The sequence below is a fragment of the Sulfitobacter marinus genome (genome assembly GCF_900116285.1).
Lineage (GTDB): Bacteria > Pseudomonadota > Alphaproteobacteria > Rhodobacterales > Rhodobacteraceae > Sulfitobacter > Sulfitobacter marinus.
Genome location: NZ_FPAJ01000002.1, coordinates 57672 through 284481, shown reverse-complemented (window position 1 = coordinate 284481; position 226810 = coordinate 57672). Strand labels below are relative to the sequence as shown.

Annotated in this window: 235 protein-coding genes, 1 tRNA gene, 1 pseudogene and 1 riboswitch (2 of these 238 only partly in view); of the genes and pseudogenes, 109 read left to right on the top strand and 128 right to left on the bottom strand. The window is 57.3% G+C overall.

The annotated features are described in order from the left end of the window. Together BM347_RS06865 and BM347_RS06860 are read right to left on the bottom strand one after the other, a co-directional pair. Positions 1-37 carry the 5' end (the start) of a tetratricopeptide repeat protein gene (locus BM347_RS06865; protein ID WP_093915700.1) on the bottom strand. 518 nt of this gene lie to the left of the window's left edge, so the window shows 37 of its 555 coding nt (coding positions 1-37); its start codon is at positions 35-37; the stop codon falls past the left edge of the window. 31 nt (positions 38-68) lie between these two features. Next, the gene (locus BM347_RS06860; protein WP_093916076.1) at positions 69-524 is read right to left on the bottom strand and encodes an Lrp/AsnC ligand binding domain-containing protein; all 456 of its coding nucleotides are present in this window, start codon (positions 522-524) and stop codon (positions 69-71) included. A 128-nt stretch (positions 525-652) separates the two neighbouring features. Between BM347_RS06860 and putA the strand changes: the two genes are divergently transcribed. Beyond that, on the top strand, positions 653-4072 hold the full coding sequence (gene putA, locus BM347_RS06855) for a bifunctional proline dehydrogenase/L-glutamate gamma-semialdehyde dehydrogenase PutA (RefSeq protein WP_093915699.1): 3420 nt from the start codon (positions 653-655) through the stop codon (positions 4070-4072). Between the two features lie 3 nt (positions 4073-4075). Here putA and BM347_RS06850 read toward each other — a convergent pair whose 3' ends face one another. Further along, the gene (locus BM347_RS06850) at positions 4076-4699 is read right to left on the bottom strand and encodes a hypothetical protein (RefSeq protein ID WP_093915698.1); all 624 of its coding nucleotides are present in this window, start codon (positions 4697-4699) and stop codon (positions 4076-4078) included. Positions 4700-4759: 60 nt separating this feature from the next. On the opposite strand from BM347_RS06850, the gene BM347_RS06845 reads away from it, so the two are divergent. Then, positions 4760-5503, top strand: a complete 744-nt coding sequence (locus BM347_RS06845) for a rhomboid family intramembrane serine protease (RefSeq protein WP_093915697.1) — start codon at positions 4760-4762, stop codon at positions 5501-5503. 88 nt (positions 5504-5591) lie between these two features. On the opposite strand, the gene BM347_RS06840 is transcribed toward BM347_RS06845, so the two are convergent. Further along, a complete protein-coding gene (locus BM347_RS06840; protein WP_093915696.1) occupies positions 5592-6377 on the bottom strand; it encodes an inositol monophosphatase family protein in 786 nt (261 codons plus the stop codon). A gap of 184 nt (positions 6378-6561) precedes the next feature. Here BM347_RS06840 and BM347_RS06835 point away from each other — a divergent pair, with 184 nt between their 5' ends. Next, positions 6562-7602, top strand: coding sequence for an NADP-dependent oxidoreductase (locus BM347_RS06835; protein ID WP_093915695.1), 1041 nt, complete (start codon positions 6562-6564; stop codon positions 7600-7602). A 190-nt stretch (positions 7603-7792) separates the two neighbouring features. On the opposite strand, the gene BM347_RS06830 is transcribed toward BM347_RS06835, so the two are convergent. Then, positions 7793-8650: a LysR family transcriptional regulator gene (locus BM347_RS06830; protein ID WP_245764225.1), complete on the bottom strand. Its 858-nt coding sequence runs from the start codon at positions 8648-8650 to the stop codon at positions 7793-7795. A gap of 134 nt (positions 8651-8784) precedes the next feature. Between BM347_RS06830 and BM347_RS17550 the strand changes: the two genes are divergently transcribed. Beyond that, on the top strand, positions 8785-8937 hold the full coding sequence (locus BM347_RS17550; RefSeq protein WP_175498521.1) for a hypothetical protein: 153 nt from the start codon (positions 8785-8787) through the stop codon (positions 8935-8937). Positions 8938-9081: 144 nt separating this feature from the next. Here BM347_RS17550 and BM347_RS06825 read toward each other — a convergent pair whose 3' ends face one another. Continuing rightward, complete coding sequence (locus BM347_RS06825; RefSeq protein WP_093915693.1) at positions 9082-9987, bottom strand: LysR family transcriptional regulator; 906 nt, start codon at positions 9985-9987, stop codon at positions 9082-9084. 95 nt (positions 9988-10082) lie between these two features. On the opposite strand from BM347_RS06825, the gene metF reads away from it, so the two are divergent. Together metF and BM347_RS06815 are read left to right on the top strand one after the other, a co-directional pair. Then, positions 10083-10949 (top strand): methylenetetrahydrofolate reductase [NAD(P)H], encoded by an 867-nt coding sequence (metF, locus tag BM347_RS06820; protein WP_093916075.1) that lies wholly within the window; start codon positions 10083-10085, stop codon positions 10947-10949. Positions 10950-11022: 73 nt separating this feature from the next. Continuing rightward, on the top strand, positions 11023-11508 hold the full coding sequence (locus tag BM347_RS06815) for a PaaI family thioesterase (protein WP_093915692.1): 486 nt from the start codon (positions 11023-11025) through the stop codon (positions 11506-11508). A gap of 97 nt (positions 11509-11605) precedes the next feature. Here the strand turns inward: BM347_RS06815 and BM347_RS06810 are convergent, their stop codons facing one another. Beyond that, positions 11606-13903, bottom strand: a complete 2298-nt coding sequence (locus BM347_RS06810; RefSeq protein WP_093915691.1) for a xanthine dehydrogenase family protein molybdopterin-binding subunit — start codon at positions 13901-13903, stop codon at positions 11606-11608. 185 nt (positions 13904-14088) lie between these two features. Here BM347_RS06810 and BM347_RS06805 point away from each other — a divergent pair, with 185 nt between their 5' ends. Further along, a complete protein-coding gene (locus BM347_RS06805; RefSeq protein ID WP_093915690.1) occupies positions 14089-17172 on the top strand; it encodes a valine--tRNA ligase in 3084 nt (1027 codons plus the stop codon). Positions 17173-17287: 115 nt separating this feature from the next. Here BM347_RS06805 and BM347_RS06800 read toward each other — a convergent pair whose 3' ends face one another. Together BM347_RS06800 and BM347_RS06795 are read right to left on the bottom strand one after the other, a co-directional pair. After that, positions 17288-18079, bottom strand: a complete 792-nt coding sequence (locus BM347_RS06800) for a crotonase/enoyl-CoA hydratase family protein (RefSeq protein WP_093915689.1) — start codon at positions 18077-18079, stop codon at positions 17288-17290. A gap of 60 nt (positions 18080-18139) precedes the next feature. Beyond that, positions 18140-18304 carry a Tat pathway signal protein gene (locus BM347_RS06795; RefSeq protein WP_093915688.1) on the bottom strand — a complete coding sequence of 55 codons (165 nt, stop codon included), beginning with the start codon at positions 18302-18304 and terminating at the stop codon, positions 18140-18142. Positions 18305-18400: 96 nt separating this feature from the next. On the opposite strand from BM347_RS06795, the gene BM347_RS06790 reads away from it, so the two are divergent. Further along, on the top strand, positions 18401-19504 hold the full coding sequence (locus BM347_RS06790) for a pyridoxal phosphate-dependent aminotransferase (RefSeq protein WP_093915687.1): 1104 nt from the start codon (positions 18401-18403) through the stop codon (positions 19502-19504). A gap of 34 nt (positions 19505-19538) precedes the next feature. Here the strand turns inward: BM347_RS06790 and BM347_RS06785 are convergent, their stop codons facing one another. Next, positions 19539-20747, bottom strand: coding sequence for a pyridoxal-phosphate-dependent aminotransferase family protein (locus BM347_RS06785; RefSeq protein ID WP_093915686.1), 1209 nt, complete (start codon positions 20745-20747; stop codon positions 19539-19541). A gap of 161 nt (positions 20748-20908) precedes the next feature. On the opposite strand from BM347_RS06785, the gene BM347_RS17545 reads away from it, so the two are divergent. Next, complete coding sequence (locus BM347_RS17545; protein ID WP_175498520.1) at positions 20909-21100, top strand: hypothetical protein; 192 nt, start codon at positions 20909-20911, stop codon at positions 21098-21100. Further along, positions 21045-21239 (top strand): annotated as a pseudogene (locus BM347_RS17670) (ABC transporter ATP-binding protein); the annotation flags it as partial. The gene BM347_RS17545 and the pseudogene BM347_RS17670, both read left to right, overlap by 56 nt. 12 nt (positions 21240-21251) lie before the next feature. Here the strand turns inward: BM347_RS17670 and BM347_RS06775 are convergent. Beyond that, positions 21252-21926 carry a TIGR04283 family arsenosugar biosynthesis glycosyltransferase gene (locus tag BM347_RS06775; protein ID WP_093915684.1) on the bottom strand — a complete coding sequence of 225 codons (675 nt, stop codon included), beginning with the start codon at positions 21924-21926 and terminating at the stop codon, positions 21252-21254. Positions 21927-21992: 66 nt separating this feature from the next. Between BM347_RS06775 and ygfZ the strand changes: the two genes are divergently transcribed. Further along, a complete protein-coding gene (gene ygfZ / locus BM347_RS06770; protein WP_093915683.1) occupies positions 21993-22736 on the top strand; it encodes a CAF17-like 4Fe-4S cluster assembly/insertion protein YgfZ in 744 nt (247 codons plus the stop codon). A 26-nt stretch (positions 22737-22762) separates the two neighbouring features. On the opposite strand, the gene BM347_RS06765 is transcribed toward ygfZ, so the two are convergent. From BM347_RS06765 to efp, 3 genes are all read right to left on the bottom strand, one after another. Then, positions 22763-23638 carry a CobW family GTP-binding protein gene (locus BM347_RS06765; protein WP_093915682.1) on the bottom strand — a complete coding sequence of 292 codons (876 nt, stop codon included), beginning with the start codon at positions 23636-23638 and terminating at the stop codon, positions 22763-22765. After that, positions 23635-25260 (bottom strand): amidohydrolase, encoded by a 1626-nt coding sequence (locus tag BM347_RS06760; RefSeq protein ID WP_093915681.1) that lies wholly within the window; start codon positions 25258-25260, stop codon positions 23635-23637. Before BM347_RS06760 ends, BM347_RS06765 begins: the two co-directional genes overlap by 4 nt. Positions 25261-25502: 242 nt before the next feature. Continuing rightward, on the bottom strand, positions 25503-26066 hold the full coding sequence (gene efp / locus BM347_RS06755; protein ID WP_093915680.1) for an elongation factor P: 564 nt from the start codon (positions 26064-26066) through the stop codon (positions 25503-25505). Between the two features lie 220 nt (positions 26067-26286). Here efp and BM347_RS06750 point away from each other — a divergent pair, with 220 nt between their 5' ends. Next, the gene (locus tag BM347_RS06750; protein WP_093915679.1) at positions 26287-26607 is read left to right on the top strand and encodes a DUF6280 family protein; all 321 of its coding nucleotides are present in this window, start codon (positions 26287-26289) and stop codon (positions 26605-26607) included. A 153-nt stretch (positions 26608-26760) separates the two neighbouring features. Here BM347_RS06750 and BM347_RS06745 read toward each other — a convergent pair whose 3' ends face one another. From BM347_RS06745 to BM347_RS06730, 4 genes are all read right to left on the bottom strand, one after another. After that, on the bottom strand, positions 26761-27606 hold the full coding sequence (locus BM347_RS06745; protein WP_093915678.1) for a hypothetical protein: 846 nt from the start codon (positions 27604-27606) through the stop codon (positions 26761-26763). Between the two features lie 75 nt (positions 27607-27681). After that, entirely contained in the window at positions 27682-29118 is a 1437-nt protein-coding gene (locus BM347_RS06740; RefSeq protein ID WP_093916074.1) for a TolC family outer membrane protein, read from the bottom strand. A gap of 55 nt (positions 29119-29173) precedes the next feature. Continuing rightward, the gene (locus BM347_RS06735) at positions 29174-29827 is read right to left on the bottom strand and encodes a protein-L-isoaspartate O-methyltransferase family protein (RefSeq protein WP_093915677.1); all 654 of its coding nucleotides are present in this window, start codon (positions 29825-29827) and stop codon (positions 29174-29176) included. 187 nt (positions 29828-30014) lie between these two features. Then, positions 30015-30710, bottom strand: coding sequence for an FkbM family methyltransferase (locus BM347_RS06730; RefSeq protein ID WP_093915676.1), 696 nt, complete (start codon positions 30708-30710; stop codon positions 30015-30017). 454 nt (positions 30711-31164) lie between these two features. On the opposite strand from BM347_RS06730, the gene BM347_RS06725 reads away from it, so the two are divergent. The 9 genes from BM347_RS06725 (at position 31165) to BM347_RS06685 (ending at position 42212) form a co-directional block, all read left to right on the top strand. Continuing rightward, complete coding sequence (locus BM347_RS06725) at positions 31165-31881, top strand: FadR/GntR family transcriptional regulator (protein WP_175498519.1); 717 nt, start codon at positions 31165-31167, stop codon at positions 31879-31881. Positions 31882-31947: 66 nt separating this feature from the next. Further along, the gene (locus BM347_RS06720) at positions 31948-33075 is read left to right on the top strand and encodes a sugar ABC transporter substrate-binding protein (RefSeq protein WP_093915674.1); all 1128 of its coding nucleotides are present in this window, start codon (positions 31948-31950) and stop codon (positions 33073-33075) included. 69 nt (positions 33076-33144) lie between these two features. After that, positions 33145-34659: a sugar ABC transporter ATP-binding protein gene (locus BM347_RS06715; protein WP_093915673.1), complete on the top strand. Its 1515-nt coding sequence runs from the start codon at positions 33145-33147 to the stop codon at positions 34657-34659. Further along, on the top strand, positions 34656-35699 hold the full coding sequence (locus tag BM347_RS06710; RefSeq protein WP_093915672.1) for an ABC transporter permease: 1044 nt from the start codon (positions 34656-34658) through the stop codon (positions 35697-35699). The genes BM347_RS06715 and BM347_RS06710 overlap by 4 nt, the downstream gene beginning before the upstream one ends. After that, positions 35696-36646: an ABC transporter permease gene (locus BM347_RS06705; protein WP_093915671.1), complete on the top strand. Its 951-nt coding sequence runs from the start codon at positions 35696-35698 to the stop codon at positions 36644-36646. The genes BM347_RS06710 and BM347_RS06705 overlap by 4 nt, the downstream gene beginning before the upstream one ends. A 9-nt stretch (positions 36647-36655) precedes the next feature. Beyond that, entirely contained in the window at positions 36656-37813 is a 1158-nt protein-coding gene (locus BM347_RS06700) for a fumarylacetoacetate hydrolase family protein (protein WP_093915670.1), read from the top strand. Continuing rightward, complete coding sequence (locus tag BM347_RS06695; RefSeq protein WP_093915669.1) at positions 37810-39327, top strand: aldehyde dehydrogenase (NADP(+)); 1518 nt, start codon at positions 37810-37812, stop codon at positions 39325-39327. The genes BM347_RS06700 and BM347_RS06695 overlap by 4 nt, the downstream gene beginning before the upstream one ends. A 99-nt stretch (positions 39328-39426) precedes the next feature. Next, the gene (locus BM347_RS06690) at positions 39427-41220 is read left to right on the top strand and encodes an IlvD/Edd family dehydratase (RefSeq protein WP_093915668.1); all 1794 of its coding nucleotides are present in this window, start codon (positions 39427-39429) and stop codon (positions 41218-41220) included. 68 nt (positions 41221-41288) lie between these two features. After that, a complete protein-coding gene (locus BM347_RS06685; protein WP_093915667.1) occupies positions 41289-42212 on the top strand; it encodes an SMP-30/gluconolactonase/LRE family protein in 924 nt (307 codons plus the stop codon). A gap of 321 nt (positions 42213-42533) precedes the next feature. Here the strand turns inward: BM347_RS06685 and BM347_RS06675 are convergent. The 8 genes from BM347_RS06675 to BM347_RS06640 all read right to left on the bottom strand — a co-directional run bounded on the left by BM347_RS06675 (position 42534) and on the right by BM347_RS06640 (position 51102). Continuing rightward, positions 42534-42607: transfer RNA gene (locus tag BM347_RS06675), tRNA-Cys, on the bottom strand. 149 nt (positions 42608-42756) lie between these two features. Further along, positions 42757-43917: a glutamate 5-kinase gene (gene proB / locus BM347_RS06670; RefSeq protein WP_093916073.1), complete on the bottom strand. Its 1161-nt coding sequence runs from the start codon at positions 43915-43917 to the stop codon at positions 42757-42759. Between the two features lie 152 nt (positions 43918-44069). Further along, positions 44070-44504, bottom strand: coding sequence for an acyl-CoA thioesterase (locus BM347_RS06665; RefSeq protein ID WP_093915665.1), 435 nt, complete (start codon positions 44502-44504; stop codon positions 44070-44072). Further along, complete coding sequence (locus tag BM347_RS06660) at positions 44504-45664, bottom strand: iron-containing alcohol dehydrogenase (RefSeq protein ID WP_093916072.1); 1161 nt, start codon at positions 45662-45664, stop codon at positions 44504-44506. The genes BM347_RS06665 and BM347_RS06660 overlap by 1 nt, the downstream gene beginning before the upstream one ends. 631 nt (positions 45665-46295) lie before the next feature. Beyond that, positions 46296-48557: a phosphoenolpyruvate--protein phosphotransferase gene (ptsP, locus tag BM347_RS06655; protein ID WP_093915664.1), complete on the bottom strand. Its 2262-nt coding sequence runs from the start codon at positions 48555-48557 to the stop codon at positions 46296-46298. 159 nt (positions 48558-48716) lie between these two features. Beyond that, complete coding sequence (locus BM347_RS06650) at positions 48717-49955, bottom strand: aspartate kinase (protein ID WP_093915663.1); 1239 nt, start codon at positions 49953-49955, stop codon at positions 48717-48719. A gap of 146 nt (positions 49956-50101) precedes the next feature. Then, positions 50102-50557, bottom strand: a complete 456-nt coding sequence (locus tag BM347_RS06645; RefSeq protein WP_093915662.1) for a DUF1178 family protein — start codon at positions 50555-50557, stop codon at positions 50102-50104. A gap of 74 nt (positions 50558-50631) precedes the next feature. Further along, complete coding sequence (locus BM347_RS06640; RefSeq protein WP_093915661.1) at positions 50632-51102, bottom strand: NUDIX hydrolase; 471 nt, start codon at positions 51100-51102, stop codon at positions 50632-50634. A 108-nt stretch (positions 51103-51210) separates the two neighbouring features. On the opposite strand from BM347_RS06640, the gene modA reads away from it, so the two are divergent. From modA to modC, 3 genes are read left to right on the top strand one after another with little or no spacing between them, the layout of a single operon-like run. Then, a complete protein-coding gene (gene modA / locus BM347_RS06635) occupies positions 51211-51942 on the top strand; it encodes a molybdate ABC transporter substrate-binding protein (RefSeq protein WP_093916071.1) in 732 nt (243 codons plus the stop codon). After that, positions 51939-52628, top strand: coding sequence for a molybdate ABC transporter permease subunit (gene modB, locus BM347_RS06630; protein ID WP_093915660.1), 690 nt, complete (start codon positions 51939-51941; stop codon positions 52626-52628). Before modA ends, modB begins: the two co-directional genes overlap by 4 nt. Beyond that, positions 52625-53713, top strand: coding sequence for a molybdenum ABC transporter ATP-binding protein (gene modC, locus BM347_RS06625; protein WP_093915659.1), 1089 nt, complete (start codon positions 52625-52627; stop codon positions 53711-53713). Before modB ends, modC begins: the two co-directional genes overlap by 4 nt. A gap of 12 nt (positions 53714-53725) precedes the next feature. Here modC and BM347_RS06620 read toward each other — a convergent pair whose 3' ends face one another. Both BM347_RS06620 and BM347_RS06615 read right to left on the bottom strand, forming a co-directional pair. Further along, positions 53726-54505, bottom strand: coding sequence for an EcsC family protein (locus tag BM347_RS06620; protein WP_093915658.1), 780 nt, complete (start codon positions 54503-54505; stop codon positions 53726-53728). A 50-nt stretch (positions 54506-54555) separates the two neighbouring features. Next, a complete protein-coding gene (locus tag BM347_RS06615) occupies positions 54556-55035 on the bottom strand; it encodes a GNAT family N-acetyltransferase (protein WP_093916070.1) in 480 nt (159 codons plus the stop codon). Positions 55036-55128: 93 nt separating this feature from the next. Between BM347_RS06615 and BM347_RS06610 the strand changes: the two genes are divergently transcribed. Next, positions 55129-55734, top strand: coding sequence for a flavin reductase family protein (locus BM347_RS06610; protein WP_093916069.1), 606 nt, complete (start codon positions 55129-55131; stop codon positions 55732-55734). Between the two features lie 64 nt (positions 55735-55798). Here BM347_RS06610 and BM347_RS06605 read toward each other — a convergent pair whose 3' ends face one another. Then, positions 55799-57460, bottom strand: a complete 1662-nt coding sequence (locus BM347_RS06605; RefSeq protein ID WP_093916068.1) for a SulP family inorganic anion transporter — start codon at positions 57458-57460, stop codon at positions 55799-55801. 184 nt (positions 57461-57644) lie between these two features. Here BM347_RS06605 and BM347_RS06600 point away from each other — a divergent pair, with 184 nt between their 5' ends. Together BM347_RS06600 and BM347_RS06595 are read left to right on the top strand one after the other, a co-directional pair. After that, entirely contained in the window at positions 57645-58517 is an 873-nt protein-coding gene (locus BM347_RS06600) for an S-methyl-5'-thioadenosine phosphorylase (RefSeq protein ID WP_093916067.1), read from the top strand. A 105-nt stretch (positions 58518-58622) separates the two neighbouring features. Then, positions 58623-59153: an adenine phosphoribosyltransferase gene (locus BM347_RS06595; RefSeq protein WP_093916066.1), complete on the top strand. Its 531-nt coding sequence runs from the start codon at positions 58623-58625 to the stop codon at positions 59151-59153. Between the two features lie 71 nt (positions 59154-59224). On the opposite strand, the gene BM347_RS06590 is transcribed toward BM347_RS06595, so the two are convergent. The 5 genes from BM347_RS06590 to BM347_RS06570 form a co-directional block, all read right to left on the bottom strand. Next, entirely contained in the window at positions 59225-60646 is a 1422-nt protein-coding gene (locus BM347_RS06590) for an FAD-binding oxidoreductase (protein ID WP_093915657.1), read from the bottom strand. A 40-nt stretch (positions 60647-60686) separates the two neighbouring features. Beyond that, complete coding sequence (locus tag BM347_RS06585) at positions 60687-61511, bottom strand: MBL fold metallo-hydrolase (RefSeq protein ID WP_093915656.1); 825 nt, start codon at positions 61509-61511, stop codon at positions 60687-60689. Positions 61512-61607: 96 nt separating this feature from the next. Beyond that, positions 61608-62153: a GNAT family N-acetyltransferase gene (locus BM347_RS06580; RefSeq protein ID WP_093915655.1), complete on the bottom strand. Its 546-nt coding sequence runs from the start codon at positions 62151-62153 to the stop codon at positions 61608-61610. Between the two features lie 10 nt (positions 62154-62163). Then, the gene (locus BM347_RS06575) at positions 62164-62949 is read right to left on the bottom strand and encodes an SseB family protein (RefSeq protein ID WP_093915654.1); all 786 of its coding nucleotides are present in this window, start codon (positions 62947-62949) and stop codon (positions 62164-62166) included. After that, complete coding sequence (locus BM347_RS06570; RefSeq protein ID WP_093915653.1) at positions 62942-63529, bottom strand: uracil-DNA glycosylase family protein; 588 nt, start codon at positions 63527-63529, stop codon at positions 62942-62944. The genes BM347_RS06575 and BM347_RS06570 overlap by 8 nt, the downstream gene beginning before the upstream one ends. Before the next feature lie 110 nt (positions 63530-63639). Between BM347_RS06570 and BM347_RS06565 the strand changes: the two genes are divergently transcribed. The 3 genes from BM347_RS06565 to BM347_RS06555 all read left to right on the top strand — a co-directional run bounded on the left by BM347_RS06565 (position 63640) and on the right by BM347_RS06555 (position 65788). Then, on the top strand, positions 63640-63984 hold the full coding sequence (locus BM347_RS06565) for an ArsR/SmtB family transcription factor (RefSeq protein ID WP_093915652.1): 345 nt from the start codon (positions 63640-63642) through the stop codon (positions 63982-63984). Positions 63985-63994: 10 nt separating this feature from the next. Next, the gene (locus BM347_RS06560) at positions 63995-64897 is read left to right on the top strand and encodes a cation diffusion facilitator family transporter (protein WP_093915651.1); all 903 of its coding nucleotides are present in this window, start codon (positions 63995-63997) and stop codon (positions 64895-64897) included. A 231-nt stretch (positions 64898-65128) separates the two neighbouring features. Next, on the top strand, positions 65129-65788 hold the full coding sequence (locus BM347_RS06555; protein WP_093915650.1) for an ABC transporter ATP-binding protein: 660 nt from the start codon (positions 65129-65131) through the stop codon (positions 65786-65788). 56 nt (positions 65789-65844) lie between these two features. Here the strand turns inward: BM347_RS06555 and BM347_RS17665 are convergent, their stop codons facing one another. Further along, complete coding sequence (locus BM347_RS17665) at positions 65845-66099, bottom strand: hypothetical protein (RefSeq protein ID WP_245764203.1); 255 nt, start codon at positions 66097-66099, stop codon at positions 65845-65847. 8 nt (positions 66100-66107) lie between these two features. On the opposite strand from BM347_RS17665, the gene BM347_RS06550 reads away from it, so the two are divergent. Then, a complete protein-coding gene (locus BM347_RS06550; RefSeq protein WP_245764202.1) occupies positions 66108-67544 on the top strand; it encodes a KpsE/RkpR family capsule polysaccharide export protein in 1437 nt (478 codons plus the stop codon). Continuing rightward, positions 67541-68374 (top strand): 3-deoxy-8-phosphooctulonate synthase, encoded by an 834-nt coding sequence (gene kdsA / locus BM347_RS06545; protein WP_093915648.1) that lies wholly within the window; start codon positions 67541-67543, stop codon positions 68372-68374. The genes BM347_RS06550 and kdsA overlap by 4 nt, the downstream gene beginning before the upstream one ends. On the opposite strand, the gene BM347_RS06540 is transcribed toward kdsA, so the two are convergent. From BM347_RS06540 to miaB, 17 genes are all read right to left on the bottom strand, one after another. Next, positions 68371-69027 carry a phosphoribosylanthranilate isomerase gene (locus BM347_RS06540; RefSeq protein ID WP_093915647.1) on the bottom strand — a complete coding sequence of 219 codons (657 nt, stop codon included), beginning with the start codon at positions 69025-69027 and terminating at the stop codon, positions 68371-68373. The genes kdsA and BM347_RS06540 overlap by 4 nt on opposite strands. A 34-nt stretch (positions 69028-69061) precedes the next feature. After that, entirely contained in the window at positions 69062-69412 is a 351-nt protein-coding gene (locus BM347_RS06535; protein ID WP_093915646.1) for a LapA family protein, read from the bottom strand. Next, positions 69413-69697, bottom strand: a complete 285-nt coding sequence (gene ihfB / locus BM347_RS06530) for an integration host factor subunit beta (RefSeq protein WP_093915645.1) — start codon at positions 69695-69697, stop codon at positions 69413-69415. Between the two features lie 271 nt (positions 69698-69968). Beyond that, positions 69969-71645: a 30S ribosomal protein S1 gene (gene rpsA / locus BM347_RS06525; protein WP_175498518.1), complete on the bottom strand. Its 1677-nt coding sequence runs from the start codon at positions 71643-71645 to the stop codon at positions 69969-69971. Positions 71646-71855: 210 nt separating this feature from the next. Continuing rightward, entirely contained in the window at positions 71856-73220 is a 1365-nt protein-coding gene (locus BM347_RS06520) for a KAP family P-loop NTPase fold protein (RefSeq protein WP_175498517.1), read from the bottom strand. Between the two features lie 139 nt (positions 73221-73359). Beyond that, complete coding sequence (locus BM347_RS06515; RefSeq protein ID WP_093916065.1) at positions 73360-73737, bottom strand: rhodanese-like domain-containing protein; 378 nt, start codon at positions 73735-73737, stop codon at positions 73360-73362. A 123-nt stretch (positions 73738-73860) separates the two neighbouring features. Then, positions 73861-74478 carry a (d)CMP kinase gene (cmk, locus tag BM347_RS06510; RefSeq protein WP_093915642.1) on the bottom strand — a complete coding sequence of 206 codons (618 nt, stop codon included), beginning with the start codon at positions 74476-74478 and terminating at the stop codon, positions 73861-73863. Further along, positions 74475-75827, bottom strand: a complete 1353-nt coding sequence (aroA, locus tag BM347_RS06505) for a 3-phosphoshikimate 1-carboxyvinyltransferase (protein ID WP_093915641.1) — start codon at positions 75825-75827, stop codon at positions 74475-74477. Before aroA ends, cmk begins: the two co-directional genes overlap by 4 nt. Before the next feature lie 136 nt (positions 75828-75963). Further along, positions 75964-76665, bottom strand: coding sequence for a tRNA (guanosine(46)-N7)-methyltransferase TrmB (trmB, locus tag BM347_RS06500; protein ID WP_093915640.1), 702 nt, complete (start codon positions 76663-76665; stop codon positions 75964-75966). A gap of 133 nt (positions 76666-76798) precedes the next feature. Further along, positions 76799-77983, bottom strand: coding sequence for a methionine adenosyltransferase (gene metK / locus BM347_RS06495; RefSeq protein ID WP_093915639.1), 1185 nt, complete (start codon positions 77981-77983; stop codon positions 76799-76801). 4 nt (positions 77984-77987) lie between these two features. After that, positions 77988-78035: riboswitch (SAM-SAH riboswitch) on the bottom strand. A gap of 8 nt (positions 78036-78043) precedes the next feature. Then, positions 78044-79561: an apolipoprotein N-acyltransferase gene (gene lnt, locus BM347_RS06490; RefSeq protein WP_093915638.1), complete on the bottom strand. Its 1518-nt coding sequence runs from the start codon at positions 79559-79561 to the stop codon at positions 78044-78046. Further along, positions 79561-80466, bottom strand: a complete 906-nt coding sequence (locus tag BM347_RS06485; RefSeq protein ID WP_093915637.1) for a hemolysin family protein — start codon at positions 80464-80466, stop codon at positions 79561-79563. Before BM347_RS06485 ends, lnt begins: the two co-directional genes overlap by 1 nt. A gap of 29 nt (positions 80467-80495) precedes the next feature. Continuing rightward, positions 80496-81011 (bottom strand): rRNA maturation RNase YbeY, encoded by a 516-nt coding sequence (gene ybeY, locus BM347_RS06480; RefSeq protein WP_093915636.1) that lies wholly within the window; start codon positions 81009-81011, stop codon positions 80496-80498. Positions 81012-81081: 70 nt separating this feature from the next. Then, positions 81082-82059 (bottom strand): PhoH family protein, encoded by a 978-nt coding sequence (locus BM347_RS06475; protein ID WP_093915635.1) that lies wholly within the window; start codon positions 82057-82059, stop codon positions 81082-81084. Positions 82060-82219: 160 nt separating this feature from the next. Then, entirely contained in the window at positions 82220-82543 is a 324-nt protein-coding gene (locus BM347_RS06470; RefSeq protein WP_093915634.1) for a hypothetical protein, read from the bottom strand. A gap of 7 nt (positions 82544-82550) precedes the next feature. Then, positions 82551-83126 carry an OmpA family protein gene (locus tag BM347_RS06465; protein WP_093915633.1) on the bottom strand — a complete coding sequence of 192 codons (576 nt, stop codon included), beginning with the start codon at positions 83124-83126 and terminating at the stop codon, positions 82551-82553. 239 nt (positions 83127-83365) lie between these two features. Next, a complete protein-coding gene (gene miaB / locus BM347_RS06460) occupies positions 83366-84685 on the bottom strand; it encodes a tRNA (N6-isopentenyl adenosine(37)-C2)-methylthiotransferase MiaB (protein WP_093915632.1) in 1320 nt (439 codons plus the stop codon). A 114-nt stretch (positions 84686-84799) separates the two neighbouring features. On the opposite strand from miaB, the gene BM347_RS06455 reads away from it, so the two are divergent. Next, entirely contained in the window at positions 84800-85669 is an 870-nt protein-coding gene (locus BM347_RS06455; protein ID WP_093915631.1) for a hypothetical protein, read from the top strand. A 103-nt stretch (positions 85670-85772) separates the two neighbouring features. Here the strand turns inward: BM347_RS06455 and BM347_RS06450 are convergent, their stop codons facing one another. The 3 genes from BM347_RS06450 to irrA form a co-directional block, all read right to left on the bottom strand. After that, entirely contained in the window at positions 85773-86516 is a 744-nt protein-coding gene (locus BM347_RS06450; RefSeq protein ID WP_093915630.1) for a DUF3800 domain-containing protein, read from the bottom strand. A gap of 225 nt (positions 86517-86741) precedes the next feature. Then, positions 86742-87530, bottom strand: a complete 789-nt coding sequence (locus tag BM347_RS06445; RefSeq protein ID WP_093915629.1) for a phytanoyl-CoA dioxygenase family protein — start codon at positions 87528-87530, stop codon at positions 86742-86744. A gap of 60 nt (positions 87531-87590) precedes the next feature. Continuing rightward, complete coding sequence (gene irrA / locus BM347_RS06440; RefSeq protein ID WP_093915628.1) at positions 87591-88010, bottom strand: iron response transcriptional regulator IrrA; 420 nt, start codon at positions 88008-88010, stop codon at positions 87591-87593. A 161-nt stretch (positions 88011-88171) separates the two neighbouring features. Between irrA and fabA the strand changes: the two genes are divergently transcribed. From fabA to BM347_RS06425, 3 genes are all read left to right on the top strand, one after another. Then, positions 88172-88681 carry a bifunctional 3-hydroxydecanoyl-ACP dehydratase/trans-2-decenoyl-ACP isomerase gene (fabA, locus tag BM347_RS06435; protein WP_093915627.1) on the top strand — a complete coding sequence of 170 codons (510 nt, stop codon included), beginning with the start codon at positions 88172-88174 and terminating at the stop codon, positions 88679-88681. A gap of 127 nt (positions 88682-88808) precedes the next feature. Next, positions 88809-90038, top strand: coding sequence for a beta-ketoacyl-ACP synthase I (gene fabB / locus BM347_RS06430; RefSeq protein ID WP_093916064.1), 1230 nt, complete (start codon positions 88809-88811; stop codon positions 90036-90038). A 9-nt stretch (positions 90039-90047) separates the two neighbouring features. After that, positions 90048-90839 carry an enoyl-ACP reductase FabI gene (locus BM347_RS06425; protein ID WP_093915626.1) on the top strand — a complete coding sequence of 264 codons (792 nt, stop codon included), beginning with the start codon at positions 90048-90050 and terminating at the stop codon, positions 90837-90839. A 70-nt stretch (positions 90840-90909) separates the two neighbouring features. Here BM347_RS06425 and BM347_RS06420 read toward each other — a convergent pair whose 3' ends face one another. Both BM347_RS06420 and BM347_RS06415 read right to left on the bottom strand, forming a co-directional pair. Continuing rightward, positions 90910-92022, bottom strand: a complete 1113-nt coding sequence (locus tag BM347_RS06420; protein WP_093915625.1) for a THUMP domain-containing class I SAM-dependent RNA methyltransferase — start codon at positions 92020-92022, stop codon at positions 90910-90912. Between the two features lie 152 nt (positions 92023-92174). After that, the gene (locus BM347_RS06415) at positions 92175-92603 is read right to left on the bottom strand and encodes an FKBP-type peptidyl-prolyl cis-trans isomerase (protein ID WP_093915624.1); all 429 of its coding nucleotides are present in this window, start codon (positions 92601-92603) and stop codon (positions 92175-92177) included. A 186-nt stretch (positions 92604-92789) separates the two neighbouring features. Here BM347_RS06415 and BM347_RS06410 point away from each other — a divergent pair, with 186 nt between their 5' ends. The 8 genes from BM347_RS06410 to BM347_RS06375 all read left to right on the top strand — a co-directional run bounded on the left by BM347_RS06410 (position 92790) and on the right by BM347_RS06375 (position 100678). Further along, a complete protein-coding gene (locus BM347_RS06410) occupies positions 92790-93476 on the top strand; it encodes a haloacid dehalogenase type II (RefSeq protein WP_093915623.1) in 687 nt (228 codons plus the stop codon). After that, complete coding sequence (locus tag BM347_RS06405; protein WP_093915622.1) at positions 93476-94300, top strand: alpha/beta fold hydrolase; 825 nt, start codon at positions 93476-93478, stop codon at positions 94298-94300. The genes BM347_RS06410 and BM347_RS06405 overlap by 1 nt, the downstream gene beginning before the upstream one ends. After that, entirely contained in the window at positions 94297-95268 is a 972-nt protein-coding gene (locus tag BM347_RS06400) for a threonine ammonia-lyase (protein ID WP_093915621.1), read from the top strand. The genes BM347_RS06405 and BM347_RS06400 overlap by 4 nt, the downstream gene beginning before the upstream one ends. Before the next feature lie 22 nt (positions 95269-95290). Continuing rightward, complete coding sequence (gene pcaD / locus BM347_RS06395) at positions 95291-96079, top strand: 3-oxoadipate enol-lactonase (protein ID WP_093915620.1); 789 nt, start codon at positions 95291-95293, stop codon at positions 96077-96079. After that, complete coding sequence (locus BM347_RS06390) at positions 96072-96782, top strand: alpha/beta fold hydrolase (RefSeq protein WP_093915619.1); 711 nt, start codon at positions 96072-96074, stop codon at positions 96780-96782. The genes pcaD and BM347_RS06390 overlap by 8 nt, the downstream gene beginning before the upstream one ends. A 3-nt stretch (positions 96783-96785) precedes the next feature. Beyond that, positions 96786-98111: a lyase family protein gene (locus BM347_RS06385; RefSeq protein WP_093915618.1), complete on the top strand. Its 1326-nt coding sequence runs from the start codon at positions 96786-96788 to the stop codon at positions 98109-98111. A gap of 4 nt (positions 98112-98115) precedes the next feature. Next, a complete protein-coding gene (locus BM347_RS06380; RefSeq protein WP_093915617.1) occupies positions 98116-99321 on the top strand; it encodes a TCR/Tet family MFS transporter in 1206 nt (401 codons plus the stop codon). A 118-nt stretch (positions 99322-99439) separates the two neighbouring features. Next, positions 99440-100678 (top strand): mandelate racemase/muconate lactonizing enzyme family protein, encoded by a 1239-nt coding sequence (locus BM347_RS06375; protein ID WP_093915616.1) that lies wholly within the window; start codon positions 99440-99442, stop codon positions 100676-100678. 119 nt (positions 100679-100797) lie between these two features. Here the strand turns inward: BM347_RS06375 and BM347_RS06370 are convergent, their stop codons facing one another. Both BM347_RS06370 and BM347_RS06365 read right to left on the bottom strand, forming a co-directional pair. Then, positions 100798-102978: a thiamine pyrophosphate-dependent enzyme gene (locus BM347_RS06370; protein ID WP_093916063.1), complete on the bottom strand. Its 2181-nt coding sequence runs from the start codon at positions 102976-102978 to the stop codon at positions 100798-100800. A 154-nt stretch (positions 102979-103132) separates the two neighbouring features. Beyond that, on the bottom strand, positions 103133-104356 hold the full coding sequence (locus BM347_RS06365; RefSeq protein WP_093915615.1) for an acyl-CoA dehydrogenase: 1224 nt from the start codon (positions 104354-104356) through the stop codon (positions 103133-103135). Between the two features lie 99 nt (positions 104357-104455). Between BM347_RS06365 and BM347_RS06360 the strand changes: the two genes are divergently transcribed. Continuing rightward, positions 104456-105349 carry a LysR substrate-binding domain-containing protein gene (locus BM347_RS06360; RefSeq protein ID WP_093915614.1) on the top strand — a complete coding sequence of 298 codons (894 nt, stop codon included), beginning with the start codon at positions 104456-104458 and terminating at the stop codon, positions 105347-105349. Between the two features lie 94 nt (positions 105350-105443). Continuing rightward, positions 105444-105797 (top strand): cupredoxin domain-containing protein, encoded by a 354-nt coding sequence (locus tag BM347_RS06355; RefSeq protein WP_093915613.1) that lies wholly within the window; start codon positions 105444-105446, stop codon positions 105795-105797. Positions 105798-105957: 160 nt separating this feature from the next. On the opposite strand, the gene BM347_RS06350 is transcribed toward BM347_RS06355, so the two are convergent. Further along, on the bottom strand, positions 105958-107514 hold the full coding sequence (locus BM347_RS06350; RefSeq protein ID WP_093915612.1) for a bifunctional metallophosphatase/5'-nucleotidase: 1557 nt from the start codon (positions 107512-107514) through the stop codon (positions 105958-105960). A 164-nt stretch (positions 107515-107678) separates the two neighbouring features. Between BM347_RS06350 and BM347_RS06345 the strand changes: the two genes are divergently transcribed. The 4 genes from BM347_RS06345 to arsC are packed head-to-tail and all read left to right on the top strand — an operon-like array spanning position 107679 to position 109835. Next, positions 107679-108023: a DUF952 domain-containing protein gene (locus BM347_RS06345; RefSeq protein ID WP_093915611.1), complete on the top strand. Its 345-nt coding sequence runs from the start codon at positions 107679-107681 to the stop codon at positions 108021-108023. Then, positions 108020-108451 (top strand): DUF1330 domain-containing protein, encoded by a 432-nt coding sequence (locus tag BM347_RS06340; protein WP_093915610.1) that lies wholly within the window; start codon positions 108020-108022, stop codon positions 108449-108451. The genes BM347_RS06345 and BM347_RS06340 overlap by 4 nt, the downstream gene beginning before the upstream one ends. After that, entirely contained in the window at positions 108448-109491 is a 1044-nt protein-coding gene (locus BM347_RS06335; RefSeq protein WP_093915609.1) for a quinone-dependent dihydroorotate dehydrogenase, read from the top strand. The genes BM347_RS06340 and BM347_RS06335 overlap by 4 nt, the downstream gene beginning before the upstream one ends. Next, positions 109488-109835 (top strand): arsenate reductase (glutaredoxin), encoded by a 348-nt coding sequence (gene arsC, locus BM347_RS06330; protein ID WP_093916062.1) that lies wholly within the window; start codon positions 109488-109490, stop codon positions 109833-109835. Before BM347_RS06335 ends, arsC begins: the two co-directional genes overlap by 4 nt. Before the next feature lie 25 nt (positions 109836-109860). Here the strand turns inward: arsC and BM347_RS06325 are convergent, their stop codons facing one another. From BM347_RS06325 to BM347_RS06315, 3 genes are read right to left on the bottom strand one after another with little or no spacing between them, the layout of a single operon-like run. After that, a complete protein-coding gene (locus BM347_RS06325) occupies positions 109861-111225 on the bottom strand; it encodes an MATE family efflux transporter (protein ID WP_093915608.1) in 1365 nt (454 codons plus the stop codon). Further along, positions 111218-111730, bottom strand: coding sequence for a PaaI family thioesterase (locus BM347_RS06320; RefSeq protein WP_093915607.1), 513 nt, complete (start codon positions 111728-111730; stop codon positions 111218-111220). The genes BM347_RS06325 and BM347_RS06320 overlap by 8 nt, the downstream gene beginning before the upstream one ends. Continuing rightward, the gene (locus tag BM347_RS06315) at positions 111730-112149 is read right to left on the bottom strand and encodes a PaaI family thioesterase (protein ID WP_093915606.1); all 420 of its coding nucleotides are present in this window, start codon (positions 112147-112149) and stop codon (positions 111730-111732) included. Before BM347_RS06315 ends, BM347_RS06320 begins: the two co-directional genes overlap by 1 nt. Positions 112150-112265: 116 nt before the next feature. Here BM347_RS06315 and BM347_RS06310 point away from each other — a divergent pair, with 116 nt between their 5' ends. The 8 genes from BM347_RS06310 to BM347_RS06275 all read left to right on the top strand — a co-directional run bounded on the left by BM347_RS06310 (position 112266) and on the right by BM347_RS06275 (position 120114). Next, positions 112266-112640 carry a MerR family transcriptional regulator gene (locus BM347_RS06310; RefSeq protein ID WP_093915605.1) on the top strand — a complete coding sequence of 125 codons (375 nt, stop codon included), beginning with the start codon at positions 112266-112268 and terminating at the stop codon, positions 112638-112640. A 291-nt stretch (positions 112641-112931) separates the two neighbouring features. After that, a complete protein-coding gene (locus BM347_RS06305; protein WP_175498516.1) occupies positions 112932-113333 on the top strand; it encodes a MerR family transcriptional regulator in 402 nt (133 codons plus the stop codon). A 49-nt stretch (positions 113334-113382) separates the two neighbouring features. After that, positions 113383-115164 (top strand): acyl-CoA dehydrogenase C-terminal domain-containing protein, encoded by a 1782-nt coding sequence (locus tag BM347_RS06300; protein ID WP_093915603.1) that lies wholly within the window; start codon positions 113383-113385, stop codon positions 115162-115164. A gap of 50 nt (positions 115165-115214) precedes the next feature. Then, the gene (locus BM347_RS06295) at positions 115215-115427 is read left to right on the top strand and encodes a hypothetical protein (RefSeq protein WP_093915602.1); all 213 of its coding nucleotides are present in this window, start codon (positions 115215-115217) and stop codon (positions 115425-115427) included. A gap of 292 nt (positions 115428-115719) precedes the next feature. Beyond that, positions 115720-116358, top strand: a complete 639-nt coding sequence (locus BM347_RS06290; RefSeq protein WP_093915601.1) for a glutathione S-transferase family protein — start codon at positions 115720-115722, stop codon at positions 116356-116358. Positions 116359-116376: 18 nt separating this feature from the next. After that, positions 116377-117588, top strand: a complete 1212-nt coding sequence (locus tag BM347_RS06285; protein ID WP_093915600.1) for an acetyl-CoA C-acetyltransferase — start codon at positions 116377-116379, stop codon at positions 117586-117588. Continuing rightward, on the top strand, positions 117588-117887 hold the full coding sequence (locus BM347_RS06280; RefSeq protein WP_093915599.1) for an acetyl-CoA acetyltransferase: 300 nt from the start codon (positions 117588-117590) through the stop codon (positions 117885-117887). The genes BM347_RS06285 and BM347_RS06280 overlap by 1 nt, the downstream gene beginning before the upstream one ends. Before the next feature lie 25 nt (positions 117888-117912). Continuing rightward, complete coding sequence (locus tag BM347_RS06275) at positions 117913-120114, top strand: 3-hydroxyacyl-CoA dehydrogenase NAD-binding domain-containing protein (protein WP_093915598.1); 2202 nt, start codon at positions 117913-117915, stop codon at positions 120112-120114. 79 nt (positions 120115-120193) lie between these two features. Here the strand turns inward: BM347_RS06275 and BM347_RS06270 are convergent, their stop codons facing one another. Then, positions 120194-120850 carry a sulfotransferase family 2 domain-containing protein gene (locus tag BM347_RS06270; RefSeq protein WP_093915597.1) on the bottom strand — a complete coding sequence of 219 codons (657 nt, stop codon included), beginning with the start codon at positions 120848-120850 and terminating at the stop codon, positions 120194-120196. A 134-nt stretch (positions 120851-120984) separates the two neighbouring features. Here BM347_RS06270 and BM347_RS06265 point away from each other — a divergent pair, with 134 nt between their 5' ends. Together BM347_RS06265 and BM347_RS06260 are read left to right on the top strand one after the other, a co-directional pair. Continuing rightward, a complete protein-coding gene (locus tag BM347_RS06265) occupies positions 120985-122607 on the top strand; it encodes an AMP-binding protein (protein WP_093916061.1) in 1623 nt (540 codons plus the stop codon). Between the two features lie 200 nt (positions 122608-122807). Next, a complete protein-coding gene (locus BM347_RS06260; protein ID WP_093915596.1) occupies positions 122808-123314 on the top strand; it encodes a DUF992 domain-containing protein in 507 nt (168 codons plus the stop codon). Between the two features lie 54 nt (positions 123315-123368). Here BM347_RS06260 and BM347_RS06255 read toward each other — a convergent pair whose 3' ends face one another. Continuing rightward, complete coding sequence (locus BM347_RS06255; RefSeq protein WP_093915595.1) at positions 123369-123842, bottom strand: GNAT family N-acetyltransferase; 474 nt, start codon at positions 123840-123842, stop codon at positions 123369-123371. Positions 123843-123951: 109 nt separating this feature from the next. Between BM347_RS06255 and BM347_RS06250 the strand changes: the two genes are divergently transcribed. Next, positions 123952-124965: a hypothetical protein gene (locus tag BM347_RS06250; RefSeq protein ID WP_093915594.1), complete on the top strand. Its 1014-nt coding sequence runs from the start codon at positions 123952-123954 to the stop codon at positions 124963-124965. Between the two features lie 9 nt (positions 124966-124974). Beyond that, a complete protein-coding gene (locus BM347_RS06245) occupies positions 124975-125697 on the top strand; it encodes an SGNH/GDSL hydrolase family protein (protein WP_093915593.1) in 723 nt (240 codons plus the stop codon). Positions 125698-125700: 3 nt separating this feature from the next. Here the strand turns inward: BM347_RS06245 and BM347_RS06240 are convergent, their stop codons facing one another. From BM347_RS06240 to BM347_RS06220, 5 genes are all read right to left on the bottom strand, one after another. Beyond that, the gene (locus BM347_RS06240) at positions 125701-126969 is read right to left on the bottom strand and encodes an SPOR domain-containing protein (RefSeq protein WP_093915592.1); all 1269 of its coding nucleotides are present in this window, start codon (positions 126967-126969) and stop codon (positions 125701-125703) included. 92 nt (positions 126970-127061) lie between these two features. Continuing rightward, positions 127062-127703: a uracil phosphoribosyltransferase gene (upp, locus tag BM347_RS06235; protein WP_093916060.1), complete on the bottom strand. Its 642-nt coding sequence runs from the start codon at positions 127701-127703 to the stop codon at positions 127062-127064. Positions 127704-127850: 147 nt separating this feature from the next. Continuing rightward, positions 127851-129044, bottom strand: coding sequence for a phosphopentomutase (locus tag BM347_RS06230; protein WP_093915591.1), 1194 nt, complete (start codon positions 129042-129044; stop codon positions 127851-127853). Beyond that, the gene (locus BM347_RS06225) at positions 129044-130348 is read right to left on the bottom strand and encodes a thymidine phosphorylase (protein ID WP_093915590.1); all 1305 of its coding nucleotides are present in this window, start codon (positions 130346-130348) and stop codon (positions 129044-129046) included. The genes BM347_RS06230 and BM347_RS06225 overlap by 1 nt, the downstream gene beginning before the upstream one ends. Positions 130349-130351: 3 nt before the next feature. After that, on the bottom strand, positions 130352-130747 hold the full coding sequence (locus BM347_RS06220; protein ID WP_093916059.1) for a cytidine deaminase: 396 nt from the start codon (positions 130745-130747) through the stop codon (positions 130352-130354). A gap of 229 nt (positions 130748-130976) precedes the next feature. On the opposite strand from BM347_RS06220, the gene BM347_RS06215 reads away from it, so the two are divergent. Continuing rightward, positions 130977-133250: an NADP-dependent malic enzyme gene (locus BM347_RS06215; RefSeq protein ID WP_093915589.1), complete on the top strand. Its 2274-nt coding sequence runs from the start codon at positions 130977-130979 to the stop codon at positions 133248-133250. A 60-nt stretch (positions 133251-133310) separates the two neighbouring features. Here the strand turns inward: BM347_RS06215 and BM347_RS06210 are convergent, their stop codons facing one another. Then, the gene (locus BM347_RS06210) at positions 133311-133439 is read right to left on the bottom strand and encodes a malic enzyme (RefSeq protein ID WP_093915588.1); all 129 of its coding nucleotides are present in this window, start codon (positions 133437-133439) and stop codon (positions 133311-133313) included. A 274-nt stretch (positions 133440-133713) separates the two neighbouring features. Here BM347_RS06210 and BM347_RS06205 point away from each other — a divergent pair, with 274 nt between their 5' ends. Continuing rightward, on the top strand, positions 133714-135606 hold the full coding sequence (locus BM347_RS06205) for a propionyl-CoA synthetase (RefSeq protein WP_093916058.1): 1893 nt from the start codon (positions 133714-133716) through the stop codon (positions 135604-135606). 56 nt (positions 135607-135662) lie between these two features. Here the strand turns inward: BM347_RS06205 and BM347_RS06200 are convergent, their stop codons facing one another. Further along, positions 135663-136355: a DUF4336 domain-containing protein gene (locus tag BM347_RS06200; RefSeq protein WP_093915587.1), complete on the bottom strand. Its 693-nt coding sequence runs from the start codon at positions 136353-136355 to the stop codon at positions 135663-135665. A 171-nt stretch (positions 136356-136526) separates the two neighbouring features. Here BM347_RS06200 and BM347_RS06195 point away from each other — a divergent pair, with 171 nt between their 5' ends. Next, positions 136527-136769 carry a peptidase gene (locus BM347_RS06195; RefSeq protein WP_093915586.1) on the top strand — a complete coding sequence of 81 codons (243 nt, stop codon included), beginning with the start codon at positions 136527-136529 and terminating at the stop codon, positions 136767-136769. A gap of 67 nt (positions 136770-136836) precedes the next feature. On the opposite strand, the gene BM347_RS06190 is transcribed toward BM347_RS06195, so the two are convergent. Together BM347_RS06190 and BM347_RS06185 are read right to left on the bottom strand one after the other, a co-directional pair. After that, positions 136837-137037: a CsbD family protein gene (locus BM347_RS06190; RefSeq protein ID WP_093915585.1), complete on the bottom strand. Its 201-nt coding sequence runs from the start codon at positions 137035-137037 to the stop codon at positions 136837-136839. Positions 137038-137147: 110 nt separating this feature from the next. Continuing rightward, positions 137148-137903: an NAD kinase gene (locus tag BM347_RS06185; protein WP_093915584.1), complete on the bottom strand. Its 756-nt coding sequence runs from the start codon at positions 137901-137903 to the stop codon at positions 137148-137150. 169 nt (positions 137904-138072) lie between these two features. Here BM347_RS06185 and glyA point away from each other — a divergent pair, with 169 nt between their 5' ends. Together glyA and BM347_RS06175 are read left to right on the top strand one after the other, a co-directional pair. Then, the gene (gene glyA / locus BM347_RS06180; protein WP_093915583.1) at positions 138073-139350 is read left to right on the top strand and encodes a serine hydroxymethyltransferase; all 1278 of its coding nucleotides are present in this window, start codon (positions 138073-138075) and stop codon (positions 139348-139350) included. A gap of 195 nt (positions 139351-139545) precedes the next feature. Beyond that, complete coding sequence (locus BM347_RS06175; protein ID WP_093915582.1) at positions 139546-139947, top strand: (R)-mandelonitrile lyase; 402 nt, start codon at positions 139546-139548, stop codon at positions 139945-139947. Here BM347_RS06175 and BM347_RS06170 read toward each other — a convergent pair. After that, positions 139938-140312 (bottom strand): hypothetical protein, encoded by a 375-nt coding sequence (locus BM347_RS06170; RefSeq protein ID WP_093915581.1) that lies wholly within the window; start codon positions 140310-140312, stop codon positions 139938-139940. The two genes, BM347_RS06175 and BM347_RS06170, sit on opposite strands and share 10 nt — an antisense overlap. A 54-nt stretch (positions 140313-140366) precedes the next feature. On the opposite strand from BM347_RS06170, the gene BM347_RS06165 reads away from it, so the two are divergent. Together BM347_RS06165 and carB are read left to right on the top strand one after the other, a co-directional pair. Next, positions 140367-141131 carry an alpha/beta fold hydrolase gene (locus BM347_RS06165; protein WP_093915580.1) on the top strand — a complete coding sequence of 255 codons (765 nt, stop codon included), beginning with the start codon at positions 140367-140369 and terminating at the stop codon, positions 141129-141131. A gap of 196 nt (positions 141132-141327) precedes the next feature. Beyond that, positions 141328-144660: a carbamoyl-phosphate synthase large subunit gene (gene carB / locus BM347_RS06160; RefSeq protein WP_093915579.1), complete on the top strand. Its 3333-nt coding sequence runs from the start codon at positions 141328-141330 to the stop codon at positions 144658-144660. Between the two features lie 180 nt (positions 144661-144840). Here carB and BM347_RS06155 read toward each other — a convergent pair whose 3' ends face one another. Then, positions 144841-145551, bottom strand: coding sequence for a class I SAM-dependent methyltransferase (locus tag BM347_RS06155; protein ID WP_139226454.1), 711 nt, complete (start codon positions 145549-145551; stop codon positions 144841-144843). Between the two features lie 154 nt (positions 145552-145705). On the opposite strand from BM347_RS06155, the gene BM347_RS06150 reads away from it, so the two are divergent. Both BM347_RS06150 and BM347_RS06145 read left to right on the top strand, forming a co-directional pair. After that, positions 145706-146830 (top strand): beta-ketoacyl-ACP synthase III, encoded by a 1125-nt coding sequence (locus BM347_RS06150; RefSeq protein WP_093915577.1) that lies wholly within the window; start codon positions 145706-145708, stop codon positions 146828-146830. A 101-nt stretch (positions 146831-146931) separates the two neighbouring features. Continuing rightward, positions 146932-147510, top strand: coding sequence for a thymidine kinase (locus BM347_RS06145; protein WP_093915576.1), 579 nt, complete (start codon positions 146932-146934; stop codon positions 147508-147510). On the opposite strand, the gene BM347_RS06140 is transcribed toward BM347_RS06145, so the two are convergent. The 5 genes from BM347_RS06140 to BM347_RS06120 all read right to left on the bottom strand — a co-directional run bounded on the left by BM347_RS06140 (position 147507) and on the right by BM347_RS06120 (position 150720). Then, entirely contained in the window at positions 147507-148457 is a 951-nt protein-coding gene (locus tag BM347_RS06140; protein ID WP_093915575.1) for a 2-hydroxyacid dehydrogenase, read from the bottom strand. The genes BM347_RS06145 and BM347_RS06140 overlap by 4 nt on opposite strands. Beyond that, complete coding sequence (locus tag BM347_RS06135) at positions 148454-148792, bottom strand: tRNA-binding protein (RefSeq protein ID WP_093915574.1); 339 nt, start codon at positions 148790-148792, stop codon at positions 148454-148456. The genes BM347_RS06140 and BM347_RS06135 overlap by 4 nt, the downstream gene beginning before the upstream one ends. Then, positions 148785-149600 carry a pyrroline-5-carboxylate reductase gene (proC, locus tag BM347_RS06130; RefSeq protein WP_175498514.1) on the bottom strand — a complete coding sequence of 272 codons (816 nt, stop codon included), beginning with the start codon at positions 149598-149600 and terminating at the stop codon, positions 148785-148787. Before proC ends, BM347_RS06135 begins: the two co-directional genes overlap by 8 nt. 38 nt (positions 149601-149638) lie before the next feature. Continuing rightward, positions 149639-150139, bottom strand: coding sequence for a type III secretion system chaperone family protein (locus BM347_RS06125; protein WP_093915573.1), 501 nt, complete (start codon positions 150137-150139; stop codon positions 149639-149641). A gap of 338 nt (positions 150140-150477) precedes the next feature. Then, the gene (locus BM347_RS06120; protein WP_093915572.1) at positions 150478-150720 is read right to left on the bottom strand and encodes an accessory factor UbiK family protein; all 243 of its coding nucleotides are present in this window, start codon (positions 150718-150720) and stop codon (positions 150478-150480) included. A 96-nt stretch (positions 150721-150816) separates the two neighbouring features. On the opposite strand from BM347_RS06120, the gene lgt reads away from it, so the two are divergent. The 5 genes from lgt (at position 150817) to BM347_RS06100 (ending at position 154961) form a co-directional block, all read left to right on the top strand. After that, positions 150817-151701, top strand: a complete 885-nt coding sequence (gene lgt / locus BM347_RS06115) for a prolipoprotein diacylglyceryl transferase (protein ID WP_093915571.1) — start codon at positions 150817-150819, stop codon at positions 151699-151701. Beyond that, positions 151698-152762 (top strand): class I SAM-dependent methyltransferase, encoded by a 1065-nt coding sequence (locus BM347_RS06110; protein WP_093915570.1) that lies wholly within the window; start codon positions 151698-151700, stop codon positions 152760-152762. Before lgt ends, BM347_RS06110 begins: the two co-directional genes overlap by 4 nt. Further along, positions 152759-153514, top strand: a complete 756-nt coding sequence (gene pgeF, locus BM347_RS06105; protein WP_093915569.1) for a peptidoglycan editing factor PgeF — start codon at positions 152759-152761, stop codon at positions 153512-153514. Before BM347_RS06110 ends, pgeF begins: the two co-directional genes overlap by 4 nt. Before the next feature lie 288 nt (positions 153515-153802). After that, positions 153803-153946 (top strand): hypothetical protein, encoded by a 144-nt coding sequence (locus BM347_RS17540; RefSeq protein ID WP_175498513.1) that lies wholly within the window; start codon positions 153803-153805, stop codon positions 153944-153946. 325 nt (positions 153947-154271) lie between these two features. Further along, complete coding sequence (locus BM347_RS06100) at positions 154272-154961, top strand: Hint domain-containing protein (RefSeq protein ID WP_093915568.1); 690 nt, start codon at positions 154272-154274, stop codon at positions 154959-154961. Between the two features lie 14 nt (positions 154962-154975). Here BM347_RS06100 and BM347_RS06095 read toward each other — a convergent pair whose 3' ends face one another. Next, positions 154976-155476, bottom strand: coding sequence for an Lrp/AsnC family transcriptional regulator (locus BM347_RS06095; RefSeq protein ID WP_093915567.1), 501 nt, complete (start codon positions 155474-155476; stop codon positions 154976-154978). A 225-nt stretch (positions 155477-155701) separates the two neighbouring features. Between BM347_RS06095 and trxB the strand changes: the two genes are divergently transcribed. The 3 genes from trxB (at position 155702) to BM347_RS06080 (ending at position 159769) form a co-directional block, all read left to right on the top strand. Beyond that, positions 155702-156706: a thioredoxin-disulfide reductase gene (gene trxB / locus BM347_RS06090; protein ID WP_093915566.1), complete on the top strand. Its 1005-nt coding sequence runs from the start codon at positions 155702-155704 to the stop codon at positions 156704-156706. Positions 156707-156873: 167 nt separating this feature from the next. Then, positions 156874-158589, top strand: coding sequence for a bifunctional sulfate adenylyltransferase/adenylylsulfate kinase (locus BM347_RS06085; protein WP_093915565.1), 1716 nt, complete (start codon positions 156874-156876; stop codon positions 158587-158589). Between the two features lie 391 nt (positions 158590-158980). After that, positions 158981-159769, top strand: a complete 789-nt coding sequence (locus tag BM347_RS06080; protein WP_217644015.1) for a glycosyltransferase family 10 domain-containing protein — start codon at positions 158981-158983, stop codon at positions 159767-159769. A gap of 146 nt (positions 159770-159915) precedes the next feature. Here BM347_RS06080 and BM347_RS06075 read toward each other — a convergent pair whose 3' ends face one another. Both BM347_RS06075 and BM347_RS06070 read right to left on the bottom strand, forming a co-directional pair. Continuing rightward, the gene (locus BM347_RS06075) at positions 159916-160134 is read right to left on the bottom strand and encodes a DUF1150 family protein (RefSeq protein WP_093915563.1); all 219 of its coding nucleotides are present in this window, start codon (positions 160132-160134) and stop codon (positions 159916-159918) included. A 1-nt stretch (position 160135) separates the two neighbouring features. Then, complete coding sequence (locus BM347_RS06070; RefSeq protein ID WP_093915562.1) at positions 160136-160552, bottom strand: Hsp20 family protein; 417 nt, start codon at positions 160550-160552, stop codon at positions 160136-160138. 163 nt (positions 160553-160715) lie between these two features. Here BM347_RS06070 and BM347_RS06065 point away from each other — a divergent pair, with 163 nt between their 5' ends. The 3 genes from BM347_RS06065 (at position 160716) to BM347_RS06055 (ending at position 162560) form a co-directional block, all read left to right on the top strand. Continuing rightward, positions 160716-160940 carry a YdcH family protein gene (locus tag BM347_RS06065; RefSeq protein ID WP_093915561.1) on the top strand — a complete coding sequence of 75 codons (225 nt, stop codon included), beginning with the start codon at positions 160716-160718 and terminating at the stop codon, positions 160938-160940. A gap of 71 nt (positions 160941-161011) precedes the next feature. After that, positions 161012-161500 carry a 5-(carboxyamino)imidazole ribonucleotide mutase gene (gene purE, locus BM347_RS06060; protein WP_175498511.1) on the top strand — a complete coding sequence of 163 codons (489 nt, stop codon included), beginning with the start codon at positions 161012-161014 and terminating at the stop codon, positions 161498-161500. Then, positions 161493-162560: a 5-(carboxyamino)imidazole ribonucleotide synthase gene (locus BM347_RS06055; protein WP_093915560.1), complete on the top strand. Its 1068-nt coding sequence runs from the start codon at positions 161493-161495 to the stop codon at positions 162558-162560. Before purE ends, BM347_RS06055 begins: the two co-directional genes overlap by 8 nt. Here the strand turns inward: BM347_RS06055 and BM347_RS06050 are convergent. Next, on the bottom strand, positions 162550-163692 hold the full coding sequence (locus tag BM347_RS06050) for an alpha-D-ribose 1-methylphosphonate 5-triphosphate diphosphatase (RefSeq protein WP_093916055.1): 1143 nt from the start codon (positions 163690-163692) through the stop codon (positions 162550-162552). The two genes, BM347_RS06055 and BM347_RS06050, sit on opposite strands and share 11 nt — an antisense overlap. Next, a complete protein-coding gene (locus tag BM347_RS06045) occupies positions 163679-164482 on the bottom strand; it encodes an esterase/lipase family protein (protein ID WP_093915559.1) in 804 nt (267 codons plus the stop codon). The genes BM347_RS06050 and BM347_RS06045 overlap by 14 nt, the downstream gene beginning before the upstream one ends. A gap of 71 nt (positions 164483-164553) precedes the next feature. Between BM347_RS06045 and BM347_RS06040 the strand changes: the two genes are divergently transcribed. Next, on the top strand, positions 164554-165006 hold the full coding sequence (locus tag BM347_RS06040) for an NUDIX domain-containing protein (protein WP_093915558.1): 453 nt from the start codon (positions 164554-164556) through the stop codon (positions 165004-165006). Here the strand turns inward: BM347_RS06040 and BM347_RS06035 are convergent. The 5 genes from BM347_RS06035 to BM347_RS06015 form a co-directional block, all read right to left on the bottom strand. Further along, a complete protein-coding gene (locus BM347_RS06035) occupies positions 164972-165820 on the bottom strand; it encodes a DMT family transporter (protein ID WP_093915557.1) in 849 nt (282 codons plus the stop codon). The two genes, BM347_RS06040 and BM347_RS06035, sit on opposite strands and share 35 nt — an antisense overlap. Before the next feature lie 191 nt (positions 165821-166011). Next, positions 166012-166641 (bottom strand): LysE family translocator, encoded by a 630-nt coding sequence (locus BM347_RS06030; RefSeq protein ID WP_175498510.1) that lies wholly within the window; start codon positions 166639-166641, stop codon positions 166012-166014. 288 nt (positions 166642-166929) lie between these two features. Continuing rightward, positions 166930-168582: a chaperonin GroEL gene (gene groL / locus BM347_RS06025; RefSeq protein ID WP_093915556.1), complete on the bottom strand. Its 1653-nt coding sequence runs from the start codon at positions 168580-168582 to the stop codon at positions 166930-166932. Between the two features lie 74 nt (positions 168583-168656). Then, positions 168657-168944, bottom strand: coding sequence for a co-chaperone GroES (locus BM347_RS06020; RefSeq protein WP_093915555.1), 288 nt, complete (start codon positions 168942-168944; stop codon positions 168657-168659). A 176-nt stretch (positions 168945-169120) separates the two neighbouring features. Further along, positions 169121-169801 (bottom strand): DUF2161 domain-containing phosphodiesterase, encoded by a 681-nt coding sequence (locus tag BM347_RS06015; RefSeq protein WP_093915554.1) that lies wholly within the window; start codon positions 169799-169801, stop codon positions 169121-169123. Positions 169802-169855: 54 nt separating this feature from the next. Between BM347_RS06015 and BM347_RS06010 the strand changes: the two genes are divergently transcribed. Together BM347_RS06010 and BM347_RS06005 are read left to right on the top strand one after the other, a co-directional pair. Next, positions 169856-170209: an MmcQ/YjbR family DNA-binding protein gene (locus BM347_RS06010; RefSeq protein WP_093915553.1), complete on the top strand. Its 354-nt coding sequence runs from the start codon at positions 169856-169858 to the stop codon at positions 170207-170209. Positions 170210-170296: 87 nt separating this feature from the next. Further along, positions 170297-171217, top strand: coding sequence for a manganese-dependent inorganic pyrophosphatase (locus tag BM347_RS06005; protein ID WP_093915552.1), 921 nt, complete (start codon positions 170297-170299; stop codon positions 171215-171217). Between the two features lie 90 nt (positions 171218-171307). Here the strand turns inward: BM347_RS06005 and BM347_RS06000 are convergent, their stop codons facing one another. Further along, complete coding sequence (locus tag BM347_RS06000; protein ID WP_093915551.1) at positions 171308-171874, bottom strand: carboxymuconolactone decarboxylase family protein; 567 nt, start codon at positions 171872-171874, stop codon at positions 171308-171310. Positions 171875-171975: 101 nt separating this feature from the next. Between BM347_RS06000 and BM347_RS05995 the strand changes: the two genes are divergently transcribed. From BM347_RS05995 to BM347_RS05970, 6 genes are all read left to right on the top strand, one after another. Next, positions 171976-172548, top strand: a complete 573-nt coding sequence (locus tag BM347_RS05995; RefSeq protein WP_093915550.1) for a TetR/AcrR family transcriptional regulator — start codon at positions 171976-171978, stop codon at positions 172546-172548. A gap of 83 nt (positions 172549-172631) precedes the next feature. Beyond that, positions 172632-173504, top strand: coding sequence for a TIGR01459 family HAD-type hydrolase (locus tag BM347_RS05990; RefSeq protein WP_093915549.1), 873 nt, complete (start codon positions 172632-172634; stop codon positions 173502-173504). 91 nt (positions 173505-173595) lie between these two features. Next, a complete protein-coding gene (locus BM347_RS05985; protein WP_093915548.1) occupies positions 173596-174039 on the top strand; it encodes a MaoC family dehydratase in 444 nt (147 codons plus the stop codon). A 141-nt stretch (positions 174040-174180) separates the two neighbouring features. Next, complete coding sequence (locus tag BM347_RS05980; protein WP_093915547.1) at positions 174181-175113, top strand: bifunctional riboflavin kinase/FAD synthetase; 933 nt, start codon at positions 174181-174183, stop codon at positions 175111-175113. Beyond that, complete coding sequence (locus BM347_RS05975) at positions 175110-175580, top strand: YcgN family cysteine cluster protein (protein ID WP_093915546.1); 471 nt, start codon at positions 175110-175112, stop codon at positions 175578-175580. Before BM347_RS05980 ends, BM347_RS05975 begins: the two co-directional genes overlap by 4 nt. Then, positions 175580-176617 carry a threonine aldolase family protein gene (locus tag BM347_RS05970; protein WP_093915545.1) on the top strand — a complete coding sequence of 346 codons (1038 nt, stop codon included), beginning with the start codon at positions 175580-175582 and terminating at the stop codon, positions 176615-176617. The genes BM347_RS05975 and BM347_RS05970 overlap by 1 nt, the downstream gene beginning before the upstream one ends. 3 nt (positions 176618-176620) lie before the next feature. On the opposite strand, the gene BM347_RS05965 is transcribed toward BM347_RS05970, so the two are convergent. Together BM347_RS05965 and BM347_RS05960 are read right to left on the bottom strand one after the other, a co-directional pair. Next, on the bottom strand, positions 176621-177409 hold the full coding sequence (locus BM347_RS05965; protein WP_093916053.1) for an alpha/beta fold hydrolase: 789 nt from the start codon (positions 177407-177409) through the stop codon (positions 176621-176623). After that, entirely contained in the window at positions 177406-178005 is a 600-nt protein-coding gene (locus tag BM347_RS05960; RefSeq protein WP_093915544.1) for a 2-hydroxychromene-2-carboxylate isomerase, read from the bottom strand. Before BM347_RS05960 ends, BM347_RS05965 begins: the two co-directional genes overlap by 4 nt. A 109-nt stretch (positions 178006-178114) precedes the next feature. Here BM347_RS05960 and BM347_RS05955 point away from each other — a divergent pair, with 109 nt between their 5' ends. After that, positions 178115-179134 (top strand): ribose-phosphate pyrophosphokinase, encoded by a 1020-nt coding sequence (locus BM347_RS05955; RefSeq protein WP_093915543.1) that lies wholly within the window; start codon positions 178115-178117, stop codon positions 179132-179134. A 24-nt stretch (positions 179135-179158) separates the two neighbouring features. On the opposite strand, the gene BM347_RS05950 is transcribed toward BM347_RS05955, so the two are convergent. From BM347_RS05950 to BM347_RS05920, 7 genes are all read right to left on the bottom strand, one after another. Further along, on the bottom strand, positions 179159-179500 hold the full coding sequence (locus BM347_RS05950; protein WP_093915542.1) for an H-type lectin domain-containing protein: 342 nt from the start codon (positions 179498-179500) through the stop codon (positions 179159-179161). A gap of 127 nt (positions 179501-179627) precedes the next feature. Beyond that, positions 179628-180065 carry a F0F1 ATP synthase subunit epsilon gene (locus BM347_RS05945; protein ID WP_093915541.1) on the bottom strand — a complete coding sequence of 146 codons (438 nt, stop codon included), beginning with the start codon at positions 180063-180065 and terminating at the stop codon, positions 179628-179630. Positions 180066-180078: 13 nt separating this feature from the next. Continuing rightward, positions 180079-181503: a F0F1 ATP synthase subunit beta gene (gene atpD / locus BM347_RS05940; RefSeq protein WP_093916052.1), complete on the bottom strand. Its 1425-nt coding sequence runs from the start codon at positions 181501-181503 to the stop codon at positions 180079-180081. Positions 181504-181522: 19 nt separating this feature from the next. Then, the gene (locus BM347_RS05935) at positions 181523-182401 is read right to left on the bottom strand and encodes a F0F1 ATP synthase subunit gamma (protein ID WP_093915540.1); all 879 of its coding nucleotides are present in this window, start codon (positions 182399-182401) and stop codon (positions 181523-181525) included. A gap of 14 nt (positions 182402-182415) precedes the next feature. Further along, positions 182416-183954 (bottom strand): F0F1 ATP synthase subunit alpha, encoded by a 1539-nt coding sequence (atpA, locus tag BM347_RS05930; RefSeq protein ID WP_093915539.1) that lies wholly within the window; start codon positions 183952-183954, stop codon positions 182416-182418. After that, positions 183955-184515, bottom strand: coding sequence for a F0F1 ATP synthase subunit delta (locus tag BM347_RS05925; protein ID WP_175498509.1), 561 nt, complete (start codon positions 184513-184515; stop codon positions 183955-183957). Between the two features lie 289 nt (positions 184516-184804). Then, entirely contained in the window at positions 184805-185551 is a 747-nt protein-coding gene (locus BM347_RS05920; protein WP_093915537.1) for a class I SAM-dependent methyltransferase, read from the bottom strand. A 196-nt stretch (positions 185552-185747) separates the two neighbouring features. Between BM347_RS05920 and gloB the strand changes: the two genes are divergently transcribed. From gloB to BM347_RS05905, 3 genes are all read left to right on the top strand, one after another. Further along, a complete protein-coding gene (gene gloB, locus BM347_RS05915) occupies positions 185748-186515 on the top strand; it encodes a hydroxyacylglutathione hydrolase (protein ID WP_093915536.1) in 768 nt (255 codons plus the stop codon). 174 nt (positions 186516-186689) lie between these two features. Next, a complete protein-coding gene (gene clpA, locus BM347_RS05910; protein ID WP_093915535.1) occupies positions 186690-189011 on the top strand; it encodes an ATP-dependent Clp protease ATP-binding subunit ClpA in 2322 nt (773 codons plus the stop codon). Continuing rightward, positions 189008-189979, top strand: coding sequence for a M23 family metallopeptidase (locus tag BM347_RS05905; RefSeq protein WP_093915534.1), 972 nt, complete (start codon positions 189008-189010; stop codon positions 189977-189979). The genes clpA and BM347_RS05905 overlap by 4 nt, the downstream gene beginning before the upstream one ends. Here BM347_RS05905 and BM347_RS05900 read toward each other — a convergent pair whose 3' ends face one another. The 3 genes from BM347_RS05900 to BM347_RS05890 all read right to left on the bottom strand — a co-directional run bounded on the left by BM347_RS05900 (position 189980) and on the right by BM347_RS05890 (position 193466). Beyond that, positions 189980-191656, bottom strand: coding sequence for a peptidoglycan -binding protein (locus BM347_RS05900; protein WP_093915533.1), 1677 nt, complete (start codon positions 191654-191656; stop codon positions 189980-189982). 2 nt (positions 191657-191658) lie between these two features. Further along, complete coding sequence (locus tag BM347_RS05895; RefSeq protein ID WP_093915532.1) at positions 191659-192861, bottom strand: biopolymer transporter ExbB; 1203 nt, start codon at positions 192859-192861, stop codon at positions 191659-191661. A 74-nt stretch (positions 192862-192935) separates the two neighbouring features. Continuing rightward, positions 192936-193466 (bottom strand): gamma-glutamylcyclotransferase, encoded by a 531-nt coding sequence (locus BM347_RS05890; protein ID WP_093915531.1) that lies wholly within the window; start codon positions 193464-193466, stop codon positions 192936-192938. Between the two features lie 70 nt (positions 193467-193536). Between BM347_RS05890 and BM347_RS05885 the strand changes: the two genes are divergently transcribed. Next, positions 193537-194541 carry a DUF2125 domain-containing protein gene (locus BM347_RS05885; RefSeq protein WP_093915530.1) on the top strand — a complete coding sequence of 335 codons (1005 nt, stop codon included), beginning with the start codon at positions 193537-193539 and terminating at the stop codon, positions 194539-194541. Positions 194542-194543: 2 nt separating this feature from the next. Here the strand turns inward: BM347_RS05885 and BM347_RS05880 are convergent, their stop codons facing one another. The 4 genes from BM347_RS05880 to rpsD all read right to left on the bottom strand — a co-directional run bounded on the left by BM347_RS05880 (position 194544) and on the right by rpsD (position 198110). After that, entirely contained in the window at positions 194544-195317 is a 774-nt protein-coding gene (locus BM347_RS05880) for an extensin-like domain-containing protein (protein ID WP_093915529.1), read from the bottom strand. After that, positions 195314-196234, bottom strand: a complete 921-nt coding sequence (locus BM347_RS05875) for a prephenate/arogenate dehydrogenase family protein (protein WP_093915528.1) — start codon at positions 196232-196234, stop codon at positions 195314-195316. Before BM347_RS05875 ends, BM347_RS05880 begins: the two co-directional genes overlap by 4 nt. 1 nt (position 196235) lies before the next feature. Then, positions 196236-197318, bottom strand: coding sequence for a histidinol-phosphate transaminase (hisC, locus tag BM347_RS05870; protein WP_093915527.1), 1083 nt, complete (start codon positions 197316-197318; stop codon positions 196236-196238). 171 nt (positions 197319-197489) lie between these two features. Beyond that, on the bottom strand, positions 197490-198110 hold the full coding sequence (rpsD, locus tag BM347_RS05865; protein WP_093915526.1) for a 30S ribosomal protein S4: 621 nt from the start codon (positions 198108-198110) through the stop codon (positions 197490-197492). Positions 198111-198507: 397 nt separating this feature from the next. Between rpsD and BM347_RS05860 the strand changes: the two genes are divergently transcribed. Then, positions 198508-199539 (top strand): fatty acid desaturase, encoded by a 1032-nt coding sequence (locus BM347_RS05860; protein ID WP_093915525.1) that lies wholly within the window; start codon positions 198508-198510, stop codon positions 199537-199539. Between the two features lie 18 nt (positions 199540-199557). On the opposite strand, the gene BM347_RS05855 is transcribed toward BM347_RS05860, so the two are convergent. Then, a complete protein-coding gene (locus tag BM347_RS05855; RefSeq protein ID WP_093916051.1) occupies positions 199558-200130 on the bottom strand; it encodes a DNA-3-methyladenine glycosylase I in 573 nt (190 codons plus the stop codon). A 135-nt stretch (positions 200131-200265) separates the two neighbouring features. Between BM347_RS05855 and BM347_RS05850 the strand changes: the two genes are divergently transcribed. From BM347_RS05850 to phbB, 3 genes are all read left to right on the top strand, one after another. Then, positions 200266-201108 (top strand): EAL domain-containing protein, encoded by an 843-nt coding sequence (locus BM347_RS05850; RefSeq protein WP_245764200.1) that lies wholly within the window; start codon positions 200266-200268, stop codon positions 201106-201108. 115 nt (positions 201109-201223) lie between these two features. Beyond that, entirely contained in the window at positions 201224-202399 is a 1176-nt protein-coding gene (locus BM347_RS05845) for an acetyl-CoA C-acetyltransferase (RefSeq protein WP_093915524.1), read from the top strand. A gap of 178 nt (positions 202400-202577) precedes the next feature. Then, on the top strand, positions 202578-203300 hold the full coding sequence (gene phbB / locus BM347_RS05840) for an acetoacetyl-CoA reductase (protein WP_093915523.1): 723 nt from the start codon (positions 202578-202580) through the stop codon (positions 203298-203300). Positions 203301-203363: 63 nt separating this feature from the next. Here the strand turns inward: phbB and BM347_RS17765 are convergent, their stop codons facing one another. After that, positions 203364-203492 carry a hypothetical protein gene (locus BM347_RS17765; protein ID WP_281247840.1) on the bottom strand — a complete coding sequence of 43 codons (129 nt, stop codon included), beginning with the start codon at positions 203490-203492 and terminating at the stop codon, positions 203364-203366. A gap of 109 nt (positions 203493-203601) precedes the next feature. Between BM347_RS17765 and BM347_RS05835 the strand changes: the two genes are divergently transcribed. After that, a complete protein-coding gene (locus BM347_RS05835; RefSeq protein ID WP_093915522.1) occupies positions 203602-204540 on the top strand; it encodes a transcriptional regulator GcvA in 939 nt (312 codons plus the stop codon). A gap of 192 nt (positions 204541-204732) precedes the next feature. Here the strand turns inward: BM347_RS05835 and BM347_RS05830 are convergent, their stop codons facing one another. From BM347_RS05830 to BM347_RS05820, 3 genes are all read right to left on the bottom strand, one after another. Continuing rightward, entirely contained in the window at positions 204733-204897 is a 165-nt protein-coding gene (locus tag BM347_RS05830) for a YdcH family protein (protein WP_093915521.1), read from the bottom strand. Between the two features lie 111 nt (positions 204898-205008). Continuing rightward, positions 205009-205758: a tRNA1(Val) (adenine(37)-N6)-methyltransferase gene (locus tag BM347_RS05825; RefSeq protein ID WP_093915520.1), complete on the bottom strand. Its 750-nt coding sequence runs from the start codon at positions 205756-205758 to the stop codon at positions 205009-205011. Between the two features lie 3 nt (positions 205759-205761). Beyond that, positions 205762-205983 carry a putative signal transducing protein gene (locus BM347_RS05820; RefSeq protein WP_093916049.1) on the bottom strand — a complete coding sequence of 74 codons (222 nt, stop codon included), beginning with the start codon at positions 205981-205983 and terminating at the stop codon, positions 205762-205764. 58 nt (positions 205984-206041) lie between these two features. On the opposite strand from BM347_RS05820, the gene BM347_RS05815 reads away from it, so the two are divergent. Then, the gene (locus tag BM347_RS05815; RefSeq protein WP_093915519.1) at positions 206042-207040 is read left to right on the top strand and encodes a polyprenyl synthetase family protein; all 999 of its coding nucleotides are present in this window, start codon (positions 206042-206044) and stop codon (positions 207038-207040) included. Here BM347_RS05815 and BM347_RS05810 read toward each other — a convergent pair. The 4 genes from BM347_RS05810 to soxR form a co-directional block, all read right to left on the bottom strand. Further along, complete coding sequence (locus tag BM347_RS05810) at positions 207033-207890, bottom strand: 4-(cytidine 5'-diphospho)-2-C-methyl-D-erythritol kinase (protein ID WP_093915518.1); 858 nt, start codon at positions 207888-207890, stop codon at positions 207033-207035. The two genes, BM347_RS05815 and BM347_RS05810, sit on opposite strands and share 8 nt — an antisense overlap. After that, entirely contained in the window at positions 207890-209605 is a 1716-nt protein-coding gene (locus BM347_RS05805) for a tetratricopeptide repeat protein (RefSeq protein ID WP_093915517.1), read from the bottom strand. The genes BM347_RS05810 and BM347_RS05805 overlap by 1 nt, the downstream gene beginning before the upstream one ends. 160 nt (positions 209606-209765) lie before the next feature. Further along, positions 209766-211415, bottom strand: coding sequence for an electron transfer flavoprotein-ubiquinone oxidoreductase (locus BM347_RS05800; RefSeq protein ID WP_093916048.1), 1650 nt, complete (start codon positions 211413-211415; stop codon positions 209766-209768). 155 nt (positions 211416-211570) lie between these two features. After that, the gene (gene soxR, locus BM347_RS05795) at positions 211571-212023 is read right to left on the bottom strand and encodes a redox-sensitive transcriptional activator SoxR (protein ID WP_093915516.1); all 453 of its coding nucleotides are present in this window, start codon (positions 212021-212023) and stop codon (positions 211571-211573) included. Positions 212024-212111: 88 nt separating this feature from the next. Here soxR and BM347_RS05790 point away from each other — a divergent pair, with 88 nt between their 5' ends. From BM347_RS05790 to BM347_RS05780, 3 genes are all read left to right on the top strand, one after another. Then, positions 212112-212495 carry a VOC family protein gene (locus BM347_RS05790; RefSeq protein WP_093915515.1) on the top strand — a complete coding sequence of 128 codons (384 nt, stop codon included), beginning with the start codon at positions 212112-212114 and terminating at the stop codon, positions 212493-212495. Positions 212496-212631: 136 nt separating this feature from the next. Beyond that, on the top strand, positions 212632-213102 hold the full coding sequence (gene greA, locus BM347_RS05785; RefSeq protein WP_093915514.1) for a transcription elongation factor GreA: 471 nt from the start codon (positions 212632-212634) through the stop codon (positions 213100-213102). Between the two features lie 15 nt (positions 213103-213117). Continuing rightward, on the top strand, positions 213118-214161 hold the full coding sequence (locus BM347_RS05780; RefSeq protein WP_093915513.1) for a hypothetical protein: 1044 nt from the start codon (positions 213118-213120) through the stop codon (positions 214159-214161). Between the two features lie 4 nt (positions 214162-214165). Here BM347_RS05780 and BM347_RS05775 read toward each other — a convergent pair whose 3' ends face one another. The 4 genes from BM347_RS05775 to BM347_RS05760 are packed head-to-tail and all read right to left on the bottom strand — an operon-like array spanning position 214166 to position 218212. After that, positions 214166-216241 carry a molybdopterin-binding protein gene (locus tag BM347_RS05775; protein WP_093915512.1) on the bottom strand — a complete coding sequence of 692 codons (2076 nt, stop codon included), beginning with the start codon at positions 216239-216241 and terminating at the stop codon, positions 214166-214168. Further along, positions 216238-216729: a molybdopterin-guanine dinucleotide biosynthesis protein B gene (mobB, locus tag BM347_RS05770; protein WP_093915511.1), complete on the bottom strand. Its 492-nt coding sequence runs from the start codon at positions 216727-216729 to the stop codon at positions 216238-216240. The genes BM347_RS05775 and mobB overlap by 4 nt, the downstream gene beginning before the upstream one ends. Next, the gene (gene mobA / locus BM347_RS05765; RefSeq protein ID WP_093915510.1) at positions 216726-217328 is read right to left on the bottom strand and encodes a molybdenum cofactor guanylyltransferase MobA; all 603 of its coding nucleotides are present in this window, start codon (positions 217326-217328) and stop codon (positions 216726-216728) included. The genes mobB and mobA overlap by 4 nt, the downstream gene beginning before the upstream one ends. After that, positions 217325-218212: a formate dehydrogenase accessory sulfurtransferase FdhD gene (locus BM347_RS05760; RefSeq protein ID WP_093915509.1), complete on the bottom strand. Its 888-nt coding sequence runs from the start codon at positions 218210-218212 to the stop codon at positions 217325-217327. The genes mobA and BM347_RS05760 overlap by 4 nt, the downstream gene beginning before the upstream one ends. A 48-nt stretch (positions 218213-218260) precedes the next feature. Here BM347_RS05760 and BM347_RS05755 point away from each other — a divergent pair, with 48 nt between their 5' ends. After that, positions 218261-218980, top strand: coding sequence for an AzlC family ABC transporter permease (locus tag BM347_RS05755; protein ID WP_093915508.1), 720 nt, complete (start codon positions 218261-218263; stop codon positions 218978-218980). After that, entirely contained in the window at positions 218980-219306 is a 327-nt protein-coding gene (locus tag BM347_RS05750; protein ID WP_093916047.1) for an AzlD domain-containing protein, read from the top strand. Before BM347_RS05755 ends, BM347_RS05750 begins: the two co-directional genes overlap by 1 nt. Here BM347_RS05750 and BM347_RS05745 read toward each other — a convergent pair. The 5 genes from BM347_RS05745 to BM347_RS05725 form a co-directional block, all read right to left on the bottom strand. Continuing rightward, positions 219295-219903: a hypothetical protein gene (locus tag BM347_RS05745; RefSeq protein WP_093915507.1), complete on the bottom strand. Its 609-nt coding sequence runs from the start codon at positions 219901-219903 to the stop codon at positions 219295-219297. The genes BM347_RS05750 and BM347_RS05745 overlap by 12 nt on opposite strands. Before the next feature lie 32 nt (positions 219904-219935). Continuing rightward, positions 219936-220070 (bottom strand): aa3-type cytochrome c oxidase subunit IV, encoded by a 135-nt coding sequence (locus tag BM347_RS05740; protein WP_093915506.1) that lies wholly within the window; start codon positions 220068-220070, stop codon positions 219936-219938. Positions 220071-220160: 90 nt separating this feature from the next. Beyond that, entirely contained in the window at positions 220161-220646 is a 486-nt protein-coding gene (locus BM347_RS05735; RefSeq protein WP_093915505.1) for a DUF6173 family protein, read from the bottom strand. Then, positions 220639-221700, bottom strand: coding sequence for an MBL fold metallo-hydrolase (locus BM347_RS05730; RefSeq protein ID WP_093915504.1), 1062 nt, complete (start codon positions 221698-221700; stop codon positions 220639-220641). Before BM347_RS05730 ends, BM347_RS05735 begins: the two co-directional genes overlap by 8 nt. After that, entirely contained in the window at positions 221700-223415 is a 1716-nt protein-coding gene (locus BM347_RS05725) for an acyl-CoA dehydrogenase (protein ID WP_093915503.1), read from the bottom strand. The genes BM347_RS05730 and BM347_RS05725 overlap by 1 nt, the downstream gene beginning before the upstream one ends. Before the next feature lie 155 nt (positions 223416-223570). Between BM347_RS05725 and BM347_RS05720 the strand changes: the two genes are divergently transcribed. Next, positions 223571-224503, top strand: coding sequence for an L-threonylcarbamoyladenylate synthase (locus BM347_RS05720; RefSeq protein WP_093916046.1), 933 nt, complete (start codon positions 223571-223573; stop codon positions 224501-224503). 3 nt (positions 224504-224506) lie between these two features. Here the strand turns inward: BM347_RS05720 and BM347_RS05715 are convergent, their stop codons facing one another. Further along, the gene (locus BM347_RS05715; RefSeq protein WP_093916045.1) at positions 224507-225061 is read right to left on the bottom strand and encodes a YqgE/AlgH family protein; all 555 of its coding nucleotides are present in this window, start codon (positions 225059-225061) and stop codon (positions 224507-224509) included. Between the two features lie 141 nt (positions 225062-225202). On the opposite strand from BM347_RS05715, the gene BM347_RS05710 reads away from it, so the two are divergent. Beyond that, on the top strand, positions 225203-226000 hold the full coding sequence (locus BM347_RS05710) for a protein-disulfide reductase DsbD domain-containing protein (RefSeq protein WP_245764199.1): 798 nt from the start codon (positions 225203-225205) through the stop codon (positions 225998-226000). Here the strand turns inward: BM347_RS05710 and BM347_RS05705 are convergent, their stop codons facing one another. Then, on the bottom strand, positions 226001-226810 hold the final stretch of the coding sequence (locus BM347_RS05705) for an efflux RND transporter permease subunit (protein ID WP_093915501.1). Its footprint extends 2592 nt past the window's final position; only the last 810 of its 3402 coding nucleotides appear in the window; the start codon falls outside the window, past its right edge — the gene reads right to left on this strand; its stop codon occupies positions 226001-226003. It lies immediately after the preceding gene.

The window sequence follows — 226810 nt, the reverse complement described above, 5'->3', positions numbered from 1 at the left end:
GGCCACAGATTAACACAAGGGCGAATGAAAGGCGCATACCCCAATGGAGCGCAGCCGCCCCGTTTCAGTCAAGTCACATCTGCGAGCATGATTTCCTTAACGGCCTCCATCGCCACATAGGTCGATGTACTGGACACATAAGGCAGCGTGGTAATCGTTTCGCCCAGAAACGCCCGATAGGCCGCCATATCGCGGGTCCGCACCTTTAGCAGGTAATCAAAGCTGCCTGCGATCATGTGCACCTGTTCGATCTCGTGCACCTTCAGGACGGCGGCATTAAACGCCTTGAGCGCGACTTCCCGCGTATCACTCAGCCTGACCTCGACAAATGCAACGTGGTCAAGACCCAAGCGGATCGGGTCTAGCAGCGCGCGATAACCCAGAATAACGCCAGCGACTTCTAGCCGGCGCAGACGCGCCTGAGTGGGCGATTTGGACAGGCCGATCCGCTTGGCCAGATCAGTGATGCTAATCCGGCCATCTTCGGCCAGAACCGTTAGAATCGCCGCATCAAAGCGGTCCATCTTAAAGTCGTCATTTGTCACGTCGAACACCCAATATTAAATCGGTTTGCCTATCAAATCGGGGGCAATCAGTCACTCTTACTTCAAATCGCACAGTAAACTAGTCCAATTAAACATAGGAGCCCAAAATGGCACGTGATTCTTCCCCGATTTTGCGTCATCAAATCGATGCAGGCACCTACGCCGATCAGGAACATGTTCTGCATGAACTGATCCGAAACACTCAGCTGTCACCCGAAGATCGGATAGAGATCACAAAAAACGCCGCAGATATCGTGCGTGCCATTCGCAGCCACACCGCCCCCGGCCTTATGGAAGTATTCCTTGCCGAATACGGCCTGTCCACGGATGAAGGTGTCGCTTTGATGTGTCTGGCCGAGGCCCTGCTTCGCGTGCCCGATGCCGATACCATTGATGCGCTGATCGAGGATAAAATCGCCCCCTCAGACTGGGGCCGCCATATGGGGCATTCGACATCACCGCTGGTGAATGCATCGACATGGGGCTTGATGCTGACCGGCCGCGTGCTGGACGACGAACAACCGGGCCCCGTGCGCCACATCCGTGCGGCGATCAAGCGTCTGGGCGAACCTGTCATCCGCACTGCCGTTAGCCGCGCAATGAAGGAAATGGGCCGCCAGTTTGTTCTGGGTGAAAACATCAATGCCGCGATGGAGCGCGCCAAAGGCATGGAGAAAAAGGGATACACCTATTCCTATGACATGCTGGGCGAAGCGGCCCGTACCGAAGCCGATGCCAAGCGCTATCACCTCAGCTATAGCCGCGCAATTTCGGCCATTGCCGTGGCCTGCACCCACAAGGACAGCCGCAAAAACCCCGGTATCTCTGTCAAACTATCCGCGCTGCACCCCCGTTACGAGGTCGCGCAGGAAGCATCCGTTATGCGCGATCTGGTGCCGCGTCTGCGTGCGCTGGCCCTGCTCGCCAAATCCGCAGGTATGGGGCTGAATGTCGACGCAGAAGAGGCCGACCGTCTGGGGCTATCCTTGGACGTCATCGAAAAGGTACTGTCCGAGCCTGCATTGTCCGGATGGGCGGGTTTTGGCGTCGTCGTCCAAGCTTACGGCCCCCGCGCGGGCGTTGTGATTGACGCGCTCTATGACATGGCGATCCGCCACGACCGCAAAATCATGGTCCGTCTGGTGAAAGGGGCCTATTGGGACACCGAAATCAAGCGCGCCCAAGTCAAAGGCGTCGATGGGTTCCCTGTCTTCACCCAAAAAGCGGCAACAGACGTGTCCTATATCGCGAATGCGCGCAAATTGCTGAACATGACCGACCGGATCTATCCCCAGTTCGCCACCCACAACGCGCACACGGTTGCTGCCGTTTTGCACATGGCGGAAGACAAGGAAAAATTCGAATTCCAGCGCCTGCATGGCATGGGCGAAACGCTCCATAACATCGTCATGGAAAAACACGGCACCCATTGCCGGGTCTATGCACCTGTGGGCGCACATAAGGATTTGCTGGCCTATCTGGTCCGCCGCTTGCTGGAAAACGGGGCGAACTCCAGCTTTGTGAACCAGATCGTTGACGAAAATGTGCCGCCAGAAGAAGTCGCCGCCGATCCGTTCGACGGCCTGTCCGAAGCGGCTCTTCAAATCCCGACCGGACCCGAGCTGTTCCAGCCGATCCGCGTAAACTCGATGGGGTTTGATCTGATGCATACCCCCACGTTGGATATGATCGAATCCGCACGTGCGCCATGGAAGGCGCACAGTTGGGCCGCGACGCCGTTGATCGCAGCCGAGGCAAAGCCAAAGAAAGCCGTGCGTTTGCAGAACCCAGCCGCAGTTGGCCGCAGCCCCGGCACCGTGCGCAATGCGTCTGAGGCGGATGTGAAAAACGCCTTTGACACAGCGGAAATCTGGAAGGCCCCGCTTGAGGTGCGCCAAGAGGTGCTGCTCAAAGCTGCTGATATGCTCGAAGCGCATTATGGTGAAATTTTCGCGCTGCTCGCCCGCGAAGCAGGCAAAAGCCTGCTCGACTGCGTTGGCGAACTGCGTGAAGCCGTTGATTTCCTGCGCTACTACGCCTCGCAAGCAACGAATGTACCCCCCGCTGGCGTCTTCACCTGTATTTCGCCGTGGAACTTCCCGCTGGCGATTTTCTGCGGACAGGTCAGCGCCGCCCTCGCCGCGGGCAACGCAGTACTTGCAAAACCGGCCGAGCAAACCCCATTGATCGCGTTTCTGGCGGTATCCATTCTGCACGAGGCCGGCGTGCCCCGCGAGGTATTGCAACTGCTGCCCGGTGGCGGGGATGTGGGTGCAGCACTTACCTCTGATGCACGGGTGAACGGTGTGGCCTTTACCGGCTCGACCGCGACAGCCCTGAAAATTCGCCAATCCATGGCCGATCATTGCGCCCCCGGCACCCCGCTTATTGCGGAAACCGGCGGGCTGAACGCCATGATCGTAGACAGCACCGCCCTGCCCGAACAGGCCGTCCAAGCCATCGTGGAAAGCGCCTTCCAATCGGCCGGGCAACGCTGCTCCGCCCTGCGCTGCCTCTATGTCCAAGAGGACATCGCCAAAGAACTGATCGAGATGATCGAAGGCGCGATCGAGGTCATGGTCATGGGCAATCCTTGGGACATTTCGACCGATATCGGCCCCGTCATCGACGAGACGGCCCGTAAAGGCATCGCCGACCATATCGACACAGCCCGCAGTGAGGGCCGTGTGATCGCCGAAATGACTGCCCCGGGCAAAGGCACGTTCATCCCACCCACAATGATCCGCATCGATAGCATCTCTGATCTAAAGCGCGAGATATTCGGCCCCGTGCTGCATGTCGCAACCTTTAAGTCCACGCAGCTTAACAAGGTCATCGATGATATTAATGCCACTGGCTATGGCCTGACCTTTGGCCTGCAAACCCGTATCGACGACCGGGTGCAGCATGTCTCTGAACGGATCGAGGCGGGCAATATTTACGTGAACCGCAACCAGATCGGTGCCATCGTCGGCTCGCAACCCTTTGGCGGAGAGGGACTTTCTGGCACAGGCCCCAAAGCAGGCGGCCCGAACTATCTGCCCCGTTTCGGCGCGCCTGATCTGAAATCGGTCGACGAAAGCTGGACCAAAGCCCAAAACGATCTGCCTCCGGTGCCGGATCATTCAAACACAGTAATTGAAACGATCACCCTACCCGGCCCGACAGGCGAAACCAATCGCCTCAGTTCACTGCCGCGACCTGCCTTGCTGTGCATGGGGCCGGGCGACGCGACCGCAACCGAACAGGCACGCGCCGTCAAGGCACTTGCTGGCAGCGCGCTTAAAACCGCGGGCAAGATCGACATTGCGTCGCTTGCAAACGGCCCCAACTATGGCGGCATCCTGTGGTGGGGCGACGAAGAAACCGCCCGCGCCATCGAACAGGCGCTTGCCAAACGGGACGGCCCGATTGTGCCGCTCATACGGGGGCTGCCTGACACCGCACGCGTGCGCGCCGAACGCCATCTGTGCGTAGACACAACGGCCTCTGGCGGGAACGCGCAGCTGCTGGGCGCTGCTGGATAAAAGTTACCGGCGGGCGACCTTGATTGCCCGCCGCACGGCCAAGGGGGGCGTCGCCAACACCGGCAAGCCAATATCCAGCAGATAGGGGGCCGCCCCCTGCATCGACGCTTGCGCTAAAACAATGCAGTCCGTCTGGGGCGCTGCAATCATGGCCGCCCCAACCGACTGCGCAATCGAACGGTTGAACCCCAGCGTATCACCTGCTTCGAAATATGGCCACGCATCCTCGCAGAAGACGACATTTGGCACGCTCCCTTTGGCACAGTCCTGAAACAACGCGACACTCGGCGCGCGCGTGCTTTCCAAGCAAATCGCCAGCATCACGGAGCGGTGGCAAGCCGCCGCCTCCATCGCCGGTCGGTCAATCCGCAACACGTTGTCGCCACCCAAGCGTTCAACCAGCGCACCCAGCGTCGAGCAGGTGCACAGCACCGTATCGGCCTGCGTAAACCGCTCAAGCACTGCTGCTACATCTGCCGCCACAGCCTCGGTCCCCTCAGCCTGGGCGCGCGACAACAAATCGTCGCGGACAATATGCTCGACAGCGCCGTCCCAGCCTTCGGCGTCGAACAGGCGGGTAAACCCTTCAACATGGCTTTGGCCAGTGTGCAAACATGTGATCTTCATTCGATACTTCGCCTCATCCAAACTCTTGACCCTGCCCCAGCGATGGCTAAGGGTCGCGTCATGTTTCCGATCCGCGACCATAACCCATCCGGGCGCACACCTTACGTGACCTACCTGCTTATGGCGGTGAACATCGGCGTGTTTCTAAGCTATGTCAGCTTGATGAACGATCCCCGGGCGATCAACCTTTTCTTTTACAACTGGGCACTTTTGCCGGAACGCGTGACGATGGGCGGCGGGTACACCGGGGTCTTTACGTCAATGTTCTTGCACGGAGGCTGGATGCACCTCGCTGGCAACATGCTGTTTCTATACATTTTTGGCGACAACATCGAAGACGAGATGGGCCATATGGGATATCTGGGCTTCTATCTTGCCTGCGGCATCTTATCGGCGGCGGCTCATGTCATCTCGGGCCCAATGTCGGGCGTGCCCACAGTAGGGGCTTCGGGGGCAATCGCGGGCGTAATGGGCGGCTACCTGCTGCTCTACCCCAAGGCCAAAGTCGATGTTCTGATTATCTTTATCGTGTTTTTCCGCATCCTGCCGATCCCCGCCTGGATCATGCTGGGCCTGTGGCTCGGCATGCAATTCATCGGCGGCGTCGGCGCAGACCCAACGTCGGGCGGCGTGGCCTATTGGGCGCATGCTGGCGGATTTATCGTTGGAATAGTTTTGGCCATCCCGATCTGGCTGCGCTTGGGCGGGCCAAGGTTCTGGTCACGAACCCAGGGCCATCCGCCCCACCCCGATGCGACCTACCCGACACGACGCAGCCATATTCCCAAGGTGAAACGCAAATAGCGCGCGCCATCAGTTGATCGTTAAACCAACGCCGGTTTTCCAAATGGGTTTAAATCCTCGCCGAAGGCATCCCGGCCCAGCCACGAAATCAGCCGCGTGCGACTTTTGCAAATCCGTTGAACAAGGCTTCGTTCGAACAAACGATCTCACCATCGGCAAGGATATCGCCTTCCGGGTTCAACGGTTCAACCATACCGCCCGCTTCGCGCACGATCAGCATGCCCGCAGCCAGATCCCAGGAATTCAGGCGGCGTTCCCAATAGCCGTCAAAACGACCCGCGGCCACATAGGCCAGATCCAGCGATGCAGAACCCCAACGCCGCACACCGGCGCAAACGGGCAACATCCGTCCCAACTCGCGCAGGGTGTCAGGCAAATCGGCACGACCAGCAAAGGGCAGGCCCGTGGCAAAAATGGATTCGATCATCCGGTGACGGCCAGACACACGCAAACGCATGTCGTTCATCCAGGCACCGGCACCCTTTTCAGCAAAGAACATTTCGTCCTTGGCAGGGTCGAACACAACACCCGCAACGATTTGGCCTTTGTGCTCCAACGCGATCGAGATCGCCCAATGCGGCAAACCATGGAGGAAGTTCGTCGTGCCATCCAGCGGGTCAACGATCCAGCGGCGTGTCGGGTCTTGCCCTTCGTCTTCGCCACCTTCCTCGGCCAGCCAACCATAGGTCGGGCGTGCGCCCATCAATTCTTCTTTGATGATCTTTTCGGCCTGAATGTCGGCGCGGGTCACAAAATCACCGGCACCTTTCTTGGACACCTGAAGGTTTTCAACCTCACGGAAATCTTTGATCAGCCCACGGCCTGCGCGCCGCGCGGCCTTGATCATGATGTTTAGATTTGCACTGCCAACCATTTTCCGCGCCCTTCATTCAATCAGCCCTCCCTTTAAGCCCGCAAGCCCAGATTGCCAAGGGCCAGAATGCCAAAGCCCTATCAGGGTAAACAAGGCTCTGACGTAACGTGCCGGATGAACCCGCCTTGCGCCGTTAGGGTTTCCAGATACGGTACCCCTGAGGAATTAATTGGAGGACCCCGAAATGACCGATACAATGAAACATATCGTCTTGGCATCCCGCCCCGATGGCGCGCCCACGGCCGATAACTTTCGCCTAGAGGAATCTGCCGTGCCAACGCCGGGCGATGGCGAAGTGCTGGTGCGCGTGCACTATATGTCGCTTGACCCTTATATGCGCGGCCGCATGGATGACGCGAAATCTTACGCGGCCCCCGTGCCTATCGGCGGCACGATGGAAGGCGGTTCGGTCGGCGAGGTGATTGCCTCCAACAGCCCCGATTTCAAACCTGGTGATTTCGCTTTCGGTATGTTCGGCTGGTCCACCCATGGTGTGCAACCCGCCAAAATGCTGCGCAAGGTTGACCCTGCGCAGGTACCGATCACCACATCATTGGGCGTCTTGGGCATGCCCGGCTTTACCGGTTGGCAAGGTCTTATGGAATATGGTCGCCCCAAGGCAGGCGAAACGCTGGTTGTTGCTGCCGCCACCGGCCCCGTCGGGTCCATGGTCGGCCAGATCGCCAAGACGCACGGGCTGCGCGTGGTGGGCATTGCGGGCGGTGCGGATAAATGCGCAACAGCCAAGGAGCATTTCGGCTTTGACGAATGTCTGGATCACCGCGCGTATCCGGATGCAAAATCCTTGCGCGCCGCGCTGAAAGAAGCCTGCCCCAAAGGCATCGACATCTATTTCGAAAACGTCGGTGGCAAAGTGCTTGAGGCCGTGATGCCCCTGATGAACCCCTTTGGCCGTATTCCGATCTGCGGCATGATTGCATGGTATAACGCCGGTGGTCTGGGCGCGAATGCAGCCCAAGAAGCCCTGACAGCACCAAAACTATGGCGCACGATCTTGGTGAACTTCCTCAGCGTGAACGGCTTCATCATTTCCAACCACTGGGGCAACTTCCCCAACTTCCTAAAAGAAGTCGCACCCAAAGTGGCGGATGGCTCAATCGCCGTCCAAGAAGACATCACCGAAGGTCTGGAAAACGCACCCCAAGCCTTTATGGATTTGCTGACCGGTGGCAACAACGGCAAGGCAATCGTCAAGGTCGTCTAAATCGATCTGGCAGGGGCGTCAGCGTCCCTGCCTGTTTTTAAGGTAAGCAGGCGATATGTAACGCCTTGCGAAACCACATTTCCTCCTACTCAAGAACGATTGCGCAGCTTCGGCAACCGGGCAGTAGAAGGCCGTCCCTAAATTGCGCGATGCTACATCTTGCATGACTACCGACTTAGGCCGGGTATGCCTACGGCCCAAAACCTACACGTTTTTCAGCAAATGGGCAGAAGGCATCGCGCAGCGTCGCGACCATCGCTTCAATCGCAGGTGATGTGCCTGCGGCATTGCGGTGCAGAACGACGCGCGCATTGTCGATCGTCACAAAACCGTCCTCAGCTGTGAGTTCACGGCATCCAGACGGAATGGAGCTGCGCGCCAAGGGAGCAATTGCAATGCCGTTTATGACGGCGCTGCGCATGCTCGCCGACGTGTCGCATTCGAAGGCCGGGTAATAGTCTATTCCAATCTGGTCCAGCGAATGCAGAGCGTAGTCGCGACACCAATCCGAACTGAAATAGATCGATATGGGCAAAGGCCGGCACAAGTGCTGGGAGTGAGAGATCGATGTGACCCAGACCGTCGGATCAACGGCAAGAACCTCGACTTCATCTTCGCTATAGCCTTCGTAAACCACTGCGAGATCAATCTTGTCGGCCGCCAACGCCGCCAACTGCGGCGCGCTGAAATCGCAACGGGCGGTTACCTGTGTATCGGGATGGCGTTGTGAAAATGATGCAAGAGCCGAGGGCAAGATGCTTTGCACATATTCATCAGGTATGCCGACACGCACCGGCCCAGAAAGCGGTTTTTCCCGCAAGGCTGTTGCCGTCTCATCCAGCAGGCCGACAACCCGGCGCGCATAAGGCAACAGTTGTCTACCTCTTTCGGTAAGACTGACCCCTTGCGGTTCACGGATAAAAACGCTCTGGCCCAGGCTTTCTTCTAGCCTGCGAATTTGCATGGACACGGCTGATTGCGTGCGGCCCATTTGATCAGCCGCACGCGTCACCGAGCCTGCGTCAACAACCGCCAGAAAACCGCGCATGAGATTGCTATCAAGTGGTGGCTGCATGGCAGATACCCATCATAATTTTATATGCCTACCATCATTACTATGCATTTGATTGATGTCAATTAATCGCTGAAAACTGGCTTTCGTGATGGAAAGGCAGACAGCAAATGATTTGGAAACTATTGAAACGCTGGAAGGCTCTGCATGATCGACGGCGATCAATGGCGTGGTTGTTGATGCGTAAAGATGATCGGTGGCTGGATGATATAGGGCTGACGCGGGAAGACCTTCGGGTTCTGCTGGAAGAGCGGGAAAAGTGAAATGGCGTTTTATAACGGCTTGGGCGATACAAACATTGATGATTTCATCTACAGCCCCAAACCGGCGCTTTCGACAAAGCTCACATTACCTATGCTGGCATTGAACGACCGATGGGCAAAGACAACAAACCCCGCAGCCCAGTTTCAAAACTGCTGCAGCTTCCGCGCTTCCTCGCCCGCCAGCTTCAGCAATTTTTCCATATATGGTTTGCCTAGATCATCGCGCCGCACCGCTGCATAAAGCCTGCGGGTGATGCCGTTTTTTGTCAGCGGACGCGTCACATAATCGCTGCTGTATTTCACCTCGCGCACCACCCAATCTGGCAACACCGACACACCACGGTTGGACGCAACCAGTAACAAAATCACCGCCGTCAATTCCACCTGCCGGATCGCCAGTGGCTCAACCTTGGCAGGGATCAGCAACTGGCTGAACACATCCAGCCGGGTCCGCTCAACCGGATAGGTAATCAACGTCTCGGCGCGAAAATCGCTGGCTTCGACATATGGCTTGGCAGCCAATGGATGGGCGCTGGCCGCAACGAACACCGGATTGTAATCAAACAACTCGACAAATTCGACGCCGGGCAGGTCTTCGGGATCCGATGACACCACCAGATCCACTTCCTCGCGCAGCAATGCAGGCAGGGCATCGAAGGCCAGACCAGGGCGAATATCCACATCCACATCCGGCCATAGTTTCCGAAACTGCTCGAGCACCGGAAACAGCCATTCAAAACACGCATGGCATTCAATCGCGATATGCATCCGCCCCGTGCTGCCCGCGCGCAGCCCCATAAACTCGGCCTGTGCCGCCTCCAGCTGCGGCAACACCTGCTGTGCCAGCTTCAGCAATCGCAACCCCGCCGGTGACAGCTTAAGCGGCTTGGACCGGCGTACAAACAGCTCGACCCCCGCTTGATCTTCGAGCCCTTTAACCTGATGCGACAATGCTGATTGGGTGATGTTCATCTGGTCAGCGGCACGCGCCAAACCACCGGCCTCGTGAATGGCCTGAATGGTGCGCAAATGGCGGAACTCGATATGCATATGAGGCGTTACTCATGTTGAAGATGAAAGTTATGAGTTTGTTTCACAACTAAATCTGTGCGACAAGGGATGAAAGCAAAAACAGGATGCCGAAAATGCCTAGCCCCGCCGTCTCTTTCGAAGTGTTCCCGCCAAAGTCCGTCGACGCGTCGTTCCGGCTATGGGACACCGCACAGGCGCTGGCCCCTTTATCACCACGTTTCTTCTCGGTCACCTATGGCGCGGGCGGGACAACCCGCGATCTGACCCACGATTCCGCCCATGTTCTGCGCCGTACCTCGGGCCTGCCCGTGGCCGCACATCTGACCTGCGTCGGGGCTAGCAAGTCTGAAACCATGGAAGTCGCCAACAGCTTTGCCGAAATAGGCGTGACCGATATCGTGGCCTTGCGCGGCGATCCTGAAAACGGGGCGAGCGTGTTTACCCCGCATCCCGACGGCTTTGCCAACAGCGTCGAACTGATCGAGGCTTTGACCGCCACGGGCAATTTCACCCTGCGTGTCGGGGCCTATCCTGAACCACATCCCGAAAGCGTGGATCAGGCACAGAATATCGAATGGCTCAAACGCAAATTCGACGCTGGCGCGGACGAGGCGATCACTCAGTTCTTCTTTGAGGCCGACACATTCCTGCGGTTCCGCGATGACTGCGCGGCGGCTGGCATCACCAAAACCATCACCCCCGGCATCATGCCGATCACCAATTGGAAAGCGGCCCGCGGCTTTGCCACGCGCTGTGGCACCCAAGTACCTGCTTGGCTGGACGATGCCTTTGAAACAGCGATCCGCGATGATCGCCACGATCTGCTGTCGACGGCGCTGTGCACTGAGATGTGCAGCACCCTTGTGGACGAAGGCGTTGAAAACCTGCATTTCTACACCCTAAACCGGCCTGAGCTGACGCGCAGCGTTTGCCGTGCCTTGGGCGTGACGGCGCAAACATCCCTGTCGGACGTGGCGTAAGACCAAACACGGGCTTGCCCTCAGGCCGCAAACTCCACACTCTTCTCCGGCATCTAACTGCCGGAGTTTTATCATGCCAAGCATCGCCAAAGGCCCCCAAGACCTGCTTCCCCGGGAAGAAGCGCTAAAGCTGTCGGGCCTTGAATTCATGCAGAAAATTCTGGACGGCACCAACCCCGGCCCTCCCATTGGCCAAACCATGGGTTATATCATTCACGAAGTTGCCGAAGGCCGCGCAGTGTTCCGTGGTGCCCCGGAATTCAATGTGACAAACCCCTTGGGCACGGTGCATGGCGGCTGGTATGGTACGCTGCTCGATTCCGCGATGGCCTGTGCGGTGCAAACCAAGGTCCCGCGCGGCTCGATCTACACAACGCTCGAATATAAAATCAACATTCTGCGCGCCATTCCCTTGGGCACCCAAATCGAATGCATCGGCACGGTTGACCACGTCGGCCGCTCCACCGGCATCGCCCATGGCGAAATCCGTGGAGTCGACGATGGCAAACTTTACGCCACAGGCTCCACCACCTGCATCGTCATGCAAATCGTGAAATAGCCCGCACGCTTCTCTGGCTTAAAAATATCCCGGGGGTGGCCCGTCAGGGCCGGGGGCAGCGCCCCCTCCCCACCTTTCACCCAACCAAACCGCGACCTTATTCTGCCGCGATGGCCTGATCATTCAGCAACGCCCAGACCTTATGCGGCGTGAACGGCATATCCGCCTGACGCACACCACGATCCCACAACGCATCTTGAACCGCATTCGACACCGCCGCCAATGCGCCAACGGTGCCGGCCTCGCCACAGCCCTTCATCCCCATCAGGTTCGCGGTTGAGGGGACGGGTTCGGAATTGAACGTGATAAACGGCACATCCGCCGCGCGCGGCATTGCGTAGTCCATGAAGGATGCGGTCAACAATTGGCCGTCCTCGTCATAGACGACATGTTCTTGAATGGCCTGCCCGATACCTTGGGCAACCCCGCCATGCACTTGACCTGCGGCCAGCATCGGGTTGATCAGATTGCCAAAATCATCGACCACCGTATAGTTTTCAACCGTCACCACGCCTGTTTCAGGGTCGATCACCACCTCTGACACATGTGCCCCGTTGGGATAGCTGCGCCCTGGCAATGTCGCGCGTTCATGCTGCACCAACAGATCGTCGCGGCCTTTTTCGCGGGCCAGATCGGCAACCTCCAGCATAGTGGGTGTCATGTTAGACCCCTCGGCACGGAACCGTTCATCGTCAAAGCTGATCTCGGATGCGGGCACCCCCATTTCATCGACCAGAAACGCGGTAAAGGCCTCGGTCATCTTGGCCACCGTTGCCAATGTCGCTGTGTTCTGCGTGGTCACAGACCGTGACCCGCCTGTCCCGCCACCTTGTTTGATCAAGTCACTGTCGCCTTGGATCACGTGGATAAGATCGGCCGGAATGCCTGTCTGATCGGACAGGAACTGCGCATAAACCGTCTCGTGGCCCTGCCCGTTCGATTGCGTCCCCACATAAATGAACACGGTGCCATCATCGTTAAACTCGACCTTCGCGCCCTCGGACGGATCACCCAAGATGCTTTCGATGTAATAGCAAAGCCCCTGCCCCCGCAGCAGCCCCTTGGCCGCATCCGCAGCCTTGCGCGCCTCAAAACCGTCGCGGTCAGCCTCAGCCGCGGCGCGGGTCAGCAAACGATCGAATTCACCAACGTCATAAGTCTCGCCGGTGGCTGAGGTATAGGGAAACTGATCGGGCTTGATAAAGTTGATGCGCCGCAGCTCCCACGGATCAACCCCCAGTTCACGCGCGGCACGGTCCATCAAGCGCTCCAAGACATAGATCGCCTCGGGCCGGCCGGCGCCGCGATAGGCATCGACCTGCACAGTGTTGGTATAATAGCCTTCGACCTGCAGCCATGTGGTCTGCACGTCGTACACGCCCATCAAGACCCTGCTAAACAGCGTCGCTTGAATGGGTTGGCCGAACTGGCTGTTATAGGCCCCCAGATTGCATTTTGTGCTGACGCGGTAGGCGGTGATCTTGTTATTCTCATCAAATGCAAATTCCGCCAGCGACGTCAGATCGCGCCCGCCATTGTCGCTCAGCATCGCTTCGGTCCGGTCCGACATCCAGCGCACCGGGCGTCCCACAACACGCGCCGCCTGCGCGACCGAGAAATACTCAGGATAGGCCATCGCCTTCATGCCAAAGCCGCCACCGGTATCGGGGTTTGTCACGCGGACCTGTTCGTCTTCCAGCGCGAAAACACGTTTCAGGTTGCCCTTGTGGACCCAAACCCCTTGGCCATTGTTGGACACGTGCAGTTTGCCGTCATCCCATTCGGCATAACAGCCACGCGGCTCCAGTGAATTGACGATGATGCGGTTGTCACCCACATCTAGGCTAACGGTCTTGGCCGCCGCATCGAATGCCTTTTGCGTGGCTTCCTCATCGCCCAGCCCCCAATCAAAGGCCAGATTATCAGGCGCTTCTTCGTGCAGCGCCTCTCCGCCCCGCTCAAGCGTCATATGCGTGGGCAAATCATCCACATCCAGCAGGATCAATTCAGCCGCATCGCGGGCTTGATCCAGCGTGTCTGCAATCACAATGGCCACCGGTTCGCCCACAAAGCGCACGCGCCCCTTGGCCAGCATCGGGCGCAGCGGTTTCGCCCCATCTGTCCCGTCTCGGTTTTTCAAAATTGCACCGTCCATGGAAATATCCATGCCAGACGCTTCCAGATCATCGATGGTCAGCACCGCGTGTACGCCATCGGCCTCGCGCGCATCAGACACGTCAAGCGACGCAATCACCCCATGCCCGACCGGCGAGCGATAGAAATAAGCATGCAGCGCGTTGTCAGGCGCAATATCATCAACATAGCGCCCTTCGCCCGTCAGAAACCGCAGATCTTCAACCCGCTTGACCGGCTGGCTTTTTCCGAACTTATCCATCTGCGCGCATCCTTTGGAAATCCATCATCTGTTGATGCCGACATTAGCCCCGAAAAACCTGATGTCCAGCCGCCCACGGGCAAAACACCACGTCGGCCCCCGCGCCCAAGTTTTCCGCCCGCCAGCCTTCCCCTTTGCGCCTTGCTCCGCTAGATCATCATCAAGTTTAAAGAAGGACGCTGATCATGGCACTTGATAAGAATTTTGACGCCGCCAAGGCCGAAGCCCGTTTGTACGAAGCATGGGAAACCGCAGGTGCCTTCAAAGCCGGTGCAAATGCCAGCCGTGACGACACCTATTGCGTGATGATCCCGCCGCCCAACGTCAACGGATCGCTGCACGTCGGCCACGCCTTTAACAACACGCTTCAGGACATTCTGGTCCGCTGGCACCGCATGCGCGGTTTCGACACCCTGTGGCAACCCGGCCAAGACCACGCGGGCATCGCCTTGCAACTGGCCGTCGAAAACAAGCTGGCCGAAAGCCAGATCAAACGCACGGACCTGACGCGCGAAGAATTCCTTGAACACGCATGGGCCTATAAAGAAAGCACCGCTGACACCATCGTCGGCCAGCTCAAACGTCTGGGGTCCTCCTGCGACTGGTCGCGCAACGCCTTCACCATGTCCGGTGCCCCCGGTGACACCCGCGTGGGCCATGAAAACTCGCCCAACTTCCATGACGCCGTGATCAAAGTCTTTGTTGATATGTACAACGCCGGCAAAATCTATCGCGGCAAACGGCTGGTCAACTGGGACCCGCGCTTTGAAACCGCGATTTCCGATCTTGAGGTCGAAAACATCGAAGTCCCCGGTCACATGTGGCACTTCAAATACCCCCTCGCGGGCGGTGCCACCTATGAATATGTCGAGAAAGACGAAGACGGCAACGTAACCCTGCGCGAGACCCGCGATTACATCGCCATCGCAACGACCCGCCCCGAAACCATGCTGGGCGACGGCGCTGTTGCCGTGCACCCGTCCGATGAACGCTATGCGCCCATCATCGGGAAACTGTGCGAAATTCCCGTTGGCCCCAAAGAGCACCGCCGCCTGATCCCGATCATCACCGATGAATACCCCGATAAAGACTTCGGCTCGGGCGCGGTCAAGATCACCGGCGCGCATGACTTTAACGACTACCAAGTCGCCAAGCGCGGCGGCATCCCCATGTACAACCTCATGGACACCAAAGCCGCGATGCGCGCCGACGGCAAACCCTATGCTGAGGAAGCCGCAACCGCCCAAAAGATCGCGAACGGAGAGCTGGAGTTTGACGAGGCAATGATCGCCGCGATGAACCTTGTCCCCGAAGACTACCGTGGCCTTGATCGGCTCAAAGCCCGCAAAAAGGTCGTAGAGGCCATCACTGCCGAAGGCCTCGCCGTCATGACAGAAAACCCCCGTAGGGTGGGTGACAACCCACCGGATGAGGCCGAAAACGAAGAACCCGCCCTCATCCCCTACGTCGAAAACAAGCCGATCATGCAGCCCTTCGGAGACCGTTCAAAGGTCGTGATCGAGCCGATGCTGACCGACCAATGGTTCGTGGACACGGACCAGATCGTCGGCCCCGCACTGGATGCCGTGCGCAATGGCGACGTCAAGATCATGCCCGAAAGCGGCGAGAAAACCTATTACAACTGGCTCGACAACATCGAGCCCTGGTGCATCTCGCGCCAGCTGTGGTGGGGGCATCAGATTCCGGTTTGGTATGGGCCGAAATGCTATGATGGAGAGTTGCACGGAATAATTTTCAACGACACTGAGCATTCCGGATATGATGCAGTAAACGCCAAAATTTTCTGCGCTTCTTCAGAAACAGAATTGCTGCATGAAGCTCGCCAATACTACGGTGAAAATTTCGACGTTGTTATGTCGAAGAGCGACAAGGTCGGGTTGGATATCACCACCGGTGAAAACGGAAAGATCGTTATTGGCCTAACACGAGACCCCGACGTCCTAGACACGTGGTTCTCTTCCGGCCTTTGGCCAATCGGCACCCTCGGCTGGCCCGAAGAAACCGAAGCCTACAAAAAATACTTCCCCACTTCCGATCTGATCACGGGCCAGGACATCCTGTTCTTCTGGGTCGCCCGGATGATGATGATGCAGCTTGATACCGTCGGCCAAATCCCCTTCGATACCGTCTATCTCCACGGCCTCGTCCGCGATGCCAAGGGCAAGAAGATGTCGAAATCCGTCGGCAACGTCATCGACCCGCTGGAAATCATTGACGAATACGGAGCCGACGCCCTGCGCTTTACCAACGCCGCCATGGCGTCCTTGGGCGGCGCGCTGAAACTCGATACCGCGCGCATCGCGGGCTACCGCAACTTTGGCACCAAGATCTGGAACGCGCACCGCTTTGCCGAAATGAACGGCGTGTTCGAAGACGGGGTTCCATCGGTGAACTACACCAGCCACGCGGATGTCGATCACACGTTGAACAAATGGATCATCGGCGAAACCGCCCGCGTTCGCGAAGAGGTCGACGCAGCCCTCGAAAACTACCGCTTCAACGATGCGGCCAACGCGCTTTATGCATTCGTCTGGGGCAAAGTCTGCGACTGGTATGTGGAGCTGTCCAAACCCCTGCTGCAAGACGACGCGCCAGAGGCCGCAGAAACCCGCCAGACCCTGAAATGGGTACTGGACCAATGCCTGACACTGCTACACCCGATCATGCCCTTCATCACAGAAGAGCTGTGGCAGAACACGGATGCGCGCAGCAAAATGCTGATCCACGGCGACTGGCCCACCTATACCGTGGCAGACATGCTGGACGCCGACGCCGACCGCGAGCTGAACTGGGTGATCGGCCTGATCGAATCCATCCGCTCCGCCCGCCAACAAATGCACGTGCCCGCGGGGCTCAAAGTGCCGATGCTCTGCACCTCGATGGACGCCGCTGCTCAAGCGGCTTGGGATGGAAATGAGGCGATGATCAAACGCCTAGCCCGGGTTGAAAGCATCGAAAAGACAGATGATTTCCCCAAAGGAACCGTCTCCATCGCAGCCGCCGGTGCCACCTTTGGGATGCCCTTGGCCGGACTGATTGACATCGGCGCGGAAAAATCACGCCTGCAAAAATCGCTGGATAAACTGGGTAAGGAAATCGGCGGGTTAAAGGGGCGTCTCAACAACCCCAAATTCGCGACCTCGGCCCCGCCGGAAGTCGTTGCCGAAGCCCAAGGCAATCTGGACGCACGGCAAGAAGAAGCAGACCAGCTTCAGGCCGCTTTGGATCGCTTGGCTGAGTTGGGGTAATACGGGTCCATTTGGAAACCAAGATCAGTGATCTTTGATTTGCGGTCCTAGCTGGGAAGCGAAGATCGTCTATTTGGAAAGCCCCGTCTGTTCGCTCAGGCGGGGCCGACCGTTTCTAGTCTTTGAAAACCGCCGGACGTTTGCCGAACTCGGCGGCAATCACTTCCATCTGGTGAGGGCGGCCCAGCAGTTCCGCCTGCTCGCGGGACTCTTCCAGCAACACCGCGTCGGCTCCGCTTGTCTCGGCAAAGGCTGTCAGGCGTTTTGCGGCTTTGATGGCACTTGGGCTTTTGCCGGCGATGGTCGCGGCCAGGTCCATTGCGGCGGCCAGCGGATCATCGGCAAGCTGTGTGACCAGCCCCCAGCCTTCGGCCTGCGCCGCGTTGATCGGTTGCGCGGTATAGGTCATCAGCCGCAATACATCGCCGCGCACCAGTTTGGGCAGCAACACCATGCCACCCATGTCGGGCACGATGCCCCATTTCATCTCCATCACCGCCAATTCCGCGTCGGGTGCCGCGATGCGGATGTCCGCCCCAAGGGCCAGTTGCAACCCAGCGCCGTAAACTTTGCCGTGCAATGCGGCGATGACGGGGACGCCGACGCGTGTCCACACCATTGACACCTCTTGCCACTGGTTTGTCGTACCATCGCCGTGGGTGCGCGGCATCATAAGCTCTTTGGGATCGCCCCCGGCCAGCGCACCCATGGCGCTGATGTCGATGCCTGCGCAAAATGCTTTGCCCTCGCCCGAGATCACCGCAACCCTTGCATTAGATGCGGCGACTTCGTTGCCGGCAACGATGATTGCGTCGATCATATCCTGATCCACGGCATTCATTTTATCTGCGCGGGTCAGGCGCACATGGGCGATGTGATTTTCATAGGTGATTGTGACGCGGGCCATAGGTTCCTCCGGTAATTTTCACCATCTGGACCTATATCACCCCCTGTGCAAAGCAAAACGCTACGGCACCCAGCGCTCAACCGCCCGCATCATACCAAGGGACTTATCATAGGCCAGTGTCAGAATGCGCCGTCCGCCCAGCTTGGCCCCGGCTAGGGGGAGCGTGCGGATCGCACTGGCGGCCAGTGCTGTTGCGACAAAGCCGCGTCGGGTGAGTTTGGCCATGATGCAACCTCCAATTGCGAATGATTATTACTTGGGGACGCAGGGCTGCTTTTTCAATGCTTGCCCAAGCCGATGGGGATGCAGTAATCGGGTGGCATGACACATATTCGCCTGACCTCGCTTGCCCAATCGCTGCCCTCGACCGTGCCGTTTGTCGGCCCCGAAACCCAAGAACGCGCCGCAGGTCGGGTGTTTGACGCGCGGTTGGGCGCGAACGAGAATGTATTCGGCCCCTCGCCCCGCGCGACTGAGGCAATGGCCGCCACCCAGCAGTGGATGTATGGCGATCCGGAAAGCTATGATTTGCGTCAGGCCTTGGCCGCGCATCACGGTATCACCCCGGACCACATTATCGTAGGCGAAGGCATTGACGGTTTATTGGGTTATCTGGTGCGGCTCATGGTGGCGCAGGGTGACGCGGTGGTCACCTCCGACGGCGCGTATCCCACGTTCAATTACCATGTCGCAGGGTTTGGCGGCGTCTTGCACAAAGTGCCCTATCGTGGCGATCACGAGGATCCGCGCGCGCTGTTTGCCGAGGCTGCCGAAGTCGACGCAAAGCTGGTATATCTGGCCAACCCCGACAATCCGATGGGCAGTTGGCATTCCGGCGCTGATCTGGTCAAGGCGATGGAGACCCTGCCAGAGGGTTGCCTATTGGTACTGGACGAGGCCTATGTCGACTGCGCCCCAGACGGGACTGCGCCCGTGTTGGATGCGGATGATCCGCGTCTGATCCGCATGCGGACATTTTCAAAGGTGTATGGGTTGGCGGGTGCGCGGGTGGGCTATGCCATTGCCGCCCCTGAACTGATCACGGCATTTGGCAAGGTGCGCAACCACTTTGGTATGAACCGCGCCGGTCAGGCGGGCGCATTGGCGGCCTTGGAAGATACCGACTGGCTGGCCCATGTGAAAACGCAAATTGCCACTGCTCGTGACCGCATTGCCGAAATTGCAAGCGATAACGGCCTGACGCCCCTGCCCTCTGCTGCGAATTTTGTGGCGATTGACTGCGGGCGCGATGGAGCTTTTGCCAAAGCTGTCCTTGACGGGTTGGTGGCACGGGGCATCTTTGTGCGCATGCCGTTTGTTGCCCCGCAAAACCGTTGCATCCGGGTTAGCTGTGGAACTCCCGCCGATCTGAATGCCTTCGCGGCGGCTTTGCCCCTTGCTCTTGCGGACGCGGAAAAAGCGTAAGCGCGTCCACTACAATTAACGGCTCAGGCGCAGGTTAAACCCCGCCGATCACCTTAGCTGCAGCATCCAACGCGCCCGTGCCCCGCTTGATGTCGAGCGCGGCCATACCAGCCTCCATCCCGCCGAGCATCCCCATGATCATCTGACCGTTTACATGACCCATATGGCCCAAGCGGAAAAACCCATGGCTTTCGGGGCTTCCCGGTTCGGCCATGCCAAGGCCAATGCCCAAGGTCAGACCAATGTTTTCCTGCACCCATTCGCGCAATTGCGTCGCCTGAGGGGCCTGAAGCCGAAGCGACGTGACCGCGTGACTGCGCAAGGCAGGGTCGGCGATGTTCAACGCCAGCGTCCCTTCGCTGCCCCATACATCGCAGGCGGCCCAGACGGCGCGCGACAGAATGGTATGACGGTCCCACACGGCCTCGATCGTCTCAGCTTTGATCATATCAAGTGCTGCCCGCAGGCCATAAATATGGTGCGTGGGGGCCGTGCCGCAGTGATATTGGTAAAACTCCTCGGGGTTTGCGCGCGGCTCCCAGTCCCAGAACCTGCTGACGCGGGGCATGGATGCCCGCACCTCTGCCGCGCGGTCGTTAAAGAACACAAAACTGACGCCGGGGGGCACCATCAGCCCTTTTTGGCAGCCCGTCACCATGACATCGACACCCCAAGCGTCCATCTCGAAGCGGTCGCAGGCCAGCGATGCGATGCAATCGGCCATCAAAAGCGCCGGATGTCCCGCGCTGTCCAAAGCTGCACGCACCCCTGCAATGTCATTCACAACCGAGGTCGACGTATCCACATGCACGGCCAGCACGGCTTTGATCTCGTGTGCGGTATCAGCTTTCAGGCGTTCTTCGATACGGGCCAGATCCATCGCGGATTGTTTGCCGAAATCCATGACTTCGACGTCGGCCCCCAGACCTGTCGCCATTTCACCCCAGCCTATGCCAAAGCGCCCCGTGGCGGGCACCAGCACCTTGTCACCGGGGCTGATGACGTTGGACAATGATGCCTCCCACGCCCCATGCCCGTTGCCAATATACATGGCAACATGGTGCTGTGTCCGCGCAACGTCGCGCAGATCCTGCATAAGCGGCGGCATCATATCGACCAGTTCACCCGCATAAATGTTGGGCGCGGGACGGTGCATCGCATTCAACACGGCCTCTGGCATAACAGAGGGGCCGGGAATGGCCAGATAACCGCGCCCCTGCGATAAATTTGTGCGGGATGACATGAACGATACGCCTTTCAACAACAGTATTCGGGGCCAACTTATCCCCGTGCCGCGCGGCGTCAATCAGTCAATCCATTACTCAAAGCGGGCCGTCACGCTTGCCCCGCCCCTTGGGGTGCGTACACCAGTGAAATATTTGGCCAAAGGACCCAGGCGCATCCATGAACGATATCACCTACACATCCAAAGAGCTGCTAACATGGCTTTGGCACGACTATCTGAAAAAGCACATTTGGATGCTTGGTTTCGCCATTGGCTTCATGGCCACCGAAGGCGAAGCCTTGGGCGCTAATTTTACTGATGGACAAAGGCAGATACGAAGAGCTGTTAGCCCGTGGTGGCATCTATGCTGACCTGTACAGGCTCCAATTCGAGGATGGTAAAGCCATCCCTGGCGGTCGCAACTCACGGGCGCTGCGCGCGTTCGAACAAAGCTCAGAGCCGGCAGAGCCGAACCTGTTGCAACGTCTTGGCCTGCGCTTGTTTGGGTAGCGAAAGGCGGGGCTACTTGGCGTAGGATTTGGCCAGCTTTTGCGGGGACACCCCTGCAAAATACCGTAGCAACGTCCAGATGTTGCGCCCGCCCCGGCGCAGCCATCCAGCCTTGTGATACTTGTCAGCCGATGTGATCGCCGCACAGTCAATGCCCGTCAGCGTGCCCTTAAGCAGCCGCGCCATGGCCACATCCTCCATCAAGGGTTGGTCAGGGTATCCGCCCACCGACTGGTAAAGTGTTCGAGGCATCAATAGCCCCTGATCGCCATAGGGTAGCCCCAGAAAGCTCCGCAGATGCGCCCATCCCGCGACGAACCATGCGGCAAAGCCACCCCGGTCAAACCGCAGCTTAAACCACCCGGCCTTTCGCCCCTTCAGATGCGCGATCACCGGACCGGTCCAGCCTTGTTCCAACTGCGTATCAGCGTGCAGAACCAGCAGCCATTCGCCCTTGGCCTTGGCGCAGCCCCGACGCAACTGCCCGCCGCGCGATGCGGCACCTTCAATGATGTCAGCCCCCCATGCATCCGCGACAACGCGCGTTGCATCCTGCGATCCGCCGTCTGAAACGATCAATTCACAGATCAAGCCGGCATCGACGCCTTCCATCAAAGCCGTCAAACAGCCGGTCAGGCTGTGCTCAGCGTTCAGGGTCGGAATGATCACAGATATTGGCGCAGGCATGGTTGCCCCTTTCGGGTATTGATCGGCCTGCTATATGTCATGACATGAATTGCAAGGAAACGCGATATGAACGACCGCCGCATTCTGAAACTATCCGGTACAGACACCCGCAGCTTTCTGCAGGGGCTGGTCACCAATGACGTGAACAAACTGGACCAAGGGCCGATCTACGCGGCGCTTTTGACGCCGCAGGGCAAGTTCATCGTTGATTTCTTTCTATCCTCAGAGGGCGATACCGTGCTGCTGGACGTCACAGACGCCAGCGCCGACGCGCTGGTGCAGCGGCTGAACATGTACAAGTTGCGTGCCGATATAACGATCGAGGCAACCGGCCTGTATTTGCATCGCGGGCTGGGTGACACGCCCGCTGACGGCTATGCTGATCCGCGTGACCCGGGCATGGGCTGGCGCGCCTACCGCGATACGCCACAAACAGATGACGCCACCGATTGGGATGCACTGCGCGTGGCGCATATGATCCCCGAAACCGGGGCCGAACTGACGCCAGACAGCTTTATCCTGGAGATGGGGTTTGAACGGCTGAACGGCGTTGATTTCCGCAAAGGCTGCTATGTGGGGCAAGAAGTCACCGCGCGGATGAAGCATAAAACCGAGCTGCGCAAAGGTCTGGCCAAGGTTCATATCAGCGCCCCCGTCGACGCAGGCACCGAGATTTCAGTAAACGGCAAACCGGCGGGCACCGTGTTCACCCAAGCGGGCACCGAGGCGTTGGCCTATCTGCGCTATGACCGCGCCAAAGCGGCAATGCAGGCAGATGGCGCAACTGTCACAATGGTGACAGATGGCTAAGGCGGGGATCAAAATTTAGCCCTGCTTCAGCTGTGCCACCATGCTGAAATCTCTGCCACACTTGTTTCAGCCTTCAACCCAATCCCCACCACTTGGGTCGCCTGCGCTGCCTTTAGTGGCTTCACATTCATGCTAGGGCCCACGCAATGCACCTCCCAAGCGCTGGATGCATCGTGGCTAACAAACCCTTTGAAACGGAACAGCCCTTTGGGCCGCGCATCAAGTTTCCCCACTAACGCAGTGTATTCCAGCCTCAGGTCACTGGCATCGCTCCACCCCACATAAGCGGCATGTTGGGTCAGCGATACATTAGGTACAGACCGCTCGGCCGCGCCGAAAATGATTGGGGCCACAGCATCTACCTGCGCCAGATCGACGACCAACGCCCGTGACTGCACCCCTAGCCGCAATGCCAGCCCCGGATAAGGCGCAGCCAGCTTGCTGAGCAACACCAGATCAGCAGCACTAACCTGCCCCGCCACCTGCGCCCCTATCTGATCATCACGCACCAAAACGTCATAGCTTTGTCCGTCCACCACGGTCGCAATGCCGCCGTAAGCCAAATCCGGCTCGGCCTGTGCCACTTGGGCAATGCGCGCAGGGTCCGCAATACCGGAGGCTTCAATCACCAAATGATCGGGCCTTTGCGGGCGGTCCAGAACATCCCCGATGGCCATGAACAGATCGGCTCCCATGGTGCAGCACACGCAGCCGTTGGTCAGGGTCATCGTATCTTCGCCCGCCTGATCAATCAGCGCCGCGTCGATATTGATCGCACCGAAATCATTGACCATTACCATCAGCTTCAACCCGTGATTCTCGGCCAGCAATCGGTTGATCAACGTCGTTTTACCCGCACCCAGATAGCCCGAGATTACGGTCAGTGGCAGGCGTGGTTTCATAGCAGGTGAACGCGGCCCCCAAAGACCGTGCCCAGTATCGGGACGTCTTTTAACGCCAGCGGATCAACGGCCAAGGGATCATCCCCCAAGACCACGAAATCCGCGCGTTTGCCCGTTTCAATGCTGCCAATCTCGCTGTCCAGCTTCAACGTATAGGCGGCCCCCATGGTGATCGAGAAAAGCGCTTCTTCGACGTCGATGCATTGCGCGGCCCCCAAGGTGCGCCCCGACATCGTCTGCCGGTTCACGGCGCACCACGCGGTGAACAGCGGTGCCATGGGCGTGACAGGCGCATCCGAATGGATCGCGATGTTCACGCCCGCATCAATCGCGCTGCGCGACCCGTCCATGCGTTCGGCGCGGTCCGTGCCGATGGTCAGTGCCACGTGCTGGTCGCCAAAGTAATGGACGTGGTTGGCAAAGATGTTGCAGCACACACCCATATCTGCGGCCCGCGTAAACAGGTCGCGCCCCATCAACTGGCAATGCTGCAAAACATGACGGTGCCCCGCCCAAGGGTTTTTACGCAGCGCAGCCTCGATTGCGTTCAACGTCACCTCGGCGGCTTCGTCGCCATTGACGTGGATGTGCATCTGGATGCCACGGCTGTTCAACTCTTCGACCAGCGCAAAGATCATCTCGGGTGGGGTATTCCAGATGCCATTGGGCTGCCCGCCCACGTAGCCGGGGCTTTTGACCCGCGCGGTCCAGCCTTGGATCGCACCGTCTGTCATAAGCTTGACCGCCCCCAGCCGCAGCTTGTCGGTGCTGCGTTTGGCAAGGGCCTGCGCCTTGTCTGCGATGGCTTTTGGCCCCTCCATCGCGCCCAAGGCAGGCACCACGCGCAGCGGAAAATCATCTGAACCCGTGACCCGCAGCATGGTGGTAACGTCATCCTCTTCCATCTGGGAATACAGATCGGTGACCGTGGTCACCCCTGCCCGCCGCGCCACATCCCCATAGGCGCGAATGGAGGCTTCTTTCTGGCTAAGCCCGCGAAAGTCGATCGCCAAGCGCCGCATGACCGGAAACATGGCTGCCATTTCCTGCAACTCGCCCGTGGGCTGGCCGTCGTCACCTTTGATCACACCTTCGGCGTTAGTGGTCTGATCGTATCCTGCCAGCTCAAGCGCGGCAGAGTTCACGCACATCAGGTGAAAATTCGAGTAAATGATTGCGATGGGTCGCGTTGGGCTGATTTGATCCAGATGCTTTTTGCTCAGCCGCTCTGACGTCAGGAAGATCGGGTCAAACCCCCAACCGACCAGCGGCGCGTCGTCTTCCAGTGTTTCGGCATAGTCACGAAGCCCGCCGATCACCGCGTCATTATCGGCCATACCGCGCCACAGCTTGCCATTGGGGTCGATCCGGTCGTGATAGCCCGCATAGGCATATTCCCACATCGCGCCCGCCATCATATGCGCGTGCCCTTCGATAAAGCCGGGCATTAGCACCGCGTTTTTCAGGCTGTCATCATGGGTCACGGGGCCCCACTGGTCGGCGCAGGTCGCATCGCCAACCGCCAGTATCTCTCCGCAACGGACGGCGACATGGGTCGCTTCCATCCGGTTGATGTCCATTGTGATGATCTTTTTGGCGGCAAAAACAACAATGTCTGACATGATTCCCCCTATATCCCCAAACAGCTATAACAGCTTGGTTCTGCGGAAGAATAGTTTTACCACCCCGCAGCACGGTGCAGGCTCACACCTTTGACGGGAAAGGAGCGTTGCGGAACGGCAACACACACCGTGCCATGGCAGAGATCTGCGTGCCGCACCCCAAAGCTCGGACAGCAAAAAGCCCCGGAAAACCCGAGGCTTTTCAAAACTGTGCAGTCATGACGTGGGGTCAATTCTGGACCTTAGGCGCGTTCAGAATATTCCATCGTTTCGGTGTTCACGATGATGTCTTCGTCTTGGCCGACGAAGGGTGGCACCATCACTTTGACACCATTATCCAGGATCGCCGGCTTGAAAGAATTCGCAGCTGTCTGGCCTTTGACGACCGGCTCTGTCTCGACGATCTTGCAGGTCACTTTTTGCGGCAAGGACGCATTCAACGCTTCGTCCTCGTGATACTCCACCACGACCATCATACCGTCTTGCAAGAACGGGCGGCGTTCGCCCAAAAGTTCTGCCGACAGCTGCACCTGATCGTAGGTTTGCGTGTCCATCAGAACCAGCATTCCGGCGTCTTCATATAGGAATTGTTGGTCTTTTTGCTCAAGACGGACCTTTTCAACCTTATCGGCGCTGCGAAAGCGTTCGTTCAATTTTGATCCGTTGCGCAGGTTGCGCATCTCGACTTGCGCAAAGGCACCGCCCTTGCCCGGTTTGACGTGATCGACCTTAACCGCAGCCCATAGACCACCGTTGTGTTCAAGCACGTTTCCGGGACGAATTTCGTTTCCATTGATCTTGGGCATGTGGGGACACCATTGCAAAATGTTGAAGATTAATTCAGGCGACCTATATCTTCTAAGGACTGGCCACGCAAGGCAGCCAAGCGCCTGCCAAACGCGCAAAGAGCCATGCAAAATTCGCATATGTGCTATGCGAAATATGTGTATCCGAATCGCGCTCTTTCAGTCATAAGGAACGCCTCGCCTAAATGACAAGAGCAAGAATAATAGAAAGGACGACGAGATGAAAGATTTCGTTGATGGCACTGCCTTTAACAATGAACAAGGTAACCGTGCCCGCAAACTTTTTGCTGCCGTGGTACTGGCCGCATTGGACGATGCAATTGCCGATGACAAGAAATATGGCAATGGCCCCGAACAGATTGCACGCTGGGCGCGCTCGCGCGACGGCCGTGAAGTGTTGAGCTGTGCGGGTATTGACCCGAACGAACGTGTTGTGTCCGGCCTGATGGATTTCGTTGGTAAAGGTGTGCGTACATCTGTTGCCCTGTCTCGCGAAGAGTCCGAGCGGCGTCATGCGGCACAGCAAGCCGAAGCTGCCTGATCTACTTTATCAAAAGATTTCAGTGTCAAAAGACGCGGCCTCAGGGCCGCGTTTTTTATTGCCCGGCCAGCAGCGGTAAAGGACAGGGCCCCCAAAAACAAAAACGACACCCGCCTGCGCAGATGCCGCTATCATAATCCAGGAACTGGGTCGTTATTCCAAATCTTGTGCGGTCAAAGCACGGTGGATTTCACGGCGCACAAGTTTGCGTACATTGCGTGTGATACGCTCGCCCAACGCACCTTGCAGTTCTTTGCGCACGATCTCCTCGACCATCTCACGCAGCATGTCCTCATCAAAATACTCTTCGGCCCCAACGGTTTTATCAGGGCTTTCCGAGGCTGCATCCTCTTCCTCAACATAAGGTCCGGCGTCAACGATGGTATCATCCATCATAGCTGCACCCTTGGTCGGGACTGCGTCAGGCGATGCGGTAATCGGTGCACCAGTGGCGTCCAGTTCGATATCGTCTTCCCATGCCATGGCAAGCGGTTCGGGCGAAACAAAATCGTTTACCTCCCGTTCTTCTACATCCCAGCCATCAGAAATACGGCCGATTGCGGTCTCAAGCGCGGCGATCTTTGCACTTAGCCGATCAGCACCGTCAGATTTCACGCTTTCATCGACCAACTCGGACACGCCGAGGTTCAAAATATCAGACCGTTGTTTAAAATTGGTTACTGTGCCAGATCCCGCGGTATCGCTTGGCGCATTTTCCTCACCCTGCTCAGATCCGGTTTCCGTGGGACTTGCAGGCATTGCATCGCCGTCAGTGATTGCATCAGTGGCTTGGTCCGAGACGTCAACAGATCGTGGCGCGCGGTTACCATCAGACAAGGGAGCATCATTGGCCACTCGCAACGACGGGGTCAGAACCAGCTTTTCCTCTGATGGGACGTTATCTGTGACCTTGCTAACCACCCGCCTGTCTTCAGACACCAATCGACGTATAGAAGACAGCACGTCCTCGACTTCTGCGTTGGAAACAGCATCCGACATAATTCAAGTACCACTCATTTTTACCGATCAACTTAGGCGATGGTGCAGATTCTCACAACACCATCGTAATAATTGTCAGTCCTTTTGAAGTGCCCGCAAAACACGGTCCAGCTGTTTGCCTTCTTTCGACAGCTTGGCGGGGCTGTCTTTGACCAAGTTATAATAGGCTGCAGGGTCATAAACCTGTACCGGCAAATTCAGATTGCGCGCGGTCAACTGGCCCGTGGCCTGCAATACGGAATAGGCGGCAACATATATTTGCGTCTGCGCGGTTACACTGCTTGATTGCGCGTCCAGCAAGGATTGTTCGGCGTCCAGCACATCCAGCGTGGTACGCGCGCCCAGTGCCGCCTCTTCGCGGACGCCCTGAAACGCGATACGTGCCGCGCTGACTTGACGGCGTGATGCCTCGATCTGTGCGCGTGCGGCTGCGAGGCCCGCATAAGCGTCACTAACCGCACGTTCTACGTCTTTGACAACCACATGCAAATTGCCGCGTTGTGCGTCACGCTGTGCGCGGCTTTTACGGACCCCAGCAGACAATGCCCCCCCTTGGAAGATGGTTTGGCTCATCTGCAGACCCACCGATGCGCTGCGGGTCGAGGATTGGGAATCAAATGTGTCTGTCACGCCCAGCGAACCTTGAACAGATACCTGTGGCTCCATTGCGGCCGCGCTTCTGCGGATCAACAGCTCGGCGGCAGCTACCTGATGCTGCACGGCCAGAATGTCGGGGTGGCTGCGCACGGCTAACGCCTTGGCAGTATTGATATTCGAGATGCCCGGCAAGCTGGGCGGCGCGCTCAGGTTGCCAGGTTCGCGGCCCACAGCAATCTTGAAATAGGCCTTGGCCGAGATCAGATCACCCTGCGCACCGGCCAGACCGCTGCGCGCTTGCGCAAGCTGTGCCTCGGCCAGGGCGACATCAGTGCGTGTGACTTCACCCACTTCGAAACGGTCGCGCGCGGCACGCAATTCCTGGGTCAACAGGCGCACGTTGTTTTCGCGCAGTGCAACAAATTGCTGTGACTGGATCACGCTCATATAAGCGTCAACGGCACGCAACAGGATTTGCTGTTCAACGCTGATCAGGGTTTGACGCGCCGCCAAAACAGTTTCCTTGGACGCTTCGACCCCATAGCGCGTGGCACCGAAATCATAGACCAAAAGCGATGCGATCAAGTTCGCCGTCGTCGTCAGCGAATCTGTATCTGTTCGCGTTCCCGCAGTCACAACGCTGGATCCCCCGCTCACGGACCGGTTGAAGTTCTGCGTGATGCCGCCTGTCCACTGTACCACCGGCTTTAGCGCAGATTTGGCAATACCGACATCTTCATCCGCTGCACGCAACACGGCGCGGTTCTGATCCAGCAGACCTGAATTATTATACGCGCCGACCAAGGCATCTGCCAATGTCTCGCCCCAAGACGCTGCCGGGAACAATAGGCTGATGCCCATCATGCCTGCCGCAACTATACGGCGCATGCCGTAAGCCTGACTGTCCTGTTTCATCAATCCCACTTCCTCAGTTCGATCCTCTATGCGCGGGGACCGTTCATATGTGTTCTTAAAGTTGAAAGGCCTTTTCGCGAACGAAACCTTTTAGAACCGGAGCGCCGGCATTAAAGTCTGCGCGCCAACTGACGCCGTGATCGCTCTTGTATCCGATGCGTACCTCGCCCAGCACACCTTCCATAAAGATGCATGCAATACGGCCGCCGATCTTGAGCTGGTCCAAAATCGCATCAGGCACAACTTCGACGCCGCCCTGAACCAAAATGACATCATAGGGGCCATGTTTGGCAGCGCCCGCCGCCAACGGCCCCACGTGCACGATCGCATTGTCCACACCCGATGTTGAAAGGGTTTCCTGCGCCTCTTTCGCCATTTGCTCATCTTCTTCGACAGCAACGACGACTTCGGCGATATGGGCGATCACTGCAGTCGAATACCCATAAGCACAGCCAATATCGAGCACCAGATCGCTGTTACCGATGGCCAGCGCATCCAGCATTTTCGCCAACGTCCGCGGTTCGAGCAGAATACGCCCCTCGCCGAGGTTCAGATTCTCACCCAAATAGGCTGCTTCGCGCTGTGCGACGGGAACGTAATCCTCTCGGGCGACAGTCAGCATCGCATCGATTATCGGGAATTTTGTCACATCAGAGGGTCGAACCTGCGTATCAACCATCATCGTGCGGCGGGCGGAAAAGTCGGACATCGGCTAAACTCTTTCGTTCATATATGGTGTATGCAATGCCATAGCCCAAACCTATCAGCAACGCCAAGATGCCCGTTTCACTTGAAGTTGAGCAAATTCATTTGAGAATGATGCATATTCACGCTACTGATTTTGTACCGTGGCAGGTTTTCTCCAGCAGGGTTACGGTTATCAAGTCAGCATAGTGTTAAACTGCGGTAAATACGAACACGCCGCCGCCCGAGGCTTCTCTATCCTCAATAAATCCTTTTGCAGCAATACCTTCCCTGATTTCACGCATACCGGGGCGATGGTAGATGTGGCGATGCAACTCGGCAATAATCACGCGAATCCCGCTTAGATCTGCGTGACGAAAAAACTCAAGCTCGGCCCCTTCGATATCCATCAACAAGACCGCCGGTTCCAACTGCTCTTTGATTGTCTCCCAGCGGGCCACCGGAACCGATACCTTTTCAGCATTCTTCATGCCCTTGGTGATCGTCATGCCGGACCCTAGAAAATTACCCCGTATATAGAAATCAACCGCTTCCGGGGCCTGCGGATCAGAAAGCACAATCTGATTGTGCACCTCAATTATATCCGCAATACCATTGTGATCATACAGCGCCTTGATCGACGGGATCAGCTTGTGGTTCGCCTCGAACGAGACGATTTTTGCGGGCGCGCAGTTTTTGGCAGTCGCAGCCCCCACAAGCCCCGCGCCGGCCCCCATCTCGACGACAACATCCCCCTCTTGGATAAACTTGAGCGCAGAAAGAACCTCGCGCCGCTCATATTTCCCCAACTCCATATTGACGATCATGTTCGGCCCAAGATGCGGCGCGTTTAACACCTCAACCCCATGATAGGTCGCGACAACTTCATTCTTGATGCTTGCGCTCATGGCCCTGCCCCTTTTTAGGCCCGCCAAGGCCCCTGCTCTCTCCAATTAGACACGGCCAAGCCATAGGGCGCAATAATTGAATAAAAAGAAAGCAGGCTTGCCGGTTGGAAGTCAGGGGAGGCGTGGAGGCACGTACCAGATTATGCCGAAGTTAGAACTTTCTCAACAAAATCAATTACTAATACGTATTCACCCGAGCTGAAATCAGGCAGTGTTTTTTGTCTGCAGCGTTCAGGGATGCAGCAACCCAAGGCCCTAGAACCACTAGATTTCGCCTCCTGTTAGATCGACCCATTTTGTTGGACAATTAATGGCTTTAGGCGTCAATATTAGTATATTACGAGCATAATTGGATTATTTGTTGGACAATATAATTCAACCGACTTATCCGTTACGCCATGCAGATTCGAGCACGATGCTTGAAATGCTGCGCACTCAGAATGGAAAGACGCCGATGACCACATTTGCCAACATGGGTAAATCTACCGTAGCACGCTCTGCCGTGGACGAACTCGTTGACCGAATGCGACAGCTCATTGGCGAGCGCGGTTTAACCGTCGGAGATCAACTGCCGACCGAGAAAGAACTGTGCGAAATCTTCGGCGCTTCTCGTAACACCGTGCGCGAAGCCATGCGCATTTTGAAAACCTATGGGGTGGTCGAAGTGCGCCCGAAAGTTGGCGCAACAATCGTCGACAACAGAATGTCTTCTGCCATTGAAATGTTTTCCTTCAACGTCATGAACATTTCTATTGAGACCTTTTCAGACATACAGGGATTTCGCGGCCTTTTGGAAGTGTCCTCTGTCGAGGCACTGTTCGACCAGATCACAGATGAAGACATTTCTGATCTGCGAGGGATCAACTCTAAACTTAAAGAACCAAGTGAAATCGATGTCGCTTCAGAGCATGATTTTGAGTTTCACACGCGACTGATCCGCGTGCTCCGCAACAAGGCGATCTTGGACATCTACGGCCTGATGAAGCCCGTGATCCTGAGGATCATGAAGAATGGTAAGACCCCGGATACCTTCAAAACGGCGACCTTTGAAGAACATGAAGGCGTCATCAACGCGTTAGAAGCGCGCGATCGGCTCGCCTACCAATATCTAATGAATTCACACCTCGAAAACGGGATCGTGAACTTCAGACACGTCCGAAAAAACAAATAATAAAACAAGCTTGTTCAAATGCTTACCGGGGCGTGAGCAGTACTATAACTTTCCAGGGAGGGAAAAATGTACAAAACTCTAGCAACTTTGACAGCTGGCGCGGCTTTGATGGCCGGGGCGGCATTTGCGGGTCCAAATATTGTGAGCGGGCCGGGTGTGAACCCTGAATGCTTTGCACCATGGACTGACGAAACCAACTTTATGCAATGGGAAGCGCGCGAAGGTCCGTTCCGCGTTGCTGTCGTGAACGGCTTTGTTGGAAACACATGGCGTATCCAAATGATCAAAACGGCCAAAGCCTTCGCTGAAGACCCGTCAATCGCTGGCAAAATCTCTGATTTCAAGGTCGTTTCGACTGGGACGGACGCGCCTGCGCAATTGGGTGCGATCGAAGACTTCATCAACCAAGGTTATGATGCGATCATCACGATTGCTGTGAGCCCCGACGGGTTTGACCGCGTCATTCGCCTTGCGGATCGCAACGATGTTGTTCTTGTACCGTTCGACAACGTATTGGACACAGACAAGGTGATGCAGGTCAACGAAGACCAGCTTGCTATGGGTCGCATGTTCTCCGAGTTTGTACTTGGTGAACTGGACGCAAAAGGCGTCTCCAGCGGTAAAATCCTAGAAGTGCGCGGCCTTCCGGGCAACTCTGTGGACCGTGACCGTTCCATTGGGATCAACGAAGTGTTCGCAGCGGATGACGGCGATTGGGAAATGGTTTCCGTCAACGGCATGTGGGACGATGGCACCACACAAAAAGTGGTTGCCGATGCAATCGCAGTCCATGGCGAATTTGCTGCTGTCGTAGCGCAAGGCGGCTCTAACGGGATGGTTCAGGCCATTCAGGACAGCGGTCATCCTTGGGTGCCTGTATCGGGCGAGTCCGAGAATGGATACCGCAAGGCGCTTTCGGAACATTCCGACGCTGGCCTCAAGGGCATCTCGATCGGGCAATCACCGGGCCTCGTTGCGATTGCAATGAAAGCTGCGGTTTCGGCGCTTGAGGGCAATGTGATGCCTCAGTTGATCTCGGTGCCGCTGCCTGTCGCGACCTATGACGAACTGGAAGACGGCAAGAACTTCTGGAGCGATCTTCCGGATAACTTCTTTACCGTCAACGAGTTCCCGCCCTGCGACGTGAACATCTCCGGTCCTGCAATTATGGCCGAAGACGAATCCGACAGCTAACCAAACAGAGCGCCGGGCGATCTCAAGACGTCGTCCGGCACCCACTCATTCTTCAGTAAGAAATCAATCATGAATTCATCCGACGCTATTGTTCAGCTGCGCGGAGTATCTCGCTATTTTGGTGGGGTCACGGCTTTGGACAATGTAAATTTTTCTTGCAAAGCCGGAAGCATCCACGGGATCTTAGGCGAAAACGGTGCGGGTAAGTCTACGCTGATCAAAATCCTGTCTGGGGTTTTGGGAGCCAGCGAAGGGCAAATTCTCAACAACGGAAAACAGGTCTCCTATCGCTCTACTGCGGAAGCGACCGCAGATGGTATCGTCTGCATTTTTCAAGAATTGTCGTTGGTGCCTGACCTCACAGTTGCAGAGAACATATTCATTGATCAGCCCCCTCGCCGGATGGGAATGATCGACAACCGCAAACAACGTCAGATGGCGGTCGAATTGCTCGCACGGATCAAGTGTGAAGATGTAGACCCGGACGCACATATTCGCGAACTTAGCCTTTCGCGTCGTCAGATGATTGAAATCGCAAAGGCCCTCGCCAAAAACCCGCGTGTGTTGATCTTGGATGAAGCGACATCAGCCCTGACAAGCAATGACGTGGAAACCGTTTATGATCTCATGAACGAGCTGCGCGCGGATGGTGTTGCCTGCATATTCATCAGTCACCGTATGAAAGAAGTCGACGCTTTGTGTGATCGCCTATCCGTATTTCGCAACGGCCAGCATATCCAATCCTTTGACAAGGGCGGATTGAACGAAACCGAAATTGTCCAACTTATGATTGGCCGTGAAATCACGGCCCAGTACCCGCCCAAACGCTCAACCCCTATCGGGGAAACCACCCTATCCGTGTCCAGTTTACGCTGGGAAAACAGTCTCAAGGGCGTCGATCTACAAGTGAACGCAGGTGAAATCGTGGGGCTTGGCGGGCTTGATGGACAGGGCCACAAGGAGCTGTTGCTCGGCCTGTTTGGCGCACTGCGCGGCATGACTGGAGAGATTACCTTTCAAGGTGGCACTTACAAACCCTCCTCGCCAGCACAGTCCAAACGGCAAGGTCTTGCATTGGTGCCTGAGGATCGCAAAACCGAAGGTTTGATGCTGGAGATGTCGATTGGCGACAACATCTTGCTGCCCAATTACAAAAGCGTGTCTCAGGCTGGCGTCATCAATGGCCGCCTGGCCAACGAAGCAATCGCAAAAGCCATTGAACTTTTGCAGATCAAAGTCGGGAGCGCAGACGATCCGGTAGAGACCCTATCGGGAGGCAACCAGCAAAAAGTGGTGATCGCCAAGTGGTTGATGCTCAACCCTGACATCATTTTGCTGAATGACCCGACCCGCGGCATTGACGTCGGAACCAAGCAAGAGATCTACCGCTTGATGCGCGATCTCGTTGAAGCCGGGAAATCGGTTCTGCTCTATTCAACAGATTACGCGGAACTTATCGGCTGCTGTGACAGAGTCTGCGTCATGTACGACGGGCGCATTGTCTCGGAACTGGAAGGCGATACGCTCACCGAAGAAGCAATCGTTGCCGCCTCACTGAATATTCACAAGGACGACCCGGCATGATTGGAAAACTCAAAGCCACTGTCTTGCGAAACCGCGGCTTCACCGGCGCGCTCGTTTTATTCGCGGTTCTGTTTATTACGTATCAGTCCATACATCCGCGCGGGTTCTCGACGGCAGTGTTGGTGCAGAACTCTAACGAAGTTGTTGCTTTGGCATTTGTCGCAATCGCTCAAACCATACCCGTTCTGATCGGGGGGCTGGACTTGTCTGTCGGCGCTGTAATGACGCTGACAAACACGATTGCCTCCCACGTCGTGACAGGCACGCCGATGCAGATGTTGCTTGGCGCTGTTCTGACCTTGGGCGCGGGTACGATGTTTGGCCTGATGAACGGTTTGATCGTCGTCTACGGTCGCATTCAGCCGATTATTGCGACCCTCGCAACTGGCGCAATCGCCATTGGTCTTGCCCTTATTTTGCGTCCCTCCCCCGGAGGGGATATCGACGGAGATCTTAATTGGGCCGCGACAAACGCTGTTTTTGATTTTGCGGAAACTTACGGGTTTGCCGACAATGGAAACGCCGCGTGGATACAGCCCTTCGTTAATATACCCGTGCCGCTGATCATTTTGCTGGTCGTCGCGTTGGGGGTTTGGCTCCCGTTCAAGCGCACTGTAACCTGTCGCACGATCTATGCGATTGGTTCAGCGGAAGGTGCCGCGCATCTGTCCGGCTTGCCCATCGCACGGGCCAAGATCGCAGCCTTTACACTTGCGGGCTTCTTTGCTGCATGCGGCGGGCTTTATCTGGCCATTCAAACATCCTCTGGCAACGCCGACCTTACCCAAGCGGGAACCTACACATTGAACTCGATCGCATCCGTTGTGCTTGGCGGCACGTCCTTGATGGGCGGCACCGGTGGACCAATCGGTTCGATGATCGGTGCATTCATCTTACGGATCATCTCTTTCTTCTTCCGCATCCTATCCATCGACCCATTGCTTCAACCTCTTATCGAAGGGTTGGTTCTTCTCGTGGCTGTCAGCCTTGGCGCACTGCGCACATTCAGGGTCAAAAACAAACTGGGGCTTTTCCGATGACTTTCTTGAGCTTTTCAAAGCCCGCTGACCGTCCGCTACTCATTGCGCTTCTGACGACCTTGGTCATTCTGATGGTCGGCACGGCCTATACCTTGACCACACAGGGAACGGCCCCCTTGCTCACTCCGTCCTACCTCTTGCAACAGTTGCAGATCGGATCGTTCTTGGGCATTTGCGCCGCAGGCATGATGATGGTGGTACTGCTGGGACATATCGACCTGTCTGTGCCTTGGACCATGACCGCCGCCGCGATGATGGCAACGAGCGTGGGCGGACCCTGGGCCATTCCTGCGGGTCTTTCTGTTGGCTTGGCCGTTGGCCTCCTGAACGGGTTCGGGGTTTCGTTCCTTCGCATCCCTTCGATGATCTTTACTCTTGGGGTAGATTCCGTTTTGCGCGGTTTGATGGTCGCCCATACTGGTGGATTTGCCCCGCAGACGAAAGCATCACCATTGATGCGCTATCTGGCCGCTGACACATTTCTGGGCATTCCGGTCGCTATTTTCGTCTGGGCATTTGTATCCATTGTGATCGCCGCGATCCTGACCAAGACGGGATTTGGCAAATCGATCTACGCCGTCGGCGTAAAAGAAGGCGCGGCCTATCTTTCGGGTATCCGCACGCGCAGGGTCATTATAGGTTCATTCGTCGCCTCTGCGCTGTGCGCTTCCACTGCTGGCGTCTTGCTGGCTGGCTATTCGGCCAAGGCGTATCAGGACATGGGCACACCATACCTGTTGCCTGCTATTGCTGCGGTTGTGTTGGGTGGCACCCATATTCTTGGGGGACGAGGTCGCTATCTGGGAACACTCATTGGCGCGACTTTGATCGTGTTTTTGAATTCGGTCCTATCGATCATGCAAATGCCAGAATCTTACCGCCAGATCATATACGGGGTCGTGATCATCACAATGCTGCTGGTCTACGGCCGCGGCAAACAGAACTAGGGGGAACACATGCAACAGCACCCATTTGGATTGCTATCGAACGGTACATATATCGGGCGTGTCTGGCGCCCCGGGATCGGACCATCTGTCGTTCACTTGCGAGACGGGCAAGTTTGGGACATCACATGCCGCGAGGTTCCAACGGTGGCGGCCCTTTTTGAGGAACGCGACATCCAGTCCGTCCTCACGTCAATAACCGGCGACCTTGTTTGCAGCCTAAAGGAGCTGGAACAATCCTCACTTGAGGCAAACTGCTCGCCAGACCACCTACACCTGCTTGCCCCTTGCGATCTTCAGGCGATCAAGGCCGCTGGGGTTACCTTTGCAAAGTCCATGATCGAGCGTGTAATCGAAGAACGTGCCGCTGGTGATTTCACCCGCGCCGCCGAAATCCGCGAACATGTGTCAGAGATCATCGGTGGGTCACTGAAAGATATCGAACCCGGATCAAAGCAATCTGAACAGGTTAAGAAGGTTCTGGAAGCTGAAGGCCTTTGGTCACAGTATCTAGAGGTTGGGATCGGGCCTGATGCAGAAGTCTTTACCAAGGCACAGCCCCTGTCGGCTGTCGGGTCTTATGCACAGGTCGGGCTGCACCCAGTTTCAAAGTGGAATAACCCTGAGCCGGAGATCGTTCTTGCCGTGTCCTCTAAAGGCGCGATCCGCGGTGCGGCGCTTGGCAACGACGTTAATCTGCGAGATGTTGAAGGGCGCTCTGCCTTGTTGTTGGGAAAGGCCAAGGACAACAATGCTTCGGCTGCTATCGGACCGTTCATTCGCGTGTTCGACGACGCCTTTACGCTTGACGATGTAAAGCAGGCCGACATCAGGTTGAGCATCGAAGGCACAGACGGGTTTGTGCTCGAAGAAAACTGCGCGATGAGCGAGATTAGCCGCTCGCCAGAAAGTATTGTCAGCCAATCCATAGGCCCGCACCACCAGTACCCTGATGGCATGATGCTGTATCTGGGCAGCATGTTCGCACCGATCAAAGACCGCGACACCCCCGGTCAGGGTTTCACTCACAAGTTAGACGATACCGTGACCGTTTCGACGTCGTCACTTGGGGAACTTCGTAACCGTGTCTCGCTGTCTACAGAATGTCCGGCTTGGACATTCGGGGCGCGTGCATTGATGAAAAATCTTGCTGAAAGGCAACTGCTATGACCTTTAAACCACATGGACGCCATCTGATTGGTGGCTCTTGGATGTCCTCTCAGGATCGTTTTCAATCTTCGCCCGCACATGGAGACGCGCATAGTTTTTCGGTGGGAACCGTTGACCTGGTCGATCAAGCTGTAGAACTGGCCGAAAAGGCGTTTGGCTCCTTTTCATTGTCATCACGCCAGTCTCGTGCAGATCTTTTGATCGCGATCGCCGAAGAAATCGACGCGCGCGGCGATGACATCACCGCAATTGGCAGTTCTGAAACAGGCCTGCCAGAAGCGCGCCTTCAAGGGGAGCGTGGGCGCACCACAGGGCAGCTTCGGCTCTTTGCGCAGCACATTCTGGATGGCGACTATCTGGATAGACGGCATGATAAAGCCTTGCCAGACCGTCAACCTGCCCCGCGCCCGGAATTGTACATGATGCAGCGCCCGATTGGCCCCGTTGCCGTGTTTGGCGCATCGAATTTCCCCTTGGCCTTTTCGGTTGCAGGCGGGGACACTGCGGCGGCGCTGGCCGCTGGATGCCCCGTTGTGGTGAAAGGTCATTCGGCGCACCCGGGCACGAGCGAGATCGTTGCCGAAGCGATCCATGCTGCCATCGCCCGATGTGACGTCGATCCCGGTATCTTCAGCCTGATCCAAGGTGGCAGACGTGATGTAGGCACCGCACTCGTCCAGCACCCGTTGATCAAGGCGGTAGGCTTCACCGGATCACTTGCAGGGGGGCGTGCGTTGTTTGACCTTTGCGCAGCACGTCCCGAACCAATCCCGTTTTTTGGCGAACTCGGCTCCGTCAATCCAATGTTCTTATTGCCTAGCGCAATGGCGGAACGCGCGACCGACCTTGCGAAAGGCTGGGCAGGCTCGCTCACAATGGGTGCCGGACAGTTTTGCACCAACCCCGGCATCGCGTTTGTTGTTGAAGGGCCGGATGCGGATACTTTCTGTGACGAGGCCGCGAATGCGCTGCGGGACGTGGGACCGCAAGCGATGCTCACCGAAGGGATTGCAAGCGCGTACCGCAGCGGCACCGACGCAATGGCCAATGCAAGCAATGTGGACGGGCTGATGCAAACCGAAGCTGCGCCGCGCTATGCATCGCCGAACCTGTTCAGCACCACGGCCAAAGAGTTCCTTGCAAACGAAGCGTTGGGGGAAGAGGTGTTCGGCCCGCTTGGCCTCGTTGTTCGTGTGTCCGACATCGAGGAAATGCTGACCTGCGCACGCCACCTCCAAGGGCAGTTAACCTGCACCTTGCACATGTCGAATGCCGACCATGAGGTCGCGCGCGTCCTGCTGCCTGTTTTGGAACGCAAAGCCGGCCGGATTTTGGCAAACGGATTCCCGACAGGGGTCGAAGTCAGTGACACAATGGTGCACGGCGGACCCTACCCCGCCTCAACCAATTTTGGCGCAACATCGGTTGGCACGCTGTCGATCCGCCGGTTTCTTCGGCCTATTTGCTACCAGAACATTCCATCCGACATATTGCCCGATGACGTGACAGCCTGAACTGGACCGGCCACTGCGACAGTGTCCGCGCCCCCCTCAGGCTAGGCCTCAAGGGGGGCGTCGACACTACTCACAAACTGAACGAAAGATATCATTCCCATGACCGATTATCGCGACAAGTTTAGAGCAAACGGAAAGCTTCGCTCAGAGGAATGGTTCAACAACCCTAACAACCCGGCCATGACCGCGCTCTATCTCGAGCGATATCAGAACAACGGGTTTACGCCTCAGGAATTGCAATCTGGCCGGCCCGTCATCGGCATCGCGCAATCCGGATCTGAGCTGACGCCGTGCAACAAAATCCATCTGTTTCTAGCCGACCGGATCAAGGCGGGTATTCGCGATGCGGGCGGCATCCCTATCGAATTCCCGATCCACCCCCTGCACGAAAACGGCAAGCGCCCGACTGCAGCACTTGACCGGAACCTTGCCTATCTGGGCCTTGTTGAAATCTTGCACGGCTATCCTTTGGACGGGGTCGTTCTCACCACGGGATGTGACAAGACGACGCCAGCTATGTTGATGGGGGCCGCGACCATGGATCTTCCGGCGATTGCCTTGTCGGGCGGGCCGATGTTGGATGGCTGGTGGAAGGGCGAACTTGCCGGTTCCGGCACGATCATCTGGGAAAGCAGACGCCTGCTGGCCGAGGGCGTCATTGACTACGACGAATTCATCAGCCGCGCATGTGCCTCTGCCCCGTCATTAGGGCATTGCAACACAATGGGCACCGCCAGCACGATGAATGCCTTGGCCGAGGCCCTTGGAATGTCCTTGCCGGGATGTGCCGCGATACCCGCGCCATTTCGCGAGAGGATGGGCATGGCCTATGAAACAGGCAAGCGCATCGTCGACATGGTCCATGAAGACCTGACCCCGTCCAAGATCATGACCCGCGACGCATTCCTCAACGCGATCCGCGTTGCAACGGCTTTGGGCGGTTCAACAAATGCGCCGCCCCACATTCAGGCCATCGCCCGCCACGTAGGGGTCGAGTTGAACATTCAAGACTGGCAGGATTTCGGTTTCGACGTGCCATTGTTGGTCAACATGCAGCCCGCAGGAGAATTCCTGGGAGAAAGGTTTTTCCGCGCAGGCGGTGTGCCCGCCGTCATGGGCGAATTGGCACGGGCCGATCTCTTGAACACCGACGTGATGACCGCCTCGGGTAAAAGCTTGGGCGAGAATTTGGAGGGGATCCGCAGCGCAGACACAGCTGTGATCCGAAGCGTCGCTGACCCAATGAGGGAGAACGCCGGTTTTCTTGTGCTCAGTGGCAACCTGTTTGACTCCGCGCTTATGAAATCTTCGGTTATTTCCAAAGATTTTCGAAAGCGTTTTCTGTCCCGCAAGGGTGACGAGAACGCATTGGAGGCCCGTGCTATCGTATTTGATGGGCCCGAACATTATCACGCAATGCTCAATGATCCCGATCTGAACGTCGATGAAAACTGCGTTTTGTTCATTCGCGGAACCGGTTGCGTGGGCTTCCCCGGCTCTGCCGAAGTCGTAAACATGCAGCCACCCGATGCGTTGATCAAGCAAGGTATCACCCACTTGCCAACGGTCGGAGATGGCCGCCAGTCAGGCACATCAGAAAGCCCTTCGATCCTGAATGCTTCGCCGGAATCCGCTGTTGGTGGCGGTTTAGCCTATCTGCAAAACGGAGATCGAGTGAGGCTTGATTTGAACGCGCGCACCCTGAATGCTATGGTCGCCCCGGACGAATGGCAACGGCGCATAGCCGATTGGACCGCGCCAGTGCTTGAACACCAAACACCATGGGAAGAGCTCTACCGCGAGAAAGTAGGCCAGCTTGCCGACGGCGGGTGCCTGGACCACGCGACGAAATACCAGAAGATACGAAATACGCTCCCGCGCGACAGCCACTAACCGAACAGGCCAACTTTGCCCGAATAGTATGCGAACCTGTTACAACGTTTCTTTGAAATGGATTTGATATGATAAAATTCCCTTCACACCTAGATGTTAGAGACGACCGGTTTTTGCAATTGGTGCACCCCTTGGCGCGGTTAACAAAAGTCGCCGATGGCTTCACTTGGACCGAAGGCCCCGTTTGGATCGGCGATCACAACTGCCTTCTGTTTTCAGACATTCCGTCACAGCGAATTATGCGCTGGAGCGACACTGAGGGTCTCTCGGTCTTTCGCAGCAGCTCGGGTTTTACCAATGGCAATTCACGGGATCGGCAGGGCCGTTTGGTTGGCTGCCGACACGGAACCCGTGATGTTGTTCGCACCGAAAGCAACGGTTCTTTGACGGTACTCGCGTCTTCATATCAAGGCAAACGGCTGAATTCACCGAATGATCTTGTGGTCAGCTCGGATGGGGCCGTTTGGTTCACCGACCCGTCCTATGGGATCATGACGAATTTTGAAGGTTTTCAAGCGGAACAAGAACAGGACGCCCGCAATGTGTTCCGCATTGATCCGCAAACCGGGGCCTGCACCGCAGTCGTTTCCGACTTCGTCCAACCAAACGGCCTTGCATTCTCTCTCGACGAAACGCGGCTGTTCATTGCGGAAAGCGGGGCCAGTCATGACCCTGATGTGCCAACCGTTATTCGTCAGTTCGATGTTGATGGCAGCACGCTCAGGGATCGTGGGATATTTGCCACGATCGACTGCGGCATTCCTGATGGTTTTCGCCTCGACATCATGGGAAACCTGTGGACCTCGGCTGGTGACGGCGTACATTGCTTTGCGTCCGACGGGGCACTTCTGGGCAAAATCTTGCTACCCGAGACAGTATCGAACCTGTGTTTTGGAGGCCGAAATGGACACAGCATGTTCATGACAGCCACCAGCTCTGTTTTCCAGGTATTTGTGAATACGCGAGGCGCAGAAACCTGGACACGCCCATAGGTTTAAGCCTGCACCAGATCGCGTTCATTCAGTATTTTCTGCTTCGTGTGCGTTGTTAGAACTGAAGCGTCCCTAGATTTGTAGATGCGGGCCTCGTTCAGTTTCTTTTTTTCTGTTTCATAGTCACTGGCGACAGCCTGCCGTCATTTCTATGCTTGCGTGTCGGGTTATGTATGTAGCGGAACACGTCCCGCCTTGCCGCCTCGCGTGTTAGGGTCTCGAAAAACTTATCATCGCTCAGCAAATCGGACCGTGTGTGTAAGCCAAACTGTAACCCGCAATCAAATGGACCGCGCTCATCTTGTAAGTCTCTGATAAATATGGAGGCGAGTACCGGAATCGAACCGGTGTACACGGATTTGCAATCCGCTGCGTAACCACTCCGCCAACTCGCCTCGACCGCGTTGCCGCGGTGGTTCATCAGGGTGGTCAGTTCCTGATGCGTGTCGGCTTATCTCGACTTTTGCGGGGTTTGTCTAGCCCAGTTTGTGACAAACGCGCCGTGACTTTAACGGTGTAGGCAGGCCTGGCCCAGCGAATCCATTTAGACCGAGATCACCGGCTGCGCGTCGTCTATGGGCGCGTCCAGTTGCAGGTGATGATCTTCAAGGATCAGGATATTCTCGGACCCGATAATATCGCTTTTGGTCTTATAGCCGATCACATCTTCGACCTGCATGTCGGGATTGCGCGCCATCAGGATCGTTTCCTCGGACGAGAAGTTCGTGAGACCCCGCGCGAATTCGTTTCCCTCTTCATCATAGACATGTAGCACGTCGCCCTTCGAAAACTCGCCCTGAATAGACACTAGGTCATTGCGGGCCAGCCCGCGCTCCTTGGACGAAATCGCGGCGACGGCGGCGTTTGAGACCACCAATGTGCCGGAGACCTGCAAGCGGTTGCTCAGCCAGATCATCAGCGGCGATCCGGTTTTGTCACGTGCCAAGCAGCGCGTATGACGGCGCTCGCGGCGCAGTACGGACGATACCGGTGCCTCGATCAGGCCTTCGGCGATGATGGTTTCGACCCCGGCATTCTGCGCCATATTCGCGGCCAGCATCTTGGTCATCATCCCGCCACTGCCCAACTCGCTTACACTTTTGGTGGATTCCAGATGTTCGCTAACATCTTCTATCTCTTCGATAAACTGCGCGCCCGGCTTTGACGGATCACGATCATACAGGCCCTCAACACTGGTCAGGATGATCAGCTGATCGGCTTCGATCATCTGTGCCACTTTTGCAGAAAGACGGTCATTGTCCCCGACTTTCAGGTCGGTCGTCGCGATGGAATCGTTTTCATTGATGATCGGCAGGATGTTGTTTTCAAACAGCCGCAGCATGGTGTTTTTGATGTTCAAAAACCGGCAGCGTTCTTCCATGTCTTCGACAGTGACAAGCATCTGGGCCACGCCCATGTCATATTCCGACGCGACCTGACGGTAGGCGTTCATCAGCAACGGTTGACCGCAAGCTGCGGCGGCCTGTTTGTCCAGAATACCAGCATCTTCAGGGCGTTTTCCAATCATATTCAAACCCAAAGCAACAGAGCCCGAGGACGTAAGGATGATGTCATAACCTTGGGCCTGCAACGCGGCGAGGTCGGCCAACAACCCGTTGATGAACGCAAAACGCAAAGTAAGTTTCTCTTCGTTTGCCAGCAGGCTGGATCCGATTTTGACGACGATACGTTTCTTCTTGGCCACGGGGTACGCTCCGATCATTCAACGATTAAAGCAACATGCAGTCGCAGCAAGAATTGCTGCACAGCAGAATACTGATGCGAATCGCGGGGTTATAACATGTGGACAAGCACAAGATGCAACCGACTAACCCGTGCTTCGGCAACTGCGCGGGGTTATTGCAAACCCTCGAGTGCTTCGCGTGTGGGGCCCGGTAATTCCGCTGGCCGGTGGTTCGTGCGGTCGACATAGACATGCACAAAGAACCCTTCGGCCGATGCGATATCGTCGTCGTTGCGGAACAACCCCAGCTCCATCCGGACCGAACTACGGCCCAGTTTGGCAACACGCAACCCAGCGGTCACACGGTCCGGAAACTGCATTTCGCCAAAGTAACGACACCCCGTTTCCACAACCAATCCGAAAACCGGACTGGTCAGCGGATCCAGCAAGCCGCGTTCGATCAGCCAGCCGTTCACCGCCGTATCAAACAGCGCATAATGGACGACATTGTTCATGTGCCCATAGGCGTCATTGTCGTTCCAGCGGGTTTGCAGCGGGTAAAAGTCGTTGAAATCTGCGCGGGTTGGGGCGACGGGGCGGTCAGACATTACCACGCTGCCGTATAGATCGCATGCGCGTCTGCCTGGGTCACGTCACGCGGATTATTCACCAGCAAGCGGCTTTGTAGCATGGCATCGGCTGCCATTTTCTCAATCGCCTCTTTGGGAATATCGACGTCGCGCAATCGGGTTTGTAGCCCGACCCGCGCAGACAGATCCGCCAAGGCATCGATGAATGCCGCCGTGCGAGCTTTTGTGCCTTCGACCTTGGCCAGTTCGGGAAAGGCATCGGCCGCGATTTCAGCATATAACGTGCCCGCATCAGGCGCATTGAATCGCAAAACATGGGGAAGAACCAACGCATTCGACAGCCCGTGCGGAATATGGAAAGTGCCGCCGATTGGATATGCCAACGCATGAACCGCAGCCACGGGCGAATTGGCAAAGGCCTGTCCGGCCAGCATGGATCCCAGCAGCATCGCGCCCCGCGCCTCCAGGTTTGATCCATCCGCCACGACCGCCTCGATATTAGCCCCGAGCAGCCGCAGGGCCTCGCGGGCAAGCAGCTTGGATGCCGGATTATTGTTGGCATTTTTCGAGGCATAGGCCTCAATCGCGTGAACCATCGCATCGACACCCGTGGCGGCGGTGATATGCGCAGGCAGCCCAAGGGTAAGCTCAGCGTCCAGAATGGCGATATCGGGCAGGATCACCGGGGAAGACACCCCGCGCTTTTCCTCATCCCCGACCGTGATGATCGATACTGGCGTCACCTCTGACCCTGTGCCGGCAGTTGTCGGCACCAGCACCAGCGGCAGGCGTGGCCCTTTGGCCTGTCCCACGCCCCAGGCGCTGTCCAAATTTTCGCTCGAACCCAACAGCAGCGCCACCAGCTTGGCCACGTCCTGCGACGAACCGCCGCCAAATCCGATCACGCCCGTGGTGCCTGCCGCCCTGCCCGCCTCGACCGCTTGCATCAATGTATCGCGGGAGGGGTCTGCTTCGACAGCGTCGAACACCGTGACCGTGTGGCCCGCGGCTTCTAGTGCCGCAATCGCCGGGTCACAAAGACCCAGCCCTCGCAACCCGGGGTCAGTGATTAGCAGGCAGTGCTGCCTCAAAAGCCCGCCAGCAATCTCGGCAAGACGCCGGGCGGCCCCGTTTTCGAAAACAACTGATTTAGTGGTATTGAAGATAAATGGGGTCACGTGGAACGGCCTTTTCAAAATCTGGGTTCCCTTGCAAAGCAATGCAAGGACACCTGTCATTAAAGGCAATATTGCGCGCCGCGCCTAGCGCTTTGTTTTAATTATTCCTTCGCGCTGCAATATGATGCCCGCTTTTACCGCCAGACGCTGCGTCACAGGGGCCGCTTAGCCCGGATAGGCAACGCCATCGCGTCGCAATTCAAGCGTTTTTGACAAACATCTAGCACTCCCGAAACCTCTGGGCAGCAGACCCTGCTCAACCTTCCGCCGTCAAGCGACCGCAAGTACCAACACCGTGCCTTAACTGAAACTACAATGAATCCAAAGTGTTCATAGGCCAGCCTCATGCGATGCGTTAGAATTAACGAACTTGGTTAACGATGTCCCTCTTGCACACTGCGCACGTCTGGCGACGTAAGAATACCATGACCGAAGGTCGAACTAATTAATCGCCAGAGTTAAGCCTCGTGAAACAGTTTGCGCGCTTGGATAGCTCATATTCAGCGCACCGCCAGCAAGAGGCGCAAGCACCGCCATCCTCCTCGCACAGAAAGCACAAGGAATCCAAAGCTCTCACAGGTCAACCTCATCCGATGGATTAGAATTAACCAAAATGGTTAGCGATGCATCCCTACGGCAGTTTGCGCGTTTCGGGCGTTTGGTGACGCAAATAATCCATGACCGCAGGCCGGACTGATTGATCCCCGCGATCGCGCGCCTCATTGATCACTTGGCGCACCTCATCCAGATTGGATCTGCGCAAAAGGTTTTTGACCGGTCCAATAGACGCCGGGCGCATCGATAAATTGGTAATCCCAATCGCCGCAAAACACAGCGCTTCGACCGGACGGCCTGCATCTTCCCCGCAGAACGACAACGGCGTGCCAGTTTCGCGGCACCGCGCGACGATGCCTTCGAGAAACGTCAAAAAACTGGCGTTCAATGTATCGTACCGTCGGCGCACCAATTCGTTTTCACGGTCAGCGGCAAAGAAAAATTGCTTTAAGTCATTGCCACCAATAGATAAAAACTCGACTTCTTCGAAAAATTTCTTGGGCGCAAAGGCCAGAGAAGGCGTCTCAAGCATCGCGCCGACCTCAAGATGCGAAGGCAGTACATGCCCCAGCCGTGCCTCGCGGGCCAGTGTTTTATCCATTTCAGCACGCGCCGCACGGTATTCTTCGAACTGCGCCACAAAGGGGAACATTACCGTCAGGGGCCGACCGTTCGCCGCGCGGATCAAGGCCTGCAATTGCATGCGCATGATACCGGGTTTATCCAACCCGACCCGAATGGCGCGCCAGCCCAAAGCGGGATTTGGCTCGTCATTGGCTTTCATATAGGGCAGCACCTTGTCCGACCCGATATCAAGAGTCCGGAACACCACACGCTTGCCACTGGCAGCATCCAAGACACGCGCATAAAGCGCTGATAACTCAGATCTTTTCGGCATCTTACTACGGATAAGAAACTGCAGCTCGGTGCGGAACAATCCGACGCCCTCGGCCCCTGACCCCTCAAGCGATGGCAGATCGGCCATCAAGCCCGCATTCATCTGCAATCCCACAATTGTGCCGCATCGTGTCTCAGCCCGCTTGTCGCGGATCGAAGCATAGCGTTCCTGCGCAGCCGCCTGCATCGCGATCTTATCCCGAAAGGCAGAGGCCACATTTTCGTCGGGCCGCAGATGCACGATGCCTTGTTCGCCATCCACCATGATCCGATCGCCGTTCAGCGCATCATTGGTGATATGCGAGGCATGGACAATCAACGGAATGGCCAAGGCCCGCGCGACAATCGCCGCATGGCTGCCAACCGATCCGCCTTCAAGTACGATGCCGCGCAAAGACCGCCCGTATTCAAGCAGTTCGGCAGGACCAATATTGCGTGCAACCAATATCGGGTCAGCAGGCATTTCCGCGCCTGTATCGGACCCCTGCCCGGTCAAAATTCGCAGCAATCTATTGCTGAGATCGTCCAGATCCGACAGCCGTTCGCGCAGATAGGCGTCGCTTGCCCGGCCAATCCGCGACCGCGCCAAAGATTGTTCTTTCTCAACAGCAGCTTCGGCCGAAAGGCCGCGGTCGATGTCTTCTTCCATGCGGCGCATCCAGCCTTTGGAATTGGCGAACATCCGGTAGGCTTCCAGCACTTGGCGCTGGTCTTTGTCGCCCGCTGCCATCGTCAACATCTGATCCACGCTGACACGCAGTTCATCAACTGCCTCGTTCAGGCGTTCTTTCTCGCGGATCGGGTCATCGGCGACAGGGTTCGAAACCACAACACGTGGTTCATGCAGCCAGACATGGCCATCAGCCACCCCCTCCTGGCCCACCGTCCCGCGCAGCAAAACCGGTTGACTATGACGGGCAGACATGGCCGCACCTTCGCCGACAAATACGCCCAATTCAGTCATTTCGGCCAACACCATGGCCACAACCTCAAGCGCATATACTTCGTCGGCGGAAAATTCTCGGGCCGCTTTGGATTGCACAACCAATACGCCCAACATTTCACCAAGGCGCTGCACCGGAATACCGAGGAAACTCGAATAAATTTCTTCGCCTGTTTCTGGCATAAAGCGGAAACCGGGGGCCTGCGGGGCATTGGGCGTGTTCACGATCTGCTTGCGTTTCGCCACGCGTCCGACCAGACCTTCGCCAAGCTTCATCCGCGTCTCATGCACCGCGTCCGCCTTCAGCCCTTCTGTCGCACAAAGCTCAAGCGTATCTTCGTCCCGAAACAGGTATATCGAACACACTTCGCATCCCATAGACGTCGCAATGAGGTGGGTAATCCTGTCCAGCCGCGCCTGACCAGCTTCGTCGCTGGCCATCGCATCACGCAAACGCCCCAGCAGCTTGCGACTTTCTGTCTCGAACCCATCGGCCATGGTAAGTCTCTCCTCCGCAAGGCCAGCTTAGACCACAGGCCTTGGCGAAATGAAACGCCTGTTGTCATAAACGCTTGTCTTCCGGCGTTGACGTCACGAAAAGGGCTGACAGCTATAAAAACTGCCAGCGCGCGACGCTCTCACAAAGACGCTTAGATTTTAAGCAACTTTGTCCAGTTCGAATGCGTCATGCAGCGCCTGAACCGCCAGTTCCAAATATTTACGATCAATCAGCACCGAAATCTTGATCTCGGAGGTGGTGATAACCTTGATATTGATGCCCTCGTTGGACAGCACCTGAAACATCTTGGCCGCAACGCCTGTATGGCTGCGCATGCCAATGCCGACGACGGAAACCTTGGCCACATCCGTATCCGCGATCAGCTCGTGGAAGTTGATCTCGCCGGATGCTTTGGCCGCATCCATTGCGGCCTCGGCACGCTTGATCTGGTCAACGGGGCAGGACCACGTCATATCCGTGCGCCCCTCCTCCGAGATATTCTGAACGATCATGTCAACGTTCACACCGCCCTCGCTCAGCGCGGTAAATATGGCTGCTGCGATGCCCGGACGGTCCGCGACAGACACCAGAGTCATCTTGGCCTCATCACGGGAAAACGCGACCCCAGATACGACATTGCTTTCCATGATTTCCTCCTCATCGCAGACCAGCGTTCCCGCTTCGTCTGATTGTTCCTCAAAACTGCTAAGCACCCGCAGCTTGACTTTATACCGCATCGCCAGCTCGACCGACCGGGTCTGCAAGACCTTCGCCCCCAGCGACGCCAGCTCCAGCATCTCTTCAAACGCGATCTTGTCCAGTTTGCGAGCCTTGGCACTGACCCGTGGGTCGGTGGTGTAAACCCCGTCTACATCGGTATAAATATCGCAACGCTCGGCGTCGAACGCGGCGGCAAAGGCAACCGCAGTCGTGTCCGATCCGCCGCGCCCAAGCGTGGTAATCCGGCCCTCCGGGCTAACCCCCTGAAACCCCGCGACAACCGCGACCTTCATGCCTTCGCCGAACTTCGCCATGATATTGGCAGGCGGGATTTCTTCAATGCGGGCAGATGAATGCGCCGCAGTCGTCTTGACCGGCACCTGCCAGCCTTGCCAACTGCGCGCAGGGACGTCCATTTCCTGCAGCGTCAGGGCCATCAAACCGGCAGTCACGTTCTCACCGCTCGATACCACCGCATCGTATTCGCGTGCATCATATAGCGGCGATGTCTCGTTCACCCATCCGACCAGCTCGTTTGTCTTGCCAGACATGGCCGATACGATCACAATCACATCATAGCCCTTGGACACCTCAACGCCCACGCGCTTGGCGGCGCGGCGGATTCGGTCCAAAGTAGCGACAGATGTGCCGCCAAATTTCATCACCAGAACAGGCATGGGTCCCCCGTTGCAAAACTCCGGCGCGGTTTACGCGCAAGCGCCTGCCTTAGCAAGCCCGCACGCGCCAATGCGACGCATACCGCTTCTTCTCTGGCTTACAAATATCCTGGGGTCCGGGGCAAAGCCCCGGCGTGTGGCAAAATCTACTGCGTTGACCGTTTGGGCCGAAACGGCAAAGGCATGACTTGCACGCCCTCTTCCGCCAGTTCCTTGGCCTGATCCAACCGCGCCTCGCCATAGATTGACCGCTCCGGTACCTCGCCTGCATGCATGGCGCGCGCTTCCTTGACGAAATCAGCACCAACATAATCCGACGTCGCCTCAACCTTCTTGCGCAAGGCCTTAACGGCCTTTTCGATTTCGCCATCAGGTTCAGACAGCACCGGCATCGGCGCATCCTCTTGGGTCTCCGGCGCAAGATTGCCCTGCGATTTCCCGGTCGAGACCCGCGGTGCCATCATCCCTTTGGTCACCTGTGACGACCCGCAGATGGCGCAGCTGATATGCCCCGCTTGCGCCAGCGCATCAAAGGCAGCTGCCGATTTGAACCAACTGTCAAAACGATGGTCTTGGTCACATTTCAAGGTAAATTGGATCATTGTCCCTCAGCTTGCCCTTTTTGATCATCATTAACAACGAACACTTATATAAAATGGTGTGTCCGCGAGCGTGTTCAAGCGTCCGGCAGGCCCGGACGCGGGTCAAAGTCACGGATCATCCGGCGCAGTTCCGGCTCTCTCACCATTTTCATCGCCTTCTTGCGCGACATCCACGCGCGCCTGCGCTGACCCGCTTCGGGGTACTCTTTCGCCTTCACCTTTACCTCAACCGGGTACAGCATCGCGATGACCGGCAACAACGTATCATCGCCCATTTCCTTGGCATAGGAATAGACGCCCAGACAGCCCCCTGTGACACGGCCGCGCACGCCCGCCTCTTCCCAAGCCTCTTGCAGTGCGGCAGCCTCGGGCGTTTTGGCGTGCATTGGCCAGCCTTTCGGCACAATCCAGCGTTTGGATTTGCGCGACGTGATCAACAAAAACTGCAATTTACCCTGCCGGATCCGATAGCACAGTGCGGCAAATTGCGAACGGGCTTCGCCTTTGCGGGCACCTTGCAGCGAAATTGGCAGTTGTTTGATCATCTTGGTCTCGAAATGGGGCACTATGTGTCTTCGGTTATCTACCGTCTTGCGCCGACTATGGCCAGTGATCCCCTTGCGTGTGTAATGGCCTTGGCGGATAGTGCTGAAATGTTAAAGAAACTGCTGATCATTCTGGCGTTTTTGGGGCCATTCGCCGCGCAGGCGCAAACCGCACAGGTAACGGTATTTGCCGCCGCAAGCCTGCGCGGCGCGTTGGATCAGGTGGCCACTGACTTTGGTGCGACAGTTGCGTTATCTTTCGGCGGTTCCGGCACGATGGCGCGCCAAGTTGCCGCCGGTGCCCCCGCTGACGTGGTAATTTTGGCCAATCCTATTTGGATGGACTGGCTGGTTGAAAACGGCCCGACCACCCAAGGTGCTCCGATTGATTTGCTCGGCAATAGTCTGGTTCTGATCGTCCCGAATAGCACATCAACAGCGCCCGATCCCGCCAACCTTACAACATTCTTGGGCGACGGGCGTCTGGCAATGGGTCAACGCAACGGCGTGCCCGCCGGAATTTATGCGGCTGAATGGCTGCAGGCTACCGACCAGTGGAACGGCCTGCGCGATCATTTGGCGGAAACCGACAATGTGCGCAGTGCTTTGGCGCTGGTTGCGCGCGGGGATGCGCCTTTGGGCGTCGTCTACCGCACCGATGCGCTGGCCGAACCTGATGTACGCGTCGTCTATGAAATACCCGCCGATCTGCACAGCCCAATCACATATCCCGCAGCCGCGTTGACTAGGGCGGGGGCTGCCTTTCTGGCCCATCTGCAGACACGCGAAAGCCGCGCTGTTTTTGCCAGCTATGGCTTTACGCCGGTGACTGCGCCATGACGCCTGACGCCACCGCATGGGACGCGTTGCGCCTGTCGCTTTGGGTGGCCGTTTGGGCGACTGTTCTAGCTATACCACTGGCGCTGTGGGTCGCGTGGCTGCTCGCGCGGCGTGATTTTTGGGGTAAATCGCTGCTGAATGCTGCGGTGCATTTGCCCTTGGTGCTGCCCCCTGTCGTCACTGGCTATCTGCTGCTGATGGCGTTCGGACGCAATGCACCGCTGGGCCGCGCCCTTGAGGCGATCGGGCTGCAACTAGCCTTTCACTGGTCCGGTGCCGTGCTGGCGGCCATGATCATGGGCTTTCCGCTGATGGTGCGCGCTATGCGCCTTGCCATCGAAGCGGTTGATCCCAAGCTTGAGGAAGCTGCGGCATCCCTCGGTGCATCGCGGCAATCGGTCTTTGGCCGCGTGACCCTGCCATTGATCTTGCCGGGTATTCTGGCGGGCACCGTTATGGGTTTTGCCAAGGCGATGGGCGAATTTGGCGCGACAATCACCTTTGTCGCCAACATCCCCGGACAGACCCAGACCCTGCCCAGTGCCATCTGGTCCGCGTTGCAAATACCCGGCGGTGAAGGTCAGGCGGTGGTCATGGTTCTGATGGCTAGCGCCGTTGCCATAGCAGCGGTTCTGCTGTCCGAGATGCTGGCCCGCCGCGTCGCTGCAAGGATCGCGGGCACATGACGCTGTCGCTGTCCCTTTCGCACCGTTTCGCGGACTTCGCCCTTGATATCACGCTGGAGGCCGGGCCGGGCATTACCGCGTTATTCGGGCGGTCAGGTGCGGGCAAAACCACAGTCATCAATGCGGTTGGCGGTTTACTACGCCCTGACAGCGGCACAATTTCCGTTGATGGCGAAATCCTTTTGGACACATCCCAAGGCATCTTTATCGCGCCCCACAAGCGCCGTCTCGGCACGGTTTTCCAAGACGCCCGTCTGTTTCCCCATCTGAACGTCGCGCAAAACCTGATGTTTGGCGCACGCTATGCGCCCAAGGGCAGCGTGGGGCCTGAGCTGTCGGACGTCGTGTCCCTGCTGGGCCTCGAAGGGCTGCAAACCCGTGCGCCGGCAACCCTGTCTGGCGGTCAGAAACAACGCGTCGCCTTGGGCCGCGCCCTACTAAGCCATCCGCGCATGTTGCTGATGGACGAACCCCTTGCCAGCCTTGATGGCCCCCGCAAGCAAGAGATTCTGCCCTTTCTCGAACGTCTGCGCGACGGCCCGCTTGGCTTGCCCATCCTTTACGTCAGTCACGCCGTGGACGAAATCGCGCGCCTTGCAGACCGGTTGGTGTTGATCCAAAACGGTCAGGTCCAGGCCCAAGGCCCGCTGTTTGACGTAATGTCCAACCCGGCCGCCGTGCCCCTGTTGGGCGTGCGCGAGGCCGGTGCAGTGATCGAGGCGGATGTGATTGCCCATGGGACTGACGGCATATCAACCTTGCGGATCAGTGCCGGAGAAATCGAATTGCCCGGCGTTCAGGCCCCCATAGGTGCGCGGGTGCGGCTGCGTGTTCTGGCGCAGGACGTGATCTTGTCCCTCACCCGACCCGAGGGGCTAAGCTCGGTCAATGTATTGCCGGTGCGGGTCGAGGATATTCATCCCGGCGACGGCCCCGGTGCCGCGATTGCCCTGCGTGCCGGCACAGATCGTCTGCTGGCCCGCGTCACAGCGCGTGCCGTTTCGGAACTGGGGCTTTCCAGCGGTATGCAGTGCTTTGCGATCCTAAAGGCAACAACCGTCGCACCGGGCAGCATCGGGCGCTAAAGGCTTGCGCGTTTAGACCTTGGTACGTTGCGGCAAATGTTTGCCCCCCACCTTATCGCGGAACCGGTCAATCAGGTCCTCGTGGGGGATATCCGCGTCAATCGCCAGCTTGCGCAAGCCGAAATGCACATGCGCCATGTCTTCGTAATAGCTGGTGTAGGCGTAGTTCGTCGCCGCCCCTGCAACGGCCCCAAGCACAGGCACCGCTTGCGCAGCTAGCTTTTGGCCCAGCACCACGGCCAATTTAGGCGCGACCTTGGCAATCACCGCCTGCATGGCGCGGCCGCTTAACGCGATGCGCGCCGACAGAAATCCCAGATCAGCCCCGTCGTCATCGGACAACGGCCCGGCAGCGGCAAAGACCTGCACACAATCGAACTGCACATTCTCGGCGAGCGGATCAAACCCTTGTTCCACGGCAACCCCTTGGATCACCCGCAACAGCAATGTCGTGGTCACTGGCAGTTCTGCCAACGCAGTGGGCAGGCCGCCTGCCCCACCAGCCGCCCCCATCGCGGCACTGGCCGCTTGGTTCAGCCAGCTTTTCTGGTCCGGCACCATGGAGCGTGTCGAAGTGGCAGCCTTCATCGCCTGCCCCAGCGCTTTGATCGTCGCGGTTTCCAGATTGCGGCGCACGGCACTGGGCAGCTTGTCGATCAACCCTTCGGCGCTGCCGCCAATGAGGTTCAGAACATTGATACCAACCCCGCCCGCGCCCTTGTACTGCGCGGCAAGCTGGTCAAGCCGTGCATCGACGTCCACACTCTTGGGCAGGTCGCTTTCGATTTGCATAGGGTCTCTCCGGCTGTTCGCTATAGATGTGGTGCTACTGGCGCGCCGTTTCAATGCGTCCAGCGTGTGACATCCCCTGCGATGCCGTCCCATGCGCCCTCAATCAACGCACGTCCCAAGACCCGCGCGGGGTTTGTGGGCGGCGGCATAACGACGTGTTCCAGTAGAGAAAACCCGAACCGCCGATAATAAGGCGCATCGCCCACCAGCATCACCCGCGACCAGCCCAATGGCACCGCGTGGCTTAGGCTACCTTCGATCAGCATACCGCCCAATCCTTCGCCCTGGCGTGTGGGGTGGACGGCAACCGGGCCCAGCAACAATGCATCAGTGGTGCCAATCCGCACAGGCCAATACCGGATCGCCCCCGCAAGAATACCATCTGCATCGCGTGCGACATGGCTTAGCCCCACAACAGGCGGAACGCCGTCGCGCAGACGGTAGGACGACAACGCCTCGCGCCCCGGAGCAAAGCACGTGTCATACAGCGCCTCGACTTCCCAATGGTCCGCCGCCGTCTCTGGTTTCATCTGGTACACGTGTCGCGGCCCTGTCGGCGGTTTTGAGGTAGCAAAGCCTCTAACATGACGCTAGCCATGGGTGCAAACCTTGAGGAGAGTTTAATGTTCTACCGCCCAAAAGATGGCCATCCCCTGCCCCATAACCCCTTCAACGCCATCGTAACACCGCGCCCCATTGGCTGGATATCCACCCGCGACGGGCAAGGGCGCGATAATCTGGCACCCTATTCGTTTTTCAACGGCGTGGCGTATTTCCCTCCGCAGGTGATGTTTGCGTCCACAGGAACCAAAGCGGATGTTGACGGGACCAAGGACAGCATGGCCAACATTCGCGACACGGGCGTGTTTTGCGTAAATGTCGTGGAATATGCCATGCGCGACGCGATGAACGCCTCCTCTGCAACGCTGCCACACGGGTCCGACGAATTCGGCCATGCGGGCATTGAAAAGGCCGAGTGCGATGAAATTGGCTGCGCCCGCGTGGCAAACGCGCCAGCCAGCCTTGAATGTCGCATGACACAAATCGTCAAAATCGAGGGCGAAAGCAATTTCGTGGTATTCGGCGAAGTCGTGGGCGTGCACATGCGCGACGATTGCATCAAGGAGGGCCGCTTTGACGTGACTACCTATCAACCGCTGTCACGGCTGGGCTATCGCGACTACGCCCGCGTGACGGACGTGTTCGAGATCATCCGCCCGGACGACTAACGCGCGGGCGGAATTCTCTGAAAATTCCGGTCCGTTTTCTTTGAAAGAAAACGGCGGTACCGGATCAGTGACCGCCCAGAATACCCGTGCGCACCTGATAGTTGGCGGCAACCTGATAATCGGGATCGTCGTCACTATCGATCAACAGGTGGCCTGCTTTCTTAAGCAGACGATGGCAATCGCGGCTTAGGTGGCGTAGTTGAACGCGCTTGCCTGCTGCCTCGTATTTTCCAGCGATGGTTTCGATCGCTTGCAGCGCCGATTGATCTACCACGCGACTATCGGCAAAATCCACGATCACCTCAGACGGATCCTCGCGGACGTTAAACAGTTCTAAGAACCCTTCGGACGATCCAAAAAACAGAGGCCCTTGCACCTGATAGACCTTGGCCCCTTCAGGTGTGGTGTAGGTTTTTGCATGGATGCGCCGCGCGTTGTTCCACGCATAGGCCAATGCCGATACGATCACCCCGACGACCACCGCCACCGCAAGGTCTTCATAAACCGTCACAACCGTCACCAGCAAAATGACAAAAGCGTCCATCAGCGGCACTTTGCGCAAGATGGTAAGGGAGTTCCACGCGAAGGTCCCGATCACGACCATGAACATGACGCCCACCAATGCGGCCAGTGGGATCAGTTCAATGATCGACGACCCGACCAGAATGAACAGCAGCAGGAATATCGCAGCCGCAATCCCCGCCACGCGGGTCCGGCCACCGGATTTCACGTTGATCATCGACTGACCGATCATGGCGCAGCCGCCCATGCCGCCAAAGAAGCCGGTAACCGTATTTGCAACGCCTTGGGCGATACATTCCTGACTGGCCCCACCACGGGTGTTTGTCATGTCGCTGACAAGGTTCAAGGTGAGCAGCGATTCAATCAGCCCAATCGCGGCCAAGATCACCGCATAAGGCAGGATGATATAGAATGTCTCAAGATTGAATGGGGCCAATGCCGTACCGTAGAGGCCAATACCTTCCCCAAAGGGCATGTGGAAGGTTGGAAAGCCGCCCTCGATCGAGGCAAGATCACCAACGCGCGGCACATCCATACCGAATGCAATAACGACGGCGGCCACAATACCAATGCCCGCCAGCGGTGCGGGAACCAGCTTGGTGATGTGCGGCATGACCCAGATGATCGCCATGGTCGCAGCGACCAGCGCCAGCATCAGCATCAAGGGCTGACCGGACAGCCATTCGCCACCGCCCATGCCATGGCCCGTATCAACCATCGTGCCAGGCACTTTGAACTGGCCCAGTTGCGCCAGGAAAATAACGATCGCAAGGCCGTTTACAAAGCCCAACATAACCGGATGCGGCACCAATCGGATGAACTTACCCCATTGCATCACGCCGGCGAAAACCTGGATCAAACCCATCAACACCACGGTGGCAAACAGATATTCGACCCCGTGCTGTGATACCAACGCCACCATAACAACGGCCAAGGCCCCCGTCGCCCCCGAGATCATCCCCGGACGGCCCCCGATCAATGCTGTAATCAAGCCCACCAGAAACGCGGCATATAGCCCAACTAGCGGGTGAACCCCGGCAACAAAGGCAAAAGCCACCGCTTCAGGTACCAATGCCAAGGCCACGGTCAGCCCCGACAGCAGTTCAATACGCAAACGCGACGGCGACAGACCCTCGCCCGGCATCCAGCGCAAATCGGTCACATCAAGGTTCTTGGTGAAGCTGCGGAAAGTGGAACGCGCCATGGGGGCATCCTTCATATTGGTGGCTAGGGCAATGGGGCTGAAATAAGCTTTTGCGCTCACTAGAGCAAAGCACGGCAGAAGAAAAGGCAGAGTGCACGCAAGCGGTGATCACGGCGCAGATTTCGGGGTTCCCCTCACGGTGATCCTTGATACTCTGCCCGCAAATCAATCCAAGGGCTTTCCCATGACAAAAACGAAAATCGCCGTCATTGGCGGATCGGGTATTTACGACATCAACGGGCTTGAGAACGCTGAATGGCTGACCGTTGAAAGCCCTTGGGGCGATGCCTCTGATGCGATCTTGACCGGGTCGCTGGATGGCGTAGAAATGGCATTTCTGCCCCGTCACGGGCGTGGACATGTGCATGCGCCATCAACCGTCCCCTATCGCGCCAATATTGATGCCCTGAAGCGGTTGGGCTGCACGGATGTGATCAGCGTATCGGCCTGCGGATCCTTTCGCGACGAAATGGCACCGGGGGATTTTGTCATTGTGGATCAGTTCATCGACCGGACGATCGCGCGCGAAAAATCATTCTTTGGCACCGGCTGTGTCGCCCATGTCAGCGTCGCCCACCCCACCTGCCCCCGCCTAAGCGATGCTTGCGAGACCGCCGCGCGGGACGCTGGCATCAATGTGCACCGCGGCGGCACCTATTTGGCGATGGAAGGGCCGCAGTTTTCGACGCTTGCGGAATCCCAGATGTACCGCAACAGCTGGGGTGCCGATGTGATCGGGATGACCAACATGCCTGAAGCGAAATTGGCCCGCGAGGCCGAACTTTGCTATGCGTCCGTTGCGATGATCACAGACTATGACAGCTGGCACCCCGAGCACGGCGAGGTCGATGTGACCAAAATCATTGAAACCCTGATGGGCAATGCCGACAAGGGCCGCGCATTGGTGGCGCGTTTGCCTGCGCTACTTGGGGCGGAACGCGATCCCTGCCCACATGGCTGTGATCGCGCCCTTGAATACGCGATCCTGACCCAACCCGAGATGCGTGACCCCACGTTGATGGCGAAACTGGATGCAGTTGCAGGCCGGGTGATTTAAGCATTACACCAACCAAGCCCGGCCGACCGGGTTATGAGTATTTTTAAAAGGGTGAAGACGAAGGGGGTGCCCTTTGCGCCGCCCCTTGGGTTTTGGGAGAACCAGATGAAACAGGTTCAGGACTATATTCGCACCATCGTTGATTTTCCCCATGAGGGGATCATGTTTCGCGATGTGACCACGCTTTTTGCCGATCCGCGCGGTTTTCGCATGGCGATTGATCAAATGCTGCATCCCTATGCGGGGATTGCCATCGACAAGGTTGTAGGCCTTGAGGCGCGCGGGTTTATCCTAGGCGGGGCAATCGCGCATCAATTGTCAGTCGGATTTGTACCGATCCGCAAAAAGGGCAAGCTGCCCGGTAAGACAATCGCGCAGGATTATACGCTGGAGTATGGTGAGGCGACGGTTGAGATCCATGACGACGCGATCCAGCCCGGTGAGCGGGTGCTTGTGGTGGATGATCTGCTGGCCACCGGCGGCACCGCCGAGGCGGGGATCAAGCTGATCGAGAAACTGGGCGGCAAAATCGTGTCTTGCGCGTTTATTATTGACTTGCCCGAGCTTGGCGGACGTAAACGTCTGGAAGCGATGGGCATGGAAGTTCACGCGCTTTGTGCGTTTGACGGCATGTGATGGCGTCGGGGGCGCTGCCCCCTGCCCCTGCGGGGCATCCCCCGGGATATTTTAGAGCCAGAGAACGCGGATCAGATCGGCGCGGGGACGATCGTGCCGGGGTTCATGATACCATTGGGATCAAGCGCTGCCTTGATCGCATGAATGGCGGATAGCTTGGCCGGATCGCTGTAGCGTTCGAGGTCTTTGACCTTGAGCCGGCCAATACCATGCTCAGCGCTGACAGATCCGCCCAGTTCATGGGTCAGATCGTGAATCGTCATTTTGATCTGTTCCCGTTCGTTCAGATGGTCCTGCCGCGACCTTCCGGTCACGGGGAAGATGTTGTAGTGCAGATTTCCATCGCCGACATGGCCGAAACAGTTAATTCGGAAGTCCCCCAAGGCCGCGATTTTTTCACCGGCTTTGGTGATAAACTCGGGGATGGCCCCCAGCGGCACCGAGATGTCATGGCTTGAGATCGAGCCCACCTTGCGGTTCGCATGCGGGATCATTTCGCGGATTGCCCAGAAATCATCGGATTGCTGTTGGCTTTGCGCGATTAGCCCGTCGGTGACCAGATCCGCTTCCATCGCGCTTTCAAAAAGGGTTTCAAGCGACGTGGCGGGGTCAAGATCGCCACTGAGGCCCAGTTCGATCAACACGCACCAAACAGGCGGCGTATCGAAAGGTTGGCGTACTTCGGGCATGGTCTCAGAAAGGAAGTCAAAGCCCATTTTGTTCACGATTTCAAAGGCACTGACCATTTCGCCCAGCTGATCGCGGGCCATTGAAAGCAGTTTCAAAGCTGCGGCTGGCGATTGCACCACCAGCAGCGCTGTCCCCGATTTGGCCGGGCGCGCAAAGAGCTTGAGCGCGGCCGCGGTGATCACGCCCAAGGTGCCCTCGGCCCCGATCAGCAAATGACGCAGATCATAGCCGGTGTTGTTTTTACGCAGCCGCGTCAGACCGTGCCAGATTTGCCCGTCCGGCAGAACCGCCTCAAGCCCCAGACACAAATCACGGGCATTGCCATAACGCAGAACGCCTGTGCCCCCTGCGTTTGTTGCCAGATTACCGCCGATACGGGCCGACCCTTGGGCCGCTAAGCTGAGCGGGAACAACCGGTTGGCGTTTTCGGCAGCGTCCTGAACATCCGACAAGATCACGCCAGCCTCGGCCACCAGCACGTTTTCATCCGGGTAGACGGCGCGCACCTTGTTCATCCGCTCTAGCGACAGGATCAGCGGCGCGGGGCCGTGTTCGGCGACCTGCCCCCCGACCAGTCCGGTGCCACCGCCGTAGGGGATCACGCCGACACGGGCGGCATTGGCATGGCGGATAAGGCTCGCCACCTCTTGCACGTCGCGGGGCAAAGCCAGAACGGCAGATTGTCCGGTATAAAGGCCGCGCGGTTCCTCAAGATATCGTGGTTCGACCGGGCGAAACACGTCGGGAGAAAGGTCGGCACGCAAGGCGGCCTCGAATGCGGGATCAGCGGCGTTTAATGTCATGGTGCATTGATCGCGCTGACGCGCAAAACTTGCAAGCCGCTTAATTGTCGCTGCGCAAATATTGCGGGCGCAGCACCATGATCGTGGGCCGCGAGGGCAGCCGGTCGCGCGACAGTTGCAGCGAGGGGCCCTCGACGTTGATTACTGTGAATTCGTCCGACATGGCCGCCAGAAAGTCACTTAGTCCGAAATCCGAAAACCAATGCATGGGGATCACAACCGATGATTTCAGGCGCTTTAGAATGCGGATCATGGTGGAAAGATCAAGGGTATAGCCACCATCGACCGGGGCCATCACGACGTCCAGCCGCCCAATCGCTGCGTATTGGGCCGCATCGGGTTCATGATGCAGATGGCCAAGATGGCCAATACACAGGCCTGCCATTTCGAAGATGAAAATCGAATTTCCGTTTTCCTCGACCCCAGCGAATTGCGAGCGGATATCGGTTGAGACATTGCGGATCAGCACCTCGCCCAAGTCCAGGGAATGATCAATCCCTTCGCCAGATTCTCCCCAGCCCGGCAGGACATGGGGGATGGCGGGATCGGGTGATTGGGTAAAATGGCTTTCATGGGCGCGGTTCATGGTCACGACATCAGGGATCATTGGCAGCGTGCCTGTGAAGCCGGTGAAATCAGTCACCATGTTCAGCCCGCCGTGGCTGCGGATCAGGAAACTGGCATGGGCGATATAGTGTAAATGCACCGTTTCAGTCACGACATCAGGCAGGTTGGCAAGGGTCAGATAAGCCATCCCCGGGGTCGCTTCGGCCAAGGCGATGCAATGGCTGGGGGTACGGGTTTTTATCTGCGCTTGGGCCATCGGGGCAATCAGCAACAGGACAATTATCAAACGAAACAACATAGGCGGACCTCCTTTGATGTAGAAAGGATACCGCATATTTGGTGTCTGTCGTTAGCTGTTATGGCCCGTACGTTCCAGAAGGGAAGCCCCAAGCAGCTACCAAAGCGCCGGTTTGTTTAACGCGGCCACGCAATGCGACGGGCCGACCAGCGGCCAGCGGGCCTTGGTCGAGAGTGGCCGACCCAACCATCCAAAGGGCATGCTAAGCCGCAGCGGCGGCTGTGCCATATCAGCTGTGATCTGTTCAAAGCCGGTTTTGATATAGTAATTCGGATCGCCGTAGGTGAGGACAAAATCAACGCCGCTTTTGCGCAGACCCTCAAGCCCATGCAGGATCATTTCCTGCCCGATCCCTTTATTTTGTTGCCCGGTTTTCACGGCCACCGGTGCCATGACGGACACCCTCCGCCCGTCTTCCTCAAAACGCAGGCGGGAAAAGAAAACGCAGCCAATAACCATATTACCGTCCAAAGCGGCGCACATCATCACATCATCGCGCGGCGTGCCTTGCATCAGGTCTCGGACAAGCTGCCCGACAAACGCGCCTTCCTCGGCACTGTCAGCAACGGTAAAACTGTCCGTCACCAACTGCGTTATCTCGGCTTCCCGACTGGCAAAGTCTGACGTGAACTCTAGCGTCATGGCATCACCTCTAGTGCAAGATCGGCGGCTTTGACGGGTCTGAACCCGGTGCCTCCATCCGGGGGGTTTTTTGCAGCGGCTCCATCTGGGGCAGATCGAACCGCAGGCCCACCCTGGACAGCTTTTCAACAGTCGGGTCACTAGGCGCAAAAAAACCAACGTCCATTGCTCCCGCTTCGATCCCCGAGAACATCAACGCCTCGGACGCAGCACGCACCAACGCATCTTGGGCGCGGGGGATTGCGCCCACGAAACCCAGCAGATGCCCGCGGCTTCCGCCTTCGTATTCGACGCCCACCAACCAAGCCCCCGCAGCCATGCCCGTTGCGGTCGCAAGCTTGGCGTCAATCGCGGCGATTAGGGTTTCGGGCAAGCCTTTGGGCGGGATGACACGGGTGATCTTGGCCTCGACCTGCCCCGGCGTATGCGCCAGCGTATCGCGCAGCCACGCCATCGCATTGTCGGGCAGCAAGATGGCTGACGGTGCGACGTTCATGTTCACCGCCATGCCAAGCGGTTGACCGTCGAGCATGCCCGCTATCGCGCGGCCCGACAGCGCCACATAAGGCGCGGCGTGGCCCACATAAGCAGCCAGCCGTTCGATGCGATCAAAGACCAACACATAGGCATCTTGCAGCAATACCGGGCTGACTTGATCGTCGTCCGGTTCATCCTCAAGCAGCATGAATAGTTCCACATCCGCCATGCGTTCATAGAAACGCAAACGCGCGGCGTCATCCCCATCATCCGCCATCATGGCGGCATGTGCGGTATCCAGCGGTGTTGGGTCAGTCATGCATCACATCTCTTACAGCTTTGCGCAGCCGGGGAAGAACGTTTTCCTCGAACCACGGATTTTTCTTGAGCCAACCGGTATTGCGCCAAGACGGGTGTGGCAAGGCAAAGACGCCCGGCGGATGGTCACGCCAATCAGCAACAGCCTGTGTCACGGTCGTAAAACCGGGCAAATGATAGCGCATCGCGTGCCCGCCAATCAACACTGTCAGCCGAATATCAGGCACGGTACCCAAAGCCCCTGCCCGCCATGTTTTCGCGCAAATCGGCGGCGGCGGCAGATCGCTGCCTTTGGCGTCATAGCCCGGAAAGCAAAACGCCATCGGAATGATTGCGACGCGGCTTCGGTCGTAAAATGCGTCTTCGTCCAGCCCCAGCCAGTCGCGCAGGCGCTTGCCTGATGCATCCCAAAACGGTGTATTCGCCGCGTGTACGCGCGCGCCCGGTGCCTGCGACGCGATGAGCAAGCGCGCCCCGGGCTGGAACCACACCACCGGGTTGGGGCGATGCGCCGTTGCCGTCTGGGCAAAGCGGTCGGCACATAGGGTGCAGGCGCGCAAATCTGATCGGATGTCGGTCATAGATCCGAAATAACAGCGCAAACGCAGGTTTCAATCAGGCGAGGCGGATTCATTTCGAGATCCATCGAAATGATCTTGACGCGAACCACCAATTCGATATTTCTAGAAACATGAAAACATTACCGCCCCCGCTGTCCGACCTCACCATTGCCGCGGCACGTTTTGCGGCCCTAGGGTCCGAGCAACGTTTGCAAGTGCTGCGCACCCTTGTGCGTGCCGGACCAAAAGGGCTGACGATTGGGACGCTTGGCAAAAGATCGGCCATCACCGGATCGACGCTAACCCATCATGTAAAATTGCTGGTCGCGGCCGGTTTGGTGCACCAGCAAAAGCAGGGCCGCAATATCATCTGTGCCGCTGTCGCCCATACGGCGATCAATGAGATGTCGCAGTTTCTACTGACCGAATGCTGCGCTGACGCCGATGCGCCCTGTTCCGACCATCCCCATCCTTAGAAAGCGCCCTATGTCTCACGCTCATCATCACCACGTTGACCCCGATGCAGGCGACGGCAAAATCGCCGCAGCGGTTGCGATTAACCTTGGCCTGACACTGGCGCAGATCATTGGGGGCTTGGTTTCGGGCAGCCTGTCGCTTATCGCCGATGCGCTGCACAACTTTAGCGATGCCATTTCGCTGATCATCGCCTTTGGTGCCCGCAAAATTGCCCGACGGCCTGCGAATGCGGATATGACCTTTGGCTATGGCCGGATCGAGGCCGTGGCCGCCCTGATCAACTATACCACCTTGATCGTGATCGGGCTGTATCTGGCCTATGAGGCGGTCATGCGAATTGCCGCGCCTGAACCGGTGACCGGCTGGATTATCGTTGCTGTGGCCGGGTTTGCCCTGCTGGTCGATCTGGGCACGGCGGCGCTGACCTATCGCGCATCGAAATCCAGCGTGAACATTCGTGCGGCGTTCTTGCATAATATGGCCGATGCTCTTGGGTCTGTGGCGGTTATGGTGGCGGGAACGCTTGTTCTCCTATTCGGCTGGACATGGGTTGATCCGCTGGTGACCCTGATGATCGCGAGCTACATTCTGTGGTTATCGGCCACAGAACTGCCCAAGGTGGCACGCATTTTAATGCTGGCACGGCCCGCAGGCATAGAAACCGAAGATGTCATTGCCGCGATGCGCGCAGTGCCCGGTGTCATCGATGTGCACCATGTTCACCTGTGGATCATGCAGGAACACGGCAACGCGCTGGACGCGCATATCGTGGCAGCCGCTGACACCGACGCCGGGGCGTTGCGGCGGGCCATAAAATCGCATGTGCTCGACGCGTTCGATCTGCATCATACAACGCTTGAGCTTGAGACAGAAACCGACCGGTGTATCGATCCATTAATTATTGGCCACTAATTATGATCCATTAAACCGGAGCAACAAGCGAGGGACCAAAGCCACGTGTCACAAAGTTTGGCGTTCCCTGCACGTCAAACTGCGGATGCAGCGCAGGCAAGCCCGGGGCACTCTGGGTTGTACATCCGCGTCACGATGCGACATAATGTGGCCTAATTCTTCGTATAGGTGGCGGCAATACCTCCGGCCCAAAAGGAGGAGCCGACACCTTACGGCACAACCGGAGCAGTCATGCTGGAATTCGACAATGTATCCAAGTCCTTTTGGACGGGCACACAGCACAAGGTCATTCTCGACCATGTGTCGTTTCGTGTGGAATTGGGTAACTCGTTGGGTATTCTGGCCCCAAACGGCACCGGAAAATCGACCCTGATCAACATGATGGCGGGACTGGAGAAAGCCGACGAAGGCGAGATCCGGCGCGGCTGCAAGATCAGCTTTCCGCTTGGCTTTATGGGTGGTGTGGTTGGCAAAGTATCCGCGATGGAAAACGCCCGCTATATTGCTCGGCTGTATGGGCTGGACCCTGATTACGTGGAAAGCTTTTGCCGCTGGCTTTGCGGGTTGGGTGAATATTTCGATCAACCGGTTGGCACCTATTCCGCCGGGATGCGCGGGCGGTTTTCCTTTGCGCTGTTACTGGCGCTGGATTTCGATATTTACCTGATCGACGAAGGCATGCCAAGCACGACAGATGTTGAGTTCAACCGCAAAGCAGGCGAAATCCTGAGAGAGCGGCTGCGCACGACCACCATCATTATCGTATCACACCAGGCAGAGACCCTTGAGAAATATGCGCGCTCTGCTGGCGTGTTACTGGGCGGTAAGCTTCACATATTCGACACGCTGGAAGAGGCTAAGCAGGTTTATGACTACGAAACCCAAAGCTAGAAAATTTCGCATCAAGCGAAGCACGCCGGCGGCTGCCGCGCCCAGCACCGACGCCCCTACGAGCGGCGCGGACGCGCCGGTGGATCGCCGCCGCCCCGTTCCCCCGAGCCCCGTCCAAACCAAAGCCCAGCCCCAACGCCCGCAAGCGCAGCCAACAGCAGCGCCAGCATCCGGGGCCGCAGAGCAAGGCGCACCGACACCCACGCCCCCACCACAGCGCGCGCCCAACGCCGCGCGACCATCGGCCTCACCCGCAGCATCATCCTCAACGCCATCGTCACCCCCGGCCCAAACCGGAGTAGTTTCTTCAACGGCTGAGGTGAAGGGCGAGCAGGATATCGATGCGATCCGCCGTGAAGGGCTGACAGGCAGACAATTGCGCATGGCCCGCCGCGTCGCCCAAAAACACGGGCTGGCCCCGACCTCGGATTTTGACGCGGTGCGGTTGCTGCGCGATGCGGGCATTGATCCCTTCCAACGTTCCAACATGCTGGAACTGGTCGTGCCGCAGGCAGGCGGCAGCTCCGATACCGACCGAGTGCAACTGCCCCAGACAGTGCCCGTAGGTGGTGCTGGCAACCTACCGTCGACCGAAGTTAATCCGATGGAACGTCGGATGCGCGAGATATCCGACATTCAGGCAGACATCAGCCGCCGCCGTCGTCGCAAAATGATGCTGCTTGTGGTGCGTCTGATGTTTTTCGTGGGTCTGCCTACGATTATGGGCGGGTATTATTTCTACAATGTAGCCACCCCCATGTATGCCACAGAAAGCCAATTCCTGATTATCCAGAATGAAGGTGGCGGCGGGCTTGGCCCCTTGGGCGGTTTGTTGCCCACGCAATTTGCGAACTCGGCCGACAGTATCGCCACCCAAAGCTATCTACAGTCCAAGGACGCGATGCTGCGCCTCGACAAGGATGTTGGATTTGTCTCGCATTTCTCGCAGGACAATATTGACCCGATCCAGCGGATGGACCCGGACGCCTCGAACGAAGAGGCGTATAAGTTCTATAAAAAGAACGTCAAAATCGGCTATGATCCCACCGAAGGGATGATCCGCATGGAAGTGATCGCCGCCGATCCACAAGTCGCGGCCGTGTATTCCGAGCATCTGCTGACCTACGCAGAAGAACGTGTGAACGGCCTGTCCCAGCAAAAACGCGAAGACGGGATGCGCGATGCCCGGATTGCATATGAGCAAACCGTTGATCAGCGCCGCGCCGCGCAAGAGGCTTTGATCAAACTACAGGTCGAAAATGGGGTGGACCCCGAAGCGGTGATCGCCTCGATCCGGGGCCAGATCAGCAACTATGAAACCCTGTTGCTGGAAAAAGAGCTTGAGCTGGCAGCCCTGATGGACAACCCGCGCCCGAACCGGGCCAAGGTTGACGGCGTGGAAGGCGACGTGCGCCGTATTGGCGTGCAGCTTGAACGGCTGAATGAGCGGATGAACAACGCGACCGAAGGCACCAATTCGCTGGCACAGCAAGCCGTTAGCCTGCAACTGGCGCAAGCCGATCTCGCCGCGGCAGACATGGCATTGCAATCATCGCAAACGCAGATGGAACAGGCTCGTACAGAAGCACAACGTCAGGTCCGCTATCTGACCATTGCCGTGCGCCCTGTTGCGTCGCAGTCTGCCTCTTATCCGCGCAAGTTCGAGAACACGATTTTGACATTCCTGATCTTTGCGGGCATCTACCTGATGCTGTCGCTCACCGCGTCGATCCTTAAGGAACAGGTAACAAAATGATCCAAGTCACTGTCGGTAATGTCGTGATCGGGAATGATCGCCCGCTGACCGTAATCGCGGGCCCTTGCCAGTTGGAAAGCGAAACACATGCGCAGATGATCGCCGGCAAGATGAAAGAAGCCTGCGACGCCGTTGGTGCGCAATATGTGTTCAAAGCCAGCTATGACAAAGCCAACCGCACATCACTGGGCGGCAAGCGCGGTCTGGGGATCGAAGAGGGTTTGCGCGTGCTGCAATCAGTTGGCAAAGCCAACGACGTGCCTGTGCTGACCGATGTCCATACCGAAGCCCAATGCGCCATCGCCGCCGAGGCCGTCGACATCCTGCAAATCCCTGCGTTTTTGTGCCGCCAAACCGATATGTTGCTGGCCGCAGGCAACACCGGCAAAGCCGTAAATGTCAAGAAGGGTCAGTGGATGGCCCCTTGGGAAATGACCAACGTGGTCACCAAGGTTGAATCGACAGGTAACAAGAACATCCTGCTGACAGACCGTGGTACGGCCTTTGGCTACAACACCTTGGTCACAGACATGCGCGGTCTGCCGCAAATGGCGCAAACAGGCTATCCCGTGGTGATGGACGCGACCCATGCGGTGGCAAGCCCCGGGGGCAAAGGCACGTCATCAGGCGGACAGCGCGAATTTGCGCCGGTCCTCGCCCGTGCGGCGGTCGCGATTGGCGTAGGCGCGGTATTCATCGAAACCCACGAAGACCCCGACAATGCCCCCTCTGATGGCCCGAACATGATCTATCTGGATAAGATGCCTGCGCTTATCGCATCGCTGATGAAGTTTGATGCGCTGGCCAAGGCCGATCCGATCGAAATCTAAACCTTCTCGGGGGCTTGCGCCGCTTGGCCAAATTTCTCGATCAACCCGGCGTCCTTGATGCCGGGTGCAGATTCCACAGCAGATGATACATCAACCTGACGCGCGCCGGTTATACGCACGGCCTCGACCAGGTTTTCGGGCGTCAGCCCCCCTGCCAACATCCACGGCTTGGGCCATTTCCGGCCTGCAATCAAACGCCAATCAAACGCCAAACCATTCCCGCCGGGCAGATCGGCACCCTTGGGCGGCTTTGCATCGACCAATATCTGATCCGCTACAGCCATGTATTGATCGATCTGGTCCAGATCGCCCGCATCCGCGACCCCCACAGCCTTCATCACGGGTAGACCATAGCGTGCTTTGACCTCGCGCACGCGCGCGGGTGTCTCGGAACCGTGCAGCTGCAACATATCGATTGGCACAACGGCCAGAAGGGCATCCAGAAACGCGTCATCGGCATTGACGATTAGGGCGACCTTACAAATGCCGTCAGGCACCTCCAGCGCCAGCGCGGTGGCTTCTTCAAAGCTGACATTGCGAGGGGATTTCTCGAAGAACACAAACCCGACATAGCGGGCATTCGCAGCCACTGCCGCCGCGATATCTGCCGCACTGCGCAGGCCACAGAACTTTACGTGCACTTTTGTCGACATTTGATTTCCTTGGGTCGCCAGAACAGACAGATAATCAGCTGGCGCGATCCAACAAGGCCAGCACGTCATCTTGGCCTTCGTATTTCTCGCCCTTAAGGCGCGCAACCTCGCGCTCAAGACGGCGCATTTCGCGGGCCTGACGCGCGGCTTCGGCGCGTTGATTGTATTCGCGGATCCATTCCCAGACGAACCCAACCAAGAGACCGGCGATAATGCTGCCCAAGATCACAATGAACAGCGGCACGTTGATTTCAGGATTTACCGCGAAAAAGCCCGACACCTCAGTTGGCAACAACCTAAGCGACACCACTGACCTGTTGGCCAGGGCGACAGCAATCAATGCAACGGCAAAGATCGCAATGCAAAGGTAGCGGACGTAGCGCATTTAGGAATTCCCGTTCAGACGATCACGCAGCAACTTGCCGGTCTTAAAGAACGGCACATGCTTGTCTTCTACATGAACTGTTTCCCCTGTGCGAGGGTTCCGGCCCACACGGGCATCACGTTTTTTGACAGAGAACGCGCCAAATCCGCGCAGCTCGACACGGTCCCCTTGGGCCATCGCGTCGGTGATCTCCTCAAAGATGGTATTCACGATTCTCTCCACATCACGTTGGTAAAGATGTGGATTGTCGTCTGCGATTTTCTGAATCAGTTCCGACCGGATCATGTAAAATTCTCCCCCGCGATGCGTTTTTGTTATTCAACTGACTATACCAACTCCAACGCGTTCGTGAAGTCTCACAAATCAACCATTGGCGCATTTACCTGCGCGAACCCGCTGATTTATGGTCGTTTTTTCACCATAATCATGCTCAACGGGCTTTAACACCCTCTTGCGTCACGGGATCGCCCCCGCAAGGCCACCCCGATTCGCATAGAAAAAGGCCCCGCAATCTGCATTGCGAGGCCCCGTAATTTTGCGAATTAAGCGCTTAGGCTTATTCGTCGCCCTTAAGAGCGGCACCAAGGATATCACCCAAGGATGCGCCAGAGTCAGAGGAGCCATACTGCTCGACTGCTTCTTTCTCTTCTGCGATTTCACGTGCTTTGATCGACACGCCCAAACGGTGCGCCTTGGTGTCAACATTGGTGATGCGAACATCAACCTTGTCACCAACCGAGAAACGCTCGGGGCGCTGTTCGGCACGGTCACGCGACAGATCGGAGCGACGGATAAAGGCTTTCATGCCTTCATATTCGACTTCGATGCCACCGTCTTCGATGGAGGTCACTGTCACAGTCACAACGGAACCGCGCTTAACGCCGCCCACTGCTTCTGCGAACTTGTCGCCGCCAACACCTTTGATCGAGAGGCTGATGCGCTCTTTCTCAACGTCGACTTCGGACACAACGGCCTGAACCATGTCGCCCTTGCGATAGTTCTGGATGGCGTCTTCGCCACGTTCGTCCCATGACAGGTCGGACAGGTGAACCATGCCGTCGATGTCGCCTGGCAGGCCAACAAACAGACCGAATTCGGTGATGTTTTTGACTTCGCCTTCGACTTCGGTACCTTCTGGGTGTGTTTCTGCAAACACTTCCCATGGGTTACGCTGTGTCTGCTTAAGGCCAAGGGAAACGCGGCGCTTGGCACCATCGATTTCCAGAACCATAACTTCGACTTCTTGCGAGGTAGACACGATCTTGCCGGGGTGTACGTTTTTCTTGGTCCAAGACATTTCGGACACGTGCACCAGGCCTTCAACGCCGGGCTCAAGCTCAACAAATGCACCGTAATCGGTGATGTTGGTCACGCGGCCAGTGTGAACCGATTCCAGTGGGTACTTGCCAGCAACCAGATCCCATGGATCTTCTTGCAATTGCTTCATGCCCAAGGAGATGCGGTGCGTCTCTTTGTTGATCTTGATGACTTGAACCTTGATGGTCTCGCCAATTGTCAGGATCTCGGATGGGTGGTTCACACGGCGCCACGCCATGTCTGTAACGTGCAGCAAGCCATCAACGCCGCCCAGATCAACGAACGCACCGTATTCGGTGATGTTCTTGACCACACCGTCAACTTCTTGGCCCTCGGTGAGGTTGCCAATAACTTCGGCGCGCTGTTCGGCACGGGATTCTTCGAGGATCGCACGACGCGATACAACGATGTTACCACGGCGACGGTCCATTTTCAGAACCTGGAACGGCTGCTTCAGACCCATCAATGGGCCCGCATCGCGCACGGGGCGCACGTCAACTTGGCTACCTGGCAGGAACGCAACCGCGCCGCCCAGATCAACCGTAAAGCCACCTTTAACGCGGCCAAAGATTGCGCCTTCAACGCGCTCTTCTGCGGCATAGGCTTTTTCCAGACGATCCCAAGCTTCCTCACGGCGCGCCATCTCACGAGAGATAACAGCTTCACCACGGGAGTTTTCGACCTGACGAAGGAACACTTCGACTTCGTCGCCGACTTCAACTTTGGGAGCTTCGCCTGGTTCGGCAAATTCTTTCAGCTCGACGCGGCCTTCCATTTTGTAGCCTACGTCGATGATGGCTTGGCCCGCTTCAATCGCGATTACCTTGCCTTTGACAACAGAGCCCTCTTCGGGCGTGTCCATTTCAAAGCTTTCTTCCAAAAGTGCTTCGAAGTCTTCCATTGAGTTCATAGCCATGTAGCTTGATTTTCCTTTAGCATTTGGTTTCTGGCCGCGCGGTTGTCTCCGCCGGTCTGTGGTTAAAATTGTCGTCCGTGTTGGGTCTCGTCCGCAAAGCAAAGAGGGCCGGATAAAACCGACCCTGCCTGATATATTGCGCCCGAAACGTGTATCCGCCCCTTAGACAGTCGCGCGTATAGGCCTGTTTTCCGCGAATGGCAAGGGTGGTTAGGTGTCCGCTTGCAGCTTGTGAACAGCGTCGAGCATGGCTTGATGCTCGGGGATGTAGTGGGGGGCGAGAAATTGGTAGACACGCGCCCAGTAAAAATAATCTTTGTTCATTTCGTCAGCGCGAAGCTGCTCATTTGAAAGCGTCAATAATTCAGAGAGGTTCTCTTTAATAAAGAAATTCTGTTTATTCGACCAGTCATTGTTGTCTTTTAGTGATCTTATTTTATTGCCTCTTGCTAATATCTCCTCAGCCTGACTAGGAATAATGTTGAAACGGTGAGGCAAAATTGTGCTCAATTCATCAAATCTCAGACCCGCCCCATCTTTAAAAGATAGCCACACCAAAAGCGCCACGTCGATTGGTCTTTCCGCATAAATAAGACACGCCAACTCCACTCGATCCAGCACCCGTTTGATTTGCCGCATCGAAAGTCCGCTTTCCGGTGCAAGCTCACTCGCCAACAGCGCTGCGCGGGCCACACCGAACTCCTCGTGATCACCAAACGGAATAGCTAAAGGCAACTCAGACGCAAGCGCCTCAGCTGCACTGGACAGGCGGTCCGTCTCCAGCTTCAGCCGCAGGTCCACAAACTTATCAAGGTAGGATTCGCCCTCGGGCGCTTTGCCAAAGCGCTTCTCGGCAACGGATTCCAAATAACCCCGATTAACCATCAGCACGAACACAAATCCGTCCTGATCAAAGACCAGCTTCATCGCCTCAAGCAGGGCAATCGCATAGTCAGGATGACAACGGTCCAGTTCATCAATCAGGATGATGATGCGATCCGTATCCCGTCCTTTTGTGATCTGCGCGTGCAACAGGTTCAGCTGTTCGCCCAACTCAAGCCGCGCTTTCTCAGCCTCTAGCTGCGTAGCAATCATATCACCCGCAGCTTTGGACAAATCCTGCCCCGCCAACTTCGCGATGTCGTGCAGGCTACCCGCCTCTCCATCGCCCGTGGCAACGGCATCTACCAACTCATCAAATCCTTCACGCAACGCCGCCCTCGCGATTGCTTTTGTTCCGGCGATGCCAATCTTTTTGGCCATCCCGAATGCAGCGTCACGCCTCTTGGTTTCTTGCTCAGGCACCATCCCCAGCAACGCGCCCAAAAACGTCACGACAGGATCACCCGAATGATCCGACAGTCGAGCATCAATTTGCACGACACATTCATCAGCGGCCTCTAGCTGCTTGGCCCACCGCTCGCGAAAGAACGTTTTGCCGCGCCCATATCCCGCCTCAATCGAGATTGTCCGATGGTCGGTGATGGACGTAACAAGGTTGGTAAACGCCACGCCACGTTCTTTGAAACCCAGCAGGTCACCTTTCCAAATTTCACTCAGCTCTTCTTCTGTCATTGCCCTGCCCCGGATGATGTCCCCTATCATTCCCCAAAAACGAAAAAGCCTCCAGAATTAACTTAGAGGCGCATACAGGCAGTGCTTCGGTAGAAAAGGTAAACCTCTGCGCCCGCGTTCGAGCGCAGAGGGTATTGGCTTAGGCCTCGGTCGGGCCGCCCGCGTCTTTCCAGTCGGAAAATCCGCCGATATTGGTCACGTTTTTATAACCCATGTCGTGCAGCGTCTTGCCGGACAGCGCCGCTTGACCGCCTGCACCACAGATCAGATAAATCTCGGCGTCTTTCTGGAAGATCGGGTTATAAAGCGCCTCCACCTTCGGATCAGCGCGGAATTCGATCATGCCGCGTGGCACACGATGCGCGCCCTTGATGGTGCCGCTGTTCGCAATGTCAGCGGAATCGCGGACGTCGATAAACACGCCGTTGCCCTCGGCATGTTTGGCAATCGCATCTTTAGCGTCCATTTTCGGGACCACTGCGTTGGCAGCATCTAGGTAATCTTGGGCGGTTTTCATCGGGATGGTCCTTGTATGATCAATGCGCTCTGCCGCGCCCTCTAAACCGCGGCGTTCACCATAAGAACGCGCGGCTTTCTCATACTGTTCCATCATTCCAGAACGACTGTGCCGGCCAATGGCCTATTCTGCGATGCGTGACTTAATCAGTTCGATCGCGCGGGCCACGGCGGTGGCGATGTCCATGGTTGATGTATCCATCTCCACGGCGTCATCGGCGGGCTTGAGCGGTGCCTCCGCTCGGGTACTGTCACGGGCATCGCGTGCCTGGACCTCGGCCAGAACTTCCGCAAGCGTAACGTCAAAGCCTTTCGCCGCCAGCTCGGCAAATCGGCGTTCCGCGCGAACCTCGGGCGTGGCGGTGACAAATAATTTAACCTGCGCATCGGGGCAAATCACCGTCCCGATATCGCGCCCGTCCAGAACGGCCCCACCCGCGCGCATGGCAAAACTGCGTTGAAAATCGACCAAGGCAGCCCGCACTTCCGGGATCGCAGCCGCTTTGCTGGCAGCCTCGGCCACCGCATTGGTTCGCAACTGGTCATTGTCCAGATCGCCCGCAACCAAGGTTAATGCCGCCTCTTCCGCCGTCATCCCCTCAAGCACCTTTGCGCCAACGGCACGGTACAAAAGCCCCGTGTCCAAATGCGCAAAGCCGAAATGCTCGGCCACGGCGCGCGATACCGTGCCCTTACCCGCCGCCGCAGGCCCGTCGATGGCAACCGTAAAGCCGTCTTTCATGCGGTGACCCGTGCAACATTTGCGCCCAACCGCGCCATCAACGGCTCGAATATCGGGAAAGACGTAGTGATCGGCGCGCCGTCATCAACGCTGACAGGTGCATTCGCAGCCATGCCCAAAATCATAAAGGACATCGCGATACGGTGGTCCAACTGGCTGGCACAAGTGGCACCACCCGGAACATTGCCATGGCCCAGCCCCGTGACGGCCCACCAATCAGGGCCTTCGTCAACCTCGACCCCATTGGCGCGCAGACCCTTGGCCATCGCATCAATCCGGTCGCTTTCCTTGATCCGCAATTCCTTGACGCCGCGCATCATGGTCTGGCCTTGGGCAAAGGACGCCACCACAGACAGCACGGGATATTCGTCGATCATCGACGCGGCCCGCGCAGGTGGTACCTCGATGCCCTTCATATCGGGCGAGAACTTGGCGCGCAGATCGGCGACAGGCTCGCCACCCTCGGTGCGTTCGTTCTCATAGATCAGGTCGGCCCCCATTTCGCGCAGCGTGGTAAACAGCCCCGCCCGCGTCGGGTTCAGGCCGATTCCAGGCACCAAGACATCCGACCCCGGCACAATCAGTGCCGCACAAACTGGAAACGCGGCCGAGGACGGATCACGCGGCACATCCACATGCTGGGCCTGCAACTCGGGCTGGCCCGTCAAGGTAATAACGCGCCCCTCATCTGTATCCTCAACCGTGATCTCGGCCCCAAAGCCCGACAACATACGCTCGGTGTGATCGCGCGTTGCCTCGGCCTCGATCACCACGGTCTTGCCCGGTGCATTCAGCCCCGCCAACAATACCGCTGATTTCACCTGCGCCGATGGGACAGGTACAACATAGCGGACCGGAACCGGTTCTGCCGCGCCAACGATTGTCATCGGCAACCGCCCACCTTTGCGCCCAACGGCCTGTGTGCCAAACAACGCCAACGGGTCCGTCACCCGCGCCATGGGCCGCCCGTTCAGACTGGCATCACCGGTAAAGGTCGCAGTGATTGGCGATGTCGCCATCGCACCCATGATCAACCGCACGCCGGTGCCGGAATTGCCGCAATCGATCACGCCCTCAGGCTCGGCAAAGCCACCAACACCAACACCGTGCACTGACCAATTGCCGCCGCCCAAATCGGTAACCTCGGCCCCAAAGGCCCGCATCGCGCGGGCCGTGTCCAACACGTCATCGCCCTCCAGCAAGCCGCTAATCGTGGTCTCACCCACACACATCGCACCCAGGATTAGCGACCGATGCGAGATGGATTTATCCCCCGGCACCTCGGCAACCCCGCTCAGGGGGCCGCAAGCAGACGAGGTCATAGGAATAGGCGTGGCGTGACTGGACATGGGGTAACCTCAATCTGAATTCTGACCGACGTCATAAACCAGCCCGCAGGTGCCGTCCATAACCGCGGGGCCTATCTTCTCTGGCTTCTAAATATCCATGGGGGTCCGGGGGCAATCAGCCCCCGCTGCGCACCGTTTAGCGTTTGCGGAAAGTCAGATAATGCGGCACGCGCCCTTCGCGCAGGGCCTTTTGCTCGTAGCGGGTGGAAATCCAGTCATCCCACGGCTCTTTCCAGTCCGCCGGACGTTCGGCCAGCCATTCAAAGCCGTGGCGCGGCACTTGCTCCAACGTCTGGCGCACATAGTCCTCGATGTCCGTGGCCACGCGAAAGATCGCGCCCCGCTTCAGTACCCGCGCCAAAGGCTCCAGATGCTCTGGCGTGACAAAGCGGCGCCGGTGGTGGCGTGTTTTGGGCCAAGGATCAGGGTAGAGCAGAAACGCGCGGTCAATGGATGCTTCGGGCAGCACGTCGAAAATGTCGCGGGCATCGCCGGGGTGGATCGCAACATTGCTGACACCTGCGCGCCGGATTTTCCCCAACAGCATCGCAACGCCGTTGATATAAGGTTCGCAGCCGATAATGCCCACGTCGGGATTTTGCGCCGCCTGATGCACCATATGCTCGCCGCCGCCAAATCCGACCTCAAGCCAGACGGGCTTGCCATCGAACAGCCCCTGCAAATCAAGTGGCGTGCGTAACGGGTTGGCCTCCCAATCAACGGGGCCAGGCGACAGCGCATCAAGGTCTTCCTCAATATAGCCCTTTTGGCTTTGCTTGAGGGATTTGCCTTTGAGGCGGCCATAAAAATTGCGACGGGGGCGTATAGGATCTGTCATGGCGTTGCCTTTAGCGTGACACCCACGTCAGCGCAACGGCCCGCGGCAGCTGGCCCAAACGAAAACGGACCGCTGATTGGGTCAGCGGTCCGTGTCAATTAGGTCAAAGTGACCAGCAGTATCGCGTCAGCCGTTAAAGCGCCGCCTTCAACGCATCGACCAAATCGGTCTTTTCCCAGCTAAACCCGCCGTCGGCCTCAGGCGCGCGGCCAAAGTGGCCGTAAGCCGCCGTGCGTTCGTAGATCGGCTTGTTCAGTTGCAGATGCTCGCGGATGCCGCGCGGGGTCAGATCGATGATTTTGCCGATGGCCTGCTCAATTGCGGAATCCGCAACGTCAGCGTCGCCGCCAAATGTATCGCAATAGATCGACAGGGGTTTGGACACCCCAATCGCATAGCTTAGCTGGATCGTGCATTTTTCAGCCAGCCCTGCGGCCACGACATTCTTGGCCAGATAGCGCGCAACATAGGCCGCCGAACGATCAACTTTTGTCGGGTCTTTACCAGAGAATGCACCACCACCATGGGGGGCCGCGCCCCCATAGGTATCAACGATGATCTTGCGTCCAGTCAGGCCAGCGTCGCCATCAGGACCACCGATGACGAATGTACCCGTAGGGTTCACCCACCACTCCGTATCGGCGGTAATCCAGCCTTCAGGCAGCACTTCGGTGATATAGGGTTCGACAATATCGCGGATATCGGCGCTAGTTTGCGTTTCGTCCGCGTGTTGTGTCGACAGAACAATAGACGACACGCCAACCGGTTTGCCATTCTCATAGCGCACCGACAGCTGGCTTTTCGCGTCAGGGCGCAACGTCGGCTCGGTGCCGTCTTTACGTACTTCGGCCAAACGACGCAGGATCGCGTGGGAATAATGGATCGGGGCCGGCATCAGCTCGGGCGTTTCGGTAGTGGCGAAACCAAACATGATGCCCTGATCGCCAGCGCCCTCTTCCTTGTCGCTGGACGCATCAACACCCTGCGCAATGTGGGCGGATTGTTCGTGCAGCAGGTTGGTCACTTCGCAAGTGGCGTGGTGAAACTTGTCCTGCTCATAGCCGATGTCTTTGATACAGGCGCGGGCGATATCTTCGATCTTGCCCATGTATTCGCTCAGCTTGTCTTTATTCGACAGCCCCACTTCGCCGCCGATCACGACCCGGTTGGTGGTGGCAAAGGTTTCCGCCGCAACGCGGGCTTCGGGCTCTTCCGTCAGGAAGGCATCCAAAACGGCGTCCGAAATTCGGTCGCAAACCTTATCAGGGTGGCCTTCGGAAACGGATTCCGAAGTAAATGTATAGTTTTTCCGGGACATATAGTGCTCCAATAGTTTTCATAGCCACGTCAGGAAGCCGTTGTGGCCGATGTATTGGACCTATCGTTGACTGCCCCGAGGGTCAAATGTTAACTTTCGGCGGCGCAGCAACAGCGCGCTGACGAGCCCGATCAGCAACACCGCCAAAAACGGCAATTCGCCAAACCGGCTGTAGGGGGTCGGCGCGAGGGCCTCGGGCAAAGCTGCGTCCAAAAACCCCGCGGTGTTCAAGGCAATGCTATCGGTGAGCCGCCCCTTGGGATCAATCATAGCAGACACGCCGGTGTTCGCCACCCGCGCCATCGGCAAACCTTGTTCGATGGCGCGCATTCTGGCCTGCGCCAGATGCTGCAGCGGCCCCTGCCCTTTGCCGAACCATGCGTCATTTGTCAGCTGCATCAGGAATGCGGGGCGCTCGGGGGCTGCATTTACATCGCGCGCGAACACAGCCTCGTAACAAATCAGCGGCAAAGCCATGCCAAGCGCGCCCATATCCACCAGCGCCGGGCCAATGCCCGAGGAATAGCCATTGCCAAGCTGCGCGGCAAAGCTCCTGATGCCAAAATGGGTCATGAAATTGCCAAAGGGAATGTATTCGCCAAACGGCACAAGATGGTGCTTGTCATAGGTCTGGAGCACGTCGCCCGAAGACCCGACCAAAACCGATGAATTGTAATATTGCATTCCGCCACGCCGCTGGATGCCCAAAAACACAGGCGTGCCACCTGCCGCAAAGCTGATCTGGCTCAGCGCACCGCCCGCTAAATCCAAAGGCCAAGGAATGGCGGTTTCCGCCCACAGGATCAGGTCGGGTGCAGCCCCTTCGATCAAGGGTGGCGCGCTGGTATATGCCAGTTGCCGCTCATAGAAGTCTGATATCTTAAGAGGGTCCCATTTGTCTTTCTGCGCCGCATTGGGCTGGATCAGCCGAACCGAATGTTCGGTGACAGCAGAGGGGGCGGCGGCGAACGGAACAGTCAATGCAACCACAACCGCAAGGCGGGCCAACAACGCTGCAAAGCGATTGGTGAATACAGGGTGCGGCGGACGCGTAAAGACAGCGGCACCGGCAGTAAACGTCATTGTCATGCCATAGGGACCAACATAGGCCAGCCCTTGACCCGGCCAGACATCGATCAAACTTTGGCTGAACATCCCCCAGGGAAAGCCGCTAAACAGATAGCCCCGCAGTATTTCAGCCGCAGACAGAAAAAAGATCAGCGGCCAGATACGGTCAGACACCCAGCGTGACAAACCAAAGGCCGCTGCCCAAAACAGCGCCAACCCGCCACACATACCAACCAGCGCAAAGGGTGCCATCCAGGCATAGCGTTCGGGGTCGACCATAAAAGGCGAGACCAACCACATCAAACCATGCAGAAAATACCCGAAGGCAAAGCCCCACCCAATCGCGACTGCCTGCCATGGGCGCGCACTATGCTGAAAAAGGGTGATCGCAACCACCAATCCCAGCAATAACAAAAGCGGCTGATCATAGGGTGCTTGGCCAAATGCGGCCACGGCCCCCGCCCCGACAGCTGCCGCAAAACGCAGCCAAGCAACCGCCTGAGGCGACATTACGCTGATCCGGCGACACGCACCCGAAGGCGCTTGATGCGGCGGGGGTCAGCGTCGATCACTTCGAATTCAGGCCCGTCCGGATGCACGACGATTTCGCCGCGTGTGGGCACGCGCCCCGACAGCATAAAAACCAGCCCGCCCAAGGTGTCGATTTCCTCTTCGTCGACATCGTCATGGTCGGTCAGGGAATGGCCAATCTCGGCTTCGAAATCCGTCAACGGGGTCTTGGCAAGCGCGATGTAGCAGCCGGGCTTTTCAACAGTCCAGTTTTTGCCCTCGTCCACGTCATGTTCGTCTTCGATCTCGCCGATGACCTGCTCGATCAGATCCTCGATGGTGACCAGCCCGTCGACGCCGCCATATTCATCGATCACCAGCGCCATGTGACGTCGTTCTGCCTGCATCTTGGTCAGCAGCACGCCAATCGTCATCGACGGCGGCACAAACACAAGCGGGCGCAACATGGACCGCAAATCAAAGTCATCAGTCTTGGCATTAAAGCCATAGGTCAAAGCAAGGTCTTTGAGGTGCGCCATGCCGATCGGCGTATCAAGGGTGCCGTCATAGACCGGTAAACGGGTCAAACCGCTGTCTTTGAACACCGCCACAAGTTCGTCCATCGTCGAGGTGATGGGCACCGCTGTGATATCCGCCTTGGGAATGGCCACGTCATCTACGCGCATGCGGCGCAGGTTCATCATACCGCGTGCGGATAACCGGTCTGCCTGCGGAGAAACGGTATCGTCCTCTTCGGGGGCTTCGGGCGCGCTGAGCGCACCAATAACGCGGGAAAAGAAACCACCTGATTTTGGTGCGTCTTCTTCAACGGTTTCTATGTTCTCAAATTCGTCCTCGAACCGCGCGCTCTGCGCCGCCTCAGATGATCCGTCTGTATCGCCCATCGGGTCCTGTCTTTGTTGCTTAAGGCAAGCTAGGCGCTTGCGTGATCCCTATATGGGTCATCAATGCCCAATTTGCCAAGTATTTCGACTTCAATCCGTTCCATGAGCGTTGCATCCGCGTCACGCTCGTGGTCATAGCCCAAAAGATGAAGCAAACCATGAACGGTCAGATGCGATACATGATCCGCCATTGATTTGCCGGCGCTTTCAGCCTCGGCCGCGCATGTGTCATAGGAAATAGCGATATCGCCCAGCTCCAACGCGCCGTCAAAGTCTGGCTGCACGGGCAGCGGATTGCCGCCGTCCTGCGCGGCCCCTCGCTCATCCGCAGGCCAGCTTAGGACATTCGTGGGCTGAGGTTTGCCGCGAAAATCGGCGTTTAACTCCGCAATGCGGTCATCGTCACAAGCTAGAATGGAAACCTCGGCCAGTTCCGGGTCAACGGATAGATGCGTCAGGGCGGCAGTAATTGCGCGGTCGGCAAGTGTTGCGAGGCCCAAATCGTGCCAACGGGAATCCTCAATAGCGATGTCGAGCGCGTTCATAAAGGGCAGACCGGGGGCCAGCCCCCGGACCCCCGGAGTTTATTTGGCAAAATGAAAGCAAAACCGGGCATCAGCTGTGACCGGTATCTGCCTCATAGGCCTCGATGATTGCAGCAACCAAGGGGTGGCGGACCACATCCTTGGAGGTGAAGTAGTTGAAGCTGATTTTGGGGATGGTCTTTAGCAGGCGTTCTGCATCTTGCAGGCCAGAGGGCACACCGCGCGGCAAGTCGATTTGCGTGCGGTCCCCGGTGATCACCATCCGCGACCCTTCGCCCAAACGTGTCAGAAACATTTTCATCTGCATCGACGTGGCATTCTGCGCCTCGTCCAACACCACGAAGGCGTTTGAAAGCGTTCTGCCGCGCATAAAGGCCAGTGGCGCGATTTCGATTTTCTTATCCTCAAGCAGCTTGGCTAGCTGTTTGCCCGGCAGGAAGTCGTTGAGCGCATCGTAAAGCGGCTGCATGTAGGGGTCGACCTTGTCCTTCATGTCGCCCGGCAGATACCCCAGCTTTTCGCCCGCTTCGACAGCAGGACGCGACAGGATGATTTTATCGACATGTCCCCCGATGAACATCGACACACCCACAGCAACGGCGAGATAGGTTTTACCGGTCCCCGCAGGGCCGATGCCAAAGGCCAGTTCGTTGTCAAACAGCGATTGAACATAGTCTTTTTGCGCGGCGGTGCGTGGTTCAACCCGTTTCTTGCGTGTCTGAATTTCGATCCCGTCCAGAATTGGCATTTCAATCTGGTCACCCGCCCGCACACCGGTGCCAGCAGCGGAATCTCCCATGCGCAGCATGCTTTCCACATCCGCAGGTTCAACCGTGCGCCCGCCTTCCAAACGCGCATATAGCGCATTCAGAACGGTTTCGGCACGGGCCGTCGCATCATCATCACCGATAAGCGAAAGCTGATTGCCACGTCGCACGATCTGCACGCCGAGGGTCTTTTCGATCGCCGCCAGATGCGCGTCATATGCACCGCAAAGATCAATCAGCAAACGGTTGTCCTGGAATTCCAGCAAACGTGCGGTGTTCATAGACGGGGGGGAGATATCTGTGGACGTCAATGCCTGTTCCTATTTTGAAGTGCCTGTTTATCTATATGGGGTTTACGAACGGATTGAATACCCCGGTTTGAGACAAAAAAGGCCGGAGCGTAAACACCCCGGCCTGAATTGATGTATATAGGGCAAGAAATCAGTTCGGATCCCCGATTGTTGACCCGGTTTTGAAGTCGCCAGCGGTATACGTTGGTGCCGCAACGCCGGAGCAGACCGGTTTGCCGTATTTGTCGATCCGTGCGCTCAGATATCCTTCGACGCCATCATCAATGATCCAGTGGTCGCAGCCGTTTGGATCCACCCAGATGCCCGCCTTGAGTTGGCTCAGATGCTTGCGGTCAAAGCCGCCATCATAGGTTTTATCAGCAGATTTACCAAAAACATCGCTAATATCAGCGCAGGCTGTCAGGCCAAAAGCGCAGGCTGTTGCCAATATAATTTTCGTTCTAAACACTTTCATATCCCCCTTAGCGAATGCAGATAATCTCGACGCGGCGGTTCTTTGCCATGCCTGCCGCGGTCGCATTTGTCGCGGCGGGCATGCGTTCACCATAGCCGCGCACATCTGCGACGCGCGCACCGGTCCGGGCCGCGACAGCAGCAACAGACTTGGCACGGTTCAGTGACAAACGCATGTTATACGCATCAGAGGCCCTGCTATCTGTGTGGCCGGTGATGATATATGACATAGCATTGGCGGATTGGAAAAACTCTGCCAGACGTTGCTTGCCCGGGCCGCTGATACGGTAGCTGTCCGTCGCAAAGAACTGATCCGTATTCATCACACCGCACATGTTACCACGGCGACACACAGGAATGCCCTGCCGATTTACGTGGGGTGTCATGTACCCTTCGGTACCGTCATCCATGACCCAATGTTCGCACCCATCAGGGTCGACCCAGATTGTCGGTATGTATCGTCCTTTGTCACGACCCGCTTGTGATCGTGTCTGTGCATCAGCGCCGGACGCCTGAAGTACGAATGCCACGGCAAAAAGTGCCCCCACGAACAACCGGACGGCTTTGGAAATAGTGTTTAACACAGCCCTCGTTCCCTATCTTATGCTTCAACTTATGTTTTGGCGAAAGATACCACGCCTGCGCAGTACAGTAGGTACTCTCACAATATGTTGTAACGATAAGAGGTTAATCTGGACCTGTGAAGTCAGAAAACCGAAATATGTGCCATATTGCAGCCATGATTGGTCAAATTTGGCCCGATCACGTTACAATACCACCCGAAAGGCAGGATTTACTGCAAATTGCTTACAATCTGGCCGCGTTACAGCTCTACCGCCGTCAGCGAGTTGGTTTTCGCATCGACGATTCTTACCCGCGCCACTTCGCCGACCTTGGCAGTGGCGTTATCGATATGAACCGAATGCAGGTATTCCGACTTGCCGACCATCTGCGCCGTTTCGCGTCCGGTTTTCTCGACCAGAACTGACAGATCCCGCCCGACCATTGCATTTTGGATGCTGCGCTGTTGTTCGGTGATCAAGCCCTGCAACCGCTGCAAACGTTCATCTGCCACAGCAGCATCAACCAGCGTGCGTTCCGCCGCAGGGGTGCCGGGACGGGTCGAATATTTAAACGAATACGCATAGCCGTATTTGACCTCGCGGACCAAATCCATGGTCGCCTCGAAATCGGCATCGGTTTCTTCGGGGAAGCCCACGATGAAATCACCCGACATCACGATATCTGGCCGCGCCTCGCGAATACGCTCGATCAGGCGCAGATAACTGTCGGCAGTATGGCTGCGGTTCATCCGCTTTAGGATACGGTCTGACCCGGATTGCACGGGCAGGTGCAGATAGGGCATCAGCTTGTCGACCTCGCCATGGGCGGCGATCAGCGCGTCATCCATGTCGTTGGGGTGGCTGGTGGTATAGCGGATACGCTCCAATCCGTCGACCTTGGCCAGCTCGCGGATCAGGCGGGCCAGCGTGTAATCTGCACCCTCGGATCCGGCCCCGTGATAGGCGTTGACGTTCTGACCCAGCAGCGTGATCTCGCGCACGCCGTTTTCGACCAGCTCGCGCGCCTCGGTCAGCACACGGCTTGCGGGGCGGGATACTTCGGCACCGCGGGTATAGGGAACAACGCAAAAGGCGCAGAACTTATCGCAGCCTTCCTGAACGGTCAGAAATGCAGACGGTGCGCGAACAGCTTTACCGCGGCCCTTCATCTTTTCGAATTTGTCTTCCTCGGGGAAGTCCGTGTCGAGCGCGGTTTGACCGCTGCGAACGCGGGCCTCCATCGCGGGCAGACGGTGATAAGACTGCGGCCCGACCACCAGATCGACGGCGGGCTGACGGCGCATAATCTCGGCCCCTTCGGCCTGGGCGACACAGCCAGTCACACCGATCTTCAGATCGGGGTTCAACGCCTTGAGCGGTTTCAAACGCCCAAGTTCGGAATACACCTTTTCGGCCGCTTTTTCGCGGATGTGGCAGGTGTTGAGCAAGATCATATCGGCGTCATCCGCCGTCTTGGTCTCGACATAGCTGTCGCCCAAGGCCTCGGCCATGCGTTCACTGTCATAGACGTTCATCTGGCACCCATAGGTTTTGATGAACAGCTTTTTTGGCGCGGTCATGGCAAGGTCCGTTGTTACGATATGCAAAATCGCGGTCTAGCAGCGCCAGCGTTCTCTTGCAATGCGTGCCGATTTGGCTGATTTAGAAAGGATCGCATAAACAAATAGGTCCCCATGCACTATCGCAGCCTTGATCATTTTCTGACCGATGGCAAAGACGCGCTGACCCAAGGGCCGATTGCGATGGTTCTGGTCGAAGATGACGTCGAAATCGACACTGCCCTGCGCCACCATCATCAATTGGGCTTTGCCACGATCATCGCCTTCATGCCCCCAGAATTCGATCTGGCCCGCGATGTAGAAGAACTGGTGATCCGCGTGGATTACTCCATGGCCCAAGACCACGCGATGGAGACGGTGATCAACCGGATGATCGAGGCCGCCAACGGCGAATGGCTGTATTACTGCTACAACGCCGAATACCTGTTCTATCCGTTTTGCGAGACCCGCAATGTCATCGAAATGCTGGCCTTTCACAGCGAAGAGCGCCGCGATGCCATGCTGTCCTATGTGATCGACCTATATGCCGATGATCTGACGGCCCAACCCGACGCGGTGTCGCTGGATTTCGCCCATCTGGACCGCTCGGGCTATTACGCGCAGGCCCGCCCCGATGGCACGCCGTCAAACCATCCCAAAGAACGCCAGCTGGATTTCTTTGGCGGCTTGCGCTGGCGCTTTGAAGAGCACGTGCCCCCCGCCCGCCGCAAGATCGACCGCATTTCGCTATTCCGCGCCAAGCCCGGCCTGCGCATCCGCGCCGATCACACGTTTAATGACGAGGAATACAACACCTATTCCTGCCCCTGGCACCACAATATCACCGCCGCCGTCTGTTCGTTCCGCACCGCCAAAGCGCTAAAAAAGAACCCCGGCAGCACGTTCGATATCGAAACCTTCAAATGGCACAACTCCGCCGCCTTTGAATGGCATTCCCGCCAATTGCTGGATTTGGGGCTGATAGAGCCGGGGCAGTGGTTTTGAGTGGGTTTTGTATGGGTTGGAGATTTTAAGGGGTTAAAAGTGGGGGTGGGCGACGGCTGCGGTGCAATCAGAGCTCATAATGCTTCGATCCGAAGGGGTGCTGCTAGCCACGAATACCACTCCGAACCGACTTTTGATTAAACCGGTCTTCAAAGTATGTTCTGAATATCTCGTTTTCGGGATATTCTAAAGGAGCCTTCCAAACTGCGCCAAAGCGTCCAACTAGGCCTGCAATCCAATCTGCAGCTTGCATTGTCTGATAGCGGTGGCTTTCGACCTGAAATGGTGGCTCGATTAAGCAGCGCCTCGGCTCAGCGGAATTATACATCGCTATGGCAGCCTCTGTAATCAATGCATCTCTTTGATCATGCTCATCAAGTGTCAAAATAAAATTCTCACATGGATCGCAATCTTCTTCACAGTGCTGATTAAGACGTTTGATCGCCTCTCTCAATACAATGCGGTAGAGTTGGTTTGGGTTATGATCTTCTGGAGTGTGGGGCTTTGTACCACCAACATGAAACAAAAAACCGCCTAGTTTGTCGATTTGGTTAAATAACCTGAACGTGAAACGGCGGAGTTCTGCATACTTCATAACATTCGCTACTGTGTAAAGACTCGCCCCTTTCTTTTCCCAGACTGCTGGATGTTGTCCAGCCCGATGTATCTCAAACGACAGTAACTCCTGTTTTCGTTGGAAGAACCAAGTCCCGAACCCTCGCACTTGTTCTATCGGCAAGGCGAACCCTGCCAAGCCGAATACTGGACTATCATTATGGCGTTTATCTATTCGGCTGATGTATGGCCCAATGTGCCCAAATTCGTCCAAATAAACTACGTAAGTCAATCACGCCTCCTAAAACACGAAAACCCACGCTTTCGCGTGGGTCTCGGAAAGAGGGCAATACGAGCTTGCGCCTCGATACCCATATGTAGGGAGAACTGCCCAAAGTCAAGTATTTTGTATAGACAAAACACACTCACAGGCACAGCTTTAGCCTAATTTAAAAATCACGGCTATAACAGTCTGCAAAGGCGGAGGTTTGCAGAATGGCATCAAACTGCCCCCCACTCACCCCATCAACATCGGAAACCAATCTTCCCTCAGGCGTTGGCCCTGCACCATGTCATGCCCCGGAAAGGGCGGCGACGTGGGGCCGGGGCGCTCGGTATAGGTTGCGTCTTCGCCTAGCAGCCGCAGCGAAAAGGCGCGTCTGCGGGTGGTTGACTGGTTGCCGCGCGCGCCGTGCAGGATGCCATAGTTGAACGCCACGGCGTCCCCCGGCTCCATCTGCCATTCGCGGATGTCCATCGCTTCGGTATCGGGATCAGGGACAGGCATATAGGGCGCGGGGTCAAAAAATGCGTCGCCCTTGACCCACCGCGTTGGCAGCACCGGTTTTTCCCACAGGTGTGATCCGGCAACGCAGCGCAGCGTGGCCTCGGTCACGGGATCAAGCGGCGACCAAAAGCTGACGTTCTGCCGCCCTTCGGCGAAATAATACGGCCCATCCTGATGCCACGGGGTTGCCATGGATGTGCCGGGTTCCTTGACCAGCACATGATCGTGAAACAGCTGCACCGTTTTGCTTTGCATCAGGTCGGCCGCCACCTGCGCCACATCCGACCCATGGATAACTTGGGCGAATTCGGGGATCCGTTCCCAATTGCAGTAGTCGTCGAAAAAGCGTCCGGTCTCGCCCGGCTTGTCGTTATTTGATGCATAGGGGCCGGGGTTTTCCATGTTCCGCGCGACACCTGCACGCAAGGCGTCCACATGATCGGCAAACAGCCCCTTGATCAGCACCACGCCATCCCGCTGGTAGCTGTCGATATCGTCTTGAGAAACTAAAGGATGCATCTGCCCGCCCGCTGCTGTTTTGCATCAGCCTAAGCAGCGCCGCAGGAACCGTCCAGCGGTTTAGCTTTTGCGGCGCAACCGGATCACCACATCAACCGATGCGATTTCCGCGCCTTCGGGCGCGTCGGGCAATTGTGCGATCACCAATTGGTCGGACGGTGCGTCGGTCAGGCGGGCCTCGTCTTCCCAAAAGAAATGGGGGTGGTCATGTGTGTTGGTGTCGAAATAGCTTTTTGATCCGTCAACGGTGACTTCTTGCAACAGACCCGCTTCGCAGAACGCGCGCAATGTGTTGTAGACCGTGGCCAGCGACACGGCAGCGCCCTGCCCTTTGGCCGCGTCAAACAGGCTTTCTGCGGTGACGTGGCGATGATGACCGTCGCCAACAAGCAACTGTGCCAACGTCATGCGTTGCCGGGTCGGACGCAGGCCCGCCGTGGCGAGCCATTTGGAACTGGTCTCTTGCATCGCTTTGTTCATTACACACTCATTGTCTGTTCAGGGATGTATATAATGTGCAAACCACCCTCTTTTCAAACAAAAACCCGAAATAGCCATGTTGCTACAACCCTTGCAGGCATAGCGGGCACAATGCTAGACCAAACGCGACTTTGATTATAGCCAGCAGGAGCCGCAGAATTATGGCCGATTACCCCACCAGTTTCGACAAAGAGGCATTGCTGAAATGCGCCCGCGGTGAACTTTTTGGCCCCGGAAACGCACAGCTTCCTGCCCCGCCGATGCTGATGATGGACCGGATCACGGATGTTTCCGCCGATGGCGGCGCGCATGGCAAGGGTCATATCACGGCTGAGTTCGACATCACGCCGGACCTTTGGTTTTTCGATTGCCACTTTCCCGGCAACCCGATCATGCCCGGCTGTCTGGGCCTTGACGGGTTGTGGCAGCTGACCGGCTTTAACCTTGGTTGGCGCGGCTGGCAGGGGCGCGGCTATGCCTTGGGCGTGGGTGAGGTCAAACTGACCGGCATGGTGCGCCCCGACCGCAAGATGCTGACCTACAAGATTGATTTCACCAAGGCGATCCAGACCCGTCGCCTGACCATGGGTGTGGCCGATGGCATCGTCGAGGCAGACGGCGAAGTGATCTATATGGTCAAAGACATGAAAGTCGCGCTGAGCGAGAGTTGATCAGACAGATGGCTTGATTTGTCGCCCCATTGGCGGCAAACCAGAAACAAAGCCGCCCCGCGTTACCATCAGCAAGGCGGCCGCTGAAACAGGGTTAAAAACCCGGCAAGATCAAGGGAGTGCGCCCATGCGCCGCGTCGTCGTCACAGGGTTGGGGATCGTCTCATCCATCGGAAACAACGCTGAAGAGGTGCTTGCATCGCTCAAGGCAGGGACCAGCGGGATCGTTGCGAGCCCTGAAATGACCGAGCACGGGTTTCGCAGCCGCGTTGCAGGTACGCTTAAGATCGACGTGGCAGATCACATCGACAAACGCGCGTTGCGGTTCATGGGGGGTGGTGCGGCCTATGCCTATATTGCCATGGCCCAAGCCATTGCAGACGCAGGCCTGACCGAGGACCAAATCAGCAATCCACGCACCGGCCTTGTGGCGGGGTCCGGCGGGCCGTCAACATCCGCGCTGTTCACCGCACATAACGTGGTGCGTGACACCGGCGCGACCAAACGGATCGGGCCCTTCGCCGTTCCCAAATGCATGTCCTCGACCGTCAGTGCCAACCTGAGCACGGCGTTCAAGATCAAAGGCATCAACTATTCCATCACCAGCGCCTGTTCCACGTCTCTGCACTGCATCGGCAACGCGGCCGAACAGATCATGATGGGCAAGCAAGACGTGATGTTTGCCGGCGGCGGCGAGGAACTGGATTGGACGCTGTCCTGTCTGTTCGACGCCATGGGCGCGATGAGCAGCAAATATAACGACGCCCCTGAAACCGCGAGCCGCGCCTTTGACGCCAACCGCGACGGGTTCGTCATCTCGGGCGGTGGCGGCATGCTGGTGCTGGAAGAATTGGAACACGCGCAGGCGCGCGGTGCCACGATCTATGCGGAAGTAACCGGTTACGCGGCCACATCCGACGGTCACGACATGGTGGCCCCGTCCGGCGAGGGCGGCGAACGCGCCATGCGTCTGGCGCTGCAATCCCTGCCCGAAGGTCGCAAGGTCGGCTATATCAACGCCCACGGCACATCGACCCCCGTCGGCGATGTGGGCGAGATCGAAGCGGTCCGCCGCGTGTTTGGCCAAGGGTCAACGCCGCCGGTCAGCTCGACCAAATCCATGACGGGCCACGCGCAAGGGGCTGCTGGCGCATTAGAGGCGGTTTTCTGTCTGCTGATGCTCAAGCATGACTTTATTACCAAGTCCATCAATGTGGTCGATCTGGACCCCAAGTTGGGCCCCTCCGAAATCGCGCTGGAGCGGGTTGATAATGCAGGTCTGGATTCCGTGATGACCAATTCATTCGGATTTGGCGGCACCAACGGGTCGATGATCCTTTCCAAGTTTAAAGAGTAAGGACAGCACATGTCAGATCTACTTAAGGGAAAACGCGGCCTGATTATGGGCGTCGCGAATGAACGTTCCATCGCATGGGGCATTGCAAAAGCAATGGCCGAGGCCGGTGCCGAACTGGCATTCACCTATCAGGGCGAGGCCTTTGGCTCGCGTTTGAAACCACTGGCCGAAAGCGTCGGGTCGGATTTCATGGTCGATGTGGATGTGACCGATGATGCGTCCTTGGATGCCGCATTCGAACAGCTTGGCGCACGGTGGCCCACGATTGATTTCGTGGTTCACGCCATCGCGTTTTCCGACAAATCCGAACTGACGGGCCGGTTCCTGAACACCAGCCGCGAGAATTTCAAACATTCGCTGGATATCTCGGCCTATTCGTTTATCGAAATCGCTCGCCGCGCCCATCCCTTGATGGTCGAAAACGGCGGCACCTTGATGACGCTCACCTATCAAGGATCAAACCGCGTTGTGCCGAACTACAACGTGATGGGTGTTGCCAAGGCAGCATTGGAGTCCGCGACACGCTATCTGGCGAATGATCTGGGGCCAGAAGGCATCCGCGTAAATGCGATCAGCCCGGGCCCGATGAAAACCCTTGCCGGTGCCGCAATCGGCGGGGCGCGCAAGACCTACAAGCACACCGATATGAACGCGCCGTTGCGGTCAAACGCCACGCTTGACGCTGTGGGTGGCACGGCCGTCTATCTGGCGTCGGATGCGGGGGCCTGCACCACGGGCGAGATCATTCGCGTTGATGGCGGGTTTCATGTGCTGGGAATGCCACAGGCCGAGCATCTTTGACGGTACTGGCGGACCGAGGCGCTGCCCCGGACCCCGGGATTTCAGACCATTTGGAAATAGGGCGCTGCGCTTAGCGTAGCGGTGGGGTTTGGTAGAACCAGACCTTCATGCCGCCATGGGCAATCGCGGGGCCTTGGGGTTTCCACGGTAGTCCCGTTGCTTTGGCCAGTGGTGGCTCAGACGTGACAAGGCCGACGCGCCAGCCCTTGAAACGGGTCAGGAGCGTTTGGCCCAGCGTGCCATAAAGCGGATAGAGCAGTTTTTTGTTGCCGATGCGCCCGCCATAGGGTGGGTTCACGATCACGAGGCCCGGTGGGCCGTCAGGCGGAGTAAGTTCGCCCGCTGCATGGTTTTCAAAATGCACCACATCAGCGACACCGGCGCGTTCAGCATTGGTGCGGCTCATCCGGATGGCACCCGCGTCGCGGTCTGATCCGTAGAACCGCAGGTCGGTCGCCTGAGGCGGTTTAGCGCGTATTTCTTCCCATAGTTCGGGGTCAAAGCTGGCAAGGTTTTCAAAGGCAAAGCTGCGGCTGCGGCCCGGGTTCACGCCCATGGCGATCTCGGCCGCCTCGATCACAAATGTGCCTGACCCGCACATCGGGTCCACGACCGTTTCGGTTCCAGTATAGCCCGCTTGCCGCAGCAGCAGGGATGCCAAGGTTTCGCGCATCGGAGCTTTGCCGATGGCTTCCTTGTGACCGCGCTTGTGCAAAGATTCGCCTGAGGTATCTAGGCTGAGCGTTACGACGTTGTCGTCAATGCGCACCTTGAGGACGAGCGCCGCCTCGGGTGAGATCGTCGCACCAAGGCTTTCGCGCAGGGCTGTTTCGATCCGCTGGGTCGCGGCACCCGCATGGTATATTTTGGACGCTTTGGTTGTCACCTGAACCCGCAAGGGCACATCGGCGCGCAGCACATCCCCCCAAGGGAATTTGCGCGCGCGTTTATCAAGCTGCGCCAGATGGAACGCCATAAAGGACCCGATCCGCGCCAAGACGCGGGACGCCCCACGCAGTTCAAGATTGGCGCGCCAGACCTCGGGCCAGCCGCCCTGCACCGTCACACCACCGGGTGAGAGCGTCGGATTAGCAAAGCCTTTTTCCACGACCTCGGCCAAGAGCACGTCTTCTAGGCCGGGCGTCGAAACGAGGAATATATCAAAGCTGGTATCTGGGTTCATAGACGCTGCTTACTGTGCAACGCCGCGCTATTCGAGCGGTTTCTTTTAAACAGCAGCCCTATCGGCCGTCGCCGGAGTTTTCGAAAACTCCGTACCGGAAAATTTGAATTTTCCGTCGCCAGCGCAGGATGTCCCGCGCTGGCATTGAAAAATCAGGCGATTTTCATCAGCTCAATGTCAAATTGCAGGTCTTTGCCCGCCAAAGGATGGTTTGCATCCAAGGTCACTGTCGCATCGTCCACTTCAACCACCATAACAGGCATGGCTTGGCCATCGGGTGTTTGCATCTGCAACTGTGTACCAACTTCAAGCGGGATATCGGCTGGGATACCTTCGCGCGGCACGGCCTGGCGCATTTCGGGGTTCAGCGGGCCATAGGCGTCTTCGCTGGCAATTTTGACAACTTTCTTGTCGCCGACCTCCATCCCGGGCAGCGCCACGTCGAGGCCGGGAATGATCTGGCCCGAACCGACAACGAATTCCAACGGATCGCGTCCGGCGGAACTGTCAAAGGTGCTGCCGTCCAGCAGCGTGCCTGTATAATGAATAGCAACGGTATCGCCGGATTTAACCTGCGTCATAACAATCTCCAATATGGATGGGGTATAAGTGCAAGAGGCCGCGTGTCTGCGCGGGTGCTCTGGGGTTCACTGGCCAGTGTTTCAAGCCTGCGCGCTGGCGTAAACCCTTATTGGGCTAGTTTTCGGCCTTTTCTGTCCTCCTCACCCGTGCCACTCTCGAAATTGTGCATTCCAAGGGAGGGTCCGATGCCAATTACCACCTGTGTTTTTGACGCTTATGGCACATTATTCGATGTGACATCTGCCGCACGTCAAGCTGCGATCGAGCCGGATTTTTCTGCGCTCAAGGAGAGCTGGCCTCAGGTTGCGGAGCATTGGCGGCAAAAACAGCTTGGCTATTCATGGCTGCGCGCTGTCACAGGCACCCATGTCGATTTTTGGGAGGTCACCCAAAATGCCTTGGACTGGGCGCTTGAGAAAACAGGGCATGCTGATGATCCCGCCCTACGGGCACGTCTGTTGGCGCTGTATTGGGAACTTCAAGCCTATCCAGAAGTCCCCGCAATGCTGCACCAGTTGAAAGAAGCTGGGCTGAATACTGCGATCTTGTCGAACGGATCACCCCAGATGCTGGAGGGGGCCGTGAACTCCGCAGGGATTCAGGAATATCTGGATGCGCTGTTATCTGTCGAAAGCGTTGGTGTCTTTAAACCCGATGCGCGGGTCTATGATTTGGTCAGCCAGCATTTCGGCTGCGCCAAAGACGAGGTTTTGTTTGTGTCGTCAAATGGCTGGGATGCTGCGGCTGCAACCGGATACGGGTTTACAACTGCTTGGGTGAATCGCAACGCAGAGCCGGTTGACCGCATGCCTTGGCGCCCCGTAAACATCCTCAACGAACTTACTGAAATACCAGCGCTAGCAGGTGTCTGATGCCGCATTTCACCTCTTCCGACGGGCTTAACCTGTATTACAGCGACGAGGGCACGGGCCTGCCTATATTGTGTTTGGCTGGGCTGACACGCACCACGGCTGACTTCGATTATGTTACGCCGCATCTGGCGGGCAACCGTCTGATCAAGATGGATTATCGCGGGCGGGGGCAATCGGATTTCGATCCTGACTGGTCGCATTATTCACCCCCTGTTGAATGCCGCGACGCATTGGAATTGCTGGCCCATCTGGGGCTGGATAAAGTTGCGATCCTTGGCACCTCGCGCGGTGGGTTGAACGCAATGGGCTTGGCGATGGGGGCCAAGGACCGCCTGCTGGGCGTGGCGTTCAATGATGTGGGGCCGCATATTGAAACGATGGGGCTGGATGACATCATGCAATTTATCGGCCGCAACCCTGCCGCTAAATCCCACGCCGAATTGGCCACCGCCATGCCCGGTCTGTTTCCTGATTTTAAGGGCGTGCCAGACAGCCGCTGGATGGAAGAAGCGGTCAAGCATTACACTCAGACCGATGCAGGCCTAAAAATCACCTATGACAAACACCTGCGCGATGCGGTGGCCAAGGCGTTCAGTGCCCCATCGCCCGATCTGTGGCCCTATTTCGATGCGCTTGAAGGGCTGCCAGTGGCGTGTATTCGAGGGCTGAATTCAAACCTGCTGAGCGAAGAGACACTGGCAGAAATGGAAAGACGCCGCCCCGACATGATCGTGGGCCGCGTGCCGGGACGCGGGCATATCCCGTTTCTGGACGAACCCGAAGCGGTCGCGGCCCTGCACAAATGGATAGAGGCCATGACATGAATATAGAGATGATCCGCGCTGCTGCTGCCCGCCTTGAGGGTCATGCCCGACGCACGCCACTGCTGAATTCCCCGTTTCTGGATGAAATCGCAGGCCGTCGTGTCTGGGTAAAGCCTGAATGTCTGCAACACACAGGCAGTTTCAAGTTTCGCGGCGGCTGGTCGGCGCTGTCGGCCCTGGACCCTGATACCCGCGCCAAGGGCGTGATTGCGTTCTCCAGTGGCAACCACGCGCAGGGTGTCGCTTTGGCCGCCCAAAGGCACGGGGTGCCTGCTGTCATCATCATGCCATCCGATGCGCCACGGCTGAAAATCGATAACACCCGCGCCCTCGGGGCCGAGGTGGTGTTGTATGATCGCGCAAACGAAAACCGTGATGCCATCGGTGCCAAACTGGCGGCTGAACGCGGGCTAAGCCTGATCAAACCATTCGACGATGCGCAGGTGATTGCGGGGCAAGGCACCACCGGCCTTGAGATTGCAAAGCAAGCCGCCGAGCTGGGCATAACATCCGCCGATGTGATCGTCTGTTGCGGTGGCGGCGGGCTGACCTCGGGGATCGCGCTGGCACTTGAGGCTGACGCCCCCAGCCTGCGGGCGCGCCCTGCCGAACCTGCCGGATTTGATGATGTTGCGCGGTCACTGGCCCAAGGCAGCATTGCGCGCAACCCTGCCCTGTCCGGATCACTCTGCGATGCGATCGTCACGCCGCAACCCGGCAATATTACCTTTCCAATCATGCAACGGCTGTGTGGTCCCGGCCTCGTCGCCACAGATGACGAAGCGCTGCAAGCCGTCGCCCACGCCTTCAACCGGCTCAAGCTCGTCGCTGAACCCGGCGGAGCAATTGCCCTAGCGGCGGCCCTGTTCCGGCGCGATCAGATTGAGGGCGATGATGTCATCGTTACGATTTCCGGCGGGAACGTGGATGCCGATATGTTCGCCCGCGCCCTTGCCACCCTCACGTGACCAATACAAAGGACCCTACCCCATGAAGCTGTTTGATACTGGCGATGTCCGCCTGCATTACCGAGTGGATGGCCCTGATGATGGCGCGCCGGTTGTGTTCGCAAATTCACTTGGCACTGACATGCGCCTTTGGGATCCGATCCTGCCACTGCTGCCCAAGGGGTTGCGGATTATCAGGTTTGATAAACGCGGGCATGGTCTTTCGACATGTCCGCCTGCGCCCTATTCGATGGGCGCTCTTGTCTCGGACACCGAAAAACTGATGGATTTTCTGGGCGTCAAAGACAGTGTATTTGTCGGTCTGTCGATTGGCGGCATGATCGCCCAAGGGCTGGCGACCAAACGGCTGGACCTGATCCGCGCGATGGTTCTGTCCAATACCGCGGCCAAGATCGGCACCCCTGAAATGTGGGCGGATCGTATCAAAGCGGTTCAGGAAAACGGCATCGAAAGCCTTGCGGACGCGATAATGGAGCGCTGGTTCGCCGCCGATTTCCGCGCCACGCCCGAGCTTGAGCTGTGGCGCAATATGGTGACCCGTCAGGAAAACGACGGCTATGCGGGCTGCTCTGCCGCGATTTCCGGCACGGATTTCTACACGCCAACGGCGGGATTGCGTCTGCCGTGTCTGGGCATCGCAGGGTCCGAAGACGGCTCGACCCCGCCCGATCTGGTGCGTGAAACTGTCGATCTGATCCCCGGGTCAAAGTTTCACATCATCCGCAAAACCGGCCATCTGCCCTGCGTCGAGAACCCAGTGGAATACGCGCAAGTGCTAACCGATTTCCTGAAAAGCGTCGGACATGTCTGATATACTTTTGGTTCACGGGTCGTGCCACGGCGCATGGTGCTGGCGCGATCTGATTCCCGAACTGACAGCGCTAGGCCACAGCCCCCGCGCCATTGACCTGCCCAGCCATGGGGCCGATCAGACACCCGTGAATGACGTCACGCTGGACAGCTATGCCAACGCTGTGCTGGCAGCATGCACGCCAGACACCGTTGTCTTGAGCCATTCCATGGGCGGCTTTGTGATCAGTGCAGCCGCTCAAAAGGACCCTGACGCAATGGCACGGCTTATCTACCTATGCGCCTATGTCGCCGCCCCAGGCCTGACACTGGCCGACATGCGCAAACAGGCCCCCAGCCAACCGCTGATGCCTGCAGTCCGGATGCGCGAGGATGGCAAAAGCTTTACCCTTGATCCGACCATGACCGAAGGGTTGTTCTATAACGATTGCCCCGAAGGTGTTGCCGATTTCGCCAACCCGCTATTGTGCGCGCAAGCCGTGGCCCCCACAACCAAAGCGTTGCCTGATACGGCCCGTGCCGACGCCAAGCCGCGCAGCTATATCCGCTGTATGAATGATCAAACCATTCCGCCCGCCTACCAGGTGACAATGACCAAAGACTGGCCAAGCGCGGATGTCTATGAGATGTCCACCGGGCATTCGCCCTTCTTTGCTGCCCCCAAAGGGCTGGCGCAGATTATTGATACGATCCTCAAGAGGTAACACATGGCCGCCAGCGTTTTCGACAGCCCCCTTTATGCGCTGCTTTTCCCGACGGGGGATGCCGGGCGTCTGTTCTCAGACACGGCTGCGGTGCGCGCCATGTTGCTGGTCGAGGGGGCGCTGGCCAAGGTGCAAGGCGCGCTTGGCGTGATCCCCGAGATGAGCGCGGCGGCGATCCACCGCGCGTCGCTCGAAATTCAGGTCGATCCCGGTGCCATCGCAAAAGCAACGGGCGAAAACGGGGTCAGCGTACCGGGGCTGCTGGCGCAGTTCCGCGCCGAAATGCAGGCCCCCGAATTTGCGCAGCACGTTCATTGGGGGGCGACCAGCCAAGACATCATCGACACCGCGCTGATGCTGCGCCTGCGTCAGGCATTGGTGCTGGCCGAAACCGACCTGCGCGCCCTCATTGCATCTCTTGCGGCGGCGGCTGAGGATCACAAAACCCTGCCCCTGCCCGCACGTACCTATGGGCAGCACGCCACGCCCACCAGCTGGGGCGCGGTGTTGGCGGAATGGGGTATGCCGCTGATCGACGCGGTCGAGGAGTTAGATTCCCTGCGTACCACATCTCTGTTCGTGTCCCTGTCAGGTGCCGCGGGCACCGGTTCTGCGCTTGGACCCAAAGCCGCCGAAACCCGCGCCGCACTGGCCAAGGCGCTTGGCCTGAATGACCCCAAACGCAGCTGGCATGTGGATCGCGGTCCGGTCCTGCGCATCGCTGATTGGCAAGGGCGCGTTATGGCGACGCTGTCGCATATGGCGCAATCCATGATGGGGCTGACTGCGACCGGGATCGGGGAAATTGCCCTTGGTGCGCCCGGTGCATCATCGACCATGCCACAGAAGCAAAACCCCGTAGGGCCGTCAGCCATCATCGCGCTTGGGCATCAATTCACCGGCCAACGCGCCACTTTACAGGCGGCCGCGGCGCATCAACATCAGCGCGATGGCGGGGCGTGGTTTGCGGAATGGATGGCCGTGCCGCAACTGGCACTGTGTCTGGCATCAGGCTTGCAACATGCGAAAACCCTGATCGACGGTATCGCCCCGCATCCGGTTCAGATGCACAACGCACTGACGGGCGGGCCGGGTCTGATCCACGCCGAAGCGCTGAGCTTCGCCTTGGCCGAAATCATGCCCCGCCCAGAAGCGCAGGCCGTGACCAAACGATTATGCCGTGACGCACAGGACAAGCAGGTGCCTTTGGGCGATCTGGCCCGTGCCGACTACCCGGAGCTGCCGGCAGGCTTGTTCGACCCCGCCCATCAGATGGGCCATGCCGCGGTGGACGCCCAAGCGTTCGTTACACGCGCGCAGGAGCTTTGACGCGGTGCGACCGGCGGCGTTGTTCATCCTTGCGACTGTTATGATCGATTCCATGGGCATCGGTCTGATCATCCCTGTCATGCCCGATCTTATCGAAGAAGTGCGCGGTGCCAATCTATCGCAAGCAGCCCTATGGGGCGGGGTTCTGGCAACCACCTTTGCGGTGATGCAGTTCCTGTTCAGCCCCTTGGTCGGCAGCCTGTCCGACCGGTTCGGACGCCGCCCGATCTTGCTGACCTCGCTGACAGTGATGGCCTTGGATTATGTGTTAATGGCACTGGCCGGGTCGATTTGGTTGCTGCTTTTGGGCCGTGTGATCGGCGGCATTTCAGCGGCAACGGCGGCCACGGCCAGCACCTATATGGCCGATATTTCTGCCCCGAAAGACCGCGCGGCAAACTTCGGGCTGGTGAGCGCGGGATTTGGCATGGGCTTTGTGCTGGGCCCCGTCGCAGGCGGGTTTCTGGCCGAACTCGGCACCCGCGCGCCTTTCTGGGCCGCAGCGGCGCTGGCCGCCAGCAATGTCGCCTTTGGTTGGGTCGTGCTGAAGGAAACCGTGGCCCCTGAAAATGCGCGGCCTTTGTCATTGCGGCGCGCCAACCCCTTGGGGGCGGTACGGCATCTAGGCGCGCTGCCGGGCATCAAACGTCTGCTGCTGGTCTATTTTCTGTATCACCTAGCCTTTGCTGTTTATCCTTCGGTCTGGAGCTATTTCGGCAAGGCACAGTTCGATTGGTCGCCCGCTCTCATTGGTGCATCGCTTGCCCTTTTCGGGCTATCTATGGCGATCGTACAGGCGGGGGTTATCCGCCCTGTTCTGAAAAACCTCGGGGAGCGCGGCACCGTATTGTTCGGATATGTCTTTAGCGCCGTCACGTTTTTCCTGATCGCCACCGTGACGTCGGGCACAACAGTTTTGCTTTTGACCCCACTGGCGGCACTGGCCGGGGTTATCCCTGTCGCCTTGCAAGGGATCATGTCACAAGCCGTGGCCCAAAACGCCCAAGGAGAACTACAAGGGGTGCTGACCTCTGCTTCGGCCTTGGCAATGGTGGTTGCCCCGCTGGCCATGACCAGCACATTTGCCGCGTTTACTGCGCCCGGCGCTGCGCCTTACTTTCCCGGTGCCCCATTTTTGTTGTCGCTGTTGTTGACCGTGATTGCTGTATCGATTTTCATCCGCTGGCAGCCCCCTAGGGTCACGTCATGAGACCGCGTCTGGCCATTGTTGAGGCTTGCACCTTGCGCGCCGCCGCTTACGCAACCCAAATGGGGGCCAGCCCCCATACCCCCGGGATTTTAATCCATTTGGAAGATAAGGCTGTAAAATGAAGCTTCAGGATCTTGATGTGATTGTGACAGCCCCCCCTGCGCCGGGCTGGGGTGGGCGGTATTGGATATTGGTCAAGGTGACCACGGATACTGGGGTTGTCGGTTGGGGTGAATGTTATGCCTCTTCCGTAGGCCCTGAGGCGATGCGCGCTGTAATCCAGGATGTGTTCGAACGGCATATGCAGGGGCAGAACCCCGAAGACATCGAGCTGATGTTTCGCCGGGTCTATTCGTCAGGTTTTACCCAGCGGCCTGATTTGACGGTGATGGGCGCATTCTCCGGGTTGGAAATCGCCTGCTGGGATATTTTGGGCAAAGACCGTGACCGCCCGGTTTATGCGTTGATTGGCGGGCGGATGAACGAGCGCGTGCGCGCCTATACCTATCTGTACCCGCTTCCCCACCATGACATCGCGGCGTTTTGGACCTCTCCGGAAATGGCCGCGGAATCGGCGCTTGATTGCGTGGCACGCGGTTATACCGCAATCAAATTTGATCCTGCTGGTCCCTATACGATGCGCGGCGGACATATGCCCGCGATGACCGACATCAGCCAATCGGTCGCCTTTTGCAAAGCCATCCGCGATGCAGTGCGCGACAAGGCCGATTTGCTATTTGGCACCCACGGGCAATTCACCACCGCCGGTGCGATACGTTTGGGCCAAGCGATCGCGCCATATAGCCCGCTATGGTACGAAGAGCCGATCCCGCCGGATGCGGTCGAGCAAATGGCGGTCGTTGCCCGCAGCGTCGGTATCCCCGTCGCCACCGGGGAACGCCTGACCACCAAGGCAGAATTCGCGCCAGTGTTGCGCGCCGGTGCTGCTGCTATCTTGCAGCCCGCATTGGGGCGCGCCGGGGGTATCTGGGAAACCAAGAAGATCGCCGCCATGGCCGAAGTGTATAACGCGCAGATCGCGCCGCATCTTTACGCAGGCCCAGTGGAATGGGCCGCGAACATACATCTGGCCGTTTCCATTCCCAACATCTTGATGTGCGAATGCATCGGAACCCCATTTCACGATCAACTGATCAAGGGGAGCATTCAGGTCGAAGATGGATATATTCCTGCCCCGACCGCCCCCGGTTTGGGCATGAACGTGAATGAAGATCTGGCCCGCGCGCATCCCTATGCCGGGTCAGACCTGCATTTGCAGATGCAGGAAGCCCCCTGTGATTACGCCAATGGCAACGCGTTTCAGGGCGGCGCGCCCGTGGACCAAGAAGGGACATAAGCGATGCTAAAATAGCAGGTGCTCGCGCAGTTTAACCGGAAAACGGCGAGCGGGGCAAAAGCACCGATGCCACGCCCGAAGTCAAAGTTGGCCGCGAGAAAACGGGTGCGTAGGCGGGGCTACTTTCCCAGTAACGTCTTGGATGCGGCAACGATCCCCTCGCGCGATGGCAGTGTCGCAGCATAAGCAGGGCCTGTGGCGATAAAGCTGTCTTCGGCCGTGAGGCGCGCGAAATGGGCGACGCCGCGTTCCTGCATCAGGGCCATGATGGCTTCGGCCTGACCACCGGTGCGGCGACATTCATCCACGATCAGAACGGGGCGGTCACCGATAGCAGTAATAATCGCATCTTCGGCCAAGGGCGCGAGCCAACGCATGTCGATTACGCGCGCTTGCACGCCTAGAGCCGCCAGATCAGCCTGCGCCTGCCGACCTAGGTAATGGCCATTGCCATAGGTCACGATCGCCAAGTCACTGCCATCGCCATGCACGCCAATCTCTTGCAAGCCGATCCGCTCATCGGGCGCGGGGTAGGACGTCATCCAGCCGCCATCACCAGCTTCCAGCAGATCCCGCATCGGGTAGAGCGCGATCGGTTCGACAAACACGACAACCCGTTGCTCTTCGCGCGCAAGGCGGTGTGCTTCGCGCAGCATCATCGCCGCATCCGCGCCGGTGGAAGGACACGCAATGATGATGCCGGGAATGTCGCGCAACACAGCCAAGGAGTTGTCATTGTGGAAATGCCCGCCGAACCCCTTTTGATAGCCCAGCCCCGCAATGCGCAGCACCATGGGGTTGGTCCACTGCCCGTTGCTGAAAAACGGCAAGGTTGCCGCCTCGCCGCGCAACTGATCCTCGGCATTGTGCAAATAGGCCAGGAACTGGATTTCGGGCATCGGGACAAAGCCATTATGTGCGGCACCAATGGCGAAACCCAGAATGGATTGCTCATCCAGTAATGTATCCACCACGCGGGCGGGGCCAAAACGCGATTGCAGCTTTTGCGTGACGCCGTAAACACCGCCCTTGCGGCCCACGTCCTCGCCCATGATCAGGGTTTCAGGATGGGCCAGCATCAGATCATGCAGCGCCCAGTTGATGATCTTGGACAACGGTTGCGGGGCCGTCATTTGGTTAATATCACCCCCGAACAGCTCTGCTCGGCGCGCGTCGGACGGGCCATTGACCAGCGCACAGGCGCGTTTGGGCGGCACAATGCTGAACATTACATCCGCCGCCGATTGCAGATGCGGGCGGGTCACAACATCATCGGCGGCCTGCGCGACAGCATCCAACATTTCGGTGTAAATCGCCAATGCTTCGCCCGCAGTCAAAGTACCGGCATCGGCCAACAGACGCACAGTATGCAACAACGGATCATTCGCCTCGTCGGCCTCGACCTCGGATTTCGGCAGGTAACTTGTCGCGATATCGGCCCCCGCATGGCCATAAAGCCGCACGGTGCGCAGATGCAGAAAGGCGGGCTTGCGATGCTTGCGGACAAAATCCGCCGCGGCCTTGGCTGCGGAATAGGCCGCGAACAAATCCAAGCCGTCCGCCTCGAAATACGCAAGACCCGGACGTGCCGACATGGAGGCGTTGATCCACCCGGTTGGCGTCTTCGTCGAAATGCCAATGCCATTGTCCTCGCACACGAAGAGCAACGGCAAAGGGACTCCCTGAACTGCAGTCCAACAAGCCGCATTGATAGCCCCTTGCGCCGTGGAATGGTTCGCTGATGCGTCCCCAAAACTGCACATTGCAATCCCATCATGGGCCAGCAATCGATGTTCCGGCGGGTTACGCCGGGCCAACCCCAACGCGTGGGCCGCACCGAGCGCTTTGGGCAAATGGCTGGCAATGGTCGACGTCTGCGGCGGGATCATCAGGCGGCGGCTACCCAACACCTTGTGACGCCCTCCACTGGTCGGATCGTCCGAGGAACAAGCAAAAGACAGCAACATGTCGCGCAACATATCTTGCCCGCCGACCTGATCAGCGCGCGCGATCTGAAAGGCAGCATCCCGGTAATGGAGAAAAGCTATATCATCGGGGCGCAGTGCATGAGCAACGGCAGCCATTCCCTCATGCCCGCTGGACCCAATGGTATAGAACCCCTGCTTATTGGCCTGCATCACACGGCTTTGCAGATCCAGCGCACGGGATAAAACCTGCGCACGGTACAATCCGACAGCCGATGCATTATCCAATCCGGGAGTGACGGCGCCGCCAACAGGAAAATCCTGCGCCGCAATGCGACGCAGGAAATTATCATGAACAATCTGTACGCGGTCCATTGTCACCATTCCGATCTGGCCAAAGGCTCCTCCAAAAGGTGCCTCCGGCGGGGATATTTAAGAGCCAGAGAAAAAGGAACCAATTCCGCTCTTCTCTGGCTTCTAAATATCCTCGGGGGAGTTTGAGGGGGCAGACAGCCCCCTCATTCCGTCTTTAGAAAAATGCCTGAAGGCCGGTTTGGGCACGACCCAAGATCAACGCATGGACGTCATGTGTACCTTCATAGGTATTGACCGTCTCTAGGTTCATCATATGGCGGATCACTTGGTATTCTCCGCTAATACCATTACCGCCGTGCATATCACGCGACATGCGTGCGATATCCAGGGCCTTACCGCAGTTGTTGCGTTTCACGATCGAGATCATCTCAGGCGCGGCGTTGGCTTGATCCATCAAGCGGCCGACCTGCAAGGATGCCTGAAGTCCGAGCGAGATTTCCGTCATCATGTCGGCAAGTTTCTTCTGAAACAGCTGTGTCTGCGCCAGCGGCTTGTTGAACTGCTTGCGGTCCAATCCGTACTGACGCGAGGCGTGCCAGCAGAACTCGGCCGAGCCAAGAACGCCCCAGCTGATGCCATAGCGCGCGCGGTTCAAACAACCGAACGGGCCTTTAAGGCCTTCGACATGGGGCAGCAACGCGTCTTCGCCGACTTCGACGTTATCCATGACGATTTCACCGGTGATCGATGCACGCAGGGACAGTTTGTTACCGATCTTTGGTGCGGACAGCCCTTTCATGCCTTTCTCAAGGATGAAGCCGCGGATTTTTCCGCCATGTTCTTCGGATTTGGCCCAGACCACAAACACATCTGCGATCGGCGCGTTCGAAATCCACATTTTGGACCCGATCAGCTTGTACCCGTTTGCCGTTTTCACGGCCCGCGTTTTCATACCTGCGGGGTCAGATCCTGCATCAGGTTCGGTCAGGCCGAAGCAGCCGATGAAATCACCGCTCGCCAGCTTGGGCAGGTACTTTTTGCGCTGTGCCTCGGACCCGTAGGCATAGATCGGGTACATTACCAAGCTGGATTGCACGGACATCATCGACCGGTATCCGCTGTCCACGCGTTCAACTTCGCGCGCCACCAGACCGTAGGACACATAGTTGCCGCCCAAGCCGCCGTATTCCTCGGGGACTGTCACGCCCAACAGGCCCATATCGCCCATTTCTTTGAAAATCGCAGGGTCCGTCACTTCATTCGCAAAGGCGTCAATCACGCGGGGCTGCAGCTTTTCCTGCGCGTAAGCGCGCGCACTTTCCTGGATCATGCGTTCGTCTTCGGTCAGTTGATCTGTCAGACGGAACGGGTCCGTCCAATCAAAGCTGCTCATGTTTGGCGCGTCTTTGGCCTTGAGAACTGGGGCTTCGGCGTTCATTCGGTATCCTCCCAATGGGTGTAGGTTTGGGCGAACTATTGCAAAGACGGGCGCGGAATACTATCGCTGCTTTATCCTAGAGTTATGAGTTTTAGTCATATGATAGCCCCCCGCCGTTTTCTGCCCTCTATCAACGCATTGCTCGCTTTTGAGGCTGTTGCACGGCTAGGAAGCGCCACGCAGGCGGCGCTTGAGCTGTGCTTGACCCAAAGTGCAATCAGCCGACAACTGAAAACTCTCGAAGACCAGCTGGGTGTTGCGCTGTTGGACCGGAAAGGCCGGCAGTTGGTGCTGACCGATGCCGGGAAAAGCTATGTCGTTCAGGTGCGCGAAGTATTGAACAGGCTGGCGCAGGCGTCGATCTCGGCACGTACAAACCCGATGGCCGGGGCGCTGAACCTCGCGATCCTTCCCGGCTTTGGCATGCATTGGCTGGCACCGCGTTTGCGCGATTTTGCCCAAGCCCACCCCGAGGTCACTGTGAACCTCAGCACACGGTTGAATCCGTTTTCATTCCAAAGCAGTCCCTTTGATGCGGCGATCCATTTTGGTAAAGAAGACTGGTCCGGCGCCGCCTATCTGCACCTGATGCCGGAAACGGTCGTGCCGGTATGTGCACCCGAATTGCTGGAGACGCCGCTGAACAGCCCCGCCGACATCCTGCGTTATCCCCTGCTGCACCTTGAGACCCGACCAAAGGGGTGGGCACGCTGGCTTGAGGCGCTTGGTGTACGCGATGAGCCACCATCCGGCATGATATTTGACCAGTTTTCGACCATGGCACAGGCAGCGGTGCACGGACTTGGCGTGGCCTTGCTGCCCACTTTTTCCGCCGATCCCTATTTACGCGCAAAACAGCTGGTTCTGGCCTCGACTCAGACGACGCAGAGCATCGGGAATTACTATCTGGTCTGGCCCGAGGATCGCGTTGAGACCGCAGCGCTGCGGTCCTTTAAGGCCTGGCTCACTACACAGACAGATGAAAATCTTTAACGGCTCTCGAATTATTCGCCCTATTTCCGTCACAATATTATCTTAAGCGACGCTTAACTGTAACCGGGTGGGGCCGCTGTCAGGAGCATTCACTATGCCAACTACTTTTCACAAGGCCGCGGCAACCTTTGCCACAGTCACTTTGGCAACGAGCGGTAGTGCCGTGCTCGCGCAGACCCATGACGTCATGGTGTTGGATCAGGCGTTCTTTCCCGCTGTTATCTATGTAGATGCGGGCGACACGATAACGTTTACGAACAGCTCGGAGAGTTCAAGAACGATCACAGCTGCAGATAAGTCGTGGGAGTCAGAGGCCCTAAGCCAGGGCAGCAGCTTCAGCTATGTGGTTGATCGATCTTCATCGCTGGTTTTCACCAGCTCCGCCGGTCAAGGCGACGGTCCCTATGAGGGTACGATCAGCTTTGACGAGCCGCCCCTAAGCGAATAGCTCCCCGCCACTGAACGGCGCAAGGTTACTTAAACGCTGGCGTTATCTGCTTTAGCACAGCTGCGGACTGAGCTTTCGATGCCCACATAGCAATCAGTAAAGCCCACAAAAAAAAGCGCGCCATCGCGAAATGGCGCGCCTTAAACCTGTGAAGCCTATATTATTTCAGCGTGATGCGCCCATCAACATAGGGCGTGTAGGCCCCGTTCGCCGCGATGAATTCAGCCGTGACATCTGCAACATCCGGGCCGTAGTCATAGGCGTTTTCGGCTGTCTTGAACATCGCATAGCCGTCGCCGCCATTGCGCACGTAGTTGTTGGACACAACGCCGTAAACCTTGGCTGGATCAATCGGTTCGCCAGCGACCATCACGTCACTGATGCGGCTGCCAACTTCAGCTTTTGCATCCACGGCATAGGTCATACCTGCCACTTGTGGGAAACGGCCTGCGACTTCCTCGATCTGGCTGACGCCGTTTTCAAGAGCCTCAAGCATGGTCGCGCCAGACACCTGGAATGTGGACAGGGTGTTTTGGAACGGCAGCACCGTCAGAACTTCGCCCATTGTTACCTCGCCCGCGTCAATCGAAGACCGGATGCCACCGCTGTTCTGGATTGCGATTTGCACGCCTTGGTCGGCCACACGCGCCAGCATCGCGTCGGCGATCAGGTTACCCATTGCGCATTCCATAACCCGGCAAACGGAACGGTCGCCTTCGATCATCTCGGATGTTTCGGCCACGACCTTGTTGCGAATCTCATCCAACGGCTGTGCCAGTTCAGCGATGCGCGCAATGGTGCCTTCGTCCTCGGCAACGCCCGCGTCAATCAATATCGGCTCACCCGAGGCTTCTTTCAGGTTGCCGTCATCGTCAAAGGTGACGTTCAGCTCGCCCAAGTATTTACCAAAGGCGTATGCCTGAACGATGGCTGTTTCATTAACCATCGTAGGGTATGCCCCTTCGGCACGGTCGTTCGAGTTGGACAGCAACGTGTTGGAATGCCCGCCCACGATCACATCAACACCTGTGGTGTTTGCTGCGACCATCTGATCGACCTTATAACCCGAGTGGCTGAGCACGATGATCTTGTTCACGCCTTGTGCGGTCAGCAGATCAACTTCACCCTGCACGGCTGCAACGGAATCGGTAAAGATCACGTTTTCACCAGGGCTGGCCAGCTCGTCTGTGTCTTCGGTCGTCAGACCAATCAGGCCAATTTTTTCTCCGCCGCGCTCAAGCACGGCTGATTTTGCCAGCTTGCCCGCCAAAAGCGGTTCAGCAGAGATATCAGCGTTCGACATCAGGATCGGGAATTCAAGCGCATCCATAAACCCGGCCAGCACTTCGGGGCCGTCGTCGAATTCGTGGTTGCCGACGGTCATACCATCATAACCCAGCTTGTTCATCATCTCGGCGGCCATCTGGCCCTTGTAGTAACTATAGAAAAGCGACCCTTGGAACTGGTCGCCGCCATCCACGAGAATGTAGTTGTTGGTCCGCGCCTTGGCATCTTTGATCGCATTCACCAAACGGGCCGTACCGCCAAAGCATTTGCCCTCAGCGTTGTCATCGGATGAACACGGGCCGTCATATTTGCTGATCGGTTCAAACCGGGCGTGAAAGTCATTGGTGTGCAAAATGGTCAGGCTATAATCAGCCTGCGCAACACCCGCTGTCAAAGCAAGCGCTGCTGTTGCGGTCAGGAATCGTTTCATGGTGGTACCCCCAAAGTTGTAATTTTTCTATATCGTGACCTTCGTCTTGCCATCTGTCAAAGATCATTTGCACCAATCATGGCCTGCCGCAGGGTCAAGTCACGCAAGATGCCCTGCACTGCACAGGTCTTGACCGTTTGCCATCGCCAAGGCATCACGGGCTCATGTTGATATACAAAATTTTCCGCGCCGACGAATGGCAAACACTGCGCAACGCGGGCAAAACCCAAGGTGCACCAATTGACGTGGCCGATGGCTATGTCCATTTCTCAACCGCATCCCAAGCCGCCGAAACAGCGGCAAAACATTTCGCGGGCGAAGAAGATTTATTCTTGCTTGCCGTGGAAACCGACCGGTTGGATGACGCCCTGAAATGGGAGGTGTCGCGCGGTGGCGCAGAATTCCCCCATCTTTATCGCGATCTTCAATTGACCGACGTCGCATGGGCGCAACCTTTGCCGCTGCTAGACGGCGCGCATCAGTTTCCGGCGGGGTTTGAAACCGCGTGACCGATTATATTGATCCCGACCGCGCGCAATTTGATGCCTTTAAGGGGCTGGACCGCGACACACCTTTGAACATGCTGAACCTTGTGCGCTTGTGCAAGTATGCCGATTACCCAAGCGATCACGCGCTGGCCGCCAAGAACCTGACCGGTGCCGAAGCCTACAAGAATTACGGTGCCGCAAGCGGCCCTGTGTTGGCTGACGTAGGCGGCTCTATCATCTGGCGTGGTCAGTTCGAGGCCACGTTGATTGGTCCCAGCGACGAAGCATGGGACATTATGTTCATTGCCCACTACCCCAACGCCCATGCATTTTTGCAGATGATATCAGACCCGCGCTACAAGCAGGCCGTAGTTCACCGTCAAGCGGCTGTTGTCACGTCACGGCTGATCCGCAGTGGTCCCCTCCCCATCACGGATGAATTTGCATGAAACATTTCGCGGAACAAATCGGCCTGCGCGCCCTGCGCAAGATCGACCCAGAGGCCGCGCATGGCCTTGCGATCTCGGCCTTGCGAATGGGGTTGGCACCAATGCCGGGACCCGTGACTTCGGATCGGCTGAAAATCACATTGGCCGGAATGGCGCTGCCGAACCCGGTGGGTCTGGCCGCCGGATTTGACAAAAACGCAACCGCCATTGCGCCACTTTCAAAAGCGGGTTTTGGCTTTATCGAAGTGGGTGCAGCCACACCCTTGCCCCAGCCCGGCAATGACAAACCCCGCCTGTTTCGCCTGACCGAGGACCGCGCCGCAATCAATCGCTTCGGGTTCAACAACGAAGGGATGGATGCGATTTGCGCCCGCCTGCGCGACCGGGCACCCGGCATTCCCGTCGGTCTGAACCTTGGGGCCAATAAAACCAGCACGGACCGCGCCGCCGATTTCGCGCGTGTGATGGAGAAAGCCCGCGATCACGTAGATTTTGCGACCGTCAATGTATCGTCCCCCAACACCGAAAAGCTGCGTGATTTGCAGGGCAAGGCCGCGCTGGCCGCACTTTTGTCAGGTGTTATGGACGTGCGCCGATCAACGCCCGTCTTCCTGAAAATCGCGCCGGACCTGACCGAGGCCGAAATCGCAGACGTCGCCGATGTGGCCAATCAGGCGGGCGTGGCTGCAATCATTGCCACAAACACAACATTGGACCGCACCGGATTGCACAGCCCCCACCGCGACGAGATGGGCGGACTATCGGGTGCACCGCTGTTTGAAAAATCAACCCGCGTGTTGGCGCGCCTATCGACATTGACCGACATTCCGTTGGTCGGTGTGGGCGGTATCGGATCGGCCCAAGATGCCTATGCTAAGATTTGCGCAGGGGCCTCGGCGGTTCAGCTTTATACCGCGTTGGTTTACGGCGGCCTATCGCTGGCCGCTGATATTGCGCGGGGGCTGGATCAACTGCTGGCACGCGATGGCTTTGCCACGGTTGCCGACGCCGTTGGCAGCAGACGCGAGGGGTGGCTGTGATCACCATTTGGCACAACCCGCGCTGCTCAAAGTCACGCCAGACCTTGGCACTGATCGAGGCCACCGGGGCGAAGGTCGCCGTGCGCCGTTACCTGGACAGCCCGCCCACAATGGCAGAGCTTGAAGCGGCAAAATCCGCACTTGGTCTGCGGCCCATCGACATGATGCGCACGGGCGAGACCCGGTTCAAAGAGCTGGGTTTGAGTAAGGATAGCGATGATTTGACCCTGATGAAGGCGATGGTCGAAAACCCGATCCTGATCGAGCGCCCTATCGTCTTTAAAGACAGCCAAGCGATCATCGGACGACCACCGGAAACAGTGAACATTTTGCTGGCGGGCTGAGCCGGAATTTTCCAAAAATTCCGGCTCAGCCCGCGGCCCGCTCAAGCGCCGGATAACGCAGGCCAAGCGTCACGCCGCGGGCGATAAAACTGACCAGCAGGGAAATCCATAAACCGTGATTGCCAAGCATGGGCACCAAAACCGCCGCGCACGCACAATAGATGGCAAAGGATACCGCCATCATATTGCGCATGTCCCGCGACCGCGTTGCCCCGATGAAAATCCCATCCAGCATCCACGAAGCACAGCCCAGCAACGGGGCGGCGATCATATAGGGCAGGAACGCCCGCGCCTCGACGCGCACCAATGGGGCCGTCGTCATCAGATCAATAATCGCGCCGCCGCCAATCGCGAACCCCACCGTCATCAACGTGCAAGCCAGCAAGCCCCAGCCGCTGGTCAGCAGCGCACTGCGCCGCAGGACATCGCGCTGTTTTCGGCCCATCGCGCGACCGACCAACGCCTCGGCCGCAAAGGCAAAGCCATCCAGCGCATAAGCGGTGATCATCAAAAACTGCAGCAACACCTGATTGGCCGCCAGCTTTACATCGCCAAAACCCGAACCGAGAAACAGGAACGACACAAAGATCGCTTCCAGCAACAAGGACCGGACCAGAATATCACTGTTCACCTTCATCATGTTGATCCAGCGCGGGCCGTCAAATACTTGGACCCAGTCGCGCCACGCCGGCACAGCAAAGGCCGCGCGACAGAACCAAAGACCCAAGGCAGCCCCCGTCCATTCAGCAAGGAAAGTGGCAAAGGCCACACCTTCAACGCCCCAATCCAGACCCAGCACGAACCACAGATCCAGCAGGATGTTCAGCCCGTTCATCCAGACCTGAATGACCAGTACCGCACGGGTGCGTTCTTGGGCGATCAGCCAGCCGGTGATGGCATAAATCGCAATCGCCGCAGGTGCCGACCAGATGCGGATTTGCATGTAGGAACGGGCAAGCCCCTCGACCTCTGCACTGGCGGGGGACACCTGAAACGATGCCCAGAACAGGGGAATCTGCAGCAGAATAATGGCAAACCCTGCCAACCCGCCGATCAGCAAACCGCGCGTCAGTAGCGCCGCAACTTCGGCATCGTCGCCATTGCCGGCGGCTTGGGCCGTCAGGCCAACCGTCCCCATACGCAAAAACCCGAACAACCAATAGAGCGCGGAAAGGATGATTGCGCCGATACCCACAGCCCCGATCGGGGCCGCAAGACCCATCTGCCCCACAACGCCGGTATCCACAGCCCCCAATATCGGCACCGTCGCGTTGGAAATTACAATTGGGATCGCAATATTCAAAACACGGCGGTGGGTCACCACCTCGCTGGCGGAAAGCCGACCTTGCGCGACCGCGCTTACCTCGCCCTTCGGGATTGCTTCAGTCACGGCGTTGCGGCATCAGGAAATGCCCTGTCGCCTGCGCAAACAGTTTTGCACGGTTATCTTGCCATGCCTCGACATGGACCGAAGCATATCGGCGCCCGGATCGATTAATTCTGGCCCGCGCATAGGCATCGCGGGGCAAGCCAGAGCGCAGGTAATCGACGGTAAAGTCAATCGTCTTGGGTAAGCGCGGCATATGCTCGCTGTCCATTTTTTCGACGTCCAGCACCCCGGATTCCAGATCTTCCCACAGATAGCTCCAGCTCAGCGTGATAATCGATGTCACCTCAAGAAAGGATGCCGTGGCCCCGCCGTGAAGAGCCTTGATGATCGGGTTGCCAATCAGCTTTTCAGAAAAGGGCAATATCGCAGTCAGCTCGTCGCCGCGGCGGTCAAATTCAATGCCCAGAAAATTGATATAGGGCACGCCGCTGATCAGCGCATTCAGCGCTCCGTCACGGCGCTTTTTGACGACCTGAACGGCCTCTGGTTTGGTACGTCCGCTCATCATTTACCCTCCACTACAAAGCTGCCTGTGGCCGTGGCGACCGGGTTTGTGTCTTCCTCGTCATGGGCGGTGGCGCGCACAAAGGCGACGGATCGCGTGACGTGGTAGCATTCTGCGCGGGTGGTGATTTTCTGGCCGGGTTTGGCCGCCCGCAAATATTCAATACGCAGGTCAATGGTGGCCGTCCCACCGGGGCTACTGGGATGGCTCATCACCGCAGCGCCGCAGCAGGTATCCATCAGCGCCGACACCGCGCCGCCGTGAACCACCCCGGTACGCGGGTCGCCCACAAGCTTGGAATCATAGGGCATCGAGATAACCGCGCTGCCATCACCAATATCCTCTAGCGACATATTCAGCGCATCGCTGAATGGCAAAGCTGCGATAAATTGTCCGGCAATCCGCATTTTGTCTGACATTTGTCAGTTCCCTTTGAAATCCTGTCACTTATATCAACCATCCCCGCCGCAAAGAGCAACCCCGCCTGTTGCGCTTGGCTCAGCTTGCGCATAGTTTCCGAAGCGAGGAGAAAGTAATGTCCGAGAAACGCCTTACCTTTAAGGAGATGTGTGCCGAGTTTGACGTAACGCCGCGGACCTTGCGGTATTATGAATATATCGAATTGCTGCATCCCGAACGTGATGGCCGGTCGCGCAGCTATGGCCCACGGGAAATTGCACGTATGAAATTGATCATGCGCGGACGCAAATTTGGGTATTCCCTAGAAGGCATCCGCCAGTGGTTGCTGATCTACGAAAAAGAAGGCACCGAAGCGCAGATGCGTGCATGGGTCGTCAGCGCAGACCGGCAATTGCTAGAACTGGCCGATCAACGTGCCCAGTTGGATGAAGCAATAGACGAGCTGCAGCGCCTTCGCGATGATACGGCAGATGCCCTAAAAGAGATGTAGGTCGCCCGCGGGTGCAGAGCGCGCCTTTTTAATCTGTCTGCCCCCATCAGCCATGTCGGTAATTCCATAAAATTCATTCAAACTTAGCGGGAATGAACGCGATTATCCGCGCAAAACACCTTGCAGGTGGGCCCTTTTGACGATCTTTTAAAAGTTGACGTGAATTTACCTTAGGTAAACCCAAAAGTGACGTGACGTACTACTACGTCAACTGTATCCCGTGTTGTAATGCATCCTCGAACCCCCCAAATCGGTCTCGAATGGCCTTTTATGCGAGAGTGGCACCGACAAATGAACACTACGACAATGACCATCCGCGAGATGTGCGATACATTTGATGTAACCCCGCGAACATTGCGTTTTTACGAAGCAAAAGAACTGCTGTTTCCAGAGCGGCAAGGACAAAAGCGCCTTTTCACCAAGCGTGACCGCGCCCGCTTGAAACTGATCATCCGTGGCAAACGCTTTGGCTTCAGTCTCGAAGAGATTCGCCAGCTGCTTGACCTCTATCACATGGGTGACCAGCAACAGACCCAGCTGGCCCGCACCTATGACATCGCCCGCGACCGGCTGGCCGATCTCGAAGCGCAGCGCGACGAAATAGATCAAGCCATCGACGATTTGCGCGACCAGCTGAAATGGGGGGAAAAGATGATCGCCTCACTCAGCAACCCGCGTAAAGCGGCAGAATAACCCGAACCACCAACAGTTTTACAGATATCCGCCCAAGGGAGAACCCACCATGCCGAGCTACACAGCACCCATCAAAGACATGCAATTCGTGCTACACGATGTACTGCAGGTCACCGAGCAGATCATCCCAGGCTATGATGAGCTTGAGGCCGATTTCACCTCGGCTATCCTTGAGGAAGCAGGCAAGCTGACCTCGGAAGTGCTGGCACCGCTGAACGCCGTGGGCGACAAAGAAGGCTGCCGTCTGGAAAATGGCGTTGTCTATACGCCAATCGGTTTTAAGGATGCCTTTGCCAAGGTCAAAGAAGGCGGCTGGCCCGGGCTGGACATGCCAGAACAATACGGTGGCCAAAATATGCCCTACGTCATGGGTACCGCCGTGGGCGAGATGTTCTCGGCCTCCAACCAAGCATTCACCATGTATCAGGGTTTGACCCACGGTGCGGCATCCGCAATTCTAGCCCACGGGTCAGACGCGCAAAAAGACACCTACCTGCCGAACATGGTCTCGTGCGAATGGACCGGCACCATGAACCTGACCGAACCACATTGCGGCACCGACCTGGGCCTGATGCGCACCAAAGCAGCACCTCAGGAAGACGGCAGCTATAAAATCTCTGGCCAGAAAATCTTTATCTCCTCCGGCGATCACGACATGGCCGATAACATCATCCATCTGGTTCTGGCCAAGATCGAAGGCGGCCCCGAAGGCATCAAAGGCGTGTCGCTGTTTATCGTTCCCAAGTTCATGGTGAACGAAGATGGCTCCCTTGGTGATCGCAACAGCCTTTCCGTCGGCTCCATCGAAGAGAAAATGGGCATCCACGGGAACTCCACCTGCGTGATGAACTATGATGGCGCTGTCGGCTATCTGCTGGGTGAAGAGCATAAAGGCATGCGCGCCATGTTCACGATGATGAACGAGGCCCGCGTTGGCGTTGGCATGCAAGGTCTGGCGCAGGCCGATGTTGCCTATCAAAACGCGTTGGACTACGCCAAGGACCGCCTGCAAGGCCGTGCCGTAACAGGGACCGAAAACCCCAATGGTCCGGCTGATCCGCTGATCGTTCACCCAGATATCCGCCGCAGCTTGATGGACCAGAAATCTTTTGTCGAAGGCGCACGCGCATTCATCCTTTGGGGTGCAAACCTGATCGACGCCGCGCACCGCTCCAACGATAAAGACGCGGATGGTCTGGTGTCTCTAATGACGCCCGTCATCAAGGGTTTCCTGACCGATGTGGGCTATGACATGACCGTCAAAGCGCAGCAGGTTTACGGCGGCCACGGCTACATCGAAGAATGGGGCATGTCCCAGTTCACCCGCGATGCCCGTATTGCAATGATCTATGAAGGGGCCAACGGCGTTCAGGCCCTTGACCTTGTGGGCCGCAAACTGGCGCAAGACGGTGGCAAACACGTGATGGCGTTCTTCGAGATGCTGAAAACCTTTATCAAGGAAAACACAGGCCAAGACGCCGAATTCGACGCGGCCTATCTTGAGCCACTGAAAGCCGCGAGCAAGGACCTGCAAGCCGCTGGTATGTACTTCATGCAAAACGGCATGAAAAACCCCAACAATGCTTTGGCTGGCTCGACCGACTTCATGCACATGTTTGGTCAGGTCTGCCTTGGCTATATGTGGGCGAAAATGGGTCTGGCCGCGAAAAAGGCTCTTGCAGACGGCACCGGCGACGCGTCCTTTTACGAGACGAAACTGGCCACCGGCCGCTACTACATGGCACGGCAATTGCCTGCCACAGCCCTGCACCTGACCCGCATCCAGACCGGTGCGGATACGGTGATGGCGCTGGACGCGGCAAACTTCTAAACTAGCAAAGGTGGGGGAAACCCCACCTAACGCTTTTCGAAAGGTTCCCGATGCCCAAACGTTTGCGCCTCACCCGCCGTTTCCCCGTCGCCATGACCGAAGACGGTTACCGGCGGCTCAAAAAATTCGCGACCGAGGCAGGACTAGACGAAGGGGAAGCGCTGTCTTTTCTCTTTGAAAACTTCAACAGCGTCATGAATGAAGAAAATCTGACAACGCGCCTGCGGCTCTTTAACGCCGAACTCGATGATCGAAAAAAATAACGCGAGAGAGGATGATACCGACCCTTCGGGGAGAGTTTACTTGGCAAAATGAAACGGGCGGCAAGGCCCTGCCTCAACCTTAGTGCAAACCAAGAAAGAGACAGGGTTTCACTTTGCACGCCGCTCAGCTCTCCAGCCTGCGGCGCGTCACGTTGATAAAGCGCAGCCACTAAGAACATCTTAAAATTGAAACCTTTTGATTTCATTTTGCCAAATAAACTCCACGGGGGTGTGGGGGTGTGCCCCCCCCACGTCGACCAGAGAGACAGAAAACGACCTTAGGGAGGTTCAAATGACCATCAAATTGCATTGCTTCGGAGAAAGCGGAAACGCCTACAAAGCAGCCCTTGCGCTGGAACTGTCTGGCCTTGCTTGGGAGCCGGTCAAAGTCGATTTTTTTGGCGGTGAAACGCGTACAGAGGATTTTCGCACCAGCACAAATGTGATGGGCGAAGCGCCGGTTATGATCGACGGCGATGTTAGGTTGACCCAATCCGGCGTGATTCAGGATTACGTGTCCGAGAAATCCGGCAAATTCGGCGGCAAAGATTCCACCGAACGGCGCGAGATTTTGCGGTGGGTTTTATGGGATAACCACAAGCTTAGCTCCAACGCTGGCATGACACGTTTTTTGATGAACTTCCTGCCCGAAAACAAGCAGCCTAAGGAAGTCATCAGCTTTATGCAGGGGCGTCTTACTGCTGCTTACGCAGTGCTTAACGATCATCTTGAAGGGCGTGACTGGATCGTGGGTGATGGCATCACCAACGCCGATCTAAGCTGCTGCGGCTACCTTTATTACCCCGAACCTTTCGGCTTCAACCGCAAGGATTGGCCAAATATCGACGCGTGGCTTACGCGTCTGAGCGAAACACCGGGCTGGAAAGCCCCGTATGACCTGATGCCCGGCAGCCCTGCTGACCGCGCTTGACTTAAAGGGAGACACCTAATGACTGAAGCCTATATTTATGACGCATTGCGCAGCCCGCGCGGTAAGGGCCGCAAAGACGGCGCGCTGCATGAATTGACATCGCTGCGCCTGTCCGCGCTGACGCTGAACGCGCTGAAGGACCGCAACAACCTTGAAGGTCACGCAGTCGAGGACGTGATCTGGGGCAACGTGACCCAAGTCATGGAACAGGGCGGTTGCCTTGCACGCTCGGCCGTGTTGGCATCTGATCTGGACGAGCGCATTCCGGGTCTTGCGATCAACCGGTTCTGTGCGTCCGGCATGGAGGCCGTGAACCTGGCCGCCAACCAGGTCAAGGGCGGTGCGGGCATGGCCTATATCGCGGGCGGCGTTGAAATGATGGGCCGCGTTGCCATGGGCAGCGACGGTGCTGCGATTGCGGTTGATCCCACGCTTGCGATGGAAAAATATTTCGTGCCGCAGGGCATTTCCGCCGACATTATCGCGACAGAATACGGTTTCACCCGTGAAGAAGCAGATCAGCTGGCGGTCAAATCCCAGCAACGCGCCAAGATGGCATGGGACGAAGGCCGTTTTGCCAAATCCGTCATCGACATTAAGGATCAGAACGGCCTGTCGATCCTGAGCCACGATGAATACATGCGCCCCCAGACCGACATGCAATCGCTTGGGTCGCTAAACCCTGCGTTTCAGCAGATGGGCGAAGTGATGCCCGGTTTCGACAAGATCGCGCTGATGAAGTACCCGCATCTTGAGAAAATTAACCACATCCACCACGCGGGCAACTCATCAGGGATCGTTGACGGTGCGGCGGCTGTGCTGATCGGCAACAAGGAATTCGGCGAGAAATACGGCATTAAGCCACGCGCCCGAATCCGCGCCACCGCCAAAATCGGCACCGATCCCACAATCATGTTGACCGGCCCTGTGCCCGTGACCGAGAAAATCCTAGCCGACAACGGCATGAAGATCGGCGATATCGATCTCTTCGAGGTTAACGAAGCCTTCGCCGCCGTGGTCATGCGTTTCATGCAGGCGTTCGACGTGGATGACAGCAAGGTCAACGTTAACGGCGGGTCCATCGCCATGGGTCACCCCTTGGGCGCGACCGGTGCCATGATCATCGGCACATTGCTGGACGAGCTTGAGCGGTCCGACAAAGAAGTCGGCATGGCCACGCTTTGCATTGCATCCGGCATGGGTGCAGCCACAATCATCGAGCGGGTCTAATGGGCGACCAACCCCATCCCTTCCACGCTGTCGCCGGTCTGGCGGCAAAGCGTGGATTGAAAGACCTGAAGATCAAGGAAGAACGCGGCGGGGCCTATGTGCGCCTCTATCAGAACACGCCGCCGCTGTTCTTTAAGCATCGCAATGATCCCAGCGACAGCTTTGACCGCGAGAGTTTCAACGACTTCAAACGGATATTGCTGAGCGAAGAAGATTGCACCGATGGCCCAGAGGCCACGATTGCTTTGATCCGATCACTGCTTGAAAAATTCGCTGATTACACATCTCAGCGCTCGTAACACACTCCAAATCAGGGAGAGATAAATGACCGATTTCACAATGACCAAGGACGCAGACGGCGTCGCCATCATCACCTGGGACGTCCCCGGTAAATCCATGAACGTCATGTCGATCGAAGGGTTGTCCGAACTGGACGCGATCATCGACACCGTTTTGTCCGACGACAGCATCAAGGGTGCGGTTGTCACGTCCGGCAAGGATGGATCCTTCGCGGGCGGTATGGACCTGAACCTACTGGCCAAAATGCGCGAAGATGCGGGCGATGATCCGGCCCAAGGGCTGTTCGACGGTACCATGAAAATGCACGCCCTGCTTCGCAAGATTGAACGTGCTGGCATGGACCCGAAAACCAACAAGGGCGGCAAGCCGATTGCGTCTGCTCTGCCCGGCACTGCCGCTGGTATCGGTCTGGAACTGCCACTGGCCACGCACCGCATTTTCGTCGCGGACAACCCCAAGGCGCGCATCGGCCTGCCCGAGATTATGGTCGGCATTTTCCCTGGTGCGGGCGGCACTACGCGCCTGACACGTAAACTGGGCGCAATGGGTGCGTCGCCTTTCTTGCTTGAGGGCAAGATGGTTGCACCATCCGCGGCGAAATCTGCGGGCCTTATCGACGAGGTTGTCGCCGATCCGGTTGCCGCCGCGAAAGAGTGGGTCTTGAACGCCAAAGACGCGGACATTCTGAAACCTTGGGATGCCAAGGGCTATAAAATGCCAGGCGGCGCGCCTTACCACCCCGCTGGCTTTATGACATTTGTCGGTGCCAACGCGATGGTAAACGGCAAGACCCAAGGTGCATTCCCGGCCGCCAAAGCATTGCTAAGCGCCGTATATGAAGGTGCATTGGTGCCGTTTGATACAGCGCTCAAGATCGAGGCACGCTGGTTCACCAACATCCTGATGAACCCGTCGTCATCCGCCATGATCCAATCGCTGTTCCTGAACAAGGAGGCCTTGGAAAAAGGTGCTGTGCGCCCCGAAGGTGTGCCAGACCAGCGCGTCAAAAAGCTGGGCGTTTTGGGTGCAGGCATGATGGGTGCGGGCATCACGCTTGTGTCTGTTCAGGCCGGTATCGAAGTTGTGCTGATCGACCAGACCCAAGAAGCCGCAGACAAAGGCAAAGCCTATTCCGCGAGCTTCTTTGACAAGGGCATTGCACGTCGCAAGTCCACCGAAGAGAAGAAGCAGGCCGCGTTGGACCTGATCACCGCGACCACCGATCTGGACGCGCTGAAAGGTTGCGATCTGATCATTGAAGCAGTGTTCGAAGACCCCGCCGTCAAGGCCGAGATGACCAAGAAGGTCGAAGCCGTGATCCCCGACGATTGCATTTTCGCCTCCAACACCTCGACCCTGCCGATCACGGAACTGGCCAAGGCATCGTCACGCGCGGATCAGTTCATCGGCATCCACTTCTTTTCGCCCGTCGAGAAGATGCTGCTGGTCGAGATCATCAAAGGCAAGGAAACCGGTGATCGTGCTGTGGCCAAATCGCTCGACTACGTGCGCCAGATCCGCAAGACACCCATCGTGGTGAACGACGCGCGGTTCTTCTATGCCAACCGCTGCATCATCCCTTATGCCAACGAAGGCGCACGGATGATCACCGAAGGTGTGGCACCGCAACTTGTGGATCACGCGGCGCAATTGCTGGGCTTCCCTGTTGGGCCCGTGCAACTGACCGACGAGACGTCCATTGATCTGGGGGCCAAGATTGCCCGCGCGACCAAAGCTGCGATGGGCAATGCCTATCCTGCGTCCCAAGCCGACGATCTGATTTTCTGGATGGAAGATCTGGGCCGTCTGGGCCGCAAAGCCAAAGCCGGCTTTTTCGACTATGATGAAAAGGGCAAGCGTCAGGGCTATTGGAAGGGCATGCACGACAAGTTCCCGCTGGCCGACGAGCAGCCTGATCTGCGCGATGTGCAGGACCGTCTGATGTTCGTTCAAGTGCTTGAAGCCGTACGCGCATTGGAAGAAGGCGTGCTGGAAGACATCCGCGAAGGCGATGTTGGCGCGATCCTTGGCTGGGGCTTTGCGCCTTGGTCCGGTGGCCCTTTCAGCTGGCTCGACATCATCGGCGCACCTTATGCCGCCGAGCGCTGTGACCAATTGCAAGCCAAGTTCGGCGATCGTTTCGAATGCCCTGCCCTACTGCGCGAGATGGCAGACAAAGGTCAGACATTCTATGGCCGTTTCGGGCCGGATGCCAAAGCCGCCTGATCAGGCGACACATCTAAAACACATACGGCCAGCAGGTGACTGCTGGCCGTTTTTGTATCTATCGCAATGGGTCCGTGGGCTAGTCCGCATCCCCGAAACGGTAGCCGAACCGCGCAATATCGACGGCACAAATCCGTGCAACAATCTGCGAAAGCGCGTCCGAATAATAGCTTTGGTATTCAGCATCGCGGTCAGAGGCGTTTTCGTTGGGCAGCGTCAGCGTGAACCCCAGATGGTCAAACAGGGGCTCGGCATCCTGCGCAAAATGCTCAAGCCGGATGAACAGATTACCCTGCTCTGCCCCCCCGCCGTCTTGCAGATAGCTGCCATAGGGGGCGTTTTGCAGGCTGGCTTGTAACGCGGGCGCTTCAAGGAATGCGGCGAAACTGTTTTGTTGCGCAAGCCGGACCATGGCGTGATCAAAGGATTGCACCCGCAGCCAGTGATAATAGCTTACGATCCGGTCCCACGGGTTGCGCACCAAGGTAAAACTAAACATTTGCGCAATCTCGTCGCGGGTCACCACCCCTTCAATATCGGCCAGCGTCGAATGTTTCCAAAGCCGCCCGGCCGCCTGCACATCCTTCATCCGCTTCCGGCGCTTTAGCGCTTTGGGGGTGTCGCCCAGCATGATGTCATCCTTCATAGCGCGCCCTTCCAGCGCCAGCGCCAGCGACGTCCCCCCGGTCTTGGGGATATGCACAAAGATGTAGTTGCGGCCACGGCTGATGATCATCGCACAGGCCTTTGCGCCGCGCGCGCGGCCCGCTGTGCGGCATCATCATTTGATTGGCTGTGTTTCATACTTTTAACTTCACGCAACTGGCGCAATACTCAAGCAGAAAAACCACGAACGCCGGAGGGTACATCATGGGTTGGATGAAAAACGAAGACGGATTGGAAAAGTGCCGCGCCAATTATGTGCCACTTAGCCCGCTGTCGCATCTGCAACGCGCCGCCCATGTGTTTCCCGATGTGCTGGCCATTTCTTATGGTCCGCACCGCACGACTTATGCCCAGTATCACGCAAGATGTAGCCGCTTGGCATCGGCTCTGGCGGATATGGGCGTGATTCCCGGCGACGTGGTATCGACCATTTTACCAAATATCCCTGCCCAAGCCGAGGCCCATTTCGGCGTGCCCGCATGCGGTGCCGTCTTGAACACCATCAACACCCGTTTGGACGTCGATACTGTCGCCTATATCCTTGACCACGGCGAGGCTAAAGTCGCGCTGGTTGATACACAATTTATCGAATTGGCCGAGGCCGCCTGCGCAGCACTAGACACGCCGCCCGCCCTGATCGAAGTCCCCGATGCCCATGCCAGTGTCCCCGCAACCGGACGGCACCCGACATATGAGGACCTGCTGGCCAAGGCTGATCCTGCCTATGCCTGGATCATGCCGCAGGATGAATGGGAAAGCCTTGCCTTGAACTATACGTCTGGCACAACGGGCCGGCCCAAGGGCGTTGTTTACCACCATCGCGGGGCGTATCTGATGACCATGGGCACAGTTGTCAGCTGGCGTATGGTGATGCGCCCGGTCTTTATGCAGATCGTGCCCTTGTTTCATTGCAACGGTTGGAACCATGCGTGGATGATGCCCCTTTTGGGGGGCACCTTGGTCTGTTGCCGCGACATCACCGCAAGCGCTATTTACGATGCCATCGCAGACCAAGGGGTGACCCATTTCGGCGGTGCGCCGATTGTGCTGAACATGCTGGTCAACACGCCCGACAGCGAACGCCGTGCGTTCGATCATGTTGTCGAAGTCTTCACCGCCGGTGCGCCCCCCGCCCCCGCGACCCTGTCCAAGATCGAGGCATTGGGTTTCAACGTCACCCAGGTTTACGGGCTGACCGAAACCTATGGCCACGTCACCGAATGCCTGTGGAGCGATGAGTGGGATGCCTTGCAAGGCGAAGACCGCGCCGCCGTGAAAGCCCGCCAAGGGGTGCCGATGCCAATGATGGAAGACATCACCGTATTGAACCCCGACATGACCCAAGTCACCAAGGACGGGGCCACCCAAGGCGAGATCATGATCCGCGGGAATTCGGTGATGAAAGGGTACTTTAAGAACCCCGAAGCCACGAAAGAGGCGTTTGAGGGCGGCTATTTCCATTCAGGCGATTTGGCTGTGCAGCATCCAAACGGCTATATGCAGATCGCCGACCGCGCCAAGGATATCATCATCTCGGGCGGCGAAAACATTTCCTCGGTTGAAATCGAAGGCGTGCTGATGGGGCACCCGGATGTGAACCTTGCTGCCGTGGTCGCCAAACCCGATGATAAATGGGGCGAGGTGCCTTGCGCCTTTGTTGAGCTGAAACCCGGCCAAACCGGGGACGAGGCGGCGATGATTGCCTTTGCGCGCGAAACTTTGGCGGGGTTCAAAGCCCCCAAAAAGGTCGTGTTCCAAGAGCTGCCAAAGACATCGACTGGCAAAATCCAAAAATTCGAACTGCGCAAGAAAGCGGCCACGCTCTAGCGGTTAGCCTGCGTGTCAAAGCAATGCGCTGTTCGGCTGGGCCAAGTGGTCGCCCTTCCCATAGACCTGTTTGAAATTCCTTGGAACAAACGGCGACCGCGCTGGTTGTCTCCCTGTAACGAAGGGCACTCGCGGACGACAGTTCGCTGCCTGAAAATTTTGTAACAGACACTTTTAACGAGTGACGGAAAGCGAATAACATGACACGGACTTCGAAACTTACCCTAAGCACTGCACTGATGGTTGGCACAATGTTTGGCGGCGCAGCCCTGGCAGCGGATAACGAAACAGTGGATCATACAGAAGTTGGATCGCTTAGCTGTGATGTTGGCGACGGCAGTGGTTTCATCATCGGTTCCAGCCGCGAGCTGACCTGCACCTTCAACCCTGTTGAAGAGGGCCAAGCAGACGAGACATATGTCGGCGAGATCAACCGCTGGGGTCTGGATATCGGTGAGACAACAAACGGCCAGATGTCATGGCTGGTTCTGGCACCAACCGAGTCCGAGTATAGCGAGGGTGGCCTAAACGGTTCCTATAAAGGCGTATCCGCCGAAGCGACATTTGGTGTAGGCCTTGGTGCCAACGTCATGACCGGTGGTTCCGAAAACACCTTGGCCCTGCAACCCGTAAGCGTGAATACCCAAAACGGCATGAACCTTGCTGTAGGTGTGGGCGAGATCAACCTGACACGCGTCGAAGGCTAAATCCTTCAGAAATGTTAAGAGCAAAGGGCGGTGTTATGCCGCCCTTTTTTCGTTCTAGCGGGCAGCGCCTAGACGTTTTTCAAAGCGCCACGAATTAATCACATACGGGCCCTCTTCGGTCTCGACCTCATAAGGCACCGTCGCGGCCAGAACCCAGCCGGACTTTTCGTAAAATCGTGCCGCGCGGTCATTACCGACCAGACAGGCCAGCCACTTTAACCCGTCACCAAGTGCTGCCTCAGCCTTCGCCATCAACTCGGTTGCGACACCGGAGCCTTGGAAACCCGGCGCGACGTAGAATTGATACAGCTCGTCACCCTCGATCATAAAGAACCCGGCCATTTCTCCCTTAATGCAAGCGACCTGCGTCTGCGCCAAATGCGCCTTGGTCCGAGTCAAAAACTCGTCCGCTGTACGCTGATTGATGAGTGATTTTGGTGCGGCTGCGCCATGCCCCTGCATCCATCCATGATGCCACAGTGCTGCAATCGCGGGGATGTCGGCAGATACGGCTGGTTTTACATCCATTAAGTTGATCTCCTACCCCTTTGCGCCATGCTGGCCTGCGCTGGCCCATTGCTCAAGTCTTATCAGATGGTAAAGTAGAGAAAAACAACAAGGCAGTATATCGCAGCTCATGACGGCCCTTACGAAATACGCGCGCATCGAAGCGACGGGCCTTTGGCGTGCCAACCCCGATGATCAACGTCGCGAGGTCATCGTGTCGATCGGGGACGCGACGCTGGTGATTTCCGACATGAAAGACCAAGCCATCGCGCATTGGTCGCTTGCCGCTGTCGCACGCGCGAACCCCGGTATCCAGCCTGCGATATTTCACCCCGACGGCGACCCTGCCGAAACGCTCGAGATCGCAGAGACCCACGGCGAGATGATTGATGCCATCGAAACCCTGCGCCGCGCAGTCGAACGCAGCCGCCCGCATCCGGGTCGCTTGCGGCTGATCGGTGTCCTTGGTTCGATCCTAACGGTCGTTGCCTTGGCCTTGTTCTGGCTGCCCGGTGCAATGCAGGATCACACGCTGAAAGTGGTGCCAAAGGTGAAACGCGCCTCGATCGGGACGGCCCTGCTGCGTCAGATTGAACGGGTTTCCGGTGTGGCCTGTAATAACCCGCGTGGCCGCATAGCCTTAGCCAAACTTAGCACGCGCCTGTCAGCGGGGCCATTGACCGTCTTGCCCGCCATGACCCGCGACAGCATCCACCTGCCCGGGGGGTTGATCGTGCTGAACAAAACGATATTCGAGGATTATGAATCCCCCGATGTTGCCGCCGGTTTCATCCTGTCCGAGGTGGTCAAACGTGCGCAAAGCGATCCCTTGCGCGATATGCTGGCTGATCTGGGTTTGCGCGAAAACTTCCGCCTGCTCACGACCGGTGAAATATCCGAACCGGCGCTTACAAGCTATGCCGAGGTACTGATGACCGCGCGGGATACCCCTGCACCAGTGGATCAACTGCTGGCGCAGTTCAACGAAGAACGCCTGCACAGCACCCCATATGCAGAAGCACTTGATATCACCGGCGAGACCACATTGGCCTTGATCGAGGGCGACCCAATGGCTGGCCAAGATACAGCCCCCTTGATCAACGATGCCGATTGGCTACGCCTCCAAAACATCTGCGGCGGATAAAGGAAACTCATGCTGGATACGAGCCTACGCATTGCCCTGTCACCTGTGTTGCTGATGCAGGCCGCCGCCGTGCGTGCCCGTGCCCTGCAACTGCCCGAGGCAAGCGGCCCCCGAGAAGGCACAATCGGCAGCGGTCCTGCGTTATCGGTGCTCATATTGGGCGATTCATCCGCTGCAGGCGTCGGCGTCACCCATCAGGATCAAGCCCTCGCTGGCCAATTGGCCAAACAGCTGTCGCAGGATTTCACGCTCAACTGGCGCTTGATTGCAAGAACCGGCGCAACGACCGCCAGCACCCTTAAACATCTTGAAAGGCAAGCCCCCTACCCCGTCGATATTGTTGTGACGGCCTTGGGCGTGAATGATGTGACCCATGCTGTCCCCTTCAAGGTTTGGCAACAACGCCAACAGGCATTGCGAGCGCGGATCGACCAGCTTTTTGCGCCGCGTCTTGTGTATATGACAGGCGTGCCACCGCTGGGTCTTTTCCCGATCCTGCCACAGCCCTTGCGCTGGACCTTGGGCAAGCAGGCGGACCGCTTTAACGCGGCGCTGGCCACAACACTCGCCGCTGAAAAGCACTGGCATCACATCGGGTTCGATCTGCCGTTGGACCCGACGCAAATGGCGGCTGACCGTTTTCACCCCGGCTCTGAAATATATGCGATTTGGGCAAAAGAAATGGCCAGCCGGATCAACACCGACTGGCCACTTGTTTCAAATCAGACCTAAGCGCTAGCGAATATAGGCATCACCATAGCCGCTGCCGCGTAACTTACCCAATGCATGGGGCGCTGACGCTTTGGCAAAGGGCCCCGCCTGGACGGACAGATAGGTCTTGCCGCCGCGCACCGACTTACCGATGCGCGCGACCATGCCCATGCCCGCAATACGCTGGGCCGTCCGCTGCGCATTGCCTGCGTTTTGAAAAACACCCACCTGCACATAGGTACTGCCACCATTGCGTATCGGCGCAACTGCGGCGGTATCAGCCTTGGCAGCGGAACGGCTGGAATAGGTTGGCCTGCGCACGGTGGATGATACCCCACGGTTTCGCACGATCCGTTTGACCGTCACACCGTTTCGCGTGGACAAGGTGACCTTCCCCATTTCAAGGCGCTGCTGATCAATCGACGTATAGGGGTAAACCAATGGCATTTTCGCCGTCACATCTTGCCCTGTCGTTTGATTGACTAAACGGCGTGGCACGGTGTTGGTCCACATCAAATTCATCTGCGCCCGCCCCGCAAGTGTTTGCTCGGTCCGTTTGGGGTTCAGGCGATCATCCTCCCATACCGATCTATAGCCTTTGGGGACCTGCACGGTGTTGTAAGTATTGATGCGGTTCACCGCGACATGTTTGGGCACAATACGGGTGTTTGGGCTTACCATCACGGTGCCTGCCGGCATTTTACGTTTCGGCGTCATGTGCGTGCCGCCAACGGGGTTGGCTTCAATTCGCGCTGTCTGCGGGCCGCAGCGTACTGCCATTCTCGCCCCCGCCATATAGCGCTGCGCAATGGGCGATCTTTCCGAACACACAGGTGCAGCCTGAGCGGCAGCAGGGACCGCAACTACCGGCCGCTGTGCGGTTTGGCGCACCACTTTCGGGGCCGTCTGCCGAACAACAGGCGCTGTGCGACGGATTTTTGGCACGGGGCGGGGTTTCACAGCAACCGGCGCAGTCTGCGCAGGCGGCGTGTTCAGCGTGATCTGCACCGCGCCTGCGTTCAGCGGCGCAGAGGACGCCAGCGCGGTGCCGGCATTGGTCGGTTTAAAGCCACAGACCCCTACACGTTTGCGCGTCACCCGCGGCACCCATGTCACGTTTCCGTCGATACCCGCCCGAATGAAAACACAGCCCGTACTGTCGACATATTGCTTGCCCTTATAGGATGCCGGGGGGAACTCTTTGGGTTGATCCCGAAACGATTGGGCCTGCAGCGCGCTGATGCTCGCAGTTCCAAAAATGATAGCGATTGCGACAACATTTCTAAACTTCATCTGCGCCCCCGAACACAACATATAGCATAAATCATGCGTTATCCCCTAGCCAGAGTAAAGCTTACTATGTCGACAATACCGCATTTAGGCCACTATTTCGTGCCGAACATCCGGTCTCCGGCGTCACCAAGCCCCGGTACAATATACCCTAATTCGTTCAGCTTCTCATCCACGGCTGCCGTCACAATTGGCACATCAGGGTGGGCTTCTTGCATGCGCTTGATGCCTTCGGGGGCCGCCAAGAGGCACAAGAACCGGATATTGGTGGCACCGGCCTCCTTCAACATATCGATCGCCGCGACAGATGAATTGCCCGTGGCCAACATCGGGTCCACCGCAATCACCAACCGGTCATCCATACCTTCGGGCACCTTAAAGTAATATTTCACCGGCTTAAGCGTCTCTTCATCACGGTAAAGGCCAACAAACCCCACGCGCGCCGACGGGATCAGCTCAAGAACACCGTCCAGCAAACCATTGCCCGCCCGCAGGATCGATATCAACGCCAGCTTCTTACCGTCCAACGTCGGCGCATCCATCGGCTGCATCGGTGTGTCGATCCGCTTTGTGGTCATCGGCAGGCCGCGCGTCACCTCATAAGCCAAAAGCTGGCTAATCTCGCGCAGCAATTGACGGAACACGGCTGTCGGCGTTTCCTTGTCGCGCATGATGGTCAGCTTGTGCTGCACCAGCGGATGGTTCACCACGGTAAGATATTCAGATGTATCGGGCATAGCTGCGCTCTCCATTTTGCTTGACCAAACTCTTGCCTTGAAATGCCTTGGCCCGCAACCACAGCGGCTCCCTCTGGGTTCATTTTGCCAAATAAACTCCGGGGAAGAATCGTGGCCTGCCACGAGGGGGGCTGGCCCCCTCCCGGGCTATTTTGGAACGGTGACGCCCAGATGCTCTGCCACCAAGGTGGCCACATCCGTAAACCCGATCAGCCCCAAACACCCCTGGCCCAAACCGCGCACCAGCACCGGCGCGCGTTCTCTGGTGTGATCGGTTCCCACCCATGTGGGATCGTTCCCATGATCCGCAGTCAACACCAGAATGTCCCCATCGCGCAGCTTCGACGCGATCGTTCCGATTTCGGCGTCGAACCATTCCAGCGCACGCGCATAGCCCGACACATCGCGCCTATGGCCATATAAACTGTCAAACTCGACAAAATTGGCAAAGGTCAGACTACCATCCACCGCGCTGTCGACCAAATCCACCAAATGCCGCATCAGGGTCTCATCAGGCCCTTTGCGCACTTCGTCAAAGCCCGACATCGAGAAAATATCCCCGATCTTGCCAACCGCATACACGTGTCGCCCGGCGTCCTGAACCCAGTTGCTCAGCACAGGCGCGGGCAGTGCGATGGCAAAATCACGACGATTGGCGGTGCGTGTAAATCCAGTCTCGGCGTCCCCGACAAAGGGCCGTGCGATCACCCGGCCAACTTTCATCTCATGGGCAATCGGCGCGACCTTTGCACATAGCTCTATCAGCCGCCCCAACCCGAAATGATCCTCATGCGCAGCAACCTGCAACACACTATCCGCGGATGTATAACAGATCGGATAACCTGTCTTGATATGCTCAGCCCCCAGTTCCTCGATGATGGCGGTGCCAGACGCATGACAATTGCCCAGCACCCCTTGGGTTCCGGCCAGCGCCGCCATTTTCGCCAGCAGCTCCGGCGAGAACGAAGCGTCGACGTCATCAAAGTAATGCCATTCCCAAGGCACGACCAACCCGGCAAGCTCCCAATGACCCGACGGCGTATCCTTACCGCGCGACAGCTCCGTTGCCGCCCCCCACCTGCCGCTGACTTCTCCGGCCAAACTCTCCACCTCAAGCCCGCTGGCCAGCTTAGTCGCGGCACCCAGCCCCATCCCCACCAGATTGGGCAGGCGTAGCGGGCCCGAACGGCCCTCCTCTGCGCGCCCCTCGCTGCAGGCTTGGGCAATATGCCCGACAGTGTTTGAACCAACATCGGGAACAGATCCGTTAAAAAACGCATCGGCATCAGGTGCGCCACCAATACCAACCGAATCCATCACCACCAAAAATGCACGTGCCATCAACCCACCCGCTCAACGATAAGATCCGGTGGTGTAACAGGTTCGTCTGACAGTGTAACGGCTGCGCGCACGGCTCTGACCGCCTTTTCAGCGTCATCAGACCGGACCGCATGAATGACAGCCAAAGGATCACCTTTGGCAACTCTCGCGCCCAGCCGCACCACTTCGGACAGCCCCACCGCCGTGTTGATCTCGTCGGTCTCCAACATACGTCCACCGCCAAGCGCGACCACGACCATGCCCAACGCCTCGCCATCTATCGCCGCGACATAGCCCGCCCCTGGCGCGGAAATTTGGCCGATAACAGTGGCCTCTGGCAAAAAGCGGCTCCAATTTTCAACAAACTGTGTCGGCCCGCCCATCTGCGCAATCATCATACCAAACCGCTCTGCCGCACGGCCATCACGGATGGCGGCACAAATGGCATCAGCGCCCTTTTGCACATCCGCAGCCAGCCCTGCATTAGCCAGCAAAACGCCCCCTAAAGCCGCACAAACTGATACAATCGGGCCCTCGATCTGCCCCGTCAGCACCCGCATCACCTCCACCACCTCAAGTGCATTGCCAAGGCTGGGCACCAAAGGCTGGCTCATATCGCTAATGATCGCAGTCGTCTTGCACCCGCTGGCATTCGCGGTGTTGGTCAAGGCATTGGCCAACAGCTGCGCCTGCTCAATATCTTTCATGAACGCACCGCTGCCAACTTTGACGTCCAGCACCAATCCTTGCAGACCTGCGGCCAGTTTCTTTGACAGGATCGACGCGGTTATCAGGTCCATGCTATCCACGGTCGATGTCACGTCGCGCACAGCATACAGCCGTTTGTCCGCAGGCGCGATATCGCCTGTCGCCCCCACAATCGCACAGCCGGTTCGGCCAATGATCTGCCGCAACTGCCCCTCACCCATTTGCGTCGATACGCCCGGTATAGCTTCCATCTTGTCCAGCGTGCCGCCGGTATGCCCCAGCCCGCGCCCCGAAATCATCGGCACATAAGCACCGCAGGCCGCCAAGGCCGGTGCCAGAACAAGGCTGACACAATCGCCGACGCCGCCCGTAGAATGCTTGTCCAACACCGGCCCGTTCACATCCCATGACAGAACCTGACCGCTATCGCGCATTGCAAGGGTCAGCGCCACACGGCCCGCATCGCTCAGGCCGACCTGACAAACCCCCATGGCAAAGGCACCCGCCTGCGCATCACTGACGCGCCCGTCCGCCAAAGCCCGCGCAAACCACGCCAATTCCTTACGATTGGGCAACTGCCGGTGCCGTAGCTTGCCTAGAATTCCACGCGCATCCACGCCTTATGTTTCCATATGTTCGCGACCGAATGCGCCCGGCAGCAGCTCAGACAGCGACATGACCTCTTCCACACCGGAAAGCGTGGCCATGGTGACGCGCACATCGCCCTTGCCAAATTCCGCCAGCTTTTGCCGGCAGCCGCCGCAAGGCGTAATTGGCATCGGACTGCCCGCAATCACATAGGCTTCGGTAAACCCGGTTTCGCCCGCAGCCACCATCGCTGCGATGGCACCGGCCTCGGCACATGTGCCTTCAGGATAGGCAACATTCTCAACGTTGCAGCCTATATATATAGTGCCGGAAACCCCGCGCAGCGCCGCCCCCACCTTAAAATCAGAATATGGCGCATAGGCATTTTCCCGAACTGCGCTGGCTTTTTCTCTTAAATCTTGTGTCATTCTGCCTCCGTTCAAGAAAGTATAAAAACCTTTGCTCAAAGTTGCGATGGCAAAAGAATAAAAACCTTTCTCGTTCATTTTGCCAGAAAAACTCCGGGGGATGAGCGGCTTGCCGCGAAGGGGGCTGGCACCCTTGATCCCCAACAGCACGACGCCACGTCAAATGCCATGTTGGCGCGGTCGAAAATTTAGTTTAACGCTAAACCATTCGCCAAAAGGACCAAGAATTATGACCGACGCGCCCAACCTGCGCCAAGCAGCGCTTGATTATCATGCCTTTCCAAAACCCGGAAAGCTGGAAATCCGCGCGACCAAGCCGCTGGCCAATGGTCGTGATCTGGCCCGCGCCTATTCCCCCGGCGTCGCCGAGGCGTGTCTCGAGATTAAGTCGGATCCGTCGACGGCTGCGCTCTACACCACCCGTGCCAACTTGGTCGGCGTGGTCACAAATGGCACTGCCGTTTTAGGCTTGGGCAATATCGGCGCATTGGCCTCCAAACCGGTGATGGAGGGCAAAGCCGTCCTGTTCAAGAAATTCGCCAATATCGATTGCTTTGACATTGAACTGAACGAAAACGATCCCGAAAAACTGGCTGAGCTGGTCTGCGCGTTGGAACCCACATTCGGGGCGATCAACCTTGAAGACATCAAGGCACCGGATTGCTTTACCGTCGAAAAAATCTGCCGAGAGCGGATGAATATTCCGGTTTTCCATGATGACCAGCATGGCACCGCCATCGTTGTGGGGGCCGCTGTCAAAAACGCGCTTTTCGTGGCCAAAAAGAAATTCGAAGACATCAAAATCGTGTCAACAGGCGGCGGGGCGGCGGGCATCGCCTGCCTGAACATGCTGCTGAAACTGGGCGTCAAACGCGAAAACGTCTGGCTGTGCGACATTCACGGTCTGGTTTACAAGGGCCGCGAGGTCGACATGAACCCGATCAAAACCGAATACGCGCAAAAATCCGATCTGCGCAGTCTGGAAGATGTGATTGGCGGCGCAGACCTGTTCCTTGGCTTATCGGGCCCCGGTGTTCTGACGCCCGAAATGGTGCAGAAAATGGCCCCTAGGCCTGTTATTTTCGCCCTTGCAAACCCAACGCCCGAAATCATGCCCGACCTCGTCCGCAACGTGGCACCTGATGCGATTATTGCAACGGGTCGGTCGGATTTTCCCAATCAGGTCAATAACGTATTGTGTTTTCCGTTTATCTTTCGCGGTGCGCTGGATGTGGGGGCCACCACCATCAACGACGAGATGAAGATCGCCTGCATTGACGGTATCGCCGCCTTGGCCCGCGCCACGACCTCGGCCGAGGCTGCCGCTGCATATCAGGGCGAGCAACTGACGTTCGGCGCTGACTACCTGATCCCAAAGCCCTTCGATCCACGCCTCATTGGGGTCGTGTCCTCGGCTGTGGCGAAGGCCGCAATGGAGACCGGTGTGGCGACTCGTCCGATCGAGGATCTGGATGCCTACCGTCACAAATTGGACAGCTCGGTGTTCAAATCTGCCCTGCTGATGCGCCCGGTTTTCGATGCCGCCCGCGCTGCGCCGCGCCGTATCGTCTTTGCAGAAGGCGAAGACGAGCGCGTCTTGCGCGCCGCACAAGCGATGGTCGAGGAAACCAGCGAGCGCCCGATCCTGATCGGTCGCCCCGACGTCATTGAGCGGCGCATCGAAAAGGCCGGTTTAACCATCAGGCTGGGCGAGACCGTCGATCTGGTGAACCCCGAAAACGACCCACGCTACCGCGATTACTGGGAAACCTATCACCACCTTATGGCACGCCGCGGCGTGTCGCCTGATATTGCCCGCGCGATCATGCGCACCAACACCACCGCCATCGGCGCGGTCATGGTCTATCGCGAGGAAGCAGACAGTTTGATCTGCGGCACCTTTGGCGAATTCCGCTGGCACCTGAACTATATCGAACAGGTCTTGGGCCGCGATGGCAAGCGGCCGCATGGTGCCTTGTCTCTCATGATCCTCGAAGACGGACCCCTGTTTATCGCCGACACGCAGGTGCATCTGCACCCCACCCCTGAACAAATCGCCGAGATCGCAATTGGTGCAGCCCGCCACGTCCGTCGTTTCGGGCTTGAGCCGAAAATTGCGTTCTGTTCCCAAAGCCAGTTCGGCAATCAGGGCGAAGGCAGCGGCAAACGTTTGCGCGCCGCCATTCGCATGCTGGATGAGGGCAACCACAACTTCTGCTACGAGGGTGAGATGAACATCGACACCGCGCTTGATGCGGATTTGCGCAATCGCCTGCTGCCATCGAACCGGATGGAAGGGGCCGCGAATGTACTGGTCTTTGCCCATGCAGATGCGGCGTCAGGCGTGCGCAATATACTCAAGATCAAAGGTGGCGGTCTGGAAGTCGGCCCAATCCTCATGGGCATGGGCAACCGCGCGCATATCGTGTCCTCGTCGATCACCGCACGCGGTTTGCTAAACGTGGGCGCGATTGCCGGCACACCGGTCACCGAATACGGTTAAGTCTGAAACGACAAACGCCGCCCGGTTTGGGGCGGCGTGCAGTCCCTTAATCAATCCGGATTACTTTTCGGATTTACCACCCTTGGCTGCGAATACCGGTTTGATATCAGCCACTGCTGCAACTGGCTGCTTGGCAGGCCGCGCGTCCGCTTTGGCCTTTTTCTTTTTGTTGGCGATCTTATCACCCATTGTCCTAAACCTTTGATCAAAGACACGGGGCCGGTGGGATACCGCCCCTAAAGATCAGCGTACATACCGGCCGCAGACAATACTGATCCATATTCGACAAGGCGGTCTGTTTTCGACATCTTTGATCAAGACGGCTTGTAAAGCCCTTCAACGCGACCCAGTCAAAAGCTGTAAACTTTCTTTCACAATGCCCCCTGACCGCAGCAAAAACCTTGCCCTGCCCCGCGACTGTGGCCTACCACAAGAACCAAGCGATCACGGGAGGGAGCCGCACATGGGGTATCACGACACCTACAAAAACTGGCAGGAAAATCCTGAGGCCTATTGGCTGGACCAAGCAAAGACAATTGACTGGGATCAGGCACCGACCCAAGCGATGTTCGACAAGGGCAACGGACTTTATGAATGGTTCGCCGATGCCAAGGTAAACGGCTGTTATAACGCCGTGGACCGCCATGTTGAAAACGGCCGCGCCGATCAGGTCGCGATCATCCATGACAGCCCTATCACCGGCACCCAGACCAAGATCACATTCGCCGAATTGCAAACCCGTGTGGCCGCAGTCGCCGGGGCGCTACAGGCCAATGGCGTGACCAAAGGAGACCGCGTCATCATCTATATGCCCATGGTCCCCGAGGCGCTTGAGGCGATGCTGGCCTGCGCCCGAATCGGCGCGGTGCATTCCGTTGTCTTTGGCGGTTTTGCCGCACATGAACTGGCCGTACGGATCGACGATTGCACCCCCAAGGCGATCCTCGCTGCGTCCTGCGGGTTGGAGCCGAACCGTATCGTTCAGTATAAACCCCTGCTGGACAGCGCCATTGAGCAGGCCGATCATAAGCCTGATTTCTGCATGATCCTGCAACGCGACCAATCCCCATGCGATCTGCTCCCCGGTCGTGATCTGGATTGGCACGCGGCCCAAGACGGTGTTGCCCCCGCAGATTGCGTTCCGGTTGACGGAAATCACCCAGCCTATATCCTGTATACGTCCGGCACCACCGGCGCACCCAAGGGCGTGGTACGGCACACGGCTGGCCATCTGGTCGCGCTGAACTGGACCATGAAAAACATCTACAACGTCGATCCTGGCGATGTCTTTTGGGCGGCATCCGATGTGGGCTGGGTCGTGGGCCACAGCTATATTTGCTATGGTCCGCTGATCCACGGCAACACCACAATTGTGTTTGAGGGCAAGCCCGTCGGTACCCCCGATGCTGGCACCTTTTGGCGGATCATCGAAGAACATAACGTGCGCAGTTTCTTTACCGCGCCAACCGCCATTCGTGCCGTCAAACGCGAAGACCCGGACGGCTTGGAAATTGCCAAATACGATATCTCCAGCCTGCGCGGATTGTACTTAGCCGGCGAACGCGCCGACCCCGATACTGTCGTCTGGGCGCAGGAAAAACTGGGCGTGCCCGTCTATGATCACTGGTGGCAAACTGAAACCGGCTTTACCATTGCCGGCAACCCCGCAGGCCTCGAGGCGCTACCGGTCAAAATCGGGTCCCCCACCGTACCGATGCCCGGCTATGACGTGCAAATTCTGGACGAGGCGGGCCATGCCCAACCCGCAGGCACACTGGGGTCCATCGCGATCAAATTGCCCCTGCCCCCCGGCACCTTGCCGACGCTTTGGAACGCCGAAGACCGTTTCCGCAAAAGCTATCTGACCACCTACCCCGGATATTATGAGACCGGCGATGCGGGCATGATCGACGAAGATGGCTATCTTTATATCATGGCGCGCACCGATGACGTGATCAACGTGGCGGGTCACCGCCTGTCCACCGGCGCGATGGAGGAAGTGCTCGCCGCGCATCCCGATGTGGCGGAATGCGCTGTGATCGGTGTCAGCGACGCCCTGAAAGGTCAGGCACCGATGGGTTTTGTATGCCTGTCCAAAGGTGTGAACCGCCCCCATAGCGAGATCACCGCCGAATGCGTCCAGATGGTACGCGACCAGATTGGACCTGTGGCTGCCTTTAAGCTGACCCTTGTCGTGGACCGCCTGCCCAAGACGCGATCAGGTAAAATCCTGCGCGCCACCATGGTCAAAATCGCAGATGGGGAAGCGTTCAAAATGCCCGCCACCATCGACGATCCTGCCATTCTGGACGAGATCAAAGCAGCGCTTCAGACAATCGGCTACGCGAAGGAATAATAGGCGAGCAGACAGGGCTGCATTGCTGTTTACACAAAGCGGTTAGGCGACCAAGCCTACCGCATGAGCCAGCCAAATGCCCGCTGCAACGTCTCTTTTCCGCCAGATGATATCGGCGCACCATGCGCCATGACCAGACGCTCTGACGGCCATTCCAAGATGCGCCCGACGCCATCACGCGCAGCGGCTTTATCCGTTGTCGCCATACGGAATTTTCGCGGGACCGAAGGAACGGGGGCAGTCATCAGATCCAGACGCGCCACCACAGCGCGCCAGCCGCGATACCATCCTTGTGGGATCTGCTGAACAAAGTCCGTCACCAGTACCGTCGCCGACTCCCTATGGAAAAACACCACCTCGGTCGTGATCTTGTTTCCGCGCACGACCACATGATCCACCGCGCCGGCCCAAGCTGGTTCAGGTTCGTCGCTAATCGTTGAATGAATTACTGTTCCAGCAACCTCTTCCGTCAGGCCGGGTGCCGCATACACCCGTGCATCAGGATAAGCCGCTGCCCACTCCGCTAGGAAACTATAGTGCAGACTGTTGGGGGCCACCAAGTGGCGGACGGGACCAAGCGCATCAACGGCATCGCGAATATCTTGGGTCAAGGCAACCGGCGACCATACCCACACGCCCGCGTCACCCGGCATTTGGACGACCGCCATGCGCGTCGGAAATTTGAAACCCGCCGCCCCTGTTACCGCAGGCCCATCAAAAAGCCAAAGATTTAGTCCAAAAGGGGTCATGATACGCTGCTCCTCTCGAAAGCATCATCGCAATCAGATTACAACGCCGCGACGAACCTGTCCAAGCCTTCGGTCGCCTGAAAACCGTTATTGCGATCTTAAGCACATTGGATTACCAAAAACGCATCAGATCGCCGGGTTCACGGCGCTGATTTCCAGAGAGCTTTCACGATGATACTTTTACGGCTTGCGGCCTTTGAACAGCAGTTGAAATGGACTGCGGTCGCTTTGGGCATTTTCAGCACAATTAGTCTGGTGCAAGGGTGGCAATTGGCGGCGATGCTGTTCAGCCTGCCCTTTTGCCTGATATGGGTTTACTGCGGTTGGCTGCGGACAGAACCACAGCTGAAATACCTCAACATGATGTTCTCAGCGCTTTATGTGTACGGTATCGCGCGGTATTTTTTGATCTAAGACTCACCAAGGCCCGGCACGAAAAAGGCGGCCCCAAGGACCGCCTTTCCACTTCATTCAGGCCAGCTTAGTTATGCTTTGCCATAAAGTTATCGACTTGCTTTTCGGCTTCGTCTTTGGCGACGCCGTATTTGGCTTGGATTTTGCCAACCAGTTGGTCACGTTCGCCTGCGGCCTCGGTCAGATCATCATCCGTCAGGTCGCCCCATTCTTCTTTGATTTTGCCGGTCATCTGTTTCCAGTTGCCTTTGACTGTATCCCAATTCATAGCGGTTCTCCATTATGCTTTGCGGCGTTTCCAGCACCATCAGGGTGCCTTTCCCGTCTCATCACATCAACGTCCGACCGCTGGTTTGGTTCCCCAAAGACAGCGTAGATTTAGGTAAACTGCTCGCTGATCAACCGCTCTTCCAACCCATGTCCGGGATCGAATAGAATGCTGTGCGAAATCGTCGGGTCTGATCTGATCTCGACCGACACAACATGGCGGTGCGATATGCCATCAGCATCGGCCATCACGGGTCGCTTATCGGGTTCAAGCACATCAAATCGTACCGTTGCCGTTTTCGGCAAAAGCGCGCCGCGCCAGCGTCTGGGTCTGAAAGCCGCCACCGCAGTCAGCGCCAGCACATCAGCCCCAATCGGCAGGATCGGCCCGTGTGCGGAATAATTATAGGCAGTCGACCCCGCAGGTGTCGCCAAAAGCGCGCCATCACACACCAGCTCTTCCATGCGCACGCGCCCATCCACGCTGATCCGCAGCTTTGCCGCCTGCGGCCCCTCGCGCAGCAGCGCCACCTCGTTCAGGGCCAGCCCCATCGACGTGGTGCCATCGGCGTGGGTTGCGACCATCACCAATGGGTTGATCACCGCTTCCTCAGCCGCATCCAACCGCTCGCCCAGCCCCTCCTCGGCGTATTCGTTCATCAAAAACCCGATGGTGCCCCGGTTCATTCCGTAGACCGGCACATGCAGTTCTTGGGTGTCATGCAAGGTTTGCAACATGAACCCGTCCCCCCCCAGCGCCACGATCATCTCGGCCTCAGCCGCGGGTACATTACCATACCGTTTGCTCAGCGCCTGCAAAGCGGCTTGAGCGACATCAGCGCGGCTGGCGGTAAAGGCGATTTTCATCGGTGCATGTTTCCAATCGGGGATATTCAGACCCGAAAGAACCACATTATCCACCGCTCTACCAGCTTTGCCGTTTATGTCGTCCCGTCCGGCGGAATACGACCTTCACCCCGCCAATGGTTTGGGATAGACAACGCGCAACCCACACCCTTTCCAAAAGGAACACCAAATGTCCGGTTTCTTCACCAAATCCCTGTCGCAAGCAGACCCTGCCATTTTCGGCTCCATTTCAGACGAGCTGGGCCGCCAGCGCAGCGAAATCGAATTGATCGCCTCCGAAAACATCGTCTCTGCCGCAGTGATGGAAGCGCAAGGCTCGGTGATGACCAACAAATACGCCGAAGGCTACCCGGGCCGTCGCTATTACGGTGGATGCGAATTCGTCGATGTCGCGGAAAACCTGGCCATTGACCGTGCAAAGGAATTGTTTGGCTGCGGCTTTGCCAACGTACAACCAAACTCCGGCTCGCAAGCAAACCAAGGCGTGTTTCAGGCGCTCTTGCAGCCGGGTGACACCATCCTCGGGATGAGCCTCGACGCAGGGGGCCACCTGACCCATGGTGCCAAGCCGAACCAGTCGGGCAAATGGTTCAACGCCATCCAATACGGCGTGCGCAAGCAGGACAACCTGCTGGACTATGACCAAGTCGAAGAGCTGGCCAAAGAACACCAGCCCAAAATGATCATCGCCGGCGGCTCTGCAATCCCGCGCCAGATCGATTTCAAACGCATGCGCGAGATCGCCGATATGGTTGGCGCATATCTGCATGTGGACATGGCCCATTTCGCAGGTCTGGTTGCGGCGGGCGAACATCCTTCGCCCTTCCCCCATGCCCATGTTGCGACGACAACCACACATAAAACCCTGCGCGGCCCGCGCGGCGGCATGATCCTCACCAATGACGAGGCACTGGCAAAGAAATTCAACTCCGCCATCTTCCCAGGCATCCAAGGCGGCCCGCTGATGCATGTCATCGCCGCCAAAGCCGTCGCCTTTGGCGAGGCCCTGCAGCCCGAGTTTAAAACCTACATCAAACAGGTCATCGCAAATGCCCAAGCGCTAAGCGATCAGTTGATCAAAGGCGGGCTCGACACCGTAACCCACGGCACCGACACACATGTCGTTCTGGTCGATTTGCGCCCCAAAGGCGTGACAGGCAATATCGTGGACAAAGCTCTTGGCCGCGCCCATATCACCTGCAACAAAAACGGCGTGCCCTTCGACCCTGAAAAGCCAACGATCACATCAGGCATTCGCCTTGGCTCCCCCGCCGCCACAACCCGCGGCTTTGGCGAAGCTGAGTTCCGCCAGGTCGCCGACTGGATTATCGAAGTCGTCGATGGACTTGCTGCCAATGGTGCCGATGGCAACGCCAAGGTCGAAGCCAAGGTAAAAGCCGAAGTCGAAGCACTCTGCGCCCGCTTCCCCATTTACCCAAATCTCTAAGCGTCTTCCCCCGTCCATTTCCAAATGGTTCCAAAAATCCCGGGGGAAGCCTGACAGGGCGGGGGCAGCGCCCCCCTCCACACTCGCAAAGTCAACCCCGGCCCCTTCAGGTGCCGGGGCGCATATCATCAATCTTGCAATTAGCGCGATCTGCCGTGATCCTCTGATACTCATTCCTATGACAAAGAGGCCCCCATGGATATCAAGCACGCAGGCTCCCGCCACTCCGAAGCAGGATCACCCGACTATTTCACCGGTCATGTGCGCCTTGATCCCGTCGTCTCCGCCCCCGACCCTGCCCGCATCCGCGCGGCGGCCGTGACGTTTGAACCCGGCGCGCGCACCGCTTGGCATACGCACCCCTTGGGTCAAACACTCGTGGTACTGTCGGGCGCTGGCCTCGCCCAATCCCATGGCGGGCCGATCCAACCCCTGCGCCCTGGCGACACTGTCTGGTTCGCGCCCGGCGAAAAACACTGGCACGGGGCCGCGCCTGACTGCGCCATGACCCATCTTGCCATTCAAGAAGCCTTGGACGGAAAAGCGGTCGATTGGCTAGAGCATGTCACCGACGCGCAATACGGCGCTCAGACGTAACCGCGCCACCAAAGAAAACCGACAAAAGCGACCGCCACGAACAACAGGCTAAACGCAACGCTCCCTGCGACAGCCAGAATACGATCCTTGCGCATCTCTGCCACATCTATCCCGCGCAAATGCGCCATCACGCTGTCAAACGCAGCCCGCACCTCACACCCGTGCAACCGCCGCGCCATCTTCGGGTTTTCCGCGAAAAATTCGGCCTCGGCCAAGGCGCTTGCCTGCGTGTGAATCGCGACGGGCAAGCGACGCCGCGCTTTGCGCAACGCATGCTCCAGATCACGGCCCCGCACACCCAGCTTCAGCTCCAACTGGCGGCGCACCACATGTGTTTTCTTGCGAATGTCTTTTTGGCTCAGCATTCGATACCCTAAACACTCTGGCCTATCCGCTGCAATGGCCCTAAATCTCACAACATGCTCAATTTCTCAGAATATGGCACCGCAACAGATGCCCCCGCCCTTTTGATTGTCCATGGCCTGTTCGGCTCGGGCCGAAACTGGGGTGTGATCGCCAAGCGACTATCCGACACCCGCCGGGTGATCACCGTTGATATGCGCAATCACGGTGACAGCCCGCGCGCGGACACGCAGACCTATCCCGACATGGCCGCCGATCTGGCAGAGCTTATTCGCCACCTCGGCGCGCCGATGGATGTGTGTGGCCACTCGATGGGGGGCAAGGCGTCGATGGTTCTGACCCTTCAGCACCCCGAACTGGTGCGCCGCCTGATCGTCGCCGACATCGCCCCCGTCGCTTACGACCATAACCAACAGGGTTTTATCGACGCCATGCGCAGCGTTGATCTTACCACACTCACGCGCCGCTCCGACGCGCAAGAACAGCTTGCCGCCGCCGGGGTCGAACCCGCATTGCAAAGCTTTTTCACCCAATCGCTGGACGTGACCAACAAGGCATGGAAACTGAACCTTGACGTCCTCGAAGCCGAGATGCTCAACATCGTCGGCTGGCCCGAAAACGTCACAGACCCCTTCAACGGCCCCACGCTCTTTCTATCAGGTGCTGCTTCGCATTACGTGCAACCCGAATACCGCCCCCTGATCAAATCCCTATTTCCCAATGCACATTTCGCTAAAATCCCGAACGCAGGCCATTGGCTGCATGCCGAAAACCCCCGCGCGTTCGAGGCTTCCCTGCGCGCCTTCTTGGATCACAGTTGAACCCGCGCACGCGCGCCGATACCCTGCCAAACGTCACTTGTTCTCTGGCTCTTAAATATCCCGGGGTTTGGGGCAGCGCCCCAATCCGCGCCAACCAAACCCAAAACCCGGCCAGAATACCGATCATCCCCCCTTGCACCTCTCCCCCCAACGCCTATAACGCGGAGAATTTGCAAATATCCCGGGGGCCTGAAGCATGCCGAAAAGAACCGATATCCAATCGATTATGATCATTGGTGCAGGGCCCATCGTGATTGGTCAGGCCTGCGAATTCGACTATTCTGGCGCTCAGGCCTGTAAGGCCCTGAAAGAGGAAGGCTACCGCGTCATCCTCGTCAACTCCAACCCCGCCACCATCATGACCGACCCCGGGCTGGCAGACGCCACATATATCGAACCGATTACCCCCGAAATCGTCGCGAAAATCATCGAAAAAGAACGCCCCGATGCGTTGCTGCCCACCATGGGTGGCCAGACCGGGCTGAACACCTCCCTCGCCCTCGAAGAAATGGGCGTGCTGGAAAAATACGGCGTCGAAATGATCGGGGCCAAGCGCGAAGCCATTGAAATGGCAGAAGATCGCCAGCTTTTCCGCGAAGCGATGGATCGTCTCGGCATCGAAAACCCCAAGGCCACCATCGTCACGGCCCCCAAGAATGCCGACGGCAAAAAAGACCTTGCCGCGGGTGTGGCCATCGCGCTCGAAGCGCTTGAATATGTCGGTCTGCCCGCGATCATCCGCCCCGCCTTTACCATGGGCGGCACCGGCGGCGGTGTGGCCTATAACCGCGACGATTATGAGTTCTTCTGCCGCTCGGGCATGGACGCGTCCCCGATGGGGCAAATCCTGATCGACGAATCCCTGCTGGGCTGGAAAGAATACGAGATGGAGGTCGTGCGCGACACTGCCGACAACGCCATCATCGTCTGCTCCATCGAAAACGTGGATCCAATGGGCGTGCACACGGGCGATTCGATTACCGTCGCCCCGGCGCTGACCTTGACCGACAAAGAATACCAGATCATGCGCAATCACTCGATCGCCGTCCTGCGCGAGATTGGCGTCGAAACCGGCGGATCGAACGTGCAATGGGCCGTGAACCCTGCCGATGGCCGTATGGTCGTGATCGAAATGAACCCCCGCGTCAGCCGTTCCTCTGCACTAGCCTCCAAGGCCACGGGCTTTCCGATTGCCAAAATCGCGGCGAAACTGGCCGTTGGCTTTACCCTGGACGAGCTTGATAACGACATCACCGGCGTCACCCCAGCGAGCTTTGAGCCGACAATCGACTATGTCGTTACCAAGATCCCGAAATTCGCCTTTGAGAAATTCCCCGGTTCCGAACCCTATCTGACCACCGCGATGAAATCCGTGGGCGAGGCGATGGCGATTGGCCGCACCATCCACGAATCCCTGCAAAAGGCGCTGGCCTCGATGGAATCAGGCCTGACCGGTTTTGACGAGATCGACATCCCCGGTGCCCCCGAACAGGCCGCCCTGATCAAAGCGATCAGCAAGCAAACACCGGATCGCATGCGCACCATCGCCCAAGCGATGCGCCACGGCATGTCCGACGTGGACATCCACGGGGTGACCATGTTCGACCCGTGGTTCCTTGCCCGTATCCGCGAGATCGTCGAGGCCGAGGAAGTTGTGCGTGAAGAGGGTCTTCCGTTGACAGAGACTGGCATGCGCCAGCTCAAGATGATGGGCTTTACCGACGCACGCCTTGCGACACTGACCGGCCGCGACGAAGACAACGTGCGCCGCGCCCGCCTGAACCTTGGCGTCAAGGCCGTGTTCAAACGCATCGACACCTGCGCCGCCGAGTTCGAAGCGCAAACCCCTTACATGTATTCCACCTACGAATCTCCCGCCTTTGACGAAGTCGAATGCGAGGCCCGCCCGTCCGACCGCAAAAAGGTCGTGATCCTGGGCGGTGGCCCGAACCGCATCGGCCAAGGCATTGAGTTTGATTATTGCTGCTGTCACGCCTGCTATGCGCTGACCGACGCGGGTTACGAAACCATTATGGTCAACTGTAACCCCGAAACCGTATCGACCGACTATGATACCTCGGACCGCTTGTATTTCGAGCCGCTGACCTTTGAACACGTCATGGAAATCATGCGCGTCGAACAGGAAAACGGCACGCTGCACGGTGTGATCGTTCAATTCGGCGGTCAAACCCCGCTGAAAATCGCGCAAGCCTTGCAAGACGCAGGCATCCCGATCCTTGGCACCACACCCGACATGATCGATCTGGCCGAAGACCGCGAACGCTTTGCCGATCTGATCAAGAAACTTGGCCTAAAGCAGCCCCATAACGGCATCGCCCATTCCGACGCCGAGGCGCTTTCAATCGCCGCCGACATCGGCTTCCCGCTGGTGATCCGCCCCTCCTACGTCTTGGGCGGCCGCGCGATGGAGATTGTGCGCGACCAAGCCAGCCTTGAACGCTACATCCGTGAGGCCGTTGTTGTTTCCGGGAAAAGCCCCGTGCTGCTCGACAACTACCTGTCCGGCGCGGTCGAGCTTGACGTTGACGCGCTGTGCGACGGCAAGAACGTCCACGTCGCAGGCATCATGCAACACATCGAAGAGGCGGGCGTTCACTCCGGTGACAGCGCCTGTTCGCTGCCCCCCTATTCCCTACCCCGCGACATCATCGCCGAGGTCGAAAAACAGACCAAGGCGCTGGCCCTTGCGCTCAACGTGGTCGGCCTGATGAACATCCAGTTCGCGATCAAAGACGGCGAGATTTACCTGATCGAGGTCAACCCTCGCGCCTCGCGCACCGTGCCTTTCGTGGCCAAAGCAACCGATTCAGCTATCGCATCCATCGCCGCGCGGATCATGGCGGGCGAGCCGCTGTCGAACTTCCCGCTGCGCGCGCCCTATAACGCCGACGCCGCCTATGACGACGTGCTGCCGCTTGGCGATCCGATGACGTTGGCCGACCCGAACATGCCGTGGTTCTCGGTGAAAGAGGCGGTGCTACCCTTCGCCCGTTTCCCCGGTGTCGACACGCTGCTGGGGCCGGAAATGCGCTCTACCGGTGAAGTCATGGGCTGGGATCGTGACTTTCCCCGCGCCTTCCTCAAGGCGCAAATGGGTGCCGGCAACCCGCTGCCCCGCAACGGCTGCGCCTTCCTGTCGATCAAGGACATGGATAAAACCGACGACATGCTAAGCGCCGCGCGCATCCTGCTCGAGCAAGACTTTACCATCGTCGCGACCCGTGGCACCGCCGATTGGCTGACATCCCACGATATCGCGTGTCAGATCGTCAACAAAGTCTACGAAGGCCGCCCCGACATCACCGACATGATGAAGGACGAAGCGATCCAACTGGTGATGAACACCACCGAAGGCGCGCAAGCGGTCGAAGACAGCAAATCCATCCGCTCCATCGCGCTCTATGACAAGATCCCGTACTTCACCACCGCTGCGGGATCCTATGCGGCCGCACTGGCGATCAAAGCACAGGCCGAAGACGAGATTGGCGTGAAGTCGCTGCAGGGGTAATCAAAGGGGCATAGCCTGCCTGCGGGAAGGCGATGCAACTGTTGATCTGACCACTTTATCTCTGCTGCCGTGATGTGTGTTATCCAAGACGTGCTCAGCCTTGATAAATCGCCTACCCGTGGGGCGGGCAGGCGATGGCCCGGTGCCTGCGGCTTGATTCCGGGCTTGGCGGCTGTCTCCTCACCCCTGCCGCCGCTTCAACTCCGCCACCCGCTCTACTTCCTCAGGGCGCTGCGCCTCCCTCTTCACAAAGATCACCGTGCGGCGGGTCAGGAACACGGCGTCGATCCAGGACACCAGCTCGGATTCCTCTGCGCTTAGTGCGGGCCATTCGGTTTGGCAGCCAGCCAAAGCCGCCTGTAGCCGCGAGATGAAGGTCCAGCAGGATTCAGGATGATCCGCGTAGACGTCATATTTGATCGGCATCGGGAAGGACGTGAAAATATCCTCGATCACGTATAGCCCCCCAGGGGGCAGCAACGGGAACATGGTTTTGAACGCGATGATCTGATGCGACCATTTGTGGCTGGCGTCGTCCAGCACGATGGACGGCTTATAAGTCTGCGCCATTTTGGTCAGAAACGCGGGGTCCGACGCGTCACCGATGCAGATCGTGAAATCATCGCCTGAAAATTTGCGCACCCGCCGGTCATTATCCACGCCCACGATCAGCGCCTTGGTAAAGAACTGCCGCCATGACCGCAAAGACGCCGCTTTGATGCGCGGCAGGCCGACGCCCAGCTCCATAAAGCAGAACTCCTGATCCTTGAACGGTTTGAACAGAAACTCATACAGCCGCATGTAGTCATGGGTGCGCGATGATTTATCAGTTCCCATTTCTTGGGCAAGCTGATCAAGTTCACCAAGGGGCAAAAGCGGCGGCAGGGTCATGGCGGCTCCGGTATGGGTGGGTTTGGACGACAGTGCAATCAAGCCCCCGGCATGACAACCGTTTATCACGCAAACGGGCGCAAAGCGGGGCGCTTCAGCTTGACCTTACTGCTTGTTTTGGGCTTTATCGGTGGTCTGCAAGAAAGGGTTCATCATGTACACACCAGCCATTACCGGTAGCGGGATTTTCACGCCGGATCAGGTTATCACCAACGCCGAGCTGGTTGTCGCCTTTAACGCCTATGCCGATCTTTATAACGTCGAACACGCCGACGAGATCGCGGCGGGCACGCTTGCGGCCAAGGATCATTCCTCGGAAGAGTTTATCTTTAAGGCGTCGGGCATTGAGCAACGCTATGTCATGGACAAAACCGGCATTCTGGACCCAAAGGTTATGCACCCGCTGCTGCGCCAACGGTCGGATGATGAACCCGGGATAATGGCTGAAATGGCGCTGGATGCCGCGCAAAAGGCATTGGCTGATGCGGGCAAGACGGCGGCGGATGTGGATGCGGTGATTTGCGCCGCGTCGAACCTTGAACGCGCGTATCCTGCGGTGGCGATTGAAATTCAGGACCTGTTGGAAATCAACGGCTTTGCCTTTGACATGAACGTGGCCTGTTCGTCGGCCACCTTTGGCATTCAGGCCGCTGCCGACATGATACGGTCCGGATCGATCCGGTCGGCGCTGGTCGTGAACCCCGAGATTTGTTCAGCCCATCTGGAATGGCGCGACCGTGATTGCCATTTCATCTTTGGTGACGTTGCCACCGCCGTTTTGATTGAACGGGTCGAGGACGCAACAGGCCCCTATTTCGAGATTAAATCGACCCGTTGTGCGACGCAGTTCTCAAACAACATTCGCAACAACAACGGTTTCCTGCGCCGGTCACGCCCCGATGGTGTTGCGGATCGCCGTGACATGCAATTCATGCAAAACGGGCGCAAAGTGTTCAAGGAAGTGCTGCCCATGGTCGCAGAACATATCGCGGGCCATATGGCGGACGATGGCGTCGAGGCAGCTGATCTGAAACGGATTTGGCTGCATCAGGCCAACAAATCGATGAATGATTTCATCGGGCGCAAGGTGCTTGGCCGCGCACCAGAGGCAGGCGAACAACCCAATATTCTGCAAGACTATGCAAACACATCATCCGCTGGATCGATCATCGCATTTTCCAAATATTCCAGCGATCTGGCCGAAGGGGATGTTGGGCTGATCTGTTCATTTGGTGCGGGATATTCCGTCGGCTCTGTACTGGTTGAACGCCACGGGTAAGCGCGGCGTTTATCTATGGTTTTTGTGACCGCACGCCATCCCCGCCATCAATTCGCAGCACCCACCTTGAACGCCCGCCCCGACTGCCTGTAAAGGGACCCATGGCAAAGCTATACTTCCACTACTCGACCATGAACGCAGGCAAATCCACGGTGCTGCTGCAAGCCGCACATAACTATGTGGAGCGCGGCATGGTCCCGTATTTGCTGACGGCGCAATTTGATAATCGTGCGGGCGACGGACGTATCGCGTCACGCATCGGCATCGGACAAGAGGCCGATACATTTGGCACTGACGAAGATCTGTTTGAAAAGATCAAGGCCCGTCTGGAGTCAGGTCCCTGCGCCTGTATCTTTATCGACGAGGCGCAGTTTCTGGGCGAAGAACAAGTTTGGCAATTGGCCCGTGCCGTCGATGATTTAGGCGTGCCGATCATGTGCTACGGGTTGCGGGTCGATTTTCGGGGGCTTTTGTTCCCCGGTTCGGCAACCTTGCTGGCGCTCGCGGATGAGATGCGCGAAGTGCGCACCATCTGCCATTGCGGCAAGAAAGCCACGATGGTGGTACGTCAGGATGCACAGGGACAAGCCATCAAAGAGGGCGCGCAGGTACAGATCGGCGGGAACGAGACCTATGTCTCGCTCTGCCGTCGCCACTGGCGCGCGGCCGTCGGGCGCTAAACTGCGTTCGGGGGCGTTTGCCCTGCGACACCGGCCTTTAGATTATCGACCGCCATCATCCACATATTCAACCGCACCTCGTGGGACGCTGTGCCCAAATGCGGCAACAGAACCACGTTATCCAAGGCGCGCAACGCGTCTGGAACCGCCGGTTCGAATTCGTAAACGTCCAAACCCGCACCGCCGATGGACCCTGCCTGCAAAGCATCAATCAGCGCGTTTTCATCGACGATGTTGCCGCGGGCGATGTTGATCAACAGGCCATGGGGCCGCATCGCCGCCAAAACATCGGCATCAATCAGATGATGCGTGTCATCGCCCCCCGGAACCGCAATCACCACGACATCCACAGCGGCGACCAAGGCTGTAAGGTCGCTGATATGCTCGGCCTCATAGGCAAGGTCTTTGGCGCTGCGGCTGAAGTATTTTACCGGCATGGAAAACCCAAAATGACACCGCTGTGCCACCGCTTGGCCGATCCGGCCCATGCCGACGATGCCAACGGTCTTGCCCGTCAAATGCATACCCAGCAGTTGCGATGGGTGCCAACCGGTCCAAGCGCCAGAGCGCACAAGCCGTTCGCCTTCGCCGGCGCGGCGGGCTGCCATCAACATCAGCGTCATGCCGATATCTGCGGTGGCATCCGTCACAGCACCGGGCGTGTTGGACACGAGAATGCCGCTGGCTTTGGCCGCCGCCGCATCAATATGGTTATACCCGACCCCAAAATTGGCGAGGATTTTGCAGCGCAGGTTTTCTATCTGCGCGAACAGATTGGCGGAAAACATGTCCCCCAAGGTCGGCAGCACACCATCATAGTCACGCAAGGCCGCGCGCATTTCATCCGCTGACATCGGCGTATCAATGTCGCGGTATGTCACATCAAAGCCCGCAAGCGCGGCACGCACTTCGTCGGGGGCGGGGCGGGCAATCAATAGTTTGGTCAATGCAAGCGTCCTCCGTTTGGGACAGGCTGCGCGGGCCGCGTCAGCACAATCGCCCCGTTCTCATCAGGTACCCCAAGCACCAGAACCTCGGACATGAACGGCCCGATCTGGCGTGGCGGGAAATTCACCACACCCATGACTTGGGTGCCGACCAGATCTTCGGGCGTGTAATGCACCGTGATCTGAGCGGATGTCTTGCGTTCGCCCACCTCGGGGCCAAAATCGATCCACATCTTGATGGCGGGTTTACGCGCTTCGGGGAAAGGCTCGGCACGTGTGACCGTGCCAACGCGGATATCAACCGCCAGAAACTCGTCAAAGCTGATCTCAGTCACGCGACAGCTCCCTCGACCGATCGGCGGCGGCAGCGACAGCGCGCTTTAGCAGGGCCGGAAATCCGTTTTCTTCATCCATCAGCACCTCAAGCGCGGCCTGCGTCGTACCATTCGGGCTGGTCACGTTCTTGCGCAATTGCGTGGGGTCTTCATCCGCCGCTTTGGCCAAGGCCCCTGCCCCGGCAACAGTCGCTGTCGCCAGTTGCAACGCCAGTTCCGGGCTTAGCCCTTGGGCAACACCGCCCGCCGCCATGGTTTCGATCATGTGAAATACATAGGCCGGGCCAGAGCCGCTGACCCCCGTCACCGCATCAATCTGCGCCTCTTCCTCCAAACAGACCACGTCACCGACGGCGCTCAGCAGCTCATCGGCCTCGGCCATGCCCTTGGCACCGACATTATCATTACCAACGATAGCGGTGATGCCTTGGCTTACGGCGGCAGGCGTGTTCGGCATGGCGCGCACGATCGGTGTCTGCGCACCCAGTGTTTTCTCAAAGGTGGCGATTGTGGTGCCCGCGGCGACGCTCACGAACACGGTCTTGCCATTGCCCATCGCCTGCAACGTCGGCAAGGCGTCGCCCATCATTTGCGGTTTTACAGCGACCAACACGATGGCGGGGGCGGCAGGCAGATCGACGTTCAACTGAACGCCCTGATCTTTCAGCCAGTCAGATGGATAGGGATCAATCACCCAAACCGATGATTTCGGCAATCCACGCGCCAGCCAACCGGCCAGCATCGCTGAACCCATCTTGCCACAGCCCAGCAGAACCAGCCCGTCTTTAGCAATACGTGTATCTTTCATCGCGATAGCCCCCAATTTTAAACACTTGGGGGCAACACTTACGCGTGGCCGTAGGCCTCTGCAATGGCAACCTCTAGCGCCTGCTTGGGCGTTTGGTTGCCCCAAAGCACAAGCTGCACAGCCGGATAGTAGCGTTCAGCGCTGAGCACAGCCGCACCGATCATCGTGTCGATCTGTTCGGCAGATGCCTCGCGACCGCCAGATAGCACCAGACCATAGCGATAGATCATCGTCTTTTGTTCAGACCAATAGGTGAACGCACCCGCCCAGCATTGATCGTTCATATCGTTCAGCAGGTGGTATAGCTCGGGCAGTTTTTCGGCAGGTGGGTCCATTTCAAACGAACAGATCAACCGCAGCGTTTCGTCATAGGCAGACCATGCAAGTGTAATCGAATAGGTCCGCCACTGCCCCTCAACCGCCATTGCGATCTGTTCATCGGAAATTCTGTCAAAATCCCAGTCGTTAAAAGCTGCCAGATTTTCGACGATGTCGATGGGATGGATTTCGTCGTCAAGATATTGCTCGCTTAGGGCCATGTTACCACCTCGTATCTTCTTGGGCATATCGGCACCAACGGCACCTCTATACGTGGGTGAGTTCACTATAAGGTGGGGAATATTCCCGCACCCCATACTAGATATGGTGCGCATATGATGGCGGTCTGGCAAGTCTTTTTCTGGGGATAGATGCAAAAGCTAGGGGATAACCGCAGTATTTTGTGGATAACGTCACAAAAATTTCATGCTTAACAAAGGTTTGCGCGCCGATACTGGACTGAAGGGCGATAAAACCACCCTGCCCACAAAATAAACAAAGCACCCGAACGCAAATCCGGATGCCTTTTGCTGAATTCAAACGGAATTGAAAGCGGCGATCAGCCTTTGGCTTCCATCGCGTCCAAACGCGCCTTAAGCGCCTCGTTCTCTTCACGGGCTTTCTGCGCCATCGCGCGCACCGCATCAAATTCATCGCGGGTCACAAAATCACGATCGGCCAGCCAACGGTCCATCATACCTTTCATGGCGGTTTCCGCCTCGGTTTTGGCCCCTTGTGCGACGCCCATGGCATTGGTCATCATCTGCGAAATATCGTCGAAAATCTTGTTGCGGGTCTGCATTGTGGTCTCTCCTGATCAGCGGCTGCTCTCTATATGGTGCTCAATTCATGTTCTCGCAAGGTTGACTTCACCGCACGGGCAGGCTCAATCGCCTCTATGAACGCAATGATCGACTTCCCGAATATATCCCCCGAGATTTTCTCGGTTTCGTTATTTGGCATGACTTTTGCCCTTCGCTGGTATGCGCTTGCCTATATTGCCGGCATCCTGATCGGTTGGCGATTGGTTGTACGCACCGTCAATCATCCCGAATATTGGAAGGACGCCGCCCCCGTCATGACCAAAGAGCGGGTCGAAGACCTGCTGTTCTGGGTTATTCTGGGTGTGATCTTGGGCGGGCGGCTTGGCTATGTGCTGTTTTATCAGCCGGCCTATTATCTGGAGAACCCGTTTCAAATCCTACGGATTTGGGAAGGTGGGATGTCGTTCCATGGCGGCGCGATCGGCGTCATCGTGGCGTTGCTGGTCTTCACCACCCGCCACGGCCTGAACAAGATATCGACCGGGGATATGGTCGCCCTTGGCCTCGCGCCGGGGTTGTTTTTGGGGCGGGTGGCCAATTTCATCAATGCCGAGCTGTGGGGCCGCCCGACGGACTTGCCGTGGGGCGTCGCCTTTCCGACGGCTGCGGCACAAGACTGCCCAGACGTGCTGGGCATCTGCGCCCGCCACCCCTCGCAACTCTACGAGGCGCTGCTCGAAGGGCTGATCCTGGGCACATTTCTGCTGTACATGGCGTGGCGTCGCGGAGCGTTTAAATGCCCCGGCCTAATCAGCGGCACGTTTCTCGCCGGATATGGCATCGCCCGCTTCATGGTCGAATTTGTCCGCCAACCGGATGCGCAGTTCATCGCCCCCGGCAACCCGCTGGGCCTTGCGTGGGAAATCGGCGGCTATGGTTTAACCATGGGGCAAATCCTGTGCCTGCCAATGATCGCAGTCGGAGCGTTTTTCATTCTGCGGGCCAGACGCGCCGCATGAGCGACCTTCTGGACCATATAAAAGCGCAGATACGCGCCAATGGCCCAATGCGTATTGATGAATACATGGCGACCTGCCTGCTGCACCCCACGATGGGCTACTACACCACGGGCGATCCATTTGGCGTTCAAGGTGATTTCACCACCGCCCCCGAGATCAGCCAGATGTTCGGAGAGATGATCGGCCTGTGCCTTGCGCAGACCTGGCTGTCTCAGGGTGCGCCAAAGCGGTTTACCTTGGCCGAGCTAGGCCCCGGACGCGGAACGCTGATGGCAGACATCTTACGCGCGACTCGCAATGTGCCGGGCTTTGTTGATGCGGCCGAGATTACGCTGGTCGAGGCATCGCCCAAGCTGCGCGATGTTCAAGCGGCCACATTGAGCCAGCACAAGCTCGGATGGGCCGACACCGCAGACACCCTGCCCGATCAACCGCTGTATCTGGTGGCCAACGAATTCTTTGATGCGCTGCCGATCCGCCAGTTCATCCGCAGCGGCGATAGCTGGCGCGAGCGGCAGATCGGGGTAACAGACGGGGCTCTCAGCTTTGGGTTGGGGCCGGTTTTGCCACAACCCGCCCTTGCCCCGCGCCTTGACGACACCGCCGAGGGCGACCTGATCGAGGACTGCGCACAAATTGCGCCAAACCTGCAGGCGGTATCGGGGCGCATTGCGACCCATGGCGGCGCGGCACTTATCATTGACTATGGGGATTGGCGCAGTTTGGGTGACACCTTTCAAGCATTGCGCGCCCACGAAAAGACGAACCCGCTGCTGGCCCCCGGCAGCAGCGACTTGACCGCGCATGTCGATTTTGAACAGCTTGTCGCCGCAGCCGCGCCGGCCCTGCATACCCGCGTAACGCCCCAAGGTGTTTTCCTTGAAAGGCTTGGCATTACGCAGCGTGCGCAAGATTTAGCCAAGAGCATGGGCGGCCCGAGGCTAGAGGCGCATATTGCCGCACATCGGCGCTTGACGCACCCGGATGAAATGGGAAACCTGTTCAAGGTAATCGGGCTGTATCCACCGACACAGATACCGCCACCGGGATTGGAACGATGACGCTTGAAATTCTAACATCTGATTGTCTGGGTGGGCTGCGCCACGGGTTTTTCACGCGCCGTGGCGGGGCATCTTCTGGTGTGTTTACCGGATTGAACTGCGGCTATGGCAGTTCAGACCAGCGCGAGATTGTGCAGATCAACCGCGCTAGGGTCGCAGATGCGATGGGTGTGCCGGACACACATCTAGTTGGTGTGCACCAGATACATTCAGCCACAGCGATCACCGTCGATGGTCCGCTTGACGAAACGCCGCGAGCGGATGCCTTGGTCACTGCCACCCCGGGGCTTGCCCTGTCCGTTTTGACGGCGGATTGCCAACCGGTGCTGTTTGCCGACCCTGACGCAGGTGTGATCGGGGCCGCCCATGCGGGTTGGCGTGGGGCGCTGGATGGCGTGCTACTGGCCACCGTCGAAGCAATGGAAACATTAGGCGCGCAGCGTGCCAATATATCTGCGGTTATTGGCCCTTGCATCAGTCAACGCGCCTATGAAGTCGGGCCAGAGTTCCTTGAGGATTTCCTTGCCGAAGATCCCGACTATGCCCGCTATTTCTCCAATGGCGCGGAGGATCGTATGCAATTTGATCTTCCCGGATTTGGTTTGAACCGCCTGCGTGCAGCCGGGGTGGGCAATGCTGAATGGACCCGTCACTGCACCTATGACGATCCGGCCCGGTTCTACTCCTACCGCCGCACGACACATTCCAAAGAAGCTGACTACGGCCGGTTGATCGCAGCGATCACCCTCTGAGTCGCGACAATTTGTCGAAAATGCGACGAACACCTGCCATGGTTTTGCCAGATACCGTATCTTGGTGCCCTGCCGCCTGCACCAGATCATCGGCGCGCGCCATAATGCAGGCCCTAAAAACACCCGCAAAACATGGCGTTCAAAACGATTGGGGCGAAACCGTCATAAACTTGATTTCCAGCATTTGAATTTCAAGGAAAGAAATTTTTCGACGCCCTAACCTTGCCCAAAAGCCTTTGCATATTGGTCCCAACGCACAAATGACCACATGTCAAAGGGGATACGATCATGAAAACGAACACACGCTTTATCAAGTCTGTTGTTGCCGCCGCCGCCAAAGAAACAACGCAAATGCCTTGGGCACGTGGTGCGCGCCGCGCCGCCTTTATCGCGTCACGCGATGTGCCTCAACCGGTACGCAAGAGCGCCTAATTTCCGCCACGGGGATAGGCAGTACGCCGCCCAAGGGGCAGCCTGATCAAGGTTTGGCCCGTCGGCTGAAAGGCCAAATTTAGTTTAACGCCAAAGGACGGCACCACACGCAATTGCGTTGGGCCGGTGCACGAGAACTGCATCATTCATGCATGCTTCTCGACCTGCGTATCCGCGCAGGCTTGAACCATGTGATGCCCGACTAGAAAGTAATACAATGATGCAGAACACCATGTCGTCCTCAATCGTATCTAAACCAATTTCGCTGTCTAATGACATCAGCGCGCGAGGCTATTATACTTCTTATCTATCAAAAGGGCCGAAAATGCAGACCAACCAGCCAAGCCGAAGCTACGAGATCGTTGCAAAGCGCGCCGATGGAACTGTGTTTATCGGTCAAAATCGCGCCCCTACCCTGCCGGTTTTCGAAAACGCCTTTGCGGCCTTTGCCCATGGATCGCCTGTCCTCACCACCGAAGGCGAAATCGCCGTAGAAGACCTGCACCCCGGTGACATGATCGTAAAAAGCGATGGCACTTCTTCGCCGCTGATCTGGATCGGCTCCAGCTCATTCGTGCCCGCCGACACCGGCCAACGCACCCCCTTGGTGCGCGTTATGGCTGACAGTCTTGGCGTCGGACGCCCCACAGGCTTCGTCACCTTTGGACCTTCGGCACGGATTTTACATACCCCACTGAACATGCGCGGCGAAGGTTCGGAAAAAGAGATACTTACACCGGTGCGCGATCTGGTGGACGGCGTGAATATCATCGCCATTTCACCGCCAACACCGGTTCGCCTGTACCACCTCTGTCTTGATGAACACGCAACCATCACCGTAGGCGGGCTGTCCGTTGAAACATTCCACCCCGGAATAGATTTCCTGCGTGACGTTCCCATACGTCACCGAGACCAGTTCTTGGGAATGTTCCCACATATCCGGAGCGAAGTTGATTTTGGCGCTTTGTGCCACCCGCGCGCGCCGGACCCATCCGACATGGCGATGTCCGCCTAAAAGCGCGCCCTGCCTTAAGCGCTTGTGCTTAATCTGTCTTCCAACACATCAAAGGGCACGCCGGGTTCATCCTTGGCTGGCCGAATGACAAGGCTGGTTTTCACACTGGCAACATTGGGTGTGGTCAGCAATCGCCCCGTCAGAAAGCTTTGAAAGGTCGACAGGTCCGGCGCAACACATTTAAGGATGAAATCCACTTCGCCATTAAGCATGTGGCATTCTCGGACCAGCGGCCACCCGCGGCATTTTTCCTCGAACGTCGTCAGATCTGATTCGGCTTGGCTGGCAAGGCCGACCATCGCAAAGACCTGTACTTCAAAGCCCAGATCACGTGCATTCACATCCGCATGATAGCCACGGATATATCCGCTTTCCTCAAGTGTGCGCACACGCCGCAAGCAAGGAGGCGCAGAAATGCCGACACGTTTCGCAAGCTCAACGTTGGTCATACGACCATCCGCCTGCAATTCGGCTAAAATTTTCCGGTCAATCGGATCCAGCCGCGTCCCTGCCATAAAACCCCCAGTTTATTTCCGATTGTTATAACACCCCCGCTGTGGGGCGCAATATTCTTTCGCCAGCACGCAACAATATGATTCTGGTGCCTTTCGCGCTTGTCGTCGCATCGCCCGGAAATAGCAAACAGCTACCCAGCTTGGTGTATTCATGGGGTTTAAGGCGCTCCTTGGCATCGCTATATTGGCTTAACAAATAGGATCACTTAATTCAGGGGGCTGACCATGGCCGAGACTCGCAAAACCAAGCTTTTGATTATCGGCTCCGGCCCTGCGGGTTACACCGCTGGCGTTTATGGAAGTCGCGCCATGTTGAACCCCATCCTTGTTCAGGGCATTGAACCGGGCGGGCAGCTCACCACCACAACTGAGGTCGAAAACTGGCCCGGCGACGCCGAGGTACAAGGCCCCGATCTGATGGTCCGCATGCAAGAACACGCAGCGGCGATGGGCACCGAGATTATCGGCGATATTATCAACGATCTTGATCTGTCTAGCCGCCCGTTCCACGCCAAGGGCGACAGCGGCACCACCTATATTGCCGATGCTGTGATCCTTGCCACGGGCGCGCGGGCGAAGTGGCTGGGCCTTGAAACCGAAGAAAAGTTCAAAGGTTTTGGCGTATCGGCCTGCGCCACCTGCGATGGTTTTTTCTATCGCAACCAAGAGATCGTGGTGATCGGTGGCGGCAACACCGCTGTTGAAGAAGCGCTGTTTTTGACAAACTTCGCCTCGAAAGTGACGCTGATCCACCGCCGCGATGAACTGCGCGCCGAGAAAATCCTGATTGACCGTCTTGAGAAGAACCCGAAAATCGTTCCGATGTGGTTTCACGAGCTTGACGAAGTGTACGGCACCGACATGCCGCTGGGTGTCGAAGGCGTGAAGGTCAAGAATGTCAAAACCGGCGAGATTACAGACATCCCGGCCAAAGGCGTGTTTGTCGCCATTGGTCACGCGCCCGCGAATGAGCTGGTCAAAGACGTTCTGGAAACCCACATGGGCGGCTATGTCGTTACCAAGCCCGACAGCACCGAAACCTCGATCCCCGGAGTTTTCGCCGCGGGCGATCTGACCGACCATAAATACCGGCAGGCTGTGACCAGCGCGGGGATGGGCTGTATGGCGGCGCTCGAGGCGGAGCGCTTTCTGGCGGAGGTCGGCGATGATGAAGGTAAAGACACATCACTGCCGTTGGGATACGGTGCCGAAGTCAAAGAGAGCGTCTAACTTTCGGCTTGGTGATAGTTTGTTGGGAAAGAATTGCTATTTCCTAACAAAAATCGCGTCATTGTCCGTAATTCTCAGCAAACAGGACGCAAGCCTTGATTAGCCCAAACACACCGGTCTAAACCCCGGCAAAACCTCCATTTGTACTGATATATTGCGAGATAGCCATGCAGACGTCGAACCTAGCACCGATCCCCGAACTTTATGTTTCTTACGATTCGGCGCAAAAGCTGAAGGTGGAAGCAGGCGAGCTGGTCAGCCACGATCTGACCCCGCGCCAGATTTGCGACCTTGAACTGCTGATGAACGGCGGGTTCAACCCGCTCAAGGGGTTCTTGACAGAAGAAGATTATAACGGCGTTGTCGAAAACATGCGTCTGGCGGACGGGTCACTGTGGCCCATGCCAATCAATCTGGATGTCTCTGACAAATTCGCCGAAGGGCTTGAGATTGGCCAAGACATCGCCCTGCGCGATCAAGAAGGTGTTATTCTTGCGATCATGACCGTCACCGACCGTTGGACGCCGAATAAGGCGGTAGAGGCGGAAAGAGTCTTTGGTGCCGATGACAGCGCCCACCCGGCGGTAAACTATCTGCATAACACCGCTGGCAACGTCTATCTGGGTGGTCCGATCACGGGCATCCAGCAGCCCGTTCACTATGATTTCAAGGCACGTCGCGACACGCCGAACGAATTGCGCACCTATTTCCGCAAGATGGGTTGGCGCAAGGTTGTAGCCTTCCAAACCCGTAACCCACTGCACCGTGCGCACCAGGAACTGACCTTTCGCGCCGCCCGTGAAGCCCAGGCAAACCTGCTGATCCACCCCGTTGTTGGCCTGACCAAACCCGGCGATGTTGATCACTTTACCCGCGTGCGTTGCTACGAGGCCGTGTTGAACAAATACCCCTCGGCGACCACGTCAATGAGCCTACTAAACCTGGCCATGCGCATGGCCGGCCCCCGCGAGGCGGTCTGGCACGGTCTGATCCGCAAGAACCACGGCTGCACGCATTTCATCGTGGGCCGCGATCACGCGGGCCCCGGCAACAACTCCAAAGGCGAAGATTTTTATGGCCCTTATGATGCGCAGGACTTGTTCCGCGAGCATCAAGAGGAAATGGGCATCGAAATGGTCGATTTCAAACACATGGTCTGGGTACAGGAACGCGCCCAATACGAGGCCATTGACGAGATCAAAGACAAAGATGACATCACCATCCTGAACATCTCGGGCACCGAATTGCGCCGCCGCCTGCAAGAGGGTCTTGAGATCCCCGAATGGTTCTCTTTCCCCGAGGTTGTCGAAGAGCTCCGCCGTACCCGTCCGCCGCGGAACAAGCAGGGCTTTACCGTGTTCTTCACCGGTTTCTCGGGATCGGGCAAATCCACCATCGCCAATGCCTTGATGGTCAAGCTGATGGAAATGGGCGGTCGTCCGGTCACGTTGCTGGATGGCGATATCGTGCGCAAGAACCTGTCTTCGGAACTGGGCTTTAGCAAAGAACACCGCGATTTGAACATCCGCCGCATCGGATATGTCGCTTCCGAGATCACCAAGAACGGCGGCATCGCGATCTGTGCGCCCATCGCGCCCTATGCCACCACACGTCGCGCGGTACGTGAGGATGTGGAATCCTTTGGTGCTTTCGTGGAAATTCACGTGGCCACATCGATCGAGGAATGCGAACGCCGTGACCGCAAGGGTCTGTACAAGCTGGCCCGCGAAGGCAAGATCAAGGAGTTTACCGGGATCTCAGACCCTTACGATGTCCCTGAAAACCCTGAACTGGCCGTTGAGACGGAAAATGTCGACGTCGACAACTGCGCGCACCAAGTGTTGCTCAAGCTGGAAAGCATGGGACTCATATCCAACAACTGATTTTTGGGCAGAGCAATATTTTTGAATGCCTAGGCAGGTGGGGGCCGAAGTGGAGCAAGTAAAAAGAGTACATGTGTTCACGGACGCCCCCAGCGCGTTATTTTTAAAGCAATTCCCAGGGTCATCGGACACCTTTTCAGGTCTGAAATTCACGATTGGTCTAGAGGTGCCAGACGACATCGACGCGTTGATCGTTTTTAACCGAGCGTCCTACTCAGTTCCCACAAAACTGCCCAAATCACGGACCGCTTTCATTGCCGCAGAGCCCGATGACATACATCCCTATGCAGCACGGTATCTGAACCAATATGGCACGGTCATCTCTGCTACAGAAAAGACCTTAGCGACGGAGCATTGGAAAGTAGCGCCACACTGGTATTGGTTTGCAGGCATGTCGTTTGGCGCACGAGCGCACGCGGATGCCTTGCGCGGATACGATCATTTTGCCTCAATGCCCGTGCCTCCGCAAAAGCATGACAAAATCGCGATTGTTACGTCGAACAAAGTTCATACAGAATTCCACAAAAGCCGTTTGGTGTTCCTTGAGGCCTTGATGGAGCGCATTCCAGAATATCTTGATGTCTATGGGCGTGGCTTCAAAACCATTGACGATAAAGCTGATGCGCTTTGGCCGCATAAGTACCACATCGCCCTTGAGAATTGCACCGGGCGGGACACATGGACAGAAAAAGTTGCCGACCCGTTTTTGTGTTGGTCTTTTCCGTTTTATAGCGGTTGTACAAATCTGGCTGAGTATTTCCCCGAAGACAGTTTTCTCGAGCTGGACACCACAGATCCTGACAAAGCCGCGCAGACGATTAAGACCTCGATTGAAACCGATCTTTGGTCCCGGTCGCTCCCCGCTTTGACCCAAGCACGTGAATTGATACTGGAAAAATACAATATCGCCCAACAACTGGTCAAATTGGCGCAACATCTTTTGACGCATGACGTGAAGCCAGCGGACGCCCCCCGCAGATGGATCTGGTCGGAACGTGCGCTTTGGCCCGAACCCAGTGCGCGCGGCAGCATAGGCCAATGGGCCCTGCGCAATGCAATAATGTTGTTTGACCCCGGTGCCGAGCTCAAGACCGTGGGCTTGCGCAACAGTATCGAGGCCGCAAGAAACCGCAAACGTGCACGCAAGCTGGCTGTACTGGAAGGGAAAAAGCGCGACTAGATCGCCATACACCGCATTGAGAATTCAAGGCGGCGAGTATACACGCAATTTGAACGATAACTGTTCATTGGCCTCTATGAGAAGGCGCAATACGCCTTCTCATCAATCAATCATTTCGGGCCTATGCCGTATTGATTATCCTCATCTTAGTGAACCATCACCGGTGCATAATCGTGGTCACGGGCCAAGCTAAACGCCAGCTTCCGATCACCGACCAGCGCCAATTGCTGACCCTTTGCGTCATGAACCGCGTAAAGCTGTTCAAGCCCTTCGGCCTGTTCGCGCACTTCAAGGGGCAGGTCGGACACGGCAATCGTTTTCACGTATACGGTCCGGTCCTTAAGATGCGTTTCTGTATTTTGCATTTTATTCCCCTTTTCTGATTTTAATCGTCTGAACTACTTTTTCCGGCTTCGAGCGGCTTAGATCCACATGAAGTAGGCCGTTCTCCATCAGCGCCTCGCCGATTTCGACCCCGTCAGCCAACACGAATGACCGCTGGAATTGCCGCGCCGCTATCCCGCGATGCAGGAAAACCCGGTCGTCAGGCCCGTCGGTTTGGCGGCCGCGTATCACCAATTGCCGGTCTTCGACGGTGATCGACAGATCTTCCTCGGCGAAGCCCGCAACTGCCAGCGTGATACGGTAGCTATAATCTGATGTTTGTTCGATGTTGAAAGGGGGATACCCTTCGTTTCCTGCCTTGGCAGTTCGCTCCAACACCCGTTCAAGCTGCTCGAAGCCCAACATATGCGGGTAAGAAGCTAGTGTTAATTTCGTCATAAGACACGTCCTTAAGTCAAGCGACAGTCAGTTGTTACGGCCCCTATATCGGCGACCTTCCCCCTAAATATGGGGAGCAGACGTCCATAAGCAAGGGCTATGCCAATGTTTGACTAACGCTTATGTTATAGATCCTAAGTCAAAGGAAGAATCGCCTAGCCATATGAATGCCCCAACTGACCTGTCGATGAAGAACGATGACGTCCTGCGCGTCGAGCTTGCGGTGTTCCGCCGTGAGCACCGCGATCTTGATGACGAAATCCAAGCGCTTGTTGATAAAGGCACGGCAGATGCCTTGACGCTGCAACGGCTGAAAAAGCGCAAGCTGCGGCTGAAAGATTTGATTGCCCAGATCGAAGATCGTCTTACGCCGGATATTACGGCCTGATCCGATTGCCACCCCACCTATGATGGCTATAGTACGCGCTTCTTAGGCGATCTAGCAAAGGCATATCCAATATGGAAAATCCCCCCGTCGGTATCATCATGGGTTCCCAATCCGATTGGAGCACGATGCGCGAAGCCGCAGCTTTGCTGGATGACTTGGGCATCGCCTATGAGGCCAAGATCGTATCAGCCCACCGCACGCCCGACCGGTTGTGGGACTACGGCAAAACAGCCGTAGACCGCGGATTACAGGTGATTATCGCAGGGGCTGGTGGCGCGGCGCATTTGCCCGGCATGATGGCGTCAAAAACCCGCGTGCCGGTGATCGGCGTGCCGGTCCAGACCAAAGCGTTGTCGGGCGTCGATTCGCTATACTCCATTTTGCAGATGCCGCGCGGTTTCCCCGTTGCCACCATGGCAATTGGTGCCGCAGGTGCAGCGAACGCTGCGCTGATGGCCGCTGGTATTCTGGCGCTTGGCGACGATGCGCTGGCCAAACGTCTCGAAGATTGGCGCGACGCGCTCAGCGCCTCTATCCCGCAGGAGCCTGTTGATGACTGATACCTTGGCGACCGGTGCAACCATCGGTATTTTGGGCGGCGGCCAACTGGGCCGCATGCTGTCTGTTGCGGCTGCACGTCTGGGATTTCGCACCCATATCTTTGAGCCCGGCGCGAACCCGCCTGCAGCGGATGTTGCCCACCATGTGACAACCGCAGGCTATGACGATATTGACGCGCTCAAAGCCTTCGCAAATGCCGTTGACGTTGTCACTTATGAGTTTGAGAACATCCCCACCGAAGCGTTGGATGTGATTGAAACCATCCGCACCATTCACCCCAACCGCGAGGCCTTGCGCACCAGTCAGGATCGCTTGACCGAAAAAACATTCCTTGAGGGGCTGGACCTGCGCGTTGCTCCCTTTGCCGATATCGCCAGCGCCGCTGACCTCGAGGACGCGATGCAAACCATCGGCACGCCTTCGATCCTGAAAACCCGCCGTTTTGGCTATGACGGCAAAGGCCAATCGCGACTGCTCAGCGCGGATGACGCGCCGACCGCTCTTGAGGATATGGCGGGCAGCCCTGCGGTTTTAGAAGGGTTTGTCAACTTCACCAGTGAAGTCTCGGTCATTGCGGCCCGCAGCCCTTCCGGCGAGGTTGCCTGCTTTGATCCCGGTGAAAACGTCCACCGCGATGGTATTCTTCACACGACAACTGTGCCCGCAAATCTGTCAGCCTCCCTGCGGATGGATGCGGTGTTGATGGCCGCCAAGATATTGAACGCACTTGATTACGTGGGCGTGCTGGGCGTGGAACTATTCGTGACACCCCAAGGGTTTATTGTGAATGAAATTGCCCCCCGTGTGCATAACTCAGGCCACTGGACCCAAAACGGATGCGCCATCGACCAATTCGAACAGCACATTCGTGCCATTGCGGGTTGGCCTTTGGGCGACGGCAGCCGCTATGCCGATGTGGTGATGGAAAACCTGATCGGTGACGATATGGACCGCGTGCCAGAGCTGGCGAAACAGCGCGATACAGCACTGCACCTTTATGGCAAAACCGACGTAAAAGCGGGCCGTAAAATGGGCCACGTGAATATCATCAAGCGGTAAATCGCATCGCGATATCACCAGACATATAACTGACGCGCCCGCCTGACATCGTCATGGCGACACGGCGCGTTTTTGCGTCCAGCACCACCAAATCAGCCCTTTTGCCAAGGCTCAGGTCACCGCGATCTGCCAGCCCCAAAACCCCGGCAGGCCCGGCTGAAACCAGCCGCCACGCATCCTGCAACGGCAGGACGCCGCTATCGGCCAACATGAATGCGGCACGTCTGGGCGATGGATAGTGATAGTCCGATGCCAAAGCCGAACCGATGCCCATTGTGATCAGATCGACCGCAGACACATTGCCGTTATGCGACCCGCCCCGCACCACATTGGGCGACCCCAACACCACCAGATCGCCCGCCTCTGCTGCGGCTTCGGCGGCGTCCAGTGTCTCGGGGAACTCGGCCACCTGAACGCCACGCGCACGCCATACGGCGCGGCCCTGCCCGGTGGTGTCATCATGGCTGCCCATCTGAATGCCCATAGCCGAAAGTGTACGGCACAAATCATCCAAGGCCGCAGGCACCGCGTCGCGGTTCCCGTGCAATTCCTGCATTAGCTTCAGATGTGCATCAGGGTTCCGCCCCGCCTTGAGCGCTTGGGCCACCATCCGTTTGGGTGCGCGCCCCTCGGCCAGACGCCCATGCGGCAGGTGATCATTAAAGACGATATAGGACAGCCCGTATTCCTGCATCAACGTGGGGATTTCCGCATAAAGATCCAGCATATGTGTCTCAAACCGCAACTGCCCGCGCAGGTCGGTGACCAATGCCGGGACCGTTTTGCGCATCGCATCAAAAACCTGTTTGGCGAATTCAGGCCCGCGCAGCCCGCCCTCCCAACTCACGAATTGGGCCAGCACAGCGGTCGTGATACCATTGGCCGCGAGTTCAGCCTCGGCCGCGACCATCCCTTCGGACAGTGTTTTCATTGCGCCGCGGCGCGGGGCCAAATGGCGCTCAAACCCGTCACCATGCACATCAACGATACCCGGCAGGATCATATAGCCGCTCAAATCAATCTGACGCGGCTGTGCGGCGTCCACGATCACCCCGCCCGATACCGACAAAGGACGTTCCTCAAGCCCGCTGCCGCCCAATACACGAGCCCCGATCAAATCAAGGTTCAACATCATCAACCCCCGGCAAACAGCCCCCTTCAGGACATCCAATTGAATCCAGAACCGCATCGATAAAAGTCAGCGACCGGTCAAACTTGCCCGTGTCCAGATAGATCATCGTCTGGGCGATCACCGTCGGGTTCAACATGATAAATGTATGGGTGACCGGCAGCATCAGAAAATCACGCATGCCATCGACCCGCGCGGATTTCACCGACACCTTGCCATCATCACGGCCCGGCAAGATCGACGAAAAATACGGGTTCAGGGATTGCGTACCCGCAATCACGCCCAAATCGAATGTGACCGGCGGCAAACTGCGCGGGAGAGAATTTTCCCCGGTCCCCATCTGTGCACCCGCAGGGCCGTTCATCCAATCAAAGGCCGCGATATCACCCAAGGTATCGACGACCTCGCTCCCCTGATTTGGTGGGGCCAGCATGACCACACGGCCCACCCGTGCATCGCCGACCTCGGACACCCATTGCCGCAGCAAGATACCGCCCATGGAATGGGTCACGAAATCCACCTTGTCGATGCCGCAGGCCGCAACCGCGTCGGGCAGCGTGCGGCGGGTCAACTCTTCGACCGGTGCCTCGGTCGAGGGATACCCGGGGCGTACGACTTTATATCCTTCGCTTTCCAGCGAGGCTTCCATGACGGCAAAGGATGTTTCCGTACGCGCCAACCCATGCAAGAGCACAACACAGCGTCCCTCGCCGGCCCGCGCCAGGTCGGATTGCGCAGAGGCGCAACCGCTGAACCCGAAGATCAGAATAAAGAGGACAAGTACGTTTTTCATCTCTGTGCAGATAGACTGAAATTCCTGTATGTGAAATGCTTTGACCGCAGCGATAACGGAAAGAGCGTGAAATGGCGAAAAATGGCCCGCGTTTGGCGGTAAGAGCCGTCATAGTGCATGATCACCGCTTGCTTTTGGTTAATGCCTATCCGCGCGGCACAAGCGATCTGATGTGCGCCCCCGGCGGCGGGGTCGAGGTGGGGGCGTCCCTACCCGACAATCTCACCCGTGAGGTGTTTGAGGAAACGGGTCTGCGGATCGCTGTGGGCGCGCCTTGTCTGGTAAATGAATTTCACGACCCAACCCGCGGGTTTCATCAGGTCGATTTCTATTTCCGCTGCACCGTGATCGGATCAACCCAAGTCGACCCCGCATGGCAAGATGTTGAAAACATTGTCTCGGACCGGCGTTGGGTCACAAAAAGCGAGATGGCGCAGCTGAGGGTGAAACCCGACAGCTTGATCGACGTTGCATTCGGCGATACCCCGATCAGCTACGACCCGCTTGAGCTGATCGTGCGCTGACTGCCAGCCCAATTCCCCCAAGGACAAGCACCGTTGCCACGATCACCTTGATCCCCACAGGTTCGGCCAGAATTGCGGCACCCGCGAGTATGGCAATGACCGGCACCGACAGTTGCACAACCGCCGCCGTGGATTGCATCAGCTTTGGCAAGACTGCGTACCACAAGGCATAACCCAGCCCCGATGTCACCGCCCCGCACAGGATGCCGACAACAAGGCCTGTGGGCGTGTTAAACACCGGTTGCACCAACATCAGCAGCGCCACCATCGGCGTGCAGATCAGGAAATTGCCTGCGGTGTTTGCCAGCGGATCGGCAGAGCCTTTGCCGATGATTGTATACGCAGCCCAGCCCAAACCCGCCGCGATCATCAGCACCGCGCCAAGCGGATCGACCTGCACAGCGGCACTGGGCCACAGAACCAGCACCAAGCCAGCAAAAGCGACAGCGGCCCCGATCATCTTGCGCAGCGTTGGCGCGACACCGAACAATGCGCCATGGGCGAACATCGCAATTTGCACCACGCCAAACAGGATCAGCGCCCCCAGCCCCGTATCCAATGTCAGATAAGCCAAGGAAAACCCGATGATGTACACCGCCAAGGTCAGCGCACCAAAGCAGCGCTGACGGTTGAAAACCTGCACGCGTCCGCCGCGTAGCAGCAGAATAAGACATAGCATGACGGCCCCAGACGCGACCCGGACCACAGCAAAACCAGCGGGGTCAATATACCCGCCTGCAATGGCAAAACGCGTCAGGACAGAGTTCGCAGCAAAGGCGATCATCACAAGGGCGGTCAAAAGGAAAATACGCATGATGTCTGCTTAGGCCAGCCGCGCGGGACGCGCCAACGAAAAAGATGCGCATCACAAGATCAAGCTCCTTCCCAGAGGTGTTAACGATCGTGACCAAATCGGGAGCGATCATCACAAGGGCGAATGTCCGGTTTGAGCCCATTTTACCGGATGCTGCACAACGCACGAATGTCAGCAATGCGTTCCAGTTACTAACGCTGAGGCTGAAAGTCTTTGCTTGCGAGCAACGCAGCTGCGCCGATCATAAGCGTGCCGCAAATCTTGTTCACCAAGCCGAAGGAAAACCGCCTTAGTGCCGTTGCCGCTCGGACTCCAAGCCAGCCCCAGACCAGCAAAATTGCTCCGTCTACGACAAGGTAAGTGACACCTAAGATCAGAAGCTGGGGCAGCACAGGCAATGTCGGGTCGATGAACTGAGGAAAGAGCGCTCCGAAAAAAACGACAGCAAAAGGGTTTGCCATCGACGTCACAAAGCCCTGACGAAACAACCGAAACGATTGGCCAGATTCAGCGGCGGCGACGTCATCTGTTTGATCTTTTGAGAGAATAAGCTGAACGCCAATCCATACCAAATAGGCCACCCCGAGCCATTTGATCCAAATGAACGCGTTCGCTGACGTCGCGATGATTGCAGCAAGACCGAAAGCTGCACCGGTCATTTGCAAGCTGTTGGCAGTCAGGTCTCCGGCAATGGTGTAGGCGCTCCGCTTCAGCCCATGTCTGACGCTGTTCGAAATGATGAGAAGCTGACTGGTGTCCGGCGGTGTTGCGAAGAAAACCGCAACCGCTGCCAGATAGATCAAATACGTTTCCATCGCCATCATCGCATTCCTTCAGTTGCGCAACAGCAAGCTAAGGCCTTGAGAGCAAAATGGTCAAACCCTCATTGCGGCCATTCGCACACAGTCCTTGGACGGCAGCTTCGTCCGCGTAGGCGACATCCGAAACTATTAAACCGCCCCCTTAGATTTATGCAAAGGCATCGTCTATACAGAAACATACTGCGGTCGGGGTTAATCGTGGGCCCTCTACACATATGATAAGGGGCGGATCAAACGATGCGCCCCTTAATTCTGTCAGCGAAGAGTTCGTAAACTCTACGGCGTGATTTACATCATGCCGCCCATGCCGCCCATGCCACCCATATCGGGCATGCCGCCGCCTGCTGCGCCGCCGTCTTTCGACGGACGATCAGCGACCATGGCTTCTGTTGTGATCAACAGACCTGCAACGGATGCTGCGTCTTGCAACGCGGTGCGGACAACTTTGGCAGGGTCGATAACGCCGAATTTGAACATGTCGCCATATTCTTCGGATTGGGCGTTAAAGCCGAACTTCAGGTCGTCGCTTTCGCGGATTTTGCCGGCCACTACGGAACCGTCAACACCAGCGTTTTCAGCGATCTGACGCAGCGGTGCTTCCAGTGCCTTGCGCACGATGGAAATACCGACGTTCTGGTCAGCGTTGTCGCCTGTCAGACCTTCAAGCTTTTTACCAGCTTGAACCAGAGCAACACCACCACCAACAACGATGCCTTCTTGAACAGCGGCACGTGTCGCGTTCAATGCATCGTCAACGCGGTCTTTGCGCTCTTTCACTTCGATTTCGGACATGCCGCCAACGCGGATCACAGCAACACCGCCGGCCAGTTTGGCAACGCGCTCTTGCAGCTTTTCACGGTCGTAATCGGAAGTAGTTTCTTCGATCTGGTTACGGATCTGAGCAACACGTGCTTCGATCTCGGCCTTTTCGCCAGCGCCATCAACGATTGTTGTTTCGTCTTTGGTGATGGTTACTTTCTTGGCGGAACCCAGCATGTCCATTGTAACGGACTCAAGCTTCATGCCCAGATCTTCGGAGATCACTTGACCGCCTGTCAGGATTGCAAGGTCTTGCAACATGGCTTTGCGACGATCGCCGAAACCAGGTGCTTTGACCGCTGCGATTTTCAGACCGCCGCGCAGTTTGTTCACAACGAGTGTTGCCAGCGCTTCGCCTTCAACATCTTCCGAGATGATCAACAGCGGCTTTTGCGACTGGATGACCTGCTCGAGCAGAGGAACCATTGGCTGCAGCGACGAAAGTTTCTTTTCGTGCAACAGGATGATCGCATCTTCCAGCTCGACAGTCATTTTGTCGGAGTTGGTGACGAAGTAAGGGGACAGGTAACCGCGGTCGAACTGCATGCCTTCAACAACATCGGTTTCTGTTTCCAGACCTTTGTTCTCTTCGACAGTGATAACGCCTTCGTTGCCAACTTTTTGCATCGCGTCAGCGATTTGACGACCGATTTCCGATTCGCCGTTGGCCGAGATGGTACCGACTTGAGCAACTTCGTCGCTGTCATTGACAGGGCGCGCTGCTGCTTTGATCGCTTCGACGACAGTGGTGGTCGCCATGTCGATGCCGCGCTTGAGGTCCATCGGGTTCATGCCAGCGGCAACCGATTTCATGCCTTCTTTAACGATGGCTTGGGCCAGAACGGTTGCGGTTGTTGTACCGTCACCCGCTTCGTCGTTGGTCCGGGAAGCAACTTCCTTAACCATCTGTGCGCCCATGTTTTCGAACTTGTCTTCCAGTTCGATTTCCTTGGCAACCGATACACCGTCTTTGGTGATGCGCGGCGCGCCGAAGGATTTGTCCAGCACAACGTTACGGCCTTTTGGACCCAGTGTGACTTTGACGGCATCAGCCAGGATGTTCACACCCTTAAGCATCTTGTTACGGGCGTCGGTCCCGAATTTTACGTCCTTAGCAGACATAGTGTCTTCTCCTAAATTCTTGTTTTGATGTCAGCGTCATGTGAAGGGTCAGAAATGACCCGTCTGCCCTGGAATCAGGACAGGATCCCCATGATGTCGCTTTCTTTCATCATCAGAAGCTCTTCACCGTCGAGCGTGACTTCGGTACCGGACCATTTTCCGAACAGAACTTTGTCACCGGCTTTTACAGCCATCTCGATCAGTTCACCGCTGTCTTTGCGTGCGCCTTCGCCGCAAGCAACGATTTCGCCTTCAGCAGGCTTTTCTTTTGCGGAATCAGGGATGATCAAGCCACCCTTGGTTTTTTCTTCGCTTTCGGTGCGACGCACCAACACGCGGTCGTGAAGCGGTTTTAATGCCATCTTTCAGCTCCTTAAGGCTCAAAGTTATTCTCCCAAGCCACGTTCCCCCGTTCGGAGAAGCGGCCATTAGCACTCAGTATCCTGGAGTGCTAATGAGGTTTAGCTAAGGATGTCCCCTGTCCTAGTCAACCATTGTGTTGTGAAAAATTGTAACAGACCGGATTGGGCGGCAAATATCAGCTGGACCCCAGAACGCGACCGCTGGTCTTAACTGCCTCTGCCCCTTCGGGTGATATACCGTAGATGCCTTTTTCGACTTTTTCGAACCAGCCGTAGTGATTGTCGCGCATCATGACGGTCGCCCGCTTCACCTCGGTCTCGCGGGCCACATCGGCCCCTTTGCTGGCACCTACCTCGAACAAGTATATCGCCAGCTTCAACGCGTCTTGGCGATATGCGGTAATCAACCCGACGCGCGTTTGTCCGCCGTCATTCGGATCGCCCTGACGTCGCGCAAATTCCCGCAACAACGATGCCTTGCGTTTGGTATTCTTGCGCGGTGCATAAGGCCCCGGATCGCAATGCACCGACACCAGCCCATCCGACAACCGCACTGTCATCAGCCCAAGCCCCAATCGCCGCGCCAACACGGTATTGGCCTTGACCGCTTTGTAGAACGGCTTGCCGGGTTTATGCGCGACGGCCAGATACACATCGTCGCTGACCTTGAGCCGCTCAACACATTGATGAAACAGCGCCAGCGAAAACACCAGCTTCAGCTCTACCACCACGGGCGGTTCTTCCCCGCGGATCGCCACTACATCGGCGGCACCAACCTCGGCTTTCACCACATAGCCCTGATCCTCAAGAAAGGACTTCACGGGCGGATAGAGGTCAGTTTCGCGCGGGGTGCTCATGACGTTATTGCTATCAGTATTCCATTGGCGCTGAGAACCCCCTAGGCTGATATCGTGACGCGCGACGAAATGAACCAGTTTTGCAACGCCCTGCCCCACAGCACTCATGTCGTGCAATGGGGCAATGCGGATGTCTACAAGATCGGCGGCAAAGTGTTCGCCGTGGTCGGCATGGGCAATAGTGGTGCCACGGTAAGCTTCAAGGCCAGTGAAATGGCGTTTGAAATCCTGTCCGACAGCCCCGGTATGCGGCCCGCGCCCTATCTTGCATCGCGTGGCCTGAAATGGCTGCAGTATTACACGCCCGAAGGGCTTAGTGATGCCAGCCTGCGTGACCACATCAAAGCGTCGTATGATATCGTCGCCCAAGGTCTCACCAAAAAGAAGCGCGCCGAATTGGGGTTGTAGCCACGCGCGTCACCAGATGGTGACAAAGGCCGCACTCCGCCCTATAAGGCGCGAAAATCCAACCCTCCCCTTTGCAGGACACCGCATATGACAACGCTCGTTTTTGGCCATAAATCCCCCGACACCGACAGCACCGGCAGCCCGATCATCTGGGCGTGGTATCTAAACGAGGTCGCAGGCGTCGATGCCGCACCTGCCCTACTGGGCGAACCGAACACCGAAGCGCTGTTCATGCTGGACCACTGGAAGCTGGAAAAACCACAGATCATTTCGGGCGTCGAAGCCGACCAGCCCGTCGTGATCGTTGACACCAACAACCCCGCCGAATTGCCAGACAACATCAACGATGCGGACATCAAGGCGATCATCGACCACCACAAACTGGTGGGCGGACTTGAGACCAAAGGCCCGATCAGCATCACGATGGAGCCGGTCGCCTGTACCGCAACGATCATGTATAAATTGATCGGCGATCATATCGCGCAGATGCCCACAAACATCAAAGGCGCGATGCTGACCTGCATCCTGTCCGACACGCTGGAATTCCGCAGCCCGACCACGACGCAGGAAGACACTGTAATCGCCCATGCGCTGGCCAAGGATCTGGGCATCGACATTGCAGAATACGCCGCACAGATGTTTGCCGCGAAATCCGACGTCTCGTCGTTTTCCGAGGCTGAATTGCTGCGCATGGACAGCAAAGAATACGAAGTCGGCGGCAAGCAGTTCCGCGTTTCGGTTCTGGAAACCACATCGCCCGCAACAGTACTGGACCGCAAGGATGCGTTGATGGCGGCAATGCCCGGCGTGGCGACCCAAGACAGTGCCGATCAGGTGCTGTTGTTCGTGGTCGATATCCTGAACGAAGAAGCCACAATGTTGATCCCGAACGATCTGACAAAATCTGTGGCCGAGAAAAGCTTTGGCGCGACAGTCACCGGCGACACGGTCGTTCTGCCCGGCATCATGAGCCGCAAAAAGCAGATCATCCCGAACCTCAAGGTCTGACATCAAAGACCTTCTAACGATCTAAATGCAAAAGGCCCCTTCGGATCGAAGGGGCCTTTTGTTTATCTGAATGCGGGTAAGTCGCTTCAATTAGACCTTGAGAGGCGTATCACTACGGGTCCATGCGAGGGGTTTAAACACCTCGTCGACGGGCGTTTGCGCAACGTGGTTGACGTAGTTCGACATGGTTTTCTGCGCCATCCCCAGAATGACGTCCAGCACCGCTCGGTGGCCATAGCCGGCATCAAAAAATGCCTGCATCTGCGCATCCGTCACATTGCCACGTTCACGGAACATCTGAACCGTAAACGTGCGCAGCGCCTCAAGCTTGGGCGTGGGCAGTGGCGTTTCATTGCGCAGCGCCTCGGAAATCTCCTCGGACACTTTCATCGTTTTTGCGATGCCGGTGTGGGCGGGCACACAATAATGGCATTCATTCTCGACGTTGATCGCCTGCCAGACAACGGTCAGTTCCTCGGCATCGAAATCGGTTTCGGTGAACAGCTTGTGCAGCACCTGATACCCTTCATAGGCTTGGGGGCTTTCGGCCAGAATCTTGTGCAGACCCGGCAAACGGCCGAACGCTTTTTGCGATTTCTCCAAGAGCGGTTTGGACGCTTCGGGGGCGGAATCAAGATCGTGAGAAGGGAAAGTCATCAGTCGGAATCCTTTAAATTATGTCGGGTATGTTCATTTAGGCTTTATTGAGCGATCACTCAAGTATATAATTGAGTGATCATTCAAAATCAGGTGAAGTGATGCCGCGCAAACCAAACTACGACCGCAACGAGTTAATCGACCGCGCCCGCGATTTGTTTTGGCAGCGTGGTTGGGCCGGCACGTCCCTTAAGGACCTGGAAGCGTCACTGAAAATGAAACCAGGCAGCTTTTACGCGGCGTTCGGGTCAAAGGATGCCCTGTTCGCGCTGGCCCTGAATAAATATGCCGCAGACGGGACGGAGCGGCTGAAACAACTCGCCACAGAACACGGCCCCCTTGAGGCTCTGAAACGTTTTCCAACCATGGCAATCGGCAACGAAAAAGCCCCCGCCAAGGCCTGTATGCTGTCCAAAACCCTGCTTGAGCTTCAGGCGCATCGTCACCCTCTCGCCCAAGAGGCAGACCAGCATTTGCAAAATATGGAACAGCTGTTCGCCCAGCTTTTCGCGCAAGCCCAAGCAGCTGGCGACATTAGCGCGGCACATGATCCGCGCAGTTTGGCGCGCAGATATCAATCGGACGTGCTGGGGTTGCGCGTGTCTGCGGAACGTGACGGCGTGGACGCCCATGCCATTGCGGCCGAGATCGCCAACAATCTGGCGACACTCTAGCCCCAAGTTCCACACATCTTGTTGCCCCACCTTTGTATGTGTGCTTTCTGCGGTGAAAATGCATTGCAGAACGGAACGCCCCAATGACCCAGATCATTAACAATCTCTTTGAAATCTCGGACCGGTACGAGGCGCTTTTTGTGGATCTGTGGGGCTGCGTCCATGACGGCGTCAAGGCGCTGCCAGATGCTGTGGCGGCGCTCCAGGCCTATCGCAAGGGCGGCGGCAAGGTGATTTTGGTCACAAACTCCCCCCGGCCTCGCGCCAGTGTGGAAAAACAAATGACCGAGTTCGGTGTTCCCCATGATGCGTGGGATGACATCGCCACCTCGGGGGATTCTGCGCGGGCGGCAATGTACCGGGGCACCGTGGGCAACAATATCTGGCACCTTGGCCCGCCAAATTTCAAACATTTCTTTGACCCGATCGCCATTCTGGAAAACCCCGTCACAATTAACAAAGTCGCGCTTGAAGACGCTGAAGGGATTGTCTGCACGGGGCCATTCGACCCCCTGCAAGACCCCAGCGTGCTGCGCCCCCAGCTGTTACTGGCCAAACAGAAAGGCCTGAAACTGCTTTGCGCCAACCCTGACATTGTCGTGGACCGGGGCGATGTCCGCGAATGGTGCGCCGGTGCGGTCGCGGCGTTGTATACCGAGATGGGCGGCGAGAGCCTGTATTTCGGAAAACCCCACCCGCCCATCTATGATCTGGCGCGGCGCAGGCTGTTTACTGTGGCAGGCGATATTTCCGACAAGGATATTCTGGCCATCGGCGATGGTGCCCAAACCGACGTGAAAGGAGCGATGGGCGAAGATATCGATTCGCTTTTCATCTCGGGCGGGTTGGCTGCGCAAGAGACGAAAACCACGACCCAGCCCGATCCCGATGCATTGAACCGCTATCTGGAAAAGGAAATGTCATCGCCGACATATACGATCGGGCACCTGCGCTGAGCCATTTTCTGCTTGCATTTCTGCGCCTGCAAAGTAATTAAGTGTCTCAAACGCCCATGGGCGCGTCACTTTATTACCCGAAGGGTGTAGAATGTTGGATAACCTTCCGCGCGGAACGATCTGTATTGAAGACATCGAAATGGGCATGTCCCGCTACCTGCAAAAGGTGGTGACGGACGAAGACATCGAAATGTTCGCGCAGATCTCTACCGACCGGAACCCGGTGCATCTGGATGACGACTATGCCCAAGACACGATTTTTGAGGGGCGTATTGCCCACGGAATGCTGACCGCCGGCCTGATCTCGGCCGTGATTGGTGAACAACTGCCCGGTCATGGCACAGTCTACATGGGCCAGTCGCTCAAGTTTCTGGCCCCCGTGCGCCCCGGTGACATGGTCTATGCCGAAGTCAAAGTGATCGACATTGATGTCGCCAAACGCCGGGTCAAGCTGGACTGTCATTGCGCGGTCGAGGGCAAGAAAGTGTTGGTTGGCGAAGCAACCGTTCTGGCACCCTCGCGTAAATTCGACTGATCGCGGTGTCGACCATATATCGGTGGTTTGACTAATTCTGCACCGGGTGGGGGCCAGCCCCCACACCCCCGGGATATTTTTGAGCCAGAGAAGCAGGGCCGCCGCTTGTCAGTCAGGTCAGACGGGGCTACGACCTTGGCCATGGATATCATTCGAGATTATCAATTTGTGAGCGCGTCTGATCGCGGGGCCACCGCGGCGATCGGGAACTTTGATGGCGTGCATCTGGGGCATCGGTCCGTCATTGACCTTGCCAGAAATGCCCTGCCCGATGCCCCCTTGGGCGTTGTCACGTTTGAGCCGCACCCCCGCGAGTTTTTTGCCGCCTCTGCCCCGCCGTTTCGCCTGATGGGTGCCGAAGCGCGGGCGCATCAACTGGAAAAGATTGGGGTGAAAAAGCTGTACGAATTGCAATTCGATGCCGCCTTGTCGGCGCTAAGCCCCCGCGGCTTTGCTAAGGATGTTTTGGTCGATGGATTGGGTTTGCGCCATGTGGTGGTTGGCGCAGATTTTTGCTTTGGCAAGAAACGTGCAGGCACCGCCGAGATGCTGCGTGATTTCGGGACCGAGATGGGGTTTGGCGTGACCATAGCCCCGTTGATGGCCAAGGGCGAAAGCACGGTATCATCAACCGCGATCCGCGCTGCATTGTCGGCAGGCAAGCCCCGTGAGGCCGCTGCCATGCTGGGACATTGGCACCGCGTTGAGGGCCCGATCTTGCACGGTGAGAAGCGGGGGCGCGAATTAGGCTATCCCACGGCAAACATGTCAATCGACGGGCTGCACCCGCCTGCCTTTGGGGTCTATGCGGTGTTGGTAGATGTGCTCGAAGGGCCGCAGGCCGGGCGTTATCACGGTGTCGCCAGCCTTGGGGTGCGTCCGATGTTCGGCGAGAACAAAGCAAATCTTGAGACGTTCATTTTTGATTTCACGGGCGATTTATATGGCAAGCATGTATCCGTCGCCTTGATTGAGCATCTGCGCGGCGAGGAAAAGTTTGACGGGCTTGATACGCTGATCACACAGATGGATTCCGACAGCGCCCAGGCACGTGCCATTCTGGCTGCACTATGACCGATCCGATTGCGGCCAAGGGCTTGGCGAAACGGTTTTGGGAGAAGAAACCCCTTGCCCAGATGTCCCCTGCCGAATGGGAAGCCCTGTGTGATGGCTGCGGAAAATGCTGCCTCAACAAGCTTGAGGACGAGGACACACAAGAAGTCGCCTTGACCCGCGTGGCCTGCCGGTTGCTGGACGATGCCACCTGTCGCTGCACCCATTATGAAAACCGCCATCAATTTGTACCCGATTGCATCGTGCTTAAGCCTGAAAATCTGGACACCCATGCCTATTGGATGCCGCTGACCTGCGCCTATCGCCTGCTGTGGCAGGGTAAACCGCTGTATGATTGGCATCCGCTGATTTCCGGCGATCCGGACAGCGTGCATACCGCCGGTATTTCGGTGCAATATGGCACCGTTTCAGAATTCGATACCCCGTTCGAGGAATGGGAAGATCATATCATTGAGGAGCCGACCTGATGTTTTTTGCCTCTGACAACGCAGGCCCCGTTCACCCCCAGATCATGGCGCGGTTGACCCAAGCCAACGAGGGGCACGCGATGCCCTATGGCAAGGATGCGATTATGGACGAGGTGCGCGATGCCATTCGCACCGCGTTCGAGGCCCCTCAGGCTGAGGTATATCTGGTCGCCACTGGCACGGCGGCTAATGCGCTGGCGCTGGCCTGCTATGCCAAACCGTGGCAGACGATATTTTGTTCGACCACCTCTCACATTAACGAAGACGAATGCAACGCGCCGGAGTTCTATGCCGGCGCGGCCAAGCTGACCGTGATCGAAACCGACGACATGATGACGCCAGACGCCTTGCGCCGCGCCATTGAAAAGCACCCCGACGGCAATGTGCATGGCGCGCAGCGCGGGCCGGTGTCGATCACCCAAGTCACCGAGCGCGGGTCGGTGCACACCTTGGACGAGATCCGCGCGCTGACGACCGTGGCGAAAGGCTATGACCTGCCCGTGCATCTGGATGGGGCACGTTTTGCCAACGCGCTGGTGGCATTGGGGTGCACCCCGGCCGAGATGACATGGAAAGCTGGCGTTGATGTGGTGAGCTTTGGCGGCACCAAGAACGGCTGCATGGGGGTCGAAGCAGTTGTGTTTTTTGACCCAACCAAAGCGTGGGAGTTCGAATTACGCCGCAAGCGCGGGGCCCATCTGTTTTCCAAGCACCGTTATCTATCGGCGCAAATGGCGGGATATATGCAGGATGATCTGTGGATGACGATGGCACAGCAGGCCAATGACAGCGCGGCGCATCTTGTCGCTGGGTTGCGCGCGGCGGGGGCAGCGTTTTTGCATCAGCCAGATGCCAATATGATTTTCGCCAGCTGGCCACGCCGCATTCACCAAAAGCTGCATGACGCCGGTGCCAAATACTACATCTGGAACGGATCGCTTGAGGGCGATGACCCTGAAGAATTGCTTGGGGCGCGGCTGGTCTGCGACTGGTCAATCGGGAAACCTGCGATCGACCAGTTTCTTTCGCATTTCTAACCGCTAGGTTTCCGCCAGAAGCGCCCGGATTTCATCAGCAACTGCCACCGGATGCGTCAGCGGGGCCATGTGCCCTGCCCCTGCGATGGTGCGGCAGGTGACGTTTGGCAACCGCTTGGCCAGCGATTCATTGATTGCAAAGGCCATATCGCCCGAGGTCGCGCCATCCATCAGCAGCACCGGCATGATCGCGCGCTCAAACATCCCGGGCTGTAACAAACCCGCGCTATCGTCGCGCAAAAACGGCTGACTGGCCGGCACATAATGGATGCGGTCCGCCATATACTGGCGCAGCTTTTCGGGGGTCTTTTCCCAGCCACTGCCATCGCCCCAGCCGGTATTGAAAATGCGTGCGGCCTCCATGGTGTCGCCACTCTCGTAGGCGACGTTGAAGGCGGCGCTGTTGCGATCTGCGGCGCGCACCCGGTCAGGATCATCGATCAGGGCAGCGGCAAAATAGACCGGTTCAAACATGGTCAAGCTGCGCACCAGTTCGGGGCTTTCTATTGCCAGACGCATACCCACGGTCGCCCCGAAAGAATGGCCGATAATATCCATCGGCTCGGTCAGCAAGGCACGGGCCATATCGGTCGCCACATCATGCACATTGCCCTGCCCGTCCCAGTCGCCCGATTTCCCATGCGAGGGCAGATCGTAGGCCAGCAGGGTCAAATCGTCGGACAAAGCCTCGGCCACGCCGCGCCACGCGCCGGAATGGGCCAGCGTACAATGAATTGCCAATGCGCGACGGGGACCATGCCCAAAGCTGCGCGAAAAAGTCTTAAGCGTCACAAACGGCCATCCAAACACATTTCAAGATCTTCCAGCCGGTCTTGGCCCCAAAACTTTTGACCATCATCTAGAATATAGAACGGCGCACCGAACACACCCTTTTCAACGGCCTCTTCTAGGTTTCGGGCATAGGTGTCGGCCCCTTGCAGCAACCCTTTGTCTGCGACTGCGGGGTCAAATCCCGCCTTGGCAAGGCAGTCGCGCACCACGTCGTCTTGGGCGATGTCGCGGTCCTCGACCCAAACGGCTTGCATGATCAACTGGCACAGCTTGCCAACATCGCCGCCACCCTCGTTTTGCGCGGCGATAATCGCATAGGACGACGGGGCACCATTTGTCGGCCAAAACGCCGGTTTCAGATTGAATGGCATGCCCAGTTTCTTGGCCTGACGGGGCAATTCAATCGCGCGGTATTCCTGCCGGCTGGGGTGCCGGTCTTTGGGCGGTTGCCCCCCCGTCCGCCCGAAACCCGTAATCAGATCAAACGGCTTATAGGTGATCGTCGCACTATGCTTTAACGCGATTTCCTCCAGCCGATTTCCCGCCAAATAGGCATATGGCGAAAGAGTCGCAAAAAAATAGTCTATATGGGGCATTAAGGTCTCCGATCCAGTCCCGGGTAGCTTTGCCAGACCGTAAGGTCATGTTAAGCGGAGTCAACGTCACGAATCTGTCACATGTTATGCAACCGGGGACCCTTTGCACATGGCTCAAACATCCGAACCCAAACTGATCTCAGGTAATGCGAACATGCCATTGGCCAAAGCGATTGCACGGCGCATGTCGCTGCACCGCGGGGTGAATGTCGGATTGGTGAATGCGCGGGTTGAACGTTTCAACGACAGCGAAGTTTTCGTCGAGGTTTTCGAGAACGTACGCGGCGAGGATATGTTCATCATCCAGCCGACATCGAACCCAGCTAATGACAACCTGATGGAACTGCTGGTCATGGCAGACGCCCTGCGCCGGTCGTCAGCCGCACGTGTCACGGCTGTCCTGCCATACTTTGGCTATGCCCGTCAGGATCGCCGCACCAAGGCCCGTACACCCATCACAGCCAAGCTAGTGGCGAACATGATGGTCGGCACAGGCATCGAACGCATCCTGACGATGGACCTGCACGCCGCGCAGATTCAGGGCTTCTTCGACATCCCCGTGGATAACCTTTACGCATCGCCGGTCTTTGCCCTTGATATCAAGAATGAGTTCAAAGATCGCATGGACGAATTGATGGTCATCTCGCCCGATGTGGGTGGCGTGGCACGCGCCCGCGAGTTGGCCAAACGCATTAACTCGCCGCTTGCCATCGTCGATAAACGCCGCGAGAAAGCTGGCGAAGTGTCTGAAATGACTGTGATCGGGGATGTCACCGACAAGGTGTGCCTGATCGTGGACGATATTTGCGACACCGCTGGTACCCTCTGTAAGGCCGCCGAAGTACTGCTGGAAGCCGGTGCCAAGGAAGTGCATTCCTATATCAGCCACGGCGTCATGTCCGGCCCTGCCGTTCAGCGGATCAAGGATTCCGTGATGAAGTCGCTGGTGATCACCGACAGCATCCAGCCCACCGATGCCGTCAAACAGGCTGAAAACATTCGGATTGTGCCAACGGCACCGATCTTTGCCCAAGCGATCCTGAACATCTGGAACGGCACCTCGGTATCCTCGCTGTTTGACGCGGAATCCCTCGAACCAATATATGACGGTATGTACAACCCCAGCTAAGCGGGCGGGCAACTGTTGGGGCCTTTAGTAAAGGTCCCAATCATCCTCGCGGGGCAGCGGACCTATCGCCAGCCACGCAACCCGGGCACGGGCAAAGCGCGTGTCCCCCCAGGTTTTGAAAACCAGATCAAAACCCTCTTCAGCGATATTTTCCGATATCAGATCACCGCGCATCACCGTGGCTGCGTCAACGTCCCAAAGGGCCAGTGACGCTTGTACGGTCGGCGGCGATTTAAACGGTGTTGAGAAAATAATACGCTGGCGGCGTTCGCGTTCGCCGGTGCCGGACCACATATCGCCGCCATCCTCGAAATCAGAGAAAAGCAATGTCTCCCCGCTTTCGACGCCTACAGTATTTCCATCCATCCGTTTCATGCAGTGTTACTGAGCCTTAGCTTGATAATCCAATAGGTTAACAAAGCTTAATGTGATCATCGGAAATAGAAAAGGCCCCGCATTGCGAGGCCCTTTAATCATTTATGCGATCTGAAGATCAAAGGTTGGGTTGTTTGCTCGACAACCCGATGTGATCTCCAAGGGCAACCATGTCAGACAATAGCTTGGCCGCGTCATCAACAGGGCCCGGCTCATTGACAAAATTGTCTTTGGCCGTCGCGTACATTGTTTTGGCTTCTTCCATCATCTCGTCCAGATGCTCTTGGGTCATTGCACCCTTTGGCACGGCACGTTCGGCAAGAACCGACACACCACTGGCTGAGATCTCGGCAAAGCCGCCGGTCACAACATATTCCGTAGCACCTCCGGGGCCATCAACACGCAGCACACCGGGGCGCAACGTGGTGATCGTGGGGGCATGATCAGGCATTGCTGTCATGTCCCCATCAGACCCGGGAATCTGAACGGCCGTCACCTGCATCGAGGCCAGCCGCCGCTCTGGCGAAACGAGGTCGAATTGCATTGTGTCTGCCATTTTTCAGCGCTCCTTAAGCGGCGTCTGCCGCCATTTTCTCGGCTTTCGCCTTCACTTCTTCGATGCCGCCAACCATGTAGAAGGCACCTTCGGGCAGGTGATCGTATTCGCCTGCAACAACAGCCTTGAACGACTGGATTGTTTCTTCCAAAGGAACCTGCTTGCCGTCGGCACCAGTGAACACCTTGGCAACGTCGAAAGGCTGGCTGAGGAAACGTTCGATCTTGCGTGCACGGGCCACGGCCAGTTTGTCGTCTTCTGACAGTTCGTCCATGCCGAGGATTGCGATGATATCCTGAAGCGACTTGTAGCGCTGCAGAACACCCTGAACGTCACGGGCGACGTTATAGTGCTCTTCGCCAACGATGGACGGGTCCATCAAGCGCGAGGTGGAACCAAGCGGGTCAACAGCAGGGTAGATACCCTTTTCCGAGATCGAACGGTCCAGAACGGTTGTCGCATCAAGGTGCGCAAACGATGTCGCAGGCGCAGGGTCGGTAAGGTCATCCGCAGGAACGTAAACGGCTTGCACCGATGTAATCGAACCGGATTTGGTCGATGTAATACGTTCTTGCATCGCACCCATGTCGGTCGCCAGTGTTGGCTGATAGCCAACCGCCGAAGGAATACGGCCAAGCAGAGCCGAAACTTCGGAACCGGCTTGTGTAAAGCGGAAGATGTTGTCGACGAAGAACAGAACGTCTGTACCGGATTGATCGCGGAACTGTTCGGCCAATGTCAGACCTGTCAGGGCAACACGCATACGCGCACCGGGAGGCTCGTTCATCTGGCCGTACACCAGTGCCACTTGTGATTTTTCCAGGTCATCAGGGTTGATAACGTTGGATTCGATCATCTCGTGGTAAAGGTCGTTACCTTCACGTGTACGCTCGCCCACACCGGCGAAAACCGAGTAGCCAGAGTGCACTTTGGCGATGTTGTTGATCAGTTCCATAATCAGAACGGTTTTGCCAACGCCGGCACCGCCGAACAGACCAATTTTACCACCTTTGGCGTAAGGGGCCAAAAGGTCGATAACTTTGATGCCTGTTTCCAGAACTTCGGATGTTGTGGACTGCTCGGAGAACTCGGGCGCATCCGCGTGGATCGAGCGACGCTCGGTCGAAGCGATTTCGCCTTTTTCGTCGATAGGCTCGCCCACAACGTTCATGATGCGACCCAAAGTGGAGTTACCAACGGGGATCGAGATCGGTGCGCCTGTGTCTTCAACCTTCTGGCCACGAACAAGACCTTCGGTCGCGTCCATCGCGATGGTGCGCACTGTGTTTTCGCCAAGGTGCTGAGCCACTTCGAGGATCAGTCTTCTGCCATGGTTATCTGTCACAACAGAGTTAAGGATCTCTGGCAGGTGATCCTCAAACTGCACATCGACGACGGCGCCGATGACTTGTGTAATTTTGCCGACTGCGTTTGCCATGTCGTTTTTCTCCAATACCTTACAGCGCTTCCGCGCCGGAAATGATTTCGATCAGCTCGTTGGTGATGACGGCCTGACGGGAACGGTTGTACTCGATGGTCAGATCTTCGATCATCTCACCGGCGTTACGTGTCGCGTTGTCCATTGCAGACATCCGCGCGCCCTGTTCAGAAGCCGCGTTTTCCAGCAGAGCCGAGAAGATAGCTGTTGCGACACCGCGCGGCAGCAGGTCGGCCAAGATGGCCTCTTCGCTGGGCTCGTAGTCGAACAATGTTGTCACCTCGCCCGCGCCTTCTTCGGTGTCGAAGGAGGCAGGGATAATCTGCTGCGCCGTTGGGGTCTGGCTGACGACGTTCACGAACTTTGCATAAAAGATCGTTGCGACATCAAATTCACCCGCGTCAAAGCGACCAAGCACATCTTTTGCGATGCCTTGCGCGTCGGCATAACCGATACGCTTAACTTCGGTCAGGTCAACGTGACCCACCAAGTTCTTGGCGAACTCGCGACGAATGCTGTCGCGGCCTTTTTTGCCAACAGTCAAGATTTTGACTTCCTTGCCCGCGTCAATCAGACGGCGGGCATGGATTTTGGCAAGCTTTGCGATGTTGGCGTTGAAACCACCGCACAAACCGCGCTCTGCGGTCATGACCACCAGCAGGTGCACCTTATCCTCGCCTGTACCGCTGAGCAGTTTGGGCGCGGAATCCGATCCACCAACCGATGCGGCCAGCCGCGACATCACAGCGTTAAAACGCTCTGTGTAGGGGCGTGACTGTTCGGCAGCTTCCTGCGCGCGGCGAAGTTTCGCCGCGGCAACCATTTGCATGGCTTTCGTGATCTTGCGGGTATTTTTCACCGACGCGATCCGATTTTTTAGATCCTTGAGGTTTGGCATCTGCCTTCCCTCCCTTAAGCGAAGTCAGCGGCGAAAGATTCGATGGCAGCTTTGATCTTGTCTTCCAGCTCATCCTTAACCTTGCGATCGTTTTCGGTGATGTCTTTCATCAGATCAGCGTGCTTGCTGCGCAGGTGCGCCAGCAGACCGGCTTCAAAGCGGCCGACTTCTTTAACGTCGATTTTGTCAAGGAAGCCCTTTGTACCCGCATAGATAACGCAGACGATCTCGGCGTTGGTCAGAGGGGAGTACTGTGGCTGCTTCATCAGTTCTGTAAGACGTGCACCACGGGCCAGCAATTGCTGTGTGGATGCGTCAAGGTCGGAACCGAACTGAGCAAAGGCCGCCATTTCGCGGTACTGAGCCAAGGACAGTTTAACCGGACCAGCAACAGAAGACATTGCTTTGGTTTGAGCAGAGGAACCAACGCGCGAAACCGACAGACCGGTGTTCACAGCAGGGCGGATGCCTTGGTAGAACAATTCGGTTTCAAGGAAGATCTGACCGTCGGTGATCGAAATCACGTTGGTTGGAATAAACGCCGAAACGTCGCCGCCTTGAGTTTCAATGATTGGCAAAGCTGTCAAAGAGCCGTTGCCTGCGTCATCGCCCAGTTTCGCGGAACGCTCAAGCAACCGGGAGTGAAGATAGAAAACGTCACCTGGGTACGCTTCGCGGCCGGGTGGACGACGCAGCAGCAGGGACATTTGGCGATAAGAAACAGCCTGCTTGGACAAGTCATCATAGATGATCAAAGCGTGGCGGCCGTTGTCGCGGAAGAATTCCGCCATGGCTGTCGCAGAGTACGGTGCGAGGTACTGCATTGGTGCAGGCTCGGACGCGGTCGCGGCAACAACGATAGAATATTCAATCGCGCCGGTTTCTTCGAGCTTTTTAACAAGCTGGGCAACAGTCGAACGCTTTTGACCGATCGCAACGTACACGCAGTACATTTTCTTGCTTTCGTCGTCGCCAGCGGCGGCGTTGACTTGCTGTTGGTTCAGGATCGCGTCAAGTGCGACAGCTGTTTTACCAGTTTGACGGTCACCAATGATCAATTCGCGCTGGCCACGGCCAACAGGGATCATCGCGTCAACAGACTTGAGGCCTGTCGCCATTGGTTCGTGAACCGATTTACGTGGGATAATGCCGGGGGCTTTAACATCTGCAAGGCCACGCTCGGTGGATGCGATGGGGCCTTTGCCGTCAATGGGGTTACCCAGACCGTCAACAACACGACCCAGCAGGCCGTTGCCGATTGGAACGTCCACGATGGAGTTGGTGCGCTTGACTGTGTCGCCTTCTTTGATGTCGCGGTCGGACCCAAAGATAACAACACCGACGTTGTCGGTTTCAAGGTTCAGGGCCATGCCCATGATACCACCGGGGAATTCGACCATCTCGCCGGCTTGGACATTGTCCAGACCATATACACGAGCGATACCATCGCCAACGGACAGAACGCGGCCAACTTCGGCGACTTCTGCTTCTTGACCAAAGTTCTTGATCTGGTCCTTAAGGATCGCAGAAATTTCTGCAGCTTGGATACCCATTTATCCGACCTCTTTCATTACATTCTGGAGGGAATTGAGCTTTGAGCGGATCGACGTGTCGATCATCTTAGAGCCCACTTTGACGATAAGACCGCCGATGAGAGTTTCATCAACGGTCGCATTCAACGTTATTTTTTTGCCGGTCGTCGCAGCGAGCGACTTGGACAATTTATCAGATTGCGCCTTGGTAAGCGCCTTGGCCGAAACCACATCAGCGGTGACTTCGCCCTTTTCCACCGCGATAATCTCGCGCAGGTTCTGGATCAGCTGGGGCATAACGAACAAGCGGCGCTTGTTTGCCATGAGCTCTAGCGTTTTAGACATTGTATCAGACAGGCCCATCTTTTTGGCGATGGCGCTGATCGAGGAAGCCTGCTGTTCGCGCGTGTAGATCGGCGAATGGATCAGGTCCTGAAAATCTTCGCTGTCAGCCAAAGCGGCTTGCAGCGCATCAAGATCTTTTTCAATCTTTGGAAGGGTTTTGGCCTCAGAGGCCAGTTCATACACGGCAGTCGCATAGCGGTTTGCGATACCTGTAGAGATCGATGCTGTTTCGGACACGTCCATCCTCTCGTACGTCAGTGCCGGATATGCGAATAACTCGCGTCACCGGGGTGTTGGCGCGGCTTGAATTAACCCAAGACGTCAAAATCAGGGCCGATGTAGCAGACAGGTTTGCGCCCCGCAACACAGTATAGTGAGGTTCTGACCGGAAACCGCCCCTTATTCTTAGCGCCCTCTTGAACTGCGACGCTTTGACCCGTGTCAAACCGCCCTATCCACGAGGGTGCAGCACCATTAACCATTTGGAAACGATTCTAGCCAGCCCTTTAACCAGTACGTGTATTTGTCACACTGGTTTGACGATTGGCGACCCGACGCCTTCCAACACGCGAATTGACCTGCGCGCAGCGCGGCGTTCGACTTTGCCCTTGGGGGGATAGACCAGCTTTGTGACCTCGACCATGACAGCGCCCCCCGCCATCATCGTCGGCACGTGACGCCCGAATTTCTCGAACAGCTTGCCGGATCTCATCCAGACCCGCTTTGGTGACGGCATTTGATATAGCGCACCCAATTGGCGTTCGGGCAGAAACTGGTGTTTGCGCAATTGTGTCTCAAGCTGGCCCGGCGAATAGGGCCGCCCATAGCCAAACGGCGTAAGATCACGCCGCGCCCACAGGCCCGCACGGTTGGGCACGATAAACAAAGCCCTGCCCCCCGGCCCCAAAACGCGCCAGCATTCTTCCAGCAGATCACCCTGCCTGTCCGATGTCTCAAGCCCGTGCAGCAGAACGAGTTTGTCCACATGGCCTGTCTCAATCGGCCAAAGCGTTTCTTCGGTCAGGACAGATGTGTTTGCCATCCCCGCAGGCCACGGCATAACCCCCTGCGGGCCGGGCATAAGGGTCATCACCCTGCGCGCATCCGCCAGATAGGGCCGCAGCAACGGTGCGGCAAAGCCGAAACCCACCACAGTCTGCCCCTTCGCTTCGGGCCACAGCTCAAGCATACGGCTGCGCAAAGAGAACTGCGCGGCACGGCCTAGCGCGCTGCGATAATAGAAGTTGCGCAGATCTTGTACGTCAAGATGCATAGGGCGGACCTTTTGCCGGATCAGATAGTCAGACCTTAGCCCGAACCGTTCATTTGCAAAAGAGACATGCAAACGCCGATTTGATTTCGAGCCTGGCAAGACACATGCGTTCTTGCCGCCTGAACATCTGTTATCCCCTTGCCCCTCGGTATGCGGAGGGTACTATCACCCCAAATGCCCAGTCAGGAGCCCCGCCATGCCGTTCGATCTTGTGACAATTCCCTGCCTTTCAGACAACTACGCCTTCCTGTTGCGCGATCAAGCGAGCGGACATGTTGCGCTGATCGACGTGCCCGAGGCCGCCCCCATCTCTAACAAGTTAAAAGAACTCGGCTGGACGCTGTCAGAAATCTGGCTGACGCATCACCATCCCGACCATATCCAAGGTGTGCCTGAACTAACCGCGCAACACCCCGCGCGCATTCTGGGGGCCAAGGCCGACGCCCACCGCCTGCCCGCGTTGGATCACGCGGTCGAAGACGGCGACACATTCACATTTGCTGGCCATGACGTGCAGATCATGGATGTCTCTGGCCACACGGTCGGGCATATTGCACTTTATGTCCCTGATGCGAAATGTGTCTTTACTGCCGATAGCCTTATGGCGCTTGGCTGTGGCCGCCTGTTCGAAGGCACCCCCGCGCAGATGTGGGGCAGCCTGCAAAAGCTGATGAAACTGCCCGTCGATACCACCGTCTGTTCAGGCCACGAATACACTCAATCAAACGCAAAATTTGCGTTAACGGTTGATCCTGAAAATCAGGCACTTATATCTCGCTCAAGAGAAATCGATCAGGCGCGCAAGGATGGCGTGCCGACGGTGCCCTCGACGCTTTCAACGGAACTTGAAACCAACCCCTTTTTGCGCCCCGCCGATCCCGGTATTCGCGCTGAGTTGGGAATGGAAAACGCCACCGACACAGATGTGTTTGCTGAAATCCGCGCCCGCAAAGATCGTTTCTAAGCGCCGCAATCATGGTCAAAATCGCCCGTTCACGTTAATTGTGACGAGATTATTACAAAAAAGCCTTGAAGCTTTGCCATGATCAACCAAACTCTAATACTATGAGGCCATGCTCGGCTCAGGTGCGCCTATCCGTGGACACCGAACCGACACAGATCGAAAAGGAGCACGCCCGTGCCTTCATTCTCGTCTACTTTAGAACAAGCCATTCACGCTGCTTTGGCCTTGGCAAACGCGCGCAAGCACGAGTTTGCAACGCTTGAACATTTGCTGCTGGCCCTGATTGATGAACCGGATGCGGTTCAAGTCATGAAAGCGTGTTCTGTCAACATGACCGAATTGCGCGAAACCCTCGTTGAATTCGTCGACGAGGATCTGAGCAATCTGGTCACCGATATTGACGGATCCGAAGCGGTGCCAACTGCCGCGTTCCAACGCGTAATTCAGCGCGCGGCCATCCATGTCCAATCTTCCGGTCGCACCGAAGTAACGGGCGCAAATGTGCTTGTCGCGATCTTTGCCGAACGTGAAAGCAACGCCGCCTATTTCCTGCAAGAGCAGGACATGACCCGCTATGACGCAGTGAATTTCATCGCCCATGGTGTGGCCAAAGACCCTGCATTCGGTGAACCACGCTCTGTCTCAGGTGCGCCCGAGCACGAAGAAGAAGCCCAAGGCGTCACCGATGGCGACAAGAAAGAAACTGCGCTTGAGAAATATTGCGTGGATTTGAACGCCAAGTCGCGCGAAGGCGACATTGATCCGCTGATCGGCCGCGATGCGGAGGTCGAGCGTTGCATTCAGGTGCTGTGCCGCCGCCGCAAGAACAACCCGCTTTTGGTCGGCGATCCCGGCGTTGGTAAAACAGCCATCGCCGAAGGTCTGGCGCGCAAAATCGTTGCGGGCGAAACACCCGAAGTGCTTGCCGAAACCACGATCTATTCCCTCGACATGGGGGCACTGTTGGCTGGTACGCGCTACCGCGGTGACTTTGAGGAGCGCCTGAAAGCCGTGGTAACCGAGCTGGAAGAGCACAAAAACGCGGTGTTGTTCATCGATGAAATCCACACCGTCATCGGTGCGGGTGCGACGTCGGGCGGTGCAATGGATGCGTCGAACTTGCTGAAACCTGCACTCGCAGGCGGCAAACTGCGCACCATGGGCTCAACCACCTACAAGGAATTTCGCCAACATTTTGAGAAAGACCGCGCCCTTGCACGTCGCTTCCAGAAGATCGACGTAAACGAGCCATCGGTCGAAGATGCGGTGAAAATCCTGCGTGGTATCAAACCCTATTTCGAAGATCACCACTCAGTCAAATATACCGCCGACGCGATCCGCACCTCCGTGGAACTTGCACATCGTTATATCAATGATCGCAAACTGCCGGACTCTGCCATCGATGTAATTGACGAGGCCGGGGCTGCACAACATCTTGTCGTCGCCTCAAAGCGGCGCAAAACCATTGGCACCAAAGAGGTCGAGGCTGTGGTCTCAAAGATCGCGCGCATTCCGCCCAAGAACGTGTCGAAAGACGATGTTGTCGTTCTCAAGGACCTCGAAGCGTCGCTGAAACGTGTTGTATTTGGTCAGGACAAGGCGATTGATGCATTGTCCTCGGCCATCAAGCTGGCACGTGCAGGTCTGCGCGAACCGGAAAAACCCATCGGCAACTACCTGTTCGCAGGTCCAACCGGCGTGGGTAAAACCGAGGTCGCAAAGCAATTGGCCGACACGCTTGGCGTGGAACTGCTGCGCTTTGACATGTCCGAGTATATGGAAAAGCACGCCGTTTCCCGGTTGATTGGTGCCCCTCCCGGCTATGTAGGGTTTGATCAGGGTGGCATGCTGACCGATGGCGTCGACCAACACCCGCACTGTGTGCTGCTGCTGGACGAAATGGAAAAGGCCCACCCGGATGTCTACAACATCCTGTTGCAGGTGATGGATCACGGCAAGTTGACCGACCACAATGGCCGGACAGTGGATTTCCGCAATGTTGTGTTGATCATGACATCGAACGCGGGCGCATCCGAACAAGCGAAAGAAGCCATCGGCTTTGGCCGTGATCGCCGCACAGGCGAAGACACTGCCGCGATTGAACGGACCTTCACGCCTGAATTCCGCAACCGTCTGGACGCCGTGATCAGCTTTGCGCCACTGCCCAAAGAAGTCATCATGCGCGTGGTCGAAAAGTTTGTTCTGCAGCTTGAAGCACAATTGATGGACCGCAACGTCACGATTGAGCTGTCCACCAAAGCCGCTGAATGGCTGGCCGACAAAGGCTATGATGCGAAAATGGGCGCACGTCCTTTGGGCCGCGTGATCCAAGAGCACATCAAGAAGCCGCTGGCCGAGGAATTGCTGTTCGGTAAATTGGCCAAAGGCGGCGTTGTCAAAGTTGGCGTCAAGAAGGGCGAGTTGGATCTGACAGTTCTTGGGGCAGAAAACCCCAAACTGACGGGAAACAAGCCACCGCTTTTGACGGCAGAATGAAGCGAACCGGCACGGCACTTTGCCTTGCCTTGGCCTTTGCCAGCCCCGCGCTGGCAGAGGCCTTTTTACTTTCACCGCCCATCGACTGCGATTTGACCGGTGACTGCTATATTCAGCAATATGTCGATAGTGATCCATCGCCCGAGGCGTCGGATTTCACATGCTCGACTCTCAGCTATGACGGGCACAAGGGCACCGATTTCGCCCTGTCCAGCCGCAGCGATATGGCGCGCAACATCCGAGTGCTGGCAAGTGCTGCAGGCCGTGTAAAAGGGGTTCGTGACGGCATGGATGACGTCCAGTATTTCACCGCGCAGTCGGGCAAAATTGCCGGTCGCGAATGTGGGAACGGCGTGGTGATCGACCACGGAAATGGTTGGGAAACCCAATATTGCCACCTAAAAAAGGGATCGGTGATTGTCAAACCCGGCCAAAAACTGTGGCAGGGGCAGGAACTGGGATTCGTGGGCCATTCGGGCAAGGCCGCGTTCCCGCATCTCCACTTCTCCGTGCGCAAGGATGGCAAGGTCGTCGACCCCTTTGACCCCGATGGCGTCACGACCTGCGCTACCCCCGGCGACAGTAACCTGTGGCAGGATCGCCCGGAATATCGCCCCGGCGGCCTGATCGACGCTGGATTTGCACAGGCCATTCCCAAGTTTGATGACATCAAAGCCGGCACGGTCGATCTGCAAACGCTTCCGGCCGACGCACCCGCGCTGGTGATTTGGGGCTATCTGTTTGGCAGCCAGCCGGGCGACGTGATGAAACTCTCTATCACTGGCCCTCAAGGGCTGGTGATCGCGGATGATGTCACGTTAACCAAGACGCAGGCACAATCCTTTCGCGCCATTGGCAAAAAGCGGCGTACAAAACCGTGGCCCACAGGACGTTACGATGGCGTCGTGATCCTGACGCGCGGGGCCGATGTATTGAGCCGACAGGCCATGACCCTCGCCGTGCGGTGATTATTTTTCGGTGAATTTCAGCTCGATCCGGCGATTTTGCGCGCGGGCCGCTTCGCTATCACCGGGTGCAACGGGCTGATACTGTCCGAACCCGTTAGCGGCAAGCCTGTCAGGCGCGATGCCCAAAAAGTTAATCATGTAGCGCACCACAGATAGCGCGCGCGCCTGGCTAAGCTCCCAATTATCCTCGAACTCTCCCAGTCCCGAAAGCGGTTGGTTGTCCGTATGGCCGTCCACGCGAATGACCCAGTCGATTTCCGGCGGAATTTCCGACGCGACATTGCGCAAGATGCTGGCGACCTTGGCGATTTCATTACGGCCCTCCCCCGACAAAGTCGCGGCACCGGGGGGAAACAGCACCTCGGACGAGAAGACAAACCTGTCCCCTTCAATGCGCACCCCGGGCTGATTGCCCAAAAGATCACGCAGACGGCCAAAAAATTCTGACCGGTACTGCTCAAGGTTTTTCGTCTCTGCCTCCAGACGTTTGCGTTCAGCAGCTTCCAGCTCTGCGCGACGGCGTTCCTCGGCGGCGACGCGGGCGAGTGCGGTGTTCAGATCGGAACCCAGCGACTGTAACTGCACCTCTTTTGCGGCATCGCGCGCCACGGCATCATCCAAGAGCGCCTGCAATTCACCCAACTGCCCCCGCAGGGATGCAACTTGCTGGTTCAACAGCTCGGTCTGGCGCTGCGCCTCGGCGCTGATCTGTTCTTCTCCGGCCAAGGCAGACTGTGCCAACGCCAAAAGCGCGGCCTGTTTTTCCGCGTCAGTCATTTGCGCGGCGGCCTGTGCCATGGCCTCTTGCCGCGCCGCTTCGGACGCATTCAGCTGGGCAGCCAGTTCAGCCTCGGCGGCGCGCGCGGCGGCCAGCAGAGTCAACGTGTCTTCGGCATCTTTGCGCTGCGCCTCAAGCGCGAGGGTAATGGCAGTGAGCTCTGCATCAGCATCCTGCAATTTGGCGCGCAGCAACTCTGCTGCTGCCGCCTCTGCCAGCTTGGCGGCTTCCGCCTCGGACAGTGCTTCGGCGTTGGCTTGTTCCGCGGCCTCTAGCTGTGATTCCGCTTCGGCATTGCGGGCCCGCAAATCAGCGACCAAGGCATCCAGCGCCTCGCGGCGTGCAGCGGCCAGCCGTGCGGCTTCGGCCTGCGCATCTGTTTCACTGCGCGCCTGAGCCAAAGCAAGGTTGAGCGCCTCTTGCGCGCTGAGCAATTCGGCCTGTTCGTTCTCTAGCGACGTGACACGCGTCTGCGCATCGTCGCGTTGTGACAGCAAACTCGCCACCTGCGCTTCGAAAGAAGTGATCTGTGCCTGCGCGTCCTGCAATTGGGCGGCCTGCGCTTGCGCGGTTGAGGTCAGTGACGCGATCAACGCCGCCTGCTCTGCCGCCTTATCCTGCGCCGACGTCAGCGACGCATTCAACGCCCCCACTCGCATCTCAAGATTCGCGCTGGTCTGGCGCTCCATCCCAAGGGCCTGCGCAAGGGCTGCGACCTCACCCGACAGTGAGTTCAGTTCATCTTCTTGCCCGCTGATCCGCTGAGTTTGTACCGCTTGCAACACCATAAAAATGGTCAACACAAACATCAGCACCAGCAAAAGCCCGGTCATTGCATCAACGAAACCGGGCCAAATGGAGGATTGGAACCGTGATCCTGAGCGTCGGGAAAGCGCCATGCCTAGCTATCCTCGGACGCAGGCTTGTCCGGGGACCGCATGCGGCGTGCTTCGGGCGCGCGCGGAGCAGAAAGCGCCTTGGCCAGCAACGATATATCTTTGCGCAACTCTGCCATGGTTTCTTGTCGTCCGGCCGATATTTCCTCGAGTATCCGTAGCATTTGCACATCAATCGACCGCAGGCGCATACGACTTTCGGCGTCAATCGGATCGTCGGTTTCCTGCGTTTCCAACGCTGCAATCATGCGTTCTTGGCCTTTGGCGATCCTCTCGAGACTGTCGTTGGAGGCATCCCCTTGCGCGCTGCGTTCGGTCAACGCTTCAACAGCACTGGCAAGCGAGGCAAGACGTGTGTTTAAGGCAGTCTGGCTTTCAGTTGACTGCCCGATCAGCTCCCTAAACGTGTCCATCTGCTCGGTGATATGATCCAAAACGCCCGCGACGGCACCTTGATCTGACCCGCCGTCTTCTCCGGCTGAAAAACCGATGCGGGTGATCGAGCTTAGCCAATCTTCCAGTTCTTGATAGAATCGGTTCTGGCCGTGCCCGGCAAAGAGCTCCAGCAGCCCCACAACCAGCGATCCCGCCAAGCCCAGCAAGGACGACCCAAAGGCGACGCCCATCCCGCCCAGTTGCGATTCCAGCCCGGTCATCAGCCGTGCGAACATATCGGTACTGCCGTCGCCTTCTTGCGGGGCAAGGCTGCGGATGGTTTCGACCACTGCTGGAACCGTCGTCGCCAATCCGTAGAATGTCCCCAAAAGGCCAAGGAAGATCAGCATGTTGACGATATACCGCGTTATTTCGCGGGCCTCGTCTATGCGGGTGCTTACCGAATCCAGGATTGACCGTGTTGATGTCGCGTTTACCTGCATCCGCGCGCCACGTGTGCGCAAAAGCGACGCTAGCGGTGCCAACAATTGCGGGGCAACCGTATCGGGGTCCGGCGCGTCTGAGGCGAAGTTTTCGATCCAACGCACCGATCCGACCAGCTGCAAAACCTGATAGAAACAGGCAATCACACCGATGAAAAACACCGCGATGATAACGCCATTCAGATAGGGATTTGCGGCAAAGATCGGCAATACGCTGGGCAGCGCCAGAAACGCCCCCGCTCCGGTCAGGCCAAGGGCGATCAGCATCAAGGTGATCTGCCGTACCGGCTGGGAAAATTGTGGTTTAGACTCGCGGTCTGACTGCGCCATGCCTCATCGTTCCTGACACTTTTGTGCTTCTATTGTGGCACCTTACACCCAACCCCGCCCATTATGCCAAGTATTTATGCGCAAAGCTCTTTCACACGATTGTGCAGCCACTCAAGCGACGCGTCATGCAGCCCGATTTTGGACAGGTGACTGGCAGTATTGAACAAGTATTCGGTGTTGGGGCCCATCCCCCCTACCGCCGCCGTGATAATCTGGGCCTGTTCTTCCAAGGGCATGCCGCCGCAATATTGATCATGATCCGCATCAATCACATAGACCAACGCTGCCACACTGCGCCCATCGGCCAGCTGAACATCAAGGGTTTTCTCCACATAGGCCGAGGAGATCAGCTCGCGTTCACGCAGGTATTCGAGCGTCTGCGCCTCTTGCCCCGGCACCACGCGCAGCGCCATACCATCGCATGCCCGGCCGGTCATGGCGTCTAGCGCCAACACCAATCCCGGATTTTCAACCGTTCCGCGATGGTGGATCGAACGCATACAAAACGACCGGGCATACCCCGGCAACCGACCGATCACGCTTTCCGCAACGTCAAACCCCGGTTTCCACAGCAAACTGCCGTATCCGAACACCCACATTTCCATCCTACTGGTCCTTTGCCTCCCGCTTGGTTAAAGCGGGTTCATATGACGCGTTAATAAGGTTTCTGTCGCCATGGGCAAGCTGGTTGGAATTCTCGTTATTGTCGCCGTTTTCTGGTGCGGATGGTGGGCGCTTGCCTCAGCCGGCATGCAGCGCGGCATCAGTAAATGGCTGGATGTGCGCCGCAGTTTGGGCTGGCAGGCCGACGTTGGCGGCATAGAAAAGCAGGGTTTTCCCTTGCGCCTGCACGCACAGCTGAACGATGTCGCGATTGCCGATCCAAATACCGGCGTTGCGGCCCGCATGAACCAACTGGATATTTCAGCGCCCACCTATTGGCCGGGATATGTCACCGTGGCGCTGCCGGAAACGCCCATCACCTTGGTCACCCCTGATCTGCGCGCAACCCTAAGCGCGAAGAGCGCCGCCGCTGATTTGCGTCTACGTCCCGGTAGGGCGCTTCAACTTCAAAGCCTTGGCCTGTCCGGCGGGGCATGGTCATTGGATACGGCAACAGACAATATCGTCGCAGCAGACACGGTTGATTTGACGATGGCCCAGCAGGCAACCAATACACCGGTTTATGCGCTAAAGCTGAACGCAGATAACCTTGTCCCCGGTAGTTTGGCGCGCAGTTTCATAGGGCTTTCCAACGACTGGCCGGCGGTTTTTGATCTGTTCACCGCCGATCTGATGGTCACCTTCGACCGTGTCTGGAATCGCCGCGCGTTGGAGCAGCACCGACCGCAACCCCGCGCGATCGACCTTAGGCGTGCGCATTTCACATGGGGGGACATCGAGATTCTGGCCACCGGTGATCTGACCGTAGACGAAGTGGGGCTGATAAGCGGGGCGCTGTCCGTCAAAGCCGAAAACTGGCCCGCCCTGCTGGATATGGTGGAAAGTGCCGGATACCTGCCGCCCAACATGCGCCCACAAGCCGAGCAAATGCTAAAAGGGCTGGCGCAAATGGCGGGAAAGACAACGGGGCTGGACCTGACGCTCAGCTTTCAAGAAGGGCGTATGTCGATGGGGTTCATCCCGCTGGGCCGCGCGCCCCGTGTAATCCTGCGTTAAAATTACCGGCAATACGTCCCGTTGCGATAGCGCGCCGTGTCGAAATGAAAATGGTCTTGATGAAACCGGTCTGAGTTCGGGCCCAGAACGGTGCCGAAGGGGCCACACGCCCCTTTGTGCACGCGCCGCATTGTTTTTCTGCTCTGCGCCGCATGCCACCCTTTTAGCACAGTCACCTCGGCACCGCTGTGCAGCTGAAAGGCTGAGATATCAATCGCGCGGCCGCGGCCGTGTTCTGATATTTTGCCCCCCGGCAGATTGTTCCGCGTCCGGCAGGCGTAATGCGCCGCAACACGCAGACCGCGCAGCCCACCCTTTTTGGCAAACGCAGGCTTGGCCGATCCTTCGATCCACCCCTTAAGGGCCGTTGCTGTGTTGCAATCCATCACCGCGGCCTGGCTTAGCCTGACACCCGAAACCGATTCGACCTGTACAGCATTATCGACACCGCAGCCCTTAAGCTTGGGTTGCACGCGGCCAATCGCCTTGCCTTGAATCGCGACGTCACCGCAAACGGCCCCTTTGGCCAACAATGCGCGTTGCGTTTGGGCCTGTTTCACTACGCGCCGACTGCGCAACGTGGGCCGAAGCGATACCGTGATCCCGTTATCACGCGTGATTGTGGTTTCAGCACTAACCCCGCGCTGGTTGGGCCGGATACTGCCAGATGGTTCAAGCGTCAGTATATTTCCACGCAATACAGGGCGCAGCGATCTGTCCGGCCCTGCCAGGGCTGCACCAGACAGCAAGAGGCAGACACACGCCCAGCGGATCATTTCTTGGCCGGCAGGCGACCAAAGTTCGGGGCGTCCGTATCCTGCCCCGCCTCAATGATACCGCGGCGGATGGCGCGTGTGCGGGTAAAATAAGCGTGCAGATGGTCCCCGTCGCCGGTGCGAATGGCGCGCTGCAAGGCAAAGAGTTCTTCCGTGAACCGCCCAAGAATCTCAAGCGTCGCGTCCTTGTTCGTGAGGAACACATCGCGCCACATGGTTGGGTCCGAGGCAGCAATACGGGTGAAATCGCGAAAACCAGCGGCGGAATATTTGATAACTTCGCTATCGGTAACGCGGCGCAGGTCGTCGGCGACACCCACCATCGTGTAAGCGATCAGGTGCGGCGCATGACTGGTAACGGCCAAGACAAGGTCATGATGCTCTGCATCCATTTCCTCAACATTGGCACCCAGCCCTTCCCACAGGTTGCGCAAGCGCGACACCGCATTGGCATTGCTGTCTGGCACCGGCACCAACAGGCACCAGCGGTTATCAAACAGCTCCGCAAAGCCGCTGCGCGGGCCGGAATGTTCTGTCCCCGCCAAGGGGTGTGCCGGAATGAAATGCACGCCCTCGGGCAAAAGCGGCCCGACTTGCGCAATGACATCCGCCTTGACCGATCCCACATCGGTGACCGTACAGCCCGGTTTCAAAAAGCCAGCCATCTCGGCCGCGACAGACCCCATGACACCGACCGGAACACACAGCACGACCAAATCGGCATCTTCGACGGTCTTGGCGATAGAATCGCAGACCTCGTCACACAGGCCAATTTCGCGCGCGGTGTCACGGGTTTCGGCGCTGCGTGCAAAGCCCGACACGGTGCCCGCCAGCCCCGCCCGTTTCATTCCCCAAAACATTGAGGACGCAATCAACCCAAGCCCGATCAGGGCGACTTTGTTGTATATCACAGCCATATCAATCGCCTTTAAACTGGCGGATGGCATGGACGACACGGCGGCATGCGCTTTCGTCACCCACGGTAATCCGCAGACAGGATGGCAGCTTGTAGCCCACCACACGGCGCACAATTAGCCCTTGGGTTTTCAGATACTCATCACAGGCTTCGGCCTCTGATTTTGATTTGAACCGCGCAAGAATGAAATTGGCACAAGAGACATCCGACGGCACGCCAATTTCAGCCAAAGCATCGGCCATCCAGTTTCGCCAGCGCGCGTTCTCGATCCGGCAATGGTCGGCGTAAGCGACGTCTTTTATCGCGGCTTCGGCGGCATTCACGGCCGCTTGGGACAGGTTAAACGGTCCCCGCACGCGGTTCAGCACATCAATAATATGCGCAGGCCCATAACCCCAGCCGACGCGTAAACCGCCCAAGCCGTAAAGCTTTGAGAACGTCCGTGTCATGACGATGTTTTCATGCGCATCAACCAGCGCTGCACCACCGTCATACCCTTCGACATATTCGGCATAGGCACCATCAAGCACCAGAATGGCCTGCTTTGGAATGCCATTCGCCAGCCGCTCAATCTCGCTTAGGCCGATCATTGTGCCCGTCGGGTTGTTGGGGTTGGCGATGAACACCAGCCGGGTTTTGTCGGTACAGCCCGCCAACAACGCATCCACATCTGTGACGCGTTCGTTTTCCTTGACCTCGACCGGAGTTGCCCCGTTCGCGAGGGCGGAAATGCGGTACATGCCAAAGCCATGTTCGGTGTGCAGCACCTCTGTACCTTCGCCGGAATACGCCTGACAGAGAAAGGCGATGATCTCGTCCGAACCGGCACCACAAATAATGCGGCCCGCGTCCAACCCGTGAACCCCGGCAATCGCCTGACGCAGACGGCTGTGATCAGACGTAGGGTATCGGTGCAGATCGTAGGACGCGTCGCGAAACGCTTTGATCGCGGCCTCGGATGGCCCGAGCGGGTTTTCATTCGAGCTCAGCTTGATCACGTTATCAAGCCCGTCAACATGCGACGCCCCGCCCTGGTAAAGGTCGATGTCCATAATGCCGGGTTGGGGACGAATTGCGGTTTTCATCTGTTAATCTCCTGTCGGGCGGACCATAGACCCGCACCCTAGTCAGCGCCACCTATGATGTTGGCCCCGCGTCACTTGGGATATGCCCGACGCCTGCACCTTGATCAAACGGAAAAGGGCCGCGCCGGTATTCTCCAGCGCGGCCCCTTGGCAATAGATATGCGAGGAACCTTAGTTCTTCGCGTAGAATTCGACCACGAGGTTCGGTTCCATCATGACAGGGTATGGCACGTCACCCAAAGTTGGGGTGCGCACAAATGTCGCTGTCATCTTGGAGTGGTCAACTTCCATGTAATCAGGAACGTCACGCTCGGCCAGTTGAGTGGCTTCCAGCAATGCTGTCATCTGCTTGGAACGGTCACGCACTTCGATCACGTCACCTTCTTTTACGCGGTAGGAAGGGATGTTAACCTTCTTGCCGTTCACTTTGACGTGGCCGTGGTTCACGAACTGGCGCGCGGCGAAAACGGTCGCAACGAACTTGGCACGGTACACAACCGCGTCCAAACGACGCTCGAGCAGACCGATCAGGTTTTCACCTGTATCGCCTTTTACGCGCTCGGCTTCACCGTAGATGCGGCGGAACTGCTTTTCGGTCAGGTCGCCGTAGTAGCCCTTGAGCTTCTGCTTGGCGCGCAACTGGATACCGAAGTCGGAAATCTTGCCCTTGCGGCGCTGACCGTGCTGGCCGGGGCCATATTCGCGACGGTTTACTGGGGATTTTGGACGGCCCCAGATGTTTTCGCCCATGCGGCGGTCAATTTTGTGCTTGGCAGCGGTGCGTTTAGTCACGGCTGTTCTCCTTTTTATGGCCCTTGCGGGCGGTAAAGGGCGTTGTCCTCTGGCGCAATGCCTGACAGGGTTCCCCTTGCAGGGTCCACCAACACCAATGAAGCCGCGCTTATACGAGGGTTCAGCGCGGAGTCAATGCGAGAAGTTTGAATATGGGGCCAAAGGCGGCTTTGACGTAGTCGCCCGCCCCAATCGATCCGATTTACCATCCAATTAACGATGTATTAGCCAAATAACCCTTACGGTCGCCGGCATTAGGGATTGCCCTGCTACTGCGTCAAAGTAGCAATAGGTCTCCCTTGGGGCTGCACCGTATTTACGCCCAGTTTTTATGCGTTGTCTAAATCGCACATTCGTTTATCAAGGCGGCGGGGAAAATAATAAGAAAAGCAGGCATATGAACGACGATTCCAAAGTTTTCGGGCAATCCGCGAACGCCATTCCGGCGCGCGACTGGATCAAGGTCCTTTCGAACTACCGTGATCCCGATGCTGTAAGAAGCACTTTCGAGCTCGCGGTGACGGTCGTGCCATTTATCGCGTTGTGGTCTTTGGCGTGGGCATCATTGTCCATCACGCCTTGGCTCACGCTTGCTATCTCGGTCTGCAACGCGGCGTTTTTGCTACGTTTGTTCGCCATCCAGCATGATTGTGGCCACTATGCGTTTTATTCCAACCGGTCCCTTAGCGACTGGCTGGGCCGTGTGTTGGGTGTTTTGACGCTGACACCTTATGACGTCTGGAAACGCTCGCATTCGATGCATCATAGCACATCCGGCAATCTATCCCGCCGCGGCATCGGGGATATCGACACGCTAACGGTAGCCGAATACCGCGCCCTTAGCCCCAAAAAGCGTCTGTATTACCGCCTATATCGCCACCCGCTGGTGCTGTTTGGCTTGGGGCCGTTGTACCTGTTCTTTATCCAACAACGGGTTCCAATGGGGTTGACCAAACACGCGCGCTACTGGGTCAGCGCGATGTGCACCAACGCCGCAATCCTCGTGGCGCTTTCCATCGTGTTTTACTTTGGCGGCGTGAAACCCATCTTGCTGATCTTCCTGCCCACAACCCTATTGGCGGCGACTGCAGGCGTCTGGTTGTTCTACGTCCAACATCAATTTGAAACGACCCTATGGGATGTAGACCCCACGTGGGACATTCACGAGGCGGCGCTGAACGGCAGTTCCCATTATAAACTTCCCGCCCCTTTGCAATGGCTTAGCGCTAATATCGGCATCCATCACGTGCACCATTTGTACAGCAGGATCCCGTTTTACCGCCTGCCCGAAGTGTTAAAAGATCATACCGCCCTTGCCCAGATCAATACACTGACCTTGCGCGAAAGCTTTGCAAATGCGCGCCTGCATTTGTGGGATGAAAGCAGCAAAAGACTGCTGTCATTCGCCCAGGCGCGAAAGGCAAAATAGCGCCACTGCGGCAACACGCTATTTCTTTACCATCGACGCGACTACGTCATGTCGATGGCAAGTCACTAAGTGATCGTTCACCATACCAACGGCTTCCATGAACGCATAGACGATCGTGGGGCCACAGAATTTGAACCCTTCTTTCTTGAGGTCTTTCGATATCTGTGCCGACAGCGTAGTCGACGGCGGTACATCGGCCTGAGACGCAAAACAGTTTTGCAAAGGTGACCCGCCGACGTAGTTCCACAGATACGTATCAAACCCTTCCCGAGCCTCGATCTTCTGCCACACACGGGCATTGGTAATCGTCGCTTCGATCTTGCCGCGATGGCGGATAATGCCTGGGTTTTGCAGTAATGTTTCGACCTCGGCATCGCCCCAGTCTGCGATGACATTCGGGTCAAATCCGGCGAATGCTTCGCGAAAGTTCTCTCGTTTTTTAAGAATTGTGATCCAGCTTAGCCCAGCCTGAAACCCATCAAGCACAAGTTTTTCCCATAACGCACGACTGTCGTATTCGGGCACACCCCAATCAGTGTCATGATAATCAAGGTAGATCTGCTCCGGGCCGGCCCAATCGCAACGCTGCATATTCATCCCTTTTCAGTTGGCCAAGGTGGCCTGCAATTATTTGTACAAATAGACTTTCATTGACCGTTTAACCCGCCCTTATGAAAACATCATGCATTAACGCAAGAATACGCGAGGGCAAAAGGAATCTGCAACGTGCAACAGCGGTCCAAACATCGCTTCGCCAACCTTCCACAGGGCGGCGAAAACCCGCTGCAGTATGCGGTGACACAGCGCGACAAATCGACCATTTCCATGGTCCGGGATGCAGTCGAACACAAGCAGACGTTGATGGCTTACCAGCCGGTCATACGCGATATGTCCAGCAAAAGCATTGCATTCTACGAAGGGCTTATTCGCGTGCTTGACCCGACTGGCCGCGTCATCCCTGCCCGCGATTTCATGCCCGTGGTTGAGACGACCCAGCTTGGCCGCGAAATCGATGTCCTGTCCCTACGCGCCGGGATGATGGCATTGCAGCATAACCCGAATTTGCGCGTATCGATCAACATGTCCGCCCGGTCAATCGGGTTCAAGGCGTGGACCAACATGATGCAAAGATGGCTGTCACGCGATCCGACACTCGGGGAACGGCTGATCCTTGAGATCAGCGAACAATCGGCCATGCTGATGCCAGAGCTCGTGGCCGATTTCATTAACCGCATGCAAGATCAGGGCGTGTGCTTTGCCTTGGACAATTTCGGTTCCGGATATACCGCAATCCGCTACTTCAAAGAGCTATACTTTGATATCTTGAAAATCGACGGACAGTTCACGCGGGGGATTTCAAAAAATCCTGAGAATCGTGCATTGATCACCGTGATGGTATCAATCGCCGAAAATTTTGACATGGTAACCGTCGCCGAACAGGTCGAAAACGAGGAAGACTGCGAAGTCTTGCGCCAGTTGGGTGTCGATTGCCAGCAAGGGTATCTATTTGGGGGCCCGACCACGCGGCCCTATTGGGCAATCAACCCTGACAAGCAAAAATCAGGTTAAACACGTCAAGATTGCCGCTTGTGCTGCGATGCAGTATATCTGATCGTAGAAGGCTAGGGGATCGCAGATGCTCTGCGAGAGGTACCCCGTTGGTCAATAACCTGAGGGAATACACATGACGAATGTTGTCATCGCATCCGCAGCGCGCACAGCCGTGGGCAGCTTCAACGGATCTTTTGCAAACACACCAGCCCATGACATGGGCGCGGCGGTCTTGAAAGAGATTGTAGCGCGCGCAGGAATTGACGCATCTGAAGTGTCCGAGACCATTCTGGGTCAAGTCCTCACCGCTGCGCAGGGGCAAAACCCCGCACGTCAGGCACATGTAAACGCGGGATTACCAATCGAATCCGCAGCTTGGTCAATTAACCAAGTGTGTGGCTCAGGTCTGCGTGCTGTCGCCTTGGCCGCGCAACACATTCAACTGGGCGACGCGGATATTGTTGCCGCCGGTGGCCAGGAAAACATGTCCATGAGCCCCCACGCCCAAAACCTGCGGCCCGGCCAGAAAATGGGCGACATGCAGTTCATTGATACCATGATCAAAGATGGCCTCTGGGATGCGTTCAACGGCTATCATATGGGCCAAACCGCTGAAAACGTCGCCGAAAAATGGCAGATCAGCCGTGATCAACAAGACGAATTCGCCGTCCGCTCTCAGAACAAGGCTGAGGCGGCGCAAAAGGCGGGCAAATTCTCGGATGAAATCGTGGCCTATACGATCAAGACCCGCAAAGGCGAAACGGTTGTCGATAGCGATGAATACATTCGCCACGGCGCGTCCATGGAAGCTATGCAAAAACTGCGCCCCGCTTTCACTAAGGACGGATCGGTCACCGCCGCGAACGCATCCGGCCTGAACGATGGGGCCGCTGGTGCCCTGTTGATGTCTGCGGATAACGCAGAAAAGCGCGGCATAACGCCGCTGGCACGCATCGCATCCTACGCAACCGTTGGCCTAGACCCAAGCATCATGGGGGCAGGACCAATTTACGCATCCCGCAAAGCGTTGGAAAAAGCGGGCTGGAAGCCAGAAGATCTGGACCTGGTCGAGGCCAACGAAGCCTTTGCCGCACAAGCCTGCGCGGTCAACAAAGACATGGGCTGGGACCCGGAAATTGTAAACGTAAATGGCGGTGCCATTGCAATCGGCCACCCAATCGGCGCATCCGGCGCGCGAATCCTAAACACGCTGTTGTTTGAAATGCAGCGTCGCGGCGCGAAAAAGGGCCTTGCCACCCTGTGTATCGGTGGCGGTATGGGCGTCGCAATGTGCCTTGAACGCCCCTAATATACGCTTGCACGGCGCAGTAGTATGCGCCGTGCACCACTCTCCTAAATCATTTCCCCAAAACCCTGCCAAAGTGGTTGCAAAGTCCGTATGTGATGCCCTATCAATCGGGTACGTAATATAATTACGAAATTGATATCGCAAACGAAACAACATTGCCGCAAGGGAAGGGGTAACAATGTCACGTGTCGCACTTGTGACCGGAGGTAGCCGAGGGATCGGTGCCGCCATTTCAACAGCACTCAAGGATGCCGGCTATCACGTAGCTGCCACTTATGCAGGCAACGATGAAGCCGCTGCAAAATTCACCGAAAGCACTGGCATCAAGACTTATAAATGGGACGTCGCAGATTACGACGCCTCAAAGGCGGGCATCGCAAAAGTCGAAGCAGACCTTGGCCCGATCGAGGTTGTCGTTGCTAACGCGGGCATTACCCGCGACGCACCGTTTCATAAAATGACGCCAGATCAATGGCATGAGGTGATCAACACGAACCTGACGGGCGTGTTTAACACAATTCATCCGATATGGCCCGGCATGCGGGAACGCAAATTCGGGCGCGTTGTGGTCATCAGCTCGATCAATGGGCAAAAGGGTCAGTTTGCGCAAGTTAACTATGCCGCCACCAAGGCAGGTGATCTTGGCATCGTAAAATCCCTTGCTCAGGAAGGCGCGCGCGCAGGCATTACCGCTAACGCGATTTGCCCGGGCTACATCGCCACAGACATGGTCATGGCCGTCCCTGAAAAAGTCCGCGAATCGATTATTGCTCAGATTCCGGCTGGCCGATTGGGTGAACCAGAAGACATCGCACGCGCGGTTGTGTTCCTGGCCGCAGATGACTCCAGCTTTATCAACGGGTCCACCATCACAGCGAACGGTGCGCAGTACCTTACGTAATGCGACCATCCGATAAAATGCAAAAGGCCAGTGCTATTATGCGCTGGCCTTTTTGCGTTTCGCTCAGCTTTTTCTAGGCTTATCAGCTGATCCGAACAACCAGCCCCAAAACTCAAGTGTCGCACGCGCCCGTGCACGGTGGGCCTCTTCCATTGCGTTGCGGGCTGCGCGGTTTGTTGTTGCTTCGATCATGTCCAGCCTCCTGATATCAAGAATTTCTGTTCTTTGTCTAAGATGGGCCTATGATGACATATCTACAAACGAGACTTTCTTTCTTTCACATAAGTAAAACTGAACTGATATGACCGATCGCCTGCCCCCCTTGACTGCTTTGCGCGCCTTTGAGGCCGCAGCAAGAAACCTGTCTTTTGCTGCCGCTGCCGCGGAACTCAACGTCACCCCAGCGGCCCTTAGCTTCCAGATCAAATCGCTTGAAGCGCATTTCGGCGCGCCGCTTTTCAGGCGACTCAACCGCGCTGTCGAATTGACCGAGGCCGGGCTTGCCCTTGCCCCGGGTGCCACAGACGGGTTTCAAACGCTGGCCGCTGCATGGCGGGCGGCGCAGCGCACCCAAGACCATCAATCGCTTACCGTCACAGCTGGCCCCGCATTCACCGCCAAATGGTTAGCACCGCGGCTTTTCGACTTTGCCCAAGCCCACCCGGAAATCGAATTACGCTTCTCGGCATCGCTGCGCAAAGTGGACCTTGCTCGCGACAATATTGATGTGGCGCTCCGGTTTGGGGCCTCTGTTGATCCAGACCTCTATGCGCTGCCCCTCGCTGATGAATGGGTGACGCCGGTCATGACGCCGGAAATGGCGGCGCGCTATCCAACACCGTCCAGCCTGCGGAACGCACCCTTGATTGTAGATGATTCGATTGCCTTTCTGGACCCACCGATGGATTGGAATAGCTGGTTTGCCGCCATGGGCCTTGCCCCACCTGCAGCACTAGGACCAAGGTTTTCCCAAGCGGATCATGCCACGGATGCAGCACTGGCAGGGGTTGGGGTGGTGCTGGGCAGACGCGCGCTCGTCATCAAGGATTTGGTCGAAGGCCGGCTGGTCGCACCCTATAATGCAGCACTGGACACCGGAGCACGGTTTTGGTTCCTATGCCCGAAATCCGCACAAGATCGCCCGCAAATTGCAGCGTTCAGGCAATGGATCATAGACGAAATTAGCAAAACATCCGAGGTCGCAGACAGTGTTCCAATCATAGCGAGACAGCCCGCATAAGATGAGCGTTTTAGGTGGATTATGGCATGCTTTGATGTGCAAGTACCTCAGGGCTGGAACCAGATCCTACCGTTTCGTACTTATTATATTGGGGAAAAATTCGAGGCGCTCTGTGGGTCTAGCATCTGCGCTGATCGCTGGCGGCGCTTTTTCGCAGCGCGCGCCAGCTTTGGTAAGTCTGGCTTAAGTTTTTTAAGCGGTTAGTCTGACAATCTCTTCCTTTAATCGAAGCTTTTCCTTCTTCATCGTCGCAACCTTCAGGTCGTCAATGCCCGGGGCGCGCTGTGCCTCCTCTACAGCGTCGCTTACCGCCAAATGTTTCCGTTTCAAAGCTTCAAGATGTGCGTCAAATGCCACTTAACTCTCCTTTGTTGGATTGCGTAATACAAGTGAACCACGAAAAATTTCACCTGTCACGCGGCGACGCAGAAAGTTTCCGAACAAGTAGAACTATCGGCTGGAAGATGCCTAGAATGGTAGCGCCGCGCCAGCGCGCAGAACCGCACGGATCGCGGGAACATAGCTGTCACCATCCGCGATATGCTCGGCCCCTTCGTGCATAATCAATGGAGCACACAGCCGAAACGCCCCCCGGCCAGATTTGCGCGCACGTAGGATAATCAGCTCGGTCATGCGGCCGATCCGGGGGGCAATCGGCAGCACCTCAATGCTGCCCATATCATGGGGCAACGCGCGGATCAGATCCGGAAGCCGCTCTGCCCGGTGAATGAAATGCGCCTGCCCTTTTGGGGCCAGCCTTTTAGCTGCGATTTCCACCCATTTGGCCAGCGGGGTTTGTTCGCCCATAGCTGTTTCACGCGTACTGTCTTCGGACGCAATCGATGCGGCACGATCAAAATAGGGCGGGTTGGCTAAGACATGGTCAAATTGACGCTGCCGCAGCGACAACGGCATCGCGGCAAGATCGGCCTCGATCACCTCGAACTCGGGATTATTACGGCGGGCCAGTTCGGCATATGCTTGTTGGACTTCAACCCCAGTCAGCGACAGCCCAGCGACACGAGCCCCCAGACATAGTGACGCAGCTCCGACACCACAGCCCAGCTCTAACACCCGTTGGCCGGGTGCCGCCGGTACAGTTGCCGCGAGCAGAACGGGGTCTACCCCCGCGCGATACCCCTTGCGCGGCTGCCACAGATGCAATTTACCGCCCAAAAACGCGTCATACGTCAGCTCATCCGGGTCAAAGCTTTGCACGGGTTAATCAGGCAAGCCGGTGGGAATATCGTTATCCCGCAGCACCCTCAGAGCAGCGCTATGCTTGTCCTCGTGAACCATTAACCTACGCGGGAAAATCCCGATGCCGCCTTCCAGCACGCTCATATTTACGTCCAAAGGAAAGCAGTCTATATCCTCGCCCTGAAGAAGGGCGCTGGCAAAGGCAATGATCGTCGGGTCGGTTGTGCGCAAAAGTTCCTTCATAACAGAGATGTAAGTGCAATCGCGCCAGATTGTCGAGCCTTCAGATGGGGTCATGTAGATGAAGAACGACGTACGTCAAAAACCGCATGACCAGATGGCCAGCTACCTTGCTGACGATATGGCGGCGGTAAACGATCTGATACGCGACCGCATGGCATCTGAACATGCGCCCCGCATCCCCGAAGTGACAGCGCATCTGGTCGAGGCAGGTGGCAAGCGTCTGCGGCCCATGCTGACCCTGGCTGCGGCCCATATCTGTGGCTATGACGGCCCCTACCACATCCACCTTGCCGCCACGGTTGAGTTTATTCACACCGCTACATTGCTGCATGATGATGTCGTAGACGAAAGCGGCCAACGGCGCGGGCGACCCACCGCGAACCTGCTGTGGGATAACAAATCATCGGTCCTGGTAGGCGACTATCTGTTTGCGCGCAGTTTTCAGTTGATGACTGAAACGAACAACATTCGCGTGCTTGCGATCCTGTCCAATGCCTCTGCGACCATCGCCGAGGGTGAGGTGTTGCAGCTGACGGCCGCCCAGAACCTTGCCACCGACGAATCCGTTTATCTCAAAGTGGTGCGTGGAAAGACTGCTGCCCTGTTTTCCGCTGCGACCGAAGTTGGTGGCGTTGTCGCCGGTGCGCCGGTTGAGCAGATCAAGGCGCTGTATGACTACGGTGATGCCTTGGGCATTGCGTTTCAAATCGCAGATGACCTGCTGGATTATCAAGGCGACGCCGGTGTGACCGGCAAGAACGTTGGCGATGATTTCCGCGAACGCAAGCTGACACTACCCGTGATCAAGGCCATCGCCAAAGCAGATGCCGAAGAACGCGCCTTTTGGACCCGGACGATTGAAAAAGGGCGTCAGGAAGACGGCGATCTGGACCACGCGCTTGCCCTGCTGAACAAGCATGACACGCTATCGGCAACCCGCGCCGACGCGATGGAGTGGGCGGAACAGGCAAAGGACGCGTTGCACGCCCTGCCCGATCACCCGCTGCGTGGAATGCTGCATGACCTTGCTGACTACGTCGTGGCGCGACTTACCTAAGAACTTCGGCCGCACTGACCCACCAACCGGGATGCGCATGATCAATCCGCCCAGCCGCGTGGTTTGCGGCCTGTTCGCTGGCGTATAGACCAAAGCAGGTCGCCCCAGATCCCGACATCCGCGCCAGCAGCGCATCATCAAGCGCGGCAAGGCAGGCGGCAATTTCAGGCACAACGCCGAGCGCGGCCTGTTCCAGATCATTGCGCTGCGTCGACAGCCACGCAGCAAAACCTTGCGCAGAGTCAAAGGCCGGAATGCTATCTGGCATCGGCTCGTTATGCCTTGAGACCAGACGCTTAAAGACCTCGGGCGTTGATACGGATTTATTCGGGTTCACCAACACCAGCCAACAAGGTGGCAAGGGCGGCAGCGGGGTCAGAATCTCTCCGACACCGCGCATTCGCTGGGGCGCATCATGCAAACAAACCGGCACATCAGCTCCCAAGCTGGCCACATCCTCTGGTATCGGCACATCCCAGTGATTACTCAGCAACTTTAGCGCGGTTGCTGCGTCTGCTGACCCACCACCGATACCCGCAGCTGTTGGCAGCACTTTCGTCAGAACCAGCCGCGCACCCCGTGTCGCATCGGGATCAAGCAGCCGAGCCGCGCGGATCACAAGGTTACGATCATCCAGCGGTACGCCATCCGCATAAGGGCCCTCGACAAACAGCTCTAGCCGGGGCGACGGCACAACGCTAAGTGTATCACCAACCGCGGCACGGACGGCCAGACTATCTAGCAGATGATACCCGTCGGCACGCTGACCTGTAACGTGCAGGGACAGATTCACCTTGGCCCAAGCCGGCTTAGAGACACTGGCCCCCAGTGCGGCGCTGTTTGTGCGCATCAGTCCGTCGATACCTTGCTCAAAGGGTCAGCACCCTCTTCGCTCAGCACCGCGTCCAAACCGATCTCAAGCTTGCGGCGCATCCGGCCCGGATCTGCCTCGCTGTCGGTGTCTTCGGGATCAACAAAGGACAAGGCGCGACGCCACTGGAATTCTGCCTCGCGTTCGCGGCCAACGGCCCAATAGACATCCCCCAGATGGTCGTTGACAACGGGGTCAACCGCAACCAGCTCCACGGCGCGCTCCATCTGCGACACGGCTTCTTCGTAGCGGCCCAAACGATACAGAACCCATCCAAGTGAATCGACGATGTACCCCGATCCCGGGCTGGCCGCGACCGCGCGCTCGATCATGTTCAGGGCTTCATCCAGATTACGCCCCTGCTCGACCAGCGAATATCCCAGATAATTCAGAACCTGCGGCTGGTCGGGGTTGATTGCCAAGGCGGCGCGAAAATCGGCCTCGGCCTTGTCCAGATCGCCGCTGCGCTCTTGTGATATGCCGCGCGCATAGAACAACACCCATCGTTGCGGGTTCGTGTCTGGCGTCTTGTTGATCGCCATATCATAGGCGGCAATCGCGTCATCAAACTTGTCTTCTGCACGCAATGCATCCCCAAGGGCCGAATGCACAGACGGCAAATCCCCATGGCTGCGGGTTAATTGTTGGAGCACCTCAATCGCCCGGCCCGGTTGGCCGGACCGGCGCAAAGCGGCCGCGCGGCCCAGCTCAGCCGCATGATAGGCCGGATCACTTGCTGGTACATTGGCAAGCTCGGCAATCGCCAGATCATATTGCTCTAGGCTTTCAAGCAAGTCAGCGGTCAGTAACAATGCGTCTATGTGACGGGGGTTCAGATAGCGCGCGATCCGCGCATAAAGCAGCACATAATGCTCGCCCGCCGATTCACTGCGCAACACGGCGGCAAAAGTGAAAAATACTTCGGCAATCCCGGCTTTGGCATCGGGCGCTTGCGCAAATTTGACCGGCTCCCCACCCTCAAGCGCTAAGGTCAGAGCTTCAAGCTCGGGGTCAGTACTCCCCCCAAAACTAGAGTTCAACAGCGCCAATGCCTCGGCGTTGCGGTCAAGCTGCCCCAGAATTTCAGCCCGTGCGATCACCCCGCGACGCGTGTGGCCAGCGGCCCCCGCCTCGTTTGCGGCAAAGATACGCTCGGCCCCTTCAAAATCACCAACCGACGCCAGCGCAAGCGCCTTGTGGTACATCACAAAGCCCTGCATCCCCGGCTCTCGGCTTAGGGTATCGAACTCGGCCACGGCTTGTGTCATGTCACCCTTGCCGACATAGGCCCAGGCTTTGACCAGACCATCGACCCATGGGCCAATGCCCGCGCCGTCACCCTCTTGCGCCAACAACCCGTCGTAATCACCCCTTTGCGCATTGTCGGCCGTGGTCACCAGATGCGCGACCTGAGACTCTTGATGCTTTGCCGCCAGAACCTTGGCCAAGGGGATCGCACGGTCGACATCACCCAAAGATAGATTGGCCAGAATAGCGCTTTCCAGCAGCTCGACGTTCATACTGTCCCGTGCAAGCGCACGGCCATAATAGTCAGCGGCTTCGGAAAAATCGCTGCGCACAGCGGCGTGACGCCCCGCCAGATATGCACCCGATACCGATTGCGCGCCAACAGGCAGTGCGCCAGTCACGCCCAACGCGAAAACACTGGCAGAAAACAGCAGATTACGGATCATATATGCAGGCCTTATCAATTTTATTTTACGCTATCACGTTCACCCACAGGCGCAATGGCAGCGCGCAGCGACGCACGTAGCCGTGAGCAACAATCGGCCCTTTTCAAAAGAAAAAAGGCGCGCCGCAGCACGCCCTTTCATCACATCATTAAATAGTGATTTACATATTGGGGTAGTTCGGGCCGTCACCACCTTGTGGGGTGGTCCAAACGATGTTCTGCGTCGGGTCTTTGATGTCGCAGGTTTTACAATGCACACAATTTTGGAAGTTGATGACAAAGCGCGGGTCTTTGCCTTCTTCCTCGACGAATTCGTAGACACCAGCCGGGCAATAGCGCGCAGATGGGCCTGCATAGACCGGCAGGTTTACATCGACGGGCACGGACGGGTCCTTTAGCGTCAGGTGCGCTGGTTGGTTTTCATCATGGTTCGTGAACGAGAACGCAACATTGGTCAGACGGTCAAACGACAGTTTGCCATCGGGCTTGGGATAATCGATCTTTTTGTGATCGGCTGCTTTCTCGGTTGCTTCGGCATCGGATTTGCCGTGACCAAGAGTGCCTAGCAAGGAAAAACCGAATGTATTTGTCCACATGTCGAACCCGCCGACAGCCAGCGATGTCATCAGGCCGAACTTGCTCCACAATGGTTTGACATTGCGTACTTTTTTCAAGTCCTTGCCAATCTCGCCGCTGCGTACATCTGCTTCGTACTCCGACAGTTCATCGCCTGAACGTCCCGCTTGAATGGCCACGAACGCCGCTTCGGCGGCCGCCTTGCCGGACAGCATCGCGTTGTGGTTGCCCTTGATGCGCGGCACGTTGACCATACCCACAGAGCACCCCAGCAGCGCCACACCGGGCGCGACCATCTTGGGCATCGACTGAAAGCCGCCTTCGGTAATAGCCCGTGCGCCGTAAGCCACGCGTTTGCCGCCTTTCAGCAGTTCCGCGACCATGGGGTGATGTTTGAAACGTTGGAATTCCATATAGGGGAACACATGTGGGTTTTTATAACCCAAGTGCACAACAAAGCCGACATAGACCTGATTGTTTTCGATGTGGTAGATGAATGAACCGCCACCTGCATTGCTATTCAAAGGCCAGCCCATCGTGTGAGTGACAGTGCCTTCTTTGTGCTTGGCCGGGTCGATTTCCCAGATTTCTTTCATGCCAAGGCCGAATTTCTGCGGCTCCTTGCCAGCATCCAGATCATATTTTGCGATCACCTGCTTTGACAGGCTGCCGCGTACACCTTCGGACAGGAATACATACTTACCGTGCAGCTCCATGCCGGGTTCATAGTTGTCACCCTTGGTGCCATCAGGGTTGATGCCAAATTCACCGGCCACGACGCCTTTGATCTCGCCGTTCTCGCCATAGACCAGTTCGGAACATGCCATGCCGGGAAAGATTTCAACGCCCATTTCTTCGGCTTGCTCGGCCATCCAGCGGCAAACATTCGCCATTGACACAATATAGTTGCCGTGGTTGTTCATCAGTGGCGGCATGGGGAAGTTCGGCACACGCAACTTGCCCGCCTCGCCCAGCATGTAAAAGTTGTCTTCGATCACCTTGGTCTTGATCGGCGAGCCCTTTTCTTTCCAATCCGGCATCAACGCGTCCAGACCGCTTGGATCCAATACAGCACCCGACAGGATATGCGCCCCGACTTCGGAGCCCTTTTCCAGCACAACCACGTTGCAGTCAGCATCCAGCTGTTTCAGACGGATCGCGGCTGACAGGCCTGCAGGACCAGCGCCAACAATAACGACGTCATATTCCATTGCTTCGCGTTCAACTTCGGCCATTTGGGGCTCCTCTTCGGGCAGAAAATGGGTTTGGATTTGGCTAAACCAGCACGGCCTGCTTTGCAATCGCGACACGACGTTAAAATGAAGGGTCGCGACAGTTTCGTAACAATATAATGCGCCAGCCGTCATAATGTTTCGCAACTCGAAATGGATCAGACCCGCGGATCCCCCATCAGATAGCGCGGCCCTTGACCGTTTTCGCCTGCTTTGTCCTTGGGATTATAGAGCGCGCAGGCTTTGAGGCTTAGGCAACCACAGCCGATACAGCCGTCCAGATCGTCGCGCAGCCGGGTCAATGTGGCAATCCGCTGGTCCAGTCCGGCGCGAAAGGATTGGCTGATACGCGCCCAATCAGCCTTGGTCGGGGTGCGCCCGCCGGGCAAACGGTCAAGCTCGGTTTTGATCTGCGGCAGGGTGAAACCAAACTGCTGGGCAATCATCACAAAGCTAAGCCGCCGCAAATCCGCGCGCTCAAACCGCCGCTGCCCGCCTGCATTGCGCCAAGGTTTGATCAGCCCTTGCGACTCGTAATAGCGGATCGCCGACACAGCCAGCCCAGTGCGCCGCGCAAGTGCGCCAATAGATAACCCATCATTTACAGCCATAATGTTCCTCAAAAAAATACCTTGACCTAAAGTTAGGTTTAGGAATTAGACACGACAGGGTCAATACAACAGCAAGGAAAGACCCATCATGTCAGCTCAGCTTGAACACGCAAATATCACTGTAAAAAACCCCGACGACACCGCCGCATGGATGCTTATGGTTTTCGGATGGCAGGTCCGCTGGCAAGGTGATGCGATTGCCGGGGGCCGCAGCGTCCATATCGGGACACAAGACCAGTATATCGCGCTTTATACGCCGAAAGAGGGACTGAAATCAGCCCCAAATAGCCACACGACCGTTGGGAGCCTTAACCACATCGGCGTGGTCGTCGATGATCTGGATGCGGCAGAAGCAGCCGTCAAAGCGCAAGGTTTCGAAACCACAAACCATGCCGACTATGAGCCGGGCCGACGGTTTTACTTTCATGACAACGATGGGGTCGAATACGAGCTTGTTGAATACGGTGGATAAGCGCGCATTGATGTCGCGACACGCACTCGGCCCTTGCAATCACGCGCCAGTTTAGGTCAGGTAAGGGTTAATTCAAATCGGTCGCACCCTCGGATCCGTTCCGGGGGATGTGGCCCTCATTGCGTGGACGACCACAATGGAAAAAATCCCAATGACCCGCGCCGGTCACATTGCTTTGGAAACTGAACTAAAGCACCTGAAGACGACTGAACGTCCTGCAATCATCAAGGCGATTGCCGAAGCGCGCGAACATGGTGACTTGTCCGAAAACGCCGAATATCATTCCGCCAAGGAAAAGCAGTCCTTTATCGAAGGTCGCGTGAAAGAGCTTGAAGGCGCGATTTCGCTGGCGGACGTTATTGATCCATCGAAAATGTCCGGCTCTATCAAGTTTGGGGCCAAGGTCACATTGGTGGACGAAGACACCGACGAAGAGAAAACCTATCAGATTGTTGGTGAATATGAGGCCAATATTGAAAAAGGTCTTTTGAACATCAAGTCCCCTATTGCGCGGGCACTGATCGGCAAAGAAGAAGGCGACAGCGTCACGGTGCGGACCCCGGGGGGCGAAAGATCCTATGAGGTACTCAAGATCATTTACGCGTGATCCGGGGCAATCGACATGACCGATACGACGCCTGCCACACCGCAACAGTTACCGCGCCAACCTGCGCGCTCGACCCCTTTTGGTGTCTACTCACGTCCAAATGACCAAGCGATTTCCAGCATTGAAATCATCGCCATTGCGCTCAGTGTGTTCTGGCTCTTGGGCTGTGCCGTTTTCTTTGTGATGCAACCCGCTGATGCGGCCCCGGACAGCGGCGATCGCGGCCTGAGGATTGTGATGACCACCTTGGCCATCTTCATGCCACTGGCAATGATTTGGGTCGCAGCCACCGCTGCACGCGCCAGTCGGGTGATGCGCACCGAAAGCAAACGGTTGCAGACAGCAATCGATGCCATTCGCCAAGCCTATATTGCCCAGCAACAGGGCAAAACCTTTGAGGCCGATGCATCCGTCACCCGCAAACTGGATGAAATCGCCGCCGCCGCGCGTAAAACTGAAACCGCCCTTGCGACCTTTCAAACCCGCCGCGACACACCGGCCCGTGCCGCCGCCCCTGCTGCGGCAGCTGCCTCATCAGAGGATCAGCCGGCCTTGGCGCTTGGGACCCAAGCCAGCGATATGGCACCCGCGTTATCCCATGATGATTTCATTCGTGCGCTGAATTTCCCTGAAACGGCAGAAGACGCCGAAGGTTTCTCGGCCTTGCGCAAAGCGTTGAAAGATCGCAATGCGTCGCAGTTGGTCCAAGCGGCCCAAGACGTGCTGACCCTGCTCAGCCATGATGGCATTTACATGGATGATCTGCGCCCGGACCGCGCACGCCCCGAAGTCTGGCGCGAATTTGCCCAAGGTGCCCGCGGGCGCACCATCGCGGCGCTTGGCGGGGTGCGTGATCGGTCGTCTCTTGCCCTGACCAATGCGCGGATGAAACAAGACCCGATCTTTCGTGATGCAGCCCACCATTTTCTGCGCCGCTTTGACCGCGTCTTTTCCGGGTTCGAGGCACAGGCATCCGACGGTGAAATCTCGGCGCTTGCAGAGACCCGCACAGCACGCGCGTTCATGTTATTGGGGCGTGTCGCAGGGACATTCGACTAACGCCCTAAATCCCGAATGATCCGTAAGGGATATATCGCACCAGATCCCCCGGACGCACATGCACCGCCGCGTCCGGCAATTCCACCAAACCTTCCGCCCAGCTCAGCCCGCTGATCCGGCCCGACCCTTCCGAGGCGAAGACTTCAACCTTCCCGTCCCGGATGCGGGCGCGCAGGAATTCGCGGCGCCCCGGTTTCTTGCGCTTTTCAAACGCTGCGGGCACGTCGAACCCTTGCGGTGTTGTCCATTCCTGCCCTGCCATCACGGACAACGCAGGTCGCGCGAAAATCAGCGTGCACACCATCGCGGCGACCGGATTGCCCGGCAATCCGAAGACCGGCAATCCCTGCCACATCCCCAACGCCAAGGGGCGACCCGGTTTTACCGCCACCCGCCAAAGTGACAGCGCTCCGGCCTCTTCCAGCAGGGCAGATACGTGATCTTCGTCCCCCGCAGAGGCACCGCCGCTGGTCAGGATCGCGTCCACTTGGCCTTTGGCACCGTTCAGTCGGACGCGCAGTGCTGCGCGGTCATCGCCGACATGGCCCAGATCAACGGCCCTATGTCCGAACTGCTGAACCAGCGCCAAGAGCATCGGCCGGTTGGCGTCGTAAATCTGCCCGTCAGAGGCCGCAGCCCCCGGCTCCACGATTTCATCACCCGTTGAAATGACGCCAACTCGCAAGGGCTGGTAGACCTCCAGCGCATCATTTCCCGTCGCCGCCATAAGCGCCAGATCAGCCGCCGTCACACGCCGTCCGGCGCGCGTGACAATGTGACGTTGTTTGACATCCTCGCCCGCCTTGCGGGTGTTCGCACCCTGTTTGATCGGGCCAGTGAACAATACCGCACCGCCCTCGATCCGGACGTCCTCTTGCAGCACCACAGTATCAACGCCCGTGGGCAGCGCGGCACCAGTCAGGATACGGATCGCCTGCCCCGCTGGCACGGTCCCCGGCGCATCCCCCGCCGCAGCGCGACCATCGGCCAAAGGTAATTGATGCGGCCCTTCGCCCCGCCCGCCTGCAAAACCATAGCCATCAACAGCGGTATTCGGCAGCGGAGGATTGGAACGTTTAGCAATCACGTCTTGCGCGACGACGCGCCCCAAGGCGCCACCAATAGGCACCGTTTCAACCGCTACCACTGGTGACAACCGGGATTTCAGCAACGACAACGCCTCGTCCACGGGCGTCCAATGCACCCCCGACGGCAACGCAAAACAATCATTGCGCAGCGGAGGGGCGGACTTCATACGGTCCTCAAATCCCAACCCGAAAATCCAGCCCTCTTCGGGGGCATATAAGTCCAGCATTTCGGCCAATGCCACGTCAGATAGCCCGCTCATCTGATGTGCAAGCTCTTGCACCTGCCACGCGTCCTTGATCATTCCATCCGGTATATCCCCGACCACTGTCAGCGATGGCCAAACTTCAACAAATGCCACAGGGTGCTTTAGCTGCTCAAAGGGCCACACATTGATCATTCCATGAAACCGTTTGCGCAGACGCGACAGCACCGGCAAACCCATGAATACCTGCGATCCAACGGCCCCCGCCCCACCCATCTGCCAGCAGGAAAATGCACCCTTAGCCCGGGTTTCCGCCTGTCTCTTTCCCGAAAACGGGTTCGCATACCCATCTTTGGTGCGCGGCAGGCCGGGAATATCGCGGTCGGGCAAACCATTGAACCAAAACGGGCCTTTCCCGTCCCCAAGTCCAAGGTTCACCTCAGCCGCCAGATCAAAGCGGTTGTTGGTATCGGGGCCATCTTCGATCCGCGCCTCGAACCAATCCCACAGTGCAAGCGGATCGCCATACCCTGTCAAAGCCTCCGCAAAACCAGCGGGATAGCCAAAGGGAAAATCAAACCCGATCATGACACGGCGTTCGGCCTCAAGCTCGGCGCGGATCAAATCAACGATCCATGCCTCGGCCACGGTTCTGTTGCGCAAATATACCGGATCTTGCCCCTGCCCGTTGCAGGTCACGCCCGCCCAGATCGCATCCTTGCGCGGGCTGGCACCTGTGTCATTGCCGCCCGACCAATCGATCACCACGAATGTATCAAACACGGTCACAACCTGACCTCGGCCAAGATGAAATCTGCAATCGCGACCGTATCATTCAAATCAAAAACCGGGCGATCCAAGTCCAGCGGCGTGTCGCTGGCGACCGCCTTGATTGTCTCATCATCCGGCGCGATCAAGGGGTTGCCCGGCTCAGTCCGATGCGCTTCGATCTTGGGGTGCGCATCGCGTTTATAGCCTTCGATCAACACCAGATCGACAGGGCTAAGCCGCGCCAACAACGTCTCTAGCGTCGGTTCATCTTCACCGCGCAGCTCGTGCATCAAAGCGACGCGATTGCGCGAGGCCAGCAGCACCTCGCGGGCACCGGCGATCCGATGGCGATGGCTGTCCTTACCGGGGTGATCCACCTCGAACGTGTGATGTGCGTGTTTTACCGTCGACACACTGAACCCGCGCGCAGTGATCTCGGCGACCAGCCGTTCCATCAGCCCGGTTTTACCAGCGTTTTTCCACCCTGTGACGCCGTAAACCCTCATAGCATGTCCTCGGCTGTTTTCAGATCATCCGGTGTGTTGACGTTGAAAAACGCGGCTTCGTGCGGGAACAGCGCCTCGCGCCCGCCGTGTTGTTGGGTCCACATCACGACCTTGCGCAGCCCGCCGTTCAGCGCGTCGCGCAGATCATCGCGTAATGCAACGGGCCACAAACCAAAGGTCGGATGCCGCGCGGTGCCGCGTTTCGCATCAGGCGTCGCCGCCAATACCAACGGGTTGGTCATCCCTTCGCTGGCCAGCAGCAACTGTGGTACCAGATCGCCCGGAAAAAACGGCGTGTCCGCAGCGGCGGTGACGATTGTATCGGCACCGCGTTCGGCCGCCCAATCCATCCCGGCCAGAACCCCTGCCAAGGGGCCGACAAAGCCGTCGATACTGTCAGGCAAAACCGGTAGGTCAAGCGCGTCAAACCGCGCCGCATCGCCATTGGCATTCAACGCCAGTTCCGCCACCTGCGGCGTCAGACGCTCGACCACATGAGACAGCAACGTGCGCCCGCCCAACGTCAGCAACCCCTTGTCGCCGCCGCCCATGCGTGTGGCTTGCCCCCCGGCCAAAATAACCCCAAGCGGCTGTTTCATTCCGATCCCTTCCGGCCAGCGCGTTTGGGTTCATCCACCACCAAATCAGGGTCAGCATCGCGCACAAGGCGGTCTTCTCCGGCGAGGCAGATAAAACGTTTGCCCTTCATCCGCCCGATCAATGTCAGACCAACCTGATTTGCGATCTCGACGCCCCAAGCCGTAAAACCGGACCGTGACGCCAGCACCGGAATACCCATCATCGCGGTCTTGATCACCATTTCTGAGGTCAGCCGCCCCGTGGTGTATAATATCTTGTCATCCGCAGGCACGTTTTCTGACAGCATCCAACCTGCGATCTTGTCGACGGCGTTATGACGGCCCACGTCTTCCATATAAACCAAGGGCTTATCGCCCTGACATAAGATCGTCCCATGGATCGCGCCCGCCTCAAGATACAGGCTGGGCGTACGGTTAATCTGCGCGCTCAGACGGTAAAGCCACGAGGTATGCACCGGCGTGGCGGGCAGCGTGACACCTTCAAGCCCTTCCATCATATCGCCAAAAACCGTGCCAACGGCGCAGCCGCTGGTGCGGGTTTTCTTGCGCATCTTGTCTTCGTAATCGGTTTTGCGGGCCGTGCGGACCACGACGACCTCAAGGTCTTCGTCATAATCAACGCGGGTAATTTCCTCGCCGTCGCGCAACATACCCTGATTGCGCAGGAACCCAAGCGCCAGGTATTCGGGATAGTCGCCGATGGTCATGGCCGTCACGATTTCCTGCGCGTTCAGAAAGATCGTGAGCGGGCGTTCTTCGACGACGTTGATGGTCAACTCCGCCCCGGTGTGGTCGCGCCCTTGTACGGCACGGGTCAGTCGCGGCAACCCCGGCTGCGGGGCAATCAGATAGGTGTCGGTGTCAAGCTTCACGGGCAATTGCATCCCCCTCGGACGGCGGCTAAGGATATGGGAATAGCCTAGGGGTAAAGCATGACCATCACCACCACGAAATCGGCCTTTCGCAAGGGTATGGCTGATGCAGCCCCCTTTGTTTTGGTGATCATTCCATTTTCTTCCCTGTTCGGTATTCTCGCCACCGAGGCCGGCCTGAGCGTGTTTGAAACGCTGGCCTTTTCTGTCGTTGTGATCGCCGGTGCCGCACAATTCACGGCGCTGCAACTGATGCAGGAACATGCACCGACAGCGATTGTTCTGGCGTCGGCTCTTGCGGTGAACCTGCGTATGGCGATGTATTCCGCATCCCTGACGCCTTACATTGGTGCCGCACCCCTTTGGCAACGCGCTTTTGCCGCCTATCTGACGGTCGATCAGTCCTACGTCTGTTCAATGGCGCAATATGAGAAACAGCCAGATATGACCATTCAACAGCGGATGGCATATTTCTTTGGCTGCGTGACGCCGATTGTGCCGCTTTGGTATTTATTCACGTTGATCGGTGCCATGCTGGGCACGCAAATTCCCGACAGCTGGGCATTGGATTTCGCCCTGCCCATCACTTTCCTGGCAATGATCGCGCCGATGTTTCGCACACCGGCACATGTGGTGGCCGCATTGGTTGCGTCGGCGGCATCCTTGGCGACAGCAAGCATGCCCTATTCATTGGGTTTGATCGTGGCAGGGATGGTCGGCATGATGGCTGGTGCCCGGACCGAAGTCTGGCTTGATCGCCGGTCGGAGGGTGCAGCATGATGATCGACAAGGGGACATTGTGGTTTGTGATCATTGCCTTGGGCATCGGCAGTTTTGGCTTGCGCTTTGTCTTTACCGGATTGGTGGGTGACCGCGAAATGCCCGCATGGCTGCTGCGCCATCTCCGGTACACCGCCGTTGCTATTCTGCCCGCCTTGGTAACCCCTCAGGTTTTGGCACCCGCTGCAACGGGCGGGCAATTTGACCCTGCACGTTTTGCCGCAGCGGCTGTGGCGCTGACTGTGGGGATTGTCACCAAGAACGTGTTGGTCGCAATTATAAGCGGCGGTGTAACGCTTTACGGGCTGCTTTGGCTACTCGGCTAGCAACGCCGCCTGCACGCCATCAATCACGTGACCTTCGTCATTTTCGTAGTAATGCGTCGTAGACACATTTGGCAGCGCGGCAAAATCTTCGGACAATTTGACAGGATAGAAGGTTCGGCCGATCCCCTCAAAGCCCGGCACCTTCGAAAGGACGGCAGAGGTCGCGTTCGCGCAATAGGCAGAAGGCACTTGCCCGTTTGATATGACCGCCTGCAGAACCTGCTCGGCTTGCTCTTCGGTCACGGGGACGGTCTGGCTGCGCACATGGTACGTTTTTCGGGCGTGCGACGATTTATAAGCATCAACCCATTTTGGCGACATGCCATAAAGCACATCTCCCCGTTCGATCACCCGCGGGTCGCGAAACGATCCAGCAGGGTCGAAAATCACCTGCTGCGACCCGTTAACCAACAACGCGGTGTGCCCACCACCGCCCGAACGGTTGTTCACCATGGTCAGCAAAGTCAACGATTTAGGGCCCGGCGCAGTATAGGCAGCAGCGGCGACTTCGGCTGGAGAATGGTCAGTGCCGGAACCTGCACCCTGCGCACATGCCGCAGCAAAAGCGACACCGGCCAGTGCCATCCAAATACGCATAGTTGTAGTCCTGCTGGGGAGTATCGAAGGTCTTAGCGGGCGAAAATTGCCATAAAGACGAGGATGCCAATGATCACGATGGAGGACCATTTGACCCAGTTCATAAAGTTGTCAAAGGTCTTTTCCTGTGACGTGGTATCCATGGATCCGTGTTCGTGTTTGGCCATTTGCGTAATCCTTTGACTGGTGTTCGTTCCAATTTGAAAACGTGGTTACTGCATTCGTGCCGCCATGTCACGATATCAAAGAACACGATCTTATGTGTTTTTCTTCTGTGTCAGAGCCGCACCGGCTTCGATATCCTCAACCAGCCGAAAGCCGATCCGATTCGCAGGTTTTTCCCGTTTGGCCTTTGGCAGAGCACGCAAGGCGACATTCAACTGGCTGACGTGCTGCACCAATTGCATCCGCCCGCCTCCGCCGTCCTGCCCATAAAAGGTAACAATGTCGGGATCAAAATACCCCATCCCTTCGATCCGCAAGACACCAGCGTCGCCACCCGTAAAACCCATAGCAACCTCGTGATCCGCATCCAGCTGCTCTTCAAAGTTTTTGAGGTACAGCACGACCCGCTCATAGGCCCATTGCGCCGGCGATTTCTTTGAAACAGGCGTGTCGGTCATGCACTTTGGCACCGTTTGCTTGGCCGCGTTGCGCTGTGTTTCGTCGCTGTGCACCTCGTGCAGGCGCGGCAATGCGTCGGCTTCGGCAGCCTCGGCGGCAGTTCTGATCAGATCATCCATTAGCTTGTTCCGTTGCCTGATACACCCAAGCCCCATCTTCTGCCCGCAATGCGCGCGTGGCAAGACCGGTTTGATACAGATGACTTAGATGTGCGACAGCTTCGACCAGTGCCAGACCATATTCACCTTCGCCGATCTTGCGTTTGAACAAGGTCGGAAAACATTCGGAGGCCGACTTTGGCGTGTCGATATACTTGATCAACCGTTTCAGCGCACCGTGGTGGTTGTCGATCAGCTGGCGCATGCGCGTCGGCAGCCCTGTGAAAGGCAATTTATGTCCGCCAAGCACAAGGTGATCTTCTCGGCCCATCGGGGCCAGCCGTTCGCAGGCTTCCAGCCATTCGCCAATCGGATCCGCCATGGGTTCCGTTGCATAAACACCGACATTCGGGCTGATCGAGGGTAATATCTGATCGCCAGCGATAACCAAATTGTCATCCCTGCTCCAGAAAGTCGCGTGTTCAGGGGCGTGCCCATTCCCCATGTGCACGTCAAACACGCGGCCCCCGATGGTGATCTGATCGTCTTGCTTGATACGGGTAAAACCCAAGGGCAACGGGTCAACGATGTCGGCAAAGTTGAAGGGCCGCTCGGACGCGCGTTTTTCGTATAGATCGCGGTCCATCCCAGACATCTTGTAGAATGCCAACGTCTCGGCCGCAGGGGCTTCTTGCGCGTCCAATGTCAGCATCCGCGCCGTCAGCCAAGCGGTGCGTGTGGTGACCAGTTCGGCACCGTGTTCGGTCTGAAACCAGCCTGCCAATCCGATGTGATCGGGGTGGTGATGGGTAACGATCACGCGTGAAATCGGCTTTCCGCCCAGTGGGCCTGCCATCAGATCGGTCCAGATTGCCTTGGCCTTCTTGGATGAAAATCCGGTATCGATGATGGTCCAGCTGTCGCCTTCGTCAAAGGCATAGACATTCACATGGTCCAGCTTCATCGGCAGCGGCAAGCGCAGCCAAAGAACACCCGGTGCGACCTCGATCACTTCATCATGGGCGGGTGGCGTATCCCAAGGATAGCGCAAGCCCACGGCTTTTTTATCTGACATCAGGCGATCAATTCATCTGTGGTCAACGCAAACAGATCAGCCGCGCCAGACTGGGCATGCACAAGCAGGCCCGCATGTTCTGGCAACAGCCGAAGGATATAGAACCGCGCCAGTTTTTCGCGCGGGCCACCCTTGTCAGCCAACGCGGCCTTGAGATGCAAATGCCCGCCCAGCACCCGCGCAAACGCCCGAAGATACGGCACGGCACCAGCGAAACGCGTGTCCATGTCGTCTTGGGCGACCAACCATTCGGTGGCCTCGCGCAGAGTTTCTGTCGCCTGCCAAACCGCGTCTGCCATGTTGGGGAACGCATCGCGCGCCGCTTCAGCGTGGGTTTCGATTTCATCCATCAGACGGTTCGCAGCCTCGCCGCCATCCATCATTTTGCGCGCCACCAGATCCATTGCCTGAATACCGTTTGTCCCCTCGTAAATCGACGTTACGCGTACATCGCGATAGAACTGCGCAGCACCGGTTTCTTCGATCACGCCCATGCCGCCATGCACCTGCACGCCCATCTGCGCCATGTCGATCCCGACATCGGTGCCGAATGCTTTGGTGATCGGGGTCAGGAACGCCGCCCGCGATTTCCACTCGGCCTCACCGGTTGCGTTGCTCATGTCGATGGCCACAGCGCAGCTGGCCGCGATGGCCCGTGCAGCATAGGTTTCGGCCTTCATCGTCATCAGCATGCGGCGCACATCCGCATGGTCAACGATGGTGCCGGACCCGTTTGGCCGGATGTTTTTACCCTGCTTGCGATCCAGCGCATAGGATAACGCATGTTGATATGCCGCTTCGGCGATGCCGATACCCTGCTCACCAACACCAAGCCGTGCGTTGTTCATCATGGTAAACATCGCGGCCATTCCACCCTGTTCGGGGCCAACCAACCAACCGACAGCCTTGTCGTATTGCATCACGCATGTGGGTGATCCGTGCAGGCCCAATTTATGCTCGAGACTGACAACTTGCAGCGTGTTTCTGGCCCCCAGACTGCCATCCTCGTTTGGCAGGAACTTAGGCACCAGAAACAAGCTGATCCCCTTGGTACCCGCCGGCGCACCGGGCAGCCGGGCAAGGACCAGATGGCAGACGTTGTCGCCGAAATCATTGTCACCCCAGGTGATGTAAATCTTCTGCCCTGAAATGCTGAACGTGCCATCGCCGTTATCTTCGGCCTTGGTCGACAGCGCGCCCACATCTGACCCGGCCTGCGGTTCGGTCAGGTTCATCGTCCCGGTCCATTCGCCGCTGATCAGCTTGGGTAGGTACAATTCTTTGATCGCATCACTGGCGTGATGCTCAAGCGCCTCGATCTGACCTTGGCTCATCAGCGGTGCCAATTGCAGCGACAGACACGCCCCGCTCATCATCTCGTTCACGGCGCTGGCCATGGCCAAAGGCAGCCCCATCCCACCATATTCAGGATCCGCACTAATCCCCAGCCAGCCGCCTTCTGCGATAGCCTTGAAGCCTTCGGCAAAGCCCGGAGACGTCCGCACCACGCCGTTCTCCAACTTGGCGGGGTGCAAATCACCCGGACGCTGTAGAGGGGCCACGATATCGTTGCACAGCTTGCCCGCTTCTTCCAAAATCGCGCGGATCACATCGTCTGTGGCCTCTGCGAATTTTTCAGTGGCACGTACATCTTCAAGCCCAACAATATGGTTGAACAGAAAATTATAATCCTCGACGGGGGCGCGGTATGGCATCGTATTTCCTCCTTGGGCGTGCGCGTCTGCTTGGCAAATAGAGCATCGACCTGATAAGCCCACACACATAAACCGGGGGCAGTTTTGCAAGGATGCTGCGACTGGCCCGCCACCGCAACCCGAAACACAGCGTCACAAAGGCTTCGAGCGAACAGATGACTGATATCCTGCAACCCAACCCTCAGGGAATCGCCTGCGCCGCCGCTATTCTGGCTGACGGCGGATTGGTCGCGCTGCCCACAGAGACGGTTTACGGGCTGGCTGCAGACGCCCGCAATGGCGAGGCGGTGGCCCGTATCTATGAGGCAAAGGGCCGACCCAGCTTTAACCCGCTGATTGTGCATCTGGCTCAGGCTGAAGACGCCCAGCGCTATGGCATCTGGTCGGACAACGCTGAAATCCTTGCCACCGCGTTTTGGCCCGGCCCGCTGACGTTGGTGCTGCCGTTGGCCAGCAATCACGGCCTGTCCTCGCTTGTGACGGCAGGGCTGGACAGCGTTGCCCTGCGCGTGCCCGCACACCCAACGTCCCGCGCGATCCTGCAGGCGTTTGACGGCCCCGTTGCCGCGCCATCGGCAAACCCGTCGGGACGCATCACGGCAACAACTGCGGCCCATGTGCTGGCCGGGTTGGAAGGGCGCATTGACGCGGTTGTGGATGATGGTCCCTGTGCCGTCGGCCTGGAAAGCACCATCGTCGGCTTGACTCAGAACACACCCATCTTGCTACGTGCAGGTGGTCTGCCGGTCGAAGCGATTGAAGCAGCGCTTGGCCTGCAGATTGACGTCGCAGACGGTGCAGAGATCATCGCGCCGGGGCAAATGACATCGCATTACGCCCCCGCCGCTCAGGTCCGCCTGAACGCACAAAATGCCCAAGACGGCGAAGTGCTACTGGGATTTGGCCAGATTACAGGCGATTTGAATTTGTCGCCCAGCGGTGACCTGACCCAAGCGGCAGCCAATCTGTTCGATTATCTGCATGCGCTTGATGCACTGGGGAAACCCATCGCCATTGCCCCGATCCCCGACCACGGGCTTGGCAGGGCCATCAATGACCGCCTGCGTCGCGCCGCCGCACCGAGATAGCCCCTAGGCACGGCCCGCGGCCGAGCTTAACCCCAGCGGATCTATCCCAAGCGAAGACAATGCGGCCGCCCATTTATCCACGTCGGGCAGATCGAACACGATCTCGCGCTTGGCATCACAGGTCAGCCAGCCGTTTTGGGCGATCTCGTTCTCAAGCTGGTTTTCCCCCCAACCCGCATAGCCCAACATCAACAACGCCTTTGCAGGTCCCTTGCCGCGGGCGATGTCCTCTAGCACGTCCAAAGTGGCGGTCATTCCGAACCCGTCTGCGACGTTCAAGGTGTGCAAAACAGATTGATATTCAGAACTGTGCAAGACAAACCCGCGCGATGTCTCAACCGGACCGCCAAAATGCACGCCTAAGCCCGAGGTGTCGTTGAACTCAACATTGCTAAGCTTGTCCAGAACATCCGTAAGCTTCAGATCAGGGGCGGGTTTGTTAACAATCAGCCCCATCGCACCCTCGGCGGAATGGGTGCAAATAAAGATAACGGAATGATCAAACCGTGAGTCGCCCATAACAGGCATCGCCACCAGAAATTGCCCCGTAAGATCCATGTCCATACCCTCGCACCCCTTGAGCTATGTCCTCCGAAGAGCATGGCCTGTGGCCCCGTTCCTTTCAACCCCGCGCCGCTGTAACGTTTCATAATACAATAGTGACTTGGCAGGCATCCGCCTTTGGCCCATGAAAGGCCCATGAAAAGAAAACTGCTCCCTGCGATCCTGTTTGCTTTGCTTGCCCCGCTTCCGGCCTCCGCCATGGATGTGATCAAAGGTGAGATCCTGCAAGGCTGGGTCAGGCCCGACGGCAACCGCATTGCCGCAATCCGCATGACGATGACACCGGGGTGGAAAACCTATTGGCGCGCGCCCGGTGATATGGGCATTCCGCCGCATTTTGATTGGACGGGATCACAGAACCTGTCAGCCATCGCCCTAGAGTGGCCCACCCCTACCGTGTTCCGTGAAAAGAACCTAAAAACGATTGGGTACAAAGATCAGGTGGTCCTTCCGCTGGTCATCACACTGCCTCAGAAAGGCGCACCCGTACATCTAAAGACAACAATCGATCTGGGCGTATGTCTTGATGTCTGCGTCCCTGCGAAACTGCATCTGGAGGGCGTGATCGACACAGACGCGACCCGCGCAGAACCTGCCATCGCTGCATCCCTCGCCCAGCGTCCCTATACCGAGAAAGAGGCCGGCGTGGCCAAAGCCACCTGCGCAATCCGCTTTGTCAATGGCGATCTTGAGCTTGAGACCGCGATCACCCTGCCAAACACGGGCGCGCCGGAGTTGGTTGTCATCGAAGCCGGGCACCCCGATTTATGGGTCAGCGAAGCGGATTCAATCCGGCGTGGCAACACCCTTACGTCCAAAGTTGATATCAGCCATTCAACTGGCGGGCCGATTGCCCTGAACCGCGCGCATATTCGCATGACCGTTTTGGGCAGCAAACATGCGGTTGATATTCAGGGCTGCACGCCCGGCTGATTACAGCGGGCGCTTGCGCTGAGACAGCGTGAAAATCGCGGCACCGATGATGTAGCCGCCCAGCGACAAGATCGCTGCGCCACCGATAAAGAGGATAATCGCTGCGCTCAGCGGTGACATGGCCGCCATTGAGGGCACCAGCAACAGCAGCGCCGGATGCAAAGCGCCGTGCCAGCCTGCCCAGCCCAATGTCAGCGCGGCCCAGCAAATCACCGCCATCCAAAGCCCCATCAAGCCAAAGCGCAACCCCGGTGTCCGTGCGACAAGACCGCGCCGCATGGCACGCACCTGCCGCGAAAAATCATGTTGTGCAGCAATCAATGCCGGCACCACCAGCAGCACCAAGAACATGCCGAAGCCCAATCCATAGACCAAAGTGATCACCGTCGGTTTCAAGAACTGCGCCTGCTGGCTTTGCTCATACAGTAAGGGGGCCATCCCCAAGACGGTGGTCAGCGTCGTCAGCATGACTGGCCGCAACCGGTCAGACGCGCCATCGATGATCGAAGGGATCACGCCGCGCGTTTCGCCGTATTCGTCAATCGTACCAATCAAAACGATGGAATCGTTAATGATAATACCGGTCATCCCCAACAACCCCACAACGGTGAACATGCTCAGCGGCACATCCCAGACCGCATGGCCATAAATGGTGCCGACCAGCCCGAACGGAATAACCGACATCACCACAAGGGGCCGTGTCCAGCTGCCAAATACCCAGCACAACACCAGATAAATACCGGTGAGCACCAATATCAACCCGGTCAGAGCGTCGGACAGGAACGTATTTTCCTGCTCGCTTAGCCCGCT

Bases quoted from the DNA above. Each gene is read 5' to 3' on its own strand.
- BM347_RS06860 (WP_093916076.1), bottom strand. From the start codon at position 524: ATGGACCGCTTTGATGCGGCGATTCTAACGGTTCTGGCCGAAGATGGC.
- putA (WP_093915699.1), top strand. From the start codon at position 653: ATGGCACGTGATTCTTCCCCGATTTTGCGTCATCAAATCGATGCAGGC.
- BM347_RS06850 (WP_093915698.1), bottom strand. From the start codon at position 4,699: ATGAAGATCACATGTTTGCACACTGGCCAAAGCCATGTTGAAGGGTTT.
- BM347_RS06845 (WP_093915697.1), top strand. From the start codon at position 4,760: ATGTTTCCGATCCGCGACCATAACCCATCCGGGCGCACACCTTACGTG.
- BM347_RS06840 (WP_093915696.1), bottom strand. From the start codon at position 6,377: ATGGTTGGCAGTGCAAATCTAAACATCATGATCAAGGCCGCGCGGCGC.
- BM347_RS06835 (WP_093915695.1), top strand. From the start codon at position 6,562: ATGACCGATACAATGAAACATATCGTCTTGGCATCCCGCCCCGATGGC.
- BM347_RS06830 (WP_245764225.1), bottom strand. From the start codon at position 8,650: ATGCGCGGTTTTCTGGCGGTTGTTGACGCAGGCTCGGTGACGCGTGCG.
- BM347_RS17550 (WP_175498521.1), top strand. From the start codon at position 8,785: ATGATTTGGAAACTATTGAAACGCTGGAAGGCTCTGCATGATCGACGG.
- BM347_RS06825 (WP_093915693.1), bottom strand. From the start codon at position 9,987: ATGCATATCGAGTTCCGCCATTTGCGCACCATTCAGGCCATTCACGAG.
- metF (WP_093916075.1), top strand. From the start codon at position 10,083: ATGCCTAGCCCCGCCGTCTCTTTCGAAGTGTTCCCGCCAAAGTCCGTC.
- BM347_RS06815 (WP_093915692.1), top strand. From the start codon at position 11,023: ATGCCAAGCATCGCCAAAGGCCCCCAAGACCTGCTTCCCCGGGAAGAA.
- BM347_RS06810 (WP_093915691.1), bottom strand. From the start codon at position 13,903: ATGGATAAGTTCGGAAAAAGCCAGCCGGTCAAGCGGGTTGAAGATCTG.
- BM347_RS06805 (WP_093915690.1), top strand. From the start codon at position 14,089: ATGGCACTTGATAAGAATTTTGACGCCGCCAAGGCCGAAGCCCGTTTG.
- BM347_RS06800 (WP_093915689.1), bottom strand. From the start codon at position 18,079: ATGGCCCGCGTCACAATCACCTATGAAAATCACATCGCCCATGTGCGC.
- BM347_RS06795 (WP_093915688.1), bottom strand. From the start codon at position 18,304: ATGGCCAAACTCACCCGACGCGGCTTTGTCGCAACAGCACTGGCCGCC.
- BM347_RS06790 (WP_093915687.1), top strand. From the start codon at position 18,401: ATGACACATATTCGCCTGACCTCGCTTGCCCAATCGCTGCCCTCGACC.
- BM347_RS06785 (WP_093915686.1), bottom strand. From the start codon at position 20,747: ATGTCATCCCGCACAAATTTATCGCAGGGGCGCGGTTATCTGGCCATT.
- BM347_RS17545 (WP_175498520.1), top strand. From the start codon at position 20,909: ATGAACGATATCACCTACACATCCAAAGAGCTGCTAACATGGCTTTGG.
- BM347_RS06775 (WP_093915684.1), bottom strand. From the start codon at position 21,926: ATGCCTGCGCCAATATCTGTGATCATTCCGACCCTGAACGCTGAGCAC.
- ygfZ (WP_093915683.1), top strand. From the start codon at position 21,993: ATGAACGACCGCCGCATTCTGAAACTATCCGGTACAGACACCCGCAGC.
- BM347_RS06765 (WP_093915682.1), bottom strand. From the start codon at position 23,638: ATGAAACCACGCCTGCCACTGACCGTAATCTCGGGCTATCTGGGTGCG.
- BM347_RS06760 (WP_093915681.1), bottom strand. From the start codon at position 25,260: ATGTCAGACATTGTTGTTTTTGCCGCCAAAAAGATCATCACAATGGAC.
- efp (WP_093915680.1), bottom strand. From the start codon at position 26,066: ATGCCCAAGATCAATGGAAACGAAATTCGTCCCGGAAACGTGCTTGAA.
- BM347_RS06750 (WP_093915679.1), top strand. From the start codon at position 26,287: ATGAAAGATTTCGTTGATGGCACTGCCTTTAACAATGAACAAGGTAAC.
- BM347_RS06745 (WP_093915678.1), bottom strand. From the start codon at position 27,606: ATGTCGGATGCTGTTTCCAACGCAGAAGTCGAGGACGTGCTGTCTTCT.
- BM347_RS06740 (WP_093916074.1), bottom strand. From the start codon at position 29,118: ATGAAACAGGACAGTCAGGCTTACGGCATGCGCCGTATAGTTGCGGCA.
- BM347_RS06735 (WP_093915677.1), bottom strand. From the start codon at position 29,827: ATGTCCGACTTTTCCGCCCGCCGCACGATGATGGTTGATACGCAGGTT.
- BM347_RS06730 (WP_093915676.1), bottom strand. From the start codon at position 30,710: ATGAGCGCAAGCATCAAGAATGAAGTTGTCGCGACCTATCATGGGGTT.
- BM347_RS06725 (WP_175498519.1), top strand. From the start codon at position 31,165: ATGACCACATTTGCCAACATGGGTAAATCTACCGTAGCACGCTCTGCC.
- BM347_RS06720 (WP_093915674.1), top strand. From the start codon at position 31,948: ATGTACAAAACTCTAGCAACTTTGACAGCTGGCGCGGCTTTGATGGCC.
- BM347_RS06715 (WP_093915673.1), top strand. From the start codon at position 33,145: ATGAATTCATCCGACGCTATTGTTCAGCTGCGCGGAGTATCTCGCTAT.
- BM347_RS06710 (WP_093915672.1), top strand. From the start codon at position 34,656: ATGATTGGAAAACTCAAAGCCACTGTCTTGCGAAACCGCGGCTTCACC.
- BM347_RS06705 (WP_093915671.1), top strand. From the start codon at position 35,696: ATGACTTTCTTGAGCTTTTCAAAGCCCGCTGACCGTCCGCTACTCATT.
- BM347_RS06700 (WP_093915670.1), top strand. From the start codon at position 36,656: ATGCAACAGCACCCATTTGGATTGCTATCGAACGGTACATATATCGGG.
- BM347_RS06695 (WP_093915669.1), top strand. From the start codon at position 37,810: ATGACCTTTAAACCACATGGACGCCATCTGATTGGTGGCTCTTGGATG.
- BM347_RS06690 (WP_093915668.1), top strand. From the start codon at position 39,427: ATGACCGATTATCGCGACAAGTTTAGAGCAAACGGAAAGCTTCGCTCA.
- BM347_RS06685 (WP_093915667.1), top strand. From the start codon at position 41,289: ATGATAAAATTCCCTTCACACCTAGATGTTAGAGACGACCGGTTTTTG.
- BM347_RS06665 (WP_093915665.1), bottom strand. From the start codon at position 44,504: ATGTCTGACCGCCCCGTCGCCCCAACCCGCGCAGATTTCAACGACTTT.
- ptsP (WP_093915664.1), bottom strand. From the start codon at position 48,557: ATGGCCGATGGGTTCGAGACAGAAAGTCGCAAGCTGCTGGGGCGTTTG.
- BM347_RS06650 (WP_093915663.1), bottom strand. From the start codon at position 49,955: ATGCCTGTTCTGGTGATGAAATTTGGCGGCACATCTGTCGCTACTTTG.
- BM347_RS06645 (WP_093915662.1), bottom strand. From the start codon at position 50,557: ATGATCCAATTTACCTTGAAATGTGACCAAGACCATCGTTTTGACAGT.
- BM347_RS06640 (WP_093915661.1), bottom strand. From the start codon at position 51,102: ATGATCAAACAACTGCCAATTTCGCTGCAAGGTGCCCGCAAAGGCGAA.
- modA (WP_093916071.1), top strand. From the start codon at position 51,211: ATGTTAAAGAAACTGCTGATCATTCTGGCGTTTTTGGGGCCATTCGCC.
- modB (WP_093915660.1), top strand. From the start codon at position 51,939: ATGACGCCTGACGCCACCGCATGGGACGCGTTGCGCCTGTCGCTTTGG.
- modC (WP_093915659.1), top strand. From the start codon at position 52,625: ATGACGCTGTCGCTGTCCCTTTCGCACCGTTTCGCGGACTTCGCCCTT.
- BM347_RS06620 (WP_093915658.1), bottom strand. From the start codon at position 54,505: ATGCAAATCGAAAGCGACCTGCCCAAGAGTGTGGACGTCGATGCACGG.
- BM347_RS06615 (WP_093916070.1), bottom strand. From the start codon at position 55,035: ATGAAACCAGAGACGGCGGCGGACCATTGGGAAGTCGAGGCGCTGTAT.
- BM347_RS06610 (WP_093916069.1), top strand. From the start codon at position 55,129: ATGTTCTACCGCCCAAAAGATGGCCATCCCCTGCCCCATAACCCCTTC.
- BM347_RS06605 (WP_093916068.1), bottom strand. From the start codon at position 57,460: ATGGCGCGTTCCACTTTCCGCAGCTTCACCAAGAACCTTGATGTGACC.
- BM347_RS06600 (WP_093916067.1), top strand. From the start codon at position 57,645: ATGACAAAAACGAAAATCGCCGTCATTGGCGGATCGGGTATTTACGAC.
- BM347_RS06595 (WP_093916066.1), top strand. From the start codon at position 58,623: ATGAAACAGGTTCAGGACTATATTCGCACCATCGTTGATTTTCCCCAT.
- BM347_RS06590 (WP_093915657.1), bottom strand. From the start codon at position 60,646: ATGACATTAAACGCCGCTGATCCCGCATTCGAGGCCGCCTTGCGTGCC.
- BM347_RS06585 (WP_093915656.1), bottom strand. From the start codon at position 61,511: ATGTTGTTTCGTTTGATAATTGTCCTGTTGCTGATTGCCCCGATGGCC.
- BM347_RS06580 (WP_093915655.1), bottom strand. From the start codon at position 62,153: ATGACGCTAGAGTTCACGTCAGACTTTGCCAGTCGGGAAGCCGAGATA.
- BM347_RS06575 (WP_093915654.1), bottom strand. From the start codon at position 62,949: ATGACTGACCCAACACCGCTGGATACCGCACATGCCGCCATGATGGCG.
- BM347_RS06570 (WP_093915653.1), bottom strand. From the start codon at position 63,529: ATGACCGACATCCGATCAGATTTGCGCGCCTGCACCCTATGTGCCGAC.
- BM347_RS06565 (WP_093915652.1), top strand. From the start codon at position 63,640: ATGAAAACATTACCGCCCCCGCTGTCCGACCTCACCATTGCCGCGGCA.
- BM347_RS06560 (WP_093915651.1), top strand. From the start codon at position 63,995: ATGTCTCACGCTCATCATCACCACGTTGACCCCGATGCAGGCGACGGC.
- BM347_RS06555 (WP_093915650.1), top strand. From the start codon at position 65,129: ATGCTGGAATTCGACAATGTATCCAAGTCCTTTTGGACGGGCACACAG.
- kdsA (WP_093915648.1), top strand. From the start codon at position 67,541: ATGATCCAAGTCACTGTCGGTAATGTCGTGATCGGGAATGATCGCCCG.
- BM347_RS06540 (WP_093915647.1), bottom strand. From the start codon at position 69,027: ATGTCGACAAAAGTGCACGTAAAGTTCTGTGGCCTGCGCAGTGCGGCA.
- BM347_RS06535 (WP_093915646.1), bottom strand. From the start codon at position 69,412: ATGCGCTACGTCCGCTACCTTTGCATTGCGATCTTTGCCGTTGCATTG.
- ihfB (WP_093915645.1), bottom strand. From the start codon at position 69,697: ATGATCCGGTCGGAACTGATTCAGAAAATCGCAGACGACAATCCACAT.
- rpsA (WP_175498518.1), bottom strand. From the start codon at position 71,645: ATGGCTATGAACTCAATGGAAGACTTCGAAGCACTTTTGGAAGAAAGC.
- BM347_RS06520 (WP_175498517.1), bottom strand. From the start codon at position 73,220: ATGACAGAAGAAGAGCTGAGTGAAATTTGGAAAGGTGACCTGCTGGGT.
- BM347_RS06515 (WP_093916065.1), bottom strand. From the start codon at position 73,737: ATGAAAACCGCCCAAGATTACCTAGATGCTGCCAACGCAGTGGTCCCG.
- cmk (WP_093915642.1), bottom strand. From the start codon at position 74,478: ATGAAAGACGGCTTTACGGTTGCCATCGACGGGCCTGCGGCGGCGGGT.
- aroA (WP_093915641.1), bottom strand. From the start codon at position 75,827: ATGTCCAGTCACGCCACGCCTATTCCTATGACCTCGTCTGCTTGCGGC.
- trmB (WP_093915640.1), bottom strand. From the start codon at position 76,665: ATGACAGATCCTATACGCCCCCGTCGCAATTTTTATGGCCGCCTCAAA.
- metK (WP_093915639.1), bottom strand. From the start codon at position 77,983: ATGTCCCGGAAAAACTATACATTTACTTCGGAATCCGTTTCCGAAGGC.
- lnt (WP_093915638.1), bottom strand. From the start codon at position 79,561: ATGTCGCCTCAGGCGGTTGCTTGGCTGCGTTTTGCGGCAGCTGTCGGG.
- BM347_RS06485 (WP_093915637.1), bottom strand. From the start codon at position 80,466: ATGGGCGATACAGACGGATCATCTGAGGCGGCGCAGAGCGCGCGGTTC.
- ybeY (WP_093915636.1), bottom strand. From the start codon at position 81,011: ATGAACGCGCTCGACATCGCTATTGAGGATTCCCGTTGGCACGATTTG.
- BM347_RS06475 (WP_093915635.1), bottom strand. From the start codon at position 82,059: ATGAACACCGCACGTTTGCTGGAATTCCAGGACAACCGTTTGCTGATT.
- BM347_RS06470 (WP_093915634.1), bottom strand. From the start codon at position 82,543: ATGAAAGTGTTTAGAACGAAAATTATATTGGCAACAGCCTGCGCTTTT.
- miaB (WP_093915632.1), bottom strand. From the start codon at position 84,685: ATGACCGCGCCAAAAAAGCTGTTCATCAAAACCTATGGGTGCCAGATG.
- BM347_RS06455 (WP_093915631.1), top strand. From the start codon at position 84,800: ATGCACTATCGCAGCCTTGATCATTTTCTGACCGATGGCAAAGACGCG.
- BM347_RS06445 (WP_093915629.1), bottom strand. From the start codon at position 87,530: ATGCATCCTTTAGTTTCTCAAGACGATATCGACAGCTACCAGCGGGAT.
- irrA (WP_093915628.1), bottom strand. From the start codon at position 88,010: ATGAACAAAGCGATGCAAGAGACCAGTTCCAAATGGCTCGCCACGGCG.
- fabA (WP_093915627.1), top strand. From the start codon at position 88,172: ATGGCCGATTACCCCACCAGTTTCGACAAAGAGGCATTGCTGAAATGC.
- fabB (WP_093916064.1), top strand. From the start codon at position 88,809: ATGCGCCGCGTCGTCGTCACAGGGTTGGGGATCGTCTCATCCATCGGA.
- BM347_RS06425 (WP_093915626.1), top strand. From the start codon at position 90,048: ATGTCAGATCTACTTAAGGGAAAACGCGGCCTGATTATGGGCGTCGCG.
- BM347_RS06420 (WP_093915625.1), bottom strand. From the start codon at position 92,022: ATGAACCCAGATACCAGCTTTGATATATTCCTCGTTTCGACGCCCGGC.
- BM347_RS06415 (WP_093915624.1), bottom strand. From the start codon at position 92,603: ATGACGCAGGTTAAATCCGGCGATACCGTTGCTATTCATTATACAGGC.
- BM347_RS06410 (WP_093915623.1), top strand. From the start codon at position 92,790: ATGCCAATTACCACCTGTGTTTTTGACGCTTATGGCACATTATTCGAT.
- BM347_RS06405 (WP_093915622.1), top strand. From the start codon at position 93,476: ATGCCGCATTTCACCTCTTCCGACGGGCTTAACCTGTATTACAGCGAC.
- BM347_RS06400 (WP_093915621.1), top strand. From the start codon at position 94,297: ATGAATATAGAGATGATCCGCGCTGCTGCTGCCCGCCTTGAGGGTCAT.
- pcaD (WP_093915620.1), top strand. From the start codon at position 95,291: ATGAAGCTGTTTGATACTGGCGATGTCCGCCTGCATTACCGAGTGGAT.
- BM347_RS06390 (WP_093915619.1), top strand. From the start codon at position 96,072: ATGTCTGATATACTTTTGGTTCACGGGTCGTGCCACGGCGCATGGTGC.
- BM347_RS06385 (WP_093915618.1), top strand. From the start codon at position 96,786: ATGGCCGCCAGCGTTTTCGACAGCCCCCTTTATGCGCTGCTTTTCCCG.
- BM347_RS06375 (WP_093915616.1), top strand. From the start codon at position 99,440: ATGAAGCTTCAGGATCTTGATGTGATTGTGACAGCCCCCCCTGCGCCG.
- BM347_RS06370 (WP_093916063.1), bottom strand. From the start codon at position 102,978: ATGGACCGCGTACAGATTGTTCATGATAATTTCCTGCGTCGCATTGCG.
- BM347_RS06365 (WP_093915615.1), bottom strand. From the start codon at position 104,356: ATGAACGCCGAAGCCCCAGTTCTCAAGGCCAAAGACGCGCCAAACATG.
- BM347_RS06360 (WP_093915614.1), top strand. From the start codon at position 104,456: ATGATAGCCCCCCGCCGTTTTCTGCCCTCTATCAACGCATTGCTCGCT.
- BM347_RS06355 (WP_093915613.1), top strand. From the start codon at position 105,444: ATGCCAACTACTTTTCACAAGGCCGCGGCAACCTTTGCCACAGTCACT.
- BM347_RS06350 (WP_093915612.1), bottom strand. From the start codon at position 107,514: ATGAAACGATTCCTGACCGCAACAGCAGCGCTTGCTTTGACAGCGGGT.
- BM347_RS06345 (WP_093915611.1), top strand. From the start codon at position 107,679: ATGTTGATATACAAAATTTTCCGCGCCGACGAATGGCAAACACTGCGC.
- BM347_RS06335 (WP_093915609.1), top strand. From the start codon at position 108,448: ATGAAACATTTCGCGGAACAAATCGGCCTGCGCGCCCTGCGCAAGATC.
- BM347_RS06320 (WP_093915607.1), bottom strand. From the start codon at position 111,730: ATGAGCGGACGTACCAAACCAGAGGCCGTTCAGGTCGTCAAAAAGCGC.
- BM347_RS06315 (WP_093915606.1), bottom strand. From the start codon at position 112,149: ATGTCAGACAAAATGCGGATTGCCGGACAATTTATCGCAGCTTTGCCA.
- BM347_RS06310 (WP_093915605.1), top strand. From the start codon at position 112,266: ATGTCCGAGAAACGCCTTACCTTTAAGGAGATGTGTGCCGAGTTTGAC.
- BM347_RS06305 (WP_175498516.1), top strand. From the start codon at position 112,932: ATGAACACTACGACAATGACCATCCGCGAGATGTGCGATACATTTGAT.
- BM347_RS06300 (WP_093915603.1), top strand. From the start codon at position 113,383: ATGCCGAGCTACACAGCACCCATCAAAGACATGCAATTCGTGCTACAC.
- BM347_RS06295 (WP_093915602.1), top strand. From the start codon at position 115,215: ATGCCCAAACGTTTGCGCCTCACCCGCCGTTTCCCCGTCGCCATGACC.
- BM347_RS06290 (WP_093915601.1), top strand. From the start codon at position 115,720: ATGACCATCAAATTGCATTGCTTCGGAGAAAGCGGAAACGCCTACAAA.
- BM347_RS06285 (WP_093915600.1), top strand. From the start codon at position 116,377: ATGACTGAAGCCTATATTTATGACGCATTGCGCAGCCCGCGCGGTAAG.
- BM347_RS06280 (WP_093915599.1), top strand. From the start codon at position 117,588: ATGGGCGACCAACCCCATCCCTTCCACGCTGTCGCCGGTCTGGCGGCA.
- BM347_RS06275 (WP_093915598.1), top strand. From the start codon at position 117,913: ATGACCGATTTCACAATGACCAAGGACGCAGACGGCGTCGCCATCATC.
- BM347_RS06270 (WP_093915597.1), bottom strand. From the start codon at position 120,850: ATGATCATCAGCCGTGGCCGCAACTACATCTTTGTGCATATCCCCAAG.
- BM347_RS06265 (WP_093916061.1), top strand. From the start codon at position 120,985: ATGGGTTGGATGAAAAACGAAGACGGATTGGAAAAGTGCCGCGCCAAT.
- BM347_RS06260 (WP_093915596.1), top strand. From the start codon at position 122,808: ATGACACGGACTTCGAAACTTACCCTAAGCACTGCACTGATGGTTGGC.
- BM347_RS06255 (WP_093915595.1), bottom strand. From the start codon at position 123,842: ATGGATGTAAAACCAGCCGTATCTGCCGACATCCCCGCGATTGCAGCA.
- BM347_RS06250 (WP_093915594.1), top strand. From the start codon at position 123,952: ATGACGGCCCTTACGAAATACGCGCGCATCGAAGCGACGGGCCTTTGG.
- BM347_RS06245 (WP_093915593.1), top strand. From the start codon at position 124,975: ATGCTGGATACGAGCCTACGCATTGCCCTGTCACCTGTGTTGCTGATG.
- BM347_RS06240 (WP_093915592.1), bottom strand. From the start codon at position 126,969: ATGAAGTTTAGAAATGTTGTCGCAATCGCTATCATTTTTGGAACTGCG.
- upp (WP_093916060.1), bottom strand. From the start codon at position 127,703: ATGCCCGATACATCTGAATATCTTACCGTGGTGAACCATCCGCTGGTG.
- BM347_RS06230 (WP_093915591.1), bottom strand. From the start codon at position 129,044: ATGGCACGTGCATTTTTGGTGGTGATGGATTCGGTTGGTATTGGTGGC.
- BM347_RS06220 (WP_093916059.1), bottom strand. From the start codon at position 130,747: ATGACACAAGATTTAAGAGAAAAAGCCAGCGCAGTTCGGGAAAATGCC.
- BM347_RS06215 (WP_093915589.1), top strand. From the start codon at position 130,977: ATGACCGACGCGCCCAACCTGCGCCAAGCAGCGCTTGATTATCATGCC.
- BM347_RS06210 (WP_093915588.1), bottom strand. From the start codon at position 133,439: ATGGGTGATAAGATCGCCAACAAAAAGAAAAAGGCCAAAGCGGACGCG.
- BM347_RS06205 (WP_093916058.1), top strand. From the start codon at position 133,714: ATGGGGTATCACGACACCTACAAAAACTGGCAGGAAAATCCTGAGGCC.
- BM347_RS06200 (WP_093915587.1), bottom strand. From the start codon at position 136,355: ATGACCCCTTTTGGACTAAATCTTTGGCTTTTTGATGGGCCTGCGGTA.
- BM347_RS06195 (WP_093915586.1), top strand. From the start codon at position 136,527: ATGATACTTTTACGGCTTGCGGCCTTTGAACAGCAGTTGAAATGGACT.
- BM347_RS06190 (WP_093915585.1), bottom strand. From the start codon at position 137,037: ATGAATTGGGATACAGTCAAAGGCAACTGGAAACAGATGACCGGCAAA.
- BM347_RS06185 (WP_093915584.1), bottom strand. From the start codon at position 137,903: ATGAAAATCGCCTTTACCGCCAGCCGCGCTGATGTCGCTCAAGCCGCT.
- glyA (WP_093915583.1), top strand. From the start codon at position 138,073: ATGTCCGGTTTCTTCACCAAATCCCTGTCGCAAGCAGACCCTGCCATT.
- BM347_RS06175 (WP_093915582.1), top strand. From the start codon at position 139,546: ATGGATATCAAGCACGCAGGCTCCCGCCACTCCGAAGCAGGATCACCC.
- BM347_RS06170 (WP_093915581.1), bottom strand. From the start codon at position 140,312: ATGCTGAGCCAAAAAGACATTCGCAAGAAAACACATGTGGTGCGCCGC.
- BM347_RS06165 (WP_093915580.1), top strand. From the start codon at position 140,367: ATGCTCAATTTCTCAGAATATGGCACCGCAACAGATGCCCCCGCCCTT.
- carB (WP_093915579.1), top strand. From the start codon at position 141,328: ATGCCGAAAAGAACCGATATCCAATCGATTATGATCATTGGTGCAGGG.
- BM347_RS06155 (WP_139226454.1), bottom strand. From the start codon at position 145,551: ATGACCCTGCCGCCGCTTTTGCCCCTTGGTGAACTTGATCAGCTTGCC.
- BM347_RS06150 (WP_093915577.1), top strand. From the start codon at position 145,706: ATGTACACACCAGCCATTACCGGTAGCGGGATTTTCACGCCGGATCAG.
- BM347_RS06145 (WP_093915576.1), top strand. From the start codon at position 146,932: ATGGCAAAGCTATACTTCCACTACTCGACCATGAACGCAGGCAAATCC.
- proC (WP_175498514.1), bottom strand. From the start codon at position 149,600: ATGAAAGATACACGTATTGCTAAAGACGGGCTGGTTCTGCTGGGCTGT.
- BM347_RS06125 (WP_093915573.1), bottom strand. From the start codon at position 150,139: ATGGCCCTAAGCGAGCAATATCTTGACGACGAAATCCATCCCATCGAC.
- BM347_RS06120 (WP_093915572.1), bottom strand. From the start codon at position 150,720: ATGCAGACCCGCAACAAGATTTTCGACGATATTTCGCAGATGATGACC.
- lgt (WP_093915571.1), top strand. From the start codon at position 150,817: ATGAACGCAATGATCGACTTCCCGAATATATCCCCCGAGATTTTCTCG.
- BM347_RS06110 (WP_093915570.1), top strand. From the start codon at position 151,698: ATGAGCGACCTTCTGGACCATATAAAAGCGCAGATACGCGCCAATGGC.
- pgeF (WP_093915569.1), top strand. From the start codon at position 152,759: ATGACGCTTGAAATTCTAACATCTGATTGTCTGGGTGGGCTGCGCCAC.
- BM347_RS17540 (WP_175498513.1), top strand. From the start codon at position 153,803: ATGAAAACGAACACACGCTTTATCAAGTCTGTTGTTGCCGCCGCCGCC.
- BM347_RS06100 (WP_093915568.1), top strand. From the start codon at position 154,272: ATGCAGACCAACCAGCCAAGCCGAAGCTACGAGATCGTTGCAAAGCGC.
- BM347_RS06095 (WP_093915567.1), bottom strand. From the start codon at position 155,476: ATGGCAGGGACGCGGCTGGATCCGATTGACCGGAAAATTTTAGCCGAA.
- trxB (WP_093915566.1), top strand. From the start codon at position 155,702: ATGGCCGAGACTCGCAAAACCAAGCTTTTGATTATCGGCTCCGGCCCT.
- BM347_RS06085 (WP_093915565.1), top strand. From the start codon at position 156,874: ATGCAGACGTCGAACCTAGCACCGATCCCCGAACTTTATGTTTCTTAC.
- BM347_RS06080 (WP_217644015.1), top strand. From the start codon at position 158,981: ATGTCGTTTGGCGCACGAGCGCACGCGGATGCCTTGCGCGGATACGAT.
- BM347_RS06075 (WP_093915563.1), bottom strand. From the start codon at position 160,134: ATGCAAAATACAGAAACGCATCTTAAGGACCGGACCGTATACGTGAAA.
- BM347_RS06070 (WP_093915562.1), bottom strand. From the start codon at position 160,552: ATGACGAAATTAACACTAGCTTCTTACCCGCATATGTTGGGCTTCGAG.
- BM347_RS06065 (WP_093915561.1), top strand. From the start codon at position 160,716: ATGAATGCCCCAACTGACCTGTCGATGAAGAACGATGACGTCCTGCGC.
- purE (WP_175498511.1), top strand. From the start codon at position 161,012: ATGGAAAATCCCCCCGTCGGTATCATCATGGGTTCCCAATCCGATTGG.
- BM347_RS06055 (WP_093915560.1), top strand. From the start codon at position 161,493: ATGACTGATACCTTGGCGACCGGTGCAACCATCGGTATTTTGGGCGGC.
- BM347_RS06050 (WP_093916055.1), bottom strand. From the start codon at position 163,692: ATGTTGAACCTTGATTTGATCGGGGCTCGTGTATTGGGCGGCAGCGGG.
- BM347_RS06045 (WP_093915559.1), bottom strand. From the start codon at position 164,482: ATGAAAAACGTACTTGTCCTCTTTATTCTGATCTTCGGGTTCAGCGGT.
- BM347_RS06040 (WP_093915558.1), top strand. From the start codon at position 164,554: ATGGCGAAAAATGGCCCGCGTTTGGCGGTAAGAGCCGTCATAGTGCAT.
- BM347_RS06035 (WP_093915557.1), bottom strand. From the start codon at position 165,820: ATGCGTATTTTCCTTTTGACCGCCCTTGTGATGATCGCCTTTGCTGCG.
- BM347_RS06030 (WP_175498510.1), bottom strand. From the start codon at position 166,641: ATGGCGATGGAAACGTATTTGATCTATCTGGCAGCGGTTGCGGTTTTC.
- groL (WP_093915556.1), bottom strand. From the start codon at position 168,582: ATGTCTGCTAAGGACGTAAAATTCGGGACCGACGCCCGTAACAAGATG.
- BM347_RS06020 (WP_093915555.1), bottom strand. From the start codon at position 168,944: ATGGCATTAAAACCGCTTCACGACCGCGTGTTGGTGCGTCGCACCGAA.
- BM347_RS06015 (WP_093915554.1), bottom strand. From the start codon at position 169,801: ATGAGCACCCCGCGCGAAACTGACCTCTATCCGCCCGTGAAGTCCTTT.
- BM347_RS06005 (WP_093915552.1), top strand. From the start codon at position 170,297: ATGACAACGCTCGTTTTTGGCCATAAATCCCCCGACACCGACAGCACC.
- BM347_RS06000 (WP_093915551.1), bottom strand. From the start codon at position 171,874: ATGACTTTCCCTTCTCACGATCTTGATTCCGCCCCCGAAGCGTCCAAA.
- BM347_RS05995 (WP_093915550.1), top strand. From the start codon at position 171,976: ATGCCGCGCAAACCAAACTACGACCGCAACGAGTTAATCGACCGCGCC.
- BM347_RS05990 (WP_093915549.1), top strand. From the start codon at position 172,632: ATGACCCAGATCATTAACAATCTCTTTGAAATCTCGGACCGGTACGAG.
- BM347_RS05985 (WP_093915548.1), top strand. From the start codon at position 173,596: ATGTTGGATAACCTTCCGCGCGGAACGATCTGTATTGAAGACATCGAA.
- BM347_RS05980 (WP_093915547.1), top strand. From the start codon at position 174,181: ATGGATATCATTCGAGATTATCAATTTGTGAGCGCGTCTGATCGCGGG.
- BM347_RS05975 (WP_093915546.1), top strand. From the start codon at position 175,110: ATGACCGATCCGATTGCGGCCAAGGGCTTGGCGAAACGGTTTTGGGAG.
- BM347_RS05970 (WP_093915545.1), top strand. From the start codon at position 175,580: ATGTTTTTTGCCTCTGACAACGCAGGCCCCGTTCACCCCCAGATCATG.
- BM347_RS05960 (WP_093915544.1), bottom strand. From the start codon at position 178,005: ATGCCCCATATAGACTATTTTTTTGCGACTCTTTCGCCATATGCCTAT.
- BM347_RS05955 (WP_093915543.1), top strand. From the start codon at position 178,115: ATGGCTCAAACATCCGAACCCAAACTGATCTCAGGTAATGCGAACATG.
- BM347_RS05950 (WP_093915542.1), bottom strand. From the start codon at position 179,500: ATGGATGGAAATACTGTAGGCGTCGAAAGCGGGGAGACATTGCTTTTC.
- BM347_RS05945 (WP_093915541.1), bottom strand. From the start codon at position 180,065: ATGGCAGACACAATGCAATTCGACCTCGTTTCGCCAGAGCGGCGGCTG.
- atpD (WP_093916052.1), bottom strand. From the start codon at position 181,503: ATGGCAAACGCAGTCGGCAAAATTACACAAGTCATCGGCGCCGTCGTC.
- BM347_RS05935 (WP_093915540.1), bottom strand. From the start codon at position 182,401: ATGCCAAACCTCAAGGATCTAAAAAATCGGATCGCGTCGGTGAAAAAT.
- atpA (WP_093915539.1), bottom strand. From the start codon at position 183,954: ATGGGTATCCAAGCTGCAGAAATTTCTGCGATCCTTAAGGACCAGATC.
- BM347_RS05920 (WP_093915537.1), bottom strand. From the start codon at position 185,551: ATGCATCTTGACGTACAAGATCTGCGCAACTTCTATTATCGCAGCGCG.
- gloB (WP_093915536.1), top strand. From the start codon at position 185,748: ATGCCGTTCGATCTTGTGACAATTCCCTGCCTTTCAGACAACTACGCC.
- BM347_RS05905 (WP_093915534.1), top strand. From the start codon at position 189,008: ATGAAGCGAACCGGCACGGCACTTTGCCTTGCCTTGGCCTTTGCCAGC.
- BM347_RS05900 (WP_093915533.1), bottom strand. From the start codon at position 191,656: ATGGCGCTTTCCCGACGCTCAGGATCACGGTTCCAATCCTCCATTTGG.
- BM347_RS05895 (WP_093915532.1), bottom strand. From the start codon at position 192,861: ATGGCGCAGTCAGACCGCGAGTCTAAACCACAATTTTCCCAGCCGGTA.
- BM347_RS05890 (WP_093915531.1), bottom strand. From the start codon at position 193,466: ATGGAAATGTGGGTGTTCGGATACGGCAGTTTGCTGTGGAAACCGGGG.
- BM347_RS05885 (WP_093915530.1), top strand. From the start codon at position 193,537: ATGGGCAAGCTGGTTGGAATTCTCGTTATTGTCGCCGTTTTCTGGTGC.
- BM347_RS05880 (WP_093915529.1), bottom strand. From the start codon at position 195,317: ATGATCCGCTGGGCGTGTGTCTGCCTCTTGCTGTCTGGTGCAGCCCTG.
- BM347_RS05875 (WP_093915528.1), bottom strand. From the start codon at position 196,234: ATGGCTGTGATATACAACAAAGTCGCCCTGATCGGGCTTGGGTTGATT.
- hisC (WP_093915527.1), bottom strand. From the start codon at position 197,318: ATGAAAACCGCAATTCGTCCCCAACCCGGCATTATGGACATCGACCTT.
- BM347_RS05860 (WP_093915525.1), top strand. From the start codon at position 198,508: ATGAACGACGATTCCAAAGTTTTCGGGCAATCCGCGAACGCCATTCCG.
- BM347_RS05855 (WP_093916051.1), bottom strand. From the start codon at position 200,130: ATGCAGCGTTGCGATTGGGCCGGCCCGGAGCAGATCTACCTTGATTAT.
- BM347_RS05845 (WP_093915524.1), top strand. From the start codon at position 201,224: ATGACGAATGTTGTCATCGCATCCGCAGCGCGCACAGCCGTGGGCAGC.
- phbB (WP_093915523.1), top strand. From the start codon at position 202,578: ATGTCACGTGTCGCACTTGTGACCGGAGGTAGCCGAGGGATCGGTGCC.
- BM347_RS17765 (WP_281247840.1), bottom strand. From the start codon at position 203,492: ATGATCGAAGCAACAACAAACCGCGCAGCCCGCAACGCAATGGAAGAG.
- BM347_RS05835 (WP_093915522.1), top strand. From the start codon at position 203,602: ATGACCGATCGCCTGCCCCCCTTGACTGCTTTGCGCGCCTTTGAGGCC.
- BM347_RS05820 (WP_093916049.1), bottom strand. From the start codon at position 205,983: ATGAAGGAACTTTTGCGCACAACCGACCCGACGATCATTGCCTTTGCC.
- BM347_RS05815 (WP_093915519.1), top strand. From the start codon at position 206,042: ATGAAGAACGACGTACGTCAAAAACCGCATGACCAGATGGCCAGCTAC.
- BM347_RS05810 (WP_093915518.1), bottom strand. From the start codon at position 207,890: ATGCGCACAAACAGCGCCGCACTGGGGGCCAGTGTCTCTAAGCCGGCT.
- BM347_RS05805 (WP_093915517.1), bottom strand. From the start codon at position 209,605: ATGATCCGTAATCTGCTGTTTTCTGCCAGTGTTTTCGCGTTGGGCGTG.
- BM347_RS05800 (WP_093916048.1), bottom strand. From the start codon at position 211,415: ATGGCCGAAGTTGAACGCGAAGCAATGGAATATGACGTCGTTATTGTT.
- soxR (WP_093915516.1), bottom strand. From the start codon at position 212,023: ATGGCTGTAAATGATGGGTTATCTATTGGCGCACTTGCGCGGCGCACT.
- BM347_RS05790 (WP_093915515.1), top strand. From the start codon at position 212,112: ATGTCAGCTCAGCTTGAACACGCAAATATCACTGTAAAAAACCCCGAC.
- greA (WP_093915514.1), top strand. From the start codon at position 212,632: ATGGAAAAAATCCCAATGACCCGCGCCGGTCACATTGCTTTGGAAACT.
- BM347_RS05780 (WP_093915513.1), top strand. From the start codon at position 213,118: ATGACCGATACGACGCCTGCCACACCGCAACAGTTACCGCGCCAACCT.
- mobB (WP_093915511.1), bottom strand. From the start codon at position 216,729: ATGAGGGTTTACGGCGTCACAGGGTGGAAAAACGCTGGTAAAACCGGG.
- mobA (WP_093915510.1), bottom strand. From the start codon at position 217,328: ATGAAACAGCCGCTTGGGGTTATTTTGGCCGGGGGGCAAGCCACACGC.
- BM347_RS05760 (WP_093915509.1), bottom strand. From the start codon at position 218,212: ATGCAATTGCCCGTGAAGCTTGACACCGACACCTATCTGATTGCCCCG.
- BM347_RS05755 (WP_093915508.1), top strand. From the start codon at position 218,261: ATGACCATCACCACCACGAAATCGGCCTTTCGCAAGGGTATGGCTGAT.
- BM347_RS05750 (WP_093916047.1), top strand. From the start codon at position 218,980: ATGATCGACAAGGGGACATTGTGGTTTGTGATCATTGCCTTGGGCATC.
- BM347_RS05745 (WP_093915507.1), bottom strand. From the start codon at position 219,903: ATGCGTATTTGGATGGCACTGGCCGGTGTCGCTTTTGCTGCGGCATGT.
- BM347_RS05740 (WP_093915506.1), bottom strand. From the start codon at position 220,070: ATGGCCAAACACGAACACGGATCCATGGATACCACGTCACAGGAAAAG.
- BM347_RS05735 (WP_093915505.1), bottom strand. From the start codon at position 220,646: ATGGATGATCTGATCAGAACTGCCGCCGAGGCTGCCGAAGCCGACGCA.
- BM347_RS05730 (WP_093915504.1), bottom strand. From the start codon at position 221,700: ATGTCAGATAAAAAAGCCGTGGGCTTGCGCTATCCTTGGGATACGCCA.
- BM347_RS05725 (WP_093915503.1), bottom strand. From the start codon at position 223,415: ATGCCATACCGCGCCCCCGTCGAGGATTATAATTTTCTGTTCAACCAT.
- BM347_RS05720 (WP_093916046.1), top strand. From the start codon at position 223,571: ATGACTGATATCCTGCAACCCAACCCTCAGGGAATCGCCTGCGCCGCC.
- BM347_RS05715 (WP_093916045.1), bottom strand. From the start codon at position 225,061: ATGGATCTTACGGGGCAATTTCTGGTGGCGATGCCTGTTATGGGCGAC.
- BM347_RS05710 (WP_245764199.1), top strand. From the start codon at position 225,203: ATGAAAAGAAAACTGCTCCCTGCGATCCTGTTTGCTTTGCTTGCCCCG.